Below are 230686 nucleotides of genomic sequence, written 5' to 3'. Positions count from 1 at the left end.
TAGTTCTTTTCCAGAGCAGTGCGCACGGCCTTGGCGAGGTCGGAACGGCTGCCAATGTGGGCGTAATTTTGAATATGCTGGAAGGAGAGCGCCACCTGCTGACGACGACGGCCATGCTTGGTCTGAAAGCCGATGCTGTGACGGATCACCGAGCCGACGACCTTGATGACTGAGAGGGGTTCATTGGGAATCACGACATCAAAGAACTCGTTTGGGATATCTGTGCGATTGCCGTCGCCTTCAAAAAAGCCCCGGAACTCGGCAGGCCGGGTGGTGTAGGCCGCCCCACTCCAGTTCAAGGCATAGAGCGCCGACTGGCCGGCATCATGCGCCAGTTTCGGTCGTCCTTCGCGAACGCATGCGAGGATGTGAGCGTTAAGAGCATCATCAAGGGCACTGCGGATCATGTCGCGGCTTATGCCCGCCTTGTGCTCCAACTCACTGTAGGACGCTTCGATCTGTTCCTCCTGCGGGTTGCCATTGGCATCGCACCATCCAAGCGTTTTGCGAATGAGGTAGCCGACGATGCGCACGACGCCACGCGAGAAGTTCGGAATGACCACGTCAAAGAACTGGTTCGGCGTGTAAGTCGTGTTCGAGGTCGGCGGTCTGAAGCCCCGAAATGTTGAAGCCGCCGGGCTGGGTGCCTTTGGTGCAGAGAGGACGATTCGATTTTCCGTAACCGTGTGCTCCATGGTTGTGTGCTAAAGCCGAATGACCGGCACGGGCTTCGCTGTCTCGACCTTTTGTTCATGCTGCTCCGCAAGCCACTTCACATACCACCGAAGAATGGCATTGATGATGAAGCTGCGGCTGCGCTGCTGCTCGCGCGCCAGTCCGTCGATGAACCCGAGCACATCGCTCTCGAACTTCACGCCCGCAGATTTTCGAATGATCTTTTCCATGCCCTCATCTTACCATGAATGTGACACGACCGGTCACATCGCCCTGTGGATAACCTGCATGCCCTCAAAACTTGGGTCGCCCGTAGTTTTGTATTGATCCGGCGCAGCCGCATCATCGTAGCGTGACTGCGGATGAGTGAACAGGAGCCTCGTGGAAAGATGGGGAGGCACCTGTGAAGCTCATCCAGCAGTGGCACTCTTCATGGGTGGGTGGAGGAATCGCCTGGCTTGTCATTCGCGCAGCGAGGCCAAGCGGGGCGATGGTGGCTGGATGGCTCCACGCACTTGGGATGCCGCAGATGACGAGGCTGCCGCAAGGGCGGTTTGCATCTGGGACAACCCAATAACCACAACCGACATGAAACTACCATACATCCTCAGTCTCCTGGCCATGAGCTGCGCTCTCGTCCTCGGTGCCCCGGCGGAGAAGAAATACAAAGAAGACGGCTGCTGTGACAAAGCGCAGAAAGCGGGAGGCAAATGCGAGCATCCCTGCTGCGTGAAGGCCGAGAAAGACGGCAAGGTCTGCGAGAAGTGAAACAAGTAGCACGCCCTCCAGTCTTGTTTGAGTGAAGAACCAGCCTGGGATCCAGGCTGGTTTTTTGTCGGTTCACCGCCTTTGATTTGATCAATTCATTCGGTTTATAAGGCCCGCTCACACGGCGCGCACGCCCCCGTTCAAGAAGCGTCGATGAACCGACTCAATGCCTGCTTTGACTCTTTTCCATCGCCTTCATAAAACGCGCCCCGTCTTCAGTAGACATCAGGCGGCTGATACCCTCATGATGATGGTGCTTTTCACCCGGCCTGAGAACACGACTGAAAGAGAAGGGGCTGCCATTGCCATGGAAGTCCAGTTCAATCTTTTTGATACGTGCGGCCTGCTCGTCGTTGATGTGATATATAGTTTTCCATTCCTCCACGGTCTTGGAGATGGAGGCCTCCTGCAAATGAATGGAGTAGAAGTGCCACAACAGCGTAGGGACAACGAAGAATAAAATCAAAAAGCCGATGATCTTGAGCTTATCGGCAATAGAGAACTTGGTGGGTGGTGGCGCGCTCTTTTTATTGCGCTGCTGTTTTCTCATAAGCTTGTTTATTCATCGGCTGCGGCCGCCATGCATACATTCCGAGTGCCACCGCGACAACTGTGCTGAGGAGGACAGACATCGCATTCAATGCTGGCGAGGTGGTGATACCATAACGGTCAGTTTGGTGCCTGAGAACAGCAAGTAAGCGTGGGTGACGGCATGAAACGACTTCTCTCCGTAGAAAATTTCGCGATTTCTTTGTTTCGGTTAGTCATGGTGAGGATTTTGGTGGTGCCGCGTGCGCAAGCGGATCTGCTAAATTATGAATCAAATCATAACCCCACAGCACTAACCAAACGCGAAGGGAGGGCGAATTTTTCACAGAACCAACCATGCCTGACGCAGGATGCAATTTTCGTCTTCGCCATTTGATGAAAAACACCATTATAGTGTCAATGCGCAAGCATTTGGAGATGAGAGGTCCCATTCCACGAAGCAGCCGCCGATCACCACCTTGTTTGAGGGATATCAACGGGCCATAGGCAACAGGGACTGTGGGGTTGTGAAGAGACACCGGCTAGTGGTGCCCGGAATGACCACCGAAGTCGAGATGGATGCCAGGCACACTGAGATGCACGCCATTGTTGCTGTGGTTGGAGCCGTGCCCAGAGCTGTGACCATATCCGTGGTTTGGTGTGGAAGGCTGATAGCCACTGTGTGGGGAGTTTGGCGCATAGTGCTGGTAGCCGCCGTGTCCATAGCTGGGGCTGGGTGCATAATGTGGGTAGCCGCCGTGTCCGCCGCCGTGGTTTGGTGTGTAATGCTGGTTGCCGCCGTGCCCGCTACTATGCCCTGAGTTGTGACTGCCGTGCTGTGAGGCGGAGTGATGCGGATCTCCGGCGAACGAGATGGCGGGAAAAATGACAAGGCCAAGAGTTACGGTCAGGCGTGCGAGGTGTTTCATAGTGGTGGTGTTGATGGATGTGATGAGAGCACAAATGGTCCGACGTAGTGCGGTGGATGTTATTCATGCAAAACTAGGGTTTTATTGCTTTCGGGTCAAATTGACGCCTCATATAAATTGTAGATTAGGTGTAGTAATTTTATTTTCATCCCATTTGACACTGCTGCCAATCTAGGTGCCTTCTTGCTAAGAAACGGTTATATCTCGATCAAACCATGAACACACATCTTGTAAGCACCTTTATTATCCTCATGTCTGCGTTTGCTTTGGCAACGACAGCGGAAGCCCAACACAGCCATCATCAGCACGGGTCAGCGACATCCCGCCACTGCCAGACGGACTACGATCATCGCCCGCACTATTACCACTCTGGCACGCACTATCATTACTGTCCGGGCGGCGGACACCAGCCTGACGGCGGTCACAGCCACGGCGGCAGGAACTACGCTAGCAACTACGACCCGATGGTCGTCGAAATCCAGCGTGTTCTCGCAGTTGGACATTATTATCAGCATGAACATCACCAGGCCGATGGCATCTATGGCCCGGAAACTGCCGATGCGATCCGCAGTTATCAACGGGCCAAAGGGCTCCCAATCACAGGCATGATTGATGCCGCACTGTTTACGGCAATGGGCATCGCCGCACCCGTTTATGGGACAGCAGCCCCCATGCAGGGCCAAGCCCCAGCGCCGGGATTGGCGGGCGGCGCAGGTGATGTTCTGACTCCTGCCGAAGCCGCTGGAATAATGCGTGTGTCTGAGGCGGAGGTTGTCGCCCTTTTGGAAAAAGGCGCGCTGAGCGGCAAACAGATCGGCTCCTCATGGCGCATCTCACGCAGCGCGATCACTGAATACTTGAACAGACCTTGACTCTTCGCTTCGCCATCAGCCCATATGAAAACACGCTTATTCATTCCTGCCTCAGTCTGCTCGGTTCTGGGTCTCCTCTCAAGTAGTTGTGTCATGCCCTATCCGCCGGGTGGCGGCCAGAATTTGTCTGGCACCCCCTATTCATCTGGGCCCACGTCATACTCCAGCCCGTATGCTCGTCCTGGCTACAGCTCAGCCGGGAATGATGACGGCAGCACGGTGCACTGCGGTGTGGATTCCGACCATCCGCCACATCGATATCATTCCCGCATGCACCATGAGCATTACTGCCCGGGCGGGCCGCATCACCACCATTGAACGCCATCTTAATGGACGTAAAAACCCCGCCGTAATAGCTTACGGCGGGGTCTTTTCTGTCAGACGCGCTCCTGTTAGGGTGGCTCAATGACGGCCATCGCGCCCGCCAAGGTTCGAATGGAAGGTGGGCGTGCTGCCATGTTCCCGTAGATTGCTGCGATGACCGTTGCTTGGGCGGCAGTTGTGGCTGGCGGTGCGGTAACCATACACGGGGTTTCTGTGGCGGTCATAGCCCGTGACGGCGTGTTCCCGGGACAACGGCGTGCCGCATGAGCCACAGTTGTTCGAGGAGTTGCGGCTGGAGCCGTGGCCCTCAAACGCATGCGAAGTGGCAGGAGCGAGAACTGCAAAGCTGGCGGTAAGAGCGAGGAGGGTGAAGAGTTTTTTCATGATGAGTGGTGATCCGGATTTATTGGTTGCCGTATTCTTGCGGCGTGAACATGAGACGAGGGTCTGAGGGGCTTATTCGAGGTTCTTCGAAATATTTCTCCCCGCAGCAGCTGGACAAGGTCTCGGGGGCTCCTCGCTCACCACGCGCTGCTGGTGCGTGAAAGCTTTTAGTATTCGAGAGCCTGAGGGGTGCTGCTGATTTTCAGTGCGGCAGGCGGCATCCAGCGAAGCACAACATGGGCGCGGCCAGCAGCAGCAGGAACCAGCCACAAACAACCCTGCTGGGAGGGCTGCTCCCAGCAGGGTCGGCTGCTTCGAACTTGGGCCGCATTATTTTTTGGACTCAGCCTGCGTCAGTTCATCGAACACGCGCAGGGTAAACCCACCTTTGACATCGTCTTTGCCAGGGCCGGTAGTGTAGAGCCAGTCATCCACATCGGCGATGGGGATGTGGATGTCGGCACCGTGCTTTACTTCCTTCAGGGCCACGGGATTGTTGTCCAGCAGGCCGTGGACGAGCTTGTCATCAATCTTGGTGACATGCAGCCACATGAACTCACTGTTCTTACCTTCCATGATCGGACCCTTGACGGAAAAGCTCTGATCTTTGCTCCGAGCTTGGAAAGCCTGGAAAAATTCAGGCCAGTTCTTTTTGGCTTCAGCGCGCGCCGCGATCAAGCGAGGCTCGTCGTCGGGGATGGAAACCGTGCGGAGGGAAGCGGTCTCGTCGATGTCACTCAGGCCTTCGAGCGGATCCTCGCTTTGCAGATGGGCGATGACCAGCTCCGAGTCATTCGGATGGAACTGATCCGTATCAGGGCTGTAGATGGCGAGAGTTTCCTTGCTCACGAACTGCGCGATGAGCTTGCCGATTTGTTGATAAACACCGCGCAGGTCTGTTTCGTTATTTTTCTCCAGCCAGTCCACCGAGAGCCAGGCGTGGTGCTTCCGAATCCCTTCAGCAAGGGCCGGATCTTTGATTTCTGCGGCGAGCTTGTCGCTCTCCGTGAAGTAGGGCTTGGCCGTACTGTGAATGGCAAACCTGCCGGAGGTGCCTTTCACCACAAAGATCGAATCCATGGTGGTAACAGAGCTTTCAGGCACTTCGCCGCCCCAGGCTTTTGAGGCTGCCTTTGACACCGAGGTCGCCTCCAACGTCCGCGGTTCACTCAGCAACAGAACCAGGGAGACGATGCGAGAGGAGGTCTGTTCCGCGTTTTCAGTCTGTTTGGCGGGAACCTCTGCCTGGAGCAGGCCGACGTAGAGCAAGCCGCACGTGGAGAGCAGGGCGATGCGACGACTCAACGGCGCTTGGAAGATGGGGGTTTTCATAGACGGCGGAGAAGTTGGTTGACGATGCTGTTGTGATTGCTGTTGCCGTAGTTGCTGTAACGGTGGCGGCTTTGCCCACGATAATTTGGCGAGTACGCGGGACGAGGGTTGTAATGCCCATTGGGAGAGTATCGGGGAGGGCTGATGTAGCGGGGACTGTAATGGTGAGTTTGATTTTTGCTGCCACGGTGCTTGTCCTTGGCAATGGCGGGCAGCGCGAGAAGGAACAGCACACTACAGAGCAGCAGGCTCATTCGCCGCATGCAGCGGGAGGAAGATGGGATGGGTTTCAGTTTCATAATCATCAGGTCATGGGTTCGAGGGTTTGGTCACTCTTTATTCCATCGCAGCACGGGAACGATTTCGCTATAGGGTGTAACCCCTGCCCACGGCTCAGATCACCGGTGAAAATCGAAGACTGAATATTTAAACGCTCAAAACGCGCGCGAGAAACGAACGCACTTCCGGCTGAGAGACCCCAGACGGTCTTGAGGCGATATTAACCAACCCAACCAACCGAAAGGCTCCAATGCAAGACATCCACAAACATCAGACCCCGGAAATGCATGATTGCATCCATGCATGCGAAGAGTGCCACGATATCTGTCTTCACGCGATCCATGACTGCTTGAAGAAAGGTGGCGAACATGCCGATGCTCATCACATCGGCCTGCTGCAGGATTGTTCCCAGATTTGCCACACAGCGCATGACTTCATGCTGCGGCACTCCCATCTTCACCACATCACCTGTGGGGCATGCGCTGAGGTGTGCGAGGCCTGCGCGCAGTCATGCGAGCAACTGGGTGACAACGACTGCGCAGCCGCCTGCCGCAAGTGTGCCGGGGCATGCCGGACGTGCGCTGGGTCAAGCGAGTCGAAAGCCTGAGCCAAGTCTGGCATTCAAACCAAGGGAATGGTGCGCCCGGTCTATGGGCGCACCACTGTCCTACGGTGAGCAGGCTCATGTGCCTTGGCCTAGCCGCGTCTGTCGTGGAACGCCGCTTTTTATCCTTCTCCCCCATGTCGCAAAGGTTTGATAAGCGCACCCCGGCCAGCTGCGCGAACTTCGTGGCCGGAACCCCACTGTGTTGAAATTTCAGAACCAGTTCCTCACGCCGCTGCGACGGCACGCGCACCCGTCCACGGCTGTCTGCCTTCAGATGATCGATGTCGTATCCATAAACGTCGTAGCTGGTCTGCAACGACGTTTATAATACCAGCACTCTCAGATGGCACTCCGCGTGACGCTTACGTAAATTTGCCGTCTTCTGAATTTGGATTGCTAAACACCGCTAGAGCGGAAGTAAGGGGCTTACAGGCAAAGTGTGGCCTAGCTACTGTTTAGTGGTGTCCAGAATGGCCCCGAAAATCTAGATGGATGCCAGGGACGCTGAGGTGCGCGCCATTGTTGCCGTGTTTGACGCCGTTTCCCAAGCTTGGGATCATCGATAGTCGTTAGTGCGTTCTATTGTGGGCAGAGCGCTTTACACCCCGGCTGCCATGGTTATCGGGAGTTTTTCCACAGCGGATTCAGGAGTTTGAAAGAACACGATCTCACCTGTGGTGATGTCATACATTGCACCTACGATTGCAATTTTGCCACTGCTCACCAGCCCGTCCAAAGTGGCGCTGCGTTCGCGAATCATGCGCATTGTCCGCAGAACATTTCGACGTGAGACCTCATTGGCGTAGGCTGTCTTTTCAACTTGTGACCATTGACCGGAGTTCTCGCATTTGGAGCGGTCCACTGATTGCTGAATTTCCGCAATCAGAGAACTCAAGTTCATGCAGCCCGTGGCCTCGCCCACCGTCTTGTGACTGGAGATGAGATCAACCGCGGCGTTCACCGCCCCGCAGGCTGTGTGGCCCATCACCAGAATGAGCTTGGCACCGGCGACGGCACAGCCATATTCCATGCTTCCGAGCACCTTGTCACGGGCGATGTTACCTGCTACCCGAACGCTGAAAATGTCCCCCAACCCCAGGTCAAAGACCAGTTCCGCCGGAGCGCGGGAGTCCATGCAACTTAGTACCACCGCCATCGGGAACTGGCCGGCTGAGGTTGCCCCGACCTGGCGGCCCAGATCGCGGACCAGACGGTTGCCGGTGAGGAATCGCTGATTTCCCTCCTGGAAAATTTCCAGCACCCGCCGTGGTGTCAGCCCGCTCTGAACCTCTCGACTGCTGTAGTCCACATACTGGATGCGGTCCTGAAGCTTAGGGTAACGGTCTTTGAATCCCGCGAGACTGACTTGAACTCCGCGTGCCTCGGCGGTGGTTGTCTTGAAGTCGGTGATCAGGTCAAGAATGTCCGGGTCGATGTAGTCAGTCTCGCTGGCGTCGAGCAGCAGGTGACCTCCTCGGGGAACTTCGCGGAGCGTTGCTTCCAGGGCTGCGCGGCTCAGGAAACTGACTTGGTTGGCCAGTTCGACGCGAAGAACTTCATCTCCGGCGGCATGTTTTTCCATGGTTTTCTTCATCGGCCGGCGCATGTTGCTGTGCAGTATGAAGAAGACGGCAGCACCGAGGCCAATAAGAATGCCATCCAGGAGATCGGTCAGCACGATAGCCACGACTGTGATGATGAAGGGAAGGAACTGCGGACGCCCCTCGCTCCACATTTGCTTCACGAGCTTCGGGCTGGCGAGCTTAAGGCCTGTGACGATCAGGATGCCCGCTAAGACTGAGAGCGGGATATAGTTCAAAAGGGTCGGGATCAACGTAACACAACCAAGCAGCAGCATCCCGTGAATGATAGTGCTCGACTTGGTTTTGACGCCCGCATTGATGTTCGTGGAACTGCGGACAATGACGCTGGATATCGGAAGTCCGCCGAGAAGACCTGCCGCGACATTACCGATCCCCTGGGCCACAAGCTCGCGGTTGGGTGGGCTGGATCGCTGTTCTGGGTCGATCTTATCCACAGCTTCAAGGTTCAGAAGCGTCTCCAGTGATGTGACGAGGGCTATCGTGACTGCCGCCATGTAAATTTTGGAATTGTTCAACACACTAAAGTCCGGGTGGTTGAGAAATTTAAGCAAGCCCTGAATGGAATCTGCCACCGGAACTTGAACCAAATGAGAAGGAGCAATCGCCCAATGACCGCCTGCGTTCCGGAGCAACAGGCTCATGACTATGCCCACGGTGACGACAACCAAAGGTGCTGGAACCGGACTATTCTTCAGCCATTTGATTCTGTCCCATGTCAATAGCAGTGCCACAGAAACTAGACCCACACATGCCGCTCCAGGCTGAATATTGAACCATGTCTCGACCAGTGCGGAAAAAGTGTTCGTGTTGCCGGTCTGATGGAACGAATTATGCCCCATAGGAGCCGCATCATAACCGAGGGCGTGTGGGATCTGCTTGACGATTAGAATCACACCAATGGCGGCGAGCAATCCCTTGATAACGCTTGATGGGAAAAAGGATGCGATGAATCCGGCCTTGAAGCCACCCAGGGCGATTTGAATCAGCCCGGCCAGCATGACCGCTACCAGAAATGCCTCGAAACTTCCAAGCGCTGCTATTTGAGCGACGACCAAAGCGGTTGAGCCAGCGGAAGGGCCGCTGACGCTGGTATGAGAGCCGCTTATAGCGCCAACGATCAAGCCGCCTATGACGCCTGCGATGATGCCCGAGAAGAGCGGAGCGTTCGATGCCAGGGCCACCCCAAGGCAAAGGGGCAGTGCGACTAAAAACACCACGAGACCGGCGTTCATGTCACGGGGGAGAGATTTGAAATAGAGAGAGTTCATGAGAATGAAATTTTGCGAGAAAGTGAGTTGTTCTAGATGAACGACCAAGAGGAGGATGCTTGAGAAGGTCTGAAAGTTGGAAGCGATTCGATGGCTTTTTACGAGTGTTCAAAGAGCGCCCGGCATAAGGCCTGGGCGGGTGAGTGTGGAGCGAGCTTTGATCACCCGCAGAATTGTGCATATGATTCGCAAGCCGAAGTTAAGGAAAAGGGTGACTGAATGTGTGCGGCAGTCGCAGATATTCAGAAGCGAAGCTTGCCTGGCTGTAGATAAATGGTCTCGAAGCGCCTAGACAGCGTTCGGGCGACGAAGAACAGGATCAAGAAGCGACAATTTCTCATGCAGATCACTTATTCATTGTTGTGTCGGAGGATGTCGTTTTTTTATGCGTGTGCTCCTGGCAGTCGCGATGCAGCCACCGCTCGATGCGGCCCACCACCCAGACGACGGCGAGCACCATGGTCGTGACTATGCTGGCAAGCAGAAACTCCCGCAGGGCCACGCAGATGCCGAGCGCACAGGCCATCAGCAGTGTTGCAGAAGTGGTAAGCCCTTCCACACGCTGCTGGCTCTCCAGCCGGAAGATGGTGCCTGCGCACAGAAAGCTCACGCCGGAGATAATCGCCCCGATGAGCCCCATGGGATCGAAACGCATGATCGCCGGGGAGATGCCGTCGCTGAAGCGCTGCACCATCACACTGCCAAGTCCGACGAGCAACGCTGCCATGCCAGCCACGAGCATGTGCGTACGCATGCCGGCAGGTTTGTGCGCCATTTCGCGTTCCAGGCCGATCAGCCCTCCTAGGACCATCGCGACGGCGACTTCGCCAATGATTTGATAAGGAGTTTCTGCGGGACTCATAAGATGGGGTTTGCCTGATCAGATAAAATATTGCTCCGGCATGACGCCTGGCGGTTCGAGCTGGAGAGTGGCGTGAGCGATGTCGAAATCTTTGCGAAGCCGCTCGCGGATAGTCTGCACAAGCTCCCAGCCCGTTTCCAGTGTCGCTCCAGGCACGAGGACAAGGTGGGCGCTCACCGCATCCATGCCCGAAGTGATCGTCCAGACATGGAGATCATGCACTGCGGTCACACCGCCACTGACGAGCAGCGCCTTTTCCACCTCGGCGAGGTTGATTCGCGCGGGGGTGGCTTCCAGCAAAATGTCCACGGCTTCGAACATGAGCTTCCAGGTGCGCGGCAGGATGAAAAGGCCGATGACGACGCTGAACACTGGGTCTGCATAATACCAACCGGTGGTGAGCATGATCACCCCCGCGACGATCACGCCGATAGATCCTAGCAGATCGCTCACAACTTCGAAATAGGCACCGCGCATGTTCAGGCTTTCCTCCGATCCCTTCTTGAGCATCCGCATTCCGAGAATGTTTATGACGAGGCCCACCGCCGCCACAGCGAGCATGGGGAGACTCGATACGGCCGGTGGGTCGCGAAAACGCTGCCACGCTTCATACAGAATCCAGAACGATATGCCGAAGAGAACGACGGCATTGATCAACGCGGCGAAAATCTCCACGCGGTAGTAGCCATAGGTGCGCGCGGGTGTTGCGGGTTTGCTTGACATCCAGCTTGCGAAAAGCGCCAGGGCCAGACCTCCAACGTCGGTCAGCATGTGCGCTGCGTCCGCCAGCAGCGCAAGACTGCCGGTGACGAGGCCCCCGATCACTTCGACGATGAAGTAGCTGAAGGTCAGCGCGAAGACCTTGCGCAACTTCCCGCGATCCAATGATGAGCCTGTGCCCGACACAGGAATGGCGGGCTCATCCGGCGTAGGGGAATCGGCTGCTTGACGGGGCTGATTGGTTTGCATCCTTGCGTAGGTTTTGTGTTGGCTGTGCAACTAGGTGACATGAGAGCCATGGCAGCGGTGGCGATGCCGATGGCTCTCATGAAGAGGACAGTGCTTAGGAGCGTCTGTTTTTATCTAAAGCAGCATAGGCTTGAATCAATGCCGGCCACGGCCGCCGCCGTTGAAGCCGCCGAAGCTGCCGCCATGCCCGCCGCCACCATAGCTGGGGCGTGCGAAACTCCGGCCATAGCTGTGCTGAACGCCATAGCTGCTGCTGTGCCTCGAACTGCTGCCGCCAAAGTTGCGCGGAGTGCTGTAACCAGAGGAGCGTGGGTAGCCGCCGTAGCTGTAACCCGTGGTGCGGGGGTAGCCGCCGTAGCTGTAACCCGTGGTGCGGGGGTAGCTGGAATAGGCGTTGGCATACCTGCTGATGCCGCTGCTGTAGTTGCGCCCATAACTGCTGCCATATCCGCCGCCATAACCTATGCCTGGAACTTCGCAGCTGCTCAGGCCGACCATGAATGTGAGCAAGAGCGCTGCGCGGACGAATGCTGCACCATGTGACCTGCCCTTGAGCGATGAGGGACTAGTCTGGGCAAGGACAGCCACTGTCGTATTCGATGTTTGAGTTTTCATAGATGTGTTTCCTCGATGGTTATTCCAGGCTAAAGCCCATGGTTTTGGTGAACTGTTTTTTCTCAGCGGCTGAAAGCCTGCTGTAATAGACGCGCAAGGTGTAGCCGCCCACGAGCCGCCCGTTCTCAACGTACATCCAGTCGGTGATTTCCTCCGGCTGCACGGAAACCTCTTCCCCCAGCCGGGGTGTCTTCAATTCGACCGGGTCGTTATCGACTTTCCCTCGCAGGTCGCGGCCGTCGAAGTGGACGGAGGCCAGCCACAGGTGCTCGCATTTGTCGCCTTTGGTGCAGCGTTTCTTCACCGCAAAACCGCTCTGGCCGGATTTGGGGGTGGTAAGCGTCGCAGTGAACTTGCCCAGCGTGCGCTGTGCCTCATGCACCGCCTCGTCCATGGCCTTGTCGGCGTCATGGACATGCACAAACGCCGGCGCACCGGCACTACTGTCAGGCTTCGCGGGAGTTTGCCCAACGAGGTGTGGTGCCGTGAGGAACGGCACGACGATGAGAATGGCGAGGGTTGCGGATTGCAGCCAAGTGGTTGGTTGCGGGCCCACACCCAGAGCGCCGACTGGCTCTGTTTTGCAGCTGTTAGCGGGCGGGATTAGGTGATGATTGAGTGTTGTTTTCATTATCTGGTTTGTTGGTTGGATGGTTGAGTTTCCGAACGGGCGTTACCGCCGCGCAGAAGTCGAAGCGCGTTCATGATGACGAGCAATGTGGCGCCGGTATCGGCAAGGATGGCAAACCACAGGCTGGTGTGACCGGTGAAAGCGAGGATGAGGAAGACGGCCTTCACGGCGAGGGCGAAGGTGACATTGAACTGGATGATGCGCAGGGTGCGGCGGCCTAGCGCGATGGCTTCCGCCACACGGGTGAGGTCGTCTTTCATGAGCGCCATGTCGGCAGTCTCGATGGCGGTGTCACTGCCGATGGCTCCCATCGCGATGCCGACGCTGGCGAGCGCAAGCGCGGGGGCATCATTCACGCCATCGCCGATCATGCCGACGTAATGATGCTCGGCCATGAGGCGCTTGATGTGCTCGATCTTCTGCTCGGGCATGAGATCACCGTAGGCTTCGTCGATGCCTGCCTGCCGGGCGATGGCATCGACGGTGCGCTGGTTGTCGCCGCTGAGCATGACGACTTTTTCAATGCCTGCGTCATGCAGCAGCGTGAGGGCGTTGGAGACTTCGGGTCGCATGGTGTCGCCTATGGCAAGGATGCCGAGAATCTTGCCCTCGCAACCTGCATGCGGCGTGTGCCCGAGGATGGCGAGGGACTGGCCTTTGCTTTCGATCTCCGTGAGCCGGGCCTCGATCTCCGGGCTGCACACGCCCTGCTCATGCGCCATCTTGTGATTGCCGATAAAATGCGGGTGCCCGTCAATGACAGCGGTGGCTCCACGTCCGGTGACGGACTGATATTGCGTGGCTTCGCTCCAGGAAATGCCCTTGCTTTGCGCAGCGGCGACGACCGCCTGCGCCAGCGGATGTTCGGAATGTGCATCAATCGCGGCGGCACGGCGCAGGACTTCTTCTTCCTTCATGTCACCGATGGGGATGACTCCTGTCACCTGCGGCTTGCCCTGCGTGATGGTGCCGGTCTTGTCCACGGCGAGAGCGCGCAGCTTGCCGACGGCTTCGAGATGCGCACCGCCTTTGATGAGCACGCCGCGTCGTGCGAGCGCGGTGAGGCCGGAGACAATCGAAACCGGCGTGGCAATGACGAGCGCACAGGGACAGGCGATGACGAGCAGCACGAGCGCGCGATACGTCCACTCCGACCACGCCGCACCCATGAGCAATGGCGGCAGCAAGGCCACCAACAGCGCGACCACGAACACGGCAGGCGTGTAAATGGTGGCGAACTTGTCCACGAAGCGCTGGGTGGGTGCCTTCTGTTCCTCGGCTTCCTCGACGAGCTTGATGATGCGGGCGAGGGTGGAGTCGCTGGCGGCCTTGGTGACACGCACGGTGAGTGAGCCTTCGCCATTGATGGTGCCCGCAAAGACGGGGTCGCCGGGCTTCTTCTCCACCGGCACGGACTCGCCGGTGATGGGTGCTTGATTTACGGCGGAGTCTCCGGCGATGACTTCACCATCGAGCGGGATGCTGCTGCCGCTGCGCACGCTGATCTCGGTGCCGACGACGACTTCCGTCACAGGCACTTCTTTGGCAACGCCATCGGCTCCGCGCACGAGCGCGGTCTGCGGCGTGAGTTTTAATAGCGCAGCGATGGCACGCCGCGCTCTGCCGACACTCCAGGACTCCAGCAGTTCTGACAGCGCAAAGAGAAAAACGACCGCAGCACCTTCCGCGCCTTCACCCACGAGCCATGCACCCGTCACGGCCACGGTCATGAGGACATTCATGTCGAGCCGCAGTTTCCGCAGCGCACCGAATGCCGCCGGAACGACCAGCAGGCCGCCCGCCAGTGTGGCGAGAGCAAAGCAGACGGTAGCAGGCCACGGTGGCCCGAGTTTGAGCCATTGCAGCAGCAAGCCGAGCGTGAGCAGCGCACCGGAAGTGATGACCAGCGCATTTCGTGGCAGCGGTGTGTCGTCATGGCCGTGCTCGCAGCCGCCATGGGATTTGGATTCGGATTCGTCGTGGGGGGCTTGTGTGTTCATATAAGATGTAGTGACTTATTTCTTGCTCGCTGCGTTGCCAGACTGTGAGCCAAGTCTGGTGTTTTCGACGCTTTCGGATGGCTTGGAGTGAATATCTGGCTCGGCCCGCAACCGCTCTGCTCCACTGACGACGAGCTGCTCGCCCGAATGAAGGCCATGAAGTATGCGCATCTGGCCATCTCGCAGCCGTTCTGTAACCACGCTGTGTCTGATGAGCACGTTTTCCCTCTTAACACTTCGGGCGAAGACGAATTTGCCTGCCCGGTCGCTCTGGATCGCATCCTCCGGGACGATGGCGGTTCTGTCCGGGTCGGTGACACTGCGTAGGACGACACCCAGTTCACGGTGCCGGGATTCTTCGGCAAAAACGGGCTGCTGGATGCCGTCTGTTGAACTCGGGGCCGTCCAAATATAGACAGCAAAATACGTCGCCAAAACAAAACCGATGCTGAAGGCTGGCCGCCAGGTCTTAAATGACTCTCCAACATGAGGATCGCTGATGGTTTTTGCGTGCATGGTGCTCGTGGTGAAAGGGGGATGGACTGTAGTTTTCTTGGGTTGCTCCCTGGCTTATTCTTCTCCGCCTGGCGGGCGCTCTGAGGGAGTTTTCACCCGTCCCCAGCCGGGTAAATGGTGCAGTGCCAGCAGGCCATAAAGCAGCAGGGCTGTCAGGATGCCCAGCACATACATGCCAAATGCGATGGCGAGTCCCACGGCGGCGGTCGCCCAAAGAGTTCCCGCTGTCGTCAGTCCTTTTAGACGGCCCTGATCATGCATGATGACGCCCGCGCCGAGAAAACCCACGCCGCTGACAATTTGTGCCGCGATGCGTGTGTTATCAGCCATGTTGGGGATGTGGGAGGAAACAAGGCCAAAGACACAAGCCCCCAGGCATACCGAGGCATAGGTGCGAATGCCAGCCTCGCGGCCATGCTGTTCTCGTTCCCAGCCGATCAAGCCGCCAAGAAACGTTGCCAGAACCGCCTGCGCGGCCATCAAGAGTTCAATTTGCCAGTCCATGTGTTTGTTCGGTTGAGGATTTACCTGCATTGCGAGGAAACGATCTCCAAGAGGTAGCAAAGGGCAGGAGCTGTGAAGGACAGCGGGGGAGCAAGAAAAAATGTGTTGCTGCTGAATAGTTCCAACGGGGTCTCGTCTGTTGAGATAAGCCGCTCATTTGGCGGCAATGAATCAAACCTAACTCAATATGAAAAAGCTCATCACTCTCCTGGCTGTCACCGCCAGCTTTGCTGTCCTCGCTCCTGCCACCTCGCAGGCGTTTGATGGACACGGTTCCAGCCGCAGTTTCTCGAACAACTGCGGTTCCTGCGGCACACCGGTTTACCGCGAACGCGCCATCACGGGCTATGACCGCGACGGTCATCCCATCTATGGCTACCGCACTGTCAGTCATAGCTGCCGCCCAAGCTTTGGGGGTCATGGCAGCGGCAACCGCTTCGGTCATGGCTCGAACCATGGCGGCAACAGTGGTGGACACTTTGGCCCATCGGGCTTTCAGTTCAATTTTGGTGGGCGCTCCAGCGGTCATTGAGTAAGTGTGTTGAACTGTTGGTGAGCCAACCGTGCATGCCGGAGAAAGAGAGTTCCGGCGGGCTATTTTTGGGGACATTAAAGTGGAGGCGGTCATTGCTTCAGGAGTTTCTTGATACTGGGGAGGCTGAACGCCTCGCCGACGAGTTCATCGCCGCGATAGACCTGAATGCCCCAGCCGTGGTAGCGGCTCCCGACGGCTTCAACATTCTTGAATTTGGCACGCCGGCCGCTGCCGGATTTCACGGAGTGCTGCGGCGTGAAATTGAAGGTCACTACAGGCGAGGTGAGGCGCGTGCTTTTGCCCGCCTCCAGCACAGCGGTGAGCGAGTGTGATTTCAGCGCGACGAGTTTGTCAGTGCCGAGGTCATCGGCAAAGAAGGTGCAGGTTACTTTGACCTCGCCCTGAAGCGTGTTGCTGCCACGGAGTTCTATTTCCAAATTCTTCTTTACCACTTCATCGATGCTGCCTTTGGGATCTGCATGTTCCGTCTTCACGGTAGCGGTGACGCGTATAGGGGTGACGGCCTGCGCAACGAGCGGGATGCAGAAGCCCAGCGCGAGCAGCGGCAGAAAACTACGTATGTTTTGGGAGAGAGTGTAAATTTTCATGAGGCCAGTGGATTTGGGTGAAAGGCGGCGGTTCCTCGCCATGCGCTGTAGTAAAACAGCAGAAGAAAAGTCAGGATGAGCACCATCACGGTGATGGCCCCCCAGTTGGACCCGCTTGAATGACGCAGTACGGCGACGAAGCCCGTCAGCCAGCCGCCTACCGCGAAGACAGGGCTGATTATTCGGCAGAGGGCAAAGGCGATGATATCACCCTTCTCCTCACCAGGGCGGTGCCAACTGCTGCCGCCAGTGAGCAGGCCTGCAACGAAGATCACCAAGCCACAGAATGACAAGGCAAGTGCCCATTTTGCCGAAGGTGTGATCGATGGTGGCGGTTCCTCAGTCATGGAGAGGGGCTTTCATTGGGGGCATTCCGCGCTTTTGCTGTGGCGGATCAAGCAAACCGATCTGGTTGACGTAATCCGGACCAAAAAATGGAATGTGCAGGTTGACCTGGATTCGCATGCCGGGTTTCAATTGGGTGGACGAGACTTCATGCTCACCGAACCAGAAGATGGCCCGCGATGAGTAAACAAACTGGCGCGCGGGGCCGCCATCCTGGGCGAAAGTGATCCATCGTGTGCTGTGGTTGACACTGAGAACCATGCCGGTCATGGAGGTTCCCCGAGTGCGGTAAACTCCAGCATTGGAGGGTCGCCAGTAAGACGATCCGAATGCTTCGGCGGAGGATGGCAGCCAGAAGGAGGCGAGAAGAGCCAAGAACCCGAGCCTAGCGAGATTACTCATGGCGTGGAAAAAAGGTTAGTGAGTAATCGTCAAACACGATCAATGACTTCGTTCCCATATAAGTGAGGAATTCATGGTGGACTCAATGAGCGGGGATGGGAGGCCCGGAAGATGAATCCGGGTCGGCGGCGGGATCGACTTCGGCCTCAAAATCTTCGGGCTTCATGTCGCCGTGGCGGTGAAACATCCGGTAGAGTGCGGGCAGGACCAGCAGAGTGAGGATGGTCGAACTGATGATTCCCCCGATGACTACGCTCGCGAGGGGCTTTTGCACTTCAGCACCGCGGCCGTGGGCGAGAGCCATCGGCACAAAGCCGAGCGCGGCGACCAGCGCAGTCATTAGCACGGGCCGTAAGCGCGTGATCGCACCTTCACTGATCGCATCATCGAGGCTCTTTCCATGCAGGCGCAGTTGATTAATGAAACTGACCATGACGACACCGTTGAGCACGGCGACACCACTCAGTGCGATAAAGCCGACGCCAGCGGAGATGGAAAGCGAGATGTCACGCAGCCACAGCGCGACGATGCCACCGGTGAGCGCGAGAGGGACGCCGGTGAAGACGAGCAGCGAATCCTTCACGCTCCCAAACGCCATGAAGAGCAGCACAAAGATAAGTCCGAGCGCAAGCGGCACCACAATTTCCAACCGCTTGGTGGCACTCTGAAGTTGCTCAAACTGCCCGCCCCACTCGATCCAATAACCGGCCGGAACCTTAACGATGTCGCCTACCTTTGTTTGTGCTTCGCCAACGAACGATCCAATGTCCCGCCCACGAATGTTGCAAGTGACGACAATGCGCCGCTTGCCATTCTCCCGGCTTATCTGGTTTGGGCCGGGTTTTTCGTCGAAGTCGGCGACCTCGCTGAGCGGGATGAATGAAGTTGTTTTTGCTGCGACTTTACGACGCGCACCTTCATTTTCGTCATCTTCATCAGCAGGCAGCGCGATGGGGATGCGGCGGAGTGCGTCAAGGTCATTGCGAAGTGCTTCGGGCAACCGCACGACCAGCTTGAAACGGCGGTCGCCCTCGAAAAGGTTGCCCGCCTCGGTGCCACCGATCGCGGCTTCGATGACTTCCTGTACTTCGCCGACGCTTAGGCCGTAGCGCGACATCACCTCGCGCTTGAGCTGGATGGTGAGCATGGGCAGGCCGCCGACAGGCTCGACCTTCACCCCTTCGTTACCGCTGACGGTGCGGAGTGCATCGGCGATTTTTTCGGCGGTGGCGACAAGCACGTCCATATTGTCGCCGAAAATTTTGACCCCCACGTCGCTGCGCACGCCGGAAATCAGTTCGTTGAATCGAAGCTGAATCGGCTGCGACATTTCATAGGTGTTGCCGGGGATCTGATCAATGGCGGCGTCGATTTCTTCGATAAGTTTGGCTTTGCTCTTGCCCGGATCGGGCCATTCCTTCTGCGCCTTCAACATGATGTAGCCATCTGCGATACTTGGTGGCATCGGGTCACTCGCGACTTCTGCGGTGCCGACACGGGCGAAGACTTCTTTCACTTCCGGGAATTCGAGAAGCCGCTTTTCGAGCGTTGCTTGCATCGCGAGGGTTTGGGTGAGGCTGGTGCCAGGTATGCGCATCGCCTGAAGGGCGATGTCGCCTTCGTCGAGGCTCGGGATGAATTCCGTGCCCATGCGCGAAGCAATCAGGAAGCTGAGAGCAACAAGGCATGCGGCGATAGTCGCCACAGTGGGACGGTTCTTCAGCGACAGGCCAAGAAGGGGAACATAGACCTTCTTGGCCCAATGCATGAGAAAATTTTCTTTCTCGCTCACTATTCCGTTGAGGAAAATGGCGACGGCGGCGGGCACGAAGGTGAGGGCGAAAATCATCGCGCCGGCGAGTGCGACAAGGACGGTGAAGGCCATCGGCACGAACATCTTCCCCTCAACACCGGTGAGCGTCAAGATGGGCAAATAGACCACCATGATAATGAAACCGCCAAAGATGCTCGGCGTGATGACTTCCTTGGTCGCGGTGAAGACCACATGGAAGCGCTCGCGCGGAAGAAGCAACCGGCCTTTGGCGTGCTGATCTTCGGCGAGATGGCGGATGCAGTTTTCGACGATGATGACCGCACCATCAACGATGATCCCAAAGTCGAGTGCACCCAGGCTCATGAGGTTGCCGCTGACCTTTTGCTGCACCATCCCGGTGATGGTAAAGAGCATTGACAGCGGGATGACCGCCGCGGCGATAAGAGCGGCGCGGAAGTTGCCCAACAGTGCGAAAAGCACGACAATGACGAGCACCGCGCCCTCGAAAAGATTCTTCTTCACCGTTTCGACAGTGGCATCAACGAGGTTGGTGCGGTTGTAGATCGTGTTTGCGACGATCCCCTCCGGCAGCGTTTTGTTTACTTCTTTCATCCGTTCCGCGACACGCTGGGCGACGACTCGCGAGTTCTCATTTACCAACATGAAAGTCGTGCCGATGACAGCTTCATGGCCGTTATAAGTGCCGGCGCCCGTGCGCAGTTCCTGGCCGATCGCCACGCTGGCCACATCGCGGATGCGCACTGGCACCCCCTTACGAGCGCCTATGACAATTCGATCGACGTCGGCGATGTCCATGACCTGGCCCGGTGCGCGGACGAGGTACTGCTCCCCGTTGCGCTCAATGTAGCCGGCTCCAATGTTGGCATTGTTTTGCGCCAGGGCGGTCATCACGTCGCGAAAGCTCAATCCATAAGCGACCAGCCTTCGCGGATCAGGCGTGATATGATACTGCTTTTCAAAACCGCCGATTGTGTTGACCTCGACCACGCCCGGCACATTGCGCAGCTGGGGCTTGATGACCCAGTCCTGCACCTCGCGCAGATCCGTCGGAGTGATCGGTGAGCCGTCTGCCTTGGTGGCACCGGGCTTCGCATCCACCGTCCACATGAAAATCTCGCCGAGACCCGTGGAGATCGGCCCCATACCGACCTCAACGCCGGGCGGGAGCTGCTCCTTCACCTGACCGATGCGTTCGGCAATCTGCTGTCGCGCCCAATAGATGTCGGTGCCGTCCTTAAATATCACGGTGACCTGGGAGAGGCCATAGCGCGAGATTGAGCGTGAGTATTCGAGCTTGGGGATGCCCGCCATCGCTGTCTCGATAGGAAAGGTGATGCGCTGCTCAGCCTCCAACGGCGAGTAGCCGGAAGCTCCAGTATTGATCTGAACCTGCACATTGGTGATATCCGGCACCGCATCAATCGGCAGCCGTTCGTAATTGTAAACACCCAACGCACCCAGCGCCAGCGTGCCGATGAGCACAAACCAGCGGTGCTTGATAGAGAAGGCGATGAGCTTGGGAATCACAATTGTGGCGGTGGGAGGTTTTCGCCCGTACGGATGCGGATGGCGCTCTCCACCTGGGTCACGATGATCATTCCGTCACCAACGCTGCCGGAATGTGCGGCGGAGCGTATGAGGTTGACGATTTCTTCAGCCTGCGAATCGTCGGCAACGATCTGAACGAGGTTGCGACGATGAAAGGAAATATTTTGCTCGGTTAGCTGATAGTCTTCAGCAGTCTCGGGTCCGCTGCCGTGACCGAGCACCTCCAGCACGGTGAGGCCGGGAAAACTTCGCATTCCTTCCAGCGCGTCAACCACGCGTGGCAAATATCGATGTTGGATGTAGGCTTCGATTTTTTTCATCTTTCTTTCTTTTTGCGGGTTAATGCTCCGCTTCGCCTTTGCCGAGTTCGGCTTTGACGACGAAGCTGTTGGCGCTGACGTATTTTTCGCCCGGCTTCAGGCCTGAGACGACATCCACGCGCTCGCTGTCGCGGACACCGAGTTTCACCTCACGCGCCTCAAAGGCGTCACCTTCCTCGACAAAGACCACGTTCTTGTTTCCGAGCGTTTGCAGTGCGCTGAGCTTCACCGTGACCGGCGCATCATTTTCACCTGTGATGATCTCCGCAGTGACGAATAATCCTGGCCGCAGATCGCCCTTTGCGTTCGGCACAGTGGCCCGCGCAAGCATGGTCTGCGTCCCCTCGGCCCCGAAGGGCGAGATATAGTCGATCTGCGTCTTGATCGGTTGCCCGCCCTCCGTGTCGTGACGGTCGCCCGTATGGACTTCAACCTGCTGACCCTTGCGCAGCAGCCCGAAGTCCTGTCGGAAGATGTTCAAGTCCACCCAGACCGTGTTCATATCCGCCACGATGAAGACCATTTTGTCATTGTTCACAAATTCTCCCAATGTCATGTCACGCTGGATGATGGTTCCTTTCACATCCGAGGTGATATCATAAACGTTGAGGCTTTCGTTGCTCTCGACAATCCCGAGCACTTCGCCTTGCTGTACCACGTCACCGAGTCGTTTTTTGACTGCTTTGACGACGCCTGGAAAGCGCGGCATGACATGCGCCAACGACTCCTCGTTGGCGGTAACCTTGCCATAAACTGAGAGGCTGGTCTTTATTTTTGCGGGGCCTGCCTCCTCAATCCTGAGGTTGGCGTTCTCGCGCTGCTTGGCCGACAACTCGACGCGGCCTTTCTCTTCTTGTCCCGCAGGCCCTTCCTTTTTGACCGCGCTCTGCTCCTCGCCTGCGGGCTGTGATTTGGTGTTGAGAATTTTCCAGCCTGCAAAGGCCGCGAAAGCGACCACTGCGGTGATGAGGACGATATGAATGAGCTTTTTTTTCATAAACCGTTGTGGAGGTTAGCGTGAACCTTTGGCCTTCGGCTTGGAATTGGAAAGATGGCCGTGAAGTTCAACAGGCTGTGCGGTGAGAGCCTCCACATTGGCGACGGCCTTGTGGTAATCGGCCAGAGCATTCAGATGGCGGTTCCTCACCTCGGTCAGCGTGCGGCGGGCTTCAAGAATTTCGAGCTGGCTGAAACGACCTGCCGAATAGCCTTCGCTGAGCAGCTTCACGGTTTGCTCCGCAGCTGGCAGGATGCGCTCCTTGAGCGTTACGATCATATCAGCCGCACGCCGCATCGTCTGATAGGCGACGCTTAGCTCACCGAAGGCACGCGCTTGAATTTCACGTTCTTCCGGCCGGGCCTTGGCGAGCAGCGCGCGCGCTTCGGCGATATTTCCCTGGTTACGGTTAAAGAGCGGTAAAGGAAACGAAAAGCTGATGACTCCAATCGTATAACCGTCGCCTCCACCCACGATTCGCGGACCAATCCCGACGGTAAGATCGGGAACCACCTGCGCTTGCTGTACCCGCAGGACGGCTTCGCGATGCTCGCGTTCGGTTGTCCAGCGTGCCAGCTGTGGATGATTACCCAGTCGCTCAACGAGGCTGGTGAAAGGCGGCAAAGGCTCCGTGTGGTCGAGATTACCCGTGACGTTTTCGAAGGTGATTATGCGCGTCTCACCCCACTGCGCAGCGAGGACGGCCTTGGCTGCCAGCAGGTCCCGCCGGCTCTGTTCCAAACTTATTTGCGCAACCTCCACGGCGACTGAGGCGCGAGTCAGTTCCACCTCCGGGGCGGCACCTTTTTCGAAACGTTTTTGCGTCAGTGGCACTGCATTTCCCCAAAGGCGGACAGTTTCTTCCGCCAGCGCGAGCCGACGTTGGGCCACAAGCACATCGACAAAGGCCTGCGTCGTATTGCGCAGGACTGCAACACGCTTCACCTGATAGTCGAAATGCGCCAGGGTGCGGCTCAGCTCCGCCTGTGTGGTGCGGGCGGCCCGCTTGCCTCCAAGCTGCACGAGCTGGCTCAATTGCAAAGTGTGCTCGGCGTTGTTGCCCCTTGCATAATCACCGGTACCTGTGACGTCCTCGGCTGACAGGCTCACATTTGGATTGGGGATGAGACGTGCTTGAATGATCTGAGCTTCCGCCGCACGAACGTCCCAGGAGGAGGAGGCGAGTTCCGGGCTTCGCTCCAGTGTGAGTGCCAGCGCCCGAGCCAACGTGAGCGTGCCGCCGGTTGAATCCTGAGAGTATGCTGAAGAAAGAGTTAACGCAGTAACCGCCAGGATAATGCGAGGAGAGCAGGAAAAGTTCATGGCGTTTGACAACAGGGTAGGGGCTGATGACTCAAGTGGTTCCGCGCGCCCTGCAGCGTGAAGCTGCACCGGGCGGGCGGAGGGTGGTTAGGGAAACTGTGTTACTTCTTTTTCTCCTCCTTCTCTTCTCCATGAGCGCAGGTGCAGGCGTATTCCTTGTTCTTGCAGGTCGGGCAGTCGTTGAGGTTGAGATTGAATTTCTCATTGATGGCCTTGTCACCTTCCTTTGCCCGGATTTGCACCACGGTGGGAAGGTCATTGCCTTCAGGAACGGTTTTGTCGGAAACCAGCTTGTCTCCGTCTTTGGTGAAGCTCAGCTTGGTTGGAGCAGAGCGGTCCCCAACAGTGACGCTGATAACCTGCGCGCCAGGGGCGACGACTTTCATGTCGTCGTTGATGAAGCGAATTTCGACCTTTTTGTCCTTGTTCACGAAGAACTCGACATGGGGTTCGACTTCGGTGATAAGCCTGCCACCGGTGGGGCCGGCCTTGGCTTCATGTTCGTGCTTGTCTTTGTCGGCTGCGCTGACGGTGAAGGCCAGCGCGAGGGTGAGCAGGGTGGTGAGCAGTTTGGTTTTCATGAGTTTGGGTTGTCTGTGGGTTGGTTGTTTCTGTTTTGCCCCATTTTCATGGGGAAATTGATGGTGAGAACAGGTCACTTTTGTTCCTTTGGCTTTGCTGGCGCACAGGTGCAGGCGTATTGAGGATGCCTGCCAGCAGGGCAGAGGGTGAGGCTGAGTGTAAACTTATCTGCCGTCACCTGTGACTCTCCGGGCTTTGCACGGAACTGCACCAAGGTGGGCAGGTTCTCGCCTTCGGGGATGGCCGTGTCGGAGACGAGCTTGTCGCCGTCCTTGGTGAAGGTCAGTGTGGTGGCGCTGGTGCCAACACCAATGGTGACGGCGACTTCCTGGCCGTTGGGAGGCAGGACGATGTTGGCGTCACCCACAAAACGGACTTCCACCTTTTTTGTGACGGGGTTGACCAGGAACTCCATGTGCGGCTCCACTTCGACGAGGAGCCGTCCGCCGGTGGGGCCGGCCATGCCGTGATAACCGGCCTTCGGGTCGTCCGCCTGCACCCAAAACGGGCGTACTGCCAGAATGCTCAAAATAAGCAGTGTGTATTTCATGCGATTCATAATTTGATCGAAAGGTTGGTTTAGTTTAGCCGCAGTGGAGGAAGCTGTTAAGCTCAACCACCTTGGAAATTCGTTAATGTGAGGCAGGTGCTTCATTTTCGATGGCCTTTGCGGCCGCTTTGCGGCCAATCAGCCAGAACATGGCGGGTGTGATCGCCATATCGAGGAAGGTGGAGGAGATCAGCCCCCCCACGATGACGACGGCCACGGGATGAAGGATTTCCTTGCCTGGTTCATCGGCCGCGAGAACAAGTGGAATGAGGCCGATGCCAGCGGAGAGTGCCGTCATCAGCACCGGCACAAGACGCTCCAGAGTGCCGCGAATGACCATCTGGCGTGTGAAGCCTTCTCCCTCATGTGTCATGAGGTGCAAGTAATGACTGATCATCATGATGCCATTTCGCGCAGCCACACCACCGACAGCGATGAAACCGACGAGCGTGGCAATACTGATGTTGTTCAGCTTAAAATAAGTGAAGACCAGACCGCCCATGAGAGCAAGCGGGATATTCACCAGCACCTGCAGCGCTAGCGATGCGCTGCGGAAGTAGCCATAAAGCATGAGGAAGACAGCGACAAATACGATAGAAGAGAAGACTGCGATACGCTGGGTGGCTTCCTTCTGTGCCTGGAATTCGCCCTCGAAGGTGATGAAGTAGCCTTCTGGCAGCTTCACCTTCGCAGTAACCTCTTCGCGGAATCTAACGACTAGATTCGAGACGTCTCGCACGGTGGGCTTGATGGCGAGTGCAAAGCGACGCTGACTATTCTCTCGGAAGATGACGTTCGGTCCCTTGGCCTCGCGCACATCCGCGACGAGCGACAGCGGGATGCGCTGGGCACCGCCGGTTTCAACTGGCAGCTCGGCAATTTTGTCCGGCGAATCACGCCACTCGACTGGCAGACGCAGGACCAGATTGACGCGCCGCTGACCTTCGCGCAATTCAGCGACTGATTTACCACCGATGAGGCTGGAGAGCTGGTCATTCAGTTTGCCAGGCGCGATTCCGTAGGCTTTGGCACGGTCACGATCCGCCTCAATGCGCAGCTGCGGGATGGAGGAAGTCTGGTCGAGCTTGCAGTCCTGAAAGCCGGGAATGCTCTTGGCGATGGTTTGAATCTCGATGCCCAGCTGGCGCAACTTGTCGAGGTCGGGGCCGAAAATCTTGATGGCCACGGGAGCGGAGACCCCGCTCATCATGTGGCCGATGCGGTCCGCGAGCGGGCCGCTGACGACGGCAAAGACGCCGGGCACGGTTTTGAGCTTCTTGTTAATGTCATCAAGGATTTCCTTGCGGTTGCGACCCCTGCTTTGGTTTTCGCCTTCGATCTCGCGGAAATCCACATCGAACTCAGCGGTAGAGACGGGCACGACATGGTCGCCACGTTCCGCACGACCTAGGCGGCGGCCCACCTTGCGGACTTCTGGAACGGTGAGGATTTGCTGTTCGATGACGTCGGAGATTTTGTTCATCTCTTCGAGCGAGGTGCCCGGTGCGGTGGTGGCGGCGACGAGAGCGGTCTCCTCCTGAAACTTGGGCAGGAAGTCCTTGTTCATCTTCGGATACAGCAAGAACGAGGCAACTAGAAGCACCCCAGCGATGGTTAGGACAATGAGCGGCTGATTGAGAGCAAATCGCAGCAGAGTATGCTCCAGCAGCCACTTCATGTTGCGGGTGATAAAGCCGTCCTTGTGCGCATGGCCCGCCGCAGGGTTCAGCAATATCGAGCACAGCACCGGAATGGCGGTGAGTGAAACGATGAACGAGGCGATCATCGAAATGATCGTGGCGATGGCGATGGGAGCGAACAGCTTGCCCTCCACGCCAGTCAAGCCGAGCAACGGTAGAAAGACGAGGATGATCAGGATGGTGGCGTAAAGAATGGAGTTTCGCACTTCACCCGAGGCTTTGGCGATCACCTTCAATCGAGGGTGGGGAACTGGCAGGGCGGCGTTTTCCCGCAGACGCCGGAACACATTTTCCACATCGACAATCGCATCATCCACGACCATGCCGATGGCGACAGCGAGGCCGCCGAGGGTCATGGAGTTCACGCTGATGCCGAACCACTTGAAGACAAGCAGGGTAATGCCAAAGGAGAGCGGCATCGCCATCAGGGTGATGAAGGTGGTGCGGAAGTTCAGCAGAAACAGGAACAGCACGATGGTGACCATGATGGCTCCGTCACGAATGGCATCGGCGAGATTGCCAATGGCATGATCGATGAAATCCTTCTGCTGAAACAGCAACGTGGTCTCGATGCCTTTGGGAAAGGTGGCCTGGAGTTCCTCAAGCGCGGCTTTGATCTGCTCCGTCAGCTTTCGGGTGTCGAATCCTGGAGCTTTGGTGATGGACATGATGACGCCGTAGGTCGGCGATTTTTCGGGGGTCTGGCTGACGGTGGCATCACCGCGCATGGGTTCGATGCCCCAGACGACGTTGGCCACATCCCCGATGGCAATGGGCCGGTCGTTAATTTTTTTGATGATCGTACGCGCGATGTCATTCAGCTCCACAGTCATCGCCAGATTGCGCACCATGATCTCGGTGGGTCCGGTGTTGAGGAAGCCGCCTGTGGTTGTGTTCGCCGCTTCAGAGGTAGCACGTTCCAACTCCTCGTAGCTGATCCCATTGGCCTGCATCTTGTAGGGGTCGGGCTGGATCTCGATGCGTTTCACGCCGCCGCCCATGTTGAGGATCTCGGCGATGCCAGGTACGCTCTTCAGACGGCGCAGGATCGTCCAGTCGGCCAGTGAGCGCACCTCACGCGGCGGCAGGTAGCCGGGCTCGCCTTCCTTGATGGTGGAGCGCACACCAACGAGCAGGATCTCGCCCATCAGCGAGGCGACAGGCGTCATAAAGGGCTGAACACCTTCGGGGAGCTGGCCTCGGGCGGCCTGAAGCCGTTCCTGCACGAACATGCGCGCCCGGTAAATGTCCATGTCCCAGCCAAACTCGGCATAGACCAAGGAGAGGGCGACGTCGGAGTTTGAGCGCAGCCGCGTGAGACCCGCCACGCCCATGAGCGCGGTTTCAATGGGTTGTGTGACACGCATCTCCACCTCCTCCGGTGCAAGGCCGGGAGATTCCGTGAGGATGATGACCGTCGGCTTGGTCAGGTCCGGCAGCACCTCCACCGGGAGCTCCGTGGCCGTGCGCATGCCCATCACCATTAGGATAAGAGAGACACCGATGATGACCGCCCGATTTGCGAGCGACCAGTGGATCAATTTGTTGAGCATGGCTAGTGCACCTCCTTCTTCAGGGTTTTTGCTGATGCGGCTTCATCCTCGTCAGTGGAGCCCCCCCTTTTTTTGGCGAACAGGGACAGCAGCAATAAAATCAGGAGAACGATGCTGGCATACATCCACATGGAACTGCCTCCTTCCTCGGCGTGCGCATGGCCGCCTGCCGCGCCTCCTTTTTTTGCCTCCATTTCGGCCCTTTTCTCCGGTGTCAGCTCAGAGCCATCTTCCGCATGCTCGTGACCGTGCGCGGCATCCAGAGCCTCTTTGAGTGAGACGCTGCTGGCTCCAGCAAAGGACAAGGAATAAGCACCCCGCGTCACGACTTCATCCGCAGGCAGCAGACCGCTGGTGATTTCGACAAAGCGGTCGTTGATTTCGCCCACTTGCACCTGGGTTTTCACAAAGGCATTTTCGAGATCGAAGTCCTTCACATAAACAAAGCGGTTGCTTGATTCTCCTTGCAAGGCGGCACGCGGAACGCTCACCACACTGGTGCGTTTGCTCATTACAATTGAGAACTCCGCACGCATGCCTGCCCGCAACAGGCCGCCGGGATTGGTCAGGCGGAAGATGGCGTCAATCGTGCCGCTCTCTTTATCTGCACTGGTGCCGAAGCGCAGCAGTTCACCTTTGAACTTCTCATTGGGCAAAGCGGCCACTTTGATGTGCGCCTCAGTACCCGGCTTCATTCTTCCGGCCTGATGTTCCGGCACACGGGCCACGGCATAGACCTCGCTGAGGTCCGTGATTTCAAGGAGCGCCTTCTCTGGATCGAGCGGGTCACCCAGCCGTGCGTCAACACGCGTTACCAAACCTCCCAGCGGTGCTTTGAGAGGAATGACCGGCGGTGGATCTCCGGGCTGGCGGCTCTCAATTTTTGCCACCTCGTCATCCTTCTTCACTGTGTCTCCAGGCGCGATTTTTAACTCCACAATGCGTCCTGAAATACGAGTGCTTACAGCAGCCACCTTGCTCGGAATGGCTTCGATGCGGCCCAACGAGAAGATGGTGGCCTCGAAATCTGTCTCCTCGACCTCGACGGTTTCGATGCGGAGATTTTTCACGCCGGTTTCATCCAGCACCACTGTGTTGGCGGCGCGTTTGGTATCATTTTCGGCGTGTACCATGCCTGACAGGGCGAGGCAGAGTAACAGTCGTGAAAGGGGGTGTTTCATAAAATAAATCAGGGGAAATGTGGCAGAGTGATTAGCGTTTTGATGGCGTGGAAGAGGTGGCAGGAACAGCGGGCGCATGCTTGCCGGTGGCAGCTTCGTAGCGGATACGGGCCAGGTGGAAATCACGCACGGCATCCAGCGCGGCTGCTTCGAGTTGCAGACGCTGTTCACGCGCACGGAGGATGGTCAGCAAGTTGGTCTGCCCCTGCTCGTAGGCTTTTTCCAACTTATCGGTCTGTTCAATGACCAGCGGCAGCAGCTTATCGCGCGTTTCGTGAGCTAGCTCGGCATTGGCCTGCATTTCGCGGCGGGCCGTTTCGGCTTCGCTGATGATTTGCTTGCCAAGCGCCTCTCTTTCCAGCAAGGCACGCTCCGCACTCGCCGCCTTCTCGGCGATCTCGCCCTGATTGCGGTTCCAGAACGGCAGCGGGATTGAAATGCTAAAGCCATAGTAGCCCGTGTATTGGCGGTTGGTCGGCGTCACATCCTGCATTTCCTGCGAGGCAAACAGCCCGGCTTTCACATCCTGCAAACGACGTGCCTTGGCGAGATCTTGATCTGTCAGGGAGGCTGCGATTTTGGTCTGGGCAAGCTGATAGTCGGCACGTTGCATCCAGCCCGCTCCCATGCCGGGAACGACCAGATCCGGCAGATCGCCAGAGAGGGTCAGTGTATCCTCAGGGGACAAACCCAGCATGGGTTTGAGCTGACCCAGCAAGCTGATGCTGGTGGTCTCCAGTTTCCGGGTCTCCAGCAGCAGCCGCTGCGCATCCACCTGTGCCTGGGCGGCATCAAGAGCGGAAATCTCCCCGGCTTTGGCGCGTCCACGCACGAACTCCGAGAGCTTCGAGGCCAAAGCGGTTTGCTGCTTTCGCAAAGCACGCTGCTGAGTGAGCGACAGCAGTTGCACCGCAAGGCTCTGCGCGTCCGCGATCAGGCGTCGTTCAGCATCTCGCACCTCCAGCTCTGCTGCTCCCACCAGTTGCGAACTGAGTTTCTTTTCCAGGCTAAGTCTGCGGGTTATGGGGAAGGCCTGATCAATGGAAAACACGCCTGTTTGTGGGCTGACTTTGCTTTGATTCTGAAAAGCGTAGCCAACCGTCGGATTCGCGAGCCTGCCAGAGCCGAGCTGACGACCCCGCGCCTCCTCGACCGCGAGACGGGCGGCTTTGAGAGTGGGATGCGAGGTGCGGACTTTCATGCCAATGTCGGCAAGGGAAAGCGTGAGAGCTGGGGCCGACGAGACGGCCACCAACATCAAGGATGTACACAAAAGAATGGGTGAACGGAACATAAACTGAGTGATGGATTGATGTTTACAGGCGTGGACGTGCCATGCCCTGAGCCAAGGAAAAATCGGAGCGCCTCAGCCGTCAGTCGTGGACGGCGGCGCAGACTTTTCTCAAACCAAAATCACCATGCAACGAGCCACCTGCAAAGCCGCAGGCGGCGGACTCTCTCCCCCGGTATCCAGGGGCGTGGTCATCATCTCATTCTCCGTGAGCACCTGAATCAGCACCCAATCATGAACGGGTTTCTCCGCCACCAGCACAGCCACAAAAGCCGGGATGGAAACGGCTGTCAGACCTGATGTGCCGGTCTGCAAATCCACAGTCAAAGGCGCATGATGCTCTGTGTCCTTGTGCTCACTGTCATCCTTGTGTGAATCCTTAGAACAGGAAACAAAATCAATCTTCACAGACCCTGCGACTTGATGGCAGTGCTCATCGTCCGTGGCCACCGCCGGGCCTTGATGGTCACACACAAACCCACGCTGCATTCCAAATACCTGTGCGCAACCCACGACCAGAACGGCCAGCAAGGTAAGGATACGCTTATGATGAAGAGCCATGGATAAGATCGAGTATGATGGGAGCAGAATTGACTTTATTCAATATTTTTTTTCGAAACTCCAGATCCTAGATGGTCGAGAGCAGGAATGTTCAGGGATTTAATTTATTCATCACAGATGCAGGCATACTCGGGGTTCCCGCATTTTTCACAGGTGTGAAGCTGAAGCTTGATGCGGAAGTTCTTCGGCTTTGCCTCTGGCGTGGCTTTGGCTTGCAGGACGATTTGATAGCCTTCGCCTTCGGGAAGTTTGGTGGTGGAGATGAGTTTGCCATCCTTCACCTCGAAGGCGATCTTGGTTTTGCCGCTGGGAACTTCGGCGGTAGCGGTGATGATTTCGGTGGTGGCGGGTTGGGCTTTCATCGCGGCGTCATAGACGGCGATGCTGATAGTGCGGTCTTTTTCGACGAAAAACTCGGCACTTTTGCCGCCGAGTTCGAGGAGGAGGCCTTTACGGGGACCGGCTTTGACTTTGGCGTCTGCAAAGGCGGAGGTGGTGGCGAGGGCGGCGATGACAAGGATGTTCAGCAGGGTTTTCATGGTGTGTTTGTTTGGGGTGTGGTTTCCGTTCGACCCCGTCGTAGCTCACAGGCACGAGGAGCAGGATGGGGATGGAAACGAAAACGATCCAGGCCCAGCTCTGCGAGCGCGATGTCACGATTGGCGATGGCCTTGCGCAAACCAAGCCGCCCTGGCCATTCGATAGGCTGCGCAAGGCTCGCTGAAAAGGCCAGCCCGTCAGAGTTGGCTTCCGGCGCGATGAGCTTGTTCTTGCCGTATTGGAGTTCGAGCGTGGGATTTGACTGCCTGCCCGCCGTGCTGCCGTTGGCCCGTGCCTTGATAATTTCCGCTTCGTAAAAGCGGATTTCCGTGTTGGCCGTGAGTGTAAGCGAGACCAGATGCTCAATGCTTTTGGGCACGGGCTGTTCCGCTGCCGGAAGCGATGAAAGGACTGCATAAAGCAGGGATGAAATGAAAATCGCACGCAATGATGAAACGGGATCGGGTTGCAAAGGACAGGCATGAAGAAGACCCGGCGTGAGGCTGTGTGGATGCCACCATCTGCGGGTGTGCATCAATCCGGCGCATTCATTCACCACCCCATACGGCGGTGTTGCTCACGGAAAATAATCAGGCCAATTCCGAAGGAGCGCGCGCTGGTAATGCCGCACGGCTCACAAAGATCCACGTCGTTCGTAGCTCAATTGGTGCGGTGGTCATTTCGCTGACGGAACCAGAAAGAGCTGTCGAGCTTTCATTCCGATGAAACATTGCCGCCAGCAAATCAAGCAGCTCTACCATTTGCATCTCCGGCATCATTATCGCCGCAGGCATCTGGCTGTGGGCAATGGTGTCGCTGGGGCAGGTGTTCTGTGACTCCCCGCCATCTTCATGATGAGCTGGATCACCCTGGCATTCACAAGCCTTGCAGGTGCTTTCTGAAACCCAGCAACACATCGAAGCAGGCACCATGAGGGCCAGCAGGATAAGTGCGGTAATTTGCCAGAAGCGTTTCATTGACGAAGCGATGCTAAAAAATCGCAGAAGGGCAGAAATGGTCAAGTGGTGATCGTATCGGGCGGGAGCTTTTGATATGACGCGGACGGCGAGTGCGGAGTCTGTTGTGCGCATGAGACTTTCCTGATCACATCGATGGCGGTTCTATAGAGTCTATGGAATACGGAGGCGTCTGGGTTTCGGCACTGTCAACGAACAGTGCATGGCAGCAGTATCACGCCTTGTTGCCATGCCTCCAGGTTTCGAATGGAGGCGTTTGTTAAATGGCGTTGATAGCCACGTCAGAGGCTGACTTCTTGGCCGTACCCGTGAAATCGAGCGCGACCGGTCGGATGAGTGAGCATGAGCCTCGTGGAGGGGGGGAGGCGTTTGCGATTTCATTCGGCGGTGGCGCTTCTTTATGGCGAGCGGGGAAAAGCCTGGCTTGCCATTCGCGGAGCGATGCCAAGCGGGGCGATTGAGGAGGCTTGATGGCTCCGCGCACCTTGGGATGGCGCAGCTGACGAGGCTGTTACAAGGGCGGCATCTGGGACATCTGAAGTGCCTCAAAGCTGGCGGGCGCAGATGGGCCTGCATGAACACGCAGGCTGATCGGAGCCGGGGTTTGAAGTTGAGGGCGTTGCGGGACACTTCCCGCTCGAAGGGGTAGCAGCGCACGAAGTAGCCGCGAGGGGAAGACTTTCCCCACCAAAAGTCTCAATCTCAAGATGAAACATCCCAACACATGGATGCCAAATGTGCGTAACGTTGATCTACTACTTGCTGACCTCGGGATCATATCCCAAATACTCCACCAATAGCTTTCGATTCTGTTCAGATGGAGGGTTCTTGTGCAGCTCCCAATACTTGAGCGTGCCCTTTGAAATCCCCAGTTGGCAAGCCAGCTCCTTCATCGTCAGATTCTCCTTCAGGCGCTTAGCCCGCACATGATCAGCAAGGCAGGTCGGTTTCAAATGCCTGTCCGACCGCAGCCACCAACGACGCGTATATCGCCCCCGATTGACCGACAACCGCCGTTGATGAAAAGCCAACAAACGCATCCGGGAGTCCATCAATGCGGCTTATCGGGAGGATCCACGGGTGGCATTATTTGACCGGCTGCGGCGGCAGAAAGCTGACTCTCCCAAGAAACTCTTGGGCGGCGATCTTCTCAAGAAACTCCTGTTTCACTTCTTCGACATCTTCCCCTTGCACCACTTTCCACCACGTTTTCGCAAGAAGGCTCCTTTGCGCCCAAATGTCGTCCGACTTAAAGACAGAAAGAACCTCCACGTCCTCATCACGTAGCCAGAGATTTTGAATGGCCAGCTTGAGCGGGTAATCGTGTGACTCGATTTCCTGGAGCGTTTCGCCGTCCTTTCCGCTGTAGAACCTGACCAACATTCGATGTACATCGGTTCGATCGTACGAGATGGCATACCAGCGCTGCTCGCGGAACTGCACGGCAAACACGCGTTCATCGCGGGTGGATTCCCAATTGCTGCGATGTCCATCCAGACGAAAGGTGCCGGAACAAGAGATGGTCCCACCTCCAAAAGAAATGACATGAGGGTGCCCCCAGTAACGCCACTCAAGGTCCGTGAACCGAGCCATTCCCTGCCTCCCATCTTCGGTGGTGAATTCCTCGTCCCAGACTGTGCGCTCAAAACAGGCCCATAACAACAGCCCCACCGGCAGGAGGATGAGCAGACTGTATTTGATCCACTTGTTCTTCCGCTCTTTCATTCAGCTACCAGTTGATTCCAAAACTCATCCAGCGACTCACAAATCCTCTCCAAAGGTTCTTCTTGAGCATAATATGAGTCGGATCGATAGAAATAGACCGGCGCCGTCACTTCATCGCAATTGCAGAAAAAATAATCACCGCCGCCATCGACTGCAAAAGGAAAGTAACAAGCAGGGACAATTTTTTTACCAAGAACAAGGTTTCGATACGTTTGAACTGCCGTCCCCCTGTTTGAATGGGACATGAGAGGCAATGTCTCATTTACCACAGTATTAAGTGTTTCACTTTCATACACATAATGTTCAGGACTGCCTCCGTTGTACTTCAAAAAGAATGCTCGCAGCGGTTTGGGGAAAACAATGGCAATTTCATTCTCGACTGCGCTGACTTCTTGTTCAGTAAGTTTTTTGTCCAGATCTAGAAATTTCATACCTATAGGTTACCGGGTAAAATGAGATCTATTTGGGGTAGCTTGACATAAGTTCTAAGACAGCAAATTCTGTGTTTGAGCGAGAATCACATTTCGTGCCATGAAATGCTCGCCACCCTTCACTTCCCAGGCTGCTTCAACTGCTTCGCCAGCCGCTCTCCCATCTGCGCAAAGCCTTGGTCGTTCGGATGCACGGCGACAGCATCAAACAACTTGGGGTCGTGGTCGATGAGGTCGGGGCCTTCGATGAGGTGCAAATTCGGGTCTTTGCGGGCGGTGACGATTTCGCGGGCGGCCTGGCGGTAGGCTTCAAGATCGGCGATCTGGGACTTGGGGCTCCATGAGGGGGGCACATGGAGGGAGGTGATGAAGTAGATGGGCACGGTGGGCTGCACGGCGCGGATGGCATCGAAGAAGCCCGTCATGTTTTTGCGGTAGCGCTCCACGGGGCCGCCGCCCTGCCAGTCGTTCACGCCCATGAGCACGGTGATGACGTCGGCCTTGAGGGTTTTCAGGACGTGGGCGTCAACCACATTGGAGGCGCGGCCGCCGAGGCCGAGATTGATGAGCCGCCAGCCCATCTTTTGAGCTACCAGATACGGGTAGGTTTTGTCGATGGCGCTGGCGGTGAAGCCGTGGGTGACGGAGTCGCCATAGGCCACGTAGCGCACGGCGGGTGCTGCGGGCGGTGGCTGCATCTTCGCGGCGGCATTGACCTCCAAGCCCTGGAAATCGACGGCGTCGCCGTAGGGGAGGACGATCTCGTAATCGTGGAATCCGGGGGCGACGGCGGGCATCTGCACCTCCACGGTTTCGGGGCTGCGCTTGGGCGTGGTGGCCTTGGTGCTGAAAGTCCACGCGGGCTGGGTGGCGCCGTCGATGAGGTAGATGCCGTTGCTGTTGCGCGCGCTGGCGGAGATGTGGAGCTCGTTGAAGTGGAGCAGCACCTTGATGTGCGTGGCATCGGTGCGGAAGCGGATGCGCGCGCCGGGATTGTCCCAGCGGTAGCCTTTGCCGGGGATGTCGAGCACGCGGTCAAAGCGCGCGATCTTGACGCCAGACAGGGGATCCTCTTTGAGGTAGGGCACGAACTCCATGTGCACGTAGCCGGAGTAGCCGATGCTGGTATCATCTGCCGGGATGAAGACCTGGGCTGTGCTTTGGACCTGCTGCGCAGCCAGCGGCGTGCTGAGGAGGCCGAGGGAAGCGAGGAGGCAGGTGCAGCGAAGGAAATGGCGCAGGAAGAAGCGCATGCGGCTGCGGCGTGGCTGGGGCGCGCGTGATTGGAAGGTGAGCATGGGGTACGGCAGACTGGCCTGCGCGGGTGGGGCGTCAACTTTCCGCGCAGGGATTGTGCTGGGGTGCGGCGGCGGCTCGCTTCCCATGAAATCGCGTTTTGAATAAGAGGCCGAATGGTTTAACACACCCAAGAAGGCCTACGTAGATGAGCGCCACCAAACATCACCGTCCATCCCCTGCGCGATGGTTTTGGATTTCCAGCTCCGCCTGGGCCGTGGTGAACCTGCTGCCATATGCCATTGCTGGCGAGACCTGGGGAATGATGTGGTTCCCCCTGAACCTACCTCTTTCGGGCCTGCTCGAAGAGTCGCCTTTGTCTGATCTTGGGTATCCCCATCTTTTCGTCTTGACCACCACCGTGGTGAATGGTCTGGGCATTGGGCTGCTGCTGGCAGGGGCCCTTGCGCTCGCCCAGAAGATTCGGAGGCCAACCCCATGAGTCCTGCGGGTGCGTTTGGCGCTTTACCTGCGCCGCCAGCAGCGCCCGCGCGGCGAGCGACCACCTGCGGGGAGAGTGAAAGCCCTCGGCTGCTTTCTCCGGGGTTCGCACCCAGGAAGTGTGAAAGCAGCCGGGGACTCCGACAACCTCAGGCGGCGGACTTGAGGACGAAGGCCTCGACGACCTGCCAGTTTTTCGGTCCGGCATAGACGACCTTGCCTTCGATGTCGGCGCTTTCCAGGAGTCGCACCTGGATCGCCCGAAATTCAGGCGCCTTGGGATGAGGTTCGCCGAGATGAGGATGAGACTTGAGGACGAGGGGTTCGGAGGAGGGTTTCATGCGTGCGTGTATTGGCACGCCACATTCACCTCCGCCACCCGAGCCGGCCATCGGGTGTACCCTTATTGGGGCCTAAGCCTTTCTCACGGGGGCGGAGGCTGTGAGGCAGCGCCTAAGCCACCGCCAGCGCGGGTGGCTTTTGGCGTGGATCCTTTGCCACCCTGCGCCTGATGGGCAGGCGCTGGTGGTGATCCCTGCACGAAATCGTTTAAGTCGTTCGGTCCCAGTGGGTAAAATGGGTCTTCAGCCGCTCCACGGTGTGCCGCCATTTCGGTGTGCTGGGCTGGCAGACGGTGTTCTGATTGCCGAAGAGGCCCAGCTCATTCACGGCCTGCTTTACAGGCACGGCATCCAGCCACTCCACGCGCACGAAATACTCCGCTTTCTCCGGGTCATTCAGGTGCTGCTTGTAGAGGTCCGCGTACTGCAGCACCTCCAGGCAGGGGCGCTCGCCGGCGGGTGTCATGACTTTGAAGTCGTTCATGGACTGCACCGCTTCTTTCACGATGCCCACACCCACGTAGCCGGTCTTTGGCACTTTCACCCACACGCGGTCTCCGGGTGACAGCAGTTTCAGGGTCTGGCTGTACCAGCTGCCACCGCCGCCGCTGATGAAGCCATACTTCATGGCGTCGTCCCAGGAGCGGTACGCGGCACTGCCAAAGGACACGTAGAACTCGCCGTTCCACTTCTCTTTCTCGCCCTTCACCTTGGTTGTTGTTGCGGCGTTCACCTGGGTCTCGCCGGGGTCGATGAGCCACGCGCGGCTGAGCAGCTGCTCCGCGCCGTGCTGAAAGACCTGGAAGAAGACCACATTGATGGCGATGTCCCGTGCATTGAGGTAGGTGATGATGCGCTCTGTGGAGTCGTCCAGCTCCGCCGCCACGAGGATGATCTGGTGGGACTCGTTGAGCGTCTCTTCATCCAGCTCCTCGCCAAAACGGCGGCGGAAATCCGCGCCGAGATCCCCGCCTTTGGAAAAGCGCTGGTAGATCTGCACGATCTTGTCCGCCGTGAGCTGCGCCACCCAGGAGGCATAGTCCAGCGCCTGCGCCACGATCTCCCTTGGCGTGCGGTTGCGCTTGAGCTCGATGAGGACGAGCGAGGCATCCGGCGCGATGGCCAGAAGGTCGATGCGCCCGCCCATGCCCGTCTGCTCCTGCCGGCCGATGAGCATCCACTCACTGGAGAGAATCTGCGGCGCCGCCACGATCATGTCCTCCAGCAGCTGCTCATTCGTGAGCTTCGTGGTGATCAACGGTGCGGGGTCTGTGCCGACTTTCCAGATGGCGTGTTTGATGGGCATGGGGGGGGTAAAAAGGGTAAGAAGGAACAATGCTATGCTGACTCATGCTTGCGTCCCACGCAGCCGCACTTCGTACTGAGCAGGAAACAAGGCGTCTTTTGGAAGGTCCAGTCCGGCAAACTCATGCAGCAGAGGCTTCTTGGACTCGACATTCAAGACAAGAACAAAGTGGTAATCAGGCAATTGTGCCGCTTTGAGACGCTCATTCTCCGAAAGGAAGAATCTGAGATCATTCCCGCGCTTTGCAGCAGCTTTGACTTCGATGGGTTTGCTCCTTCCTTCCGCAGTGAAGGAGGCGATGTCGTAACCGAGTGAAACATTATCGCTAACGTCGCGAACCCGTTGTGCCAGATCCTTGCGCCCGATCCGATCAAGCCGTTGACGCTCGGCGGCCAGGACGATCGACTGAGCCAGATCGCCAATACGCTTTTGGTTGCGTTGAATGTCTTCCAGATCCGATTGAGTGGTTCCGGATTCGCCACCACCACGCACGGGAGCATCGCCGGCCATGGGGATCAATGGCATCATGCGCAATGGAGACACCGCTTCATCAGGTGGAACATCCAGACAGACCAGCAGCCAGCAAAAGGTGTGCGCATCAACCAGACGAACGCCGTTCGGAATGTTGTACCCTGCAAGATGCCGCTGCACCTCGCGCAGCCTTGCCATCGCTCCGGAATAGTTCGCCCAGTGGCATTGCTTCACCATGGGATGAGGCACGCCCAGCAATTCAAACGCCTTGGGGAAGAACGATGATTTCATGGGCATAAACTCGTTCCAGTCCCGCATGAAGAAGAGGTAGGAAATCAGGTTGTACTGACCGCCGAAAAGATCCACCAGGCGGCCAAAGCATGTCTCTGCATCTGCCAGGTCTGCATACATGTCCCAAAGCACACGTTCTGTTTTGAGCCATTGCCGCTTGTCATCTCGCGCCGCCAGCAGTTTCAAAGTGCTTCTCGACTCCGGCCCCTTTTTGCCCTGCCACTCCACAATGTTGTTTCGCCGCTCTTTGCCCTCATTGATTTCAATGCCTGCGATCACGCAGTGAAGGATCTTGCCAGTGCCCACCCAGTCTTTGGTCCAAGACTCCACGTTCAAGCGATGACGTGCTTCAAAATAGAGCCACTCCTTGTACCGCTCCATGGAGTGGGCCAGCCCAGACTGGAAGTCATGGAATGGCCCGGGTGATTCTTCAGCAAGTTCGACTTGTCGTAGGAAGCGATGGAAGACCTGAGCAAAGGTCGAGGGTAGGATGTTGGAGTCGGAATTCATGGTCAGTTAGCAAGTGTCCGGTCATGCCCGGGTGTAGGCCTGCCTCTCATCATTGGGAGTGTCTGGAAAGGCGCGCTTGAGGCGATGCTCCCTGCACAATTTCGAGAGGTAGTCCTGGCGCAGGGTTCGCTCCCCGCGTTTCAGGATTTTAGCCAGGGAACTGATCGTGATAAAATGGCCTTCACAAAGCTGGACGATGACGTCTTCGAAGGCCTTTCTCTCCATCCGTCCTTTGGCCCGGGGCAGTGCGGCCAGAGATTCCAAACTTGCCCGGAATTCGGGAGTGAGAGTATCCAATGATTCAATGAATGGCAGCCGATATTTATCCGAGAGCAGCCGGCCGACTTCGTCCCGATTTGAAGGCAGGCTGCTGTCGTAAATTGTCGAACTGGAGGCGTTAATTGTAGAGCTCGGGACGCTAATTGTAGAGCTGGACCCGCTAATTGTAGAGCTGGACCCGCTAATTGTAGAGCTCGGGGCGCTAATTGTAGAGCTCGGGGCGCTAATTGTAGAGCTGTCGGAGCCAAAAACATCATCGGGGCTGGTGGCCGCCACCTGGGTGAAGCGGTAAACAGCCCCCCTCCCACTCCCGGTCAGGGTCAAAATTCCCTTTTCTACCAGTGATCGGAGCACTTTGCTCACGTCTGAGGGGTGCGCATTGCTCAACTCACACAGGCGGGCATGCGAGAGCCGCCCCTCTGAGAGGGTGATGGCCAGCGCGAGCTGCTCGTTTTTCTCCATCGAATCAAATTCGCCGCGGTATTGCAGTCGAAGAATGTCCAAAATCCCCCGGTCAAACAGATCCAGCATGTGGAGTTCCAGGATCGTCCGGTTGTGCGGCTCCATCTCTTCTCGTATGAGCGGCTTGCGCCAGTGCCGTGAGGCCCAGCCGGCCACGATCTTTTGTACACCGGTTCCTGCCTGCTCGCCGATGTTCACATAGCGGAAGATTTCATGCAGAGTTCGGTTCCTGCAATCGGTGACGTAGCCCTCCAACGCTGTCTCGATGGGAATGCGCATCAGGCCGGGATTGAGGAAGCCGAACATGTCCGGACGCTTCACCACATAGATCTTTGCCCGGTCCCGGTAGTCGGCATGCACGAGTGTGTTTGCCAGTGCCTCACGTAAAGCTACGTGCACTGGGGAATCACTCTGACGCAGACCGTCCACTACTTGAAAGGGCACTTTTAGATCCGCAGTGAGCTTTGGGTACACCTTCAAATAAAAGCTGTAGAGGTTTCCGGCCCAGGTGCCGTCAAAGGTCACGCGGTCGATCCAGCGGTTGTCGCTCTTCGCCTCGGGACGCTCCATGTAGTCCAGCAGGAAGTTGGGAAACACTTCGCGGATGGAGCGGTAACGACCAAACATCAGCAGCCCTGCTTTTGTGAGACCCTCCTGGCCCGTCTCCCGGTTCCGCTTCCAGCCGCCGATGGCTTTCAAAAACTCCACATCGTCATAGCCGCTCCAGAGATGTCCGGGATTGAGGTTGGTGTGAGTCTGGCGGTAGATTTTTAGCGTACCGAGATCCAGATCCTCCAGGCTGTAATTGGGCAGCAGCTCATCATCCAGGCTGTCGTGCTGTTGCTCTGCCAGCATCAGCTTCACGTCGTCATCGTTGATGTGCTGGTCGCCTTCATGAAGGCGGCGATAGCAATGACCGTTGAGCGGGTTGCCGTTCAGGTACACTGGCCGCTGCCGTCTGGGCGCACGAGGAATCTCTACGGCTATAATCGTGTGACCATCGATCACCAGAGTCTGCACAGAGTCATTTGTCAGCAGATTGATGCTGACCTTTCCTGGATTGTTTGCCGTGTCAAAAAGCTCCTTGAGTACCTTCTCCGGCTTTTCAATGGAGTTGAAGGTGAACTTGTGGTCCTTCTCCTTTACGCCCAGCAAGATGACACCACCGTTCGTGTTTGCCATGGCGGAGTAACTCCTCCAAAAGTCATGCGGCAGCTCTCCTTTACCTTCACGCCCGGCGGCCAGTTTGCATTCGAGTTCAGCAGACTCGCGCAACTGCTCCAAGTCAGCTGTGGTGTGGAGAGGATTTTTGATCATGGTGTATGAAGGTGACGAAGACTACACAAGCATCTGACTCAAGAACAACTGAGGTTTATAGCTTGTCTGCCATTGATTAAGCAGCCGAAAGACATGTCGCCGTTGGTGTTTGGCGGATAAGGTGCTGCCGTTTTTCGCTGTTTTGTAACTCTCACAACATCCGCCAGTCCACCTTCGCGGCCTCAGTCGCGGTCATCCCCTGCTGCTTCAGTACACGGGCCAGAAGGCGGGCGTCGAGGTCGTCTTGCTGGACGGGGGTGAGGGCGGCCCATTGCTTGGTCACGCCGTGGCGGGAGCGGCAGAGGCAGTCGTACCGGGCGAGGGCTTCGACGAGGGCGGTGGCACTTTTATACCCTAATTCATTGGCCCTGAGTTCGAGAGCATCGGCAAGGGAATGACTGAGACGGAAGGTTTTGGTTCTGGAGGCGGCCATAGGAGTTATTCACATTGGTTGTAATACAGGCACGCTGTTGCGTCATGCGGTTTTAAGCGGCATTTTGTTCACATGAACAGCTTTTATACACACGGCACGGGCGGGTCTTCCCGCGTGGCCCGGCGGGCAGAGGGAGGAGATGACGGCGTGGCCGGAGGAGCCGGGAGTGCGAAGCCACATCGGGAGGCTGGGGCGGCAGCGGGTGCGCGCCCGGGCCGCGAATCGGCGCGGAAGGTGGGGCGGGGCATTCAGCAGTACTTAAGAGATAGAATCGGTCACTGTAAAATATTCCGTGTCCTGGTGGCAGATTTTTGCTTTTTGGCATGCTACACTAAACCTTTTTTTAGCCCGGTTTTGACGCTGGTTCAGCGAGCTGTCCAGAAAGGACGGCGGGGGTGGGTTTCACTGGGTTGTGGCGGCAGCGTTGAGCTTTTTGCACACGTTTTTCTTATCGTTCTTTCGTATAAATCTATGATATTTTCGATGGATTGACGCCAGCATTTTACTTTGCACCATGCTTCCATGAAGACAACTTTCTCCTCTTCTGTTTTAAAAGCTCTGACTGCTGGCCGCATGCGCCCTAGGCAGATGGAGGAGATGCGTTGTCACCTGCCATGGATGGCGCTGGGCAGGCGCGGGGCCGATGGGGCTGCGCGCGGGGGGCGTGGTGAAGGACTGCGCGTGCGCGGCACGGCGGCTGGAGCGCCCGCTGCGGGGTGGTCTTCGGCGGGGGAGTTTCGCACGGGCGGGCCCGCTGATGGGGATCTGCACGAGGCGGGAGCGAAGGCGGGGGCTGCGGGCTGCGCGGGTCTGCCCGGCAGGTCGGGGCGCGGGCCCAGGGAATGCCCGGTGAGCGTGGCGGCCATTGCGGGGCCGGTTTCTGCTGTTTCTACCCTGGCCGATTCCCTGCCCTGCCCGCTCTCGGGGTCGCCCAGGGCCGGGGTCACGGGCGCGGCGAAGGACTGGGCGGGCGTGGTCTGCGCTGTCGGCGTGCCCTGCGGGGCGGCCCTGCCCTATGCACCCGCCACACGGCGCAGGGCCGGGGGCCGGGGCGCGGCGATGGATGGGAGGGAGGGGCGCAGGCGGATCACTTTTTGGGCTTTGCCGCGCTGCGGGCCTTCGTGGGGCTTTGCGTAGCCTCGGCGAGCGCGGCTTCGTAAAGGGCGCGGATGTACTCGGCCTTGCTGGGGTAGCCTTTCTCCGCGGCGAGCCGGGCGAGCGCTTCGTCTTTCTCGGCACTGATGTAGGCGCCTGCCAGCTTGGTTCCGATTTGTCTTTGGTTCGGCATACTTATGAAAAACAGGGAAAAACGAGTCGAGGGTGATTAACACCTAGAATCACCCACCCATGGCTTAATTCAACAGGTTTTAATTTGACGGGTGATTATCACCCGTGCAGAATGGGTGATTATCACCCGCAGCAAGGAACAGCAATGAAACTAGCAGGAGCATACATCAACGATGACACGTACGGGCGGCTGGTGGCCCTGGCGGCGGCGAACAATCGCACGCTGGCGGGCCAGTGCCGGCACCTTTTTGACCGCGCGCTGCGGGGCGAGCTGCCGGTGCCGGACGGCCCGGGCACGCTGCCGCAGCCGCAAGAGCCCATGGCGCAGGCGGTGGGAGTGGCGGCGGCTTCACCCTGGCAGCCCATGGTGAAGCCAGCGCCGGTGGCCGCAAAGCAGCCGCTGCGGCCGGTGCCCCGGGCCCTGGCCGCGCTGCAGGCGGGGGCGCTGCCGGGCTCTCCGGTGAATCCGCAGCCGAATGCCGGTGCGGGGGGCAATCCGCAGCCGGGGGTGAATGCTGCGGTGAATCCACCAGCGGTGGCGAAGGCGGCGCTGAAACCGCAGGTCGCAGCCAATGCCGCGCTGAATCCGCAGATGGTAGCAAATACCACGCAGAATCCGCAGTCGGTGGCGGAAGCAGCGCTATATCCGTTGTTGGTAGCAAATACCACGCAGTATCCGCAGCCAGTCGCGGGCACCGGTTTGAATCCGCAGCCGGTGGCCGCAGCGACGATGGCCGGGGTGGCGGCAGCAATGACCGGGGCGGCGCCCCACGGGGCGCTGCGCGGATGTGAGAATGTGCCAGTGGCTGGTGTGGGCGCGGTGGCGGGCATGCCGGTGGGGATCGGCATGTTGACCACGCCCGCATTGAGTCCAGCCACTGGCCAGTCTCGCCCCGTGCGATGCGCGGTGGATGCCGATCCGGGTGGCGACGGCTGCGGCTGCGGCTGCGGCGGCCGCAACGATGACGCGTGCTTTTTTCAAACGAACCCCATGCCAATGCCGAACCCAAACACCAACCCGAACCACCCACCACCATGCCTGCACGCCAAACCAAGCCCCCTGCCCCCCAGCGCGCCCCGGGACCAAGACGCGCACGAACCCCGAAACGCAGCACGGAGGATGCCGCAATGAAGCAAAAGCACTCGCTCCCGGAGCTGCTGCAAAAGTCCGCGCAGGCGCTGCCGCCGCAGCGGCCGGGGCGCTTCCGCCCGCTGCTGCCGCTCTTCATGGCCATGGCGGAGAAAGGCCATACGGCGGGCAGCATGGCGGATTTCCTCATCGAGCAGCGTGAAGTGCTGCCGGTGCAGCGCCGCAATGCCGCCAAAAGCATCCGCAACCTCCTCGCCCGCCACTGCTCATGACGTACGCTGTTTCCATCATGATCGTGCTGCTGGGCGCGGCGCTGCTGGCCCTGGGCTGGCGCGCCTGGCAGAACCACCTGGAGATCACCCGGCTGCGGCGCAATGGCCACCGCCGCGTGGCCTTCCGCCAGTATTGCCGCGGGTGCGTGCACCCGGACTTCCTGCGCGGCCTGGCGGAGCTGCTCGTGCTGCTCCTCCTCCTGGGCGCCGTGCTCGGCTGGCTGGGCGCGGCGGATCCGCCGGGCTGGTGAGCTAAACGCGTTTTTATAGATACCATTTTGTGCTATTTTCTAACGTCCTGTGACGGGAGGAGCATGCGTGGTCCATGACTGAGCTGGCGGGCAATGACTGATGAGGGAAATTCCAAATGACGAATGAATGTCGAAATTCAAAAGCTGCGTCCGGCGCGGCGACCCTGCAGGGAATGGGCGCACAGCCTGTCGCTCTGCGGCTTGCGCGGTGGCAGGGCGGGCGGCCCGTCGCTCTGCGGCTTGCGCAGAGCATGGGCGAGCGGTCTGTCGCTCTGCGGCTTGCGCATGAGATGGGTCGGCTGCCCGTCAATGTGCTGCGGGTACGCGCCATCCAGCGCTGTTCCGTAGTTCCGCCTTTAGGCGGTTCTGGGGCGCAGGCCGCAAACGGGCCGCTGCCGGATCCGGAACCGCCTAAAGGCGGTACTACCATACGTGCGCTCAGAACTTCGGCGCCATGGGTGCTTCACGATACCCGACGCCGCACTCTCCACCCCTCCAGCATTGATTCGCTGCGCTCCCCCTCCGGGCTCACTTCGTTCGTCAGTCTCGCTTCGCTCGGTTCCAGCATCCAGCCTGCCCTTCGAAGCTTTAGCGAAGAACGGGCATCCAGCACCCGCTTCGTGCCTGCGATGCGCCATGATCAAGGACGAGCAGGAGAACGAGCACGAGGACGAATTCCAGAGCCAACACACTGAACACTGAACACTGAACACTGAACACTGAACACTGAACACTGAACACTGAACACTGAACACTGAACACTGAACACTGAACACTGACACCACCATGAAAACACACGACATCGACGTCCTTCTCCACGTGATCAAACCGGAGGGTCACGGCAGCAATCCGCTGGCCACGGAGCTGCACCGGCTGGCCTGCGCGCTGCAGGAGCAGACGGACAAGGTGCACGCCGCGCTGGACACCGTGCGCAATCCCAAGTTCAAGGGCGATGTGGCCGGCGAGCTGGCCCCCTGGCCCGGCCATTTCCCCTTGGAGCTCGATCACTCGGAGGACAGCCTCAACGACATCCTCGTGCGCGGCCAGTCCGTGAGCGAGCACCTGGCCGCCGGCCTCTGGGAGGAGGCGGAGGCGTATGTGCAGGAGCGCTTCGGCGCGGAGCTCAGCGAGAGCACGCGCCGCGTCATCGCCCGCATGGATGCGGCAGACCTCCGCAGCGCCCGCGCCGCCTGAGCCGCGGTCATTGGCTGGTATCTTCTTTCTCTTTCTACCATGTTTTGCCAGATCAGAGCGCCGGATACATGCGGAGGCGGTGACACCGACGCTGCGCTACGCGCACGGAGGGCAGGCGTCCCGCCTGTCAACGGCTCGGGGCCTCCGGCCTCGGTCTGGTGCGCGCACGACGCACGCATTCCCAAGAGAAGCCGTACACCCATGACCCACCGCGCAACGCCGCCTGCACGGAGCACAGGCGTCCCGCCTGTCAGGGCGCTGCGCGTCCGCGCCACCCAGCGCTGTTCCGTAGTTCCGCCTTTAGGCGGTTCTGGATCCGGCTGCGCGGTGTTGGGGCCGTGCGATCCGGAACCGCCTAAAGGCGGAACTACAATACGTGGTCTCCGGACTCCGCCGCAGTGGGAGCTTCGCGATGCTCGATGCTCGATGCTCGATGCTCGTCATTCGTCATTCGTCATTCGTCATTCCAGCCCCAGCGAAGCCAAAGGATCGAGGACAGCCGAGCGAAGCGAATCAACTAGGAGAACAAGAACGAGGACGAATCCCAAACCACTCCCCACTGACTCTCCCCATCTCCCATCTCCCATCTCCCCATCTGACTCCCCCCCTGCCTCTTCCCCATGACTTCCATCACTGACGTGCTCCATCACCTGGTACGCCGTGGCCTGGCGCTGCGCATTGAGACGAATGGCACGCTCTTCATCTACGATCCGCGGCGTTGCACGCGCGGGGCGGATGCGGTGGTGGGGCGGCATCTGCCCGCGGAGACGCAGGCGCTCAACGCACGGGCCGAACGCCGCCTGCTGGAGGAGGCTCGGCTCGCGCTGACCAGGGCGGTCTCGACTTCAAAGGGAGCTGCGCCAGTGCCGGCCCCCGGCACTACCACGATGTGCTCTGCGGCGCCTTCCGCGCAGCCTGCGATGCCCCCCGGCGCGGCTTCCACGGCTTCCACGGCTTCCACGGCGACTCGAAAGGTGATCGTGCTGCCGGAGCCTGACCGCATCTTTGCACCCACGGGCGCGCAGTGGCGGGGCATCACCTGGCTGGATGTGCCGGGGCATGACGTGCACATCAAAAAGCTGAATTTTGCCCTGCTGAAACGCGGCAAGCTCAAAGGCTACAAGGAGTGCGCCGCACTGCACGGCATGGCGCTGCGCCAGCGGCTGAATGAAATCAGCGAGCGCAACCGCGTCAACAGTCACAAGCGCCAGCATGAGACCCGCCTGCGCGACAAGTCCACCCCACGCCCGAAGCCGCCATGAAGACATGTGATGAGGATGGCCGCAAAGAGGCGCAAAAAAGAGGCAAAAAGGGAGCGGAAAACCCGGGCCGGCAGGGTGCCACTGTGCGCTGCGGCAAAGGTGTACCTCGCTCTTCAGAGCCGGAGGAAAGGCCACATAGAACCCCTTCGGCCTATGGGGAAAACCGACCCCATGCGCAGCCTCGCAGCGCATTCGTCATTCGTCATTCCACCACCTGACCCACCCCTGATGTCAGAATCCACCATGTCCTCCCACTTCCCCCTACCCCTTCTCTTACCATGAGCGTGCGCATGATCGAAAGCATCAAACGACTGCGCGTGACGCCCACGCAGAAGCTGGTGCTGTTTTGCCTGGCGGACTGCCACAATGGCGACACGGAGCGGTGCGATCCCTCCTACGCGCACATCATGCAGATCACCGGCCTCTCCAATCGCGCGGTGGCCACGGCGCTGCAAGCGCTGCGCGACGCCCGCGTGCTGCAGTTTGACAGTCGCAACGGCTGGCGCACGAGCTACCACATCACCCCGCAGGGATTTGATGCCGCAAATTCTGCATCGGTGTCTTCAGCAGGATCGTCTGCCGGGGTGCCATCGGCTGCTGCATCGGCGGCTTCAGCAACTGCCGCACACGCAGTTTCACCCGCTGTAGCGCATGTGGCATCCGCATCACCCACGCCACCGCCGTCGCCGATGATGGCCGCCACGGTTGCATGCGGTGAACAAGCCGCGCAGCACCCTGTGAACGGGGTTCACAGCCAGGGCCACGCCGCCCGTGCACGTGCTGCCGCCACCGGTGAGCGTGGTTCACAGCCCCCGGTGAACGCGCTTCACAGCCACGACCACGCCACCTGTGAACCTGCTGCTCCTTGTGAACGTGCTTCACAGCCCCCTGTGAACGTCCTTCACAGCCACGACCGCTCCACCTGTGAACCTGCTGCCGCTCCTTGTGAACGTGGTTCACTGCCTCCTGTGAACGTGCTTCACAGCCATGGCAGCGCCTCAAGTGAACCTGCTGCGCGAACCTGTGAACCTGGCTCACGGCCACCTGTGAAGGAGGTTCACATAAACCGGAAGGTATCGGAAGGAACCGGAAGTACGGGCGGCAGGCCGCCCCGGACTGACTCCCTGTCCGAGATGGCAGCACCTGCTGCCCCGGCGACTGCGGTGGAGCCGCCGCCGCCGCAAAACCTGAAACCCCGCCGCGAGGACTGGCGGGACTGGCACCGCCAGCAGTGCCGCAGGGCCAATGCGGTGAGCGCCCCGCTGCACGCTCCGCCCGAGTTTGCGGAATCGTGGACACGCTACCGCGACTACCGCACCCGCCGCGCCACGGAGGCGCGCATCTCCTCCGAGGCCGTGGCCTGGACGCTCGATGCCGCGGAGGCCGCCCTGCGCCTGTGCGAGCGCCACGCCGCCACCCATGGCTGGTCCGCCGTGGCCGCCCAGGTGGATGCCGCCATCCACGCCCGCTGGCAGGGCCTGCATTTTCAAAATTCCACCCCTCACCCCTCGAAATCCCATGGCCATGCCCCAAACCGCCCAAGTCCCGTGCGCAGCGACAGCGCCAACGCCCCCGGCCGGTATGCGTGAAGACGCCCTCGCCGCCTCCCGCACGCTGCCTTGGAGCACACGCGCCGCTCAGCGCACACGCGCCACCCAGCGCACGTATTGTAGTACCGCCTTTAGGCGGAATCTGGGAGCGCCTTCGCGGATCATCGCGCCGCGCATTCCAGAACCGGCTAAAGCCGGTACTACAGAACAGCCCTGGATACACGGAGGCGCAGACACTGCCAAACGCTGCTCGCACCAGCGCGCGCTCGCCACCTCGCACGTGAGTGCCACCCAGCCCACGTATTGTAGTACCGGCTTTAGCCGGAATCTGGGAGCCCCTTTGCAGGGCATCTCTCCGCGCATTCCAGAACCGGCTACTGCGCAGCCGCGAAGCGAACCCGGTACTACAATACGTGCCTTGGTGCGCGGCGGCGCTGTCGTCCTGACACCACATCCCATCATTTCCTACCACACCTGATCCCTTCTCAAACCATGAAACCTCAATCCATCTCCCGCGTGCTGCACGGGGCAGCGGCAGCAGCCCCGGACCGCCAGCAGGGCCTGCTGGCGGATCTTGATCTTTCCCCTGACAACGCGCCCGGTGCCGCAGACCTGCACCTCCACCCGCACGTGGCCGCGTGGCCGTGGCGGTTTGAGGTGTATCACCCCGGGCTGCGCGAGGTGCTGCCATCGGTGCAGGCCTTTTGCAGCGCGGTCATCCGTCGCGAGCAGCCCCGCCGCTGGGTCTCCCTGCTGGGCCCCTCCGGCGTGGGCAAGACTCACATTTTGAAGCAAGCCCTCGCCTGCCTGCAGTCCGCCGCCGCACGCGGCCACTGGAAAATCCCCACGACCACCGGCCATCGCGGTCCGCAAATCGCCCACCTCATCCCCGCCGTGGACCTTGAGGACTTCCGCGCCGCCCGCGACTACGCGAAGTACGACGTCATCTACATCGAAGACATCGGCAGCGGCGCCGCCCTGGACAAAGGCGCCGGCGCCGTCACCCGCAACCGCATCGCCGAGCTCCTCCAGCTCCGCTCCGGCAAATGGACCCTGCTGGACGCCAACCTCTACCGCCGCGAGATCGAACAACAAATCGACGGCCGCATCGCCTCCCGCCTCAAACGCGACGGCAGCTGGATGGTCGAAGTCCCGCAGGCGGTGCCGGATTTCTGGGATCGGTAAAAACCATAACAACTGACCAAGATAAATATGGTTTTCAAGGAAACTGTTCAAATAAACAGATCAAATCAGTTGAATTTTACTTGCCCTATCCGAAACAATCTGGACCTCATCACGTCTCCTCTCCCAATGCCGCTGCTGCGCCCAGCCAGTGATCTTTCCCCTTACGGCATCGACCGCCGTAGCAGTAGTGTGCGCTGGTTCGGTGACACTGGAACACCGGATCTTATTGACTATCTTGATCTCATTGAACCTCAGGGGCCTCAAGCAAAGAACCTGATACGACCTGACGGCGTTGTGGAAAATCAAGAGCGCCCCTTGCTCTTCTTCGTCAATGAGGGGCGGCTGGCTGTGCAACCCCAGGAGAAAAAGCAACAGCTCAGCGACCTGCGGCGCTCTCTCGCGTGTCGTGGTGACAGGGCCTATCTGGCGGTCATCCGGCCCGGCACACTTGATGTGATCCCCGTAAGCCTGCAGGATAAGACGGAGGAATGGAAAAAATACACGGCAGGCACCCCGGAAGCGCTGACTTTTTTCTCGCGGCTGGCGCTGGGAAGGTGTGAAGAGATGCCTGCGGGAGGAGAAGTGGACTTCCTGTTCAAAGAGATGTTCGCCTTGGTGGACAAGACGGCGACCCGTCTCGAAGCTCTCAAACTGAGACGCACCGACGTGATTTCACTGGTCGGCAGAGCTCTCTTTTTCCGCTTCCTCAAGGATCGCGGTGTTGTGAAAGACAGCGATCTCAAAAAGATCGCGCCGCGTGCTGAGTCGCTGCTTCACTGCTTTGACAATGCCACGAATGCCGCTGCCACATCGCACTGGCTCGACAAAACCTTCAATGGCGACTTCCTGCCCCTGACGGATGAAGGCTCGCTGGAGCACTTTGAATCCATCGGCCAAAGGACGGGGCAGCGGGTGTTCGCGCATCTTGGAGCCATCGCCAAAGGTGATGAGCCAAGCGGCGATGATCTTTTCCAGCTTCGTCTGCCGATCAACTGGGGGCATCTTGATTTCGCACACATACCCATCGGCCTGCTAAGTCAGGTCTATGAGAAGCTGTCCTGGAAATGGGACCATGCTCAATCAAAGAAGACCAGTGTCCACTACACGCCACGCAACATTGCCGCCACGCTGGTGGGAGAAGCGTTTGACAGCCTGCCAAATGCGCACGCCGCACACGTGCTGGATCCGGCTTGTGGTGCGTCGATCTTTTTAGTGCTCGCATTCCGCCGACTCTACCGGGAACTGTGGAAGCATCAGGGGGAACGACCAGGCACCGCTGCGATCCGCAACATTCTAGAGAACCAGTTGGTGGGCTTTGACATCAGCGATTCGGCACTCAAGCTCTCCGCCCTGAGCCTCTACCTCACGGCTATCGAGCTGGACCCCGACCCTGTGCCACCGGAGAAGCTGACTTTCAAAGCACTCCGAAAAGGCCGCAGCACTATCCTCTTTGACTGGCGGAAGGAAGACGACAAAGCCACTGGTCCTGTCATCGGCAGCATTGGCAATCATGTGGGGAAGCGCTTTGACGGCAGCTTCGACCTCATTCTTTGCAATCCGCCGTGGACGAATATTGGCTCAGACTACTCACACGTCTCCAAGGAGCTGGATCAGGTAAGCCAGGAGATCGTGAAGGGGCTTGATGCCGAGATTGGCGAGGAGTACGTGAATCCCGACAGCGTACCCGATCTGCCTTTTGTCTGGCGTTCCATGCAGTGGTGCAAGACCGGCGGGCGTATCGCCATGGCGCTTCCTGCGCGGACTCTCTTCAAACAAGGGCCGATGGCTGACAAAACACGCAAGGTTTTGTTCAGCCTTCTGGAGGTCAATGGCATCATCAATGGTTTGAACCTTCGAGACTCTGATGTCTGGCCAGAGATGGACCAGCCATTCATGCTGCTCTTTGCCCGGAATCGCCGTCCCAAGCCGCATCACCGACTCCATTTCATTTCACCGCACACAGATCTGAAAGCAAATGCCCTCGGCGAGATGCGCATCGACTCCGAGTCTGCGCAGCTCGTGGATGTGGAGCAAACGCTTGAAGAGTCCTGGCTTTGGAAGGCTCTGGCCATAGGCACGGGCTTGGATGTGGAGGTAGTTAGGAAGATCAAGGCGGCGGACTGCAAGACGCTCGAAACGTATTGGAAAAAAGAACTCAAGCTTACCTGCAAAAACGGTTATCAAGTGAGGCCTAAGCAAAAGGTCAAACAGGATGCCTCCAAAATGAAAGTTTTGAAGGACTTGAATTCGACAACTCAGTTCCGCTTCGAAGTTATCCCATCAGAACTCGACAAGTTTTCTCACACGCACGTTGGCTGGTCTCGGATTGACTATGCCGAAGATTCTTCCGACCCTCTTAGAGCTTACCGAGGCCCGCTGGCCCTGATCAAAGAATCGCCCGGGGCTGACCGCGAGCTGGGGTGGGCGCTGGTGTGCGACTCGGATTTGGCATATAATGAAAGTTTTTACGGCTACTCATCCCATGGAAAACCGGACGGGAAGGCGTTGGTGAGGTATCTTCAGCTTTTTGTCCACAGCCAGCTCTGGACTTACTACACCCTGCTGACGAGTGCGAAATTCGGGTTTGAGCGTCCGAACATCGACAAAAAGGACTTGGATGAATGTCCTTTCTTCCCCTTCGAAAGACTCGGTGTATCGCAGCGAGATGAAGTAAAAAACCTCTCTTCACGTCTGCTCAACGAAGATTCCTCAGTCTTTCCTGATATAGATGCGTTCTTCGGCAAACTGTATGGCTTGAGCCGTCTGGATATCGAGGTCATCACCGACACGCTGAAGACTTGCAATCCACATGACAGGGTAGGCAACCGCTCCAGCCAGATGCCGGACGCGGCCGAGCGGAAAACATTCCTGCAGCGGGTCGAATCGTTTTTGCGCCCCCTGTTCAAGGCGCTGGGCAAACAGCCTGAGATCACGGTCTGGAAACCTTCTGAAAAAGTCGAGCATCCCTTCGTGGTGTTCACTCTCACTGCGAAGGGTGATCCGGTGCCTGAGCCGGATGAAGCTTTCCTATTGGCCGTGCTCCGGCTTGCCTCTGAAACCGGGGCAACCCGCATTATCAAGGAAGTCGATGGCAGACTGATCATCGGCATCCTCCGGCAATACCGCTACTGGACGCCCAGCCGGGCACGGTTGCTGGGGGCGGAGATCATGCGCAACCATATGGCGGTTTTTGAGGACTGATTCATGACCTATGGATTCTATCACGACGAGGCGGCGGAACTGCCACACAAGCCGATCCCTCTCGCGATGTTTCTGATCGTGGAAGAGGCTCTGCGGGTGTCATGGGACCGCCTCAAGGCGCGCACGCCTGCACGGATCGACATCCTGACGGCCACTGAAGATAAATTGACCCTATATTTCCATGAAGTGGTTTACGATGAGGTTTTTGACAAAGGTATTGTGGACGGCTTTGACACTGAGCATTTCATGGTTGCGGCCCGGGAATCAAAGGTGCGAAACTTTAACTATACCAAGCTCGATTTGATGCCCGACCTCTTCGTGGGAGTGACTGGCCGAAATCCACGACGCAAAACCCAGGACGGGATTTTCATCGAGTGCAAACCTGTTGATGCCGATCATCCCGCAGGCACCCCCTATGGCTCCAAGGGCATTGCCCGCTTCATTCGCGGTGACTATGCCTGGTCCATGACAAGCGCCCTGATGGTAGGATATGCCAGCAAGAGTTACACGATTCAGCCCAAGCTGTGCGATGCCCTCATCGACCGTGAGGACGAGTTCAAAGTGCTGCAACATCCGACGCCATGCGCTCTATCAAAAGCTACCAAGTCTGCCGAGTGCGTGCAAACCACCTTGCATGGCCGGACCTTCAGCTATGTCGAAAACAACCAGCCGGCCCCGCCCATTGAGCTGCGGCATTTGTGGCTGAAACGGAACTGAGGGTATCTCATCGAAAAGTGGCCAGCCATTTGGGCCTTGTCATCATTTCAGGGCAAAAAAAGAGGGTCTGGTACGGCTGGCAGTGGCGGACAATGGGAAGGGAATTCGCCAGAGCTTTGTGGATGCGGGGCTGCCGTGGGGCTCTTGCGTACGGGCCCATCATCGGGTATTTTCACGTAAATGAACTTGGAACTCAATCTTGCTGAAGAATTCGGTCCTCGTCTGGCGGACGGGGAGCGCGCGGCTGAGTTTCGGATGGGGCGGATGGATCCGTATGTCGGTCTCTGCACGCAGATCGAGCTGGATTTTACTGGCATCCGCAGTGCGAATAGCTCCTTTGTGAATGCGCTGGTGTGCGGCTTCATCGAACAGCATGGTACTCAGGTGCTGGAACGTATGACCTTCAAGGGCTGCAACCCGGTGGTGCGGGTGCTGGTGGAGTCGGCCATTTCTCTGGGGATGGAGAAGCGCGGGGTAATGGCCTGAGCTGACTGAAGTTGGAAGATGATAAACCGGTACCTGGGCACGCCGTACGACGACGTTTTTTTGAGATAGCCGTTGGTGAAGCCGATGGCTCCGGATTCGAAGACGAGTTCGTTTTCGATGGGGAGTTTGCGCAGGTTTTTGACGACCTTTTTATAGTCGGGTACTGTCTCACCCCCCAGCAAAAACTGCGCAACAGCCACCAGGTCTGCCTTGATACGCGGTTGCTCTTCCTGCGCACTTGAAGGAAGGCGGCGGCGCGGGTGGTGGGGCAGCGGCTTCGGCGTGGAACGCGGCCTGCGGATGTTCCCGGTAGGGAGAGCGACGGGAGCGGGCGGGGACGGAGGCGGATCCAAGCCTGGGGCTTGGGCTACGGGGAGAGCAGGCGGGGGCGGTGAGTGGCCGGGTGAAACTCAGCAAACTTGATTTCATCGGTGACAAAATCAAGGATGATGGGCTTTCCTTGATTTTGAGGGGGCCAAATTCCATTTCCTTGGTTTTCACCATGTCGCGCGGTCTTACCGGTCATTATAGCGGTTCGCAAAACTCATTTCCGTTTAGCAGGCTGTTTCTTGCTAGAGAATCATGGGCTCCGACGGCGGCTGGCTGAGGACAGCCAGCCCTACCAGCGCTAGGCCTGCGAGCGTCCAGCGCGAGGTAGGGCGGCTTGTCCTCAAGCCGCCGCCGAGCGTCTCCACGCTCACTTTCCGGAAATCAGTTTCGCAAAACGCTACATGTGCCCATTTCGATGGTGGGAGAGCTGTGCCGGGCGTTTGGGCCAGCCCCGCTGCCGCAGGTGGTGCCGGATTTTTGGGATCGGTGAGGGGTGAAGAGGGGCGGCTGCAGTCAAGCATCATCCATGTCACAGAAACGACACTGGACAGGCGGGCAGGCCTTACAATGTTCTGCGGGTGGCCCATGGCCTCCTTCCTGCACCGTTTGAAGTCTGCATGGGGCCCAGTGGTCCCGGGCAGGCCCGTGCGTCCGCGCAGCGAGGAGGAAAGCGGCCACTGTACGGACGGTTTCAACGAGCTCTGGCAGGCCCAGGCTCATGGCTCTGCGCCACCTGCCACGACGAACAACTGGCGGGCAAAACTGGCCTGGCATAAAGACGCTCTGGTGGGGTGGTGCGTCAGAACCAAGATCGGCACATGGTGGACAGACATGGTGCTGAAAAATGTGGGATATGAGCTGAGGCTGATGACGCCGGGACCCGGGCCGACTGCCGCCGAACTTTGAAGCGCTGCCGAACTTTGAAGCGCTGCCGAACTTTGAAGCGCTGCCGAACTTTGAAGCGCTGCCGAACTTTGAAGCGCCGCCGAACTTTGAAGCGCTGCCGAACTTTGAAGCGCTGCCGGCCTGCATTCCCGAGTTGATCGCCTCGTCGAATCTTGAGCTCATGCCTGAGGTCGATCCCTGGGTGCGAAAGCAGCGCCTTTTGATGCGTGCACACACGGCACGCATTGGCAGCATCATGATCAACGCTGACGACAGCTGCTGTCTTTCTTTGATTGTCGATTCTTTAGAGAATTGCATGGGCGCGCCGTTATGTTTCGCCGCACACGATCACTCATTGATTTCAGCGGAATGGAGCGTCCAGCAGGCGCGACGGCCGCATCGTTCTTCCGCCTCAAACACGACGGCAGCTGGATGGTGCGAAGTGCCGCAGGAAGCGCCGGGTTGCTGGGATCGGTGAAGGCATTTCCTCGGGGCGTTCACCATGGCGGCCTATCGCGGCTAAAGGCCTCACTTATACCGCCACTTATGCTGAAATCACCGCTAAAGGTTTCCTTTAGCTCGCACTTATTGCACACTCTTCTCATCTAACTCTCTCCATGTTACCCGATCTATTATTCACTTCTCATCAATTGCCGTTTTATAAGCATCAACTATTTCGGCATTCTTCGCGTGAGTTAAACCTGCAATATCCTCGAAGAAGCTACGTAATTATCCGCTAATACATCATTCAACAAATGCCGAGTTCCGGGGGGTTTGAAGGAACATTTAGAAGAAGGGGGATTTTCCTCTTTTACTTACCGTACCCTCTCTCCATTTTTGTCTATGTATATGCGCCTTCACTCCCCCACACAATGGGCCACAAACTTCATCATTCTTCCTCTTCTTCGATTTTCATGGGCCCAGGATTTAGCACGGTTTATCTCCTACCAGTTGAAGAGGGCCATGAGACGCAAGCTGGAGCACCGGCTGAGTACTCTGGGAACTTATGGCAACGAAGTGATGGACGGGCCGTTCAAGGGCCTTAGGTATCCACCCATGAGCCAGTGGGCCTCGTGCCGATTCGAAAAGATCATCGGCGCCTATGAGCATGAACTGCACGGCCTGGTGCACCGGCTGAGCGCAGAGAAGCAGTATGACGTGATTGTGAACGTGGGTGCGGCGGAAGGTTTTTACACCGCAGGGCTGGCGCTGCTGTTTCCTGCGGCGCGGGTAGTGTCCTATGAGCACAATGAAACCACTGCCAGCTTTTGCCGGAACCTCTGCCGCATCAATCACGTTTCGGAACGGGTCGAGCAACGCGGCCATTGCACCGCGGAGGAGCTCCGCGGGCTGAACCCCGCGGGCCGGGTGCTGGTGTGGATGGACATCGACACGGGCGAGCGCCCGGTGCTTGATCCTGACAAGGTGCCCTGGCTGCGCGGCGCTGACATCCTGGTGGAAATGCATGACTGCATGGAGCCGGGGCTGACACCGCTTATTCGGGGCCGCTTTGATGCCACCCACGACATCGAGCAGTTCACCAGCTCCGGTCTGGAATACAGCCGCTACCCGCTGCTGCAGGGGCTTTTCTTCAACGAGATCTATGCGCTGGTGGGAGAGGACCGCCGCGGGGTGCAGGACTGGCTTTTCATGCAGCCGAAGACGAGCGCCGCAGCCAAGTGAATGGAGGGTGTTTCTGAGGATCGATCCGAGGGGCTGATGCAGATGGTCTCTGAGGGTCTGGTGACCTGATTTGGTGTTTTCCCGGCCCGCGCAGGGCGTGGCAGGAGCAGCACCGCCGCTGAGAGCTGCGTTTTTGTGCCGATTTTTTGCGCACTATCCCCATTGTGGGGGGGGGTGGATCGGGCCGCGCTGGTTTGAAGGGAGCTTCACGGGGCGCTGGCGTGGGCTCTGGGCGCGGGGGTGAATGAGCTTGACGGCGGGGCGGGGCTCTGAGTTGTCTGTGGCATGAGGAAGAAAATGGGCGGCCTGTCTGGGTTTGGCCTGCTGCTGGCGCTGGCGGCGGTGTGGCTGGCGGTGCACTGGAGTCATTTCCGGGTGCTGTCCGGGAATGGGGACAGGGATCTTTGGTCGCATGAGGATGAGGCGTGGTTTTGGCGGCAGCCGCTGGACGTGGACCTGAATGAGGATGAGCTGGCGGGGATTTCCGCCGGGGCTGCGCTGGAGCATTATGGCAGCGTGCGGACGCTGACGCTGCGGCGCAACTCGGGGGCATGGCTGGATGCGTTCTTTTCCAAGTGGCGGCACCGGGGGAGCGTGGAGGTGCTGATGGTGATGTACAGCGAGATGAATGACGGGCATCTGGCGGGCTTTGCGGGGGCGGATTTGAAGAGTGCCATTTTTAACAATAATCTGGTATCCGGGGAGGTCTTCCCCCCTTCCCCGCATCTGGCTTATCTGGAGTACAATGGGACGCCGGTGACGGATGCCGGGCTGCGCCATGTGGTGCTGCAGTGTCCGCATTTAGAACGGCTGTGCCTGCACAGCACCGGGGTGACGGCGGCGGGTGTGCGTGCGTCGGGTGTGTTCAAGCTGCCGGCGCTGAGAATTTTGACGATCAAGGGCATGGAGTGGCCGGAGTCGGAACTGCGGTCGCTCAAGCAGGCGGCGGCGGCGGTGAATCCGGGGCTGCGAGTTGATCTGGATTTGCCGGATGAGTGAGTGTAATGCGGGGCTTTGATCTGCCCCTCAAGCTTCGCTTCACCGCCGGGACACGCCTTCGCCGTTGAGCTTGATCTGGAGATTCGGGCAGCGGCGCAGGCAGGCGTGGGCGCCTGCGCGGGTGACGTGGGTGCCTTCCAGGCTGAGGGTTTTGAGCTGGGGGCTGGACTGCAGGCAGGTGAGGCCTGCATCGGTGATGCCGGTAATGCCGTAGCGTTTGGTGGTGCCTGCAACGATGCCGCCAACGGCGCCCAAGCTGAAGGTGGGAGTGGTGCGTGTGGCGCTGACCACGAGGACGCTGAGGCGGGGCAGGTGCGTGATGTGCTGCAGCGCGCGGTCGTCGAATCCGCCCCACCAGGCGGTGACCATCAGGCCCTCCAGGCTGGTCACCTGGGCGAGTCTGCGCCAGAAGGCGGGGGCCTGCGGCTGGCTCCAGCGCATGATGAGCATCTTGGGCTGCAGCACCTGAAGGGCGGCGAGGAGCTTGAGAGGATCTGATTTGTGCAGGTCTTTGAGCAGGCGTCTGTCTTCGCTGGCTTCGCTTTCTTCGTCGGTTTCAATTTCTTCCCGGGGATCGCTCTCCCGGTAGTTCGCGGGGTCGTCCTGATCCTCCAAGTCTTCCACGGACCCGAAGTAAACCTCAGGGGTGATGATGACGTCGGGGTATAAAAAGGTGCGGCTGCGGAGTTCGTCCCAGTCGAGTGTCTCGGAGCTGGGCACGCGGCCCCAGGGGCTGTGCCAGGCCATGGCTTTGCAGCCGCAGTCCTCCAGGAAGTACAGCGCGGCCTGGCGCTGCTGCTCGCGCTTCACCAGCAGGGCCGCGCCGAGGCAGAGGCCAAAGGTGAGCAAGGCGCCCGCGACGAGCCGCCAGCGCGGCCTGCGCCGGGGCGGTGTGCCGGCCGCTGGCGTGGGCGTGCTCTGCGGTGCGGAAGCCGAAGCCGGAGCTGCACCGTCTGCGCTGGCAGCGGGCGTGGTGCGTGGGCTTGAGGCGGAGTTCATGGGGGTGATGTGGCAAGCCGTGGCCGTGTGGCGATGGCGGGGCCCGTGCGTGCCTGCGCCCCTGAGGAAGCAGCGTAGGCTGTGCGCAGGATCTTGATTAAAGCATGATCTGAGTTTCAAATGCAAGCCTGGATCTTCGGGCTTTTGGGCTGGCCGCAAAGAGGCGCAAAAAGGCGCAAAAATGGGAGGTCAAAAACTGAAGTCTGAGAAAGGAGCGGAGATGCTGATGGCATGGTATTTCTTGGTATGCGTGGCACTGCGTATGCGGCGCGTGGTTTTGCGGCGGGGATTTCCAGAGCCGGTTGCAAACCGGCGCTCCCAGCACGGAGGGCTGGGCTACGCTGGTCGATGCACTTCGCCAAGTGGCCTCTGGGCTGGCAGCGCCGATACTTTATCGGCTCTGGGCGGGCGGCCTTGGGGCATCGGCATGGTATGTAGTGGTATGCGTGGCACTGCGTATGCGGCGCGTGGTTTTGCGGCGGGGATTTCCAGAGCCGGTTGCAAACCGGCGCTCCCAGCACGGAGGGCTGGGCTACGCTGGTCGATGCACTTCGCCAAGTGGCCTCTGGGCTGGCAGCGCCGATACTTTATCGGCTCTGGGCGGGCGGCCTTGGGGCATCGGCATGGTATGTAGTGGTATGCGTGGCACTGCGTATGCGGCGCGTGGTTTTGCGGCGGGGATTTCCAGAGCCGGTTGCAAACCGGCGCTCCCAGCACGGAGGGCTGGGCCGCAGCCAATAAAGGCGTGACAGGGGCGGGCGGTGTGTGGGAGGATGGGCGGCATCTGATTTATGAAGACCCCGGCTGCTCTCTTTTTTGCATTCACCCTGCTGGCTGCTGCTGTGACGGCGGCGGAGACGCGGCTGATCCCGTTTGATGAGTTTTTCGTGAGAGTGCCGGTGGAGGATGTGACGGCGGCGGCGGGCGGGGCGAGCGGGATTCAGGTGTCGGTGAGGATGTCGCGCGGCGTGCATGAGCCGCTGGGAGAAACGAAGGTGGAGGTGAGCTGCCCGGAGCTTTCGTTTCCTGAGCGGTCGCTGGATGCGGAGGAGGTGGCGGTGTTTCTGGAGGCCTGCGCTGCGGCATCGCGCGGCGAGGTTTTTCGTCAGGAGGTACGCCGGGGAATTAACAAGACGATCTATGAGTCGGTGCTGATGAAGGGTGGATGGCGCGTGCGCATGCGGCGGGGTGGGGAGGTGCTCTTCGCGCCGCAGGAGGGGGCGCGGCTGAAGGCGTCTCTGGCGCAGGCGGCGGCTGCGGAGGCGTGGTACCGGGAGCTGCTGACGGCGGGCACGCTGCCGGAGAAAACGGCGGCGGCGCATCCGCCCAAGGCTGCGGGGATTTTCGTGATCTCAAAGCTGGGCGGTGTGCGCGCGGACGGGCTGGAGTACGAGGTGACGCTCAGGAAATCCCCCTTCAAGGGAGCGCAGCCGTACAGCGCGATGCACGGTCTGCGGTACTTTGCGCTGGGCGGCAGGCATACCAGCATGAGCGGCGAGTGGGTGAAGCGCCTGCTGGAGCAGGTGGCGCTGGCGCTGCAGGCGGTGGGGAGGAAGGAGGCGTATGCGTTTGTGTCGCCACCGGGTGGCAGGGACAACCAGTTCACGGTGAAGGCGAATCTGGAGACGCAGCAGGCGGACGTGACATTTGAGCCTGGCAGCGTCTATGGCAGGCACTCGCCGGTGGAGGGCTCGTTTGATGTGAAGCAGCTGGCGGAGATCCGCGAGATCGCCGCGCAGGGTCCGGCGCGGGAGAAGTGGTTCGCGGAGCATGAGGAGTGGTTTTTTGAGAAGGAGTGAGCTACGCTGCGCTCTCGAAGACATGGGCTTTCATCACCGACTTTTCTGCGTCATTGCCGCCGCCGGGCTTCTTGCGTCCTGCACGAAGGAGAATGCGAAATTTGAGTGGGGCTGCCTGCAGCAGGTGGAGGCTGAGGAGAGAGACCGCGCTGTGACTGAGCCTTTGATTTTTAAATCCGTCCACGGCGTGGATGCGGTGGGCATCCTTTCCGCCGGTCGGGATGAGCGCGTGTGGGTGCTGCTGAATCCCACGGCGGCGCCGTATTACAAGCAGGTGCCGGACACCTGCGGCTATGAACTTTCCAAGAAGCAGATGGAAGCCATCGCAGCCCATGGCAAAGTGTCTGAGACGGTGATGGCGGTGCTGCGCAGCCATGGCGCCAAGGAGTGATCTGAATCCATGAATGAATGAGTGGAGCCCTGCCCAAACCTCCGGCCAGGAGTTCGTGGAGGCGCATGCCGCCCCTGCGGCGTGCCATGTGCGTGGCGGGCGCGACATTGGGGCTCATCGTTTTCACGCTGGTGTGCCGGCTGTGGTCCGAGTTTGAGGTGCCGACTGGGGCAGACGCGGGCGAGAGCTCGGACATCGTCCGTGCGCTGGAGGAACGCTACGCTTTTCGTGTGATGAGCCGCCAGGACAAGCGCCCGGCTGTTTATGGAAGTCCGCACACCAGGCGCTCGGATGTGTACGTCTATGGTGGCTACTCGGCGAAGGAGCAGGAGGAGATTTGTGCGGCGGTGCGTGTGGTTCGCCGGGATACCGCCACCAAGCCGATACGGCTGTATTTCTATCCAAGGGAGTTCGATCATACGAAGATGATGAGGAAAGAGTTTTTTGAGTGAACGCGTGGGCGCCTTGCGCAACAGCTGGGCGCTGAGTGAATCCAACGTGGTCTGAAGAAAATCTGACCTGCTCACTTGATGGCTATTTAGCATGGCTGGACATCCACACATTTAATTAACAATTTTTTTTGGTTTGCATAAGCATATTTCTTGTTTAGAAACATTTTCTCTTACCGTCCATGCATCCCTCATCACCCGTCCATTGTGTTCTGACCCTTTGTACCATCCTGCTCTCCTCATGTACCACATATCGCGAGCAAGTATGGAAAACAAAAAATGATCCGGCGCAGGTCCGCACTCACCAGTGGGCATTGGCTTGCAAGCCCTACGCCATGATGTCGTACCTTTCTTATGTTTCCGGGGAAAAAGAAACAGGTGACAAGGCGGCTGAAGCCAAGAAGACGGAGGTGGAGTTCATCAAAAAATATGAAAAAGACCTCAAAGACGCGGGGTGGAGGCTCCTGGGAAACTGCGACCTCAATGACAAAAACAAGCCTGGGTACGGACTGTATTTTGACGTTTGGGAAAACCGTACGGTGAGTCCGCGCGAAGTGGTGTTTGCCTTTCGAGGCACTCAATTCTCCGAAATCAATGACTGGCTCTCAAACCTGCGATGGTTTCGCTGGGCCAGCAACACGAAGGATGACCAGTACGCGGTCGCTCGAACCAACTCTTTGATCATGCTGGGAGACATCATGTCGGATCGTGAGGCGAAAAAAGCCAAAGTCACCACTACTGGGCACTCGCTGGGTGGCGGACTGGCTGAGACAGTGCTTTACCGGTCCGTCCCCTGGGTGGATCAGGCAGTTGTTTTTGATCCCTCGCCCGTGAGTGGCTTTTTGGATCTGAGCCATGGACTGCGGCAGCAATACCTTTCACTGCCCTTTCGTGACACCTTTGCCGGGCACCGCGTGGTCCGAGCCTATGCGAAGGGCGAAATTTTGGCCTATGTGCGAAACGCCATTCAATTGTTTTACCGCCCACACCCGCTCATTTACTCGGTGGAATTTAAAACGGGCGGCGCCACGGGACTCATCAACAAGCACTCCATGCTGGAGCTCACGAAGACCATCTGCGAGTCAGCGGAGCCGCAGTTCATCAAACCAGTCGAACCGCAAAAGCTGGAGGGCGGAAACACCGACTTTTTCAACCGCTACAAGTCCCATCTCGACATGGTCTCGACACCACCTGCTGAGACGAGCGCGAAACCCGTCGCACAATCCTCGCAATAAGCCGAAGGTCGGGAGTGCCGGCTGCTCGGCAGGCAAAGACATCCCAGCCCTGCCATGAGTTCTGCCCCTTCCTTGAAATCACGCCCATGGAGATGGGTGCTGGCGGCGCTGCTGCTGGGCGTGGTGCTGGTGGGGGTGTTTGGCAGGCGTGTGCTGGACCATGCTTTGACGAAGAGTGAGGTGTACCAGTTCCATGCCGCGCAGGCGGAGGGCGGAACCCTGCCGACGAGTGTGGTGGAGCGTGCGCATGGCTTTTTCATCGACGGCGGGCATGGCTGGAGCTTTGGCGATCTGCGGAGAGACTATGTGGTGACCTTCATGCATGAGGCGCGCATGCTGAGATGGGAGGGGCCGGGCGTGCCGCTCATTCTGCAACGGCAGGGCGGTGCTTTTTATCTGGCCACGTTTGATCGTGAAACGGATTTTCATCGGGTGGACTTCCGCTGCCATGTGTGGACGGATGGCGCATGGAAGGAGCTGCCGACGAAGCTTTTCCCAAGGCGTCTGGCGCTGGTGAATTTGATGGAGTTGGGCGGGGAGTCTTCGCTGTCGGTGAAGGATCGCATGTTCAGGTACTCCCTGATGGCGCAGTTTTGGTTCTGCATCGAGTCCGGCATGCCCTACTGGGAGGTCAGTGACTCGATGGTGACGGAGGAGTTTGTGCGGCGCTTTGGGCCGACGGTGAAGGAGACTTTTGCGTGGTGAGATGTCTGCGGCGGGCGCGGACTCGGGCGGGGATTGCGCGGGAGCGGGGGTGGTGGTAGGGTGGGGGTTATGAAGAGATCCTGGGGCTTTGGGCTGGCGGTTTTTGCCGGGTTGTTTTTGGGCGCGCTGGTGCTGGCTGAGCAGCCTGTACCGCGCAAGAAGTACGACATTGAATTCAGTCCGTGGACGCCGGTGAATGTGAATGCTGTCACGAAGGAGGGGCGGACCAGCATCGCGGGGCAGAGGGCTGAGGTGAAGGTGAGGATGCCGCCGGGCGAGGAAGTGATTGCTTATCCCTTTGTGTGCTGGCGTGAGGCACAGTCTGGTATTTTGTGCTTTGGGCGGGAGTCGCGCTTTTATGTGTGCCTGGAGGACCGGGTGATCGGTATTCCGCAGGAGTCCATTGAGAGATCGGTCTGCATTGAAGTTTACGAAAGGAAGGTGGCGCTGGAGGATTTCACGAAGGTGAGGGACGAACTGCAGGCGATGGAGGCGTTTTCGGCCAGATCGTTTTTGGACTATAAAGAATGCCTGGATCTGAATGCGGCAGTGGGTGCGAAATTCGTTCATCCCACAAACACCAGTGAGATCAAGAAAGTGACCATCGATGAGGTGACGCTGGCGGGCGAGGAGATGACGCTGCATTTGACCAATCATGTGAAGACCAAGGCGCAGGCGACTTTTTCAGCGCGGACGCTGAAGCCTGTGAGAGCGCAGGTGGAGGGTGCGAAGTGAAAGCGTGAGCTGAAGGCGGAGGCGGTGGTGGATGTGGTCCCCTGCTCTGCGCTGGCGGCAGGCCGGCGGATTTCACGTGTGCGAAGTAGTTTCACTCGATCGAATCACCTGCCGTCGGGTCATTCGCAGCCATCGTCATCGTCATCATCACCGTCATTTTCAGCGCCTTGTTTTGCGCGCCCGGGGCGGTGGTGTTTTCACGTTGCGGGCGTTTCGGCGGGATCACGCTGGCGGCGCGTGGCGGGTGCTTTTTTGCGGGCTGGCAGGGCCAGGATTTTTTGCCGGAAATTTGCACACCGCTCCGCAGTCATTTGTTGAATTTTCCCCGGATGGAGGAGCTGGATGTTTCGGGCTTTGACAGGGGCTGGCGCTGCCTGCTGCTTCTTTTTTCCACGTTTTCCATGGTGGATCTCATTTCAGGGTCCTCACGGAGGGTTTTCTTTGCCTTTGGCGGCGCGGGCGGCGGCGGCTGCTGCTCCATGATGATGATGTTCTGGGAGCCTGGGGGCGGCTGCGGCTCCATGATGATGATGTTCTGAGAGCCTGGGGGCGGCGGCTGCTGCTCCATGATGATGTTCTGGGAGCCCGGAGGTGGCTGCGGGTGCTCCATGATGATGTTCTGGGAGCCCGGGGGCGGCGGCTGCTGCTCCATGATGATGTTCTGAGAGCCCGGGGGCGGAGGCTGCTGCTCCATGATGATGTTCTGGGAGCCTGGCGGTGGCTGCGGGTGCTCCATGATGATGATGTTCTGGGAGCCATGGGGTGGCAGCGTGGTGCGCCTCTGCGGCACCCTTTGTGCATAATCCGGGTCGCTGAAAAAGGTGCCCAGGTGGGGGTAGGCTTTCTGGGCCGCAGGGTCCGTTTTGAGCAGCCGCAGATGGTCTTCGTCCAGCAGGACGTCCACGGGGTCCTGCTGATTGGAGGTCTGGATGGACTGGAGGGCCTGGGCGTGGCGGGAGGGGTCGGCGGTGAAGAAGCTGACAGAAGGGCCGCCGCAGTGGTAGGTGTCCAGCGGGGTGTGCGTGCTCATGTGTGAGCTGCGGTAGAAGGGGGGGCGGGAGTTGCAGCCGATGATGGAACTGCGCACCACCTCCCCGACTCCCAACACGAGATTGGCCTGCTCATCGGGGGAGAGGTACTCCTTTTCCTGCGCGTGCTGGAGCACCTGCGCGCGGTGATTTTCCTGGAAGCTCTCCAGCATCTCCAGCACGGGCTGTGGCGGCGGGGGCAGCGCTGTCTCCCGCCCATGGCGGTCCTGCAGCTTCATGCCGTCTGCGTGCTTGGCCACGACGAGCTTGCACACGGGATTTTGCTGAATGTCTGCGGTGCTGCGGTCCAGCGTGTGCGCGCAGGGCACGGGCATCCAGGGGTCCACCACGACGACTTTGCGCGGGTCATTCACCTGCACCCTGCGGTCTCTTTCATCGGAGATCGTCACCGCATCTGGCTCGGCGATGAAGACGTAGGTGTGGTCGATCTGGTTGCCACAGGCGAGGATGATGAGGCTGCCATCCGGGATGTCCACGCCCAGGCTCTGCAGTGACTGCGGGTCTGTGAGCAGTGCAAAGCTCGTGTAGGCATGCTCGGCGCACTTGCCCGTGCCTGTGGCGGCGGATTTGTAGCAGTCTGTGAGGACGCTGGAGCAGTCCTCGCCATAGTGGAGCATTTCCTCCACGTCGATGCCGCTTTTTTGCTTCCGCTCATGGTCCACTGCGACGAGCTGCTTGTAGTGGCTGTAGTATTTTGGACCGAGGTGCTGGCCGTTGAGGTCATTGTCCTCTGACTTGGCCACATTGAAGAGTTCTTCGCGTTTGTCGTAGAGCAGGACGTTTCTGCCGGAGGTGCGAAGCACGTCCGGGGCCTGGTTGGGCGCGCCGTCAGTGATGACGGACTTCACGGCGGCATTCACCGCCTGGGCGCAGTGCAGGCTCTGCATCGTCTGCGGGCTCACCTCCAGATTGCGGGCCTCTGCCGGGCGGATGTCGATGCAGTCGAAGGACACGTGTGGCTCTGGCTCCAGCCCGGGCCGCAGCTCCTGTAGGCTCTGGCCGACGATCTGATGGATGGAGCCGGGATTCTGCTGCATGTTCTGGAGCATCTGGGCCGCGCGCTCCGGCGGCGCGTGCAGCAGGTGATCCCGCAGCGCCTTGAGCCCCTCCCAGTCCGGCACCGGCTCCGGGTCTGCGGCGGCGGCGGCCACCAGGATGGCGCTGATCTGCTTGCATTTTTTCCGCTCCATGAGGCTCTCTTTGAATGAGAGCTCGAAATTGAGCAGAGGCTCCAGCCCCTGCTCGGTGCGCGGGTCCGCCCTCATGACCGGGCCGCCCTGCTCTGCGGTGAGCGGGCCCAGCGCCTTCCAGATCTTGTCCTCAGAGATTTTGACTTTCATAGCACACAGTTTTTTGGGGGTGGGTGGGGCGCACAGGCGCAGCCGCGCATGCAGTGCCGGGGAGGGAGCGCCGTGCGTGGGTGATCAGGATGTCACGTGAGATTATTTAAGAATAAACCATGGCATTCCAAGTCATTTTTCACAAGCCGGGGATGAAAGTGACCCACGCAGAGGCGCAGGGTGCTGACGGTGATGCATGCGGGTGCGCCGAGGAAATGAGCGCGTGTGGTGATCCAAGGAATCGCGGAGCACGAGGTGCGGGCCCGGCTGTGCGGCGGGAGTGTGCGGGTGAGGGATGATCCCCCGCCGCCCAGGTGCGATGGGTGGGTGCGATTTTTTTTCGCCTGTCATTTTCGCCTGCCTCCGCCACTTTCGCTGACTTATGACGCCGACTCCCGAATCTTATGCGCAGATCGTGCGTGACCTCGCGACGCTGCGTGCCTCGGTGCCCATGGCTCTTGAGAGTGATGAGGCGGAGTATGAGTGCAGCGCGGTGATGACGGAGGCGGAGGTGCGGGAGTTTGAGAGGGCGCATGGGGTGCGGCTGCCGGAGGAGTACCGGGCGTTTCTCATGTGCGTGGGAAAGGGCGGCGCGGGGCCGGGCTATGGGGTGTTTGATCTGGGCGAGTGCGATGAGGGTTTTGATTTCCGCGCGTGGCAGGAGGGGGATGGTTTCGTGGGCACTTTGCGGCTCCCCTTCCCTCACGCGGCGGCGTGGAATGATCTGTCGGGCATGCCGGAGGATGCGCTTTCTGAAACGGACGAGGCGGCGTATGAGCGGCAGCGGGCGGCGTTTGAGGAACGCTACTTTGCGCCGCTGGACGGGGCCATCCCGATCTGCCATCTGGGCTGCGCGCTGCGCCAGTGGCTCATCGTGTCCGGCCCGGAGGCGGGCCATGTGTGGGAGGACAAGCGCGCGGATGATGAAGGGCTCTCGCCGCTGCAAACGCGTGGAGGGGAGAGGGTGAGTTTTTACATGTGGTATCGCGCGTGGCTGGATGAGGAGATGGGGAAGAGGGTGAGGTAGGGGGATGGAACGTGGGCGTGTGCTGGGAGCGCCGACATTTTGTCGGCTCTGGGTGTGGCTCCGCCGCAGGAGGGAGTGCTGTGTTTGCGCGGGGCTTTGGGTGGGGTCGGTGTGGCGGGGACGTTCGCCGGAGCCGACAGCATGTCGGCGCTCCCAGTGATGAGCGTTGTGTTTGCGCGGGGCTTTGGGTGAGGGCGGTGTGGCGGGGACGCGCGACGGAGCCGACAGCATGTCGGCGCTCCCAGTGATGAGCGCTGTGTTTGCGCGGGGCTTTGGGTGAAGGTGGTGTGGCAGGGACGTTCGCCGGAGCCGACAGCATGTCGGCGCTCCCAGTGATGAGGGGCGCTCAGCCATGAGCTTTGCCTGGCGCTGCGTTCCTCCAAACGAGGGCCTTATTTCCTGCCCGCGCTGCTCCACCGCCATGCTTTGGCTTCCGCACACAGCCCTGCTTTCACGGGGTTTTGTTCGATGTACCGCGTCACGTTCGCCAGATGCTCCGCATCTCGAATGTAGCGGTCATGATAGTCGCGCTGCCAGACGGTGCCGGTGCGTCTGAGATGGGCATTGATTTGCCTGGCGGTCCACGTCTTCCATGATTGCACGATGCCGCCCAGCGGCCAACCTTCCTGCGTTTCAATCAGGACATGCACATGATTGGGCATGATGGCCCACGCGAGCAGCCGGTAGCGTGCAGGGTCGAAATGCAGGAGGGCGTCTTCGACGATGTGTGCCATCGCATCCTCACGCAGCCAGCAGGCGCCATGCCCGGCATCGATCCAGGCCTCCATGCGACGCTTCTTTTCCAAATCACGCACGAGGTCGGTTTCATGCGCCAGCTCCAGCTCCCAGCGCTGAAGCTTCTCGGCGGGCAGCGCATCCGCGAGTCGAAAGGTGACGGCCTGGATCAAGCCGGGTTGATCCAAATGCGGGAGGTAATCGCGAGAGTACCAGCCACGATGAGATCCAAGAAGCATCGGCCATGGATGCCGCTTGAGGAAGGGGTTTCAACTGGCTTTGGTGCTTCTTTCATGGTGCCCGTTCTACACTGGGAGCGCCGTGCGGCGCGGTGCTGGAGTCTGTACTGGGAGCGCCGACATTTTGTCGGCTCTGGGTGCCGCTCCGCCGCAGGAGGGAGCGCTGTGTTTGCGCGGGGCTTTGGGTGAGGGCGGTGTGACGGGGACGCTCGCCGGAGCCGACAGCATGTCGGCGCTCCCAGTGATGAGCGTTGTGTTTGCGCGGGGCTTTGGGTGAAGGCGGTGTGGCGGGGACGTTCGCCGGAGCCGACAGCATGTCGGCGCTCCCAGTGATGAGCGCTGTGTTTGCGCGGGGCTTTGGGTGAGGGTGGTGTGGCGGGGACGCTCGCCGGAGCCGACAGCATGTCGGCGCTCCCAGTGATGAGGGGCGCTGTGTTTGCGCGGGGCTTTGGGTGAGGGCGGTGTGACGGGGACGTTCGCCGGAGCCGACAGCATGTCGGCGCTCCCAGTGATGAGGGGCCTGAACAAAACGGATGCAGGCCAAGGCGTGTATGGCATGTGTGCGACATCGAAGGCTTCACACAAGCTGTCGCCTGAGCTATGACGTCCGGCTTCACACCCCATCCCCTGCCCTTTTTCCGACCATGCTGACTCAGGCCGTCATCAAGCGCCGCAAGGATTGCTCCGTGCTGATGTTTATCGCGTTCATCCTGGTGTTTGAGGCGGTGATCGCGCTGCCGGGATTTTTGTACTTCTATTTTTGGGAGGGGGCCGGGCTGCCGTTTTCCGCCTTCATTGGATTGCTGCTGGGGAATTTGGTGCTGTCTGTGCTGGAGGGACTGGGTGAGGTGGTGGCGGCGGTGCGTCGAATGTTCCGCCGACCTGAGAGGGCGAAGGCAGGCAAGGCGAAGTCCAGCCATGGAGGTGATGATGCCCCGGCGTAACGATCAGGTGCCGCACCCGGCGGGCGCAGGCGGCGGCAGCCCGTACGCCCGTGCCATGCTGGAGTGCTGGCGGGGTGATGTGAAGGCGACGTACACGATCGTCCGCGACGATGGTTTTCAGGCAACGGTGCCGGTGGCGGCGGCTTTTGCGGGGCCGCCCTTCAGCCCGCTGGAGCAGCTGGCCATGGAGCGCTGCTGCGGAAGCATTCTCGATGTGGGCGCGGGTGCGGGGCGTCATGCGCTGTTTTTGCAGCAGCAGGGCCATGACGTGACGGCGCTGGAGCTGGAGCCTGAGCTGGCGGGTGTTTTGTCTGAGCGTGGCGTGATCAAGACGCGGACGGGGAGTGTGTTGACGCTGGCGGGAGGACCGTTCGACACGCTCCTCATGCTGATGAACGGCTTTGGGATGGTGGGCACGGTGGTGGGTGCGGCGGCGTTCTTTGAAAATGCGCGGAAGCTTCTGGCGAAGGACGGGCACATCCTGTGCGACTCGCTGGATGTGCGGCAGACGCTGAACCCGGTGCACCTGGCCTATCAGGAGAGGAACCTGCGCGAGGGCCGCCCTCCGGGGCAGATGCGTTTCTGCATCGAGCATGAAGGCTGGCGCGGTGAGGCGTTTGACTGGCTGCACCTGGACTTCGACAGCCTGCGCGATCTGGCGAGGGCCAGCGGCTGGCACGCCGAAGTACTGGCGCGCGAGGACGATGGGCACTATCTGGCGCGGCTGACCGATGATGGGTCGCGAATGTCCGCATGATGTTGCGCTGCTGCGACTGAGCCGCGGTGTTCGCCCTGCGACAAAATTCCTTCCCCCCTAACCTCCCATGAATCCATCACCACCACCGACACCTGCGCCGGAAAGTCCTTCAGCCGTGTGGAGGTTTGAGCGTGCGGGGATGCTCATTTTCTTCATCGTTCTCATGGTGTCGCTCTACGCTGCGCATGCGTGTCAAGAGCCGGTGATTCAGTGGCTGGGGCTGCACGGGGGAAGCCCGGGAGATGCTCCGCCGTGGTATTTCATCACACGAGATTTTGCGAAGGGGATCTGCAGCGGCGGCGCCCTGCTGCTGAGCCTGCTGGTGGCGGCGGTCATGTGGCGGTGGTGGCCCAGCTATGCCGCCATGCTGGTGTGGATGCCGCTGCTGTGGCTGGGGCAGGACGTGGCCCGGAGCTGGATCATCCATCAGGCATGCCCGGGGCTGCTGGATGGGCAGCGCAGCACCACCCGGTGGCCCACGTTTCAAAGCTACCTGGATGACCACGACATCGCAGGGGCGAACACCGCGGTGATGGCCGGCGCGCTCTTGCTTTCCGTGGTCCTTTCGCTGGTGGATGTTTATGTGCGGCGCAGGCTTGCGGCGCGGAGAGCCACACGAGCCTGAAACGAAACCTGCGCGCATGAAAACCCACGGCCTGCTGCGGCGGGTGCGAAGCTGGGGGAAGCCGGTGCGGAAAGTCTGGGGCGGGGATTTCGATCCGACTTGTTCAATCCGCTGTTTCCGACACGTTATCCGTGACGTGAAACATTGGCTCCGCCCCCTTCTCTTTTCTGCCATCGCCTGCTTGGGTCTAAGCAGCTGCGTGATCGCGCTGATCGTGAGCGCCATCACGGTGGACATCAGCCGTGAGGCGCGGTTTCAAGAGGTTCTGGGGCATGAGGTGCGCACGCGGAGGACGCTGTACTTGTACAAGCCTGAATACAGCAGCACGTATCCTGACCTGCGAGACTTCTACCAGTTCCATGCTTCCAGGGATGAAGGCGCACGCGAGGGCCCCATCCTGGTGGTGCCGGCAGGTCATCTCGTGAAGTTCACCAAGGTGCTGAGCAAGCGCAACATGGGCGGTGGCCGGGAGGACATGTTCGGTGAGATCACGCTCCATGGAATCACCTACCCGGTGGTGGAACAGCTGTACCTCAATGACTATCCGAATGGGTGGCGGCCGGTGTTTATGGGGTCGTTTGTGGTGAAGGGGTGAATGGTGGGCTTCGGACTCTTCGTGGATGGATGGTGGAACTTAGAACCAAGCCATTGAGAAAAGCGGCATTCACTGCTATTAATGTGTCACGGAAAATATTTCCGACATTTTATGTTGCTTTGCGAGCATTCCGTCCTATCATTGCATGAACAATGAGCAAACCAGGAAGACCCAAGATCAAAAAAGAGGAGCGCAAGGCGACATTCATTAGTCTTCGCCTATCCCCTACGGAGCGAGAGGAACTCGAAAGCGCTGCTCAAAAGCGTGGCATCCCTATTACCCTTTATGCACGTGACTTTTTATTCTGTCCCACACCATATATGAAAATCGTAACACTAAACGAAAATGAAAAGGGGATTCTGTACAAGCAGGATCCCGCAGAGAAAAACGGCGGCGGCTGGCAGAGCCTGCTGGTTACATTGCAGCGCTTGCTCGAAGAGCAAACCGGCCGCATCTCAATTCCTCCGCACATCCTGGAGCGTATTAGCCGCTATGCCTTTAAATATGGCAATGGAGGATGGGAAGGGCGCCTTCTAAGCATATTCCAGCGCACACTTGGCCCTCGCCTTAATGGGCAGGTCTGAAATATCTGTAAATTTAACATCCCCTTTCCATCCTTTGGAAACGTGGATGGCTCCAAGTTGAAAACCTGACTGCGGAAATTCAGGCGGCATTTCAACAAGACAAATTTCCTTGAGGGCAAAACCCGCGCCATAAATATCTCGTATTCGAGCCTTCGTCCAGACGTGGTTCACGGTCATCAGAAACACAATGTCTTCTGCAAGGCTCATGCTGTGCTGCAGGAAGGGGCGAATCTGGCTCCATGGTGGATTCGTTACAATCCAATCCACAGGGGTCTTCCAATCGAAAAAATCCCTTCCTTGGCTGATTTCGCACCAGTCAGCATCAGTTAGAAAGCGATGGAAATGTCCATTCCCCCGGCAAGGCTCGAGAATGCGACCATGCGGTTTGAAGTGTTCCACGATCCGCTTTGCGAGACGGATCGGGGTTTGGACGACATCATTGCTTTCGTAGTTCCTGTTGGGCTGGCATTTCATAGCCAACGTAAGTACAACACTTTTATTATAGAGTACAGCAGAAAATGATTTTATTATAATCGTACTGACAGCAATAGCCGTACTAACGATAACCTTAATCTACTGGCGGCTCTAAAAACCACTGATTGGTAACCGCCGCTACGTCAATGAGGGCAGCTTTATCGAAATCGATGCCTGTGCGGCTGACGAGTTCGTATTCCGCACTCAGCTTAGTCACTGGATAGATTTCAGATTGTGGAATGGCAACACACTGCCTAGGAGTCCTCTGGGTTTGATTTCCGTCTGAAGCACTCCATTCCAAAACGACCAAGTAGTCGGTTCCCTCCCGGACAGTGTGAAATATCTGCTCAAAGATTTCTCCGTTGATCCTCACTGGAACCAAACAGCGCAATATTGCATCACAAAACATTCTGAATCATAAGTAAAATCAACAAGAACGGCAAATATTTCAAGCCATATATTTAGGTAATGCAATGGACAAAATGCAATTTCGTCTGCTTTTTTCCTATTTCAGCGCAGCCTCGATGCGCTTGCTCTCGGCTTTGGCCAGTTTTGTATATGGGTAGTCCATTCCCAAAGCCTTCGTCAAGACCTGCTCTGCCCGCTGCATGAATACGAGGCCTTCTCGCAGCTTATGCTGAGCTTCGAGACAGAGAGCTAGGTTATAGCAAGACTGCGCTACGCTAGGATGCTCCTCACCCAATACAAGCTCTCGAAGCCGCAACGTCTCGCAATGTTCCAGCTCCGCCTTGGCATGTTTGCCTTGGGCATCCAGAACGATGGCAAGATTGATTCTGCTATCTAAAGTCTCGGGATGCTTGGCACCTAGCACGCGCTTTTTTATTTGTAACACCGCCCGATGCTCGATCTCTGCATCGACATGCTTACCTTGAGTATTGAGCACGTTGGCTAGATTCATCCAGCTTACCAAGGTCTCGGGATGTTCCTCACCCATTATGCGGTTTTTAATTTGCAACAATGCCCGATACTCCTGCTCTGCCTCGCCAATCCTTCCTTGGGCATAAAGCACGGCAGCAAGATTGTTCCGGCTTCCCAAGGTGTCGGGATGTTCCGCTCCCAGCACGCGCTCTTGGAGATTTAACACCGCCCGCTGCTCCTTTTCCGCCTCGGCATATTTGCTTTGAGCTTGCAGCGCGACGGCCAAATTGTTCCGGCAAGCCAAGGTAGATGGATGCTCAGGGCCCACAGTCAGGTGCTGGCAAGCCGTGGCACTGCGGTAGAGTTTCTCCGCATCTGCGTACTCGCCAATGACCTGGAGATACTTAGGCAAACTTGCCAAAAGCCAGTTGTAGGTCTTTATCGTAGCTCCTGCTGGACCAACCCTCGCCAAAAGGTGCTCGATTTGCTGCCGCAGGTCTGCCCACTCAGCCCAGTGCTCGGGATGCTGCGTGTCTTCAGGGAGGCAGGCTGAGACATGACAACAGGCCTGCTCCAGCCGCGTGCGACTGGCTTCGCCCTGACCGAGGCCTAAACGGACGGCGAGGGAGATGGCGCGGTGGACTTCCATTTTGCCCGCCTGCCATTCGAGCAAGGAGAGATCAGCGAGCTCGACGAGTGCGGCACGGCGGGAGTTGTCGTCATCCTTGTGAAGGAAGACGGCTTCGGGGATGGGAGCGGGGGCGAGGTGGGCGGCGATCTCTAGCAACTCGATGGCGCGGGGCTTGAGCTGTTGAAGACTGATATGGTAGGTGCGCAGGATGCTCTCAGGCAGGTCCTTCATTTCCTTGGCTTCATAGGAGAGAGCTTGTGCGGGATTCTCGGCGAGGAGCTTGCTGTAGGCGGCCCAAGTGAGGCGCATGTGTGCGACGTAGGCGGCGGCTTGCTGCAGGGCGAGGGGGAGGCGGCCGAGTTCGAGGGCGATAGCGCGTGCATCGGCATCGGGGCCGGGGTGATGGCCGTTTTTGCTGCCGCGTTTTTGCAGGAGCTGTACGGCTTCGGGTTCCTCCAGCAGGCTTACGGGCTGGGGGGCGAATTCTTCGCCGAGGTCGGTGAGGCGGGTGGTGATGAGCCAGCGGACGCCGCCGGGCTCGTGGCAGAGGAGGCGCACGGCTTCGAGGGCGGCGGGGGTGTCTGCATTATCTGCGACGACGAGGGCGGTGGGGACGGCGCGCAGCAGACGCAGGGCGAGAAGGACGAGGGCCTCTTCCTTGGCCTGGGGATCGGTGGTGAGTTCGAGCTTGCGGGCGACTTCTGCCAAGCAGGCGCGCAGGGCTTCGGGGCTCTGGGCATCGAGGAAGAGGCACAGGGTGTAAGCGCTGGCATGGGCGCGGGCGAACTCGACGGCGGCGCGTGTCTTGCCGATGCCCCCTGCCCCGTGCATGGCGACGGGTTGCGTGAGGGCCACGTTGCGCTCGGCATCGAGGGTCTGCTTCATGGCGCTGAGGAGCGCTGCGCGACCGACGAAGTTGTGCTGGTCGGGGAAAGCGCGATTGTGAAACGGCGCGGGCTGCGGCCATGACTCTGGCTTGAGGATGAGCGTGGGCTGGCGGTGGGCCTGCTCGTTGGCCATATTGAGCGTGTGAATGTAAACGCCAGCGGCCACGGAGGGATCGCCCCCGCTGAGCACTGGCGTCACGGCTCCCCCAGGCTGCCGACTTTGTCGAAGGTGACGCTCTCTGCTTTGACAGTGCCCATCTTGACGCCGATGCCAGTCTGCTGCGGAGGCTGGACGTGGCCAAATTTGAGGTCTTTCGTTTTCAACGCCTCGATGAGGACGCCGATGCGCTGCGGGTCCTGGCTTTGGCTGTGCTGCTGGAGGGCCTGCACCAGGGCGGCGATCAACGGACGCAGATCGTCCTGCGGCGGGGTGGTTTGCTGCTGTGTGGTGATGATGACTTCCAGCGAGTGCTGCGCCTTTGCATCCTCAGGGTGCTGCTCTATCTGCTGCAACACGGTCTGCGCCTCCGGCTTGTCCGCGAACCAGCGGGTGAGGGCTTGCTTCAGTGCCTGATAGGAATCTTTGACGGCAGTCTCGGCTGTGTCCTTGAGTGCGACAGCGGCACCGGCGATGATGGCAGTGGTGATGGGATCCATGAAGGCCGAGACTGGCGGCACGGCCCTTCTAGATCAAGGAAGATTGCAGATGATTCGGCAGATTGCCTAGTCTTCCAGAGGGGTTATTGGCCCCGAGGTCACGTGGCCACGTGATCACGCGCGCTGCGCAGCTCTTTGCTGACGGCGGAGATGAAGATGATGGGCCGCGTGCTCATGCGGCGCGCAGGGTGGCGGGGTGGTGCTGAGACGGCAAGGGGGAAATGGCGGGGATGGGGGGCTTGCCTGGAGCTGGGCATCGAACCAGGAACAGAGATTTTTAACCGCTGACAGGACGCTCATGAGACGCTGATGAAAGGCTGTCTGAGAATCCGGATTCAGGCATTCCGAATGAGCGCCATGTCAGCGGCTCATCGGCGGTTAAGATCTGAATTTTGACCACGGAGCCGAGCGAAGCGAGACAGACGAACGCAGTGAGCCCGCAGGGGAGCGCAGCGAATCAATACACAGAATACACGGAATCAGATTCAAACTCAGGTTCCGTGTATTCTGTGTGTTCCGTGGTTGAACCACTCTGGCGGCTGACGAGGGGCGCGTGATGCGCTCCACGGCTCAGAGGTTCTTCGCTTTGTCTTTGCCGCTGAGGGCTTCGGTGGCGGAGATGTCGCGGACGTAGATCCAGTCGTCGTGGCCTTCCTGGCGGCCGGCCATGAGTTTTTTGTCGCTGCTTTTGAAGCAGTTGTCGCGGGTGGACCAGGTGAAGCGGACGTCTTTGCGGTAGACTTTGAGCAGGGCCTTGATGTCGTCATCGGTCATCAGGGTGTCGGTGCGGTGGAAGAACTCGAGGACGGTGACGTTGTTGCGCAGGCTGGCCTGGATGATGTAGCCGTCTTTTTCCCACTCGTACTGCTCGGTGTTGGCCATGCGGGGGGAGACGGATTTGCCTTCGCCGTAGCGGGCTTTGAGCTCGGCGAGGGTCTCGCCAATGCGGGCGTGTGAGGTGGCGGTGATGGCGAGGAAGAGGCCGAGGGATGCGAGGAGGTGTTTCATGAGCGGGGGTTCTGGATGAAGGGGGCGGAACAAAGAGGCTGCCTGCCTGAGGACTGATCCTAGGCGGATGGGTGGCTGAGTTTAACTGCGTGGCATGGGGTGTCCAGATGTATGTCCGAGGTGGATGAGCGCAGCCACTGCGTGGCGGAGCGCATGACATGGAAAAGGTGACATGCCGCTGCCGCGCACCTTCCCCTGGCAACTCGACTGCTGGGTGACAAAGCTCCCGGCTATGCGATGCTGCTGGATGATCCCCTGCCCGACCACTTGCACTTTCGTTCGTCGTTCCCTCATGCAGCGTGCTGCTGCACTGGTGTGTGTGCCTGTGCTGGCGCTGGGGCTCGCGGTGCAGGGGGTGGCGGCGGATGGACTGCGGCGGTCGGGCCAGGACTTGATCGCCGAGGACGTGTATGCGGTGCTCGCGGGCTTTGCCATCTTTGCCGACTACAGTGAGGAGCCCCGCCCAATCTCCTGGATGGTGTCGGGGGCGGATGGCAGGGTGGACAGGCGGGCGGATGGCAGTGTGGTGAAGAGTTTTGATACGCCGGAGGAGCTGCTGGCCTACTTCCGCACACAGGCGGAGGAGCGCACCAAGAGGGGCATCTTCATCACGGGCGAATTCACGCGTCTGAAGAACCCGGCAGCGTTTGAGCCGCTGATGTCCGATCACGTTAAAAAGCTGCTGGCCAATCCGAGGTGGGTGGCGAATCGCAAAAAAAACATCGACCAACTGGCGCAGGCCTGCGAGCGGGCGAAGATCGACCTCTGGGTGAATGTGACTCTGGGCGGAAAGGACGTGCGCTTTAGCAAATTGACGAAGTAGTGCGCGAGGAGGCATTCTGTACTGGGAGCGCTGGTTTTTAACCGGCTCCGGGAAGCTCCGCCGCAGAGAGAGCGCCGTGTAATCAGAGGGCCATTTTTCATGTTGAAGCTGCAGGGACGCTCGCCCAGAGCCGATGCTGCGAAGCCGCGAAGCGAAACATCGGAGCTCCCGGCGATGAACTGCGCGCGGGACGGCGCGGAGCGGCAGGTCATGAAGAACAGGCGCGTCATTCGGCCTGCGAGGCACTGCTTCCGCACCCTCATCACTTCACGGGCGGCGCGGCGGAGGTGAGATCGAGGTGCAGGGGCGGGGCGGCGCTGGGGATGAGGAGGTGGGGCGGGCCGTTTTGCTGCACGAGGTAGTCGGAGTCTTTCAGGACGGGGAACTTCTCGCGCTCGGCGGTGGTGACGGGGCGCAGGGTGAAGCCGGCGGGGAGCGGCGGGAAGACGATGGCGGTGAGCTCCTGCGGGGTCTTGCCTGGCATGGTGTGGCGCAGCTCGTTCAACTTCACGACGTGGGCGATGGCGGTCTTGCCATCCTGGCTGATGCGCTCTTCGTGCTGCTGCAACTGGCGGCCCGCATGCAGTGTGGCGGCGAGGTAAACGAGCGCGGCAGGGACGGTGATGACGAGCAAGATGAAAAGGGAGGTCGAGCGGAAGGTCGATGTTTTCATGGGGCTGGGTGGCTGTGGCTGGTGCAGCGTGGGGGGAATCCAACAGCAAAAGGCCCGCTGCGCCAGTGGGATGTTTGTGCCATGGGTGGGTGCCGTGTTTGCGCCGGGCTTTGTGCGAGGTCGGTGTGGCAGGGACGTTCGACCGGAGCCGACAGAATGTCGGCGCTCCCAGCGGTGGGTGCTGTGTTTGCGCGGGGCTTTGGGTGAGGGCGGTGTGGCGGGGACGTTCGACCGGAGCCGACAGAATGTCGGCGCTCCCAGCCCGGAGGCTTCCAGTGGTGGGCTGCGTGGGTTTTACCGGGGGCTTTGGCAGGTCTTGAAACAAATTGGTTGAACTTTCGAAAGTGGGACCCAATCGGTTATGGTAGGCCGTGGCATGTTTCTTCGGCTACCAGCTCCTACCACTACTCAACTTTACCAGACCATGGCTCTTTCTTCTTCTGCAAAAGCCCGCTCCGGCGGGGGCGTGACGCGCAGGCGTGTGAAGTCGCCGAAGAAGGGGGCGGAGGGCGCGGGCGTGGGGAATGCGGAGGGGGTGATGGGTGAGGAGCCAGTGGCGACGGCGGATGTGGCGGGGCGGGAGGATGCGTCCTTCACGGCGTGTTCGTCTGCTGCTGCGGAGGCGAAAACGGCGGGGCTGGGGCAAGCGGGGGCTGGGGCTTCGGCAACGGCTTCCGGGGTGGGCGCTGCGGGTGTGGGCACGGGGGCATCTGTGCCTGCGTGTTTGCGTCTGTGGCTGGCCCGGGCGCGGGCGCTGGGGCTGACGGAGCCGCAGGTGGTCTTTGAGCTGCATGTGCGCCAGGGGCTGCCGTTGCTGGATGTGGCGCGGGTGCTGGGTGTGGGACTGGAGGCGGTGCGTGAGCTGTGGCTGCAAAGCCGTGCGGCACGCGCCGCGCTGGCCCCGCAGTCGGAGCTGGATTTCACGTCGATCCGCGAGCACATCAGCGCGGCACTGTGGCAGACGGTGGAGGCGACGTTTCCGGATGTGATGTCGATGGCGGACGCCGACGAGGACGCCGATCCGCCCAACGCCTCGTCCCCGCCCATGCTGTCGGTGCGCTTGAAGGCGCTGGATCAGATCGCGAAGCTCTACGACATCACGCTGGAACAACGACCTGCGGCCTTTGCTCCCCTGCCCTACGCGACGCCGGATGATATTGCGGATGATGTGAGGATGAGGGTGCTGGAGATGCACCGGAGGGGGTGAGGGGGGGGTATGCAGTTCATCCGATGACATTAAATGCGGCCCTTTCGGCACGCAGCTTAGCCGCAATGAATTCAGAAATGAGGGCGTTCCACACCGTTTTCGAAGAGTGCTGCTGTGCCTAAATCTTAAGATTCGGCTAAAACAAAAAAGGAAACTACCGAGTGCAAAAAGCGCTTTGACGCCTACGTTCTAACCTCTCTTTTCTCCGACAGCGCCGCTCCATGTCCACTGCCACCGCCAGCCTCGCGTTTTCCCTCAACGACACCGTTGCGGGCGAGCCTCTTACGCCGAGCAACGTGGATCTGCCGACGCTGCGGCTCTTCTTGGAAGAGGTGGAGAAACTGGTGAAGGGGGATGAGCCGGGAGCCTCGCTGACGAACTCCAAGGTGCGACTGGAAAGCGGCTCGGTGCGTGTAGTGATCACGGCAGGATGCATGCTCATCTCCAGTGTTGGAGATGAAATGGCTCGCTTGGAGCGCAGCGGAGATCTGGACTTGATCCAGCCAAGGCGTGCACAGGTCATCGAGACCTGGCAGAAGCGGGCACAGCGCCAGCCAACGCTGTCCTACACGGTCAAAGATCTTTCCAATCCAGCGGCACGCCCACTGAAGGTGGAGAGTTCCAGCCCCTACCAGCATGGAGCGGAAAATGCGTGGGTGACAGTGGAAAAATATCTGGTGGGACATGTGGTGGACATGGGCGGCAAACAAGAGCCCAATGTACATCTGGTGCTGGCAGACACCGGCAGAATGATCCAGGTAAGCGCCACCGAGCAGCAATTGGCCGCTGAAGAGGAGAATCAGCTGTACCGTGACGTCACCCTGCGAGTGCAGGCGCAGCAGCATCTGAAAACACGCCAACTGCGTCGCGTCAAGCTGCTGGAGTTTCTGCACCGCACCGATGAAGTCGACCAGCAGGCATTGGAGCGCCTTTGGAAAAATGGCCGGGAGGCGTGGAAGGACGTACCGTCCGCCACGGCCTGGGTGGATGCTCTGAGGAACGCGTGACCCGACCATGAAACAAGTCTCTCTCGACACCAGCTTTCTGATCTCGTTTGCTGACCCCAGTCGGAAGAACCACAGCGTGGCAGTGGAATACTTCAATTACTGCCTCGGCAAGAGCGTTCCGATGAACTTGTCTGTAATCGCCGCCGGGGAATTTGAGGTGGGGCAACCAGTGACGGAACTGCCTTTGCGAAACTTCAGGATTCAGCCTTTCAACTTGCCGCATGCCATTCGTGCCGCGTCCTATTTCAAGGCTTTAAAGACAGGTCTCGGGTCTCTGGACAAGGCAGACGCCCGCCCGATGATCCTGAACGATTTGAAAATTCTGGCTCAGGCGGAGGAAGAAGGTGTGGGAATCATTCTGAGCGAAGACGCCAGCACCCTCTCCAAGTATGCCGAGCGTCTGAAGAAAGCCGGTCTATGCAAGCTGGAAGTGGTGCTTCTGAAGAATGGGTTTACCCCCGGAATGCTGGACAATCCGGCTCAAACAGAGATGTGCCTCGGCGCTCTTGCTGACGAGGAAATCTACGCGCCACCGGCTGAGGTTCCGATCGTGGGTTCTCATCCCGACGAAGAGCTGGATGTTCCATCAACTCACGAGAGGTAAGAAGGCTCAACGCTCTGGAGGTCCTGCAAATAATGTAGCTGACGCCATCGTGGCCGCATTGCTCAATACCAGCCGTCCGCCGCCAGTGAAACTATCTGATCAGTATCATCATCCTCGACAATGATGCCGCCATGCCGCCCCAAGGAGGTGACTACTTCCTTCGCTGCATAATGAAGATCTTGATGCACCCGTGATGGCATGTGCACGGCGAAAATGAACTTGTCCGGCATCTTTTTCATGCCTGTGATCAATTGCAGACGGTTCGCCCAGAGCTGGCCATGCTCGAGGATCTCGGTAGCGTCGTCTTTGCCGAGATCCAGCGGTTTGATGATGCGCTGTGGCGCATCGTTGCGAGTGAAAGCGTCCGAACAAAGAGGCACCTTCACGTGGTACAAGCCGCCACTGATGGTGTAGTTGCGCTTGAATTTTCTGTCCGGACGCAGGTTTTGCAGGGCCTCGTAATAGCGGCGTGCCATCACCTCTTCCTGATAAGCCTTCTGTTTGGCGAAGTGACGCTCCACATACTGGTCGAAAAGATTCTGCGCAAGTGCAGCGGGAGCGTCTGTCAGAATGGTGCGCACCTCCCCAAAACGGAAGACGGACTCGCGGGGCCTCACCATCTCCCGAAAAATGCGCCGCCCGAGCTCCGGGTCGGTTTTCTTTGCTGCGAGGTGCTGGACGCGCTCAAACTCGGCCTGCACAGCGGTTCGGGCCGCTAGGAACGGCGCTTTGTCGAGTTCAGGGAAGAAATCCGTGATTCGCTTGTGCTTCCTGTGCTCAATCTTTACTTCCATGAAGCCCGTCTCGGCACAATGCACGGCCACGCCCAGATTCACAAACTCCCCCGTTTCGGGATAGGGTTGGAACCGGAGCACCGCGTAATTGCAGACGTGTTTGGCGATGGATTTCATGGCAGTTTCCAAAAAGCCTCCGGTTCTTGCAACGGGAGCTGGAGCATTTCTAATACATCATTTTGGCTTAAATGCACGGGCAAACTGTCATCTCCATCCTGATAGAGCCATTCGTCTGGCAGCTCTCTGAACAGGCGGGGCACCGTTTCGAGCACTGCAGGCAGACTCTGCATCACTGCCTCCTGGAAACCTGGAGGCCAGGCCTTAAGCAGCCCCGCAAAGACGTGGTTATCGAGAAAGGAGCTCCGAGTAAAAAGAGGATCAAAGGCCAGATTGAAATCGATCACCCAGAGATACGGCACCATGTTTCCAGACGTCTCCCCGTTCCTGATCTCCGACTCGTGAGTGATCAACAAATTGGGGTTGCCTCCTAGGTCCGAGAGGGTTCGGTCATCATTCTGCAGCCAGTGGTCGATGAAAAGGACGCCAGCCATGACGTTAGGAGTCAATTTCCGCGCATCCTCCCAGGTGATCTCACGCGCGCGATCCACTTTCAACGAGGCAAACACTGGACCGGCACCGAGGTGCCGGATGTCGTCGCGGTCGCTCTGCGTCACGAGAGCTTGTGGCACCTCGGCAATCGTAAACTCTGGCAGTGCAAAGCCACTCAGTCGTGCTGCGATGTGGCGCGCCAGGCTGCCCGCCACCCATTCGCAACATAGAGAGATGAAGCCTGCATTGCGCCCCTTGACGTAATAGAGTTGCCCATCATCGCCACGGCAGATGAAGGGCTCTGTGCGTCCCTGCGCTGCCTTGCCCAGAACTTCGGTAATGGTGATCATGGAACCTGAGAAATGGCGGTGGGGGAATGATTCACTAAGAAGAAAGAGCCGTTGATTGACAGACCTTAGCAAACAACCTTGCTTTGCCAAGCGATCAGCATCCAACCCCTAAATACATTCCAACTTCCTCCTTCTCCAAGCCGAATGGCCTGTCTATGCTGGAAGAGCTGCGCAAGAAGCTGCGGCGGCTGGTGAAGCTCATTGAGAAGAAGCAGCGCAAGCCGCTCTACACGGACTTTGAAGATCAGATGGACGAGGTGTCCACCATTGAGCTTCCCGGATTTACTTCAGCAGACAGCTTTGAGCGTTTCCACTCAAGGCGCGCCACTTTACGAAAAAAGGCTCCGGATGGATTTCTCACGGGCGCATTTTCAGCGCGAATCAGATTCAGTTTCTCGATGAGGTCATCAATCACCTGACTGAGCACGGCAGCATGGATGCGGCACGGCTTTATGAATCGCCTTACACGGATTTTAATCCGCAGGGTGTGGATGGTGTGTTTGCGCCTGCACAAGTCCAGAAGCTGGTGGCGATTCTCGAAGAAGTGAGAGAAAGAGCGGTGGCTTGATCGCTTATGACACTGAGATTTTGAGGGTGAGCTGCCGCGAAGCGCTCAGCTGATGAACTTTTTTCGCGTGAAAAAAACATTTTCGCTTGCGCTTTGAAATCTGGGCCCAAGAATTGTTACCAGACAGCCTGACGGAGTGGAGAACTCGGAGGGGGAATTCAAAATGATTTTTTGGACCTCGATTTTTCCTTTTTCTTCGCATGCCTCTGCTCCCCTCTCCTCCCTCCGCCGCCGGCTCTTCTGCGGCCCATGGTTCCTCGCCTGCGCGGGGTTCTGCTGCTGACATCCTGGCGGCGCTGCGCGCGAAGGCGGCGCTGGTGCGCAAGCGGAAGAAGACGCCGCTGGAGGATGCGCTGGCGGCGGATGGGGGCACGCGTGCGGTGCGGCTGGTGCAGTGGGCGCGGACGCAGAAGGCGGGCTATGATGCGGGCCTGGTGCAATGGCGGGCGAACCGCCTGAAGTGGAGCCAGGAGGCGCAGGATATTTTTGACCACCGTGCCAGAGCGCGCCGTGAGAAGGCGGAGGTGGAGGATGCGCTGAGCATCTTTGAGATGGCGAATGATTCGGTGAACATCGTGGCTTCGCTGGCGGAGTTTGCGGCGGCGCAGGCGGAGCAGGACATCTATGGCGGGGAGCCGTGGTTCGCGGCGAATCCGGTGGGCCAGGCGGATACGAAGCTGGCGGATGACATCCAGCACCACCTGCAGTGGACGTTTCGCGATGGACGATTTGTGGATGCGCAGTGTCTGGGGATCGACCAGGCGGTGACGCTGGGGGAGTGCTTTATCAAGACGCTGTATGCGACGGATGTGGATGAGCATGAGGCGGCGACGCCGTGCCTGCATGCGGACGGGCAGCCGGTGGTGGATGCGCTGGGCGAGTATGTGACGAGCGATGCGCAGGTGAAAAAAATGGGCCGCCGCCTGAAGGGGAAGCTGGAGTGGAAGGAGGTGTATGAGACGCGACAGACGATCATCCGCCAGGGGGTGGAGGCGGTGCCGATCCACTTCAATGACATCAGCTTTCGTGAGGATGCGCCGGAGCTGGATCTGCGGCATACGAATGTGTATGTGAGCGTGGAGATGAGCACGTTTGAGGCGATGCGGCGCTTTCATCTTTCGAAGGAGGATGCGGTGCGGCTGGCGCGCTGCGCGGAGACGCGGATCTGCAGTGATGAGGAGGCGCAGCGTGAGCGGACGGCGGATGCGACGGTGACGTGCGCACCGGCGGAGGAGCCGCTGGGCGAGGTGGAGGCGGAGCAGCTGCTGAACACTCGCGTAAGGCTGATCGAGGCATACATCCGTGCGGATGTGACGGGCACGGGCAAGGAGGCGCGGATGTGCATGGTCTTCCCGCCTTATCATGAGGACTGGATCATCTGGGCGGACTATCTGGCGAACATTTCGCCGAAGGCTGAGCTGCCGATCAAGTGTGATGTGTGGGAGCCTGTGCCGCACCGGCTTTATGGTCGGGGATTTTTCGCGAAGTATGCGTATCTGCAGACGGCGACGGACAATCTGTGGAACCAGGTGAACTTCCGCAATGAGATGCATGCGAATCCGCTGACGGCGGTGCATGAGGAGAATCTGCAAACGGATGAGGACGGTGGCGAGATGGTGATCGGCCCGGGGAAGACGCTGCGCCCGAAGGCGGGGAAGCGGCTGGGGGATTGCATCGAGTTTGCGATGCTGCCGGATGCGGATAATCGGAGCCTGGAGCTGTTTCAAACGGGGATGCAGCTGGCGCAGTTGAGGAGCGGGATCACGAGTGCGAGCCAGGGGGATTTATCAAGCGTGCCGGAATCGAACACGGCGACGGGGATCAAGTCTTTGATCAGTCGTGCAGCAGTGCTGCTGAAGAAGCCGATCCGGAGGCTGCGGAGATCGAAGGGCCGGGGCTTCAGCTATGCGGTGAAGCTGCACTACGCGAACTTTGACCGCGCGGAGGCTTTTGTGTGGGGCGAGGGACACAACAAGGAGCTGGTGACCATCACCCCGGAGCATGTGCGTGACCTGGACATTGATGTGGAGATGCTGCTGACGCAGGAGCAGAACCAGAACAAGCTGCAGGGCGCGCAGGTGATGATGCAGCAGCTGCAGGGCTACTCGGGCATGCCGGAGGTGGACAAGGCGGGCGCACGCGTGGGCGTGGTGCAGGCGCTGAAGGCGCTGGAATTCTCCAACGCGGAGGAGATGGTGCGCAAGCCGGTGGTGACGCTGGAGAGCTGCCTGCCGCTGCTGCCGCCTGAGGAGGCGCAGAAGCTGAAGGGCCTGATGGCTCTGCAACAGCAGCAGGAGCAGGCGGCCGCGCAGCAGCAACAGCAGGCGCCGGGTGCGGCACCGGATCAAGGTGCCGCGCCGGGTGCGCCGCCGATGCCAGGGGCTGGTATGGCGGGTGCGCCGGGGATGATGCCGCCTGGGGCGGGCATGCCGGGTGGTGCGCCGATGCCGGGGGCGCCGGGACAGGCGTGAGATTATGAAGCGTGGATGAACGAGCAGGGACAATCAGACTATCAGACGATGAGACTCCAGTTTTTACACACTCCATGCTTGCTCACAGCGGGCCGCGTTAGCAGCGCGCAGTGATCGAGGACGAGTTCGAGTAGGAGGACGAGGACGATTTTCAGTTAACGAACAACCAAGGACAAAGAACACAACACACACTACTACCATGAAGAAGCACACACTGCTATTGTTTGTCATCGCCACAGCCATTGCCACGACCGCCCTGGGGGTGGACAGCGTGGATGTGATGCTGCGGAAGATTTTCGGCACGGACGCCGCACCGATCGCGCCGCCGCTGTCGCTCACGAGCCATGCGCTGGTGGGCAGGGACAACCGCGTGGTGGTCAATGCCTATCATGGGGCACTGGAGTTTCAGGGCAGTTCGTTTGACAGCAAGGTGACGACCCTGGCGATCACGAACCCGAGCGCGAGCCGCACGGTGACCTTTCCGGATGGCAGCGGCACGGTGAGCCTGCAGCGCACAACGGCGCTGGCGGCGGGGAGCACGGTGAGCTTTGCGCCGGCAGCGAGCGTCTCCTGCTACACGCTGACGCCGGGGGAGGATGAGACGATCAACGCGGTGACGACGGGGGCGGTGTCGGGGAGGACGTATGCCCTGGTGATCACCACCAGCGGGACGACGAGCCGCACGCTGACGTTTTCGACGAACTTCAAGACGACGGGCACGCTGGCCACGGGGACGACGAGCGCGAAGACGTTTGTCATCACCTTCATCTTTGACGGCACTTCCTTCAACGAGGTGAGCCGCACGACGGCGATGTGAGCTGCCATGCGCCGCTCGGCACTCATCATTCAACACGCACCACTTTGCTACTTCGATAATCCAGCACTTCGATACTCCACGAATCCCCTCCTCCACCCGGCTCGTGTTTGCGATACGCAATGATCGAGGACGAGTAGGAGAACGAGAACGAGGACGAGGACGAACGCCAGACAAACCGCATCATTCCGTATTCAGCACTTCAAATTCAACCCTAACACCCATCGCATACCATGCCTGCCTCACAACGCCGCACACCGCTTGATCCCATGTCCATCCCCGGAGCTCTCCAGGAGATGGTGCCCAACTCGTCCTTTCGCGCGGTCACGCCGTCTGACACCTCCGCCATCAAAGGGGGCCCGGCGCGCGCGCTCTATGTGGGCGGCACGGGCGATGTGGTGGCCATCAACGAAAACGGAGTGGCCGTGAAATTTGCGGGCGTGCCTGCGGGCGCCGTGCTGCCCATCGCGACCTCCCGCGTGAACGCCACGAACACGACGGCCACGAACATTGTTGCACTGTGATGTTATGATCGGACTCGGACATGCCCTCTCGCACTCGCTCGCCCCACAGGGGGGGGGGGGGGCGCTGCCGTTTGTAGGTGCGCTGGATGCGCTGACCAGCGGTTTGCGCGATGCGTGGAGTGTGGTGCGGCGTCCGTTGTCCTCATACACAGGACCCTTGGTGCAGGTTCGGCGCGAGTCGGACGATGAGGAAATGCTGATTTACACCGGTGCCAATGGTCTGCTGGATGTAGCTTCAGCAGCAAGCTTCAAGGGAGACTCAATTCTGCGCGTGATTACCGTGTTCGGTGTCAACGGCTGGAAAAATCTAACTCAAACGACAGCCGAGAAGCAACCCCAGTTGATTCTCACGGGAGGCATCAACGGTGGGCCGTCAGTGCTTAAAGATGGCTATTCCCAGAATCTGCTTTTAGACTTCTGTCTTCAACTAGGGGATTCTTGCTACCTCATTGAGCAGTCTCTCGATCCCCAACCCTGGCAGTGCGGGTTTACACGTGAAGGCTGGGCAGGTCAGGAATTTTTTATCAGCTCTGGAACCACCAATCGAGGACAGTTTAACATGGGCACGGATGTTGTTCCAACACTAGGAACAACAGACGCAGTGTGTGAAATTTTCGCCAATACCAATGGAGCGCCGGTGAGATGCTGGTCAAACGGCGTGGACGTGGCACCCGGAGCTACGCAAAATGGGTCTATCATATGGCTCACTCAGAACTCTGTATTTTCCACCTCGAACGGCAATCAGCTTTTTGCTGAACTGGGCATCTGGAATTACGGCTTTGGTGACGCGGACGCAGCGGCGCTATGGTCACAAACCAACCCTGCGAATCTATGATGACCTGCATTCCAGCCTCAGAGGCAGAGCCACTAAGCACGGACTTTGAGGCAGCTCCGGCGCAGCCCGCATTAGTTGCGAAGATGCTGGTGGCATCATCAAACCATATCGCATGGAACCTCCCCGTCCGGCATGAACGGCGCATCACTCTCACTCCACTCCCTCTACCATGATCGGACTCGGACAGGCTTTGTCACTCGTGCTGGCGCCCAAGGGGACGGGCGGACCGCCTTGGATCCTCGCGAATGGCGCGTGGAATGACACAGGCATCTGGAATGACGCAGCAAACTGGACGGACTCTTAACACATCTCACTTATGTCACTCGACACCCTGAACAATGGCGACAGCGGGCTGGAGGCACGCACGAAGATCAATGCGGCGATTGCCGCCATCAATGCGGCACCTTTTCAATCCCAGGCGTGGATTGAGCCGGGTACTGGCAACGACGGGACGGGGGTGATTGAGGACTCCGGCAAGCCGTTTGCCAGCATCCAAGCAGCATATAATGCTGGAGCCAGAATCTTTCACATTGGGAAGGGGAGCGCTGGTGATCTTATTCTTTCCCCGCTGGGTGACAGCATTCAGTTGGTGGGTTTGGGCAGCGAGATATCGAGCGTGGGGATGATCAGTGCGGCTCCGACTTCGTATGTGACATACAGTATTCGTGGCAACGGCGTTGCCGCGATCAAGATCGACGGTATCGGCATCACGGCTCCACCAACACCCAATGACAGCCCTGCGGCGTTCAACGATGGCGTTCTGAACATCAAGGGATTCACATGCTCGGGCAATATTGAATTTCGGGCACCTGCCGGGGGGGATGGGCATGGCGGAAATAATGTTTCATCTCCAGATACTCCCACGACAGGTACCAACGGTCAAAATGGTGGGGCCGGACCCCACATCTACGCGGAAGACGTGGTGGCGAGTGCCTGCTTGTCTTTCGCAGGTGGCGGTGGACATGGTGGGAATGGCGGGGATTCGACTGATGACTCCACTAGCGGTGCTCCTGGGGCAAATGGTGGCGATGGCGGATATGCAGGCAGCGTGGATGCCATCAGATGCGTCTTCTATCAAATCGGCGCTGCTGCTGGAGATGGTGGAACTGGCGGATTTGGCGGAGCCGGTTCACCCGACGGATCACCTGGATCTGATGGGACACATGGACCCTATGGCTCCATCAGCGCGAGATTTTGTGATATTACCACCGCGCTCTCTTACAGCGAGACACCCAACATCCAATTCTCTGCATTGGCAGACGCTTGGAGCGCATAGCCATGAAACTCCCTCTTGATCCCTCCCACTTCGAGGTGCCCGTCTCTCTCGCCACCTGCATCCTCGGTGCGGCGGTGAGTGCGCTGGGCATCGTGGCGGCCACGGTGGCGGGGTGGTATGTGCGGCTGGCGAGCATTGATCCGCAGGAGCTGGCGATCCAGCCGCTGCATGTGGTGCTCATCGGGTTCATCATCGCGCTGGCGGGGTTCATCGTGCTGATCCTGCGCGCGGTCTGGGGCAAGGGCATCGAGACGGTGAACCGCTTCAGCGATGCGCTCAACAACCAGGCGCAGCAGATCGCGGAGCTCATCGACCTGCAGACGAAGCGGGTGGAGAAGCTGGAGACGCTGAGCTTTGACGCCCTGCGGGACGCCGCCATGCAGGCCAGCAATACCACAACACACCACAAGCCATGATCGGAATCGGAAACGCCCTGTCTCTGGCGCTGGCTCCCTCCGGGGCGCCGGGCGGCACGCCATGGATCCTCGCGAATGGCGCGTGGAATGACACGGGCGCCTGGGACGACGCCGCAGACTGGAAGGACTCTTAACTTTTTCAACTCATCACACTTATGTCACTCGACACCCTGAACAACGGCGACAGCGGGCTGGAGGCGCGCACGAAGATCAATGCGGCGATTGCGGCGGTGAATGCGGGCGGCGGCGCAAATCTGGTGCGCAGCAAGGGCACACTGACAGGCCATACCTACCCCGCGGTGGATGCCACCCCCGGCCACGGAGGCGCTTATTTTAATGAGTGGTCGCCATCCGGCACGGGGACAGTTGTCATCAACATTCAAAGCATCCCCTACACTTTCACCTTTGATTATGCCGACCCGATGAACGGGTCCTATTTTATCGACATGACCGGTTTCTCAAGCGCCGATGACGCAGCCAATGCATTTTATTCTGCTGTATCCTCGGCTCTTTCAGGTGTGGTGCAGAATCTTTCCCTGGACTGGCGGACAGTCGCTTTTGACACGATTGCCACCGGATCAGGCGCCACGGTGACAGTGTCGGTAAGTTTATCGGGCAGCGGGGGAATTTACACCAACGGGGCGGATGGTTATGCCGCAACCGGTGGCACCCAGAGCATTGACCTCATCCCTGCGGACGGCACAAAGACCCTCAAACCGGTTCGCATCTGGGTCTATTCTGAGGATCAAAGCCAGGCATCATTCGCTGGTGTTTTTGTCGCACTGAGACTGATGGTCGGGGGCTCTGCCTATGAGCTTGGAAAGATTGCAGGCACATCCTTTGGAGGTGCGGAACTGGCCCCGTTTTTGAACACGACCGATGTGAACATCGCTCAAGAATGGTTTGCCGGACGCGCATCCGCCAAGCTGACTGCTTATCTTGGAAATGAAGAAGGCTACACCATTCCCGTCGGCGGACAGGTGACGGTCTATGCCATCGCTGAGCAGGCATGACACTCAAACACATGAACGCGTCTCAAAAGAAACCTTCGCCGCACCTGCACAGGAGGCGCCCCCTTTGAAGCATCCTGATTTATGAGCTCTTCTGCCCCCATGAACGACTCCAAGACTCCCGATACGCTGCTCACGCCATTTGGCCTGTCCGGGATGCTGGTGGTGCTGGTGGTGGCACACCTTGCGGCGCGCAAAATGGCCAGCCAGCATGAAATGCAAATCTCAGCGCTGGAGCCCGCCGGGGTGCTCTGTGAGCGCGGCGCGCGTGAAGATGAGGAACGTGATCATCTCCATGCAGACGAAGGTCATCGCGGATCTCACCGGGAAGATCAAGCGCAACGACGAACGGCCCGTCTCCCCCATCACGCCGCCCTGCCGTGCACCCGCGTTTGAGAAGGCACTCACACACCACAAGTCATGAACACGCGCACCTGCTACATCGCCATCAACGGCATTCGCACCAATCCCGGAGATGCGGAGGGATGGACGGACCGGTTTGTGACGTGGATCAACACGCGGCTGCCGGACGGGGTGGTGGCGGAGAAGTTTGAGTATGCGTGCAGCGCGCTGCTGCGGCGGCTGCGCCAGCGGGAGCGTGCGGATGAGATTTCCAAGAAGGTGGGCTACTACCGGCGCGCGGGCTACCGCCTGGTGCTGGTGGGGCACAGCAACGGCTGCGACCTCATCGCGCGCGTGCTGGAGGCCTGCGGGGCGGAGATCGATGCGGCGCACCTCATCGCTCCGGCGGCGGATGAGGAGGACTTTGCGGAGGCCATCCGCGAGGGGCTGATCCGCCGCATCCACATCTACGGCAGCCGGCATGACGGCGCGCTGCGATTTGCCGCCGCCACGCGCCCGCTCATCGGCTGGCTGGGCCTGGGCTACGGCTCGCTGGGCCTGCGCGGGCGGGAGTTTGCCGCGCTCTTCCCCGAGGTGGTGCAGGACCACAGCGACGACTCCTGCGGCCACTCCACCTGGCTGCAGCGCGGCGTGCAGTTTGAGTCGCTGATGCAGGCCATCAGCCGGAACGACCTCGCAGACCCTCGAATACCATATCCTACCATCCTGCACGGCGAAGAGTGGAGGCCTGGAGACGTGGTGTGAATGACGAATGACGAATGACGAATGACGAAACTGAGAACTGAGAACTGAGAACTGAGAACTGAGAACTGAGAACTGAGAACTGAGAACTGAGAACCAAGAACCAAGAACCAAGAACCAAGAACTAATCCCATGAAAACCCACGCACCCCTCCTTGTCATCGCCGCCTTTGCGGCCGCCCTGGCCCTCGGCTCCTGCACGAGTCCGGCCATCATGAAAATCACCACGCCCGCCGTGCAGGCGCAGATCATCGGAGATGTGGAGAAGGATCTCCTGGCCGGTGGCGGCGCGCTGCTGATCTCCGGCGGCAGCACCAGCGCCGCCGTGGCCGCCATGTCTGCGCAGGAGGTGCGAAACATCCCTGCGCTGCAGCAGGCGCTGTCTGCCCAGGTTTCAGCCAAAAGTCCCGCTGCGGCCGTGGCGCCATGAATGCGCTGATCGGCATCGCCGCGGTGGGCCTGCTCCTGTGGGGCATGCATCTGCTGCTGGACCACAAACCACCGCCGACTGAACTCTGAACATCGAATTCCCCCCGGCCTTTCACCTTCAACTCTCATCCCATGAGCGCCTTATCCGAGACCTACGCCGCCCAGTTCCACGACTGCAGCATCAAGACAGAGCACGCCGCCGAGGTGCAAAACATCCCGGCCCTGCAGATGGCGCTGCCGACAGCTGCGGCTGCGAAGAACCCACATATGGCTGCGGCAGCAACCTCCAATCCATTGATGCTATGAGCACCATACTCCCATCAGCCGTCGTTCATGCTGCCTCGAAAGAGATCGGCGTTGAAGAAGTCAACGGAACCAACTGTGGACCACGTGTAGATCAATACAAGGCCGCAACGGTGCTCCCACCACACGAGCAGTGGCCGTGGTGTGCAGCCTTTGTGGACTGGTGCGTTCTACAGGCCATGATAGCCACAGGCATTAAGGAAACACCGACGTTTAAGCGACCTAAAACCGCAAGCGCTTGGGATTTAGAGCAATGGTCTTTAAAGCAAGATGAAACGACAAATACCAAACGAAATCCCGGCACGGATATCAAAGCCGGTGACATCGTGATTTTCACCTTTTCACACGTGGGTATTGCCACGGGGGAACCGGATCCATCCGGACTAGTGCCGACTATCGAGGGAAATACTGACGGGGGAGGATCCCGAGAAGGAGGAATCGTGATGAACAAAAAGCGTCGCCTTTCACAAATAAAGACTCGCGTCAGGTTCACAATTTAAATGACACCTTCAGTTTCCGCTGAGGGTGAGTTGTGTGCTTTATACCGACGTCGTCAGAACTCGGTCAAAACTCCTTGCCAGGCAATTCGACACTTTCCAACGCCCGGCTTGGAGTTTGCTGCTGTGCCGCTCAATAGGTTGCTGGTGAATCATCTAGCGTTATATCTCAACCGCTTTAAATGAGCGGTCTTTTCACGCTAAACTGGCTACCAAACTCATTTTTTTGTTTCATAATTGATTTCTTCTGGAAAAGTGATGATCACCAGAAGTGAGTTTTCATTCATTCGAAAATAATGCGCCTGAATTGGCACCCACGATTGAATTATCTTTCGACGACGCTCCATACAATCCAGAGGCAGTTCGACGAATATCTGAAATTTTACGGCTTCGGAGCATCTGTTGCGAATTTTTTACTGTCGGCAATGCAATCAAGGAGCGTAGCGAAGTGTTGCGAGTGCTGCACGATAGCGGTCATGGCGTTCAAAATCACTCATGGAGCCATTGCCGCCTAGATCGTTTAGGGCAAAACGCCGTTAGATTTGAACTTGAGCAAACACAGCGAGCAATATTCGATGCAATCTCAGTTCTACCAACCAAGTTCCGTTCGCCATTTGGCGCTGGCAGTTGGAACCGCTTAGACGCGCCAGTTCTTTGGAATGAAATCGAGCGCCTCGGCCTTCGAAATTTTTCCTGGGATATAGATTCTGACGACTGGAGAAGCCCAAAGGGCATTTCTCCCGCAAAAATTGAAGGCATTCGTCTTCAAATTTTGCAAAAAGTCGATCGGAAGCATCTCGTAATCCTCTTGCACGCAACAACGGAGACTGCCAACGACCTTCCGAACCTCCTCAAACAACTGCACAATTGGAACTTAAAAGTCGTATCGTCTGGCACCCTGTGTAAATCAACCAACCTCAGCGACGCGCCATCGAGGGCATTAGTTCTAAAATCTTTGAAACAGCATCGAGAGCGAAGATTTCGCTTCATCTGGAATGCCACCGAAGCAAATTTTCGACGCCTGAAGAGCTCATATGAAGGGAAAGGATCCTTCAATTTGCCCGATCCACTTGTTGCCACACTCGTGGCCGGTGAGGACAAGCGGTACCTCCGACATCTGGGCTTCGATGTTTTTGCGATTGGGCGGGCGTGCTGGCATCGTCTTCTTGGAAGACGCGAAGGCGCTAGTACTATTCCGCAGCAACTTACCAGGGTGTTAACTGGCAGATATGAGCGGTCAATTTCTCGAAAGCTATTGGAAATCCGTATTGCATTTCGCATGTCACGCACATTCACAAAAATTGAGATTGCCACACTTTATCTTCACATTGCTTATTATGGCTGGCGAATGAACACGCTTCAGCAGGCAGCCGACCGATTAAACATACAACTTTCGTCATGCAACTTCGAAGATGCAGCAAAGCTTGTGGCTAGATTAAAGTACCCTCAGTCCAAAAATGTATCCCCTACGAAGAAGAATAATATATTATCCCGAGAAAAACACCTGATTAAGTTAGTCAAAAAAACTCCACTTGTAGACTTACTCCCCTCAACCCTATGAAGCCTTTTGATCTGACCGAATCTGCTCGCAATTTCAAGGATAGGTACCCTTCACTTTCAGCATTTAAAAAGTTTCACACCGAGGCTGAGTATACAGAAAAATTGGGCGTTCACCGAGCCTGGCTTACAGAAGGAATTCCCTGCGTTTTCTCTGAAATGCCACTGCTTTTCGAAAAAATTCGTGAGCTTATTGGAAATTCAGTAGGCGTTCACCCTAGCGACATAAAACTGGTTGGTAGCGCAAGAACAGGGTATTCTTTGGATCCCTCTAAAAACGGCGACTTTTTTTCTGCCAACTCGGATCTAGATCTCGCTATTGTTTCATATGATTATTTTTTGGAATGCACAGAACAATTTCTCAAGTTTAAAAGCGATTTTAAGCACAAACTAATTAGTCCCGACAACTCTAAGCAAGCCGATTTGTGGCCAGAGATTATTGAAGACATTGACAATCAAAGGATTAATAGAGGATTTGTAGACATTTGGAAAATTCCCACTAAGCCAGGTTACACAACCGCAAGAAAAGCCATTCAAGCATGTGATGTAGTGACTCAGAAACTAAAAGTGACACCTTTAGTGCCTAAAGTGAGGGAGTGTTCAATTCGAGTTTATAGAGACACTAAATCATTTATGAGACAGAATAATATTAATTTTTTGACTTGCTTTAGTTGATTAAGTGCAGGCGATATTTTCGCCGAGCGAGTACCTGCTGATGAATTGCGCGACCATTCAGCGTCGGCCGCCCTTCACCTGGGAGGAGAGCGCGCGCGATGCCCTCATCTGCGACGGCCTGGATCAAATCTCCGACTGGAGCCCCGGCGCGGCGCTGGTGGCCTTTGAAAACTACAACGGCACCGGCTACCGCAGGCGCGGCGTCCCCTCCCCCTACCTCTGGTCCTTCACCGACCAGTACCGCTGCGGCAAATACACCGCCGACGGCAGGTACGACCCCCTGGCGGTGAGCCGCCAGTGCGGCTGCGCGGCGCTGCTGAAAATTATTTTTTAATCATCCGCTTGACTATTCAAATCCGGACCCAATACCATAGTATGACATTATTCAATACAGCTCCCCGGGCGCTCCTCAAAGGAGGCCGTGGCACCGAAGGCGGCCGCCGCGCCGCCGGAAAAGAGCAGCCCCCTCCGCAGGAGCACGGAGCCGGGCGGGCCGAGACCCGCCCGGGCGCCGCAGCCGCACCCATGAACGACGCCGCATGACCTTTTTCCCATCGCATAATACCATAAACTACCACCCTATTCACTGACCATGTCACTCCCAGCAGTCACCAGCATCTCCCCTTCCAGCGGACCGCTCATCGGCGGCACCGGCGTGACGATCACCGGAACCAGCTTCACCGGGGCCACAGGCGTCACCATCGGCGGCGCGACGGCCACAGACCTCGTCGTGGTGAGCGACACCAGCATCACCTGCACCACCCCGGCGGGCAGCGCAGGCACGGCCAGCGTGGTCGTCACGACAGGCGCCGGCAGCAACGCGAACAACAGCCTCTTCACCTATGGGCCCACGGTCACCAGCGTCTCGCCGCCCAGCGGCCGGCCCATTGGCGGCACCAGTGTGACGATCACCGGCACGAACTTCACCGGGGCCACCGGCGTCACCATCGGCGGCGTGGCGGCCACCGGCGTCACCGTGGTGAATGCCACCACCATCACCTGCACCACCCCTGCGGGCAGCGCAGGTCCGGCCAGCGTGCTGGTCACGGCCCCCTACGGCACGAATGCGGCCAACACCCTGTACACCTATGGGCCCACGATCACCAGCATCCTGCCAGCCAGCGGCCTGCCCAGCGGCGGCACCCCGGTGACCATCACCGGCCTCGGCTTTGCGGGCGCCAGTGGCGTGACCATCGGCGGCGTCGCGGCCACCGGTTTCTCGCTGAGCACGGACAAAACCCAGATCACCTGCACCACCCCTGCGGGCAGTCTGGGCAGCGCGAGCGTGGTCGTCACGGCCACCATCGGCTCCAATGCGGACAACAGCCTCTTCACCTATGCCGCGGCTCCCACAGTCAGCACCATCTCTCCGGACACGGGCTCGTCCTTGGGCGGCATCAGTGTGACGATCACCGGCACCGATTTCAACGGGGCCACGAGCGTCACCCTTGGCGGCGTGGAGGCGACCGATGTTTCCGTGGTAGATAATACCACCATCACCTGCACCACCGGCCCGGGCATTGCAGGAGCGGTCAGCGTCATCGTCACGACCCCCAGCGGCAAGAATGTGACCGGCCCCCAGTATACCAATGTGGCGCCGCCCACCGTCACCAGCATCACCCCGCCCACCGGCCTGCCCGCCGGCGGTGCCAGCGTGACGATCACCGGCACCCACTTCACCGGGGCCACCAGCGTGACCATCGGCGGCACGTCGGCCACCGATGTGCACGTGAACAATGACACCACCATCACCTGCACCACCCCGGTGGGCAGTGGAGCGGCCAGCGTGCTGGTCACCACCCTCGGCGGCACGAATGCAGCCAACACCCTGTTTACCTACCAGCCACCACCAGCAGTCACCAGCGTCTCGCCGCCCATCGGCGCGTCCACAGGCGGCACCAGTGTGACGATCACCGGCGCAAACTTCATTGGCGCCACCAGCGTCACGATCGGCGGCGTCGCGGCCACGGGGTTCACCGTGGTCAATGCCACCACCATCACCTGCACCACGCCGGCGAAAAGCGCAGGCACAGCCAGCGTGCTGGTCACCACAGACGCCGGCACGAATGCGGCCAACAGCCTGTTTTTGTATGTGGTGGCAGCGCCCACAGACACCTACATCTATCTCAAAGGCGGACGTGGCGACGGCTTTGTGCCGCTCTGGACCGGGACACTGGCCGAGGAGGGCATGGTCAGCGACACCGGCAGCGCCCAGGGCACCGCCGGCAAGGAGGTCAGCGAGCCCTACCGGGACATCCACAACTACTCCACCACCGTCAAAGCTGCGGTGCAGACACCCTATAACTACACGATCAACGCGGGGGAGATGGTGCTCAGCGGCACCGCCCTCAAAGCCACTGGTGCAACACCCGCACTGTTCACTGGAGTCACCCTCAATGGCCTCCCCCCCGCTGGCATTTTCTCATCCGCCACCGGCTTTGGTATCGGTGCAGTTCCGACCTCTACTGGAGCGGGCAGCCTGGCACTGACGGGACTCACCCCGCAGGTGTCAGACGAGGTGGCGCATGAGAAGCCCCGGCAGTACGCCCGGGTGGCCACCTGGCTGATCTTCATCTCTCAGAACGGGCTGCCTTACAAATTCCGCAAGGACTCCGTCCTCGGCTGGGGCTCCAAACCACGCAGCGAATAACCCGCCATGCCCTCCATCAACATCAACTTCGACTGGGTGGACACACCCAATCCCACCGAGCGCGCCTTCTCCATCACCGCGAAGGAAGGAGCGGGGGACATGATCCCCGACTTCCTCAACAACATCGTGCTCTGGAGCGACTGCCCCGCGTGGATCAAAAACGCCGAGACCATCCCCGAACACCTGCAGGGCTACACCCTGGTGAGCGCCGCCAAGGCAGACTACCAGAAGCGCACCTTCATCTTCGGCAAGACCCGCACATTGGAGGAGCGCAACAAGCCCTACCACGTGGAGTGGGAGCTCCGCCCCATGGCCTGGCCCACCGTGCTCTACAAGCTCTGGTTTGAAGAAGGCAAAATCCCCATCTCCGGCACGGACAGCAACGGCAACATCCAGAGCACCAAGAGCCTGCTGGAGCGCTCCAAATTCCGCCGTGGCGCCGTCTATCCCACCTGGCACAAGATCAGCCGCTTCCTGGCCGAGCGCCCCTTTGCCAAGACGCAGCACCTCACCCCCATCACCGACACCATCAATTACTCCTTTGATGGCATCAGCGGCAGCTACCCCGACTGCCTGCACCCCGACTGCAGCTTCCCGCAGATCCAGGGCAGCAGCAAAGTCATCTTCGGCGCCGGCACCACCGGCGTGGAGATCGGCGGAGACCTCATCGCGCAGTTCTATCCCGCCACCAACATGACGGACTGGGAAAAGCACGTCATCGAAGACTCCCGCTACCCCGTCACCGGCATGTACTTCCGCCAGCTCGTGGAAGCCTACCCGCCCATCGACGACCGCGAAATCCAGGGGTGAGCACTGCATTCCCGCAGTGAGGCTCCACCTCAAGCAATACCATATGTCACCAGAAAGCAGCATCTAGAAATCCTCCCACCTCCTCGCGCTTGCGGCACGCAATGATCGAGAACGAGAACGAGAACGAGAACGATTCCCAGAAGCTCCGCATCCAGCATCCAGCATCCAGCATCCAGCATCCAGCATCCAGCATCCGGCCATGCAATCCGACCACCCCACGCCCCCCTCTGACCACTGGCTCGCCAGCCCCGTGACCGTCTCGCAGGATGGCATCCAGACAACCACCGGCATCGGCCAGAACAACACCATCATCCGCCAGCCCGCGCAGCCCATGGTGAATTACAGCAGCGGCAGCGGCGCCAGCACCCAGGCCAGCCTGCCACCACCTAAAACAGGCAAGGTGGGCAATCTGTGGAATGACTTTTTCATCAGCCTGGGCTTCGACCCGAATTCGGGCGGAGGCGGGGGCGGAGGCGGGGGGGGGACTGGAGGTGGGGGCGGAGATCCGACGCCGCATCCGACGCCACATCCGACGCCACATCCGACTCCACACCCACACCCACACCCGCACCCACACCCACACCCACACCCACACCCACACCCGCACCCACACCCACACCCGCACCCGCACCCGCACCCGCACCCGCATCCGCATCCGCATCCGCATCCGCACCCGCACCCGCACCCGCATCCGCATCCGCATCCGCACCCGCACCCGCACCCGCACCCGCATCCGCATCCGCATCCGCATCCGCATCCGCATCCGCATCCGCATCCGCATCCGCATCCGCATCCGACAACGACAACGACAACGACAACGACAACCACCACGACCACGACCACAACCACGCCTACTCCAACGACCACGACAACGACAACGACCACAACGCCTACTCCAACCACCACGACTACGACCACAACCACGCCTCCTCCGACTACGACCACAACCACGCCTCCTCCGACTACGACCACAACCACGCCTCCTCCGACTACGACCACAACCACGCCTCCTCCGACTACGACCACAACCACGCCTCCTCCGACTACGACCACAACTACGCCTCCTCCGACTACCACGACCACACCTCCTCCGACCACCACAACTACGCCTCCTCCGACCACCACAACTACGCCTCCTCCGACCACCACGACCACGCCTCCTCCGACCACCACAACTACGCCTCCTCCGACCACCACGACCACGCCTCCTCCGACCACCACGACCACACCTCCATGAAGGTCACCTGCATCATGACTGGCAACGACTCCAGCCTGCGCGATCTCGTTCGGAGATCAGGACTCGGCGTGCATGAGTGGGCGCTGAGATTCAACGGATTCTCGCTTGGGGCACCTGCCTCACCTACCGTGCCACGCAGCCACCTGCCGTTTACGGCTCGCTCAGCATGGCCGTCATGTTTTCGGCTGCTTATGCCATGGGGCCCACCAGCCGCAGAAAGGAACCGGCATTTCTCATGAACCGATCCTTGACCATCGGCATGCTGACGTATGACGACTTCGACGGCGTCTATTTCACCGTGCAAAGCCTGAGACTGCACCACCCGGAGGCAATGGAACAGGTAGAGTTTCTCATCCTCGACAACCACAGCGAAAGCGCGCACGGGAAGGCGGTCAAAGATCTGACAGCATGGGTGCGCCAGCCGCTGCGTTATATGCCAGTCACTGGGCGCACGGGCACAGCCCTGCGGGACATGATCTTTGAGCATGCTCAGACTCCGCACGTCCTATGCTTGGACTCACACGTGATGCTGGCCCCCGGAGCGTTGACAAAACTCATCGCCTTCATGGACGCCGGCCATGATGCCGGCAACCTGCTGCAGGGCCCCTTGATCATGGACAATCTGGACCAGGTGCAGACGCACATGGAGCCTGTTTGGCGCGCAGGCATGTGGGGCATCTGGGCGCATGACAAACGAGGCGATGACATGAAATCCCCCCCTTTGAAATTCCCGCCCATGGCATGGGTCTGTTCGCCTGCCGCAAAGACGCCTGGCTGGGGTTCAACACAGACTTCCGGGGGTTTGGCGGAGAGGAATGCTACATCCATGAAAAGTTCCGCCAGGCAGGCCGCAAGACGTTATGCCTGCCCTTCCTGCGCTGGCTGCACCGCTTCGCCAGGCCGGCCGGCGTCCCCTACCCCAATTGCTGGAAAGACCGCATTCACAACTACCTGCTGGGCCATGCCGAACTGGGGCTGGATCCAGAGCCCGTGATCAAACACTTCCGCAGTCATCTTGGCGATGCCTTGGTCGATTCGGCCCTCCCTTCCATCACCTAGCCGCTTTGAAAGCATGATTTTTCACCAACATAAAGCGGTCTTTTTCCACATCCCCAAAACCGCCGGTTACGCCATGGAGCAACACTTCGCCCCAGGCGATCTGGACTACACAGTCTATGACTCCGGATGCGTCTTTGGCATGAAGGACAGCCTGATGACGCAGCATTTCCCTTACTCAGAGATGATCAAACTCGTGTCCCAGGACATCATGCGGGAGTACTTCAAGTTCGCCTTCGTCCGCAATCCATGGGACCGCCTGTTCAGCGCCTACGCCTATTTGAAAACGCTGCATGACAAACTGTACGGCGGCTTTGAACAATGGCTGAGCTTTGTCTGTGCTCAGGTTCGTGAACGCACATACGAGCCCGGCGCGCATCACGCACCGCAGTCCGACTATCTGCTGCATGAAGGCAGCGAGGTGCTGGACTTTGTGGGGAGGTATGAAAACCTTCAGCAGGATTTTGCCTCAGTCTGCTCCAGGCTGGGCATTGCCAGCGGCCAGCTACCCGTGCTAAACAAGACACTCCTGAAGACGGGGCATTACAGCGAGTTTTACAACCGTTCCATGGTTGAACTCGTGGGCGCGACTTATCACCAAGAAATCGCCTTGCTTGATTACTCTTTTGAGCCAGCCCCATTGTCCGAACAAGCGGCCCAGACGGGCACGGAATCAACATCCCAGATAACGCCTCAATCGAATGGACGGCCTAAAAATCTGAGGATTGCGGAACTGCCTGGAGACTTGTCATTTCATTCAAATTCCTCCGCCTGTTCGGCCGAAAAGCGCGGACACACCCACTCGCAAATTCCCCATCTTAAACCATGAGCCCGACACTGCCCATTCGTGGTATTGAGACAAAGCCAATGGTTATATCACCACCAGCGGTGCCCTTGGAGATTCCGCTACATCATACCGTATGCCTTGTAGGAAACGGCCCCGGAGTCCTTCACTGCTCAGGTGCTGATATTGATGCACATGACGTGGTCATTCGCTTCAACAGATTCCGGCTGGCAGGTTTTGAGCAGCATACCGGAGTAAAAACCACGATATGGAGCACCTTCGGCCACGGCTACCTGCCCGGAGACGAAGATCAGAGACCCAAACGCATGATCTTTGCGTACGGTGAAACCGGGGAGCCAGCCTACACACCTGATGTCATTCATCGTCTTCCCCGTGCGTTCTATCGGGCCGTTCAACAAAGGGTCAGGGAACACTCCCAACGCACTGGAGAGACTCTAGCTCACACAGGAATGACCAGCGGGTTGGTAGTTGCCGTCTGGCTGCTGGAATCCATTGGCGTTTCTTCTTTGTCGCTGGCCGGCTTCGACCACTTCAGCAAAAGCCGGAGCAAATTGCATCACTATTACAATCCACAGCCTTATGCGAAGCCTCCAGAACACGATGGTGAAGCGGAGGCCGCCATACTAACTCCCTATGTGGAAAATGGCAAAGTACGTTACTTATAGCATAGCCCCTATCAGCTCGTTATAATCCATGAAAATATTCGCCATCGGTTTGGTCAACAATCGCTTTAGTGAAAGCCCGCTAGGAGCCTGGGTGCATGAGCGATGTGAGGAGGCAGGTGTTGAAATGCGGTGGGTGCAGTTCTCTGCAAGGAACATCTGTCATTACAAACCTTTGTTTCTGGAGCATGCAAATGTGCTGACGTGGAGCTACCGGATGCCGCACGCATGGATGACGAGTCGCAGGCAGAATGTACTGTTTATGCAGACGAGTCTCATCCATCAGCCAGCGGGTGTTTTTGTGGATCATGGCGGTTACTTTGCAGACTCCAACTTATGCCGCTTGCAGACATGGCGTGAAACACATGATGTTGACGTTTTCACCACCGCAAAACGGTGGTTTGGCTGGGAGTTTGGCGCTGGTGGCACGAAAGACGGGCCGCTGCTGGTGGCGCTGCAAAAGCGGGTCGATGCGCCAATGCGGTACTATTTCCCGCTGGCTGCAACTGAAGCCGACAAAGTGGTACACACCTTGAAACTGCTCAAGGAGCATCTGCCGTTCGGACGAGACGTTCTCATTCGCCCGCATCCCGGTGAACGAAAATTATTCACCACGGATTTTGATGCCGCCACCGGCGGTCAATGGCGTGAAGAATGGAAGCTGGACATGTCCGGCACACTCGCGGAACGACTGCCCCAATGCGCAGCCCTGGTCACTGTCAACTCGACCTGTGCCAGCGAGGCTGCGCTACTAGGCATTCCTACTGCAACGCTTGGCAGAGGCGCTTTCACCGGCAGTGGCGTGACACTAGAGTGCGCTGACAACCCCGCCCTGCTGACGGAGACTTTTTCCTGGGCGCCGGACATGGACCGCTGCGCAGCCTATGTTCGAGCAGTGCTGGGCAGACATTTCTTGCCCTATGATGCCCAGGGTGCAGATTCGGCTGAATTCACCGCATGGCTTGAAAAGGCCCGTTCAGGATGAATAAACCGGCGGGATGCTGAAAACCGCCGGTTAACGTAGTCCGTCAGCCATCAAAAGAAGGCACGCTCCCCTTGACTCTCATAACAGCCCCTATGTTTTGCCCCCATATATTAGTTTTTACCACTTTATGCCATAAATGACAACGAATACCACCCCAGTGACAACCGCCCTTGGTTTAAATGGCGGCAGAGAACCCCGTCATCGGAACTTCCTTGCCATTGAGCAGCCCCCTCAACCGAGATTATGAAAGACTGCATCGGCATCTATCAAGGAAGCTTTTTCCAGCGTCCACTGAGGACATGGATTGAACAACGCTGCGCCGAAGAGGGCGTGCGTGTGACATGGAAGCATGTGCATCCAGGCAACCGGAACGAATACGGCCCTGCGTTCATGTCCTCTCCGAACGTAATCACATGGAGTTTTAAGATGCCATGGTCATGGATGACGCGCCGGAGGCAGAACGTACTATTTCTCGAAAACAGCCTCATTCACCAGGCGGCGGGTGCCTTTATTGATCACCGGGGCTACTTTTCAGACTCAAACCTCTGCCAGAAACGCACCTGGGAACAAAACCATGAGATCGACGTCGAACGCATGGCGAAGGAATGGTTCGGATGGGAGTTGGGCAGCGGCGGCACGCTTGATGGACCGCTGCTCGTGGCACTGCAGATGCGGAGGGATGCCAGCCTGCGACAATACTTTCCTTTGGGCGACAAGTTTGCCGACAAAACCGCCGGCACACTGGAGATGCTGCGCGACCACCTGCCACGCGGCCGACGCATCTTGATTCGTCCGCACCCACGCGAGCGGGCAATGTTTCTAAACGACCTCAATACCGCCACAGGCGGCTGCTGGCGCGATGACTGGACTCTTGATTGCGAGAACACGCTGGCGGAGCGCCTGCCCCAGTGTTCGGCCTTGGTGACGGTGAATTCGACCTGTGCCAGCGAGGCCGCTCTTTTGGGCATCCCCACCGCGACTCTGGGAAAAGCAGCCTACTCCGGCAGTGGCGTGACATTGGAGTGTGCTGAGGCTCCTGAGCGGCTGGCATTGCTCCCCATTTTCAAGCCAGACCTGCAACGTTGCAGAGCCTATGCAGCCGCCATTCTGGGAAGGCACTTTTTGCCTTATGATTTCCAGGGCAGCCGCACCTGTCTGGAATTCGAAAACTGGCTGCAAGCTTGTGTCGGGGACAAGCACTTTCACACCTCAAAATCAACACACTTGGGCAGCCATAGGGGTTTGGCTCAAGGAGACTCAAATCAGGTAGAACATCTTGCCATATCCATTATGAATAACACTGCATTCGTCACCATCGAGGAACTGTTGAAAGATATTGAGTCTTGTAGCGAAGTATTAACCCGCCATCAAATCTGGCATCGTTATCTCTCAGCAGTGAATAAAGGCCTTTGTCTAGAGTTCGGAGTTTTCAAGGGATCTTCAATCAATTACATGGCGGAAGCTCGACCCAATGCCAATTTTCACGGCTTTGATAGTTTTGAGGGTTTGCCTGAAGATTGGAGGACTGGTCGCAGAGCTGGGCACTTTACCCTGAACTCGATAATGCCTGTGGTCCGGTCGAATGTCACCCTTCACCGCGGTTGGTTTGAAAAAACTCTTCCAATTTTTATTTCACAACCTCCTCCAATCACCCCGCTTCAAGCCGTTCACATTGATTGTGACCTCGGGTCTTCAACCACCACCGTGCTTAATGAACTGACGCATTGGTTGTTACGAGACAAGCCTGTATTGCTATTTGATGAGTTTATCGGCTATAATGGTTTCCGTGAGCACGAGATCAAAGCATTCTGTAACTGGTGCAATGCCCATCAAGCCAGATTCAAGGTTTTAGGAAGAGGTAAAGAGCAAGTACTACTGCAGCTGCTATAAAAAATAATTCGTGCGAAAAGGTAGCTATGTTCGTTAACTGCACGTTGAATTGACTACTTCGTCGGCGGAGGGGCAAGCTTCATATAACGTTTGCCTACATCCGGCATATTGAGTTCGACGATTTCTCCGGTTAGGTTGATAAGAAAAGGTGCCTTGCGGTCCAAGATCAGGCTGAATTGCCCGGGAGTACTCGTTTTTTTCCAAGTGCCAGTTTGGGGACTCGGGCGGTCAAAAATTTGAAGCACCACAGTTCTATTCTTTTTGAAGGTCATTGAGCCAACGGCAGGGCGGTCGGCAGCCATGTGATAGGTCCAATGTTCTGGAATGACGTCGCCGTTTTCGAATGTTGCAGAAACTCTCCCCGCCTCGATCTCCGCCCGCACCTTCCCTAGTTCCGTCACCGTTTCAATTTTTGGTCCGCCAGCGGTTTTCAGCATGCTCTCAATTCGCGCGATGCTGGATTTCTGTACAGGTGCGAGCGCCTTGGTACGCGCCTCATCATACAGGGAAAAAAGCTGCACGGCACTGGCTTGCGGTGCGGGCACAGGTTCACCGGCGAGCTTGACCTTGAGCTGGCTGGTGAGTTCTTCAGCCCCGGCGGTGTCTCCGCTGGAGACGAGCTTGGTGATGATCGGCGTCGCGGCTTTTTCCAGGGACTGGTTCAGACGCTCCACCGCCTGGGCGGCCTGTTTGCGGTAGTCCTTGAGGATGGCGTCCGGACTGTCAGCGAGGGAGGATGAGGTGGCGAACGAGGCCAGCAGGAGGGCGAGGAGCAGTTGTTTCATGGGCACGTGGTTGGGTGGTCGGAAGATACACTTAGGAACATAACCGCAAGCTGAATTGAAGTTTATGATGCTCCGTTGAACATCAGATTAAAAGACGTGACAACTACGTGTAACGCTTACTGTCGAGTGGCGGCTGGCAGTCACGGCCAACCGACATGGAGCTGGAACATGCCTGTGTCTTGGAGCGGGCGGGGGGGAGCCGCGTCCTGCCCGGCAGCAGGCAGGCCATTTCCCATCAGATTGGCCATGCATGCCCCGGGCCAGGCCGCTGCGGCGATGCCCTCGTAGCGCGGCGGCCATTTCCCTCCGGTGAGAGGCGGTGAATCCGGGAGAACTGCAGGGCCAGTTCGGCAGGCCGGGGCGGCTCATGCAGGCACCCGCAGGCCTTTGCCTCCCGCTTGCTTTTGCCATTTAATATTGTAATATACCACACAAAAGCATCGCATCAGCTCCAAGGCCGGACCTGCGCCGAAACCTGCCATGCAGCGACGGCCCTGCCCGGTCACTCCTTTGAACAAGCCTCCCCGCCTCTCCATCTGGATGATCCGGGCCTGGCATCACCTCCCCGGATTTTTCATGACTTCAACATTTCCCAAACGCGTTTTCTGGCTTTACGGCCTCTCCGGAGCCGGCAAGACGACTCTGGCCAATCAGGTGGCGAAACGGCTTCAGGAGAAGGGACATGCGCCGCTGGTCCTGGATGGCGACGCCCTGCGTTCCGGCCTGTGCCGGGATCTGGGCTTCGCGCCGGAAGACCGCCTGGAAAATGTCCGCCGCACAGCCGAGCTGGCGCGGCTGCTTTCCGCACAGGGGCATCTTGTCATTTCCGCCCTGATGACTCCGCATGAAAGCATGCGCAAGCTTGCCCGCCGCATCATTGGAGACGCCTTGTTTTACGAGGTTTACCTCCGCTGCGACTACAGCACCTGTGCGCGGCGGGACCCGAAAGGCCTCTATGCCAGGGCTGATGCCGGAGTGGCGAAACACCTGCCAGGCAAGGACATGGCCTTTGAAGAGCCGCCACGGCCTGACCTGGTCTTAGAAACGGGCCGCAGATCCGTCCAAGACTGCGTGGAGGCGCTTCATTCCGTGATCACCCTTGAAATGAACACCCGGTAAAGCGCCGGCTGCGTGGTGTTCACGACCGGAAGCGACACCGGCTTTCGGCACGCACGGGCAGCCTGCACCAAAGCCACGCCACACACTGCCAGTGCAGCCTGTCGCATGGCCCTGCCTGCCCGGGCGCGTCGCCCCCTTCCCCATGCCTATTTGCCAAAGGTCACCTTGAGAAGAAGGTGTTTCATGTGCGCGTGATTGAGTGGGGCGAACTAAAATGGAGGGCAAGCTGAATCCGGCCCCGGCTGGGAGGGAGGCCGTGCGGCTGGCGCACTAGGCACCGCGCCCCCCCGTTCACTTGGTGAAGATCACCGCGAGTGCCGGGCGCGCTTTTTTCAGGGGGGCGACGCCCTCTGGTGTGACCATGGGGGAGGTCACGGTGAGTTCTTCGAGGTGGCGCAGGCCTGCGAGCCTGGCCATGCCGGCATCGGTGACGCTGGTCCTGCCGATGTGCAGGTATTTGAGGCTGGTCATCTGCCCGATCCATTCCAGATCCGCATCGGTGACGCGGGTGCACCCTGAAAGCCTCAGGTTTTCAAAGGACTTCAGACCGGTGAGGAAGCGGAGGTGCCGCCCTTCAATGTTGGGCAGCAGATTGAGCGTCAGGGTCTTGAGTGACTTGCACTGCCCGAGGCTCTCAAATCCGGTGCCGGTGACGCCCTCGCCATTGGCGCCGATGTTCAGCGACTCCAGCTTCTCGCAGCCGGCCAGATGCTTCAGCCCCTCATCGCTGATGCGGCCCGTGGCCCAGAGAAAGAGGCCGGTGAGTTTCTTCATCCCCGCAAAGGCGGCCAGGCCTTCGTCGGTCAAACCTCTGCCGCCGTTCCAGGTGAAGCTTTTGAGCCGCTTGAAGGCACCGATCTGCAGAAGATCGGCGGTGGTGAGATTGGTGCTGACAAAGGTGACCTCGTCTCCGTCTCCGCTGCTGGTGCAGGTGCCGCCCAGAGCTTTCACGACTTCAGCCAGCGACTTCCCCGCCCCGGCAGCGCTGCCCGTGGGGTTTTGGGCGGTTTCTGCTGCGGCGGGCATGGCCGGGGTGCTGCCGGCCGCTGCGGCTGAATTTCCTGCCTCGATCTCTGCGCGCACCTTCCCCAGTTCGGTCACCAGTTCCAGCTTGGGGCTGCCCGTACCTGGCTTGAGCATGGTTTCAATGCGGGAGATGCTGGCCCTCTGCACGGGCTCCAGCGCCTTGGCACGCGCCTGGTCATACTGCGCAAAGAGCAGCGTGGCGCTGGCCTGCGGCGTGGTCACGGGCTCCCCTGCCAGCTTGGCCTTGAGCTGCGCGGCCAGTTGCTCGGCGCCGCTGGTGTCCCCGCTGGTCACCAACTTGGCGATCAGCGGTGTGGTGGCCTGCTCCAGGGTCTCGTTGAGCTTCGTCACCGCCGCCGCAGCCGCCTTGCGGTAGTCTTCGGCGATCTTTGCCGGAGTGTCCGCGAGAGCGGTGGAAAAAGAGACCACCAGCAGGAGGACGAAGGGGAGAATGTGTTTCATGGGAGTGGGGGAGGAGGAACAGTGGAATCGGTGGCGTGGAAAATCTGAAGTGCTGCGCGGCCTAGGCCTTGGGGGCCTTCACCCGCAAATAGCGCAGGCCGCGCACTTGGTCGGGCGAGGCGGCCTCGGGCCGGTCCAGGGTGCCGGTGCTGCCTTTGATTTCCATCTTCCACTCGCCGAAGCCTTCCACGGTGAGGGTCACCCTGTTCCCCTTGGCATTCGCCTTCCAGAGGCCGGTGTGCGGTATTTTTGGATTGGCCAGGTCGTTGATGCTGACGGTGCCGTCCGGATGAAAATGCAGCTCCCCATGGGCGGGGCCCACGGAGCCATCGGGCCGCTCGGTGGCATGGTAGGTCCACTGCTCGGCCACGAAGGAGAGGGCGGCCGCTCCACCCTTCCCTGCCTCCGCCTCCGCACGCGCCGTGCCCGGCTGCGCCTTGGCCTTGAGGTAGCGCGTGCCGACGGGGCGCACCAGCTCGGCCTCATTGCCATGGATCCGCATCTCGCAGTTTTCCACGCCTTTGTCGGTGTCGAGCACCACTTTGAGCACGTTCGCTTCACGGGTGGCCGACCATTTGCCGGGCGTGGAGTCATTGACGTTGCCCAGGACCAGCGTGCCGTCCGGTTTCATGTCGATGAAGCCATTGTCCACCAGCCTTTCTGGCTTCATGTGATACGACCAGTGCATGGGAAAATGACTGGCGGGCACGGCTGCGGCGGCAGCAACTCCCGCATTGATCTCCGCGCGCACCTTGCCCAGCTCCGTCACCACTTCCAGATTGCCGCCCTCCTTGCCATTGAGCATGGCCTCGATGCGTGCCACGGCGGCCTTATGCGCGGCGTCCAGCGCCTTCACGCGTGCGGCGTCGTAGAGCTTGAAGATGTTCGCGGCGCTGGCCTGCGGCGTGGCCACCGGCTCCCCGGCCAGCTTCGCCTTGAGCTGCTGCTGCAGCTCCTCAGCGCCTGCGGTGTCCCCGGCTTTCACCAGCGCGGCGATCAGCGGCACGGTGGCCTTTTCCAGCGTCTCGTTCACCTTCACCAGCGCTGCCGCCGAGGCCTTGCGGTAGTCTTCGGCGATCTTCGCCGGGGTGTCCGCCAGGGCAGTGGAAAGGGAGGCCAGCAGCAGGAGCGCGGTGAGGAGCAGGTGTTTCATGAGCGAAAGAGTGTCGTTAATGAGAAATGGATGGCTGCGGGGGCAAATTCGGGAGCACCCCGTTCACTTGGTGAAGATCACCACCAGAGAAGGGCACACTTGAGTGAGCACCTTCACGCCCTCCGGCGTCACCAGCGGTGCGGAGACGGTCAGCTCCTTCAGGTGGCGCAGCCCCGTCAGCCTGGCCAGCCCGGCATCGGTGACGCGGGTCCTTCCCACATGCAGGTGGGTGAGCTGCGTCATCTGCCCCACCCATTCCATATCCGCATCGTTGATGAGACTGCACGCCGAGAGCCTCAGGTTTTCCAAAGACTTCAGCTTGCTGAGGAAGCGCAGGTTCTGCCCTTCGATCTTGGGGAGTGCATTGAGCGTCAGCTCGCGCAGGGACTTGCACTGGCCCAGGCTCTCGAAGCCGGCACCTGTGATGCCGTCGCCATTGCCGCCGATGTTTAGCACCTCCAGCTTTTCACAGCCGCCGAGGTGCTTGAGGCCCGCATCGGTGATGGGTCCTTTGGCCCATAGAAACAGGAAATCGAGACTCTTCATCCCTTCAAATGCCGCCATGCCCTCATCGGTCAGGCCGGAACCGGAAACCCAGTTGAAGGTCTTGAGGCTCTTGAGCGCCCCCAGTTGCAGCAGGTCGGCGGTTGAGAGGACGGTGCTGGTCAGTTTGATCTCATCCCCTGTGCTTCCATGGGTGTATTCACCGCCGAGTTTGCTGACCAGTTCGGCCACCTGCCTGGCAGCACTGGCGCCGCCCTTGGGCACCTCGGCGCTGCCCGGCAGCGCTGGGCTGCTGCCCGCTGCGGCGGCAGGGTTCCCTGCCTCGATCTCCGCCCTCACCTTTCCCAGTTCGGTCACCAGTTCCAGCTTGGGGCTGCCCGTACCTGGCTTGAGCATGGTTTCAATGCGGGCGATGCTGGCCTTCTGCACGGGCTCCAGCGCCTTCGCACGCGCCTGGTCATACTGCGCAAAAAGCAGCGTGGCGCTGGCCTGCGGCGTGGTCACGGGCTCGCCCGCCAGCTTGGCCTTGAGCTGCGCGGCCAGTTGCTCGGCGCCGCTGGTGTCCCCGCTGGTCACCAGCTTGGCGATCAGCGGCGTGGTGGCCTGCTCCAGCGTCTCGTTGAGCTTCGTCACCGCCGCCGCAGCCGCCTTGCGGTAATCCTCCGCGATCTTCGCGGGCGTCTCCGCGAGAGCGGTGGAAAAAGAGACCACCAGCAGGAGGACGAAGGGGAGAATGTGTTTCATGGGAGTGGGGGAAAAAGAGACTTCCGGGGGATGGCGGCGCGGGTGATGTAGGTGCTACTTACTTGGTGAATTTCACCACCAGCGCTGGGAGCGCCTGGGTGAGCACCTTCACGCCCTCCGGCGTCACCAGCGGGGCCGAGACGAAGAGCTCCTTGAGCTTGCGCAGCCCTTTGAGCCGGGCCAGCCCGGCGTCCGTCACGCTGGTTTTCCCCAGCTCCAGGCTTTGGAGCTGCGTGAGCTGCGCGACCACCTCCATGTCCGCATCCGTGATGCCCTGGCACTCGGAGAGCAGCAGGATTTCGAAGGACTTCAGCGGCACCAGAAAACGGAGGTTTTTCCCATCGAACTTGCGCAGGTAGTTGAGGTTGAGCTTTCGCAAAGACTTGCACTGGCTCAGGTACTCCAGGCCTGCGCCGGTGAAGTCGCCGGTGTTTGCGCCGATGTTCAGCACCTCCAGCTTTTGGCAGCCGCTCAGGTGCTTCAGCCCCGCATCCGTGATGCTCCCCGCCCCCCACAGGTAGAGCGTGTCCAGATTCTTCATGCCTGCAAAGGCCGCAATGCCTTCATCCGTCAGTCCTTTCCCGAGGGTCCAGACGAAGGTCCGGAGGCCCCTGACCGCCGTGATCTGCCGCAGGTCCGCCGTCGTCAGCGTGGCATGGTTGAAGGAGACTTCATCCCCTTCGCTGCCAGGCTTGTAGGTGCCCCCGAGGGACTTCACCAGCTCGGCCACCTGCTTGGCTGCCGCCGTGCTGCTCTTGGGCATTTCTGGACTGCTCTTGGTCACTCCGACGCTGCTCTCCGCCACGGCAGCGGGATTCCCGGCCTCGATCTCTGCGCGCACCTTGCTCAACTCCGTGAGGGTCTCCAGCTTGGGGCTGCCGGAGGTGGATTTCACCAGGCTCTCGATGCGGGCGATGCTGGCCTTCTGCACGGGCTCCAGCGCCTTGGCACGCGCCTGATCATACTGCGCAAAGAGCAGCGTGGCGCTGGCCTGCGGCGTGGTCACGGGCTCTCCTGCCAGCTTGGCCTTGAGCTGTGCAGCCAGCGCATCGGCGCCTTCCGTGTCCCCGCTGGAAATGAGCTTGGCGATGAGCGGCGTGGTGGCCTGCTCCAGCGTCTCGTTGAGCTTCGTCACCGCCGCCGCAGCCGCCTTGCGGTAGTCTTCGGCGATCTTTGCCGGAGTGTCCGCCAGGGCGGAGGAAAAAGAGGCCAGCAGGAGGACGAAGGGGAGAATGTGTTTCATGGGAGCGGGAGAGAATGAAAGGTGGCTGATGTGAAATGGCGGGGCCTGTGGCAACAAGCTGAACAAAGCGAACCGAGGCTCGCTTCGTCATTCTTTGGCGGTCAGAAAGCGATCGCCAACGGCGCGCTTCAAAACGGCGTTTTTGCCCGTGATGATCATCTCGAATTCCTCGCTCTCGCCTGGAGGGATCAGCGTGATTTTCACGACGTTGGTCTTCGTCCTTTCCCACCGCCCGGCATTGCCCACCGGCTTTTTGGGATTGCCCGTCATGTAGGGCGTCCCATCGGCCTTCAGAGTATTGAGAGAAAGCGTTCCGTCCGCACTCAGCAGGAGTTCCCCGACGAGCCGCGACTTGTCGATTCCGGTGTAGTAATTCCAGGCCATGGGGATGTCCGGCGGCGCCGGGGCGGCCTTCCCCGCCTCCACCTCCGCGCGCACCTTGCTCAGCTCCGTCACCACTTCCAGATTGCCGCCCTCCTTGCCATTGAGCATCGCCTCGATGCGCGCCACGGCGGCCTTCTGCGCGGGCTCCAGCGCCTTCACGCGCGCCGCGTCGTAGAGCTTGAACAAATTCGCCGCGCTGGCCTGCAGCTTCAGCACCGGCTCTCCGGCCAGCTTGGTCTTGAGCTGCGCCCGCAGCTCGTCCGCCCCTGCGGTGTCTCCTGCCTTCACCAAGTCGGCGATCAGCGGCACGGTGGCCTTTTCCAGCGTCTCGTTCACCTTCACCAGCGCCGCCGCCGAGGCCTTGCGGTAGTCTTCGGCGATCTTGGCCGGAGTGTCCGCCAGGGCGGAGGAAAAAGAGGCCAGCAGGAGGGCCAGCAGCAGGTGTTTCATAAGAGCTTGAGAAAAGTGACCGGGTGAAGGGTGGCGGCAGGGTGAAATGGGGATGGATGGGGGTCCTCCGAGCACGGCGGAACCGTTCATTTGGCCGGTGGGTCGGTCATGGCTTTGAGGTAGCGCGTATCCTTCCACACCATGCTGTGAATCTCCGCCAGCTCATTGCCTTCAAGGAAGAGCACGGTCCAGGTGTCCTGCGGCTTCACCCATTCGACCGTGATGGTACGGGCTTTGGCCGAATGTTTCCATTGGCCCGAATTGCCACCCCCACCCCTCATTTCGGCGGTTCCGTCGGGGTTCAGCATGAAGACTCCATCGGTGCCTGCTGTGGGTGATCTGCGAAAGGACCATGCCACAGGCAGCGCCGCAGCCTCCGGGCCGGCCTTCGCGGCCTCCACTTCCGCCCGCACCTTTCCCAGCTCCTTCACCACCTCCAGCTTGCTGCTTTCCTTGCCCGCAAGCATGGCCTCAATGCGCGCCACGGCGGCCTTCTGCGCGGGCTCCAGCGCTTTGCTGCGCGCCTGGTCATACTGCGCAAAGAGCAGCGTGGCGCTGGCCTGCGGCTTCGGCACCGGCTCTCCGGCGGTCTTGGCCTTGAGCTGCTCTTGCAGCTCCTCCGCCCCGGCGGTGTCTCCCGCCTTCACCAGCGCGGCGATCAGCGGCACCGTGGCCTGCTCCAGCGTGCCGTTGAGCTTGGTCAGCGCCGCAGCAGCCGCCTTGCGGTAGTCTTCGGCGATCTTCGCCGGGGTGTCCGCCAGCACGGTGGAAAAGGAGACCAGCAGGAGGGCGGAGAGGAGCAGGTGTTTCATGGGCGCGTGAGTGTAAAAAGGGGCTTGCCGAGCAGAGGCATTATTTGCTGACAGCCTTCATGTAACGGGTGCCGGTCTCACTTTTCATGGTACCGACGCCATTGACCACGGTGACCTCCCAGGTGCTGGTGGAGATCTTGATGGTGACGCCGTCTTTTGTCGGCTTCCAAGAACCGGTCTGGGTGCCACCACCGTCTTTGATTTCATACACTCCGTTGGGATGGAGCCAGATTTTGGCGGTGGCCAGGGCGTCCAGTGTTCTGTGGAAGTTCCATTCTTCGGGGATGCTGGTGGCCCCTTGCGGCAGGCCGGCCAGCGCTGCGGCCGCTGGCGGCGCGGAGGAGTCTGGCAGCTCCGTCAGGGATACGTCTGCAAACCAGGCGGTGCCGCTGACGGTGTTGCCGAAATAGCCGAGGCGGCATTCAAACACCAGCTCGGTCTCATCCTGCGTTTTGAATTCCTGGCTGACTTCCGTCCAGTCGTCGGCGGTCACAAAGTTGGTTTTGTAGCCATATTTCCCGGTGAGGCAAAGGCAGCCCCCGCCGTTCACTTTCGCACCGGGTTTTGCAGCTTCGTTGCCCTTCGCGTCCTTGATGTCCTGAGTTTTGATGAAGCCCGCCATCCGGTAGCGGGTGCGCGGCTTCACCTTCACCGTCTGGACGGCGCGCGTATCATTCAGGACGGGGTTGGTGACCCGCAGCGTGGGCTTGTCATGAAACAGGACCTTTTTGTCCACCCCCATCTTGGCTTCTTCCGAGTGGTCATGCATGGTCAGCTCCCACATTCTCGTGCCCTTTTCAAAGGAGCCGTTGTCGATCAAATTCCCGCCACTGCCAGGCTCTTGGCCCGTGGCTTCAGCCACCGTCGGTGCGGCGGCGTCTGCCAGCTCCTCGCGCATCTGCTTCACCTGCAGGGCGGCGGTCACGTCCTGCGCCTTGGTCAGGTCTTTTTGCACCAGCTCCAGCCCCTTGTCATAGCGGCGCTTGGCATCTGCCAGACTGGCTTTTTGGGCGGACTCCAGCCGGCTGAGCTCCAGCTTGTAGGCGGAGTAGGTGTGCTTGAGCGCCGCAGGCGGCGCCTCCTCCACGGCGGTGAGCAGCTGCCCTTCGCCGAGGCGTTCCAGATCCGCCTTGATGCGCACCAGGGTGTCCAGGTCCGTGCGCTGTGCGGCGGCGGCGCTCTCCCGCTCCAGCGTGGGCTTCACCCGCTCATTGAGGGCTTTCACCCCCGTTTCGTAGGGGATGGTGGTGTTGTTTAAGACAAAGGTCTCGTAGCCCGTCTTGAGCAGGTCCAGCCGCTGCTGCACCTCCGGCGCAAAGGGCGCGTCTGCCGCTGGCAGCGCCACTGCCAGAATCAAGGCTGCGGCAGCCACCGACCGGGGGAATGTTTTACGAAAGAATGCCATGGCGCCGAGATTTTGTCCGCGCGCCGTCAAAGTCAAATAAAAGCCGCCGCTCAGTTCACCGTGAGCGGCACGGTGAGGGCTGCGGCGCAGCCTGCCTGAAAGGCGGTCTTTGGGTCTTCAAAGCGGAATGAATGTGGCGGTGGGCGGCGGACGACTCACGCTGAGGGAGCCTTCACCCGCATGTAGCGGCGGCTCACGCCGGGGCAGTCCATCGTGGCGGTGGTGCCTTTGACCTCCATCTGCCACACGCCTTCGTCGCCTTTGAGGTAATCCATTTTGATGGTGATCTTGTCGCCTTTTTTGTTCGACTTCCACTGGCCGGGCTTCGGCGTCTTGTCCTTGCCGCGGTCCAGCATCAGGACCGTGCCATCGGGCTTGAAATGCATCTCCCCGTAGACCACCCCCACGGAGCCGTCAGGCTTCTCCGTGACATGGTAGGTCCACACTTCAGGCAGCTGCGTGGCGGTGCCCGTGACCCTGCTGAGCTCGATCTCCTCCCGCACCCGCGCCAGCTCCGTGACGACTTCCAGCTTCCGGCCTTCGCTGCCGCCCAGCATGGCATCAATGCGGGAGATGGCGGCCTTTTGCACGGGCTCCAGGGCTTTCAGGCGTGCGGTGTCATAGCTGAGAAAGAGCACGGCGGCGGCGGCCTGCGGCTTGAGCACGGGCTCCCCGGCCAGCTTGCTCTTCAACTGATCGCGCAGGGCCTCGGCACCCGCGCCGTCGCCGGCCTTCACGAGGTCGGCGATGAGGGGCACGGTGGCCTTTTCGAGCGTATCGTTCACCCGCTCCAGCGCCTTGGCGGCCTGCTTCTGGTAGTCTGCGGCGATCTTCGCCGCTGTGTCTGCCAGGGCGCTGGTGGCCAGCAGGAGGACCACAGCGGCGGCGAGGAGGTGGAAATGCTTCTTCATGGGGAGGTGGGAGTGAATGGTGGATGCTTCAAAGGAGCAGGGCTGCTGGCGGAGGACACAAGGCCGTGCAGCCTGGGCGGGGCGGGAGTCAGGGAGCGGAGACCGCCTTGAGGTGGCGTTTGCCGATGTCCGGGCGGTCGATGCAGCCGCTGCTGTCCTCGTAGGTCATTTTCCACACGGCCCCCTTGTACGTGAGGTCCAGGCTGTTTTTTCCCGTCTGCACCCAGCCGCCTTTCTGCGTGCCGTACCTGGATTTGGCATCCGCATCGATCAGCGCCCAGGTGCCGTCCGGGTTGAAAATCAGGTCTCCCATGCTCGGGCTGGTGGCGTTGCGGTGGTAGGTCCACCGCAGCGGCATCGGCGCGGCGGTGAGGGGCGTGTCCGCATCGATCTCGGTGCGGAGCCTGCCCAGGGCGGCGAGGGTATCGAGCTTCGCGCCTGCGGGTGTTTGCAGCAGGGCATCGATCCGCGCGATGCTGGCCTTCTGCACTGTGGCGATGGCCTTGGCCCGGGCCTGATCATACTGGGCAAAGAGCTTCATCAGGCCCGCATTCTGGCTGCGCACGAGTTCGCCGGCGGTCTTGGCGCGCACCTCCTTGGTGATCTGCTGCGCGCCGGCGGCATCCCCCTGCTGCAGGAGCCTGGCGGCCAGGGGCGCGGCAGACTGCTCCAGCTTGTCGTTCAGGCCCTTCACCGCCTGGGCGGACTGCAGGCGGTAATCCGCCGCGATGATGGCCGGCGTATCCGCCCCGGCGGAGGAAAAAGCGATCAGCAGGAGGACGAGGAACAGGTGTTTCATGAGCACGTGATTTGAGCGAACACGTAGATACCCGTAGGTGGATGACCGCAAGCTGAAATGAGATTTGTGATGCCTGATGAACCCCGATGAACGGCCCTGCCCGGGCGCCACGCATGCCCCGCAGCTTTTCACCCGGGCAAATCGACAGCCCATGAAAAGCACATCATACCACGATTTGGTATTCTTTAATTTGCATTCCTGAATCTGGACCCAAGTATTTGCTCATGTCCTTTCTATTTGCCTCCTCACACCTTCCTGAAACGTCAGCGGTTGCGTGGTGAGCGCCAAGGATATGTCCATGCTCAATGATGCCGGGGTGCCCATGGTGGTCTCTGCAGGAGGAAAGGCCGGGGAGCGGGATGCGCCTATTCAGATGAAAACCTTCATGGATGTCTTGACAAAAGGCGGCACGATCAACGATGCTCTGAAAGCCGTGAATGAAATCGTTGACCGAGACAACCGAAGCAAGCTCGACGAAAAAGACATGCAGAGGCCTTTCACCGCGGTGTTCAAGGACGGCATCAATGGCGACTGCACCCTCGAAGACCTGCGCAGGCACAATGCCCGGATCAATGACGAGCGGAAAGCCGGCATGAAGAAAGCGGGGGCGCCCGTGCCATGAAGCGCCTGCATTTTCTCCTCAGGGTGCTTCTGTTCCTCGGCATAGCGGCTTTCATGGCATGGGCCATAGACATGCCACCGCATTACTGGAGTCATCTGGCCGGCGCCCCAAGCCGTGCTGCGGCATATTATGAGAAAGGCCTGAGCAGCCAAAAGGGCGGCGGCACAGCCGAGGCGCTGCGCTGGTTTCGCCAGGCTGCCGACCTGGGGCACGCAGGTGCGCAGGCCAAGGTGGGCACGGCCTATGCCACCGGCACCGGATTGCCCGAGGATCCCGCAGAGGCGCTGCGCTGGTGGCGCAAAGCCGCCGCCCAAGGCAATGCTGAAGGCCAGTATGGGCTCGCGCTGGCACATCTCTCCGGCTCTCTCATTCCGCAGGACAAGGACGCCGCAGTGAAGCTGCTGCAACTGGCCGCCAGCCAGGACTTTGCCCCGGCCCAGCACCGGCTGGCTGAGTGCTACCTCCATGGCGATGGCGTGACCGAGGACCTCCCCGAGGCCGCGCGCTGGTACCGTCGCGCTGCTGAAAATGGGCATGCCGAGGCGCAGGTGGCTCTCGGCTTCATCTGCAAGCGCGGACTCTGGGGAGCGCCGCAGGACGCAGCACAGGCCGTGCAATGGTTTCAAAAAGCCGCCGCGCAAGATGATGCCAAGGCGCAGTATCAGCTCGGCAAGTGCTACGCAGACGGCACCGGTGTGCCAAAGGATCTGGTGGAGGCCATGAAATGGTGCCTCCTGGCCTCTTCCACCTTTGGCAACGACGCCACCCAGTGGATAGAGACTCACGAAAAGGATCTGACTTCCGGGCAGTACGCGGAAGCCCGCGCCCGGGCGGAGGCCTTCCGTTCACCGCAGCAGAAAAAGTGACATGCTGGAAATCAAGCTGACGCCTCCCCCCAAACCTTGATGCATGCTGACATGTGATCTAGACCCTCTCGTCGTTCAGAGGCTGCAGCAGGAGGCCTTGGCCGGGCAGCCTGTCAGCCGCATGCTGGTGATGCTGCAGGCGGAACTCGCCACCCAGGGAAGGGCGGCAAACGGCATGAATGCGGGAAGTTATTTAGAGGAAGCCTTTGGCTGGAGCATCAGGCAGGGTATGGCGATCAGCGCCTGGCATGGCTTCAAAGATATCGCCGCGTCTTGGACGGATGAGATGATCGACGCCCGCTATGCGCCGCTGCTGCAGGAGTGGATACAAAACCCTCCTCCACCACGTCCATCCGCAGCGGAAGAAGATGCGGCTTTGTCTCTGTCCGTCGGCACCCTTTCAGATGACGACGTGGAAGAAACGCTGAACCCGCCAGATCGACAAGGACAAGCCATGGGAACCACCTGCGAAACCAGTGTCGGAAAAAGAACGTCAAAAACAATCAAAGCAGTGGTCTTTTTCATTGGCAGCGTGATTGCGCTGTCCATGGGCGGTGTTGCCGTGTGGGCGGGCTCGCAAGACAACAGCCAGGGGGAGTATTTCGACACGTTGACCGGTCAATGGGACTGGTGGTTTGTGGCGCTGCATTTCCTCTATTCGCTGGGTGCGTGGGTGGCGGTGTTTGCCCTGTTTGGCGGTTTTCGACAGCAGGTGGAGAGATGAAACCGCCTGAAGAAACTCCTTCGCGGTTTACCACCCGAAAGATTCCGGCTTCATCGCACGCCTAACGGCACCTTTTTGCGGTCAAATCGACAACCTCACGGAAAGCACTTCATACCACACTTTGGTATTTTTTAATTTGCATTCCTGAATCTGGACCCAAGTATTTACTCATGTCCTTTCTCTTTGCCTCCTCCCACCTCCCTGAAACCCGAGTCCAGCGTCCTGAAGATGAAGAGGAGGATGACGTGCAGCCCATGCTGCACAGCGGCGGCGTGCGGGCCTTCAGCCACCTGCCGGCGAAGAGAGTGGCCGCAGATTCTGCCGGGCCGCTCTCCCAGCGCGGCGCACAGGCCATTGGCGGCCAGTTCCAGCGCACGGAAACCCAGGACGCGGCCACGCCCCCTGGGGACGGCATTGCCGCCGCCAAGGCCAGCGGCGTCTTCGATGTCGTCCGCCAGCAATTCAACCGCGACGACTCCCCGCACTTCATGGATGAGGACGGCAACCTCCGCCCGCGGGATGAGGCCCGCCAGCAGGACTCCCCTTCCCCCCGTGACCCTCGCAGCCCGCAGTTCGGTGCCGGAGCGCCACCCCGCCCCGCGTGGAGCGCCGGGCACGCTGCCGGTGCCGATTCCAGCCGCAGCCCCCGCACCTCTTCTTCTGCGTCCGATGATACCAGACCTTGGTATATGCCGCCCATCACCCCCGAGGATCTCGATCCTCAGCACTCCGATGATGATGACGCCGCCGGTTCCCATTCCGCCCTCAACGGCAGGCCGGAGGTCCATGACCTCCTGTATCGCACCCCAGGCGAATCCCAGCCCAAGCCCGAGTTCAACGATCTCGTGTACCGCTTCAACGGCAACCCGGAGGAGGCGAGCGATCACCGCAGCGGCTATTTCCAGAATGTGGCCGGCACGCAGTATCTCGCACAGGCCAAGACAGGCGCAAGGCAGATACCACCAAGCTCCCCAGCACGTCCAGCCAAAGGGGCGAGCCCCTCTGCTCAGCCCCCCGCGCAAGGCCGTGGCCCCACACCGCCCGCCCAAGGAGGTGGTGCCAGGCCAAAGAATGCAGGAGCCGGCAACGCGGCGCAAGGCGGCGGCTCGCTGGCAAAATACCGACAGCAAAAACAAAAGGCGCTTGAGGAGCTGGCCAATGCCGCACCCGGCGCCGCCTCACGCATCAAAAACAGGATCGCTGCCATCACCCGCAACATGGAGTCGATCGAACTTGCGGCCCATTTGATCAATCACACCAAGCAAAACGGCGAACCGGCCATCAACCCAGAGTCCATCGATGAAGACTCTGCCGAGTTTAAAAACAGAGCGCGCACCGCCATCCAGCGGCTGCATGGCGGCTCCGCACCATGGATGGACCATCTGGCGGCCAATTTTGGTGAGCGGGAAGGAACAGCCGGCGGCGGTCAAAACCCACCCATCAAAGATTTGTTCAAACGCGTGGGCGTCGGCAACGAAAACACCAACGTGCTGGCCTGGTGCGGCTATGCGCTGAAAGATGCCATGACCAAGGCGGGCATCAAAGCTCCCAACGGAGCTGGCTCAGCGCAGTCTTGGAATCAATGGGGGCGAGGCGGCGGGACGGCTGCGGGAGGTATCAGCGTGGGGGATGTTTATCACATCAAATACCCAGGTGACCCAAAGAACCCCAAAGGCCATGTGGCCACGGTGGTGGGTGTCAGCAAAGATGGCACACAGGTGTTTTGCCTTGGCGGAAATCAGAATGGCGGGTTAAACATCTCCGCCTACCCGATCAGCCTCTTCAAAGGCGCAGAGGTTGTCTTTCGGAAACCAGCCGGTCAGAACAACAACACTCCAGCCCCCATCTTTGACTACCATGCCGACGAAGACATGTTCAGCCTTCTCTCCGGTCTCACTCGTTAAGGCCAAGGTACTGGCCTGCCTTTTCATCTGCAGCAGCTGGAGCGTGAGCACCAGCGCCGCAGAAACACCGCCTGCACCAGAGCCGCTCTCCATTGAGCAAATGGAGGATTTCATGCTTCCTCCGAGAGGCTGGAAGAAGGATGTCAAAGTGCTCAGGGAGCATTTCTGGACGATGCATGACTCCGGTTATTCACCCTTTGAAAATCCCCCCTTTGTCATCTACCCCTTCTGGCCGGCCTTTTTTGAGATCGAGGTGCGTGATGGTCGTGTCACTGAACGAACACCTGGCGGATACGAGGGAGCGCTGGGAGCCCTGCTCCATGACGCGCTGCATTCGCCTGATCCTGCCATCCAGAAGAGGGCCCGACTGTGGCTGCGCCAGAGCCTCACTCTTTACTTTGCGGGCTTCAGGCTCAGCAGGCTGGATGGGAGTCAGCGCCCCTACGCCCCTTGGATCAAACCTGTGGACACCCGCAGGTTGGATGCGGTGACGGACGCCTACCTTGCGGCGCAAAAGGTGATCATTGCCGGAAAGGATCGCGTCGAGATCCACAACCACCTGCTCACTGACTGGATGAAGAACCCCGCCTCCGACGCACTGACAGACATCGTGGGGTATTATGACATGCTGAACGCCGGCTATAACTCTATTTCCGTGGAGTACATCTATCCCGTCTCGTGGGCTTGGACACGTGTCAAAAACAATCGGGAACTATTTCCTTATACCAGCATCGACCATGATGTGTACGGCTTGTACGATCATCGGCTTCTCCCCGGCACGCTGCCGGCCACGACAGAACCCGTATGCCTCTGGCTGCGGGATGTGTACCTCTCCTACATCGCCGGCAAGGAGCTGCTGGAAGGCAAGCGCCTGCCGGTGGCGGACAAGGTTTCGGAGGCGCTCCTCAAAGACACGCTGCAGCAGTGGTGGACGGAGCTTGAAAAGCAGAAGTAGTCGCGCGCTGCCGCGACGGCCCAGCCTGACGCGAAGAATTACAAAGCCCCGCAGCGTTTGTTCTAGGTCAGAAACCTCGTGACGTTCCGATCTCAGCGGTTCATCATGGCATGTCATCACGTACCCGACCCCGTGCCCACCATGAAACCACTTCTGTCCTCCGCGCTCTCCTTTGTCCTGCTCTTTTCCGCCATGGGCATTGAGCCCGCACGCGCGGCGGAGGGCGGCGAGAAGAAGGCAGGCCAGAACAGCCCTGCTGCAGAGGCTGATGATAAGACCCTCGCGACTGCGGAGGCGCTGTACGCGGAGGCCCGATACGCCGAGGCGGAGAAGGCCGCGCTGGCACTGGTGGCAGCGCGCACGCAGGCACTGGGCGCGGAGGCCAGGGAAACACTGCGCGCGCGCCTCCTGCTGGCGGAGGCGCTGCGCATGCAGTCCAAAGATGCGGAGGCGGAACCGCAACTGCGCGAACTGCTGCCGGTGGTGACTCAAGTTTTCGGCGCAGAGGATCGTGAAACGCTGCGCTGCCAGTCCGCCCTGCTGGCGCTTACAGCCGCCCAGGACAGCAGCGGAGAGGCCGAAAAAGAATTCCGCCGCCTCATTGCCACCGCAGCGCGAGTACTCAGCCCTGAGGATAAAATCACCCTGCTGACGCGCCGGCGTCTGGCTGAGGTCTGGCGCATGCAGGGAAAACAAGCGGAGGCTGAGACAGAAATCCGTCAGGTACTCGCCATTTATCAGCGCACACTCGGGGCACAGGACTGTGAAACACTGCACTGCCAGTTCCATCTCATCGTCCTCCTTGCCGCCCAGAACAAGGATGCGGAGATAGAGCAGGAGTGCCGCAGCCTGCTCCCACTCCAGATCAAGGTGCTCGGGGCCGAAAACAAGAAAACGCTGTACTGCCAGATCTATCTCATCCAAGCCCTGTCTGCCCAGAACAAGCATGCGGAGGTGGAGGCGGAATGCCGCAGCATGCTCCCGCTGCAGACCAAGGTCTTCGGAGCCGAGAGCAAGGACACGATGTTCTGCCAGGACCGACTCCTCAAAGCCCTGTCTGCCCAGCACAAGCATGCGGAGGTGGAGGAGCTGTGCCGCAGCGTGCTCCCTCTGCAGATCAAGGTCTTCGGAGCCGCGAGCACGGAAGCGCTGTACTGCCAGGACCTTCTCTTCGAAGCCTTGCTCGCCCAGAATAAGAACGCGGAGGTGGAGGAGCAATGCCGCAACGTGCTCCCTCTGAAGATCAAGGTCTACGGAGCCGAGAGCAAGGAAGCGCTCTATTGGCAGCTCCATCTTCTCCAGGCTCTGGATGCCCAGCACAAGAACGCGGAGGCGGTGGAGCTTTGCCGCAGCCTGCTCCCTATCCAGAATACTCTCATCCAATCCCTGACTTCTCAGAACAAGCATGCGGAAGTGGAGGCGCTGTGCCGTCGCCTGCTGCCGCTCCAGATCAAAGTGCTCGGGGCTGAAGACAAGGAAACGCTGCACAGCCAGCTCCAGCTCATCCAAGCCCTGTATCCCCGCAAGAATGCGGAAGTGGAGGAGCTGTGCCGCAGCCTGATCCCGCTGCAGATCAAGGTGCTCGGAGCCGAGAGCGAGGAAACGCTGGCCGGTCATCTCCACCTTCTCGCAGCTCTGATTGCCCAGGACAAAGAAGCGGAGGTGGAGGCGCAGTGCCACATCATGATACCACTCCAAATCAAGGTCTCCGGAGCCGAGAGCATGGATGCGCTGAACTTGCAGAGCATTCTCCTCCGAGCCCTGGCCGCCCAGGACAAGGACGCGGAGGTGGTGGAGCTGAGCCGCAGCCTGCTGCCGCTGCAGGAGAAGGTGCGCGGCGCGGAAAACAAAGACACTTTGGAAACCCGCAGCCGTCTGGCCCATGCCCTGAGCGAGCAGGAGAAATGGGCGGAGGCCGAGGCGGAATACCGCAGCCTGCTGCCGCTGCAGATCAAGGCGCTGGGAGCAGAAAACAAACGCGTTTTGGACACGCGCAGCGGCCTGGCACGCAGCCTGAGCCAGCAGAAGAAATGGCCGGAGGCCGAGGCGGAATACCGCCAGGTGCTGCAGCTCTGCGAGCGCGTGCTCAAGCCAGAAGACTCGCACATGTTCTCTCTTTACGGGCTGAATGAATTCATCAGAGTCCTGAGCAAGAATGACAAGCTGGAGCTGGCGGAGGAGCTGTGCCGCCGCGTGACCGCTTTTTACTCCAAGCTGCTGGGGCCGGAGAACCAGACGACTTTGGGCCAGCGCGGCGCTCTGGCCGACATCCTGAGTGACGCGAAAAAATTCACGGAAGCCGAGGCCGAATACCGCGAGCTGCTGCCCCTCTTTGACAAGGTGTGCGGCGCGGAGTCTCCGCGCACGATGAGTCAGCGCTGGTCTCTCACCCACATGCTGCTGCAGCAGAAAAGATATGAGGAGGCGAACAAGGAGCTCCGCCAGATGATGGACCTCGCCGCACGCGCGCCCGGCCCGGCGGATGAATCCCCGCTGGAAAAGGTCACATGGCTGATGAGAAGCCTTGAAATGCTGGACCGGCATGCGGATGTGGAGGCGCTGCTGCGCGAGTATCTGCCCGCCTTCATCAAGACCCATGGCCAGGACCACGGCGAAGTCGTGGAATTGCAGAGCCTCCTCATCAAAGCGCTGATGGCGCAGAAGAAGCACGCGGAGGCGGAGAAGGAAAGCCGCAGCGTGATCGCCGCTGAGACCCGCGTGCTCGGGCCGGAGGCCAAGGCGACCCTGGAGTCCCGCAGCGCGCTGGCGGCCCTGCTCGCTGACATGGACAGGGATGCGGAGGCCGAGGCAGAATACCGCCAGCTTCTGCCACTTTATACCAGGGTGTTTGGCGCGGAGTCGGAGGACACCCTGCGGCAGCGCATGCTCCTTGCCACCCACCTGAGCAATCAGGACAAGAATGCCGAGGCCTGCAAGGAGCTCGGCGAGGTGCTGGACATCTCCCTGCGCGTGCTCGGCGCCGGAGACATGCACACCCAGGCCCAGATCGCGATTCTGCTGTCATGGCGCAAGACGGAGGACCGGGGTGCGGAAGTGACCGCGCAGCTGCGCCAGCACCTGCCCGGCTTCATCCAGACCTATGGCAGGGACCACACCCAGGTCCTGGACCTGCAGCGGGCCATCATCGCCACGCTGGTCACGCTGAAGAACTACGCCGAGGCGGAGAAGGAGAGCCGCAGCCTGATCGCCGAAGAGACCCGCGCCCTCGGGCCGGAGGCCCCGGAGACCCTGAAGTCACGCCGCACGCTGGCCGCCCTGCTCACCCAGCAGCACAAGGAAGCGGAGGCCGAAAACGAATGCCGCCAGGTGCTGGCCCTCACTGAGCGCACCCTCGGCGCCGAGCATCCGGAGACGCTGTCCACCTGCTACCACCTCGCCGTTTACCTCGGCACGCAGAAGAAGACCCAGGAGGCCCTGAAGTATGCCCAGCGCGCCTACGCAGGCCGCCTGAAGGTGCTGGGCCGGGACCACGAAGACACACGCGAGGCCAATGAACTGGTGGAACGCCTGACCAAGCCCGAGACGAAGGCCTGAGGGGCGGGGCTCCGCCATGTTTCGCGCCAAGCATGCGCATGCCCACCGCGAAGCAGGGCGGCTTGTCCTCAAGCCGCCGTCGCGCGTCGCCACGCGCCGCATTGCTGCATTCCGCTTTGGAAAACGCCGTGTCATCGCAGGCATCGGAAAATGGAAAGACTCAAGTGGCGCAGCAGTCCGTACTGGGAGCGCCGGTTTGGATAGTGTTTCCCGAAACTCATTTCCGAAACGCGCATGGGAGGACCACACTCTACCGTGTCGTTTGAAAATCGGAGGAACGTTCCATTCAGCCGCAGAGGAGCGGAGAGGCAGAGGGAGCAAAGAACAGATTCAATCTCTGCCACCTCTGCCCCTCTGCGGCAAACCGAACATCCTCAGGCTCCACATGCCGGAAATGAGTTTTTGTGAACCGCCATAACCAGCGCCCACACAGCCCGCCACGTGAATACCAAAGACCAAGAACAGAGAACATATATCACATCATACCACACTCCGGTATTTTTTCACTTGCATCCCCAAATCCAGGCCCAAGCTTTCCAGCATGGCCTTCATCTTCTCCACCTCCCACCTTCCTGAAACCCGAGTCCGCCGCCCTGACCACCTCGAAGACGAGGAGGAGGACGACACCATGCAGCCCATGCCCCGCGCCGGCGGCGTCCGCGCCTACAGCCACCTGCCGGTGCGTGACAATCCTGCGCCTTCCACCGGCCCGCTCCGAGAAGACAGCCCACGTGGAGAGATCGCCCCGATCCCTCCACGCTCCGCAACACCCACCAGCCCCGCGCCCACCAGACTGGAGGATCAGGATGATCCCCCTCTTTCAGAAGCCAACCCCGAGGGCGACACCGCCCCGCAAGACCACGCAGACGACAGGCCCTGGTACATGCCCCGCATCACCGCCCAAGACCTGCCCCCGCAGGATCACCCTGAGGACGCACACGCCCCCGCCCCCAAACCGTGGGACAACATCACCCGCAGCTCCGGCTTCGACGACACGCCCCCCGCCGACCGCAGCGCGTCCACCACCCGCAGCAGCGGCTTCTCCCCTTCTCCGCAAGACCTCCGCGACGACTTCCATTCCCCGCCCCCAGACACCCCCACCGGGAAAGCCCCGGCGCAAGACAACAGACCCGCCCTGCTCCGAGGCCGCATCTTTGAAAAGCGTAGCGTTCCAGCGGCGTTTTTGATGCAGCAGCAAAGCAAGGATGCCAGCGGATCCTCTTCACGACAACGCCTTCAGGGATCCCCGCAAGCGCTTGCCGCGCAACAGCAGGAGCGTGGGACCAATCCACCGGCCCAAGGCGGTACGCCCGCAGCGCAGCAGCCAGCGCCACCTCAAACCCCGGCGCAAGCTCCAACGCAAGGCGGTGGCACGATGCAGCAAAATCAGGGGACCGATGCCACCAAGCAAGGAGCGGGCGCCACTCCAGCCAATGCCAAGAAACATCCCTTGACCGTACTTTGCGAAAAATTTGCAGAATTCCCCAAGGTAGTTGAAGCCCTTAAAAAACTCTACAATGTCCCGACAGGAAGACTGATGATCGAAAAACTGGCCACAGTTGCAGACAAGATTCACGCGATTCAAACGAAGGATAAAGGCGCCTATGTGGACACTGCAGGCATGCATTTAAAGAAAGATAAAGACGATGATATCAGCCCAGATACTCTGGGGCACGAATTTCAACACCTCGGCGAGATCCTCTTTAACACGCCCAATCCTTTTTTGAAGGTGGAGGATCCGAATGATTTAACCGCCTATCCAGGCTCCGCACCTTTTGCCAAGGAATTCCGTGCCATGCGAATTCAAAACCAATTGCAGCTGGAACGTTACGAGATGATGCGAAAACCACCCATCCTGTTTCCGATCTACTGGGATGATAAAACTCCCTTTCCAATTCCTGGCAGCCTTCTCCCCTGGGATTGACTCCCGGCAAGGGCATCGCATCGTCATCGTCGTCAGCACGATTCTATCCCCTATGATCAGCCCCCTAAAACATCTGCCCCTGTGCGCCGTTTTGTGCTTCACAAGCTGCGGAGGGAAACAAGATGCCTCGCCAGCCCCCAGCGACCCAAGCCACCAATCCCAGGCCATGGACGAGAAAGAAGACGATTTTCCATCAGAAAGCGCCCTGCATGAACTGGACAAAATCCCGCTGACACCAGCCACGCTCAAGATGAGCACCGGAGAGTTCCTCAAGCACGTGCAAGAGGTGCTTTGGACCAGGAGAAATGTGATGCTTCGAATCATCGCCACTCCTTCCACCTTTGACAGCCTGGCAGACTTGATGAAAGAGCCTTGTGAGGCCATGATTCTGCCCGCATCGCGTCCCGACATCTTAACCGAAAGCCATCTTTTAGCGGAAGTCTGCGCGACGATAGGGGGGCAGTACCAATACGACTACGCCACCGTTTATCTCAGGTTCCGTGACTTGGCTTTCTGCGCACAATCCCGCATCGGCAATCGAAATGCAAAGCATGCAAAATGAGCACAGGCTCGGCACCGCACCTTTGGTGCAACTCACTGCCAGTTCAAATGAGAGGCAATAAAAGCTTCGTCGCCTTTCTGGCAACCTATGCAATTTTGCAGCCATGTGCGCCATGTCTGCCACCAGTCTCCGAACCCTGGGCCTGCCGTTCGCCCTCCTGTTCTCCATCACCTGCGGCGGCCTGAACCTGAGGGCGCAGTCGGAAGGGGACCTCATGATTTCCAAAGACAAACAAGAGCGCGCGGAGACCCTGCGCCTGGCGGGAAGCAGCAGCGTCACAGACAGAAATCTGGCCATCCGAAGACTCTGCATCTGGGACAAGGACTATGAACTGCTGTGGAAGCTGATGAACGATGCAGACCCCACCGTGCGCCTGAATGCCATCGATGCCATTTCAAGCGCGACGCACAAGGTGGCCGTAAATCTCACGACAGAGCTGGCACAGAAAATGGCGCCCCTGCTGGAGAAGGAGGTGACGCAGGAGCGCATCGATGCAGCATTTAAACCCGGCCGGATTCAGAATGAGGCGGCGTCCCTGGTGGTCTGCTCCACACTGGCGCTGGATCTTCTCTACGCTGAGTACCCGCAGCTCAGGAAACCCCGGGCCGATGGCGCACTCTGGCAGGATGTGGGGCTGCATCCCCTGATGGTGAAGCTGGCCGCAGCGCGCCGCGAGACCTCTGACTTTCTGGATCATCGCTACCTCGAAATGCTGCAACGCATCGACGATGCCGGCCTTCTAATGATGGAGCTGGAGACCCTGGCAGAAACTCTTGATGACGAAAAACTTCCCTCCTCCCGGCTGCTGACCACGGTGGAGACGCTGTGGCGCGCCCATCCGCTGCTAGGTGAGAACAAGGCGCTGTACCTCATGCTGCTGGTGCAGCTCAGCCCGCGTCTGAAGTCACTGCGGCCTCGCATCCTCGGCCCGATGCCGGAAGGGCCGGACAAGGCATGGGCTGCCGACTTCCTCGACCACATCGCCACAGACATCCAGTCCGCCCGCGAGAAGTTCATCCTCCGGCCCGGTGCTCCATAAAGGCTCATGGAGCCCGGTGCATGGGCACTGCCTCATTATCGTCTTACCTCTTCCCCTTCCCACGCGCCAGCACGCTCTGCACCGCAGCACGCGCCTTGGTGGAGGCGGGCTGGGTTTCTTTGACGGCATCCGTCTTCAATAGCTCATCCATCTTTTTCAGCAACTCCGCCACCTTCTCCTCCGGGAAAAAGAAAAGTTACCAGGCATTCTGTACAACTTGGGCGGATCAAAGCATTGATTGACAATGCGTCTGCTCAATCCCTGCGGATCGGCCCCAAGCGCACGGAGGCGTGGCGGATGCCGGTTTCCCTTGCCGCCTGTTCTGTGAACTCTCTTCAGTTCAACCTTTCAGAGTCAAACTCGCTGTTCCCAGCTGCTCTTTCAATCACGATGCTCCATGCAACCCCGCGCCACTGCGGACTCAGTCAATGCTGATTCATGCGGTTGAAATTGAAATGTTTGAGCTTCATGTCTCTACAAAATGCCTGGCATCTTTTCCGAACGTCCCCGGTTCTAAACTAAAGTTTGACCCTTCTGTCACACTCAAACTAAAGTCTCCTGCATGATTCACTTGGATGCCAAGTTTTTTTCCAGCCGTTTCTTCATTTCAAGCCTGTGGTTGGCGCTTGGCTTGATCCTTGGTTTTTTGATGGATTTTTTCCACGGATTTTGTTTTGGCATCGGCATCGGGTTTGATTTAACTGACCATGAAAAATACCTAGTGCTGGCTGTTTCGTTCTGTGCGTGCCTTTTTTTCAATCGAAAAAAGAAGAGGAAATCATTTCACGACGGCATGTTTTTTCGTCATGACATCAAAGCCCTGGCATCGCTGCTGATCGTGGGATTTTTTTCGTACTGCCACCTCCTGCCGTCCACGGTTCGCAACACCGGTTTTAAATGGGGAATCATCACTTTTTTGCGCGAGTATCCCAGGGATGCAGCCTTCCTCAGGAAATTGCTGATCGAGAAAAAGCCTGATCCGGCACAGGCGCTGCCCGCTTCCCCTTTTTTAGGTTTTGACGGAATGGGAGAAAAATGGCAGACCGAATTAATCCCCTTGTGGATAGTCAATTCCGAGCGCTGCAACACACTTATCTTCAAGGGGCATTACAGATACGTAGTCGCCGTATTTCTGGACAGCGTGGACGAGGCAACGGCAAAACAAATCATTGCGGAGGACAACAGCAGGATTCCATGGTTTGAGGGACGCCGTGTGTTCAGCGCTACAGCGTACGGAGTGACCTTGGTTTGGGAAGACATCACTTAAAAATAGAAATCTGGTCCCCAAGTGGAAGGACAAAAATGCCAACAAACATGCCAGGCATTTTGCCCCATTTACAACGGTGTCCAAAGCACGGAGAGCAAAAAGCCCGAAGGAAGGTGGCTGCGCGGCCATCGTGGGGCCGCTGACGAGTTGCTTTTTTCGGCACGTGCCGGGGATTGAGTGCCACCTCACCAGAGGCTCCAAGGGCACGCCAACAGCTCAAAATATCGCTGCAATCAGTTGACTTCAGCGGGGTGCGAAATTTTTGTTTTTATGCCCACCTCACTTGCGGACGCCCCGCTCTCCGCGCGCTTTTTCACCCCGCTGCTCGACCTCCTCGCCACTTGCGCAAACCGGCGGCACTGCCCCGAACTCCCTGACTCCGACTGGCTGCGTCTCGGCGTCGAGCGCTGTCTCCAGCCGCAGACCAGCGGCCGCGGCTTTTTGCAAACCCTCGCCGCTCTGGCCGCGCCCTGCCGTCCGGAGAACTCGCACTTTTTTGAGTCGCTCAAAAGCCAGCGGCGTCTGGCGCTGTGCGCCGAGATCAACGCCCGCCTCTGCGCCCACGCACGCACCGTGCTGCCCGATGCGCTCGCCGCCTTCCCCTCGCTCAACAAGTTCGACGTGCATGCCGGTGACGGCCACTTCCACGCCCATGCCGCGCACGATCCCACCGACAGCAAGGGCGTGCGCCTCGCCGTGGGCCATCTCTACAGCCGCAACCTGCGCAGCGGCTGCCTGCGCCACCTCACCGTCAACGACCAGCAGGCGCGCAGAAAGGAGCACGACATGCGCGGGCTCAAGCGCCTGGAGATCGCCACCCTGCGCCAGGGCGCGCCCAAGGGCCGCAAGGTGCTCTACATCTGGGACCGCGCAGGCATCGACTTCAAGCAGTGGCACAAGTGGCAGCAGGGCAGTGGCATCTACATGCTCAGCCGCACCAAGACCAACCTGAGGCTCCTGCCCTGCGGCAACCTGCCCTTTGACAGGACCGATGAGATCAACGCCGGCGTGCTGCGCGACGAACTCGTGGGCACCGCCACCAGCGGGCTGATGGTGCGGCGCATCACCTTCCATGACGTGGTCGCAGACCGGCACTTTGAGTTCCTCACCAACGTGCTGGAGAGCGCCGTGCCGCCCGGCGTGCTGGCGCAGCTCTACCGCATGCGCTGGGAGATCGAGAAGAGTTTTGACGAGGTGAAGAACAAGCTCGGCGAGAAGAAGGCCTGGGCCACCAGTGCGACGGCCAAGAGCATGCAGGCGCAGTTCATCTGCCTGAGCGTGAACCTGCTGCAGCTGCTCGAACATGAACTCGGAGAACAAGGCATCCGCAACGAGCCTGAGGAGAAGCGCCGCACGGCAAGGCTGAAGCAGGCGGTCGAGGTCGCCGCCAAGGCCCAAGCGGTGCTGCCCAAAACGCTGCGGTTGATGCAGCGGATCACGCAGCACAGCGTCAAGTTCATCCGCTGGGTAGCAGCCCAGCTCTGGAACTCCATCCCCTGGCAGCAAGCCTGTGCTGTCCTCATCGCCCTCTACGCCAAGTTATGAAGCGCGAGCTTTGGACACCGTTGCCCATTTATAAAGGGCTCCATAACGCCACCGTGATCACTTAACCTTTGACGTTTCCACCATGGTTAAACTAAGGTTTCCAGCATGATAAAATGGAATGCCAAATTTATCCTCAGTGGATTACTCCTGTTGGCCTTGTTTTCAGGATTGTCTCTGGGCTTTTTGATGGATTATTTCCTCGGTTGGAAATTTGGAGCGTCCGAGCTGGTGCTCGAGTTAACTGACACTCAAAGCTATTCAGTGCTGGCTTTCATGGCGATCGTGGCTCCGGTGAGTGCGATCTCCTTTTTTCGGAAGAAAAGGCCAGCAGACACCCCCGGTGTGGCCTTGTCTTTGCTTCATCATTGCATCACCCTGACAGCGGTTCTGGTCATGGGTGTCAGTTCCTACTGCATCCTGCCATCGAGTGTTCGCAACACTGTCTTTGGATGGGGAGTGGCAGACTTTTTATTCGCGTTTCCTGGGGAGGCAGGCCTCCTTAGAAAAACACTGACCGAGAAAAGACCTGATCCGGCGGAAGGTCGAATCGATGTTTTGGATACACCAGCCCCCCTTGTTGGAAGCAGTTGGGAAACTCGACCAGGCATCCGTGGGGTGGGTTATGCCAGTCGTGGCAACGCCCTTGTCTTTAAAAGTTTTTTGCATGGCCACAACCGGCACATTGTCGCTGTTTTTTTGACTGGCGTGGATGAGGCTGCCACAGAAAAGGTGCTTGCTGAGGACCTCTGGATCTTTCATGCGCGTCCTTTATTCAGCACTAGAACGCAAGGACTGACGCTAGAATGGCAAGATATAACTTTCAGATAGCCTGACAGGCGCAGAAGTCAGCCCATCAAGGTATTTTCAAAAAATGCGGACAGCGCCTGCACAGCCCCCTTGCCGTTCCATCCTCACCTCTTCCCCCGCACCAGCACGCTCTGCACCGCAGCACGCGCCTTGGTGGAGGCGGGCTGGGTTTCTTTGACGGCATCCGTCTTCAATAGCTCATCCATCTTTTTCAGCAGCTCCGCCACCTTCTCCTCCGGCGCTGCGCTGATGCTTTGCGCGACATCGGCGATGCGCCCGGCCATCTCCTGCCGCAGCGCGGGGTGCGGCAGGCTGTGCGGCCAGAGCTTGAGCAGCATGCTCAGCACGGCCTGCTGCTCAGCAGCGCTCAGTCCCTGCGCGGGCATGGGATCATTGGCTGGTCGGCCGAGCCAGCGCACGCTTAGCAGGAGATCCGGCGCGTGCCCTGACCATAGGTGGAGGTGAAAGCGGAGTGCTGACTGTTCACGCTCGATCTTTTGGGTCTCGGCCTCGGTCTTCCCGGTGGGTGTGGTGTGCGCAGCGGCCAGCGCGGCGCACTGCCAGTCGAGGTCTGAGGAGAGATTTCCCAGCGCATCAAAGACCCCGAACACGTAGCGTCTCTCGCTGCGGGCAGGCTTGGCGAGCAGCGGCACCAGCGCGGGCAGCAGCACGGGCGCGGCCGGTGCGCCCATGCTCATGAAAAGATCAAACACGGACTCCTCGCGCAGTGTGCCGCGGCCTTCCACCAGCGGGAGAAAATCTCTGGCATACGACGCGGCCTCTGCGCCCAGGTTCTGAAAGGATTCCAGCGCGCTGCGTCTGAGATCAGTGTCTTCATCGTAGAGCAGCGGCAGCAGCAGCGGGACATTGGCTGTGCGGGAGAGGCCCTGCACCACGGCGGTTTTCACCCTTTTGTCGGGATCATTCAGCAGGGGCAGCATCTCCTTCTGGATGAAGGCGGCAGCCTCCGGGCCCGTGCCGATGCCCGCCAGCACCTTCGCGGCGGAGGCGCGCAGGTCGCTGTCCGAGTCCTGCAAATACGGGCGCAGCAATTCAATGTAGGGCGTGGCATCCACCTGCACGGGAGCCAGGGCACCGATGATGGCGATCCTCATTTGCGCAGGGGCCTTCCGCAGCTCAGGCAGCAGCACATCGGCCATCGGCATAGCTTCGTTGCGCAGTTCGCTGAAGGCTTTCTCCATCTCCCAGGGCATCTTGCGGTCGGTGGACTGAAGCAGCGGCAGCAGGGCCTTCACCACCTGCGGCGCCGTCTTTGAGCCCATTCCTGCCAGGGCAGACATGGCAACGGATTGGATGCCCGGGTCCGGGTCTTGCAGCAGTGGCAGCAGGTCATTGAAATAGGTGGTGCTGCCTGCCCCGAGCTCTGCGAGCGTGGATGCGGCGAAGTATCTCGCCAGATCATCGGTGTCTTTCAGCAGCGGCCGGATCTCCGCGGCATACGGCGCAGCGGCGGGGCCCATGTAGTGCAGGATGATCACGGCCAGGCTCCGCACCCGGCCCTCGGCATGGCGGAGCCGTGGCAGCAGCAGCGGGACGACGGCAGGCGCGGCCGTTTTGCCCAGATGGCTCAGATACCACTGTGCCTCCATCCTCATGTCCTCGTCATCCAGCAGCGGCTGCAGGGCCGGCAGCACCAGCGGGGCGGCCTCCATGCCCAAAGTAGCCAGCACCGCCTGCACTGCGGATCGCGTGTTGGAGTCAGCATCCTTCAGCAGCAGCAGCAGCGCGCGGGCCACGGCGGGCGCGATCTCGGCCGCATTCGGCGGCTTGGTCTCTCCGATCTCCATCCTCTGCAGCGTGATCAGCGTGCGATCCCGCAGTTCGAGGTTGGAATCCTGAAGCAGCGGCAGCAGGGCCTGGGCGTAAGGCGCGGCACCAGGACCGATCTGCAGCAGGATTTCCACGATGCGCATCTTCAGGGTGGCATCCGCCTTCTCCAGCAGAGGCAGCACGCGCGGCACCACCAGCGGCGCAGCCTCCGGTCCCAGGCGTGCCAACGCGCCAAAGGCATGCTCGTTCAGTCCATCAACATCCTCCTCCAGCAGCAGCATCGGTGTCAGCACTGCGGCTGCCGCAGGGGTAAACTCCGGCCCCATGTCCGTCAGCCCCTCCAGCGCGGTGATTTTCACCCGGAGGTCCGCATCCTGCAGCAGCGGCATCAAGTCCTCCATCTTCAGGCACTGCCTGGACCAGTGGCGGGCCCCGCAGTAAAAAGCAGCCTCAGCACGCACCTGCGGGGAGGGATCTCCCAGCGCTGATCGAATGCCCGCCACCTGCCACGGCTCAGGAGGGGGATGTTTCACCGCAGCCTCCCCTTTCCCATCCGCACCGCGCAGCGCATTCCCAGCCACCAGCACGGTCATGCACAGCCAGGTGCCACCGCAAAAAGAACTCCATTTCATACCCCGGCATTCGTGCAGAAAAAGCCCGCTAGGAGCAAGCTTTAAATGATCTCATCCGCATCCCTCGCCTTGATCATCCAGTTTAACGCCACCCAAAAATGACCCCAGGCATGAATGGCATTCAGTCAGGCTCTGAGTACAGCCGACGCCTGCGCATGGAGCAGACGCAGCTCAGCCAGTCTGGAGCCTGAATCAGGTTCCAGGCATGACGCGCCTTCCGTGGTCAGTTATTCAGACCGCCCCCTGCCTGAAGAACAAGAAACAAATATCACTTCCTACCACACTCCGGTATCCTTTCACTTGCATCCCCAAATCCAGGCCCAAGACTTTGGGCATGGCCTTCATCTTCTCCACCTCCCACCTTCCTGAAACCCTTGTCCGCCGCCCTGACCACCTCGAAGACGAGGAGGAGGAAAACGACGTCATGCAGCCCACGCCCCGCGCCGGCGGCGTCCGCGCCTACAGCCACCTGCCGGTGCGTGACAATCCTGCGCCTTCCACCGCCCCACTCCGGGAAGACAGCCCACGTGGAGAGATCGCCCCGATCCCTCCACGCTCCGCCACACCCGTCGGACGCCCGCGCCCCTATGTCGATCCCGAGGAAGACATCGAGACTGATCACGATCTGGGCACCTCCCACGCCCCCGAGCCGGACTCCGACCACGATGACAATAACGCCCCCCGCTCTCATGATTACCAGGACGACAGTCCCTGGTACATGCCCCGCATCACCGCCCAAGACCTGCCCCCGCAGGCCCACGATGAGGATGTGGGCCGCTCCAGCCTGAACCGCCCCGTCCGCGACTCAGGCTTCGACGACGCGCCTCCCGCTGACCGCAGCACCTCCAGCAGCGGCTTCTCCCCTTCCCCGCAAGACCTCCGCGACGCCTTTCATTCCCCGACCCCAGACTCTCCCACCCGAGAAGCCCCCGCTCAAGACAGCCGCCCCGCCCTGACCCGAGGCCGCATCTTTGAAAAGCGCCTGCCTCCCGGACTCCGAGGCCAGAGCTCAGGCCAGTTCCAAAGCCTGGCTGGCAATCCCGAATACCATGATCTGGTGTACCGCCCCGGCAGCGCGGAGAACGAGCGGCATCAAGCCGACGGCTTCCTCCAAAATGTGGCAGCCACCCGCGCCACACAGCAGGCTCCATCACGCCCTCAGGCACCGCACACATTCGCGCAGAATGTCAGGCCTGCGGCGCAGCCCGCGCAGAAGAGCGGGCAAACCACTGCCGCCGCACCGCCTCCCGCCCCCGGAAACGCTAAAGACCTCCCGCCCACCTTCAAGGTGGATCCCGCGGATGAATCCAAGGAGTTTATGCTGAAAGATCCAGTAACGGACGAAAAATACCCGTCGGACCGCACCTTCGGGGACCACGTTCGTTCCATCCTGCAGGAGGAACTTGAGAAGTCTCCGACAGCTCGAAATCTGCTGGAGCGAATCATCGGAAAGTCTGGCAAGCCGGTCATTATTAAATGGACCTCTAAAGAGGAGGCGTATCCCGAACTGGCCCGTGATGGGACCCTCACCGTATACATCAACCCGACCAACGTTCGGATCGGGACACTCACCCATGAGATCACCCATCTTCTCCAAACACTGGCCTTGATGAAGGCCTTGGCCTCGGAAAAGATTAAAGCGATTACGGACCCAGACAAACGCCGTGACGCCGTGCAACAAGAAATTAGCAAGATGCTCAATGGCCTCTTGCCTGTTTCATACCCTGAAGAAAGAAACGGAAAGCTCGGCAACCCGCAAAATTACATGGAAAACGAGGCGATGCGTGCCGCCAACATCGCCAAAGCCGAAATCTCTGCTGCCAGAGTGAAGGAAAAACTCGATGCCATGAATGAGACTGAGCGTGCCAGCTACAGAATGATCACGCCAAGCTCGCCGCCCTGTTTTGGGCTGTACACTCTCCCCATGAGGATACCGGGCATGATGGCAATGGAAAGCTGACATTTCCGATTGATCAAAGATACGGAGAATCCCGCTTCGAACATGTGCTCCAGATACTGGGAATCACCGAGAAAGAGTTGATGGACGCATGCCCTTATAAGGAGCCTCGCGACAAGGCTGCGGCTGAGCGGGCTAAAAAGTCCCAACCCTCCGGCAAAGCCGGGGGGCGGTGACTCCTGCCAGTGCTTTCACAGCCACAGGACACACGCCATGCGGAGGCCGCCACATTCCCATCCTCCACAGCTTTGCCATTTGCAGATCACCTAGGATGGATAAGCGTGCGACATGCTGCACCCGACCCCAGCCAAGGCACCTGCATCACACTACAGAAACCGTGGACTACTGGCTGTGGCTGCGCTGGCCTTCATGCACCTCGCCGCGCAGGCATCTGAACCCAGGCCGCGCGTGCCGCCGGAGAAGGAGCCTGCGGCGTGGCAGCGCGCGGGCATCGAGGCGGCGCTGAAAGATCCGGCTCCCATGGTGCAGTATCGCACGCTGGACTACTGCAGGCGCAAGAAGTGGGTGGCGCAGCTTCACCTCCCCACCGCGCAGTGGCTGAAGTGGCTGGCCCTCCCTGACTGGGAGATGCAGTCGCTGGCTGCCGAGGCCGCCGTGCAGCTAGGCGCGCAGACACCGCCGGAAGTGCAGCGTGAGATGCTGCGCCTGCTGAAGGACGAGAACGAGAATGAATCCGCTCAGCATTGGGTTAGGGCGGCTCTGTACAGCCTGGCCGGCAGCATGATCCCCGAGGCGCAGCTGGAGATGGCGCTTTTTATTCAGCATCCACACCCCGACTTTGCGCTGATGATGAAAGCCTATGAGTCCTTGGGAGCGCTGGGCTCCGCCATGACACCCGCCACGCAGGAGGCGCTGCTCTCATTCATCCAGAATCCACAGTCGGATGATGTCGGGAAATGGTATGCGAGGGATGCCCTGACACAGGTGGGCGTGGGCATGCCGCCGCAAATGCGGAAGAAGATGCTGGACCTGCTGCTGGATGCAGGCGCGCCCCCCTCGCTGCGGAGCTTTGCAGCGGATACCCTGGGCCGCCTGGGAGCAGAGATGCCACCGCAGATGCGGAAGAAGATGCTGCACCTGCTGCTGGATGCAGACACGCCCCCCATGCTGCGGAGCGATGCGGCGGTGGCCATGGGCCGCCTGGGAGCGGAGATGCCGCCGCAGGCGCTGGAGTTTCTCCTCTCCGTCTTGCGAGATCCCGCCGACAAGGACGACCTGCGCTCATCGGCCGCCACCGCCCTGGCGCTGCCGGGCCCCCGCATGCCGCCGGAGGTGCAGCAGGCGCTGCTGGCCGCGTATGACGAGGCGCCACCGGAGAATGCGAACGCGGATACCAGAAAGTCCCACTTCCTGTTTCACCAAAGCATGGCGGATGTGCTGGAGCGGGCGGGGCCTGACATGCCCGTGGCCTTTCAGCAGCGGCTGGTGGCCCGCTATCTGAAGCGCGCGCACGCAGCGCGCGATGAACCTCCTTACGCCCCCTTTAAAGGCGATGACGGCAGAGAGCCGCGTGTGGACCTCTCACCGCTGGCTGACGTGCGCCCGCAGCCGGACTCTGCCGTCATCCGTGCCCTGCTGGCGGAGTTTCAGGACCCAGAGGCCAGCGGGCACACGCTGAAGACCATCGCAGAACATTTTTTCCAGCGACTCGCAGATCGTGGTGCCCTGCCGCCGGAGGTGCAGCAGGCGCTGCTGACCTGCCTGCAGGATGAGAAGGCAGAAGAATACGTACGCTGCCTGGCTGCGGAAACCCTGGGCTGCCTGGGTACCGCCATCACACCAGCGACAAGGCAGGCACTGCTGACGGCTCTGGTGCAAGAGCAAGCCAGGAGCGAGCCGCAAAGCCTGTACTACAGCACGCTGCAGGCCATGTCTTCCCTCGGCCCGCACATGCCGCAGGAGGCCGCACCCGCACTGGTGGACATCCTGCGGAGAAACACCTGGCTGCGCAAAGATCCCTTTGCCGCAACGTACTCCCCTGATACCGACGAGCCAAAAGACCCCTGGCGCAAATTGGATGGCATCTACCTTCAGTCCGCCATGCACGCCCTGGGCAATCTGGGGGAGAAGCTGACGCCAGAGGCCCAGGCGGCACTGCTCGGAGTCATCGAATATCAGCCAGCCAACCACCAGACGCCCTGGGCTGCCGCCTACGCCCTCGCGCAGATGGGGGACAAGCTGCCGCCGCAGACCCAGCAGCGCCTGCTCGCCCTGCTGCACACACATGCGGTGCCCATGGAAAACGCTCTCTACCTCGCCATCTACCAGACACTGGGAGTTTCCGGCATCCATCCCATCACAGACGCGCAGGTCGCAGAACTCCTCGCCAAAACCTATGCTGGCGGGCCCGATCCCGAGCTGCGCTTTTATCTCTACCTCTGGCTCGGACGCACACCCGCACACCTCCAGGCCGTGCGCTGGCTCGGCAACACCCGGACCGATCCGCCTCTGGGAGACACTCCGCCGCAGGAAATCCTCAGCCTCATCTCCCGCTTCTGGCCCCACAGCGCCGGTGCCGATGCCGGGCACACCGCACTGCGCCACGCCATGGCCCGCCGCACCAGCCAGATCCTCACCAACCATCTGAAATCCCACCCGCTGGACGAGCCCCTGCGCAAAGCCCTGCACCCCCTCGCCACCCAGCTTGCCACAGACCCCGCACCCGACTGCACCACCGCCCTGCGCGCTGTGCAGTCCGCCCTGACGGCGGGTGAAAAAGTGCGCTGATTTTGAGCCCCCGCCAGCAGCGGCCCAACGGCGGGCATCCTGCATTTCATGCCCTGTCATCTCCACCGCCGTCCCATACGTTTTTTTTTAAACCACATCATACCACGCTCCGGCATTTATAACTTGCATCCCCAAATCCAGGCCCAAGACTTTCAGCATGGCCTTCATCTTCTCCACCTCCCACCTTCCTGAAACCCGAGTCCGCCGCCCTGACCACCTCGATGACGAGGAGGAGGAAGACGACGTCATGCAGCCCATGCCCCGCGCCGGCGGCGTCCGCGCCTTCAGCCACCTGCCGGTGCGTGACAATCCTGCGACTTCCACCGGCCCGCTCCGGGAAGACAGCCCACGGAGAGGGATCACCCCGATCCCTCCACGCTCCGCCACCTCCGTACCACCCATGTCAGAGGCGCAGGATGATGCCCCTCCTCCGCGAGAGGCAGACTCTGACCCCGAGGGCGACACCGCCCCGCAAGACCACGCAGACGACAGGCCCTGGTACATGCCCCGCATCACCGCCCAAGACCTGCCCGCGCAGGATCACCCTGAGGACGCACACGCCCCCGCCCCCAAGCCCTGGGAAAACACCACCCGCAGCTCCGGCTTCGATGATGCACCTCCCGCTGCCGCAAGCACGTCCAGCACCCGCGACAGCGGCTTCTCACCTTCCCCGCAAGACCTCCGCGATGCTTTCCATTCCCCGACCCCAGCCCCCCCACCGGGAAAGCCCCGGCGCAAGACAACAGACCCGCCCTGCTCCGAGGCCGCATCTTTGAAAAACGCCTGCCTCCCGGCCTCCGAGGTCAGAGCTCAGGCCAGCTCCATAGTCTGGCCGGCAAAGCTGAATACCATGATCTGGTTTTCCGCCCCAGCAGCAACGCAGAGGATGAGCGGGGGCAGCACGAAGGCTTCTTCCAGAATGTGGCTGCCGGCTCACATGCCTCGCCCCATGTGGCGCAGGCCGCCTCAGGGGCTCGGCTGTCGCGGCCCGCTGCAGCACCACAGCCCCCTCAAGGGAGAGGTTCACCAGCAAAAACGAAACCCGCAGCCACCGGAGGCCGGCCCACACCGCCCGCTCCTAGTCCGGCACCTGGCGGCAGCACCGCGCAGCAGCCTCAGGCCTCAGGGTCATTGGCAAAATACCGGCAGCAGAAACAAAAAATTCTGGATCTGCAGCAGGCAGGAAACAAACTTTCCGAGAAGGATGCCAAGAAAATCGCCTCCATCACTCGCAATATGGAGTCCATCGCACTGGCGGTTCATCTGATCAATCATACAAAACAAAAAGGCGAGGCAGATCTTGACCCGGAGTCTGTTGATGAAAACTCCGCCGAGTTTAAACGCAGGCTTCAAACAGCCATCAACCGCCTGCATGGCGGTTCTGCACCCTGGATGGACCATCTGGCTGCAAATTTTGGCGAAAGAGAAAAGGCAGAAGACGGCTCTCCAAATGCCCGACTCAAGAAAACCCTCGGCATCAACCCGGCCGAAAATGCATGGTGCGGTTATTCGTTGGGCGACGCCATGGCGAAAGCGGGTGTCACGCCACCCAACACGGCTGGTTGGGCGGGCAACTGGCGCGAGTGGGGGCAAAAAAGCGGCCCTGCCGCTGGTGGGCTGCACGTAGGCGATGTTTACCATATCCGATACAAAGACGGCACAGGCCACGTCGCCACCGTGGTGGGCATCAGTCAGGACGGCACCCAAGTCTTTTGCCTTGGCGGCAACCAGAATGATGGGGTAAACATCTCCGCTTATCCGATCGGCGCATTTACGGACCCTTCAAAGCCTGGGTCATACAAGAACGCCACCATCGTCTTCAAAAAGCCCGCCGGTCAGAATAACAACATCCCAGCCCCGATCCTCGACTACAATGCTGATCCATCCATCTTTGACCTCCTGGCTGGTTTCACTCGTTAAGGCACAGACATGCCTTCTCATCCTCTGCGGCGTCTGCGCCAGTGCGGGGGAAAGCGCAGAACCGCAGCAGTTGACCACCGGACAACTGAAAGACCTCCTGCTCCCACCTGTCGGCTGGAAGTTTGACCGCGAGGTGCTGAGGACTCATTTTTGGATGACGCATGCCGCAGGCGATGACCTGCCGGGGGAGCAACGGTGTTTCACCGTTTATCCTTTCTGGCCCGCGTTTTTTGAGCTCTGGGTGGAGGAGGGGCATGTCAAACAAAGTTCACCAGGGTGGTATGCTGGAGAATTGGGAGAGCTGCTTTCAGACGCGCTGGAGTCCCCTGATCCCGCCATTCAAAAAAAAGCCGCCCTCTGGCTGCGCCAGAACCTGCTTCTCTACTTTGCAGGCTTCAGGCTGAGCAGGATCGACGGGCAGCGCCCCTACGCGCCCTGGATCAAGCCGGAGGACGCCCGACGGCTGGACCAAATGGCCGATGCCTACGTGGCCTCCCAGAAAGTGATGCGGGCAGGAAAACACCAGCAGGAGATCTCGGCCCTGCTGCTGACCGGCTGGATCACCCATCCGCGCTCCACAGCACTGGCGGACGTTGTCACCTATTATGACATGCTCCAGGCCAGCCATGAGTCCATCGCAGTGGATCACATCTACCCCGTCCGCTGGGTGTGGGGGCGGACCAAGGGCAATTTAACCATGGCAGCTTCTACCAGCATCGATTCAGACATGCTGGACCTGCATTCACACCGCCTGCTCCCCGGCACGCTGCCAGAATCCCACGAGCCCGTGTGCCTCTGGCTGCGGGATGCCCTGCTTGCCTACATCGCAGGAAAGGAGCTGCTGGAGGGCAAGCACCTGCGGCTGAAGGCCACGGAGGAAGAACCGCTCCTCAAAGACGCCCTGCAGCAGTGGTGGGCGGAGGTGGAAAAGCAGCAGCCACAGCAATGATGCCGCAGGATTTGCAGCCACCTCAGATCCCATTCATTCACCCAGAAATCGAATCAATCCACCGCACAAATCATCACCGATGTGGGAACCTGCCCGCCAAAGCCGACTGCTCCGCCGCCATCCAGGTAGCCTGGGGCTGCTGGCCCTGCTGCTGAGCGCGGCGGCGGCACTCTGCCTCACGCCCTGGGAGCTTGAGCGTCATCACAAGACCTCGGACGATGACATCGAGGTGCTGTATGTGTTTGAAGACGAGGCCCTGTTTCAGTACCGCTTTCCCACCTTTGACGGAAAGCGGAGCTACCGCCTGGATCTCGTCAGGGCGGTGCCCGGAGATGAGCCGGAGGTGGCCACTGCCATTGGTGATGAGATCGAGGAAGAGCAGGTTCTGGAGATCGAAGAGGGCTGCAGGATTGAGCTCACAACCGGAAAAAAAAAGCTGCTGATCACAGGCTACGCACCCTCGGCAAACCGCCACATGTCGCTTGCGGAGCTCAGCCAGTATGAAAAGACCCGGAAATTGCTCTGGTGGCTGATCGATGAAAAGACGGTGGTCAAAGCCGGCACATTGGATGAGCTGGCGAAGGCCGTGCCTGAACTCAAGCCCGCGCTCAAAAACCTGAAGCTGCTGAAAGCGGCGGATCTTTTCGACCACCTCAAAAAAGAGCCGGACATGGCCCTCCCCAAAAAAGCAGTCGCAGCGCAGCCCGGGCTCTCAAAATAACACTCCCTCCCGCCAGACCACCCGCGCCAGCCCAGCCCATTGCATACCATTGAATGGTATCTTTTCACGTGCATCCCCAAATCCAGGCCCAAGACTTTGGGCATGGCCTTCATCTTCTCCACCTCTCACCTTCCTGAAACCCGCGTCCGCCGCCCTGACCACCTCGAAGACGAGGAGGAAGACGTCATGCAGCCCATGCCCCGCGCCGGCGGCGTCCGCGCCTACAGCCCCCTGCCGGTGCGTGACAATCCTGCACCTTCCACCGCCCCGCTCCGGGAAGACAGCCCACGGAGAGAGATCGCCCCGATCCCTCCACGCTCCGCAACACCCACCAGCCCCGCGCCCACCAGACTGGAGGATCAGGATGATCCCCCTCCGCCAGAAGCCGACCCCGAGGACGACACCGCCCCGCAAGACCACGCAGACGACAGGCCCTGGTACATGCCCCGCATCACCGCCCAAGACCTGCCCCCGCAGGATCACCCTGAGGACGCACACGCCCCCACCCCCAAACCTTGGGAAAACACCGCTCGCAAATCCGGCTTCGACGAAACGCCTCCCGCAGACCGCAGCGCGTCCATGACGCGCAGCAGCGGCTTCTCCCCCTCCCCGCAGGATCTCCGCGATGCCTTCCACGCTCCCTCCCCGGACTCTCCCACCCGAGAAGCCCCCGCTCAAGACAGCCGCCCCGCCCTGACCCGAGGCCGCATCTTTGAAAAACGCCTGCCTCCCGGCCTTCGGGGTCAGTTCCAAAGCCTGGCTGACAAAACCGAGACTCGCGGTTTCATTGATCGGAACCAAGGCAGTTCCGCAGATGCTATAAGCAACCTCATGGAAAGCGCACCGCCTGCAACTGAAAGCTCCAATCTCCCCCAACCGCTAAAAGGCTCCTCCTCGCCCCCAGCGAACCAAGGCAGGAAGACTTCATCTTCCACGCTGCTGGCGCAGGTCGGCCCAACAGTTCGGCAAAGTCAGGGGCCTAAATCCATTCAGCAGAGACCCGTCGCGGCCCCTGCCGATGGCAGAAAAGATCCTTTGACCATACTCAGCGAAAAATTCGCCGCTTTCCCGGATGTTGTGGAATCGCTGAAAGGATTGAACAGGGTGCCAACAGGACGACTGATGATCGAAAAGCTGGCCACTGTCGCGGATAAGATTCAGGTTGGCCTGGCACTGTCGGGCAAAAGCTACATAGACCAGAATGGTGTCTTCCGTGTGCGAAGGGATATTGATCCGGTGACGCTGGGACACGAATTTCAGCACCTCGGAGAGATGCTTTTCGGCACAGAGGATCCGTTTATCAAGGTCTCGCACCCGTCTGACGCGACTGCATATCCGGAAACGGGAAACATGGGCAAGGAGTTCCGCGCCATGAGAATTCAAAATCAACTGCTGCTTGAACGAGCCCGAATGATGCGAATCATTCCGCTGCTCAACCAGCACTACTATTTCGATGACAAAACCAAATATCCCATTCCCGGCGGGCCTCTTCCACCGCCGCCGCTGCCTCCACCTCCTGTCACCCCCCATCCGTTTCTGTGACCTCCTCCAAGGTCGTGCCGTGCGCAGCCTGATCCGCGCATGCCATCTTCTGGTGCTCGCGGCTCTTTTGTGCTGCACGGGATGCAGCACCTTCAATCCGAAGAGCAGTGCCGCTCTGCCCTCTGAATCCGCCCTGGCAGATCTGGGCCAAGTGCCGCTGGACCCGGCCACTCTCAAAATGAGCGCGGGGGATTTCTTCAAGCATCTGGAGGAAAAACGATTTTCCAGCAAGGGTGTCGCACTGAGAATGATTGTCCCGCCCTCCGCGGCGGAAAGCCTGGCAAGTGTGATGAAAAGACCCTGTGCGGAATTGACCCTGGCACCTACAAGCCTGTCCACTGAAAGCGCGCTCTTCAACGAGATCCTCATGAGCATTTCGGGACAGCATCCTCAATTTGACCATCTGACGATCTTCCTGCGATGCTTTGATACGACTCAGTATCCGAGCTATCGCATCGGTCATACGGAGAAGGAGAAATGAAGTGAAGTGAATGATACCGGAACCCTCCCGACCCAGCAGAAAGGCGCAGCGAAATCATCGCTCCTCCACTCAGTATCAATAACCGCCCTGCGCGCTGTGCAGTCCGCCCTGAAGGCGGGTGAAAAGTAAGATGACAAGCGTGGCCGGATGCATTGCATCCCCCCCCCGCGCTCCAGCCAGCCTGGGGCATAGCCTTCCCAATTCCATGAACCTCGCCATTCAGAAGCCTCTCCTCCGCCACCTTCTCCTGGCCTTGCTCCTTGCCATGGGCAGTATCCAGTTCATGCATGGGCAGGCCGCCAGAGAAATGCCCGAGCAGGAGAAAAAAGAGCGCGCCGAGATGCAGCGCCTCGCCGCCAGCACGCGGGTGGAGGACCGGCTGAAGGCTGTGGACCAGATGGCAGTCTTCGACATGGACTACGCGCTGCTCTGGCAGCTCATGAACGATGCCGACCCCGGCGTGCGGCTGATGGCCATCGGCGCCATGACCTCGGAGTCCTGCACCGCGCGCGCAGACCGGCCGCTCTCCGCAGAGCTGGCGCAGAAGATGGCCGCCATGCTGGAGAAGGAGGTCACGCCGCAGCGCATCCGCGCCGCCTTTGAAACCGGCCACGTGAAAGACTACGAGTCCGGTCTGGTCACCACTGCCGCAGAGACGCTGAACCAGCTTTACCTTTACGAACCCCTGCAGCAGAGCCCTGCCGCCTACGCAGGCTGGCAGCGCCATGTGCTGAGGCCGCTCTTCCTCGCCGCCGCCGGTGCTCAGAGCGCCTTTTCAGAACAGCGTCACGCCTGCATGATGAACGTGCTGCGGCTGCTCAGAGATCCCGTACTCCTCAGCGAGGCCCTGCCGGTGGCCATGCAAAAGCTCGACGCCCCGGACATCCCGCCCCCCGTCCTGCTGGAAACGCTGCGGGTGCTGTGGTCCTACCACGACCTGCTGAGTCATGACAGGCCCCTGCACCTCCTGCTCCTCACGCACATCGCTCCGCGCCTTCACTCGCTGCGCACCCGCATCCTGTCCCCCATGAAGGACGGGCAGGACAAGGAGCAGGCCGCCCTGCTCCTCGGCTATTACGCGGAGGCCGTGCAGACGGCGGGAAAAAAGCTGCCTGCCCCGCCACCGCAGACACAGCCGCAGGCCGCGCCCCCTTCCCCGCCAGCTCCCGCCACCGCAGAGCCCGGAGAAACCCCGAAGCCACCGCCTGCCCTGCCGCCGCTTTCCCCGCAGGAGCAGCAGCAGCGGCGCGCCGAGCTCCAGCGTCTGACCGCCAGCAAAGCGCCGCAGGACCGCATCTCCGCCGCAGATGAAATGGTGTCCGGCGGCATCGACTCCGATCTGTACCGCAAGCTCCTGCACGATCCCGCGCACGAGGTGAGCGAAGGAGCCATGGAAGCGCTCGTGGATGCGTGCCACGAAAAGCCCTGCCTCATCCCGCTGGAGGAGGCGCGCAAGATGGCCGCGCTGCTGGAGCCGGAGGTGACCGAAGAGCGCATCACCACCCTGTATAAAGGCAAGGACGAGCAGGAGGCAGAGCACCGCATTTACATGACCTGCCGCGCCGCGCTGGCGCTGAACCAGCTTCACCGGCAGTACGCCCTCCTGCCCAGCCCGGCCTCCTACGGCCACTGGCAGGAGGAGGTGCTGCGCTCCCTGGTCATTTACGTGACAAACGACTACCGCGACCCCGCAGGCAAAAACGACGATCTGGTGCTGGAGGTGCTCCGCTCCATCAGCGACCCCGCAGCCCTTCTGCACACCGTGGACCTCCTGGACACGTATCCCAATCTGGACGACATCTCCGCCGCCCGTCAGCTCTATTATCTGGAGGCGCTCTGGGCCCACCCGTTGCTCGGAGAAGGCAGGCCCATGAACCTCGTCCTCCTCCAGCAGCTCGCCCCCGTCTGGGAACCCGTGCGCGACCACATCCTGCGCAACATCCGTGACAAGGACCGCCCCGACCCCAAAGCCGCAGAACTGCTGGCGCGCATGGATGCCGCCTTTGCCCACGCCCGCCACCAGCTCACCCTGCAGCCCGCAGCGAAGTGAGCGCCCCCGCCCGCATGCGCCCATGACAGGAGTCAGCCGAAGCACGGCGCGCACGCATTTCACGCAGCGTCGGCCGCGGCCTTGAGCCGCTGACGCCACACATCCCTCCGGGATCACCACTCGAACCTCAAAGAGATAATGCCATTCATGCCTGGCATCTTTTCCAGCCCCCGTTCCCGCTCCATCTCTACCGCTTCATTATCCCCCTCACAGCTTCCCCTTCCCCACCGCCAGCGCACTCTGCACGGCGCTGCGGGCAGCGGATGAGTCGGGCTGGGTTTCCTTGACGGCATCGGCTTTCAGGCTGGCATCCATGCGAATCAAAAGGGCGGCGACTTTTTCATCCGGCGCGGCGGTGATGCTCTGCGCGACATCGGCGCTGCGCCGGGCCATCTCCCGGCGCAGGGATGGAAATTGGGCGCTGTGGGGCCAGAGGGTGAGCAGCATGCGCAGTACGGTCTGCTGCTCTTCGCTGCTGAGTTCCTTGCCCTTCGCAGGCATGGGATCGGCGGCGGGCCTGCCCAGCCAGCGGAGGCTGAGGAGCAGCTCCTCGCTGTGCCCGGACCAGTAGTGGAGGTGAAAGCGCAGCCGCTGCGCGGGAGCGGTGCCTGCAAACTCCAGCAGGGCGGCCAGCGCGGCGCAGTGGCAGGCGGGGTCGGCACTGCGGTTCCCCCAGCGGTCGATGTCGTCCAGGCCCCAGATCTTCGCGGGCGGAGCACCGGCTTTGTGCCAGCGGGCCAGCGCGGTGCTCAGCATGGCGGGCATGATCTGCGGGCCGAGATTTTGCAGCGCCAGAGAGGCGTGGAAGCCCAGAATGGCATCGTCTTTTTCAAAGCAGGCCAGCAGTGCCGGCAGCACGATGGGCACGACTCCGGGGCCGAGCTGACCGAGCGCCTCTGCGGCGGGGTATTTCGGATCGTCACTGCTGAAGCCGAGTGCGGGGTCTGCACCCTCGATCACGGCGATGAGGCCCTTCGCCGCAGGCGCAGCGGCGGGGCCCATGCGGCCGAGCGCGATGGCGACGCGGGTGCGCAAGCCATCGCCTGTCTGGCGCAGCAACGGCGTGAGGGCCGTGATGACTTCAGGTGTCGCGGCCGAGCCCAGCCTCCCGAGAATGTTGACGGCCAAAATCTGCTTATCGTCGTCTGTCTTGATCCATTTCAGCAAAGCACGGACCACGAGAGGTGCGGCGTCCGGACCTGGACTGGAGAGGGCATTGGCGGCAGCCCATTGGACCGTTGAATCGGAATGCTGGAAAAGCGGCAGGATCTCTTTGGCGTAGGGATCGAGCTTGGGGCCGAGCCTTTGCAGGATGTCTGCGGCCGTGAGGCATACGTGCTGATCCGGGACACTGAGCAGAGGGATCAATGCGGGAGCGATTGATTCCACCGGGAGTTCCGGCGCCATCTGCTCGTAAAAGCTGAGGGCGTTTGTCTGGTGAGGCATGGGGGGGCCTTGCAGCAGGGGCTTCACGGCCTGGAGGCACGTGGCGGTGTCCACGCCCAGACGGTGCAGGATGAGTGCGGCGCTGCAGCGCAGGTATGGCGTGGTATCTTCCAGCACTGGCCGCAGGGCGCTGATGATCTGCGGAGCGGCGGGCGTGCCAGCCTGCACAGTCGCCAGGGCATCAATCACGTCTGCCCGTACGTAATACTCGGGGTCTTTGATCAGCGGCAGGATGGCCCGCAGGATCTCCGGCGGCAGTTGTTTTTCAGCGGCCTGTGCCAGGGCCTCGGCGGCGCGTGCGCGCACGTCTGGCGCGGCATCCCGCAGCATGTCGGGCAGTGATTTTTTCAGGTCTGCGGGCGTCGGCGCCCCCATGAGCGACTGGCCTGACTCACGCAGGTGGTGGAGTTCAAAGGCGGCGTGGTCGCGCACGTCGGGATCGGGGTCTTTGAGCAGTGCGCGCAGGGCGTCCGTAACCTCCTGCGGCACGGCATCGCGGCCCGCCTTTGTCAGCGCGCTGATGGTGGAGGAGCGCAGGTCTTTGTCGGCATCCTTCAGCAGCGGCAGCATGGCGCTGACGACCTGCGGCACGGCCTGCTGCCCGGCATGCCTGAGCGCATGGGCGGCAGCGCGGCGCATGCTGAGCTCCGGTGATTTCAGGAGCTGCAGCAGCGCGCCCACGGCGGCGGGGTCTGAACCAGCGCTGAGATGCCCGAGGGCCTCCACTGCACGATCGCGCGGGAATGAGGCCGCCTTGGCTCCGGCCTGCTCCCCCTGGGTGGCGGATGCCTGCAGCGTCTGCGGCTTTGGCTGCGGCGTTGGCTGCAGCAAGGGCAGCAGCGCGGGCACCACCACCGGGGCCGCCTGGGGGCCCAGCAGACCGAGGAAGTCCACCACCTCCACGAGATTGGGATCGTCCGGCGAAGTCTGCAGCAGGGGCAGCAGCGCCTGCGCCGTGGCGGCAGGGGCCTCGTATCCCAGACGAAAGAGGGCGAGCTCTGCTGCACGCGGCATCAGCGGGTCTCCGTCCGTCAGCAGCAGAGCCAGCACAGGCGCAGCCAGCGGCACGGCATCGGCCCCCATGCAGCCGAGAGCTGCGGCCATTTTATCCCGGGGCCACTCAGAGCGCATGGGCAGGGTGGAGGGCGGCGTTGCAGCGGCGGGTGCAGGCGCGGGCGCTGCTCCAAAAGGATCTGGCTTTGAGGCATCGGGTGCAGCAGGCGGAGGCTGAGGCGCGGGCGCTGCTCCAAAGGGATCTGGCTTTGAGGCATCGGGTACGGCAGGCGGAGGCGTGGGCGCTGCGCCAAAGGGATCTGGCTTTGAGGCATCGGGTGCGGCAGGCGAAGGCGCGGGCGCTGCGCCAAAGGGATCTGGCTTTGAGGCATCGGGTGCGGCAGGCGGAGGCTGAGGCGCGGGCGCTGCTCCAAAGGGATCTCCTGTAGCCGCGCGCGAAGCCGCAGGCCAGGGCGCGAGGTGTGGCTGCAACAGAGGCACTACGGCGGCGGCATCTTCACGCCCGAGAAAGCCCAGCGCCTCCGCAGCGGCCTGGATGACGTTGTATTTCTCATCCCGCAGCAGCGGCACAAGATCCCTGGCATACTGCACGGCCTCAGGGCCCAGACGCCCGAGCGTCTTCACCGCACGCGCACGCACCCACTCATCCGGGCTTTGCAGCAGCGGCAGCAGCTCGTGGGCATAGGGAGCGGCCGCGCGGCCCAGGCTGCTCAAGACATTCAGCGCCTGATAGACCACGTGCTCATCCTGGCTGTGCAGCAGCGGCAGCATCTCTTTCAAATAAGCGGCGTCCTGCACGCCCTGCGGCCCCAGCGCCTGCGCGGCACGCATGCGGATCTTTTCATCTTTGCTGCGCAGCAGGGGCAGCACCTCCTTCACACTGAGAAGCGTGGCGGCCCAGCGCGTGCCCGCGATGAACTCCACCGCATAAGAGCGCACCTCCGGCGAGGGATCTGCCAGCGCGGAGCGCAGCCCGCGCTCCCGCCATGGCGCCGCCTCGTCGGCTGCCTCCTCCTGTGCTGGCGCGGTAAAATACTGCTGCGCCATCACCCCCTCCCCTGCCCCCAGCACCAGAGCCATCATGCAGACAAGCCAGAACCTGAGGTGAAAACGAACGCGAAAAAGAAAGCACATGCGCCCGATTTCACCACCGCCCCGCACCCATGTGCAAGCTCCATTTTCCGCCCGCCCCACCCACCCGAGCGCACCCCCCACCTGAACCGCTGATACCCCGTTGATTAGGCACAGGTGACCGCATTCAAAAAAATCTCCAGCAGCGCCACCTCACCTCCTGCGCGCCATTCCCCAGATGCAATCAACCACCGAAGACACAAAAACCGGAGCCTGAATCAGGCTCCATGGATGAGGTGTCTTCCACAGGCAGCGCACAGGCCGCCAAAAAAACACCCCACCGTGTAAAAACCAAGAACCAGCAGCATAACACCAGCACTTCATACCACGATTAGGTATTTTTAACTTGCATCCCCAAATCCAGGCCCAAGCTTTCCAGCATGGCCTTCATCTTCTCCACCTCGCACCTTCCTGAAACCCGCGTCCGCCGCCCTGACCACCTCGATGACGAGGAGGAGGAAGACGACGCCATGCAGCCCATGCCCCGCGTCGGCGGCGTCCGCGCCTTCAGCCACCTGCCGGTGCGTGACAATCCTGCGCCTTCCACCGCCCCGCTTCGAGAAGACAGCCCACGGAGAGAGATCGGCCCGATCCCTCCACGCTCCGCCACACCCTCCACCTCCGGATCGCCCATGGCAGAGGCGCAGGATGATGCCCCTCCGCCAGAGGCAGACTCTGACCACAACCCCGAGGACGACACCGCCCCGCAAGACCACGCAGACGACAGACCTTGGTACATGCCTCGCATCACCGCCCAAGACCTGCCCCCGCAGGACCACCCTGAGGACGCACACGCCCCCGCCCCCAAACCCTGGGAAAACACCACCCGCAGTTCCCGCTTCGACGGCGCACCTCCCGCAGACCGCAGCGCGACCACCACTCGCGACAACGGCTTCGCCCCCTCCCCGCAGGGCTTCCGCGATGCTTTCCACTCGACCGCTCCAGACTCTCCTGCCGGGAAAGCCCCCACTCAAGAGAACCGCCCCACTCAGCCGGGAGGCCGCATCTTTGAACAACGCAGCGCTCCAGAGGCGTTTTTGACACAGCAGATGGGAAAGGGTGCCAGCGGACTGCCGCAACAACGCCTCCAGGGATCCGAACGAATCCTTGCCGCGCAGCAGCAGCAGCAGCCAGTGGGTGGGGCCACTCCGACGGCACCGGGCGGCAGACTGGCTGCGCAGCAGCAAGCGCAACCGCCTGCCGCCGCTCCTGCGCAGAACGTTCCCGCTGCACCACAGCCCCCGGCAGCAGGCAAGGCCAAGAGAAAGCCATGCGCCGACTGCCAGGCGAAATTGGATGCAGCACTGCAGAGGCTCTGCGAACTGGAGGCCGAAGAGTACGCCATCAGGGCGGAAATCGGCAGGCAATTTAAAATCATCCAGGAGGCCGAGGATGAGTGGTTTGCAGCGTATAGGAGGGGGGATGACGCCGCTGGAAAAGCGGCCATCCGAAAAGAAGCGCGTGCCACTACCACCATTGAACGGCTCAATGATTCGTTGTTTAAACCCGGGTCAGAAAAGATCTTTATTGAGCGAGAAATTGAGGCTCTCAGGAGCTGCATTCACTCCGACCCATTTGAGTTGCAGTGACCGCATCATTCATTTATCACTTATGAAGTCATCCTCAAAAAAGATGCCAGGCATTTTATATGGGCGGATCAAAGCATTGATTTACAATGTGTCTGCCCGATCACTGCACAGCGGCCTCAAAAAGATACCAGGCATGAATGGCACTCAGTTAAGAGCATGCATCGCGGAATGAAGTGTTGCAGGCGGAAAGATTCCTGGAGCGCGGACCTCCTGAGTCCGCAGCAGGTCGCTTCCACGCAGCGGGTGTGGCTGCAGGCAGAACAGCGGAACCACGAGCGCTTCGGGAACGAGCGAGCGATGGAGGCAGGGACTATTCGGAGTCGCGTGTGTTTGCGGCGTGCTGCGGGCTCGGAGGCCCGCGCTCCTGGAGCGTTTTCTTCGGCAGATCACGATTGGCCTTTGGGGCGGCGCTAAGGCGCGAAACATTGCCTTAACTGAGTGCCATTCATGCTTGGCATCTTTTCTGTGGCATCTTTTCTGCCACTACCACCATTGAACGGCTCAATGATTCGTTGTTTAAACCCGGGTCAGAAAAGATCTTTATTGAGCGAGAAATTGAGGCTCTCAGGAGCTGCATTCACTCCGACCCATTTGAGTTGCAGTGACCGCATCATTCATTTATCACTTATGAAGTCATCCTCAGGAACCAGCACATGGTTGCTCCGTATATCATCAACCTTCCGCATTGATTGACCATGAAACGCAGGGTTCTGATTTTTTCTCCTCTGACGGTTGTTGCCGCCTCAGTCTTGATCTTGTTGCGATCTTCAGCAACCGAGCCCACTCCCCCCTCTGCAGCTTCAGTCACACCTGCTGTTTCAGTTTCCAGCAGTTCGTCGCCCCGTCCTCAGCAACCTGAGAAAAGCAGCCAGATTCAAACGATCCAAAGTGCGGAGGATGCTGGCGAGAAATCGATAGAGGCGAAGTACCGCGCGGTGGCTGACAGGTTGAATGGCGAGTCTTTAAAGAAGCCCATGGCGGCCTTGTACAAGGAGTGGGGGCTGGATGACAAGGCTGTGCAAAAGACTCTGGATGTTTTTTACAACATGGACATGCAAAATCTGCATGAAACCGGGAGACGAAACCAGGAAACCTCATTGGAGGCCGAAAACCGTACAGATCCGGCCAAAATGCAGGCCAGCAAGGAGCAACACGAGATGAACTGTGCCTTGATCCTTGCGAAGATGGATAGAGAGCTTCTGGCCATTCTTGGCAGTTATCTGCGAGTGCGGCAAGTGAAAGCGCTCAAAGTTGACGTGATGCTCAAAGAGAGCGATGCGAGATCCCGCTAGACTGAATGACAATGTCGTCAGGCAGGAAAAGTCGAAAAGTTGCCAGGCATTCTGTACAACCAGTACGTGAACACTGGGATGAAGGACGAGCAGGGCCGGGATGTTCATGTCATTTTCCTGAGCGCCCCATCCCTGGCGCGTGACGCAGTCACAACACGCGGAAAACTCAATCCTGACGCCGAGGCCCTGGAGGATGTGTGGCATGAGCTCTACCATGCCTCTGAACGCCAGGCCGGGGACGCCATCGATCCACTGGGCATCGGCACTTCCAACATCAACGACAGAGTGAAGGATCGGCCTAACGCGCACGAGAAGCGTGCGGTCAGGTTTGAAAACATCATCCGCAAAAGAAACGGCGGCACGCGCATCAAAACCAAATACGGTGGCGGGTACTACTGGGATAAAGATAAAGTGAGGCACGAAATCCCAGCGATTGATGTGCCTGAATCGCTGCCATTTTTGGCACCCATCTCATAGCAGAGAGAGATGCAGCGATGCGCCGTGCCAGCTCACCCGCCAGCCACCGTGAAAATGGGGGCTGGAAATCCTGCGCGGCAGAAGCATGGTGATCCAATGCACTGAGGTTCGAGCCCCAAGATTCCGGAGCACCCGGAAATAAAACCACCTCGGCCTGCCTTCCACCCATGAGCCACTCCTTCAAGCAGCTTCGACTCCTATTCGTGCTTTTGCTGGCGATCACCGCGCCACTACGCTCACAGCCAGATGATTTCCAAAAAAACCGCAATCCAAGTCCATCCTTGCCAGCCATCACCGTGCCACTGCGCTCAGAGCCCACCAAGGAGATGGCAGACCTCGAAAAAAGAAATCTGGCTGAAACTCTGCGCCTGGCCGCCAGCAGCAGCCCGGAGGACAGGCTCCACGCGCTGACCCGGCTTTACGAACTCCACGACATGGCGTACTACGATCTGCTCTGGAAGCTGATGAACGACAGCGACATTGAAGTGCGCATTGCCGCCATCGGGCTGGTGGAGCAGTATTACAACTTCAAGCCGGAAGGCACGAACCTCCCGAAAGAGCTGGCTCAAAAGATGGCGGCCATGCTTGAGAAGGAAGTGACGCCGGAGCGCATTGCTGCCACCTTTGCCCCCGGCAAGGTCAAGTTACTTCCCGCCAGCTTGGTGATCACCTCTGCGGTGAGCCTGAATCATCTGTATCGCTATCATCACTTCAGCGGCAGCATCGACGACTACCGGGCCTGGCAGCAGAGCACGGTGCAGCCACTGGCTGTCCTCCTGGCCACACGGATTGGCGATATTCCTCCGGTCTTATTCTACCATCAGATCGATCTGCTCAATGCCATCACCGACCCCGCCGTGCTGATGGAGCTGCTGAGCGTGACGCTGAAGAGCATGGACAGCCCCGACTTCCCAGCGGAGGGACTGCAGCAGGCGCTGATTCATCTGTGGTGCAACCACCGGATGCTGGGCAAGGACGAGCCGCTGAATCTCATGCTGGTGGCGCAGCTCAGCCCGCGCCTGGAGAGACTGGCGCAGCGGATCCGGGGCGCGATACGGGACCCCTCCAATAAGGCGTATGCAGAGCAGCTGATCAACGAGATCACCGCAGCCGTGGCGGCCGCGCGCGAACAACTCGCTGCACCCGCGCCCAAAGCTGCGGATGAAAAAGCTCGTTGAACGCCACGTGTCACAAGGTGAACAAGGCCACCAACCCCAGGCCGAGGACACAGAGACATTTCCATCAGAGACCTTTGGAAAAAGTTGCCAGAAAAAGTTGCCAGGCATTCTGTACAACCTGGGCGGATCAAAGCATTGATTTACAAGGTGCCTGCTCGATCACTGCACATCGGCCCCAGGCGCGAGAATGCCGGTTTCCCTTGCCGCCTGTTCTGTGAACTCTCTTCAGTTCACTCCTTCAGAGGCAAACAGCAAAGGCAAAGCTGCCAGGCATTTTGCCCTTGCCATTTTTGCCACAATTTCGTGGTGGACAAGCCTGCTAAGCCCTGGCTAAGAGTTATTCCCCGGTTGGCTTAAGGCGTTTTCCGGGGCGTTTTTCTCTCCGCGCGTCAGCACCACGATGTTCTGCCGGGTTGAGGTGGCGGCGTGCACCAGAGCCTTTCACCCGCACACGAAACCCTCATGACCACACTCATCGCACGGGGCCTGGCCCTGCTGCTGCTGCTCGCTTCCGCCGCCACGCTCCAGGCCCAGGTGCCTCAGCTCCTGAACTACCAGGGCCGCGTCGCGGTCGGCACCACCAATTTTGACGGCACGGGCCAGTTCAAGTTTGCCCTGGTCAATGCGAACGGCAGCACCACCTACTGGAGCAATGACGGCAGCAGCACCGCGGGGAGCGAGCCCGCCGCCGCCGTGACCCTTTTCGTGACCAAAGGCCTCTACTCCGTGCAGCTCGGGGACACCACGCTGGCAAACATGACGGCGGTGCCGCCCGGCGTCTTTTCCAATGCGGATGTGCGCCTGCGCGTCTGGTTCAATGACGGGGTGAACGGTTCGCAGCTGCTCACGCCGGACCAGCGCATCGCAGCGGTGGGTTATGCGCTGATGGCCACGGGCGTGAATCTGCCGGTCACCACCGGCGCGACGACGGGGGTCATCCAGCAAAATGGGGCGAGCCTGCTGCACAGCTACGGCTCCAGCAGTCTCTTTGCAGGCGCGAACTCCGGCAATTTCACCCAGACGGGCTATGACAACGTGGCCTTTGGCAACAACACACTCCCGGCGCTCACCACGGGGCATAAGAACACCGCCATCGGCAGCGGGGCGCTCGCGGTGAACGATGCCGGCATCCAGAACACCGCGGTCGGTTATCTGGTGCTCACGGCCAACACCTCCGGCACCAAGAACACCGCCAGCGGCACCTACTCCCTTACCAGCAACACCACGGGAAACAACAACACCGCCAGCGGGTATGAGACCCTGCAGTTCAGCACCACGGCCTCCAACAACGTGGCCTTCGGCTTTGATGCGCTGAATTACAACGTCACCGGCAATCAGAACACCGCGCTGGGGTCCTACGCGCTGCAAAACAATCTGGCCAGCAACAACACGGCTGCGGGCTATCAGGCGCTCATTGGCACGACCACCGGCAACTCCAACACCGCCTTTGGCTGGCAGGCCCTCTCCGGCAACACCACCGGCGGCAGCAACATCGCCCTGGGAAACCGCGCCGGGCAGAACCTCACCACCGGCAGCAACAACATCGACATCGGCCATGCAGGCGTGGCCGGAGAGTCCAACATCATCCGCATTGGCGATGGCACCACGCAGACAGACACCTACCTCACGGGTGTGATTCACGGCAATGGCTCCGGCCTGACGGGCATCACCGCCACCAGTCTGGCCTCCGGCAGCGTGACGAGCACGCAGATCGCCAGCGGTGCCGTGGGCAGCACCCAGCTTGCCAGCGGCCTCACCCTTGCCGGCACCACCACGGGCACCTTCAGCGGCAATCTCACGGGCAATGCGTCCACCGCCACGACTGCGGGCAGCTTTACCGGATCGCTCGCGGGCGATGTCACCGGCACGCAGGGCGCCACCGCCATCGCGGCGGCCACCGTCACCGGCAAGGCTCTCACCGGTTTCTCCAGCACCACCGGCACCATCTCCGCCACGGACTCCATCCTCACCGCCATCAACAAGCTCAATGGCAACGTGGCGACGAAGGCCCCCACGGCTTCCCCCACCTTCACCGGCACCGTCACGGCCCCGGCCTTCAGCGGCAACGTCACGGGGAATGTCACGGGCAGCGCAGGCAGCTTCACCGGCTCACTCGCCGGCGACGTCACCGGCACGCAGGGGGCCACGGCCATCGCGGCGACCACCGTCACCGGCAAGTCGCTCACCGGCTTCTCCAGCACCACCGGCACCATCACCTCGGCGGACACCATCCTTACCGCCATCAACAAACTCAATGGCAATGTGGCGGCCAAAGCCCCCACGGCCTCTCCCACCTTCACCGGCACCGTCACGGCCCCGGCCTTCGTGGGAGATGGCTCGGGCATCACAGGCATCACCACGACGAGTGTCGCCCCGTCGCCCAACCGCAAGCAGATCGCCCTGCTGAAATGGGGCGTGGCCCAGGCCAACAACAGATTCAGCGTGGGCACCAATCCCAATGGCGCCTGCTTCGACGGCTCCAGCATCTGGGTGGCAAACATCGGCAGCGGCAACGTGACGAAGCTGGATGCCAGCACCGGGGCCGTGATCGGCACCTACGCAGCGGGAAGCCTTCCCAATGGCATCTGTTTCGACGGCTCCAGCATCTGGGTGACCAACCTGATCGACAGCGCCGTGACAAAAGTCAACGCCAGCACCGGGGCCGTCATCGGCACTTACACTGTGGGAAGCACTCCCGTCGCCCTCTGTTTCGACGGCACCAACATCTGGGTGGCCAATGCCAACAGCCACAACGTGACGAAGCTCAACGCCGGCACGGGGGCCGTCGTTGGCACTTACAACGTGGGCAACAGCCCCCGTGGCATCTGTTTCGACGGCTCCAGCATCTGGGCGGTAAACCAGAGCGACAGCACAGTGACGAAGCTCAACGCCAGCACCGGGGCCGTCATCGGCACTTACACCGTGGGAGCCAATCCCGGTGGCATCTGTTTCGACGGCATAAACATCTGGGTGGCCAACCAGGATGACAACAACGTGACCAAACTCAACGCCAGCACCGGGGCCGTCGTCGGCACGTACTCCGTGGGAACGGGTCCCTGGGGCGTCTGTTTCGACGGCTCCAGCATCTGGACGTCAAATAGCAGCGCCAACACCGCGACGAAGCTCAATGCCAGCACCGGGGCCGTCATCGGCACTTACTCCGTGAAAACAACCCCCTACGGCATCTGCTTCGATGGTGCCAGCATCTGGGTGGCGAACTATGGCGACGCGAGCATCAGCAAGCTGTAACCCCCCATCCACCCACCCCAAGCGGAGCCTCTGGTATGACACACCACACCATCCCACCCGAACCCGCACGCGCTGCGGCAAGTCTCCCGGCGCGAATGACTTGCGCGCCTCCGGCACCGCAAGTGAAGCCGCGGCACTGGTTGCCAAGCGCCGCCCCCTGGCTCGCCGCACTCGCGCTTGCCACCACCCTGCACGCCGGCCCGCGCGCCAGCACCAGCTACACCGTGCCCACGGACAGCGTGGACGCCGGCGGCGCCCACGCCACCAGCAGCAGCTACCGCAGTGAGGGCAGTCTCGGCGGCATCACCGGCATCGCCACCGTGGCGGCCCCTGCGCAGACGGCCAAGAGCGGCTACCTCGGCCAGATCTATGAGGTGACCGCACTGCAACTGGCGGCCACGCCCGCTACGATCAACGAAAGCGGCACGCGTCAGCTCGACGCCGCGCAGGTGCTGGATGACGGCACCACCCTGGGGGTGCCCGCCACCAGCATCGCCTGGAGCGTGCAGAGCGGCCCCCTCACCAGCATCAGCAGCGGCGGCCTGGCCACGGCGGGCCTTGTGGGCCAAAACACCGCCGCCATCGTGCAGGGCAGCTACCTCGGGCTCAGCGGCACGCTGGGCCTCACCGTGCTGGACACCGTGCCGGACAACTTCGGCGCCTACGCCAGCGACGGCCTCCCCGACTCCTGGCAGCTCCAGTACTTCGGCGCCAACAATCCCCTGGCCGCCCCCACCGCCGACGCCAGCGGCACCGGCCAGAACAACCTCTTCAAATACACCGCCGGCCTCAATCCCACGGACCCCGCTTCACGCTTCGTCACCTCCGTCGGCAACGCCCCCGGCTCCCACACCCTCGTCATCAGCCCCCGCCTGCCAGACCGCACCTACACCGTGCAGTTCAGCACCGACCTGAGCGCCAGCGGCTGGCAGCCCCTGACCGGCGCCATCATTCAGGACAACGGCCAGACCCGCACCGTGACCGATCCCGATGCCACCTCCCTGCGGAAATTCTACCGCGTGCAGGTGAGCTACCCGTGAGGGCGGCGCAGCGGCGGCATGAGCGTCTGCCCTCTCATTTGTCACCTTGGACCACAGCGGAAGCTTCAGTGTGAGCCAGCTGTGCTTGGAGTTTGGCGTCAGCCGCAGGTGCGTTCACAAGTGGCGGGTGCGCCATGCCCAGGGCGGTGCAGCTGCGTTGGTTCGGACCGGGCACATAGATGACAAGTTGACCGGGAACATGGGTTACAGTTGGAGCGGGATTTCATGCCTTGGACCAACACCCCTACGACAGAGCAACGACTGAAGTTTGTCACCTTGGCCAACAGCGGGAGATTCACCGTGACGGAGCTCTGCGTGGAGTTTGGCATCAGCCGCAAGTGGCTGGTGCGTCATGCCGAGGGCGGCGCAGCCGCGCTGTGCGGACCGACTCCAAAATGGGGTCAGGGTGCAAATTCTTGACAAATTTTCACCTCCATCATCCCGCTCGCATGCGCTTTTGGCGCATCATTCCTCAGCCGAAAGCTGAGATGAATTGAGGCTGGCTGCCCATGGCGGCGCGGTGGCGGGGCGATACCGTAGAAAGAACAACGCCGGCCTGTGCTCTCCCCACCGCAACAGCGGGCGGGGCGGGCTTAGAGGCGGCGTCTTTGCAGACATTCCTTTTTCTCCCCCACGCCATGCCCCCTCTCCCATCACCCACCGAGACCGGCGCCGCCATGAGCGCCATGGATGCCGTTTATCAGCGCCGCTCCGTCCGTCATTTTACGGCGACGACCGTCGGCGCGGAGGTGATCCGCAGGCTGCTCGATGCCGCCGTCCACGCTCCCACCGCCATGCATCAGGAGCCCTGGGGCTTTGCCATCATCGAGGACAGGGCGCTGCTGGATCGCCTGTCTGAAAGCGCCAAGGAATGCGTGCGCGAGGAGGCCAAGAGCTCCAGCTCCCCGCACGCCACGCACGTGCTGGACCTGGTGAACAAAACAGGGTTCCACGTCTTCTATGACGCCAGTTCGCTGATCGTCATCTACGGCAAATCGCAGGGGTCCTTCGTCACGGCGGACTGCTGGCTGGCTGCTGAAAACCTCATGCTCGCCGCCTGCGCCCAGGGCCTGGGAACCTGCGTCATCGGCTTTGCGGTGGAGGCCCTGAACTCGCCCGAGTGGAAGGCGGAGCTGAAGATCCCGGAGGAGTGGACCGCCATCGCCCCCATCATTCTGGGTGTGCCGGCCGGCGATACACCGCCCGTGCCGCGCAAGCCGCCGCAGATTCTCACCTGGAGATGAGGCAGGCGGTTAACCGAGGCGCGAGCCGCCCCAGAAGGGGGACAGGGTGCAAATTTTTGACACATTTTCACGCCATCATCCACACCGTTTCAAAGCGTCACGGCGCACCTCCCACAGCCCGCCCCGCACCCGCGCCTAAAACGTCCAGTTCAGCGACACGGTGCCAAAGAGCTGCGGCGCGATCTGCGCGTTGAACTCCTTGGTGCGGTAGACCACGGCGTAGGACATCTTGGTGTTGCGCCAGTTGATGACAAAGCCGGTGCTCAGGTCCGCCACGAAGACGTTGTGCCCTACGGAGGGGCTGTCGCCAAAGGTGTTGCCGTCCAGAAAGATGTTGTGCGCCACGGCGCGGCCGTCTGCACGCGCAAAGACGTGGAAGCCCAGCGGGAACCAGGAGCGGTCCGCGCCCAGTGAGCCATCCACCGGAGTGGATGCGGCGGAGGACGGGCCGATGGAAGGCGTACCGTAGTCGTCCGGCAGATTGAAGCCCATGCGGAATTCGCCGCCCACATTGGCGTAGTCCTTCACATTCCCCGCCGTCGCGCCGGCATGCGGGAGGAATTCCCACTCCGCGCCGCTGCGCTTCACGATGTGCGGCCAGCGCCAGGTGCGCTCATACGCCAGGGTGACGCCGATCTCATTGTGCAGCTGGTGGTCCCAGCCGTTCGGGTGGTCAAAGCCGCGCGCATCATGCACGTAGCGCTGCGCCTCCTGCGCATAGGAATACGAGCCCACCACGCCGATGTCCATCACCAGGATGTTTCGCACGCGGTCCGTCTTCCACACCACGCCGTTGGAGACATACAGCCAGCCTGCATAGGGCCGGTCGTTCAGCGCCGGGGTGAAGGTCTCCGTGTTGTCAGGCGTGTAAATGTCCTGCCCGATGGAGTGGATGACGTTCTTCTGGTAGTTTGTGTCATGGATGCCGGGAATCAGCTCAAACAGCGGCAGCATCATGCGGGCATGCGGCGTGCCGCTGAGGCGGGAAAGATCCGGCGAGGTCCAGCTCAGCTTCACCCCGCTGGTGTAGTAGCGGTCCGTGCCGGCAAAGAGATCGTTTTCGACGTAGATGCCCATGGTGCCGCCCGTGGGGGGGGCCTCGGCCCGGGCGAAGGCGGGCGCCAGCACCGCCAGCAGAAGAGTGGCAGAGAGCGCGGAGAAAATGTGTTTCATGGGGAATGCAGAGGGATGTGTTTTTTTGTAGACGGTGCGGCGCGGTCTTTCTTCAATGGACGGAGCATTGAAAGCGCCAGACACCCGTCCCTTCGGATCAGGGACTCAGAGGAGGAAGGCGGTACTGTCCCTCACGCGACCGCTTTGCCAAGCAAAAGCGTTGTTGAAAAGCCTTAGTGGCTTTCCAACAACGCTTCGAATGCTTTGCGTGCGCTGGATTAGCGGGCGGCGTGCTCGATGTGGCCGCCCACATGCTCCACGTCCTGGCCGAAGCCACGAACGGTGCGGCAGCTGGTGCCGACGAGGGTCAGGGCCGCAGATGCGAAGACGAGAAGTGCGATGCGTGTGATGGATGTTTTCATAGGAGTGGTGTGTGTGTGTGTTATTAGGGTCGGAAGAGGAGGGAGAGTTTGAAAAGAGCAGGCCCACGAGGTGGGCGCGCTCCGGGGCGGGCAGATTACTTCTGCACGGCATCCACACGGGCCTTGGCAGCGGCGGCTTCGGCGTCAGCCTTCTTCTTGTCGGCATCCAGCTGGGCCTGGTCCACAGCCTTGTTTGCATCGATGTTGGCCTTGGTGATCTTGGTGTCGATGTCCACCTGCGCCTTGGCTTCCTTGGCGTCTGCAGCCACGGCATCTTTCTGGTGGTCCAGCGCGGTCTGGGTGGCGTCGTTTTGCGCATCGATGGCCTGCTTCTGCTTGTTGCAGCTCACGGTCAGGAAAGTGGCGGAAGAGAAGAGGAGGAGGAAGAGGAAGGGTTTCATAGGATTCGGTTGGTTGCTCAGTTTATCGTTAGTCGAACCACTGATGCATGGGTGCACCTTTCCGCAGATACCCTGCCCTGCCTATGGGGTATAACCCTACCCCATCTCAGGTGTGCCCACCGCCTCGCCCCGTCTCAGCGGCACATGCACCTCGCAGTGCTCCGCCTGCACCTCCACCCTCGCGCACCTCCACCCTCGCGCACCTCCACCCTCGCGCACCTCACGCCCCGCTCATCCGTCCACGGGTTCGCACAAACCAAGCAGTTCAGGGTGGGGCTCGTCATAAGTCGCAGGCCAACAGCCCAAGCTTCTGACAGGCTCGACATCCCGTGGCAATGCCAAAGTGCGCCCGCCAGAATCCCCCTCAGTTCAAGAGACCGAAGTCATGTGCTCACCTGCCACCACCCAGACGCCGTCGATCTTTTTGAGGACATAGGTGTATGACGCGGCGCTCTCCGGACTCCGCCACCACCCGCCCGTCACCTCCGCCTCGGTGGGGCTGAGAAAGCAGATGTCGCAGACGCTGAGAAGCTCACCCCCGGTGGCACCTGTCGCCCGGTCCTTCACGCCTTTCTTGCTGACGTCGCATTCCGAAGCACGCGCCACCTGCCGCCCCGCAGCCCTCAATTCCTCCAGAAAGGCCTCGGGAATGAAAACCTCGTCCATCACCGGCGCACGTGGCGGATCCGGAATCGTGGAGCCCCGGGAGAAATGCAGCGGCGCCGCAGGCCGCGAAACCTTCACCTCGATGAAGCGGCGATTGCTGCCCTCAGCCTTCGTCTGGTACAAAAAAGTGGCACGCCGGATGGCCCATTCTTCGGCCTTCTGGTTCGGCACCGTGACGCTGGCCCCCAGAATCCGGCACCACACGACATCGGATTTCTTCACCTCCGCCACCGTCTTGTGCGGCTTCCTCGCGCGACCACAAGAAACCAGCCAACAACAGATCAGTCCGGCCAGCAGGCATGCTTTCATGGCAGCCCGCTCCCCATTTGCACCCGGCCAGCACCCACCCCGTGGGGAGAAAAAACAGGTGCCGCCAAAGAATTCATGCAACGAGCCTGTGACAAAACACCGCCCGCTCAAGATTGAGAGTGTGACGATTGAGACACACAAAACAGCGCCCCCCCGCTCAGCCACATCCAGCGCCTGTTTTCCATTTCCTCATCCCACATCGCCGTTCCATCCCCCCCACACACCATGAAGCCAAAACCCAGCGTCCTAGGTGCAGCCCATGCGTTGCATGCTTTGACCAGCCTTGCCGGCATCCTCACCCTTCCCTATTTGCTTCTTCAAGCACTCCCCGCCGCCCCCATGGTGCGACCCTTGCGCTGGTTCATTCACCTATCCGGCTCGTCACTCCCGCTCACCTGGCCCCTGGCATCCATCGCCCTGTGGCTGCTGCTCCTCTCCCGCATCTATCACTTCAAAGGCATTTGGAGATTCCTCCGGCACGCACATCTCAAAGACTTCCAACCGCCCCCCGTGCCCGACACCCAGCGCACCCGCCTCACCGCCACCTGCCTGCGCCTGGAGTAAATACCACGCCCGAGTACTAACCAAGGATCGCTCCTTTCCCAGTTCTTGGCACTCACAAATAATGCCAGGCATTTAGTTGTTGCACCCACCGCCATTTCCTATAGATTCCGCCCCATGAGGCCTACCCAATCCCCTGATTCTCAAGCGATGCCGCCCCTCCCGCTCGAAGAGCAACTTGTCGGTGTGAATGCGAAAACCGGTATCTTTCCCGGCGCGCGTTCGTGGTCCGGCGGGCGGTTTCGCGTGCTCGGCAAAGGACCGCTGGAGTCCTACTGCTACCACGTCATGTCGCGGACTTGCGGCGGCGAAGTGCTGTTTGACGACGTGGAAAAGGAAGCGCTGCGCCGCGTGATCTGGCGCATGGCCGAGTTCTCCGGCATCAAGGTGGTCACCTACTGCATCATGGGAAATCACTTCCATCTGCTCGCCGAAGTGCCGCACCGCGAAACCTGGGTGCAGCGCTTTGACGGCCCCCAGGGCGAAGCAAAGCTCTTCGATCACCTGCGCACCCTCTACAGCCGCGCCTATTTGGGCCTGCTGCGCGATGAACTCGCCGATTTCCGCGCACGCGGCATGGCCGTCCTCGCCGAGCAGCGGATCGACGCTCTGAAAAAGCGTTTCTGCGATCTCTCCCTCTTCGTCAAAGAGGTCAAAGAACGCTTCAGCCGCTGGTTCAACAAACGTCGCGGCCGCCGTGGCACACTGTGGATGGACCGCTTCAAGAGCGTCCTCGTCGAAGGCAAAGGTGAGCCCCTGCGCACCATGGCAGCCTACATCGATCTCAATCCCGTGCGCGCCGGCCTCGTGAAAGATCCGAAGGACTATCGCTGGTGCGGCTACGCCGAGGCCCTCGGCGGTAGCCGCAGAGCCCAGCGCGGCCTGTGCAAAGCCCAGGGCAAACCGGTGGACGGCTGGAAGACCGCCGGCGCTGCAGCCGCCTACCGCTGCCTCCTGCATGCCGAAGGCCGCGAGGTCAAAGACGCGCAGAATGAGAAGGTGGTATCTCGTGGCATCAGTGCCGAGTCAGCACGCACCGTGCTCGCAGAGAAAGGCAAACTCAGCCCCGGCGAACTCGTGCGCCTGCGCGTGCGCTACTTCTCCGACGGCGTGGCACTGGGCAGCAAGGAATTCGTGGAAGGCATCTTCACCGCCCAGCGCGATCAATTCGGCCCCCAGCGCAAAATCGGAGCCCGGCGCATGAAGGAATCCGACGCCCCCTTCTACACGCTGCGCCAGCTGCGGCTCAAGCCCCTGGGCTGAGCCGCCCCTCCCTCCGGCCTTTCGCCGGGTAAAAAGTCGCACGCAGGAAAGCGCCAGCGTGCAGTAACGATGGAAGCGGGAGCAGCAGCGCGGCCAATTCACGCCGCCTGCCCAGCACCCATCCGTACCTTTGGGGTTCCGCGGAGCGCTGCGGCCTTGCACACCACGCCCCCCCCCTTTCCCCGAGCCATTCCCAAAATCTCCTTCAAACAAAATCCAGGGTGACACACGGCCTTTCCACGCTTCTCTCGCAGCCTCGGCCCTATGACGACTACCGAAGCCCTGCGCATCCTCGATCTCACCGCGCCCATCACCCGGGCGCAATTGACCATCGCCTACCAGGACGCCCTCCTCGTCTGGTGCGTCGGCCGGTTTGAGGGAAATCCCGAGCTCATCGCCAAGGCCAACACGAAAAGCGCCGAGGTCAAAGCCGCCCACGCCCTGCTGCAGGCCGTGCCGGACGGGGCCTTCCCCTTTCAAAAAGCCCAGACCAGCAAACGCGCCTCACGCCACTCCCCCTCCTCCCTGCCCCTGCCCGGACCCAAACGCCCCTTTGCATCCCAGCAGCACCAACAGCAGCAGCCCTCCTTCTCGCAGCCACCACCGCCCCCACAGCAGCCCTGGGAAGCCCCCTCCGCAGCAGCAGCAGCGCAGCCCCGCGCCGCCCGCCCGCGCCCTGCATCTCAGCCAGTCGAGCCCCCGCCGCCGGCAAAAAAGCCCGCCAGCACGCTCACCCGCATCGCCATCGGCCTTTCCGCAGGCGCCGCCGTGCTGGTGCTCGCCTTCTTCCTCCAGTTTCCCTCCCAGCCTCCAGCAGCAGCCGCCGCCGCCGCCGCTGCCACTTCCACCACCTCGGAGAGCCCGCCTGCACCACCACTACCTACCACAAACTCTCTCATCACACTCACCGATACCACACCGCTGCCCGAGCTCCGCACCCTCGCCGAGCAGGGCCACGTGCAGGCGCAGCGCCTCCTCGGCCAGCGACTGCTGAATGGCGATGGCGTGCCCAAGGACGCCGCAGAGGCCGTCAAGTGGCTCCGCCTCGCCGCAGACCAGGGCGATGGCAGGGCGCAGTACCTCCTCGGCAGCGCCTACTTCCAGGGCAATGGCGTCGTCAAAGACGAGATCGCCGCGCTCACCTGGGTCCGCAAAGCCGCCGCGCAGGGAGATTCTGGCGCGCAGTTTGATCTCGGCGAGTTCTACCTGCGTGGCGTCGGCGTGGTCAAAGACTTCGCCGAAGGCGTGCGCTGGATGCGCATGGCCGCAGACCAGGGCCTCGCCGAAGCCCAGTATGAGATGGGCCGCTGCTACCTCGCCGGCGAAGGCGTGGAGAAAAACGCCGCCGAGGCCGCGCAATGGTTCCGCAAAGCCGCCGCGCAGGGCGAGGTTCTCGCCATGTACTGCCTCGGCCAGCAACTCATCCTCGGCAACGGCGTCCCCCGCGACGACACCGAAGCCGTGAAATGGTTCCGCAAAGCCGCCGAGAAAAACGACCCTCAGGCCCAGTATGAACTCGGCCTCGCCTTTGATGAAGGCACCGGCGTCAGCAAGGACGCCTCCCAGGCCGTGCTCTGGTATCGCAAAGCTGCCCTGCAGGGCAACGCCGAGGCGCAAACCGCCCTCGGCCTCTGCCTCGCCACCGGACGCGGCACCGATACGAACCTCGCCGAATCCGTCCTCTGGCTGCGCAAAGCCGCCGAGCAGGGCCATGCCCTCGCGCAGTATGAGCTCGGTGCCTGTCTCATGGACGGCATCGGTGCGCCCAAAGACCCCGCCGAAGCCGTGAAGTGGTACGAAAAAGCCGCCGAGCAAGGCCACGCCAACGCCCAGAACAACCTCGGCAGCTGCTACCTCAACGGCACCGGCGTGGCCAAAAACGCCACCGAAGCCGTGCGCCTCTTTCGCCTCGCCGCAGATCAGGGGATCATGCTGGCGAATTATAATCTGGCCATCTGCTACGCCAACGGCAACGGCGTCCTCCAAGACGACACCGAAGCCATGCGCTGGATGCGCAAAGCCGCAGACCTCGGAGACGCCATCTCCCAGCTCGATATGGGCAAGGCCTGCCTGCAGGGCACCGGCGTCCCCAAGGATGCCGAGGCCGCACGGCAGTGGTTTCTCAAAGCCGCCGCGCAGGGCCAGGCCGAGGCGCAGTACCAGCTCGGCCTCATCAGCCAGAGCAGCCAGCCGCCCAACAAACGCGACGCCTACGCCTGGTACAGCCTCGCCGCCGAGCAGGGCCATGAAGCAGCCAAGGGCATCCTCCGCGTGCTCGAGGCCGGCATGGACCCCTCACAAATCGCCACCGCCCAGAAGCTCGCCGCTGTGTTCCGGCCCGCCGGGCAGCCCGCGCCGCCCATCACCGCCTCCACCTCCGGCGCCGAACCCACCACCACGCCACCCGCTCCGCCCCCAACGTCCCCACCTCCCTCACCACCACCCGCCCCGCCCAAACCCGACCTCGATCACCTCCCCACCGATACCCGCCTCGCCTCCGGCACCATCATCAAAGACACCCTCAAAGGCAGCCAAGGCAAAGGCAAGCTCACCATCGACAACGGCCTCACTGAAGACGCCTTGGTCAAACTGATCAGTGGCGGCCAGCTCGTCGCCTCCTTCTACGTGCGCGGCGGCGAAAAGTTCACCTTCGATCACATCCCCGACGGCACCTACGGCATGCTCCACTGCACCGGCTACGGCTGGGAATCCGCCCGCCGCGACTTCGCACGCGGCCGCCGCGCCGCCCGCAACGACGATCCTCTCATCTACGCCACCCAGACCCGCACCGAAGGCACCACCACCAACATCTACACCGACGTCTTCACCCTCACCCTCCACAAAGTCGCCAACGGCAACGCCACCAGCACCGACATCTCCCTCGAAGAATTTGATCGCTACTGAGACTGCCGCCGCCCAAAACGTCTCCTCCGCATTGGCGAATCTCGTTCTCGTTCTCGTTCTCGATCCTTCAACCCCGCATTCACGGCAGAGGTTTGCCGTCCATCACATCTCTTTCTCCTCCTCCGTCCTGCCCCTCCGCTTTGCCACAAATACCCGGAGCAGCCTCATTCAAAGCCCCCCCAGCCATGACGCTCCCCCCCATCACAACGAAGCAGTTCATCGCGTGGGCAGTACTTATCACCGTGGTGTTCGTGTTGTATGTAGCCACTGAGGGCAAAATTCCTTTTCTATCCCTCCTTCCGGCGGCGTTTTTCGTGATCATGCCACCTGAAACCAGCAAGCAACCTGTGACACTCAGGCAGGTGCTGCTTGTTCTGGGTGGAGCAGCCGCCATGGCCGCATTGATCTGGTGGTTCGTCACTCATCCCACCCCCAAAAGAGATTCATGGGCTCGTTCACTCCTCGATTCATTCAGCCACCCCATCGTGGCCGTCCCTCTCTGGCTCCTCTTCCTCTATCTCGGCTATCGGCGCTGGCGCGTGAAGCCCCCGCGCAAAGAAGATCCCCGCAATCCGGAGTAGCCGCAGGCCGGCTAGATTTCACGCCGGATCTGCCAATGGAGGGGATGGAAAGAGCAAGGGACGCTGAAGGGAACCCCGGTGGAGAGCGTATTTTCGTGGTCGTCATCCACCGCATGCCTCTCTGCTCTCACCCAAAAGCCGCCCCCCTTGGCAGACCGTTTCGATGCGTTGCTGGCGTGCGGTCGTTTCTGGCGTGCGTGCTCGGGGCTTGGATGGTCGCAGGAGCACTGCCGGGGCAGGATTCCGGTGCCGGGCCGAAGACGGTCCAGCCCAAGGCCTCCCCTGCCCCGGCGGCAAAGTCTCACGCGCCATCTGTGGCAGCGGTATCCGCAGCGCGGGAGCAGGCCAGGCTGCTGCAGGAAGTGTACACCACCACGCTGGAGGTGATGCACCAGCACTACTTCCGCAGAGATGGCGCGGTGCTTCCCGCCCGTGCACTGGAAGATGTGTTTGCGGGCATGGCCAAGCTGTCCGGAAGCAACGCCAACTGGATCGCCGTGAACACGAAGGCGATGAACATGGACCATGAGCCCGCCACTTCGTTTGAGAAAAAAGCGGCCGCCGAACTTGGCGCGGGCAAGGAGATTTACGAAGTGGTCACCGACAGAGTGTACCGGCGGGCGACGGCGATCCCGCTGCACGCCAACTGCGTGGGCTGTCATACCAAAATGTTTTCCGATCCTCCCAAAACACCGCGTTTTGCAGGGCTGGTGATCAGCATCTCCCTGGCCACGGTCGACAGACCTGCCGCCGTCCCCACGGATGCGCGACAGGCCAAGTAAGGCGTGGTGGGCGTGGTGCCGGGGCGGGCGCTCCCAGCCATGAGCGGACTTCTGGGAATGCGACAGGTGAACGAACCCCGCGCCTTGACCGAGTTGCCATGCATGACTGGCATGAACGACACTTGATTAGACCAGTTCTCGAAAAGATTGTCCTATTGATCCGGCGAGCGCAGCGGCCCCAGTGGCAAGGAGAGTGCGCCGCCTGCTATTTGGAAATAACAGGCAAGCGCGCGACGCAGCCAAGGGGGGCCGCTCCGCCGTCCGGGCAATGTGACAAGATTTTTGAGAGTTGGACTAAGGAGGGGCATCGTGGGTCTTTGCAGCCCGCCAGCAGTGCTTGGGCGCCGCATTCACGCGAGCACGACAGCGTTTTTTGGGATTGCTGTCGCGCAGAGGCACGGCGCAAGCCTGCATCGGAGCCACCGCTTTCGCGGGGTGAGGAACGTTCTCCGTCCTCAGCCCGCCGGTTCGACGATTTGCAGCGTGGGAAGGATATGGCGAAAGTCGGACGCGTTGCGTGTGATGATGCCTTGAAATCTCTCAGCGAATGCAGCGATCAACACATCGGCCACTGGGCGCTTCACCACTTGGAGCTGGCGGCGTCTGAGCTGGAACTGATGCCAGAGGCGATGCGCGAGAAGCGTGTCTTCAGGAGTCCAGAACTCCGCCGTGCCGATGCGCGAGGACTTCAGAAAAGCCTCCGCCGCCACATCGTCACCTGAAAACGACGGGCCAAGCTCCACAAACGTCACGGGACTGATGACGAGGCCGTCGTTGAGATGAGCCTGCAGGCAGGCGGTTGATGCGGGTTCAAAGAGCGGATCGCCCGTGACCAAGTCCACCACCACCGAGGTATCGACCACCCACGCCATCTCAATCCTCCTCGCCTTCCCGCAGGGCCTTCATGGTCTCCGCAGTCGTGGTCCACGGGCCGCGCGGGGCCTGCAGTCGTGCGGTGGCGATCATCTGCCGATACTCGTTCAGACTCGGCACCGGCGCTGCTGGCGGCACTTCGGAGATCGCCAGCTTCACGCGCGTGCCTTTAGGAAACTGACGAAGCATGTTCGTCACGACGGCAGTCATGTCGTCTTCCAGGTCAAGGGTGGCAGTGATGGCACTCATGGGCGCAGTGTAAGGGCCCCCCGGGCAATTTCAAGAGATGCCTGAGAGTTTGCCAACTGCGAGAATCACAGGCAGCACCGCCTTCATTCGCATGCGCAGCGGATGCTTGACGCACCTGAGTCAAAGCAGCCGCCCCTTCCTCCCCCACCTCAAATCAGCTCCCGGATCGGCTGCGCGCCGTTCTCCACGAGGTAATGCGGGCGCCCTTTGTTGTCAGTCACCGTCGCGGTGTTCACATCGATCCCCAGGTTTCGATACAGCGTGGCAAAGACTTCGGGGAAGGTCACCGGGCGGCTGTCGGCCTCGCCACCCAGGCGGTCCGTGGAGCCGATGACCTGTCCATTTGGCATGCCACCACCCGCCAGCAGCGCCATGGCCACGCGCGGCCAGTGATCACGCCCCACCTGCTTGCTGATGATCGGCGTGCGGCCAAACTCACCCCACACAAGAACGGTGCAGTCCTTGTCCATGCCGCGCTGGTGCAGATCCTCAATGAGCGCGGTGATGCCCCGGTCAAAGATGGGAAAGTCCTCGCGCTCGCGGGAGAAAATGTCATTGCCCGCACCGCCATGCCAGTCCCACTTGCTGTAGTTCACGGTGACCACGCGCGCGCCGGCCTCCACCAGACGCCGTGCCGTGAGGAAACTCTGCGGCACGCGTGGCGCGCCGTTTTCATCGATGCGCTTGACCGTATCGCCCATACCATAACGTGCCACAATGCGCGGGTCCTCCTTGGAGAGATCCAGCGCATCCGCCAGCTTGGAGGAAGTCAGCACGCCCATCGCCTGCTGCGTGAAGGCATCCATGCCCTCCATCCGGCCGCTGGAGTCCACATCCCGGCGAAAGCGGTCGATGCTGGAAAGCAGCCGCGCGCGATCCGCCAGCCGGTCATACGTGATCCCCTGCAGCGTCAGATCACCCCGGCTCGGCCCCGTGTGCCGAAACGCACTGTGCGCAGAGCCCAGCATGCCAGGCCCCGGCTCATTGTACGGGCCGTGCGTGCAGTCGTAGCACATGCTGACAAACGGCGGCACGGCGGGATCCAGCGCCCCCTGCAGCTTGCCCACCACACTGCCAAACTGCGGCCATCCTCCCGGCGGAGCCACACCCGTGGGCACATGCCCGGTGTAGCACTGCGCCGCATCATGCCCCGCCTGCGCACCCACCAGCGAGCGGATGATCGTAAACTTGTCCATCATCTTCGCCATGCGCGGGAAGAGCTCGCAGATCTCAATGCCCGGCACATTCGTGCCAATGGGCTTGTGCGGCCCCGCGATCTCCCGCGGCGCGTTCGGCTTGAGATCAAACATGTCCTGATGCGGCGGCCCGCCCACCAGGTAGATGAGAATCACCGACTTGTGCGAACTCCCAATGCCCGCCTGCGATTCCAGCGCCAGCAGCTTCGGCAACGAAAGCCCAATCGATCCCAGTCCGCCGATCTTGAGAAAATTCCGCCGCGACACCCCATCACAGAGCGGACTGGCGTGATCAGCAGGAGCAAGAATTTTGAGCATGACATCAAGTGGTTGCCAAAAGCCACCGGTGGCCTCTGGAGCGCGCAAAGATACGCCGCCGCCCCGAAGTCTCTTTCCAGAGCACAGCCAACCCATAGCCTAAGCCAGATGCAGCACCGCGAACCGAAGCGCCCCTGGAGCGCGGGCCTCCGAGCCCGCAGCAGGTCTCTTCCACTCAGCGCCCTGCGTTTCATGCCAACCGCCGAAAACACCACGGCACCAGTGTAGAGAAAGAACAAGCAGCAGGCACGACGCGGGACTGCTCCTGTCTGCGGAGCCTTGCGGACTCGGAATCGAAGCGCAGCGAAGATAGCCAGCCGCAGGCTGCCCGAAGGGTGAGCGAAGCGAGGCAATTCCGCGCTCCATCCCCCCCTCCCCCCACAAAACCCGCATGCAAACACCCCCACGCTGCGTAATCACCCCCAACCATGAAGCACCATTTCATACTCGCCGCCACCCTGCTCCTCTCACCGCTGGCCGCACTGCACGCGGCAGATCCCATCACCCTCTCCGTCGATTCCCCCGCCGTGGTCTTCTCCCCCGGCAACTGGACCGGCGACTCCGGCCGCAGCGGCAAGCTCTTCCGCCAGACGTGGAATGCCGGAGCCTACTTCCGCATCACATGGGAGACCACCAATCCCAAACCCACCGCCAAACTCCTGCTCGATACCTCCACCTTTCCGCCCGGCTTCAACGGACCGCAGATCGCCTACTGCATCGATGGCGTGTGGAAATCCAAGATCCCCTGCGCCAATGAAATCGTCATCGAAGACCTCCAGCGCGCAGGGCCGCATGAGCTCTGCGTCGTCCTCCAGTCATCGCAGCAAAAAGAGCGCTGGGGCAGCCCCGGAAAAAGCGGCCTCAATGTCCTGCGCGTCACCGGCCTGCAGCTCGATGCCGAGAGCCACCCCCTGCCCGCCGCACCCGCCGCCAAATGGGCCATGATCATTGGCGACAGCATCACCGAAGGCATCGGCGCCACCGAGCTCTCCCCCTACTCCCAGCTCCTCGGCCAGGCACTGCAAACCCAGGGCTACGAATACTGCATCAGCGCCTGCGGCTGGAGTGGCTGGATCAATCCCGGCGACAACCCACCCGGCGACGTCCCCGGCTACTACGTCATCACCGGCTCCACCAACGGCACCGGCGGAAAGTATGACGACGACGCCAGCCGCTGGAACAAGATCGACGGCAACAACCACTCGCTGCTCGACTCAAAAGGCCACCTCAGCGCCGATGGCCAGCCCGGCCACGAGCCCGCCCTCATCCTCATCAATTACGGCACCAACGACGCCCTCCACAAGTCCAACCCCAGCGACACCCAGGCCAGCATCATCCAAAGCCTCGCCGCCCTCCGCCGCAGCGCCCCCGACGCCCACATCATCCTCCTCATCCCCTTCGGCCAGTACTACGCCAAGGAACTCAAACACGCCGTCGCCACCCATCAGCAAACCCACCCCTCCGACAAAAAACTCTCCCTCATCGACCTCGGCCCCACCGTCGCCCGCTCCCTCGCCCCCAAAAACGGCCTCCTCGGCGGCCTCCACCCCAACGACCGCGGCCACGCCCTCTTCGCCGCCAAAATCATCCCGCAGGTGCTGGGGATATTGGGCGGGGAGTGAAGTGTGGAGTGTCGCCACCTCCGCATCATTCTCACCAGCGACTCTCGCCTCGACATCTTCCAGTCCGAGAAAGTGCCCTAGTTTTAATAGGTCTTTACAGAGCGGCTGCGTTGCGGATAAAGATCGTTTCATACGATGAACTCGGATATTCCCACTCCCCCTAGTTCAGCTTTTGTTGATGGACGGCTTCTCATCACCGAAATCCTGGGTCGGGAGCCCGCCAGCATCTTACGCCCGCTGGAATGCCAGGCTTCGGACGGGCAGCGATACTTCATCAAGACACGCCGCTCGGACATGCTGCCGCTGGTATGCGAGTGGGTGTGCAGCAACCTTGCTCATGCACTGGGGCTACGGTGCCCTTCGGTTTGCATTGCGTGGCTGCCCGAGCCTCTTTTGAACGCAAGCGTTTACTCGGACTATGATCTGGTTCCCGGCTGGGCATTTGGCTCGCAGGCGGTAGATCTGGCAGACACTTTCCCAAAAGCCTCGACCAAGGACGTCCCAATCACAGAGAGACAACGGGTGCTAGCATTCGACCATTGGATCCACAATGGCGACCGCCAAGATGCCAACCCGAATCTCCTATGGCAGGCACCGCAGAAAGCACTGTGGGTAATCGATCATCATTTGACACTGCCGGCCATTCCTATCCGAGAGGCTCAGAAATTCCATATTTTCCGAGACGACTGGCAGGCATGCTGGGCAGGCGCTCACGGCGATGAAATACGAACTTGGCTGGCTGGTGGGCGCAGCCACTTGGAGTCTATTCTTGCCAAACTTCCTGCGGAATGGCTGAAAGACACAGGTGATTTTGTCGAAAACGTACGTATATTACTCTCCCGTCCCCTGCCTTAATTCTTCCTCGTCTTATGAACCAACATCTGTGCAAATATGCAGTTGTCCGCTTCCTCCCCTACCGGGAGACGGAGGAGTTTGTGAACGTCGGAATTTTGATTCTCTGTGAGGAGTTGGGTTACCTGGGATTTCTCCTCGAAAAGCGGCGGTCTACGCGTGTCACCGGCTTTTTCGATGAACTTGACGGGGCCGTGTATCGTCAGGGCATCAAAGCCATCGAAAGCGAAATTAATCGCCTGAGCCCCAAGGCCAATACGCCAGTTGACGGCTGCCTTTCCCTCCAAGGAGGGGCTCCCAATCTGTCTGCCGCCTTCAATTTCCTGGTAAGGCCGAGAAAGACCCTATTTTGCTTCAGCGACGTTCGCGTGGCCATGACGCCAAGCCCTTCCGACAAGCTTAAGGCGCTTTTCGCGCACTATGTGCGCCGCCAGTTCGCGCAGCCGAAAGAATATCAGGAACAGCTCATGCGTGAAGCGATCCATGATCACCTCATGCAGTGGGATCTTTCCAAACTGTATCAACCGCTGGAGGTCGGCACCGACATCTATCGCATGAAATTTCCCTTTGTTCACCAAAGTCATTCCGTGCCTGTCCGAGCTATCCGAGCTCTTCATCTCAATTTGCGCGATACCACCGAAATCCTGCGCAAGGGAGATCAGGTGGTGGGAGGCTTGAGGCGCATCAGAGATGGCGGGCAGCTTCCGGACGACTGCATGGTGGTGGTGAAGTCACCAAAACCCGGCAGTCAAATGCATGAAGTGGCCGAACAAGTCTGCGTGGATCTTCGCAAGCTCGACGTGCTGACAGCCTCCTACAGTGACCGGGATTCGCTGCAAGAATTTGCGGCCAAGGCCAGGGAGGAAAACAATGAAATCATTGTGACGAATCCATCCCTTCTTGTCAGCAATCTCTGAAACTATAGTCGCATTCAGCGCTGTGAAACAAGTCCGTAGGTTCCAGCCTCTGCATAGAGGAGTGGACAAAGGCAAAGTGCAAAGTTGCCAGGCATGAAGCACTGGGCGCGCAATAAAATGATTGCGCAACAGGGGCGTTGCCACGGCACCATGGCGGCGCAGGTCGTAAACCAGCCACCATCACCTGCCATGCGCAGTTCATATCAGAGAAATGGGTGTCAGGGTAGAGACCATGGCTTCACGCCTCTCAGTCATCCCCCTGCAAGCTCCCCCACCCTCCCTCCGTAAATCATTTGAACCCACCCGCCACCTGCGGCAGGTGCGCCACTGCTTTCACCTCGATTCCGTTTTCGCCTTCGCCTTCGCCTTTGTCCTGATCCAACCATGAACTACCCAGCCTCCTGCAGTCAGCCTCTGCCTCGTTTTCGATTGAAGTCCGCCCTGCTCGCGCTCGCCCTCGCGTGCCTGGGGCAGGCTGAGATGGCCTATGGCGCCAAAGACCCGACTGACGTCACCGCCGTCGTCGCGGGCGCGGTGAAGGATGACAAGCTCTCGATCACCGCTGGCAACGATCTCTTTGGCGACACCGCCTCGGGCGTGCCGAAGAAACTACACATCGAGTACACCCTCGGCGACGAGAAGCTCTCGCGCGATGTGGGCGAGAACCGCAAGCTGGAAATCGCAGCGCCTGCGGGCAAAAAACTCGTCATCACCAAGGCCGTCTATGGACCTGCGGATGGCTCGAAGCCGAAGACCATCGCCGTCGTCACGGAAAACCCCGCTGAGGTGCTGGCCACGCTGCCGGGCTTCAAGGTCGAGCTCGTGCGCAAGGCAGACGCGGCCACGGAAGGCTCGTGGATCTCCATCACGAAAGATCCCCAGGGCCGCCTGCTCCTCGGCGCGGAACCGAAAGAACCCATCTCGCGATTCACGCTCAAGGACGGCAAAGTCACCAAGGCTGAGATCCTCAAAATCCCCCTCAGCGAAGTCATGGGCATGCTCTTCGCCTTTGACAGCCTCTACATCAATGGCCGTGGCAATGGCCCCGATGGCAAGAACGTCTATGGCCTCTGGCGCTGCACCTCCACCACCGCCGAGGAGGCCTTCGACAAGGTCGAGTTCCTCCGCGAATGGCGCGGCGGCGGTGGCGACCACGGCGCGCACACCATCCTGCTCAATCCCGACAAAAAGCACCTCAACGTGCTCTGCGGAAATTTCGTGGACGTGCCTGCCGATGTGCTGCCCACCTCCCCGCACAAAAACTACGCGGACGATCTCGTGCTGCCGCGCGCGGAAGATGGCAACGGCTTCGGCGCAGGCCGCAAGCCCCCGGGCGGCTTCGTCGTCCGCATGGACCCCGATGGCAAGAACTGCGAACTCGTCGCAAGCGGCGAGCGCAACACCTACGGCGTCGCCTTCAATCACGATGGCGAGCTCTTCGGCTTTGACAGCGACATGGAATGGGACTGGGGCACACCGTGGTACCGCCCGGTGCGCGTCTATCATGTGACCAGCGGCGCGGACCATGGCTTCCGCGAAGGCGCCAGCAAGTGGCCCGAGTATTACCACGACAGCCTGCCTGCCACCGTGACCATCGGCATCGGCTGCCCCACCGGCGTGGGCTTCGGCACGGGTGCGAAATTCCCCGCCAAGTACCAGCGCGCCTTCTTCATCCAGGACTGGACCTATGGCCGCCTCATCGCCGTGCATCTCACGCCGCAGGGCGCCAGCTACGGCGGCACCTGGGAAAACTTCGTCGCACCGAAATCGCTCAATGAAAAAGGCGGCAAGACCCCGCTCAATTTGACCGGCCTCACCATCGGCGACGACGGCGCGATGTACTTCACCATCGGCGGTCGCCACACCCAGGGCGCGCTGTTTCGCGTGACCTACGAAGGCACCGAATCCACCGCACCCGCAGACCTCCACGAAGTCGCAGGCGAAGAATCCCGCACGCTGCGCCACAAGCTCGAAGCCTTCCACGGCCACGAAGACGCCGCCGTCGTGGACACCGCATGGCCGCACCTCGCCAGCGAAGATCGCTTCATCCGCTACGCCGCGCGCATCGCCATCGAAAGCCAACCCATCAACTCATGGAAAGCACGCGCCTTGGCAGAAACAAACCCCACCGCAGCGCTGACCATCCTCCTCTCTGTCGCACGCCTCGGCGGCACCGAAGCCCAGGGCGATCTCTTCAAAGCGCTCGCCAAATTTGCGCCCGCGCAACTCAAGAGCGAAGCCCAGCAGCTTGAACTCATCCGCGTCATCGAAGTCGCCATCAGCCGCATGGGCAAACCCGCCGCTGAAATCGCCGCGCCCATCATCGCGCTGCTCAGCCCGCTTTACCCCGCGCAGAGCGTCGCGCTCAATCGCGAGCTGTGCCAGACGCTCCTCGCGCTCGATGCGCCCGACACCATCGCCCGCACGCTCAAGCTCCTCGCCGCCGCACCCACGCAGGAAGAGCAGCTGAACTACGTCGTCGCCCTGCGCACCATCACGAATGGCTGGACACCGGAAATGCGCCGCCAGTATTTCGCCTGGTGGGCCCAGAAGCGCAGCACCACCCAGCATCCCGAGACCACACTCAAGTGGTTCACCGATGCCGGCCGCGACTTCAGCGATGGCGCAAGCTTCGGCAACTTCCTCGTCAAGATCCGCCGCACCGCTATGGCCAACGTGCCGCCGGAAGAACTCGCCACGCTGCAGCCTGTGCTCGATTCCTGGATCGAGCCCGCCCCCAAGCTGAAGAAGCCCAAGAAGGACCGCACCTTCGTGAAGAACTGGCAGATGTCAGACCTCATCGGCGATCTCGACAAACTCAGCAAAGGCCGCAACTTCGCGCAGGGCCAGGACGCCATGTACGGCACCCTCTGCCTCATGTGCCATCGCATCGGCGATGAAGGCGGCTCCGTGGGCCCGGATCTCACCGCTGTGGCCAGCCGCTACTCGCCGCAGGTCATTCTCGAAGCCCTCATCGAGCCCTCGAAAGTCATCTCCGAGCAATACGCCAACACCGACATCACCCTCAAAAACGGCAACTTCTTCACCGGCCGCATCGTGGGAGACACGGATGACAAAATCATCCTCCGCCCCAGCATGCTCGCCCCCGACACCAAGGAGATCAGCAAAGCCGACATCAAAACCAAAGAGACCTCCAAGCTCTCCCCCATGATGCCCGGCCTCCTGAACACCCTCACCAAAGAAGAAATCCTCGACCTCCTCGCCTACTTCCAAGCCGCCGGGAAGCCTGAGGGTGCGGCGTTTAAGAAGTAGCGGCGCAATGGCGCGGCATGCCGCAGCGGGGCTTGCATTGCGCGGCAGCGCTTTGGAGTGCGGTCGCGCAGATGCAAGGCGCAAGCCTGCATCGTAGCTACCGCTTTCGCGGGGTGAATCACGTTCTCCGGCCTCAACCCACCGTCCAGCCCGCAAAAGCAACGTCACGCTCAGTCCTGCCTTCCGTACTGGGAGCACCGACATTTTGTCGGCTCTGGGCGGGCGTCCATGGTGCATCCATTGGGAAGGAGGCCGCGCTGAAAAATGCGCCATTCTCTCACCTCGCCACCTCACAGCCCCCTCCCCTCCCCCCAGAATATGGGTGTTTATGGGTGTCATTACGGTTGGACTTTTGGGTGTTTATGGGTGTAACTGTGGTTTGGGAGACCTTGATGCTGAAAACAGACTCCATCCAAATCACGCCGGAGTTGCTGGCGTTGATTGCTGAAATTGACGAGTTCAAAGGTGCCTGGCGTGCCCTGGGCACCCTGGCCCCTGAACGCTTGAAGGCTTTGCGCCACGTCGCCACCATTGAGAGCATCGGCTCCTCCACTCGCATCGAGGGCAGCAAGCTCACCGACCGCGAGATTGAGCGGCTGCTGGCCAGCCTGGAAATCAAAAAGTTCGACACTCGGGACGAGCAGGAAGTCGCCGGCTATGCCGAGGTCATGGAAACCCTCTTCCATGCGTGGCAGGACATCCCCATCACCGAAAACCACATCAAGCAGCTTCACCGCGACATGCTGCGTCACAGCGAAAAGGACGAGCGGCACCGCGGCGAATACAAGACGCTGCCCAACAGCGTGGCTGCCTTTGATGAGAGCGGCAGGCAGGTTGCCATCGTGTTCGAAACGGCCTCCCCCTTCGATACACCGCGCCTCATGGCCGAGCTCGTCGCGTGGCTGAACGAGGCGCGCGAACTGAAGCGCACGCATCCGCTTTTTGTGGTCGCCGTGTTTGTGGTGGTGTTCCTGGAAATCCACCCCTTTCAAGACGGCAATGGCCGCTTGAGCCGCGTGCTCACCACCCTGCTCCTGCTGCAGGCGGGCTACGCCTATGTCCCTTACAGTTCACTGGAAAGCGTCATCGAGGGCAGCAAGGAGGGCTACTATCTGGCCTTGCGGCAAACCCAGGGCACCATCCGCACCCAGTCGCCCAACTGGCAGCCGTGGTTGCTCTTCTTTCTGCGCGCCTTGCAGCAGCAGAAACGCCGCCTGGCCGCCAAGGTGGAGCGGGAAAAAATCGTGCTCGCAGCTCTGCCAGAACTCGCCGTGCAAATCATCGACCACGCCAGGCAGCATGGCCGCGTGACCATGGGCGGCATCATCAAGGTGACAGGAGCCAGCCGAAACACGCTCAAGGAGCACTTCCGCCACCTGCTGGAGCAGGGTCATCTGGTCAAGCACGGCACGGGCAAAGGCACATGGTATGCTCTGCCATGACCTACCCTCCTCGCTTTCTTCCAATCCGTCGGCAAACCCGAAGGCCACGCGTTGAGGCAGCGGGACCGCATGCAGAGGAGCACCTGCGTACGGCGGCAGAGAGAGGCAGAGAGAGGCTTTGCGCCACGCCGCCACTCCACGGGGCGCACTTTGATGTTCGTCAGCGGCTGCGGCTTCGGGAGGATTTGAGTTTTCATCTGGACACCCCATGGCGGTCTGTTAAAAATACCCGGCCTTCCACCCAGAAGAGCTGCATGCGCTGAGCATCGCTGCCACACCGCACCATGAAATGGCACCTGTCGCAAGAGCGTTCATCCAGATGCCCCTCCACACTATGAAACACCTGCTTCCATTGGCGCTCGCGCTCATCACCCTCTCCGCACACGCTCAGCAGGCCAGTGAGTGGAAAACGATCCTGGCCACTGAGGAGGAGCTCAAGGGCTTTCCACCCGAGCAGGCCCATCTGGTGGACGGACTGCTCCATGTGCGCGCAGGCCATGGCATCCTGCTGCCGCAGCCACATCCGGACGGTGCCATCCGCGCACTCTTTCATTTCCGCGAGAAGACCAGCTGGCCCCAGCTTCGCATCCGGCGTACTGCCGATGGCAGGCCCCAGGACAGCGAGTACTACGAGATCATACTCAACATCAAGATGGGAGAGACCTCCATCGACAATCTCTTCCTCAACTTCACCTCGAAGGGCAAGATCAAGCGGCTGGCTGTCGTGCCCCTGCCAAAGCCCTTTGTTTTGGGAGACTACATCGATCTTGAGCTCTCCGCCGTCGGCGAGCATCTGAAAGTCCTGATCAATGGCAAAGTGGCCTTTGAAATCGATGACAAGTCCATTTCCACCGGCGGGCTCTGGGGCGTCGCCGCAGATCAGGCCTGGTTCTCCAAAATCCAGGTGCGCAGCTTTGTTCCCAGGTCAAGCGACCCACGGATCGCCCAGTTGGAGGACGCCTATGCTGCCGCCATCGAGCGCGACGCCCCTCTCGCCCCCCATATCGAAGCCGTCAAAGCCCTCGATGACAAGTATGTCGCAGCGCTGGATCGTGCGCTGGATGCCGCCACCCAGGCAGGCAACCTCGATGCCGCGCTGGCCCTGCGCACCGAGAAAAAGCGACTGCAGGACGAAGCCCCGCTGCCCGACGATGACAAAGCCGCGAACGAGACCCTCAAGCCCCTCCGCGCCACCTACCGCAGCACCCTGAGCCAGCTCACCACCCAGCGCGAACAGCGCCTGCAAACCCTGCGCGAAAAATTCCTCCAGGCGCTGGATGCCTACCAGGCCGAGCTCACCCGCGCAAAAAACCTCGATGCCGCCCTCGAAGTGCGCAAACGCCGCGATCTCGAAGCCGCCAGCGCCAAAGCCCCGTAGCCGAAAAACCTCCCATCAGAGGCAAAGCAAATGCCAGCCGGGACAGGTGCATCATGCCTTGCATGACGCCCATCATTGATTGGGTCATTTTTTGCACCCTGGCCCCGGCTTCGCAGCCTGCGCCAGCACAGCACATCAGCACCTCGCCTACTTTGAAGCTTTCTGCGGGGCCTTCTTTGGTGACGCGGGTTTCGAATTTTCCAGCACCTCCAGGTACACCTTCTCCGCTGTAATTTGGAAGAGCTTGTAGGTTTCGTCCCCAAGTTCCTGCTTTTTCAGATAGTCCTTCAGTGTCAGCACCGGCACTTCGTTCTTATCCAGAGCTATCTCCTGGTAGGTCGTGGGATCTTTGGAGGTCAGGCGGATGCTGCCTGTCAGCAGCACCTTGCCATCGGCGGCCACATCCATTTGCAGATCCCCCTCCAGCTTTTGCAGGGTGTCATCGCCTCGGTCGTAGTTGTTGATCATGCGCACCTTCTCGCGGTCCGCCTCGGTAAAGGTGATCCTCCCCGTCCTCAGCGCCCCCACCTGCACCAGCACCTGTACCGAGCCCCCCGTATACGTGCTCCACGGGCCGCTGGGCACATTGGTTGCTCCCATCTCCAGCATCAGCAGGTGGGCTCCGGGCTTGATCCGCATGTCTGAATCACCCGTCCATCGCTTTGTTTCATACGGCATCAGGGCGGTGTCCTTCACCAGCACAAACTTCGTCAGCGGGATGCGCACACGTGCATCGACCTGCCGAGTGAGAAACACGGAGAAATCCGCCTCCGTGCGCAGCGGTCCCCTGGCATCGTCCACGCCGGGGATCTTGCCCCAGTCACGGCTGTAGCTGTCCAGAAAATCCAGATGGTCCGTGATGGCCTCGGCCTCCTCCGCAGGAATCTCCCGCCGCCGCTTCATGATCTCAAATTTGGCCCAGTATTCGGCGATGGGAAAGCGCGTCTCCTTCACCACGGCGCCCTCCTTGATCTTCAGCAGCGCCACCTCCGTAGGCCGCACCTCCTCGCGCGGTGTTTTTTCATCCGGGTGCTGATACTTCTTTTTTTTCAGCGTGCAGAAGATGCGCAGCTGCCCGGTGTACCAGTCTGCAAAGATCCGGCCATCCGCCGCCGCACGCCCGGGGAAAACCTGTCGCAGCACCTCATCCAGCCGTGCCTGCTCCTTCTTCACCACAGCCTCGGCCTCCTTGGGTTTGGAGTTCTCCTGCTCCAGAAGGCCGATCATATCGCTCGGCTGGAACTTCGCCAGATACAGCCGCCCGTCCGTGACCTCATACGTGGCCACATGACCGCGATAGTTCGCCGTGCTCGTCATTTTCAGCGGATACTCCCCATGCTTGCCATCTACGAAGTAAGCCTGGAAGGGTGCGGGAAAAAGCCAGTGAGTCTCCAGCACGCAGCGCTCGCCACGGTAGAGGATGAAGTCATCCTCCTGCTCCGTGGCCGCAGCCAGTGTGGTCAGGAGGAGCAGCAGCGCGGGAAGGATCAGCAGGAGTCGAAGCCTCATGGGAAGATGTGCTTAAAAGAATGGATAATTCATCATCCTACCGAAACTGATGCAGCGTGACAAGAAGCGATTGGCTCATGGATGAGCATGAAAAAGTCGCGCTTCTCACGCCGCTGCCATTCGCAGCATTCGCGGTGGAAGCTTTTGACGACGCTGGAACGGGCGACTTAGTGATTCAGCGCTTCTTTTGCCATGAAACTCCCCTTCCTCACCCTCACCGCCCTTCTTCTCGCATCCCACGCACTCCTGCCCGCTGCCGATGCCACTCTGCCACAGGCCATTGACCAGGCCCACACCGAACTCTGGCGCCGCTTCGTCGATCCCCATGGCATCATCCGCGATTTCGTGGGAGAGCTGCCCACTCCCGAAGACTGCAAGCTCGGCCGGCCCAATGCCATCGGCTGGTGGAGCCCCATTGAAAACGGCCCCATGTTCAACGGCCTCTACCTCCCCGCCATGTGCGAGCGCGCCCGCCGCAGCGGTGCCGCAGCCGATGCGGAGCAGGCACGCCGCCTCGCCCAAGGCCTCATGAAATGCGCCTCCGTCTCCGATGTCCCCGGCTTCATCGCACGCGGCATCGGCACGGATGGCGTCTGCCATTACCCGCTCAGCTCAGACGATCAAACCCACCCCTGGTTCCTCGGCCTGCACGCCTACTTGAAAAGCGGCATCCCCACCGCCGAAGAGCGCCAGCAAATCGTGACCAAGGTCAAAGAAGTCGCCACCGCACTCGAGGCCACGCAGTGGCGCATCCCCTGCGAAGGCGATTTCAAAGGCAGTTTCCGCGGCGGCTTCACCGGCCACCTCTTCCGCGATGCCGTCCGCTACCTCTACCTTCTCCGCGCCACCCACGAAATCACCGGCGACGCCATCTGGCTGGAGCGCTACAACAAAGCCCGCGCCGAGCGTCCAACCAAGGGTGGCAAAACACGCGCCGAAATCTGCGCTGAAGGCTACCCCTACGATCGCGAAGCCATCGCTCACATCGATGAATCCCAGCTCTGGATCTACGTCGGCAGCCAGGCCTCCCTCTCCCAGCTCATCGCCATGGAAAAGGATGAAACCCTCCGATCCCTTTACCGCACCGGCCTCACCGTCAACGCCACCCACGCCCTCCCCGCCCTCAAAGGCCACACCACCTTCGACAACAACGATCAGAAACTCTTCGGCAACGCCAACTGGCGCGCCGTTTACTCCACCTGGTTCCCCCAGCCCACCCAGGAAGACGCCGCCAGGCTCGCCAAAATCGCCGACAAATCCAAGCGCGGCGAACGCAAAGACTACGAGGCCCGCTACATGAAAAATCCCCTCGCCGCCGCCGCCATCATCTCCCTCCTCCACGACGGCTCAAACCGCGAACTCATCGAGCAAGTCATCCGCCACTACGACTACTCCAAGCTCAACATGGCCGAACTCTTCTTCGCCGAGTGCGCCTACTACGCGCTGCCCGCCAAGTAGTCCAGCTGCGCCGCAACTGGAGATCTCACACGGCGCTCACTCAAAACGTGAAGCTCATCTTCCCACAAGCCTTCGCCACACGCATACCATGCAATCCCACTTCGTAGCCGCACGCATGCTTTTAAAACTCCTTTCGCATTCGGCCTCCCTCCGCCCCGCTCTCACCGCGCTGCTGCTCCTCGCGGCACTTCCCGCGCCTGCCGCTGACGACCTCGTCACGATCACGCCCAAGCCCACCACGAAACCCCTCTTCAATCCCGGCAAAGGCTGGTCTGTGCATGACTGGCCCAAGTGGCAGGACAAGGAGGTGCTCCCTTTCATCCGCATGGGCGTGCGCCGTTTTGACTGGGCCAGCCTGGAGCCCAGCGAAGGCCAGTATGACTGGACCAGCGTGGAGGAAACCCTCGCCGCGTGGGATGCCATCGGCGGCGTGTGCAATCTCGGCGTCATGTGCGCCAACACCCACAGCAAACTCCCCGGCGGCTACGTCACGCCCAAGTGGGTCTTCGATGCAGGTGCCAAAATGCACGAGCTGGATCTCACCCCGCAGATGGCCACCCAGGGCACGCCCGGCCACAAAATCGCGCCAGTCTTCGATGACCCCATCTTCCTCGCCAAGCATCGCGCCTTTTTGCAAGCCTTCGCCAAACGCTTCGATGGCGATCCCCGCATCGCCGTGCTCGACATCCGCTCCTATGGCAACTGGGGCGAATGCCACATGCACCCCTTCAAGGTGCCCGACATCTCGCCGGAGAAATTCCGCGAGCACGTGCAGATGCACATTGATGCCTTCAAAAAAACACAGCTCTGCCTCTCACGAAACAGCCACCTCGGCCACTTCGGCCCGCTCAAGGAAATCTTCGACTGGGCCGTGCTCACCCAGCACATCGCCCCGCGTCGCGATGGCATCTGCGGCAACAGCGACGGCAAAGAAACTGCCATCGGCCTCGGCATCGCACCCGGTGTGTTTGAGTTCTACGCCGACTATGACACCCTCAAGCAGCTCGGCTGGTGGGACGGCATCAAGGACAAAAACGGCCAGGGCTTCCGCCTCGAAGACTGCATCGAAAACGGCCACCCCACCTGGGTCGATCTCGGCGGCGGCAAACCCACCCTCCGCCTCCTGCAGGAAAACCGCGCCCTCATCGAGCGCCTCACCAACCGCATCGGCTATCACTTCATCTTGAAGGAGGCCAGGCACCCCAAGACCCTCACCACAAACCAGCCAGCCCCCCTCTCACTCACCTGGCAAAACCAAGGCGTCGCCCCCATCTACATCCCCGCCAAAGTCTCCTTCGCCCTCATCACACCCGAAGGAAAACCCGCGCACATCTGCGATGCCACCACCTCCATCCCCGCCGCATGGAAGCCCGACACCACCGTCACCGTGAATGACAAGCTCACTTTCAAAGACGTCCCACCCGGCGACTACAAACTCGCCCTCGGCCTCCGCCAGCCCCAAGACACTCATAAACCCTCCATCCAGCTGGGCATCGAACTACCCACCACAGACGGCTGGTATGTTCTGGGATCTGTGAGCGTGAAGTAGCGCCACGGCTTGGCGGGCATTCAGTGAAAGGCCAGATTGATTCATTGCCCGTTCAAGTGTGATTGCTAGGGCGTCACCAGCCGCGTCTGCGCTGCCCCATGTTTCCACCCCGCACCGCGAGAGTGCGCGGGGAGCAGCGTATGTGTGACACTCGCTGAACTTCCTTCATGACACACCCGCTCCCCTTCCTCACCACGCTCCTGCTCGCACTGGCCGCCACACTCCATGCCGTGGAGCCGCTCAAGGCCTTCACCCCCGGTGCGCGCATCCTCTTCCAGGGAGACTCCATCACCGACGGGAATCGCGGCCGCAGCGCCGACCCCAACCACATTCTCGGCCACGGCTACGCCTTCATCATCGCCGCGAAATACGGCGCTGCCTTTCCAGAAGCGAAACTCGAATTCATCAATCGCGGCATCAGCGGCAACACCGTTCTGGATCTCGAAAAGCGCTGGCAGAAGGACACGCTCGATCTCAAGCCGGACGTGCTCAGCATCCTCATCGGTGTGAATGACAAAGGCCGCGGTGTGCCGCTGGAAATCTACGAGCAGACCTACGACAAGCTCATCACCCAGGCCAAGGCCGCCAATCCACAGCTCAGGCTCGTGCTCTGCGAGCCCTTCGTCGTGAACCACCTCGCCACCGATCCACAGCACGGCTCACCCAATGCCGACATCGTCAAGCGTCAGGAAATCGTCGCACGCCTCGCCAAAAAACACGGTGCCGCCCTCGTGCATTTCCAGGCCGCGCTGGACCGCGCCACCGCACGCGCCCCCGCCGCCCACTGGATCTGGGACGACATCCACCCCACCTACTCCGGCCACCAAATCCTCGCCGATGAATGGGAGCGCACCGTGCGCGAGTTCTGGCCATGAATCTCCTCGCTCCATAGACCACGAGTCGCAGGCATCAATCCGACAGGCCTTGCCGCTGCCCTCAAAACACGCCGCGCATGAATCGCACCCGGCCATCACCTTCCACCACTTCGCTCCGCCACACACCAGCCCCAACGGGGCTGCGGATTTCAGCCCAGGGTCAGCCGAGCCTCAGCGAGGCGACCCTGGGTTTTCACCATCACGAAAAGCAAACCCAGCGCACTCGCCACACACTGCGATCACCAGCAGCGTCTGCACTAAGCCCCGCCGCGCATTGGCTCCGTGATCACACAGCACCCCGACACCGTCCTCTTCCATACATTCACACCCTGCATCCCTCCTTCACTGCGCCGCTTGCAGCTTTTCATTCTGCATGAGCATGGTGGCCAGCGACGAATACCTAGGCGGGCGGCTTCCGCAAATCGTCCGAATTTCTTCCGGTGTGAAAGCATGCCGATCACGTGGTGAAAGATAAAGCTGCACATCCTCTGACCGCGGCACCGCCACCAGCGAAGAGACCACGCCTGTTTTTCGGATCAGATGCCGGCGCATCAAAATCCAATCCTTCTCCCCTGCGAGGCTGTGATTAATCATGTACCGAAGATCAGCACAGATGGATAGTACTGCTGGCGTATGGTACTCCTCGTTGCCACGGCGCAGGGCTCGAAAGTTGTCCAGCAGCCTCTCGGTGTCTGCCGGCTTCACCTCATTCTCTGCATCAAACAGACGCTGACATGTGCTCTCAATCTCAGCCACCGTGCTTCGGCCGTAGAGATTCGAATATTTGAAATGCGGCGCGCATCCGGCCACACACATGACCAGGATCAGGAGAAGTTTGAAATAATGCATGTGGGAACACTTCTACTTCGTTGAAGTCCCAGCCTTCGACAAGCCTCTTTCGCGAGATCATCCACCATGCCCGCCTTCCCATTCACCCACCTCACTCTGTCCTTCGCGCTCACCCTCGCTGCCGCTTCCATCTCCCCCGCCGCAGAGCCCGTCCGCATCGACATCTCCCGCGACACCTGGGTTTCCTCCTACCCCACCGAGGTCGAAGGCAGCAACGGTGCCTCTCCCAAGATGAAGTTCAAAGGCGTGCAGGAACTCGCGCTCATGGACATCGATGCCACCGCGCTCAAAGGCAAACGCGTCACCAAGGCGCAGCTCCATCTGCATGGCGAAGGCGCGGAAATCCTGCAGCGCATGACGGTTTCCACCATCACCGAGGAATGGACCGAAGGCGATGGCACCAGCTACAAGAAAGTCCCCGGCGCCAGCTCCTTCACCTGGGCACGCACCGGCGAGCAGCGCTGGGGCGTCGATCAGCCGGACATCACCGCCGTCATCAACGGCGCAGGCGGTTCTATTTGGGGCTTTGCCGATCCCACACCACGTGATGCCAGCGGCTGGCAGGTCATTCCCGTGGATCCCGCCGTCGTGCAGGCCCGCATTGAGGGCCGCAGCTTCGGCTTCGCCGTGATGGATGACGTGGGCAGCGAGTACCTGCGCGAGGGCAGCAAGTTCACCTACCGCCCCTTCCTCAATCGCTACGTCTCCAGCAAGGACGACAAAAAAAGCACCCGCCCCTACTTCACCCTCTGGCTCGAAGACGGCCCTCCCGCCGCCACGCTACCACAATATACCAAACCCGCCGCCGCAAAGCCCGCCACGCTGCCACCAGCCATCCCGCAGCCCGCCACCACAAAGCTCTCCATCGATTGCCGCGATGCATTTGGCGAGCCCCTCCCCTCGCTCGACTTCTTCGCCGCCAAAGGCGAAACGATCCACTTCACCGTCGCCACCAGCGCCAGCCTCACCCTTCCGCAAGTGAAGATCCAGACCTACGCCATGCCGCAGGTCGCGCAGCATTTCGATCCTCTCCAGCCCGGCCCCACCACCGGCCCCACCTGCATCGAGATCCACGTGCCCAAAGACGCACGCCCCGGCCGCATCACCGGCCAGCTCACCGTCGGCAGCCAGTCACTCCCATGCACGCTCACCGTGTGGGATTTCACCCTGCCAGACCGCCTCTCCTTCATCCCGCAGATGAATGCCTACAGCCTCCCCGGGCACGAGCGCGCCTTCTACCGCCTCGCGCATGAGCACCGCACCACGCTCAATGTGCTGCCCTATCACTGGACCGGCAGGATCGATGCCGGCCCCGTCATCAAACCCGACGGCCAGTGGGACTGGACCGCGTGGGATGCCACCTACGGCCCGCTCTTTGACGGCAGCGCCTTCACCGGCCTGCCACGCAGCGGCGTCCCCATCGAGGCCTTCTACCTCATGCTCAATGAGAACTGGCCCATGAATCAGGAGCAGCACTTCAAAGGCGGCTACTGGATCGAGACCGCGTATGACGAAGAGTACTGGCGGCAGTTCCGCGCCGCCGCATCACGCATTGCCCAGCACCTGCATGACAAAGGCTGGACCGAGCCCATGTTCGAGTTCTACCTCAACAACAAAGCCTCCTTCAAAACCGCCGGGTGGGATCGCTGCTCCGCGCCGTGGATCTTTGATGAACCCTCCAACACCCAGGACTTCTGGGCCCTGCGCCGCTTCGGCCTCGAGTTCTGGAAAGGCGCAGGCGCAGGCGCACAGCCCGGCCTCCACCTCGCGCACCGTGCCGACATCTCACGCCCGCAGTGGCAGCGCGATCTCCTCGATGGCGTCGTGAATGCCGAAATCGTCAGCAGCGCACTCCGCACCTACGGCGCATCCGTCCGCGACCGCGCCCGGCGTTTCGGCAATCTCGTTTACATGTACGGCACCTCCAATGCCCTCGGCACCCCCAGCGTCAGCAATGCCGCCTGGTGCGTGGAGGCCTGGGCTCTCGGCGCCGATGGCGTCGTGCCCTGGCAGACTATTGGCAAAGCGGATGCCCTGCAAAAGCCCGACGACCTCGCCCTCTTCTACCCCACGCCCTCAGGCCCCCTGCCCAGCCTCCGCCTCAAAACCTTCCGCGCCGGGCAGCAGCTCGTCGAATACCTCACCCTCTTCACCGCCCTCTCCGGCGAATCCCGCCCCAGCGTCGCTGCCGCCGTCCTGGCAGAACCTGGTATGCGAGCCGTCACCGTGAAAAAAAACGAAGACGACGCCGGCAAAGCCGCCTTCACTCCCGAGACCCACCGCTCCCTCACCGCGCTGCGCCACCGCCTCGGCCACTGGCTCAATGCCAAGTCCCCCGCCCCGCGCGAGCGCTGGCATGATCCAAGACCGAAGGCACATGCACCGGAGGCGGTGAAGGTGATCGAGCCGGTGAAGTAACGCATCTATCTCAGGACCGCTCCTTCAGAAGTACGACAGACACTCCTGTCTGTCGGCCAGCGCGTGCTTCGCCAGCAAGTCCCCAAAGAAAAAAGGAGCCCCCTTCGCAGCTCACACAATGGGACCGCACAGCACACTGCAGAATATCCCGCATCATTCCGCCGCCTGCGCATCGAAGCTGACCGCCGGTGGCACTCCAATGGCCCTCACCTTGACCACGCCGTCTTCCACCGTGTAGAAAATGGAGAACGGAAACCGCTTCGACAGCGCGCGGTGAAAGTGCCCGTAGGGCTGGGAGTGCAGCTCATCCAGCTTCGCCAGGGCCTCGATGTCAGTATAAAGATGCTCAAGGAAATAGCCGCCCTGACCGGCGTCCATCTCTTCGTAAAAACGGTGACCTTCGATGAGATCACCCTTCGCAAGATCAAGGATTTGGATCTTCATTTCACGGCTTCCAGGATTTCCCGTTTAGCGATTTCCCAGTCGATGTATCTGGCCGTGCCTTCGGTGACTCGCGTCTCACGTTCATCCAGCATCTCCCGCTGCCACTGCGGCACCGGCAGTCCCGCAGCCGCAGGAGCCAGACCTTCCCACAAAGCCTCCACGGCCAGAAGCCTCTCCTTGAAGGGCAGCTGATGAAGGGCATCAAGGGCAATCATGCCAAAAAAGTAAGCACCGGAAACCAAGGCGCAACGTCTTTTGATTCTGCGCCCTAGAAATCTATCTGAAATCCAAACTCCAGACGCCAGCGCACCACTCCGCCACGACCAGGCATCGCGGTTCCTTGAGACGTTGTTAAAACAGTCCTCCAGCAGACGCCGCCAAGCACACGGGCAGCCCGGAAACCTCAAACCTCAAACCTCAAACCTAATACCTCCCCGCCGACCACGCCGGCCAGAGTCCCGTCGGCTTCCGGCCCTGCGGGCGCATGCGCTCCAGCAGCACCAGCGCCGTCTGTGCCTGCTGGTGGATGAGGGATGGCGCGTCCTGGTTGCGCAGGCTGGGGATGTCGTAGTTGGTGATCGTCGGCTTCGCAAAGAAGGCATCCAGCGCCAGAGGGAGGAAGATGGACTCCACAAAGTTCGCCGGCACCGGCAGCGCCACGCCGGGATCGGTGTGGCCGGGGTCATTGTTGTACACGTCCGCACGCGTCAGCTCGCCCAGCGCGGTGCGCGCCTGAAACTCCAGCACCGTGTCCGTGCTCACATATCCAGAGATCATCATGCGCAGCTTCACCGCGTTGTTGGAAATGGCGGACTCGATGAAGTAGCGCACATCGCCGCCACAGTTCTGCGACAGCTCCTCGCGGCTGCCCGCAGCGATGAGCGTGCGCTTGCTGCCGCGAAAACGCACCGGCTCCAGCACGGTGATGATGTCCCTATCCAGCTCCACCGTGTCCACGTTGATCGTCGCAGTGCCGCTGGTCGTGCTGGACAAATGCGGAAACTGCAGCGTCGCGGTGCTGCCCGTGATGGAAAGGATGCGGTTCATGGCAGGGTCACCCGGCAGGTCCACCCAGCAGCCTGCGGCCCACGCTGGAAAGCTCCCCGTGGCCGTCATGCCGCCATGCGTCAGGCCGCTGACCGCCACCGGAGTGGGCGCGCGAAAATACGCGCTGCGCTGCTGCTTCGCCGCAAAGAGCGGGCCCAGCGCCGCCATCTGCTGCAGCGCCGCATTGCACGCGGCCAGCGCATCTGGCAGTGGATCTTCATAGTCGGCGCCTCCCGCGTAGGGGATGGCGCGCTGCTCCACCCGCAGGTAGCTCAGCATCGTGGCGATGGTTTCACGTACAGTCATAATCAAAGGGTGGTGAGAGGTGTGGTGCGGGGTTCAGGAAGGCTGATGCTCACGTTGTCCAGCGTGGCGATGATCTCCGTCTCAAGCGCCAGCCGGTAGCTGCGGCCCTCGCGCATGAGCTCGCCGCTGGCGTAGCGGCCCACGTAAACCTGCGTGCCGCAGTCCAGCGCGGCCAGTTTGCACTCCGGCCCGCGTGCCACCACGACGGCCTCCATGCGTGTGCTCGCGCCCTGCACCGCCGTGGGCAGCACGATGCCGGCTGCGGTGGTCTGCTCCTGCGGCGTCACGTCCAGCAGCAGGTGATTTGTCAATGGGTGAATTCCAGGTGGTTTCATAATCGTGTGGTTGTTGGTGCTATTTCTTGGTATTGGTGGTCAAAGTAAAAATGTCTGTGTCATCAGCAGCGACGCATCACTCACGCCTTCCTCCGCACCCAGCCCGCATTCGCCAGCTCGATCCGCGAATCCGCGTGCCCGATGCCCGCGCGCAGCGCATCCTCCGCCACGCCCAGCAGCGCCGCCAGGGCCTTCAGCCTCTTCGGCGGCTCCACCAGATCATACGCGGCCTCATGCAGCGGCCTGCCGGCAATGAGCGGCGGCACCACTGCCTGCACGCTCGCGGCCGCCACTGAAGCGGTGGCCGCATCTGCCACAGCAGCCTTCGCTTTCACATCCGCCTCGGCCTTCAGCGCCTTCTCTTGCGCCGAGGCGGGCGCAACGGTCGGCTCAGCACCCGGCCCAACCACGATTCGGGTGTCAGTGCTCGTGTCCGTTGCGCCCATTTCGGTGAGATTCGTCAGCGGCGTGGGCTTCGCCGCAGTCGGTGCATCCAGCGTCACCACCATCGCGTGCGGCAGACGGCGCTGTTCCATGAGATCATGCGCCAGGCGTCCCTTCCCTGCCTGCCACAGGTGCAGCGGCACACGCAGGATGTGCCCCTCCAGTGCCGACTCAAAGCGGAAGATGTAGGAGCGCGTCCCCTTGTCGTGAAAATCATACGGCGCATTGTTCCCCACGCCCACCAGCTTCACGACGACGAGCGGATCATCCGCGCGTCGATGCTTCGCCAGCAGCGCGGAATCAACGCGCGCCGGCAGGGTCATAACAGTGGTGAGAGAGGGACAGGCAGTGGTGTTGGGCTTCATAAAAGGTGAAAAGTAAAATGGGTCTGAGGTATCGGGGGCATTCATGCCCCTCTTGGAATTCTGTCTCGTCTCCTGTTTCCTCCCTGGGGCTCTGGCCACTGGCCGCACCCGCAAGGGAGGCAGGAGGTAAAAGTTTAAAAAATTAAGCCGTCTTATTAGAGTGGTATTTTCTGGCATCCTCTCCCGCTCTTCCTCCCTCGGCCTGGTCATTGCCACCAAGGGAGGAAGAGCGGGAGAAAGATGGGGTGCTAGCCCGCACGGCGCTTTTTCAAGACACCGTGCGGGCCGCTGTGTCGCGTTACGCGCTCAGAGTCGGCACCTCGAGGCCCGGGTGCTGGCCGGCGTGGCGCAGCACCGAGTAGCCGCTGGTCTTGCCATCCGTGCGGATGCAAGGTGCCTGGCCAAAGATGGTCTCATAGCCGCCGCCATCCACGAACGAGTAGTCGTCCTTGTCGCCCACGAGGAGGTCATCCCCCACATAGGCGCGCACGGCCGTGTCCTGGCCGAGGATGAGGCTGCACATGTCCACCGCACCATTCGCATTGCAGGGAATGATGTAGGCGCCCGCATCAAACTCAGACGTCCAGACAAAGTCCGGAGAGCAGTTCGATGTGCCGCCCGCACCACCCGCAGCACGGGTGTAGGCCGTGCCCAGGGAGTTCAGGCCCCAGGTGTCCCCGGTGGCGATGAAGTTCCCCAGCGTGGACACACCGAGGCCGGAGTTGTCGTTCGTGTTGTCGGGGTTCAGGATCGCGGTCACCTTGATCTGGTTGCCGTTGTTGCCTTCAGTGCCGCCCGTCCAGCTCACCAACCCGACGGAGCCGTCCGGATTGATGATCCAGCCGTAGTAGGTGGCGCTGGTGATGGCCGAGTAAAAGCTCGACCACGTCACACCGCCGGGAGCAGTGGCCGCGGTGCTCGTGGACTGGCCCTCATACCACTCATAGGCGTAGCCGCCCATCCACGCCATGTAGGGTGTCTTGGTGTCCGTCGCATGGCTCTTGAGAACGCAGGCCGCACTGCTGGAGTCCACACCGAATCCGGTGGAGAGCATTGCACGCGGGGCCAGCGGATCAGCGCACTGATCGTTCTCAGGATCCACCGACGCATGCTCAAAGAGGCCCACGCCGTTCCAGTCCAGCAGCTTGCCGGAAAAGAGCGGGTTTTCCTCATTGCTGCGTGCGCCGCCGTGCAGGGCCGCCTGCTCATAGCTGCTGGAGTTCTTGATGCTGGCGATCGCCGCATCAGGAATGTACACCATCGGCTTGTAAACCGGGCTGCCATGCTTGCTCGTCACCACGATGCTGCGGCCGCCCAGACGGCGCCACTGCGGGATCGCGTTGGTGATGCCCGAAGGCGTCAGCGTATCCAGCGCATTCAGGCTGGCCAGCGTCTTGCGCGCATTCGGGTAGATGGTGTTGCCCACGCCCTGCAGCTTGAGCGCCATCTTCATGTCGTTCATGCGGCGGCGTCCCAGCTTTTCGCGCAGGGCCAGCAGCACGGCGGATTTCACCCCGCCGCCTCCCGCCATGAACTTCAGCTGCTTCTTCGTGAACTTGAAGGCATCGCGCCAGAAGTCCACCACGCAGCCGAAGGTCTTGAAGTCCACGCTGGACTCATTCCCGCGCAGCGGCTGCTCACCACGCGCACCGGGGCCGCGCGGCTGGCTCATGACAGTGAATTTGACCTCGTCTCCCGCATGCGCGGAGGCGATGTCCTTGCGAACAATGAAGGGCTTTCCGGAGCCCTCCCCGCCCTCAAACATCGCAAAGTCATCCACCGAGCGCGCGCCCTTGCGGAGCTGCTGGGAATAAACTTTTGCGACGACGGACGGATCAGCCGCGACGGCGGCTGCGAGTGTGGATACGACTGATTCAGCGTGATAGTTGCTCATAGGTGTTTCTCAAACGAGATGTGTTGTCTGTTGTGTTTTGATTGAAGATTAACGTGTGGTATCTTGCGGCAGTTCATACCATCCTAAGTCCAAAAAAAGGCCGGCTAGTGCCGCACTTTGACGGAGGTCAGCCTGTCCAGACTGTGGATGAACGCGTCCTGCTGCTCAGGTGTCAACTTGTCGATTTCCGCCATCGCCGTCTGGGGAGACAGCGCGCCGGCGGAGAAACCGGGGCCGACTGGTGAACCGGGCAGCCGCATCGAGTGTCTCGGCGCTGGCGGTATCAGTGACGTGCCTTTCGCGTGGCCTGGGCTGTGCGCCGCATGTCCTTTGAAAAACTTGTCGATCACCCGCCGTCCGATCTTCTCAGGCCAGTCAGGATGATTAAGGATTGGGTCGTTTTTTGCCTCTGCAAGCAAAATTTCATCATCACAGTAAGAAACAAATCCAGTGTCCTCATCCGTGATCAAATCGGAGAACTGATCCATCATGCGATTGTGGCTTTCCGACTGCTGGCCCTGCCATTGATGGTTCACCACTGCCGCCTCGCGCCGCGCCTCACGCAGGTCGATTTTGAGATCCGTCATCTGCTCCAGCAGATCTGTCGCCACCGGATCATACGTCTCCTTCGCCTGCTTGTACTGGTGCTGCAGCAGCGCCAGGTGCTGCTCCAGCTCCGCCACCTGCGGCACCTCCATCTGCGTCTGCGATTCATCAAATCCAGGCGCATCATCCTGCGCAAAACCATCCGCCGCCTGCGCCTGCCCCGTGATGCCAAACGCCTCCGCAAACGCATCCGCCGGTGCCCTGCCGGCGCGGATCAGATCCAGCGCCTGCACCGTGCGTGCGCGGTCCTCCGGCTTCAGCGCCTTGATGGACACCCGCGCTGGCATCAGTGCAGATGCCTCGTCATTCGTGCCGATTCGCGGCTCCGCATTAGGCTGCACCGCCGCCAGCGCCGCCTCCACCCGCTCCGGATCACCGCTTTCAAAATCCCTGATCTGCGCATCTGTCATCTGCGCCAGATCCGCGCCCGCCAGCGCCTCGTCCAGCGAGGACAGCCCCGGGATCACCTCCGCTTGCGAAGCAGCTCCCGCGCCCTCGGCATCGCCTCCGGCAGAAGCCAGACTGTCGAGCACCGCGCTCGCATCAGCCTCCGAAAGGTTCTCAAAGACAGCCCCCGCCTCGGCGGCGCTGGGGGTGGATGGCGTATAGTCGTCAGTCATGTTAGTGTGTGGTTGTTTGTGGTAGTGTGATCAAAAAGAAAAGGCTGGAGTCGTGGAAAGCTGCGGGCTGTGTCATTCATTCACCCGCGCCGATGACCGGCGGAGATCCCGCAGGGCACATGCTGTGGTCAGGCTTGCATGAGAGAAGTCTTGGGTCCGATTTTCAGGAGTCAAGCAAGATTGTGAAAAAATCTTATCCATGGCACTGCAGCTGGTCCTTTGTGGTATGCAGTGCCTTGACGGCAAAGCCGCCCACCCCTGCAGTTTCTCACTCCCATTCAAGCCGCACAAACTCCGCCGCGCCGCCATTCCACAGCGACGCATCCTTCGCGGCAGTGCCCGGTACGCGTGCGCAGATCCCCAGTTCATCCACCTGCGCCCAGTCCTTCAGCACCGCGCCTTTGTCAGACACAAAATCAGCCGGAGCCAGCACCACGCTCTGCGCCTCCGCGCCTCCAGTGATCTCACGTGTGCACAGGTAGCTCGCTCGTGGCCCGCGATAGCTCCGCCAGTCATTCTCCCGCACCACAAAGGTCAGCCGGTTCGTCTTCGGCATCTTCATCGAGAGCTTCAGCCGCGCCCCCACCGGTGCACGATACAGCGGGTCCGTCACCTTTCGCGTCCACATTTCCTGATGCGTCAGATTCCCCGCATTCAGCACATACCAGTCACGCAGCCCATGGGAAAAATCATCCAAGACAGCACTCGGCCGCGCCGTCGCCACCGTACCCGCAGCACGCAGCACCTCCGGCTCCGCATGCCGCAGCAGGCTGCTCACGCACACCTCCCTCACCTCACCTCCAGCGCCCGGCAGCGCCTTCATGGACACCGCCTGCGGCAGCGTGTGGTACACATTCGCAAACGCAAACAGCGGCAGATCCACCGCATGCAGAGGCAGCAGCGCCGTGTAATCCGCCCCTGCCTTCACCACCTCCGCACTGCGCCAGAAGCGCGCGCGCGGATCCGCATCCACGCTGTAGTAAATCTCCACGCGTGAAACCGGCATCACCTTCGCATCCGGCGTCACCCGCAGCAGCGGCACACCATCCGCCGTCTTCAGCACCAGCCCGCTCCCAGGCGTCTCCGGCAGCGCCGGGCCGCCTTTGAGAAAATGGTCAAACCACAGCGGCATCGCCACCGCCACCTCGGGGATCAGCCGATGATTCATATGCGGCGCCCAGCTATACCGGGTCGGCTGCCCCACGATCAACGCATTCGTCCGATACACATCATCCATCCACCCATGGAAATCATTCGTCCCGCTCCGGTGCAGCACCGGGCACTGAATGCGCGGCGCATAGGCTTCAAAACTCAGCGTCTTTCGAAACACCTCCACATCCCCAGCAATCTTCTCCTGCTGCGCCGTCCCTCCCGCAAAGGCATGCGCCTCCCAGCGCCACCCCTGCCCGCCCACCGCAGGCACCGCCGCCTTCACGCGGTCATCGCTGCCCGCCACATACATCGTCAGGTTTCCGCCCATTGAAAACCCATGCACCCCCAGCCGCTGCGCATCCACCTCCGGCTGCTGCTCCAGAAACGTCAGCCCGCGCCTGCAGCCCAATGTTAGAAGATACCAGTTGTTGTTTTTCGGGTGCTCCCGGTCCTCGTAGAACTGCTTCGGCCCCGGCAGCATCGAGGCATAGCCCGGCACATTCAGCTGCGTCGGATCCACCGCGCCCCAGTCCGTGTTCGGGTCACCCGGCTGCGCGCCCTCCATGCTGTTAAACGGCGGCTTCCCATCCCCATCACCGCCCCAGTTCACGGACAGCGCCGCATACCCGCGCCCCACCAGCAGCTTCACCTCGCTCAGAGACGCCCGCTGTCCCCCGCCATGGATGTGCATCACCCCCGGCAGCTTCCCCTTCACCCCGTCAGGAAACCCATAGATCGCCGCCATCCGCGCCGGCTTCCCTTTAAAGCTGCCGATCAAGTAGCGCACATGCCTATACACCCCGCCCTCCTCCTTCCACTCCCGGATCACCTCCGTCTCCAGCGCATCCCTGCGCGGATCAAAATCCGCCCACAGCTCTGCCACCGATCCTGGCACCTTCTCCACCGCCTTCTCCACCGCCTTCACTAGCGCAGCACTCATCAGCAGCAGAGCAGAAAACAAAACAGAGCAGGCGGGTTTCATGAGGCGGGGTGGTGGGGTGAAGCAGAGCACCCGAGACGAACGCGCCATGGGCATCGTTTCGCGCAGAGTCCGGCCTGTTTGCGCTGCTTTTTGGGCGTTCGAATCACGCGTCGTCACGCTGACTCAGCCCGGCAGCATGCCCGGCTTGAATCCCCACCCCCATGACAATCCACGCACAGTCTCCGACATTTACCTAACTCACCCACCCCATAGCGTACCACCTCATTCAGGATACCACCCTGCGGCATAATCCACCACGCTTCACCCCTCGCCCCGCTCCGGCCATCCCAACCATGAAAAGCATCCAAGTCTTTGAGCCGCCCATGCGCTTCACCACCGGCCCTCGCAGCTTCGATGTGGATCCAAACTTCGTGACCTTTGACGACATGCTCCTGCAGTTCCGCATCAGCGGCATCCGCGTCGAGCGCTTCAATCTCGCGCAGCAGCCCATGGCCTTTGCTCAAAATGACACCGTGAAAGCTCTCATGATCAAAGAAGGCACCCAAGTCCTCCCGGTGGTCTTCTTGGATGGAGAGCTCCACCTCAAAGGCCGCTACCCCAACAAGCACGAGCGCCACGCCTGGTTTCGCGCCGCCTCCACGCACCGGAGTGCAACCGCATAAGCCTGCGCAGTGCCGGGCTCTACCTCCCCTCCCTCCGCCGCGCACGCCCTTCACGTGCGCATTCGTCGTTCCTCCTGCTCAAAGACAATCCCCGCACACTCACCGCCATTTACTTGGCGAATTCACCAAATAGTATTCCCTTGGCCACCGGAGGTCTCCACCCCATGGTATCTCTCCACGCGGCAGGCATCTTCACCACTCTCCCCATGAAAAGCATCCAAGTCTACGATCCACCCATGTGCTGCTCCACCGGCATCTGCGGCACAAACATCGATCCCGACCTCGTGAACTTCGCCGCCATGCTCGCGCAGTTCCAAAAAGCAGGCATCCAGATCGAGCGCTACAATCTCGGCCAGCAGCCGGGGGACTTTGCGTTGAATGACGCCGTGAAGACCCTCATGATCGCCGAGGGCACCGAGGTCCTGCCCCTCATCTTCTGGGATGGCCAGCTCCACCTCAAAGGCCGCTACCCCACCAAGGACGAGCGCCCCGCCTGGTTCCAGGCAGCATTCCCACACGAGGAGACCGCCACATTATGAGCCTCCCCCTCTACCAGCCCACGGCCGCCACCACCACGCGCTTCCTCTTCTTCACCGGCAAAGGCGGCGTCGGTAAAACATCCCTCTCCTGCGCCTGCGCACTCCGCCTCACTGAGGCCGGCAAGCGCGTCCTCCTCGTCAGCACAGATCCCGCGTCCAATCTCGATGAAGTCTTGGAGACCCCCCTCACCAGCGCCCCCACGCCCATCCCCGGTGCCCCCGGCCTGCACGCGCTCAATATCAATCCCGTCGCCGCCGCCGCCGCGTATCGTGAGCGCCTCATCGGCCCCATGCGCGGCCTCCTCCCCGAGTCCGCACTCCGCAGCATGGAGGAGCAGCTCTCCGGCTCCTGCACCGTCGAGATCGCCGCCTTCGATGAATTCTCCGGCCTCATCGGCGATCCCGCCGCCACGCGTGATTACGATCACGTTATCTTCGACACCGCACCCACCGGCCACACCCTCCGCCTCATGAGCCTAGCCAAGGCCTGGGATCAGTTTCTCGATACCAACACCAGCGGCACCTCCTGCCTCGGCCCCCTCGCCGGACTCGAAAAGCAGCGCGTCATTTACGAGGCCACCGTCCACACCCTCGCAGACGCCGCCCTCACCACCCTCGTCCTCGTCAGCCGCCCCCAGGCCGCCGCCCTGCGCGAAGCCCGGCGCACCTCCGCAGAGCTCCGCGACATCGGCGTGGGCAATCAATGCCTCGTCATCAATGGCACCTTTGAAACCCTCTGCCCAGATGACATCACCGCCCAGGCCATGCAGCAGCGCGGTGCCGCCGCACTCGCAACAGCGGACGACTTCATCCGCAGCATGCCCAGCTACACCGTCCCCCTGCGCCCCATCAATATCCTCGGCATCCCCGGCCTCCGCGTCCTCCTCGCACCCGCAGCACCAGAGAATGATGAAAGCCCCGGCGCAAAGCCGCAGCCGCAAAGCTGGACTCCTCCGCCGATGGAAAGCCTGGAGAGCCTCGTCACCACTCTCGAGCAGCAGGGCCACGGCGTCATCATGACCATGGGCAAAGGCGGCGTCGGCAAGACCACCGTCGCAGCCGCCATCGCCGTCCTCCTCGCCCAGCGCGGCCACGCCGTCCACCTCAGCACCACAGATCCCGCCGCGCATCTCGCGCAAACATTGCACGGCCAGGTGCCCGGCCTCACCCTCAGCCGCATCGATCCCGCCGCCGAGACCGCCACCTATCAAAGCGAAGTCATGCAGGCGCAAGCCAGTGCCATGGATGCCGCAGGCCGCGCTCTATTGGAGGAAGACCTCCGCTCCCCCTGCACCGAAGAAATCGCCGTCTTCCGCGCCTTCGCCCGCGAGGTCGGCCAGGGCACCCAGCGCTTCGTCGTGCTCGATACCGCACCCACCGGCCACACCCTCCTCCTGCTCGATGCCAGCGAAGCCTATCAGCGCGAGCTCGAGCGCCAGGCGCGCAGCACCCAGCCCGAGGAAGTCCTCCGCCTCCTCCAGCGCCTGCGCGATCCCGCCTACACCCACATCCTCCTCGTCACCCTCCCCGAGGCCACCCCCGTGCACGAGGCCGCCGCCCTGCAGGCAGACCTCCGCCGCGCCCGCATCCAGCCCTTCGCCTGGGTCATCAATCAAAGCCTCCTCCACAGCCACACCTGCGATCCCCTCCTCCAAAGCCGCGCCCACTCCGAGCAACGCTACATCGATGAAGTCGTCGCCCACCACTCCCCCCGCACCGCCTGGCTCCCCTGGCAGCCCGAGGAACCCGTCGGCCCCGCCGCCCTCGCCCGACTCGCCACCACCGGCGTGCAGCATGCTCTGGTATGATGTGTCACCCACTTTGAGGCAGCCGCCCAAAGTTGACCCGTTGCGCCGCAACGGGTCTCACTCCGTCGCACCTCTCACCGCCCCCCCCCTTCGCACTGGTCCTGCGACGCAGTTCAAACCTCATGCCCCGATCGCGCACTCGGAAGCCACCAAGAACGCTCCTCTATGGAATGCGGTTGAGCCGCGAGGCACAGTCTGTCCTTCCGAATCACATATCATCAGCTTTTCTGAGTACGTAGTTGGGGATCGCAGCCCGTTCTGGAAGCCCCGCGTCTCCCCAGATCTGCAACCAGCCAGCGCATGTTTTGTAGTCCCGGCTTTAGCCGGAATCTGGAAGCGTATTTCGTGCAAACAGCTTCAGCCCCCCTGTTACTCTCTGTTCCACACCCCAGCCGCCTTGAGTTCAAGTGCGCCCGAGTCACTTCCACCGTTGAATCTGATCAGTTCCGGCCTCTGATGATTGAGACTTGCGCGATAGACTGACGCTCCAGCCTTGAAGGCCAACGGCCTTCCGTATTTCAGCCCAGGGGTGCCGCGTGTCCTACGAAGCTCAGCTTGCCCTTCGTAGCTTTAGCGAAGAATGGGTAGAGCGAAGGAGGAAGCTTTAGCGAGTGCTCCCCTGGGTTTGTCCGCACGACCCGGGAAGCAAACCCATCGCTTTCTTGGCACACCGCGCTCACCAGCAAGCCTGACCTTCGTAGCGCGCAGCGCGAAGAATGGGCGTCTTCACGCCATTCCGCCGCAGGTCTGTGCACCGTATGCTTGAGAGCTCCCGCATCCAGACTTCACACGCATTCTATTCGTGTCGGCCCATTGCGCACGCCTCAATAAAAGGGGTGATGCATCCCATTCACCGCCATCCCGTAGGCCCGGGCCGGATGCAGCACCGCGCGCCAAAGTCTGCATTCCATTGCCCGCCCATGAATACCACATCACACCACCTTAAAACATTTTTAAACTTTACCGTTGCATTCCCAAATCACGACCCAATCCTTTTTCCGACACTCTCAAACAACCTGACGCTGTGAAGAACACGAAAGGTGCCACCGCCGCCCTGCGGCCACGCATCCGCCATGTTCTACACTCCGCCATCTCTTTTCGATCCACCCACCTACCCGCGCAAAAAGCTGCCCCTCGCAGGCAGCCCGCCAGAGCAGGCCCAGTCTCAGTCCCAGCCTGAGCCGACAGCGAGGGTCCCCTATCGCCCCACTGAACAGGCCAGTCCCCGCCCGCCGGGGAACACCATCCCGCTCATCTTCAGAGCCCTGGCCCATCCTTCTCTGCGCCGGCCAAACGCAGCGGCAGCAGCTTACTCAGACTCCTTCCCTGCGCTGCAGAGCCAGACCCAGCCAGCATCCGCGCCTGCGCCATTTCAGTCACCGGCACAGCCGCAGCAGACGCCACCCTCTGCCAGCCCAGCCACGCAGAGCACCAAAGAAGACCCGAAAGCCGCAGCCCCCGAGTCCACCCTCCGCGACCAGTCACCCACGGCCACCGCAGCGCCAGGCCCGCAGCTCTCCACCAAGCCCACCGTCGCCACGCCGCAGAGCCCTTCCCAGCCACCCTCCACACCTGCGCCAGCTCACTCACCCGCACAGCCACAGCAGACACCATCCACCCCCAGCCCAGCACCGCAAAGCACCGAAGAAGCCCCCAAAGTCGCGGCTGCCCTCAAAGAAGCCGCAGCACCACAGTCTCCCAACACGCCTGCCCCGCCCGCACCGGAGAGCCCTTCCCAGTCGACCACCCCGCCCGCGCCATCGCAGCCTCCTGCCGCGCCGCCGCAGGCACCACCCGCCCCCACCCCAGCGCCGCAGCGCACGGAAGAAATGGACCCCAAGGCCGTCGATGCCGTGAACAAGGCCACAGCCCAGGAGGAGGCGGATACGGCCCGTCAGAAGCGTGACACTCAGCTCGCTGAACTCGAAGCCAATGGCATGGCGGAGCATGCGAAGGCCCTGCGTGCACTGGATGCCGAGATGGCGCAGCGTCGTGCCGACCTCGAGAAGAAGCACCCTCAGCACGATGCGCAGTACGAGGCCGGCATGCGGCAGCTCGAAAAGGAAAAAGAAGCACGCCAGGCACCCGTGATGGAAAAGGTCCAGGCGTTTAAAAGAAAGGAGCGTGCGGATAATCTGCGCGGCGAAAATCGTCGCAAGCCGTGAAAGCAAGCTGCCAGCAACTCGTGGCAAGACCGAAGAGCAAAAGCAGGCCGAATGGAAAGCCCAGATGGAAAGAGTGGGGCTCGATCCCAACAATCACGACCATGTCAGCGCCTATTGGGATGCGAAGAGGCTGCACTACCTGAACGACGGGCGCTACGCAAAGTACGACTGGGATGGAAGCACTCCAAAAAGGGAGGGCTTCGGCTCTGCCGTCCTGTCTGACGGCAGCCTGCACGTCGCCCCGGAGTTCATCCACAACGACAAAAAATACGCAGCTGTGGTCGCGGCCAGTGGTGCCAGCGAGGCAGAGAAAGCCCGCGCCATGGCGGATCTGCCGCGCCTGCAGCAGGCCTACGCAGAGGCCATGCTGCCCATCCTCAAGCAGGCCGGAAGCACCCGTGCCGCACAGTGGATCCCCGGCATCGCCTCCTTCCAGAAGTGGCAGTCCGAGAAGCCGCGCCAGGGCTCCGAGGCGGAGCAGGCCAACGAGTACCTCAAGGAAATGAATCAACGCGGACTGTGGAGCAAGGCCACGGACAATGTCCTGCGCAATCTGCTCGTCGGCTTTGGCAATATGGGAACCATGGCCGCAGGTCTGGCAGGCATGGCTGGCATCCCGGGCGCCTCCGAAACAGCCGCCGAGTGGTCAAAGAGCGGCAGCGATTTCCTGGCCCCCATTGCCGCTGAAGGAGGAAATTCCGGAACCACCTCCGCCATCTTTGGCCACGTGGCCGGCATGATCGGCCCCATGGCCGCCTCACTGCTCCTCACACGCGGGCTCGGCGGAGGTCTGGGCACCATGTCCGCCATCTCCGGAGCCCAGACCGCAGGCCTCCAGTACGCGGAAACCTACGGACAACTCCGCGAAGAGGGCAAGACGCATGCCCAGGCATGGATGGCCACCGCCCCCTTTGCGCTGGCATCCGGCCTTGCCACCGCGTTTCTCACGGCAGCCGGTGGCCGCACCGGCTTTGAGGCCGCCCTCGCCTCCAAAGCAGGCACCCAGACCGCCAAAGAGGCCGCCCAGGGCTTTTGGAAAAACCTCCTGCTCAATGTGCCCAAGCACGCCCTCGCAGACATCCCCCAGGAGCTGCCGGACGAGCTCTTCAGCCAGATGATGTCCGCGCTGGCCACCAATCACGACGCCGACCTCGGCAAGGTCGCGGCTGACTTCATCAAGAACTCACCCCGGCTCATCGGCGCCATCGTCCTCATGGGCGGAGCCGGCGGTGCTGTGCAAACACAGCAGCAGTTCAAGAACAGCGGTGAGCAGACGCAGATGGAAGAATCCGGAGACAGCAAGCCACGGGATGAAACGAAACCGCCGCCAGCAGCAGAGCCTTCAATACCAGATAATACCACCAATGAGTCACCGCCATTGAAAGCCCTGCCAGGCAAACCCTCCACTCCGCCGCTGAGCGTGGAGCAGTCGCAGAAGCTCATCCACCATGTGATGAACCGCCCGCCCGAGCAGCGCGGCCACCCGACAACGCAGGCGGATCTGGCCCAGGCACAGTGGGTGGTGCGGGAGCAGGTACGAAAGCTGGAAAGCCAGAAGGAGCCGCTGAATGAAACGCAGAAAAAGGCCTTGGCGGATGCGAAGGCTGCACTGGCAAGGGGAGAACCCTCTCTTCCAAGCAAGCAACACGTCAGCGGCGGGAGACCTGAACTGCCGGAAGGTGCCAAACTGTTGCAGTCCTCAGAGCATTGGTTTATTTTTGAGCAGAACGGCAAGAAATGGGTGCGCTTTTATGCGCCCGAAGCAAAAAGCCCTAATGCCACCCCCGTTGAGGGAGGAACGGGTTCTGGAACTCATGAGACAGCAGCTTATCTAAATCCGAATGGACAGATATATGTAGAGGAAGGACAAAATCGCTTGACCGGAGTAGTTAAGAAAAGCCAAACTAATCAGAACACCGTGCCAGGTCATCCACAATGGTTGGAATATGAATACCATGGACCTACGGACAATATCGGAGAAGCACCTGGATACAACGATCAAAAACCATTTGTATTTGATCCAGACAATCCTTTCGTCAACCGGGAAGGTTATGATTGGTGAAGGCGGATTTAAAAGAGGAAGGATACCATTATGACATACGGAGAAAAAATTGAATACCTGCGCCAGGAAAGTCGAGACCAGAAGGCGAAAGGAAACTTTGAACGCAGCATCGAATGCATTCGAGAACTCCTCGGAATTCTGAAAGAAGATAGAATTGCATTAAAAATAGCCGCACATGAATGGCACCGCATGGCAGGCATGTATATTCGCATGGGGCGGCCTCAGGAGGCCGAAGTAGCGGCCAGAAACGCTCTGGACACCTACCTGCGCAATCGGTCACTTCTGCACGGTGAATGGCATCGCGATCTTGACGGCACCATTGCCGAGTACACCATGACCTTGTCACGCTGTTTGGTGGATCAGCAACGCTATGAGGAAGCTCTGACCTGGCTCGAAGAGTCGGCGGGCATTTACATGCTCAAGGGGGAAGATGACCCTTTCGTCAAGGAGCTCGTCATCCCCAGGCTGAACTGGCTGCGACCGAAGGCCGAAGCACAGAGCGCCGCGCGCCACAGTTCGACTCAACAGACTGGCATTTGAGAAGGCAGATGGGGATTTACCGCAAGATAAACAACGTGCCCGCCCAGTTGCCTGGCATGATCACTCAGCCAAATAATCCACTCCCCATGAAAGTCGAAATATACAGCTACAACATCAATGAGAAAAAAAAACAGGCTGTGTGAAACCTGGACCTTGGATCAAAACGGCCAAGCAATTTGCGATAACTACTCCGAGCAGAAGTCCAAGGAAATCCATGGATCCATCAACGACGACGGGCGGATTTACTATCCCAAAGACGGAGAAGACTTTCTGCGGAGCCTCCCTTGGGAATACGCTAACAGCAGCATGGTGCATGCTGTCATTGTAGAGTAACAGCCCGCATCTGAAGCGCGGCGGGGGAACCCGGTGTCAGAGAGGAGACTTCGCGGCGCCGCAGCCACCGCTGGTCTCCAGACCTTTGGCGGCATGTACGGAGACGCCGTGCAGGGCTACATGAATCTAGGCGACAACGAAGCCACCGCGCTCAACAAAGCCTTCATCCCCGCCCTCGCCGGAGCCGCCAGCACCTACCTCCTCACCGTCGCAGGCGGCGAGCAGGGCATCGAGGGCCCTGCTGCGACAGCCCGCCTTCAAGGAAAACTTCCGCCAGTGGTTCAAAGCCGTCGCCGCCGGCAGCGTCAAGGAAGGCCTGCGCGAAGAAGCCCCGGACCAGCTCATCCAGGGCATCATCGAGCGCTACACCTCCAATACCGACAAGCCCTGGAAAGACATCATCGAAGAAACCCTCCAGGCAGGCATCGGCGGAGCCCTCCTGGGCGGCGCAGCCGAAGCCACCACCACCAGCATAGCCCCTTCTGGGACGAATCAGGATCAGCCACAGTCTCAAATACCATCTAATACCACACCCGCCGGTCGGCCCTCCAATCCGCCGCTGAGCGTGGAGCAGTCGCAGAAGCTCATCCACCATGTGATGAACCGCCCGCCCGAGCAGCGCGGCCACCCGACAACGCAGGCGGACCTGGCCCAGGCGCAGTGGGTGGTGCGGGAGCAGGTACGAAAGCTGGAAAGCCAGAAGGAGCCGCTGAATGAGACGCAGAAAAAGGCCTTGGCGGATGCGAAGGCTGCGCTGACAAGGGTGGTCCCCGAAGTAAAGCCGCCCCAGCCCAATGGTCCAAACGATCAGGGAGACAAAAAAACCACAGGCCCTCAACTGCCCTTTGCCCCATCCCCGAATCTCGAATGGCATGTTCCACATGAACCAACCCGTCACCTGCTGCCGGATAAACCTTTTGATGCCACACGAAAACCCGATGGGCCGCCAAAGGTTCTCAACAAAAAAGACACAAACATTGATAATCAAAGAGGTGCCGACGGCGAGAACGAAACCGCGCTTGTCCTGGCACAGAACGGCTACTCTTACACTCAAGGAGTCCAGAACAAAATAAAGCGTGCTGATGGCTCATTTGAAGGCGTGGCTGATGGATCCTTCAAACAAACCCCAGGAATCAAGAGTGAAGTTTATTCCCCGTCAAAAAACAAAAATATCAGGGGGATCAAAGAAGAAGTAGCCCGCAAAGTCGCGGCCCAAAATTCCCCTTATTTTATCGTGCGGTTGGAGGCAGGAGGCCAGTCAGTCGAAGATTTGGTTCGCTATTTCAATGACCCTGCCAATGCCATTGAGGGGCTCAAACAACTGTTTGTCGTAAAGGAAGGAAAACTCTATATCATCCATTAATTTATGTCTGTCTCCATGCACCTTTTAACCACGCTGTCATCGAAAGATGTCATCCAATCCGTTGTCAGCAGCACCTTTGACTGCTTCAAAGTCGATCATCTCAGACAAACGAGCGGAAGCAAACTCACAGGAGATTGGGAATACGGCGTATTCTGCATCGAAGACATTCATGAGGAGGACAAAATTTCACTGAGGAAAGATCTTGGGCTCCCGGACATGAAAACACGTTTCTGGATTAACTGCGAACCGGTCTATGAAGGGCAAACCGTGGTCTATCAACTCACGTCAGAAGCTTTGAAAAAATGGCATGGCGACCTCGCACTTCTTCACGACGGTGATAGTGTCGAAGTACAGCGCATCAACGGTGAAATTCGTCTGCGCGCAGACTACCTCAATCCCGAACGCCTCGTCTTTTACCGGGACTTCGCCTGGAAGCCGCTGCCTCTGGTGCAAGAGTAATCACTTCCGTCTGAAAGACTAACGGCGTCGAAGCGGGGCAGGACATCGCCATTCCCGCCATCATTGAGGCACTGAAACTCGACGTTCCCGGCTTCCACTGGGAGCAGTAGAAAAAGGATTGCTGGAAAGGCGGTGCGGATGTGGCCAAGCTGTCCCCGCAGGCAGCGTCAAGGAAGGCCTGCGCGAAGAGGCCCCTTTGCGCTGGCAGCCGGTGGAGCCACCGGTTTTGAGGCCGCCCTCGCCTCCAAAGCAGGCACCCAGACCGCCAAAGAGGCCGCCCAGGGATTTTGTAAAAACCTTCTGCTCAACGTTCCAAAGCACGCCCTGGCAGACATCCCCCAGGAACTGCCGGACGAGCTCTTCAGCCAGATGATGTCCGCGCTGGCCACCAATCACGACGCCGACCTCGGCAAGGTCGCGGCTGACTTCATCAAGAACTCACCCCAGCTCATCGGCGCCATCGCCCTCATGGGCGGAGCCGGCGGTGCCATGAAAACGCGCCAGGATGCCAGGAACAGCCCTGAACAGACCCAAGCCGATGCATCCGAGGACGGAAAGCCCCTGGATGAAACAAAGCAGCTGCCATCGTCAGAGCAAACAATACCAGAATCTACCACTGATAACAAGATTCCCAGCTTCGATGAAGCCTTTGCCGCCAGCCAGACCATCGAGAAGATTAAAGCCCAGAAAACCCCGCTGAGCCTGAAGCAGCAGCAGGAACTCGACACCGCGGAGAAAATCTTTGCCAGAAGAACCGAAGCCAACATCCTCGCTCAAAAAGCCACCCTGGAGGCGCGCGGCGAAAAAATACACCCAACCACTGCCGCAGCCTTGGCAAAGGCTCAGGCGACGCTGGCGCGCCCTGCACCCCGTGATCGCGGCCCTCTGCCCACGATCCCTGATGCACGGAAGACTATTCAGGATCTCTCAAGCAAGGCTGCCGCAGGCACGCTCAACGCCGATGAAGCCCACCAAATGGCGCACGCCCAGCGCGCCATCGCCCAGCAGCGGGTCAATGACCTTGCTGCCGCTGAAGCCAACTGCACGCTCACCCCTGCGCAGAAAAGGCAGTTGGATCGATTCCGCGAAATCCTCGCCGCCTCCCCCTATAGCATCGAACTGCCAAAGGGGCCTCCGCCTGGTTACGATCCACATGCTGCCAATCCAGCCCACCGCGAATGGCATCCACCCCAAGGCGACAAGCCCGATCACCCAACAGCCGACAAGTTTACGCCTGAGGCGCTGGCTCTGTCTGACAATGAAATCAAAACCACAACAGAGCGCCTAAAGGCGGAAGGTCACGCCCATGACCGGCACGGGCCTGAGGTGGCTGAAGGACAGCTCGCAGATCGTTCTATGCATGGCATAGATCCCATATCCCAGACAAGAGAAGACGGTGTCAAGAGGGGGCAAGATCATTCTTATTCAGGGAATGCAACTCAGTTCACTAGTGACAGAGCAATGGTTCAATCGCTGAAGGCCGTGGAGGGCAGCCATGAATTCCTTTTAAAGTTGCAAGCCGCTAAAGCATACAACTCCACACATGCTACCCCCAAACCCCAAATCAAAGTACTTGGCGTTTCTCTCAGGGATGCCTTGGGACCTAATTACAAAGAACATGTGAGAGGCAGCACACGTGAAGGATCTGCCAATGCTCCCACAGGGAATCATCCAACAGATTTGACTGACGGCAGCATTGTCGCAATTTACCGATACAATCCTGCTACCGGTGAATACCAGCTTCATACAATGTATCCCAATCCAAAATAACAATGAACAATCCATATCAAATGGAACCAGCGCTACAGGAAATGATCTCCTCTCACTTGGATATCGAAGCCTATGCATTCGATGAACTCACTGACTGGTGCAGGAAATCTTGGCCAACATCCCAACTCGCCCGCGATTTTAAAGAGCAACTGCGCGCCGCCATTGATGCTCCGGGCATGATCACCCCCCAGATTTATCGATCATGGACCAATGATGATAATCTTGAAACTCAAGAAAAGGTGAATTCCCGTCTCAAAGAACTCTGGAACGCGTGTTTTCCAGATGATCCCATTCGGTAAGTAATGAACCCACGAGCCAACCAATAGCGCGGGATGTGCCAGCCTATTTAAAAAATAAAGTCAGGACAGCTGCTCGGTGATGAATGTTCCTATGATTGAAGCCGCCTTAAAAAGGGAAATCGGTCGGCGTTCAGCTTTGTGACCGATGCTCTCCTCCTGAAACGACAACGCTTTTGACGGAACCAAGTTAACCCACGTCTAACTGAACATGCCAGCACCTTGCCCTCCTCGGAGTGCGTTCCCTGATCACTCTGCCAAAGTGCTGACGAACGCATGGGGCGGTCAGTTTCGGCAACAACTTCGGCAGACATGCGACTGTCCTGATGATGTCTGCGGCTGTTTGCCCCAAACATGCATGAAAAGCAAGGCATCCGAAATTCGAAACGCCGGCCTGCCTTACACGCATCTGCATCAGGCCCACGCTACTCCGCCATTGCTCAGCCCCCTCCCATCACCACCACTTGTATACCATCTTCTACCACTACAACACATTTTCCACTTGCATTCCCAAATCACGGCCCAATGCTTTTCCCGACACTCTCAAACAACCTGACGCTGTGAAGAACACGAAAGGTGCCACCGCCGCCCTGCGGCCACGCATCCGCCATGCCTTCCAATCTTCAGCTTCCAGATCTCCTCACTCCCGGATCCGCCGCCTACCTGCGCAAAAAGCAGCCCCTCACGGGCAGCCCTCCGCAGCCCGTGCAAGTCCCCTATCGGCAGCCCGAGCAGCCGCTGCCGCCCTCCGCCAAGACGCCCGCACCCGTGGAGCCGCCTCCCGCCACGGGCCAGCCATCCGCCGCCCCTGCTCCTGCCACAGCTTCCACGCCGCCGATTCCCTCAGCGCCGAGCAAGCCCCCAGCATCCCCTGCCCTTGCCTCACCAGCGCTCCCCACCTCAGCCACCGCCCAACAGCCCACACCCAAGACCCCGCCACCCGCTGCGCCACCGCCTGCCACAAACCCAGCGCAGCAGCCCACCACAGCGGCCGCCCCCACTCCCGCTCCCGCACTCAACCCCCCGCCACCCACCGCACCACCTGCGGCTCAGCCACCAGCGTCCACGCCTCCGACCACAGCACCCGCTCAAGCGACCACTGCACCCGCAGCAGCCACGCCAGCCGCCACGCCTCCACCTTCAGCGCCAGTAACGCCGCCAGCGAAAGCCCCCAGCCGCGCAGAGGCAGCCACCATGATGAGGGACGCAGCCGCGAAAAAAGCCGCCGCTGAAAACCCGCAAGGCACCCCTCAGGCTCCCGCAACGCAGCCTCAGCCTCCTCCACCCCAATCTCGTGCCGAAGCCGCCACGCAGATGCGCAACGCAGCCGAACAAAAGAGAGCCGCAGCACAGTTGGAAAGCGCACGCAAGGCCGGCGCCGTCATCGAAAACGACAAGACCATCCCTCACCCCGATGGCAAAGGCGGCCTGCTGCATAACACCGGCTTCGTACTCATCCCCGACCCCAAAGACTCCGCCAAGGCCCCCACCGTCCCCTATCGCGATGACCCCGCAAAAGGCCCCACCATCCCCTACCGCGATGATCACGGCAGGCAGCACCCCATTCCCGTGCAGGACATCACCCGCGTCACCCGCCCCGATGGCAAGACAGAATACCACTTCATGGTAGGCGGAAAGCCCGTCAGCGTACCCGAGGGAGCCACGCCCCTCTTTCAGGTGGACCCCTCGGCCAAACGCTACGCCACCGCCCCGGACGGCACCCGGCGCGAGCTCGGTAATGACACCCGCACCATGGCGCAGAATGGCGTCTTCCCGCGCGAACAGGCCCGCAATGAAGCACGCGAAAAGCTCCTCACCCAGGGCGCAGACCTCTCCCGCCAGCTCCAGGAAAAGCAGGCCCAGGCCGCCGCCGCCCAGCAGCGCATGGACGCCGCCCGGCAGAAATTCCACAACTCAGGCAACGCCACCGAGCAAGAGCGCCAGGCCAACTTCGATGAACTCATGGGCGCCATCGACGCCCACACCAGCCTGACCTCCGAGGTCCAGACCCTGCAAAAGCAGCACGACGACCATTACCAAAACCTCATCCGCGATCAGCGCGCACGCCAGGCTGAGATCGATCTGTACAAAGCCGCCGCCGCCGGCAGCCCGCAGGATGAGCAGTGGCGCAAAGACTCACGCCACACCCAGGGAGACACCCGCCAGGCAGACGCGGACCTCATCGCCGAGGCGGAAAAGAAAGACCCCTCCACCGCCGCCGCCATCCGCAGCGCCCTCACCTCCCAGTACACCCAGCGCACCCTCGCCGCCGCGCAGAGCGCCTTTGGCAGCAATGGCACGGGCGGCACGCCATCCGCCGGCGCAGGAAATACCATGACATTGCATGATATGCTCATGCACGCCCCTGAAATGAAGCAGGGCGGATGGAAACCGGTCGATCAGGCAGACGCCGCACGCGCCACCGCGCAGGCCACCTTTGGCATCACAGACCCTGAAAACGTACACGTCACCCCCGGTGCCGGCGGCGGCTACAGCCTCTCCCGCAAATCAGCCGACGGCAGCCCAGGCCAGCCCTTCGCCACCATGGATGGGCAGACCGGCCGCCTCACCCTCCTCCCCGGCGCAGACGGCCGGTACAGCCAGGCCGCGCAGGATCTCGCCGCCCGCAGCACCCCCGGCAGCGCCCCCGTTTACCTAGGCAAAGGCACCCCGCTTACCGAGGCAGAGCGCAGCGCCCTCATCGCCAAAGGCCAGCAGGCCACCGCCTCTGCCACAGACCGCAAAGGCGCAGACGCCGCCCTCACAGCAGCCGGCCTCTCCCCGGAGGGCATCCAGAAACTGCGCAACGAAGGCCGCCTCTCCGTGCAGGACGCCAAATTTTTAAACGACAAGTTCAACAGCGGCTTCGGCTCCTACGCCCAGCGCGATGCCTACGAGACCGCCCAAAAGCAGAGCGCCGGGCTGCAAAAAATGTACCAGGACACCAAGGCCCCTGCGGGCAAGCCCAACTTCAAAAGCTGGATGGAAAAAGGCGATCCCCAGCGCGATGCCCAGGTGCAGGCCAAAGCCAAAGAACTCGGCATGAGCGAAGACGACGTGCGCAAGGCCATGGAAACCCAGCGCGTCATGGACTTCGCCACCCCGCTCACGCAGCAAGGCCACGATCAGCAGGCCGGCTTCTGGAATGCCCTCCAGCGCGGCGTCGGCTTCTCCGGCCATGATCAGGATTCCACCCGCACACTGCCAGACGGCAGCCTCGCGGTGAATCCCGCCCTCACCGATGACAAGGCCAAGTTTGAAAAAGCCATCCAGGACAGCAACGCCAGCCCGGAGGCCAAGGCAGCCGCGCTGAAGAACTGGCCCGCCCAGCACGACGCCTGGCTCACCCGGGCCACCGAAACCCTCAAGGCCAGCAAGACCCTCCCCGGCGTGGAGGACTACAACGAGTGGCTCACCAAAAACACCCAGGCCGGCCACTTCTCCCAGAAGATGCCGGACGGCAGCGTGCGCCAGTACACGGACAACGAGAAGACGCAGATCTACCTCGATGCCATGAAGAACCGCAGCGGCGCACGCAAGTTCATGGACAACGTCAGCACCTCGCTCGTCTCCGGCGGCGGCCAGGTCGTCTCCGGGCTGCTCGGTGCCGCAGCCCTGGCCGGAAACACCTTCCAGGACATCACCGGCGTCAATGTCGGCGGAGAGGCCGCCAGCGAAGCCGCCGCAGCCATGGCCCGGCAAAATCAGGCCCTCACCCAGTCCAACGACATCACCGGCACCACCCAGGGCAAAGTCGGCAGCTTCCTCAGCAACTTGATCCAGGCCGTCCCCAGCGTCGGTGCCGCCATCGCCACAGGCGGCACCGCAGGCCTCATCCTCGGCGCAGCGCAGAGCGCCGGCAGCACCTACACCGATCTCCTCGAGCACCACATCAAGGCAGGAGATACCATCGTGGAGGCGCACAAAAAAGCCGCAGGCACCGCCATCGCCAGCGGAGGCGTCGGCCTCGTGCTCAGCAAGATCATGCCCGGCGGAAAAGAGGCCCTCAACAACCCCGCCACCCGTGAGCTGGCCAAAAAGAGCTTTGCCGCCACAGTGAAGTCAGCGCTCCATGGCGCCAGCGAAGAAACCATCCAGGAAGCCATCGAAGGCGGGTTCACCCACATCGCCTCCGAGATGAACAAGGGGAAAACCTTCAACGAAGCCGCCACCAGCTACGCCGAGCAGTTCCCCCAGAGCGCCCTCACCTCCGCCCTGCTGGGTGGCGGCGTCCAGGCCATGGCGGATAAAAAGAACAGCAGCGCGCCTGAGCCGCAGCAGCCCGCCACGGCACCGCAGCCTGCACCGCCCCCCGGCCACGTGGCCCCCACCGGCCAGCCCAATGGAAAGCAGAGCTTCAGCACCGTCGATGCCGAAGGCCGCGAGATCCCCCCATCCGACACCCCGCAACCCGGCGCGCCCATCGCGCCCGTGAATATCCCGCGCCCATCCGCCGCAACAGAGCCAGCTCCAGGCCCATACATACCACAATCTACCACCCAAAGCGTCACCGCCTCCGGCCCAGAAGCACCAGCCACCGCTCCGGGCAGCCAGCCGCCGCAAAAGCCCGGTACCGCCCCTTCTTCACCCACCGGAATACCAGATAATACCACCCCTAGCACCGCCGCGGCGCCTCCCGGCATGGAGCCGTCCAAAGAGGCGGCCTCAGCCGGCCCGGTCATGACGATGGAAAACGGCGGCCAGGTGCTCGACACCATCGATCGTCTCAAGGCCAAGGAGAAAAACGGCGCACTCACCATGGACGAGCAGATCGAGCTGCACCATAACGAAAACATCCTCGCCCGCACGCAGGTCACCAATCTGGAGGCCAAGCAGAAAGCCCTCAGCAAACTGCCCAAGCCCCGTGAGCTTCATTCCACCGAACTCGCGGCCCTGGCAAAGACCAAAGCCATGCTGGCCAGACCCTGGCCCGGCACAGCCCCCGCCACCTCCACCCAGTCCAGCAGCGGCAGCCTCCCGCCCGGAGACACCTCCACCACCCACGGCGTCATCCCGCCCACAGGCAGCTCAAACGCCAGCAGCAGCCAGGCAGGCACCGGAAACACCACCGGAACGACAGCCACCGGGGGCCGCACCTCCACAGCCAGCTCCGGTGACACCCCCGCCCCCGGCGGCGCCACCCACACCACCAACGGCGTCGCAGCGCCTCCGGTCGGCTATGGCAACCCAATACCAGAGGATACCACACACCCCGAGCACATCGAACTCGCAAAAAGGCGGGCCGAGAACCTCGAACTGATCGCCGGCAAGCGCGACCTCACCCAGGATGAACAGGACATCTATGACAACGCCCTCCGCGTCCGCGACCGCAACGCCCCCACCCAACCCGGCGACCGCAACAGCCCCCTGCCCAAAGGCAGCCGCGACACCTCCAATCCCCAAGACCTCGTCATGGCCGGAGGCGACGGCCCCAGCAGCCAGACCCAAGACGCCGCAGTCGATGCACCTCCGCCCGCTGCCCCCGCAGAGCCAACGAATGCCATCGGCTCCACCATCAATGCCCCCGGTTCGGCGAATCGTGATGCGCCCACGGCATCCGCAGGGACTCCCACACCTCCCTCACCGACTGGACCGGCGGAATCATCACAAACAGCAGGCACTTCGGCTCCCACAAATGTAGGCCCGTCCAGCGGCAGCATTCCGCCGGCCACAGCCTCTGGCAATGCGACAACCATTGCCTCTAATGCTAGCGGCAGCACATCCAGTCCTCCTAGCACCTCCCCAGCCCCTTCGAGTTCTGGAACCACCAACACCCCGCCCACATCCTACCCACCAATTGATTACGACCATATAGTGGGTGGAGATGTGAACGCCCTAGGCACCAAAGTCACAGGCGGTCATAGCCTGCATCGAGGAGATGTCCGCATCATTCCCGGAACTGAATTACCACCGAATGCCGCCGGGGTTTACAGGGCGCATGTACAAATAAAACATCCCACCACTGGGGTTTGGATCACCAAGGTCAATCACAATGGAACCCCCATTGTGAACACAATGTTCCCCAAGAGCTGGACTGAGCATAAAATCAAAGCCGAAGTAGATGCTGCGTGGGCAAACCCATCAAAAGTCATCACCGGAAACAGATGGATGTCTGTCACTCCTTCAGGAGTCAGGATAATTGGTTATATAAATATAAGTCCTCATTTGAATAGAGTCACTGCATATCCAGATTACTAATTTACACCGCCATGAAAATGAAAATGTTTTACCTCAAAGACTGGGGCCCAGAAGCAGTTGCCATCGGTCACGAAGACGACCTTGATAATCGCTACAATCTATACGTTCAGGGCATGCTCTGGGCGGAATTACGTAGGCCAGAGGATTGCCAAGTGTTTTTGAATGCCTTGGACCAAGCAGAACACGAAGGCGGGGATGTTGAAATACAGTTCAATGACAAAGCCTGGGGAATGGACGTCAGGGCAAAAACGGTCACGATCTGGTCCACGTCCAACGACGAGTGGGTCGATACATTTTCACATACCGAAATCCGCCGCGCAGTAGAAGGCTGGATGAAGCTTCTTCAAATGCCCGATTCACCGGAAAGCCAGATCATCGTGGATCTGGGTGGTGAGAAATGATTCAGCTCTCCTGAGCAGGAACAAACCACGGCAGCCGACCGTCAGATCCTCCCTCCGTCCAACAACGGTCAACCACCGCCAACTTCCCCGTCTCTTCCCCCGCCCACCACAGCGCCCAAGAGCCCCGAGGAGTCGCAGCGACTCATCAACAACGTCATGAACCGCCCGGCCGAGCAGCGCGGCCACCCTCAGGTGCAGTCAGACGTGGCCCAGGCCCGCGACGTGTTGAAGGAAATGAACCCACGCGCCAACCAATAGCGCGGGACGTGCCAGCCTATTTGAAAAATAAAGTCAGGGCAGCTTCTCGGTGATGAATGTTCCTGTTGTTGAAGCCGCCTCAAGATTTGAAATCGGTCGGCGTTCACTTTGGTGACCCATGCTCTCTTCCTGAAACGGCAACGCTGCTGGCGGAACCAAGTTAACCTACGTCTGACTGAACATGCCAGCACCTTGCCCTCCTCGGGGTGCTTATCCCTGATCACTCTGCCAAAGCACTAACGAACGCGTGTCGTGGTCAGTTTCGGCAACAACTTCGGTAGGCATGCGACTGTCCTGAGGATGTCCTCATCCGTTTATCGCTGAACATCCCAAAAGACAAGCCTCCATGTTGGACCCTGCCAACACCACCGGAACTCGAGGAGCACGCGCAAACCAGGGACCGATATAAACCCAGCCCCCCTGTTCGGCTGCCGCACCTGCACCCCTTTCGTCACATTCCCGTTTCACTTCTCCCCGGCCTGTATTCACCTGCCCCAACCGCCGCATTTGCTTTTGCCCGTTGCATGCTTCATGCTCTCGCCGTACGATCTACTCCTAGTCCTGCCCGATAAGCATCCATCCAATGAACGCCCCCGAAAAACTCATCGCCTGCGCCGCCGCCTTCGGCACCTTTCACTCCCTGGCCGCCGCCCGGCAGCCCACAGTCGTCAAGGCCAGCCTCTTCTCCACTCCCGCCTTGGAGGGCGGGCAGACGAGCGGGGCCTTTGCCGCTCATGAAACGCACGGCACCATCGCCATGCAAACCGCCGAACGCTGAACCTCACAACCACCGGTTCACCCTCATCACCACGTGTCCTGAGCACGCCATGAAACGCATCCGTCATACCATGCAGTGGTTGTTCACGGCTCCCGAGGAGCCCGTCACGCCGGGGCGCATCATCGGCTGGTGGGAGTGGCGGCGCATCCCCTTCAATGCCATCCTCGGCATCATCGGCTTTGTCTCGCTCCTCCTCTTCACCACCTGCATTGAAAGCGCCGGCGTCCTCCAGCCCGGCGAGGACGCCGTGGAGCCCCTCGCCATCGTGGTCGTCCCCCTCATCGCCAATGCCGCCTACACCGGCGGCTGGCTCATCGACTGCCCCCTGCGCCTCATGCGCCCCACCCTCAGACCCCGCTTCACCCCGCGCCTCTTTCGCCTCGGGCTCCTCTTCTCAGTCTTCGTCATCACCTTCCCCGCCCTCCTCTGGGGCGGCTACCGCCTGCTGCAGCTTGTGCACCTGCTGCGCTGATTTTTTCCCATACCAGCACCTACCACAATGCGCCGGAGGTGCGCCTGGATGCCCCCCCTGCCCCAATTGAACGCTTCATGGCAGAAACACCCGTGAAGTCACCTTGGGATAAAAGCCCCCTCCCTTCTCCGCTGGATGCATGGAATCAAGGCAGCGCCCCTTCCCCGCCTCATTTTTTAATCATCAATCGCGCCCTCTCGTCGCGTTAAAGCCCCATGCTCATGCTCAGCCTCACACGCCCCTGGCTTACTCTCCTCCTGCTCGCCCCGGCCCTCACGCTCCTCTGCGGCAGGCCCGCCGCCGCTGCAGACCCCGTGCGCAAGCCCGTGCTCGTCACCTCCAAGCGCATCTGGGACAAAGGCGCCTACAATGCCTTCACCGACCTCACACGCTACCGCGACCAATGGTTCTGCTGCTTCCGCGAAGGCATCTCTCACGCGGGCGATGACGGCAAGGTGCGCGTCCTCCGCTCCGCCGATGGCCTCGCCTGGGAATCCACCGAGCTCATCGCCGAAGAGGGCGTCGATCTCCGCGATCCCAAATTCTCCCTCAAGCCCGACGGCCAGCTCATGATCGTCGCGGGCGGCTCCATCTGGAACTACGACACCCAGCCCGCGCTGCTCAAGACCAAGCAGCCCCGCGTCATGTTCTCCACCGACGGCCTCACCTGGACAGCGCCCGCCAAAGTCATGGAAGAAGGCCAGTGGCTCTGGCGCATCGACTGGTTTCAGGGCCGGGCCTACGGCATCAGCTACTCCTATCTCCGCGCCCAGCACCCCGATCCCGCCGTGGCCGCCGCCGCAGAGGCAGACGGCCCCGTGCCCCCCGGCCCCTATCCATGGAAAGCCCAGCTCGTCACCAGCACCGACGGCTTGAAATGGGACCTCGTCACGCACCTCGATGTCCCTGGCCGGCCCAATGAAGCCACCGTACGCATGCAGCCCGATGGCGAGATGATCGCCCTCGTCCGTCGCGAGCGCGGCACCACCTGGGGATGGATCGGCACCAGCCGCCCGCCCTACCACGAATGGCAATGGCATACCACAGAGCACCGCCTCGGCGGGCCCAACTTCATCATCCTTCCGGATCGCTCCCTCATCGCCGCAGGCCGCAGCTATCGCAAACCCTTCTCCACCGTCATCGCCAGCATGGACCGCCAGCACTACGACATCGCCCTCACCCTCCCCAGCGGCGGCAGCGACACCGGCTACCCTGGCATGGTCTGGTATGAAAACGAGCTCTGGGTCAGCTACTACTCCTCCCACGAAGACAGCACCGGCAAGCCACCGCCCAACCGCCACGTCGCGCTCCCCGCCGCCATCTACATCGCCCGCATCCGCCTGGAATAACCAAGGCCCCACAGGCAGGGACCACGCCTGATGGAATTTTGTTGCAGCAAGCTGTGGGCTCCGCCGGTCGATGCTCAGAGCCTGAGCATCACGCTTCATCTCCATTCACAGCAGTCGCGTTCATCCTGTTCCGCAATGCGTGCGCGATTTTCTATGAAACAAAAAATTCGTGCATACATCCGCACTTTCCCCGTGCGGCGTTATGTTTGATGTCAGCGTTGAAGTTCAACCGCACCGCAGAGCCGAAGCGCTAACCTGGGCGTGAGTCTGCAAAGACTCCACGCCCTCTTTTTTTGATTTCGCCAAATCTCCCACGGCCCAAAACCATTTGACGATCCGGCCTCAAGAAGTTAAACACCCGTTTATAAACGCATGTTTAACTCCACTCCATCCCGTGAACATGATGCCGAGGCGCGCCGCGAGCGACTGCTGAAGGCCGCCGCCACCGTCTTCGCCAAAGACGGCTTTGAGAAGGCCAGCCTCCGCGCCATCTGTCTCAAGGCAAAGGCCAATGTCGCCTCCGTGAAGTACTACTTCGGCAGCAAAGAAGGACTCTATCGCGAAGTCTTCCTCTCCTCCTGCGCCAGCAAGATGGATAAAGATCCTCCCGTCACTCTTGCAGACGGCGCCTCACCGGAAGACACCCTGCGCAGCTGGATCCATCACCTGCTCGATCATGTGCTGCTCAAGCGCGCCGCCAACCCCGTGAAGAGCCAGCTCATGGCCCACGAAATGCGCGAGCCCACCCACTGCCTCAACGAATTCATCAAGCTCGTCGTCGGCCCCTTCCATGAGGAGCTTCAGCGCATCATCGCCGCCGTGCTTGGCAGAAAAAAGGTGGATGAAGACTGCGTCCTCTACTGTCATCACATCATCGGCCTCTGCATCCACTACGATCACTGCCGCGTCTTCGTGGACCGCCTCGGCCCGCCCGTACCGAAGACCGCGCCCGAAGTGCAGCGCCTCGCCGACAACATCGCCGACTTCGTTCTCGGTGCCCTCACCTCACGCCGCGCCGCTCAGCCGAAACCCGCCTCACGCTCGAAAAAACAGTCATGACTTCCCCCCTCCTCAAATACGCCCCCGCACTCGCCATCAGCGCGCTGGGCCTCGCCTTCACCGGCTGCAGCAAAGCACCCGCTGCCGCACCTGCCGCAGCGCAAAAACCCGTCGTCGCCATCACCGTCAAAACCGCCGCCGCACAGCAGGGCCCCATGCCGCGCTACCTGCGCCTCACCGGTGAAATCACCGCCGCACAAAACGCCGCCGTCGCAGCGGACACCACCGGCAAAGTCATGGAGACCCCCGTCGAACGCGGTACCATCGTCAAAACCGGCGATGTCCTTGTGCAACTCGACAGCCGCAACGCCGAACTCAATCTAGCCGAAGCCGAAGCCAATGTCGTGCAGGCAAAATCCAAGCTCGATCTCGCCGAAAGCGAAGTGAAGCGCAACGCCCCGCTCGCGCAGATGAAGGCCGTCGCCGAAACCGACTTCGCCCGCATCAAGGCAGATCGTGATGGCGCCGCCGCCAGCCTCTCCGCCGCGGAAGCACGCCGTGACATGAGCAAGAAGACCCTGGAAGACGCCACCATCCGCGCCCCGTTTGCCGGCACCGTGTCAGAGCGCTTTGTCACCGCAGGCGAATACGTCATGGCAAACTCCAAGGTCGCGCAAGTTGTCGATCTTCAGCACCTGCGCCTCCTCGTGAATGTCGCGGAGCCTTCCGTCGGACTCATCCGCGTGGGGCAGACCGTGGAGTTCAGCGTGTCCCCTTTTCCCGGCGAAGTCTTCACCGGCACTGTCAAGTTCATCGGTGCCGCTGTGCGCGCTGAAACACGCGATCTCCAGGTGGAGGCCGAAGTGCTCAACACCGACGGCCGCCTCCGCCCCGGCCTCTTCGCCGAAGCCCGCCTCGCACTCCCGCCGCAGACCGCCGTCACCATTCCCGCCAACGCCGTGCGTGCGGAGGGTGCCAATCAAAAAGTCTGGGTCGCCGAATCCGGCCAGCTCACCGAACGCCTCGTCGAAGTCGGAGAGACCGACAAAGACCGCATCGAAATCCGCCGCGGCGTGAAGCAGGGCGAAAACGTCGTCCTCTCCCCCGGCCCCGACGCCGCCGACGGCGTCCCCGTGCAAACCACGCCTCAATCCTAACGCATCAACATGGCCGCCCTAAAAACCTCCCGCGAACACACGCAGCTCCGCATCCGGATGCTCCGTACTGGGAGCGCCGATGTTTCATCGGCTCTGGTCGAACGTCCCTTCCCCATCGACATTCAATCAGACCGCCAAGAAACACATGGGTTGTTCGCACCTCTGGCAGCAAAGCCCAGAGCCGGTTACAAACCGGCGCTCCCAGTACAGAGCCGCCCAAAGGGCGCATCTCATTGCTGGGAGCGCCTATATTCTATCGGCTCCGGGCGAACGTCCCCACCACTCCGCGCCCTCCAGCGCTCCAATGGTATGAATAAGCACAATCCCACACAACCGGCTTAATCCCCCCTCCCCCTTTCTAAATCATGCAATGGCTCGCCCGCATCTGTGTTCAGCGCCCCGTCCTCGCCAGCGTCATCGTGCTGGTGTTTGTCGTCGTCGGCCTCATCGGTTACACCCGCCTGCCGGTGGACCGCTTTCCGAAGGTGGACTTCCCCACCGTCGCCATCACCACGCGTCTCAATGGCGCCACGCCGAAGGAAGTCGAAACCCAGATCACCGACAAGATCGAAGATGCCGTCAACACCGTCAGCGGCATCGATGAACTCCGCTCCGTCTCCAGCGAAGGCATCTCCCAGGTCATCGTCGTCTTCCTGCTGGAAAAGAACGTGGACGTCGCCGCGCAGGAAATCCGCGACCGCGTGAACCGCATCATCGTCGATCTCCCCGACGATGCCGATCCGCCCATCGTCGAAAAGCTCGACCCCGATGCCTCGCCCATCCTCAACGTCGCGCTCACCGCAGATCGTCCCGCACGCGAGATCACCGAATACGCAGACAAAGTCCTGCGCCGTCAGCTTGAAAGCGTGCCCGGCGTCGGCCAGGCCACGCTGCTCGGCGGTCGCAAACGCCAGATCAATGTGTGGATGGACCCCGTGCGCCTCCGCTCCTTCAATCTCACCGCCATTGATGTGCAGAAGGCGCTGAAGTCGCAGAACGTGCAGATCCCCGCAGGCACCGTGAAGGACGCCGCCAGCCAGGAAGGCCTGCGCGTCCTCGGCAAGGCCGCCTCCGTGGCCGAGCTTCGCCAGATGGTCGTGCGTGAAAAAGACGGCGGCCTCGTGCGCCTCGGAGACGTCGCCCGCGTGGACGATGGCGAAGAAGAGCCGCAGACCGCCGCACGCAGAAATGGCATCCCCAGCGTCGTCATTTCCCTGCGCAAGCAGTCCGGCGAAAACACCATCAAGGTCGTCGATGCCGTGCAGGAGCGCCTGGACGAAGTGAAAAAAATCCTCCCCGCCGGCTACTCCATCAATGTCGTGCGTGACAACTCCCTCGTCATCCGCACCAGCACGCACGCCGTGCAGGAGCATCTCATCCTCGGTGCCGTGTTTGCCGCGCTCATCGTGCTGCTCTTCCTTGGCAACACCCGCGCCACCGTCATCGCCGCCCTGTCCATTCCCACCTCCATCATCGCCGCCTTTGGCGTCATGTGGGCGCAGGATGTCACGCTCAATCAGATCAGCCTCGTCGCCCTCGCGCTCGCCGTCGGTATCGTCATTGATGACGCCATCATCGTCGTGGAAAACATCGTCCATCACATGGAGGAAAAAGGTGAAGAAGCGCATGACGCCGCCATCAATGGCACGCGTGAGATCGGTCTCGCCGTCATGGCCACCACGCTCTCCCTCCTCGCCGTGTTTGTTCCCGTCGCCTTCCTCAGCGGCATCGTCGGCATGTTCTTGAAGAGCTTCGGCCTCACCATGGCCTTCGCCATCGCCGTGTCATTGCTCATCAGCTTCACCCTCGTGCCCTCCCTCGCCGCACGCATGCTCAACCGCCGTCGCAAGAGCTGGATCGAGCGCGCTCTCGATCGCGTGGTGAATGTTTTCTACCGTCCCATCGAGGCAGTTTACATGATCATGCTGCGCTTCTCCATGCGCCACCGCTGGGTCGTCCTGCTCGCCTGTTTCAGCGCACTCGCCTCCCTGCCCACGCTCATGGGCATCGTGCAAAAAAGCTTCATGCCACCCACCGAAGAAGCCGAGTTCATCGTCAACATCCGCGTCCCCGAAGGCACCACCCTCGCCTCAACCGATCTCCTCGGCGAGCGCGTCGCACGCAGCATCCGCGCCCTGCCCGGCGTGGAGTCCACCCTCCTCACCATTGGCGACAATGACCAGCGCGTGCCCAATCTCGCCGGCATCTACGTCCGCCTCACCGATCCCGACACCCGCAAAGCCACGCAGCAGGACATCATGGATCAGGTGCGCAAAGAGATCCTGCCCAAATACCCCGCCGAGTGGCGCATGACCGTGCTCGCCGTGCCGCCGTTCAACACCGGCCAGTCCAGCGCCAACATCCAGTTCTATGTCGCCGGTCCGGATCTCGACCGCCTCACCGCCGCCACGGATGTCATCATGAAGGAGGCCAAAAACATCCCCGGCATTCGTGACCTCGACTCCACCCTTATCAGCGGCAAGCCCGAGATCACCGCCAGTGTGGACCGCAGCAAGGCCGGCCAGCTTGGTGTGAACATCGCCGATCTCTCCACCACGCTGCGTCTCCTCGTCGGCGGTCTCGATGTCTCCACCTACGACGAAGCCGGTGAGCAGTACGACATCCACCTCCGCGCCGAAGCCGGCTACCGCAACAACCGCGAAGCCATGGCCCAGCTCTCCGTCCCCAGCGCCAGCGGCGTGCCCGTCGCGCTCGACAACGTGCTGAAGCTCGAGCAGACCTCCGGCCCTTCACAAATCGACCGCCTCAACCGCCGCCGCCAGGTCATCATCAGCGCGAACAACGCACCCGATGTCGGCGAAAGCAAAATCGTCGATGCCATCGATGCCATCGTGAAAAAGCAAAACCTCCCCGCCGATTACAGCAGCGGCGTCGCAGGCCGCTCCAAAGAAATGGCCCGCACCGGCAAAGCCTTCGGCATGGCCTTCCTCATGGCCTTCGTCTTCATGTATCTCATCCTCGCCGCGCAGTTTGAGAGCTGGATTCATCCGCTCACCATCCTCCTCGCGCTGCCCCTCACGCTGCCCTTCGCCATCCTCTCCCTCATCATCTTTGGTCAGTCGCTCAATCTCTTCTCCATGCTCGGCGTCCTCGTCCTCTTCGGCATGGTCAAGAAAAACGGCATCCTTCAAATCGATCACACCATCCAGCTCCGTGCCAAAGGTATGGACCGCCTCGAGGCCATCCTCAAAGCCAACAAAGACCGTCTCCGCCCCATCCTCATGACCACGCTCGCCTTCGTCGCAGGCATGGTGCCCATGATGTTCGCCCGCGGCGTCGGTGCCGCGTTCAACAACGCCACCGCAGGCGTCATCCTCGGCGGCCAGACCTTGTCCCTCCTCCTCACCCTCCTCGCCACGCCCGTCATCTATTCCTACTTCGACGACATCGTCGAATGGCGCCGCCGCCGCTCCGAAAAACGCGAAGCCCGCCGCGCCGCCCGCGAAGACGCCCTCCCTCCCCAGCCCGCCCCCTCCATCGCCTAGCCCCCACTCGAACTCGTCCGCCCCACTCCTACTCGTCCTCCTACTCGTCCTCCTACTCGTCCTCCTACTCGTCCTCGATCCTACCGCCCCGCAATGCCCCTAACTCCGCATCACGCCAAGCAAGTTTTGTAGTCCCGCCTTTAGGCGGTTCCGGAAACGGCCTCGCACACTCAGACACCTCTCCCGCCCCGCCGCCTCAGTTCACCTCGCCCTCCTCCACCCACCTCGTGCCTCCGACACTCAATGATCGAGGACGAGTTCGAGTAGGAGGACGAGTACGAATCCCACCACTCCGCATTCGTCATTCGTCATTCGTCATTCGTCATTCCGCATTCCGCATTGCCCCCACCCCCACCGCACCTCATGGCAATCCCCATTCCCCGCCTCTTCCTTATCCCTCTCCTTCTCGCCGGCCTCGCGGCCTGCACTGTCGGGCCCGATTACAAGAAGCCGGACACCACCGACATCACCCCCGCCACCTGGCGCTGGCAGCCCAGCGCCCCGCGCGATGACTCACCCAAAGGCGACTGGTGGAAAGTCTTCCACGACAGCGAACTCAATCGCCTCGAAGCCCTCGCCATAGCGGACAATCAAAACCTCCGCGCCGCCTACGCACGCATCCAGCAGTCACGCGCCAATGCCCGCGCCGCCGCCACCGATTGGTTCCCCGCCTTCGATCTCAACTCACGCAACAAGCGCGAGCGTACCTCCGCTCATCTGCCCACGCCCGTCCCCGTCAATATCCCATCCGCGCAGATCAACACCTTCAGCGAAACCCTCGACCTCAGCTACGAGCTCGATCTCTGGGGCAAGGTGCGCCGCTCCTTCGAATCCGCCCGCGCCAAGTCCGAATCCAGCGCCGCCGATTTCAACAACGTCCTCCTCACCCTCACCGGAGACGTCGCCGCCACCTACTTCCAGCTTCGCGCGCTGGATGCCGATCTCGCCTCCCTGCGCCGCACCATCGCCCTGCGTGAAAAAGGCCTCGGCCTCATCCAGCAGCGCTTCAATGCCGGCACTATTCAGGAGACCGACGTCGCCCGCTCCAAAACCGAAGTCGCCACCGCGAAGGCCGAACTCGCCGACATCAAACGCCAGCGTCAGGAAGCCTGCGACAATCTCTCCCTGCTCTGCGGCGTCCCCGCCACCAACTTCCTCATGACCGAGCGCCCCCTGCGCGGCTCACCACCCACCATCCCCGCCGGACTTCCCGCCAGCATCCTCGAGCGCCGTCCCGATGTCGCTTCCGCCGAGCGCCTCGTCGCCGCACGCAATGCCGACATCGGCGTCGCCACCGCCGCCTACTTCCCCGCCATCAGCCTCACCGCCCAGGGCGGCTACCTCAGCAAGAACACCAGCGATCTCTTCACCGCAGACAGCCGCGTCTGGTCCTTCGGCCCCAGCCTCAGCCTCCCCATCACCGGCTTCGCCCTCATCCGCGCCAATGTGCGCCTCAAACGCGAAGCCCGTGAGGAAGCCATCGCCACCTACCGCCAGGCCGTGCTCTCCGCATTGAAGGACGTCGAGACCACCCTCGCCCAAACCCGTTATCGTGCCGAGCAATCCGCCGCCCAAAACGAAGCCCTCGCCGCCGCATCCCAAGCCGCCGAACTCACCCACGCCCGCTACGACAGCGGCACCGTCGGCTACCTCGAATTCCTCGACGCCGAACGCACCCGCCTCCAGACCGAACGCCAGGCCAATCAAGTCACCGCCCAGCGCTACATTAGCACCGTCCGCCTCATCAAAGCCATGGGCGGCGGGTGGTAACACACGACCGTAAAACGAACTTCCAAATTCGTTCCCTCAGTATCATGCGGTGACATCTTTGACAGGATTAACAGAATTCCAAGATTTCAGGATTAGAGGCCAATGACTCTGCACCACCAGAAGCAGGTTTGTAAACCATCGCAAACACATCGGCCGCCGAGCCAGTCTTCAGAAAAAAATCCTGAAATTCTGCCCTCTTGTTAATCCTGTCTAAACAGCCACCAAGCCCGCAGTGCGTCTCCGCAGACTCGTATCATTCAAATCTCAGCGCGGCGATCGGGTTCATGTTCGCGGCTTTGCGGGCTGGGTAGAAGCCAAAGAACACGCCCACGCTGAAGCTGATGCCAAAGGCCACCACCACGCTGCCGAGGGAGACGGAGGGATGGAAATTCGGGATCATGCTGGCGGCTGCGCTGGCGGCGAAGCCGAGGGCCACGCCGATGGCCCCGCCGAGCAGGCTCAGGGTGACGGACTCGATGAGGAACTGCAGCAAGATGTCCCGCGGCTGCGCGCCCACGGCGATGCGCGTGCCGATCTCCCGCGTGCGCTCGGTCACGCTGACGAGCATGATGTTCATGATGCCGATGCCACCGACGAGCAGCGACAGCCCGGCGATGCCGCCGAGCAAATACGTGAGCGTGCTGGTGATGCTGTTCACCGTGTCAGCGATCTCCTTCTGGTTGACGATGTCGAAGTCGTTCTTGCGGCCTTCGCCCAGGTGGTGGCGCTGGCGCAGCAGCGCGGTCACCTGCTCCTGCGCGGCGTTCATGAGCCCGTCGCTGCTGATCTGCAGCGTGACGAGCCGCGGATACTTGTCTCCCGTGAGCCGCCGCATGGCCGTGGTGTAGGGAATGAGGATGCGGTCGTCCTGATTGGCGCCGCCCATGCCTGCGCCCTTGCTTTCAAGCTGGCCGATGATGGTGAAGGGCATGTTCTTGATGCGCACCGTCTGCCCCACGGGGTCCAGCGGGCCAAAGAGCTCCCGTGCCGTGCGCGAGCCGATGACCGCCACGCGCGCGGAGCTGCGCACCTCCCTTTCCGTAAACATGCTGCCGCGCGCCAGCGGCCAGTCGCGTATGCGCAGGTAGCCGGCGGACTCTCCGGCGATGGTCGTGCTCCAGTTCCGTCCGGCGGCAACGGCCTGCGCTGAGAGCGTCACCTCCGGGCTCGCGGCCTGCACGCTGCGCACCTCCCGGCGGATGGCCTCCACGTCCTCCAGTGTCAGATTGCTGGACTCGCCGCTGCCTGCGGCGGCGGCATTCGTCCGCCGGCTTTTGGAAAACACCATGAGCAGATTGGAGCCCAGGGAGGACACCTGGTCCTGAATGCGCCGCTGTGTGCCGCGCCCCAGCGCCATGATGGAGACCACCGAGGCCACGCCGATGATGATGCCCAGCGCGGTGAGGATGCTGCGCAGCTTGTTCCGCCGCAGCGCGCGGAAGGCGATCATGGCCGTGAGGCCTGCACGCAGCAGCGGAGATGTGAGCGCGTGCATCATGGCGTGGTGGAGAGGCTGGCGTGTTGTTCGGACGCATCCAGCGCGGCACGCTGGACGCCGGCAAAGAGGCGCGCGGTGCACGGCTCATCACGAATGACTTTGCCATCGCGCATGACGATGATGCGCTTGCAGTACGCGGCGATGTCCAGCTCATGCGTCACCATCACCACGGTGATGCCCGCGTCGTTCAGCTCCTGAAACAGGCCCATGACCTCGATGCTGGTGCGTGTGTCCAGGTTGCCCGTGGGCTCGTCCGCCAGCACGAGCTCCGGCTTGTTCACCAGCGCGCGGGCGATGGCCACACGCTGCTGCTGGCCGCCGGAGAGCTGGTTCGGGTGATTGTACAGGCGTGCGCCCAGCCCCACTTTTTCCAGCGCCTCGATCGCGCGCCGCCGGCGCTCCCGCAGCGGCACATGCGGGCTGGTGTAGAAGAGCGGCAGCTCCACATTCTCACACGCCGTGGTGCGGGCCAGCAGGTTGAAGCTCTGGAAGACGAAGCCGAGCTTCTGATTCCGCAGGCGCGAGAGTTCCGCACGGCCCAGCTTCGCCACATCCACACCATCCAGCAGGTAGCTGCCTGCGGTGGGCTGGTCCAGGCAGCCGAGCATGTTCATGAGCGTGGATTTGCCGGAGCCGCTGGAGCCCATGATGGCCACGAACTCGCCGCGCCCGATTTGCAGGCTGACCCCGTTCACGGCGCGCACCTCCACATCTCCGGTGCGGTAGATCTTCTGGAGGTTTTCCAGCTCAATGACTGTCTCCTTCGTGCTCATGGCTAGATGGATGGTGGCGGCCCTCCCGCGTCCTCTTTGGCTCCGCCCCGGCTGGCGGTGATCACGCGCGCACCGGCCTCCA

Annotated in this window: 214 protein-coding genes and 2 pseudogenes (2 of these 216 running past the window's edge); 127 read left to right on the top strand and 89 right to left on the bottom strand. The window is 60.5% G+C overall.

The features are described from left to right. A protein-coding gene (locus AC3RLQ_RS04060; protein ID WP_493034586.1) for a hypothetical protein crosses the window boundary here: on the bottom strand, positions 1-695 show its start. 1039 nt of this gene lie to the left of the window's left edge; 695 of the gene's 1734 nt are visible here — the first part of the coding sequence; its start codon is at positions 693-695; its stop codon lies off the left edge, out of view. Positions 696-704: 9 nt separating this feature from the next. Continuing rightward, positions 705-905 (bottom strand): hypothetical protein, encoded by a 201-nt coding sequence (locus AC3RLQ_RS04055; RefSeq protein ID WP_422323777.1) that lies wholly within the window; start codon positions 903-905, stop codon positions 705-707. A gap of 358 nt (positions 906-1263) precedes the next feature. Here AC3RLQ_RS04055 and AC3RLQ_RS04050 point away from each other — a divergent pair, with 358 nt between their 5' ends. Next, on the top strand, positions 1264-1443 hold the full coding sequence (locus tag AC3RLQ_RS04050) for a hypothetical protein (RefSeq protein ID WP_422323778.1): 180 nt from the start codon (positions 1264-1266) through the stop codon (positions 1441-1443). Positions 1444-1606: 163 nt separating this feature from the next. Here AC3RLQ_RS04050 and AC3RLQ_RS04045 read toward each other — a convergent pair whose 3' ends face one another. Further along, positions 1607-1993, bottom strand: coding sequence for a hypothetical protein (locus AC3RLQ_RS04045; RefSeq protein WP_461523732.1), 387 nt, complete (start codon positions 1991-1993; stop codon positions 1607-1609). A gap of 162 nt (positions 1994-2155) precedes the next feature. Here AC3RLQ_RS04045 and AC3RLQ_RS04040 point away from each other — a divergent pair, with 162 nt between their 5' ends. Then, positions 2156-2368: a hypothetical protein gene (locus tag AC3RLQ_RS04040; protein WP_422323278.1), complete on the top strand. Its 213-nt coding sequence runs from the start codon at positions 2156-2158 to the stop codon at positions 2366-2368. A gap of 145 nt (positions 2369-2513) precedes the next feature. On the opposite strand, the gene AC3RLQ_RS04035 is transcribed toward AC3RLQ_RS04040, so the two are convergent. Beyond that, positions 2514-2900 carry a hypothetical protein gene (locus AC3RLQ_RS04035; protein WP_422323280.1) on the bottom strand — a complete coding sequence of 129 codons (387 nt, stop codon included), beginning with the start codon at positions 2898-2900 and terminating at the stop codon, positions 2514-2516. Between the two features lie 215 nt (positions 2901-3115). Here AC3RLQ_RS04035 and AC3RLQ_RS04030 point away from each other — a divergent pair, with 215 nt between their 5' ends. Further along, positions 3116-3772, top strand: a complete 657-nt coding sequence (locus AC3RLQ_RS04030; RefSeq protein ID WP_422323282.1) for a peptidoglycan-binding protein — start codon at positions 3116-3118, stop codon at positions 3770-3772. 402 nt (positions 3773-4174) lie between these two features. Here the strand turns inward: AC3RLQ_RS04030 and AC3RLQ_RS04025 are convergent, their stop codons facing one another. From AC3RLQ_RS04025 to AC3RLQ_RS04010, 4 genes are all read right to left on the bottom strand, one after another. Beyond that, complete coding sequence (locus AC3RLQ_RS04025) at positions 4175-4480, bottom strand: hypothetical protein (protein ID WP_493034582.1); 306 nt, start codon at positions 4478-4480, stop codon at positions 4175-4177. Between the two features lie 330 nt (positions 4481-4810). Next, positions 4811-5812: a DUF2314 domain-containing protein gene (locus AC3RLQ_RS04020; protein ID WP_493034580.1), complete on the bottom strand. Its 1002-nt coding sequence runs from the start codon at positions 5810-5812 to the stop codon at positions 4811-4813. Next, positions 5809-6111, bottom strand: a complete 303-nt coding sequence (locus AC3RLQ_RS04015; RefSeq protein WP_493034578.1) for a hypothetical protein — start codon at positions 6109-6111, stop codon at positions 5809-5811. The genes AC3RLQ_RS04020 and AC3RLQ_RS04015 overlap by 4 nt, the downstream gene beginning before the upstream one ends. Before the next feature lie 200 nt (positions 6112-6311). Beyond that, entirely contained in the window at positions 6312-6545 is a 234-nt protein-coding gene (locus AC3RLQ_RS04010) for a hypothetical protein (protein WP_461523729.1), read from the bottom strand. Between AC3RLQ_RS04010 and AC3RLQ_RS04005 the strand changes: the two genes are divergently transcribed. After that, positions 6429-6698 carry a four-helix bundle copper-binding protein gene (locus AC3RLQ_RS04005; RefSeq protein ID WP_493038816.1) on the top strand — a complete coding sequence of 90 codons (270 nt, stop codon included), beginning with the start codon at positions 6429-6431 and terminating at the stop codon, positions 6696-6698. The genes AC3RLQ_RS04010 and AC3RLQ_RS04005 overlap by 117 nt on opposite strands. A gap of 598 nt (positions 6699-7296) precedes the next feature. On the opposite strand, the gene AC3RLQ_RS04000 is transcribed toward AC3RLQ_RS04005, so the two are convergent. From AC3RLQ_RS04000 to AC3RLQ_RS03965, 8 genes are all read right to left on the bottom strand, one after another. Continuing rightward, a complete protein-coding gene (locus tag AC3RLQ_RS04000; protein ID WP_493034576.1) occupies positions 7297-9534 on the bottom strand; it encodes a bifunctional SulP family inorganic anion transporter/carbonic anhydrase in 2238 nt (745 codons plus the stop codon). A gap of 382 nt (positions 9535-9916) precedes the next feature. After that, positions 9917-10432, bottom strand: coding sequence for an MgtC/SapB family protein (locus AC3RLQ_RS03995; RefSeq protein ID WP_493034574.1), 516 nt, complete (start codon positions 10430-10432; stop codon positions 9917-9919). Positions 10433-10450: 18 nt separating this feature from the next. After that, positions 10451-11401, bottom strand: a complete 951-nt coding sequence (locus tag AC3RLQ_RS03990) for a cation diffusion facilitator family transporter (RefSeq protein WP_493034572.1) — start codon at positions 11399-11401, stop codon at positions 10451-10453. A gap of 135 nt (positions 11402-11536) precedes the next feature. Then, positions 11537-11899 (bottom strand): hypothetical protein, encoded by a 363-nt coding sequence (locus tag AC3RLQ_RS03985; RefSeq protein ID WP_493034570.1) that lies wholly within the window; start codon positions 11897-11899, stop codon positions 11537-11539. Between the two features lie 136 nt (positions 11900-12035). Beyond that, positions 12036-12647 (bottom strand): YegJ family protein, encoded by a 612-nt coding sequence (locus AC3RLQ_RS03980; protein WP_493034568.1) that lies wholly within the window; start codon positions 12645-12647, stop codon positions 12036-12038. Continuing rightward, on the bottom strand, positions 12647-14647 hold the full coding sequence (locus AC3RLQ_RS03975; protein WP_493034566.1) for a heavy metal translocating P-type ATPase: 2001 nt from the start codon (positions 14645-14647) through the stop codon (positions 12647-12649). The genes AC3RLQ_RS03980 and AC3RLQ_RS03975 overlap by 1 nt, the downstream gene beginning before the upstream one ends. 15 nt (positions 14648-14662) lie before the next feature. Beyond that, positions 14663-15163 carry a permuted SH3 domain-containing protein gene (locus AC3RLQ_RS03970; protein WP_493034564.1) on the bottom strand — a complete coding sequence of 167 codons (501 nt, stop codon included), beginning with the start codon at positions 15161-15163 and terminating at the stop codon, positions 14663-14665. A 54-nt stretch (positions 15164-15217) separates the two neighbouring features. After that, positions 15218-15667, bottom strand: coding sequence for an MgtC/SapB family protein (locus tag AC3RLQ_RS03965; RefSeq protein WP_493034562.1), 450 nt, complete (start codon positions 15665-15667; stop codon positions 15218-15220). A 187-nt stretch (positions 15668-15854) separates the two neighbouring features. Between AC3RLQ_RS03965 and AC3RLQ_RS03960 the strand changes: the two genes are divergently transcribed. Continuing rightward, positions 15855-16199, top strand: coding sequence for a hypothetical protein (locus AC3RLQ_RS03960; RefSeq protein ID WP_493034560.1), 345 nt, complete (start codon positions 15855-15857; stop codon positions 16197-16199). A 92-nt stretch (positions 16200-16291) separates the two neighbouring features. Here the strand turns inward: AC3RLQ_RS03960 and AC3RLQ_RS03955 are convergent, their stop codons facing one another. The 20 genes from AC3RLQ_RS03955 to AC3RLQ_RS03860 form a co-directional block, all read right to left on the bottom strand. Continuing rightward, complete coding sequence (locus AC3RLQ_RS03955; RefSeq protein ID WP_422317837.1) at positions 16292-16810, bottom strand: hypothetical protein; 519 nt, start codon at positions 16808-16810, stop codon at positions 16292-16294. Further along, positions 16807-17157, bottom strand: coding sequence for a hypothetical protein (locus AC3RLQ_RS03950; protein ID WP_422317836.1), 351 nt, complete (start codon positions 17155-17157; stop codon positions 16807-16809). Before AC3RLQ_RS03950 ends, AC3RLQ_RS03955 begins: the two co-directional genes overlap by 4 nt. Beyond that, on the bottom strand, positions 17150-17425 hold the full coding sequence (locus AC3RLQ_RS03945) for a hypothetical protein (RefSeq protein WP_422317834.1): 276 nt from the start codon (positions 17423-17425) through the stop codon (positions 17150-17152). Before AC3RLQ_RS03945 ends, AC3RLQ_RS03950 begins: the two co-directional genes overlap by 8 nt. Positions 17426-17639: 214 nt before the next feature. After that, entirely contained in the window at positions 17640-20879 is a 3240-nt protein-coding gene (locus AC3RLQ_RS03940; protein WP_493034557.1) for an efflux RND transporter permease subunit, read from the bottom strand. Continuing rightward, positions 20876-21220 (bottom strand): P-II family nitrogen regulator, encoded by a 345-nt coding sequence (locus AC3RLQ_RS03935; protein ID WP_422317830.1) that lies wholly within the window; start codon positions 21218-21220, stop codon positions 20876-20878. The genes AC3RLQ_RS03940 and AC3RLQ_RS03935 overlap by 4 nt, the downstream gene beginning before the upstream one ends. A gap of 19 nt (positions 21221-21239) precedes the next feature. Then, on the bottom strand, positions 21240-22217 hold the full coding sequence (locus AC3RLQ_RS03930) for an efflux RND transporter periplasmic adaptor subunit (RefSeq protein WP_493034555.1): 978 nt from the start codon (positions 22215-22217) through the stop codon (positions 21240-21242). A 15-nt stretch (positions 22218-22232) separates the two neighbouring features. Further along, positions 22233-23540 (bottom strand): TolC family protein, encoded by a 1308-nt coding sequence (locus tag AC3RLQ_RS03925; RefSeq protein WP_493034553.1) that lies wholly within the window; start codon positions 23538-23540, stop codon positions 22233-22235. 101 nt (positions 23541-23641) lie between these two features. Continuing rightward, the gene (locus tag AC3RLQ_RS03920; RefSeq protein WP_493034551.1) at positions 23642-24121 is read right to left on the bottom strand and encodes a hypothetical protein; all 480 of its coding nucleotides are present in this window, start codon (positions 24119-24121) and stop codon (positions 23642-23644) included. A 74-nt stretch (positions 24122-24195) separates the two neighbouring features. Beyond that, complete coding sequence (locus tag AC3RLQ_RS03915) at positions 24196-24672, bottom strand: hypothetical protein (protein ID WP_493034549.1); 477 nt, start codon at positions 24670-24672, stop codon at positions 24196-24198. 82 nt (positions 24673-24754) lie between these two features. Continuing rightward, positions 24755-27925, bottom strand: coding sequence for an efflux RND transporter permease subunit (locus AC3RLQ_RS03910; protein ID WP_493034547.1), 3171 nt, complete (start codon positions 27923-27925; stop codon positions 24755-24757). Positions 27926-27927: 2 nt separating this feature from the next. Next, positions 27928-29058, bottom strand: coding sequence for an efflux RND transporter periplasmic adaptor subunit (locus tag AC3RLQ_RS03905; RefSeq protein ID WP_493034545.1), 1131 nt, complete (start codon positions 29056-29058; stop codon positions 27928-27930). Positions 29059-29137: 79 nt separating this feature from the next. Then, complete coding sequence (locus AC3RLQ_RS03900; protein ID WP_493034543.1) at positions 29138-30307, bottom strand: TolC family protein; 1170 nt, start codon at positions 30305-30307, stop codon at positions 29138-29140. Positions 30308-30508: 201 nt separating this feature from the next. Continuing rightward, positions 30509-30958 carry a hypothetical protein gene (locus AC3RLQ_RS03895; RefSeq protein ID WP_493034541.1) on the bottom strand — a complete coding sequence of 150 codons (450 nt, stop codon included), beginning with the start codon at positions 30956-30958 and terminating at the stop codon, positions 30509-30511. A gap of 104 nt (positions 30959-31062) precedes the next feature. Further along, entirely contained in the window at positions 31063-31497 is a 435-nt protein-coding gene (locus AC3RLQ_RS03890; protein WP_493034539.1) for a hypothetical protein, read from the bottom strand. Continuing rightward, positions 31494-31877 (bottom strand): TolC family protein, encoded by a 384-nt coding sequence (locus AC3RLQ_RS03885; RefSeq protein WP_422317811.1) that lies wholly within the window; start codon positions 31875-31877, stop codon positions 31494-31496. The genes AC3RLQ_RS03890 and AC3RLQ_RS03885 overlap by 4 nt, the downstream gene beginning before the upstream one ends. A gap of 211 nt (positions 31878-32088) precedes the next feature. Beyond that, positions 32089-32589 carry a hypothetical protein gene (locus tag AC3RLQ_RS03880; protein WP_493034537.1) on the bottom strand — a complete coding sequence of 167 codons (501 nt, stop codon included), beginning with the start codon at positions 32587-32589 and terminating at the stop codon, positions 32089-32091. Positions 32590-33230: 641 nt separating this feature from the next. Then, entirely contained in the window at positions 33231-33515 is a 285-nt protein-coding gene (locus tag AC3RLQ_RS03875) for a helix-turn-helix domain-containing protein (RefSeq protein WP_422317807.1), read from the bottom strand. Between the two features lie 46 nt (positions 33516-33561). Next, entirely contained in the window at positions 33562-34200 is a 639-nt protein-coding gene (locus tag AC3RLQ_RS03870; protein ID WP_493034535.1) for a hypothetical protein, read from the bottom strand. Then, positions 34197-34631: an SMI1/KNR4 family protein gene (locus AC3RLQ_RS03865; protein ID WP_493034533.1), complete on the bottom strand. Its 435-nt coding sequence runs from the start codon at positions 34629-34631 to the stop codon at positions 34197-34199. Before AC3RLQ_RS03865 ends, AC3RLQ_RS03870 begins: the two co-directional genes overlap by 4 nt. 119 nt (positions 34632-34750) lie before the next feature. Beyond that, positions 34751-35929, bottom strand: coding sequence for an SGNH/GDSL hydrolase family protein (locus AC3RLQ_RS03860; protein ID WP_493034531.1), 1179 nt, complete (start codon positions 35927-35929; stop codon positions 34751-34753). Positions 35930-36075: 146 nt separating this feature from the next. On the opposite strand from AC3RLQ_RS03860, the gene AC3RLQ_RS03855 reads away from it, so the two are divergent. After that, positions 36076-36369 carry a hypothetical protein gene (locus AC3RLQ_RS03855; protein ID WP_493034529.1) on the top strand — a complete coding sequence of 98 codons (294 nt, stop codon included), beginning with the start codon at positions 36076-36078 and terminating at the stop codon, positions 36367-36369. Positions 36370-36517: 148 nt separating this feature from the next. Here the strand turns inward: AC3RLQ_RS03855 and AC3RLQ_RS03850 are convergent, their stop codons facing one another. From AC3RLQ_RS03850 to AC3RLQ_RS03820, 7 genes and pseudogenes are all read right to left on the bottom strand, one after another. Beyond that, the gene (locus AC3RLQ_RS03850; RefSeq protein WP_493034527.1) at positions 36518-36709 is read right to left on the bottom strand and encodes a hypothetical protein; all 192 of its coding nucleotides are present in this window, start codon (positions 36707-36709) and stop codon (positions 36518-36520) included. A 208-nt stretch (positions 36710-36917) separates the two neighbouring features. Beyond that, positions 36918-38015: a DUF8606 domain-containing protein gene (locus AC3RLQ_RS03845; protein WP_493034525.1), complete on the bottom strand. Its 1098-nt coding sequence runs from the start codon at positions 38013-38015 to the stop codon at positions 36918-36920. Between the two features lie 42 nt (positions 38016-38057). Further along, entirely contained in the window at positions 38058-39056 is a 999-nt protein-coding gene (locus AC3RLQ_RS03840; protein ID WP_493034523.1) for a protein NO VEIN domain-containing protein, read from the bottom strand. A gap of 252 nt (positions 39057-39308) precedes the next feature. Next, positions 39309-40883, bottom strand: a complete 1575-nt coding sequence (locus AC3RLQ_RS03835) for a DUF8451 domain-containing protein (RefSeq protein WP_493038814.1) — start codon at positions 40881-40883, stop codon at positions 39309-39311. An 81-nt stretch (positions 40884-40964) separates the two neighbouring features. Beyond that, positions 40965-41345, bottom strand: a pseudogene (locus AC3RLQ_RS03830) (AlbA family DNA-binding domain-containing protein); the annotation flags it as partial. A gap of 151 nt (positions 41346-41496) precedes the next feature. Then, on the bottom strand, positions 41497-41778 hold the full coding sequence (locus tag AC3RLQ_RS03825; RefSeq protein ID WP_461528324.1) for a hypothetical protein: 282 nt from the start codon (positions 41776-41778) through the stop codon (positions 41497-41499). 1087 nt (positions 41779-42865) lie between these two features. Beyond that, a complete protein-coding gene (locus AC3RLQ_RS03820; protein WP_493034521.1) occupies positions 42866-43066 on the bottom strand; it encodes a hypothetical protein in 201 nt (66 codons plus the stop codon). A gap of 144 nt (positions 43067-43210) precedes the next feature. Between AC3RLQ_RS03820 and AC3RLQ_RS03815 the strand changes: the two genes are divergently transcribed. Genes AC3RLQ_RS03815 through AC3RLQ_RS03805 form a run of 3 tightly spaced genes read left to right on the top strand, consistent with a single transcriptional unit; the run spans position 43211 to position 44678 of the window. After that, positions 43211-44197 carry a hypothetical protein gene (locus tag AC3RLQ_RS03815; RefSeq protein WP_493034519.1) on the top strand — a complete coding sequence of 329 codons (987 nt, stop codon included), beginning with the start codon at positions 43211-43213 and terminating at the stop codon, positions 44195-44197. Next, positions 44194-44427 (top strand): hypothetical protein, encoded by a 234-nt coding sequence (locus tag AC3RLQ_RS03810; RefSeq protein ID WP_493034517.1) that lies wholly within the window; start codon positions 44194-44196, stop codon positions 44425-44427. Before AC3RLQ_RS03815 ends, AC3RLQ_RS03810 begins: the two co-directional genes overlap by 4 nt. Next, entirely contained in the window at positions 44424-44678 is a 255-nt protein-coding gene (locus tag AC3RLQ_RS03805; protein WP_493034515.1) for a hypothetical protein, read from the top strand. The genes AC3RLQ_RS03810 and AC3RLQ_RS03805 overlap by 4 nt, the downstream gene beginning before the upstream one ends. Before the next feature lie 137 nt (positions 44679-44815). On the opposite strand, the gene AC3RLQ_RS03800 is transcribed toward AC3RLQ_RS03805, so the two are convergent. Further along, positions 44816-44965, bottom strand: a complete 150-nt coding sequence (locus AC3RLQ_RS03800) for a hypothetical protein (protein ID WP_493034513.1) — start codon at positions 44963-44965, stop codon at positions 44816-44818. Positions 44966-45464: 499 nt separating this feature from the next. On the opposite strand from AC3RLQ_RS03800, the gene AC3RLQ_RS03795 reads away from it, so the two are divergent. The 11 genes from AC3RLQ_RS03795 (at position 45465) to AC3RLQ_RS03745 (ending at position 58170) form a co-directional block, all read left to right on the top strand. Then, the gene (locus AC3RLQ_RS03795) at positions 45465-45872 is read left to right on the top strand and encodes a hypothetical protein (RefSeq protein WP_493034511.1); all 408 of its coding nucleotides are present in this window, start codon (positions 45465-45467) and stop codon (positions 45870-45872) included. A 620-nt stretch (positions 45873-46492) separates the two neighbouring features. Then, complete coding sequence (locus AC3RLQ_RS03790) at positions 46493-47134, top strand: hypothetical protein (RefSeq protein ID WP_493034509.1); 642 nt, start codon at positions 46493-46495, stop codon at positions 47132-47134. A gap of 290 nt (positions 47135-47424) precedes the next feature. Further along, complete coding sequence (locus AC3RLQ_RS03785) at positions 47425-48723, top strand: helix-turn-helix domain-containing protein (protein WP_493034507.1); 1299 nt, start codon at positions 47425-47427, stop codon at positions 48721-48723. A gap of 453 nt (positions 48724-49176) precedes the next feature. After that, positions 49177-49869: a P-loop NTPase family protein gene (locus tag AC3RLQ_RS03780; RefSeq protein WP_493034505.1), complete on the top strand. Its 693-nt coding sequence runs from the start codon at positions 49177-49179 to the stop codon at positions 49867-49869. Between the two features lie 27 nt (positions 49870-49896). Beyond that, positions 49897-53070 (top strand): HsdM family class I SAM-dependent methyltransferase, encoded by a 3174-nt coding sequence (locus AC3RLQ_RS03775; protein ID WP_493034503.1) that lies wholly within the window; start codon positions 49897-49899, stop codon positions 53068-53070. A gap of 3 nt (positions 53071-53073) precedes the next feature. Next, entirely contained in the window at positions 53074-53787 is a 714-nt protein-coding gene (locus tag AC3RLQ_RS03770) for a hypothetical protein (RefSeq protein ID WP_493034501.1), read from the top strand. A 180-nt stretch (positions 53788-53967) separates the two neighbouring features. Beyond that, positions 53968-54273 carry an STAS-like domain-containing protein gene (locus tag AC3RLQ_RS03765; RefSeq protein WP_493034499.1) on the top strand — a complete coding sequence of 102 codons (306 nt, stop codon included), beginning with the start codon at positions 53968-53970 and terminating at the stop codon, positions 54271-54273. A gap of 915 nt (positions 54274-55188) precedes the next feature. Then, positions 55189-55509, top strand: coding sequence for a hypothetical protein (locus AC3RLQ_RS03760; RefSeq protein WP_493034497.1), 321 nt, complete (start codon positions 55189-55191; stop codon positions 55507-55509). 160 nt (positions 55510-55669) lie between these two features. Beyond that, the gene (locus AC3RLQ_RS03755) at positions 55670-55966 is read left to right on the top strand and encodes a hypothetical protein (protein WP_493034495.1); all 297 of its coding nucleotides are present in this window, start codon (positions 55670-55672) and stop codon (positions 55964-55966) included. Positions 55967-56451: 485 nt separating this feature from the next. Next, entirely contained in the window at positions 56452-57171 is a 720-nt protein-coding gene (locus AC3RLQ_RS03750; protein ID WP_493034493.1) for a hypothetical protein, read from the top strand. A gap of 285 nt (positions 57172-57456) precedes the next feature. Beyond that, positions 57457-58170 carry a leucine-rich repeat domain-containing protein gene (locus AC3RLQ_RS03745; RefSeq protein WP_493034491.1) on the top strand — a complete coding sequence of 238 codons (714 nt, stop codon included), beginning with the start codon at positions 57457-57459 and terminating at the stop codon, positions 58168-58170. Between the two features lie 39 nt (positions 58171-58209). Here AC3RLQ_RS03745 and AC3RLQ_RS03740 read toward each other — a convergent pair whose 3' ends face one another. Then, positions 58210-59169 carry a hypothetical protein gene (locus tag AC3RLQ_RS03740; protein WP_493034489.1) on the bottom strand — a complete coding sequence of 320 codons (960 nt, stop codon included), beginning with the start codon at positions 59167-59169 and terminating at the stop codon, positions 58210-58212. Between the two features lie 791 nt (positions 59170-59960). Between AC3RLQ_RS03740 and AC3RLQ_RS03735 the strand changes: the two genes are divergently transcribed. The 6 genes from AC3RLQ_RS03735 to AC3RLQ_RS03710 all read left to right on the top strand — a co-directional run bounded on the left by AC3RLQ_RS03735 (position 59961) and on the right by AC3RLQ_RS03710 (position 64483). Next, the gene (locus tag AC3RLQ_RS03735) at positions 59961-60968 is read left to right on the top strand and encodes a hypothetical protein (protein ID WP_493034487.1); all 1008 of its coding nucleotides are present in this window, start codon (positions 59961-59963) and stop codon (positions 60966-60968) included. Between the two features lie 22 nt (positions 60969-60990). Beyond that, on the top strand, positions 60991-61359 hold the full coding sequence (locus AC3RLQ_RS03730; RefSeq protein ID WP_493034485.1) for a hypothetical protein: 369 nt from the start codon (positions 60991-60993) through the stop codon (positions 61357-61359). Positions 61360-61376: 17 nt separating this feature from the next. Beyond that, positions 61377-61811: a hypothetical protein gene (locus tag AC3RLQ_RS03725; RefSeq protein WP_493034483.1), complete on the top strand. Its 435-nt coding sequence runs from the start codon at positions 61377-61379 to the stop codon at positions 61809-61811. Between the two features lie 332 nt (positions 61812-62143). After that, positions 62144-63043 (top strand): Tle-like phospholipase domain-containing protein, encoded by a 900-nt coding sequence (locus AC3RLQ_RS03720; RefSeq protein WP_493034481.1) that lies wholly within the window; start codon positions 62144-62146, stop codon positions 63041-63043. 54 nt (positions 63044-63097) lie between these two features. Beyond that, positions 63098-63748 (top strand): hypothetical protein, encoded by a 651-nt coding sequence (locus AC3RLQ_RS03715; RefSeq protein ID WP_493034479.1) that lies wholly within the window; start codon positions 63098-63100, stop codon positions 63746-63748. A 69-nt stretch (positions 63749-63817) separates the two neighbouring features. Next, on the top strand, positions 63818-64483 hold the full coding sequence (locus tag AC3RLQ_RS03710; RefSeq protein WP_493034477.1) for a hypothetical protein: 666 nt from the start codon (positions 63818-63820) through the stop codon (positions 64481-64483). Positions 64484-64574: 91 nt separating this feature from the next. On the opposite strand, the gene AC3RLQ_RS03705 is transcribed toward AC3RLQ_RS03710, so the two are convergent. Both AC3RLQ_RS03705 and AC3RLQ_RS03700 read right to left on the bottom strand, forming a co-directional pair. Continuing rightward, positions 64575-64778, bottom strand: a complete 204-nt coding sequence (locus AC3RLQ_RS03705; protein WP_493034475.1) for a hypothetical protein — start codon at positions 64776-64778, stop codon at positions 64575-64577. A gap of 12 nt (positions 64779-64790) precedes the next feature. After that, a complete protein-coding gene (locus AC3RLQ_RS03700; protein ID WP_493034473.1) occupies positions 64791-66872 on the bottom strand; it encodes a hypothetical protein in 2082 nt (693 codons plus the stop codon). Between the two features lie 382 nt (positions 66873-67254). Here AC3RLQ_RS03700 and AC3RLQ_RS03695 point away from each other — a divergent pair, with 382 nt between their 5' ends. Then, a complete protein-coding gene (locus tag AC3RLQ_RS03695; RefSeq protein ID WP_493034471.1) occupies positions 67255-67899 on the top strand; it encodes an SMI1/KNR4 family protein in 645 nt (214 codons plus the stop codon). 392 nt (positions 67900-68291) lie between these two features. Here the strand turns inward: AC3RLQ_RS03695 and AC3RLQ_RS03690 are convergent, their stop codons facing one another. Continuing rightward, entirely contained in the window at positions 68292-68873 is a 582-nt protein-coding gene (locus AC3RLQ_RS03690; protein ID WP_493034469.1) for an REP-associated tyrosine transposase, read from the bottom strand. Between the two features lie 644 nt (positions 68874-69517). Here AC3RLQ_RS03690 and AC3RLQ_RS03685 point away from each other — a divergent pair. From AC3RLQ_RS03685 to AC3RLQ_RS03665, 5 genes are all read left to right on the top strand, one after another. Beyond that, the gene (locus tag AC3RLQ_RS03685) at positions 69518-69817 is read left to right on the top strand and encodes a hypothetical protein (protein WP_493034468.1); all 300 of its coding nucleotides are present in this window, start codon (positions 69518-69520) and stop codon (positions 69815-69817) included. Then, positions 69801-70574 (top strand): class I SAM-dependent methyltransferase, encoded by a 774-nt coding sequence (locus AC3RLQ_RS03680; protein WP_493034466.1) that lies wholly within the window; start codon positions 69801-69803, stop codon positions 70572-70574. The genes AC3RLQ_RS03685 and AC3RLQ_RS03680 overlap by 17 nt, the downstream gene beginning before the upstream one ends. Positions 70575-70641: 67 nt before the next feature. Continuing rightward, on the top strand, positions 70642-71199 hold the full coding sequence (locus AC3RLQ_RS03675) for a hypothetical protein (RefSeq protein WP_493034464.1): 558 nt from the start codon (positions 70642-70644) through the stop codon (positions 71197-71199). A 136-nt stretch (positions 71200-71335) separates the two neighbouring features. Beyond that, a complete protein-coding gene (locus AC3RLQ_RS03670) occupies positions 71336-71794 on the top strand; it encodes a hypothetical protein (protein WP_493034462.1) in 459 nt (152 codons plus the stop codon). Between the two features lie 152 nt (positions 71795-71946). Beyond that, positions 71947-72378, top strand: a complete 432-nt coding sequence (locus AC3RLQ_RS03665; protein WP_493034460.1) for a hypothetical protein — start codon at positions 71947-71949, stop codon at positions 72376-72378. On the opposite strand, the gene AC3RLQ_RS03660 is transcribed toward AC3RLQ_RS03665, so the two are convergent. From AC3RLQ_RS03660 to AC3RLQ_RS03645, 4 genes are all read right to left on the bottom strand, one after another. Further along, complete coding sequence (locus AC3RLQ_RS03660) at positions 72328-72852, bottom strand: hypothetical protein (RefSeq protein ID WP_493034458.1); 525 nt, start codon at positions 72850-72852, stop codon at positions 72328-72330. The genes AC3RLQ_RS03665 and AC3RLQ_RS03660 overlap by 51 nt on opposite strands. Positions 72853-73357: 505 nt before the next feature. Beyond that, positions 73358-75448 (bottom strand): tetratricopeptide repeat protein, encoded by a 2091-nt coding sequence (locus AC3RLQ_RS03655; RefSeq protein WP_493034456.1) that lies wholly within the window; start codon positions 75446-75448, stop codon positions 73358-73360. Next, positions 75445-75906, bottom strand: coding sequence for a Het-E N-terminal domain-containing protein (locus AC3RLQ_RS03650; RefSeq protein ID WP_422322066.1), 462 nt, complete (start codon positions 75904-75906; stop codon positions 75445-75447). The genes AC3RLQ_RS03655 and AC3RLQ_RS03650 overlap by 4 nt, the downstream gene beginning before the upstream one ends. A 570-nt stretch (positions 75907-76476) precedes the next feature. Continuing rightward, on the bottom strand, positions 76477-76914 hold the full coding sequence (locus AC3RLQ_RS03645; RefSeq protein ID WP_493034454.1) for a hypothetical protein: 438 nt from the start codon (positions 76912-76914) through the stop codon (positions 76477-76479). A gap of 292 nt (positions 76915-77206) precedes the next feature. Here AC3RLQ_RS03645 and AC3RLQ_RS03640 point away from each other — a divergent pair, with 292 nt between their 5' ends. After that, a complete protein-coding gene (locus AC3RLQ_RS03640) occupies positions 77207-77737 on the top strand; it encodes a hypothetical protein (protein ID WP_493034452.1) in 531 nt (176 codons plus the stop codon). 262 nt (positions 77738-77999) lie between these two features. Here AC3RLQ_RS03640 and AC3RLQ_RS03635 read toward each other — a convergent pair whose 3' ends face one another. Beyond that, complete coding sequence (locus AC3RLQ_RS03635; protein ID WP_493034450.1) at positions 78000-78410, bottom strand: hypothetical protein; 411 nt, start codon at positions 78408-78410, stop codon at positions 78000-78002. Between the two features lie 424 nt (positions 78411-78834). On the opposite strand from AC3RLQ_RS03635, the gene AC3RLQ_RS03630 reads away from it, so the two are divergent. The 3 genes from AC3RLQ_RS03630 to AC3RLQ_RS03620 all read left to right on the top strand — a co-directional run bounded on the left by AC3RLQ_RS03630 (position 78835) and on the right by AC3RLQ_RS03620 (position 81228). Further along, positions 78835-79617 (top strand): hypothetical protein, encoded by a 783-nt coding sequence (locus tag AC3RLQ_RS03630; protein WP_493034448.1) that lies wholly within the window; start codon positions 78835-78837, stop codon positions 79615-79617. Positions 79618-79838: 221 nt separating this feature from the next. Then, a complete protein-coding gene (locus AC3RLQ_RS03625) occupies positions 79839-80624 on the top strand; it encodes a hypothetical protein (RefSeq protein ID WP_493034446.1) in 786 nt (261 codons plus the stop codon). A 7-nt stretch (positions 80625-80631) separates the two neighbouring features. Next, positions 80632-81228: a PIN domain-containing protein gene (locus AC3RLQ_RS03620; RefSeq protein ID WP_493034444.1), complete on the top strand. Its 597-nt coding sequence runs from the start codon at positions 80632-80634 to the stop codon at positions 81226-81228. A 62-nt stretch (positions 81229-81290) separates the two neighbouring features. Here AC3RLQ_RS03620 and AC3RLQ_RS03615 read toward each other — a convergent pair whose 3' ends face one another. Continuing rightward, positions 81291-82139 (bottom strand): DUF3037 domain-containing protein, encoded by an 849-nt coding sequence (locus AC3RLQ_RS03615; RefSeq protein WP_493034442.1) that lies wholly within the window; start codon positions 82137-82139, stop codon positions 81291-81293. Then, a complete protein-coding gene (locus tag AC3RLQ_RS03610) occupies positions 82136-82921 on the bottom strand; it encodes a HipA family kinase (protein ID WP_493034440.1) in 786 nt (261 codons plus the stop codon). Before AC3RLQ_RS03610 ends, AC3RLQ_RS03615 begins: the two co-directional genes overlap by 4 nt. 155 nt (positions 82922-83076) lie before the next feature. Between AC3RLQ_RS03610 and AC3RLQ_RS03605 the strand changes: the two genes are divergently transcribed. The 22 genes from AC3RLQ_RS03605 (at position 83077) to AC3RLQ_RS03500 (ending at position 98859) form a co-directional block, all read left to right on the top strand. Then, on the top strand, positions 83077-83340 hold the full coding sequence (locus tag AC3RLQ_RS03605) for a hypothetical protein (RefSeq protein WP_493034438.1): 264 nt from the start codon (positions 83077-83079) through the stop codon (positions 83338-83340). Continuing rightward, positions 83274-83489, top strand: coding sequence for a type I restriction-modification enzyme R subunit C-terminal domain-containing protein (locus tag AC3RLQ_RS03600; protein WP_493038812.1), 216 nt, complete (start codon positions 83274-83276; stop codon positions 83487-83489). Before AC3RLQ_RS03605 ends, AC3RLQ_RS03600 begins: the two co-directional genes overlap by 67 nt. Before the next feature lie 200 nt (positions 83490-83689). Continuing rightward, positions 83690-85960 carry a collagen-like triple helix repeat-containing protein gene (locus AC3RLQ_RS03595; protein WP_493034436.1) on the top strand — a complete coding sequence of 757 codons (2271 nt, stop codon included), beginning with the start codon at positions 83690-83692 and terminating at the stop codon, positions 85958-85960. 199 nt (positions 85961-86159) lie between these two features. Then, a complete protein-coding gene (locus tag AC3RLQ_RS03590) occupies positions 86160-86777 on the top strand; it encodes a hypothetical protein (RefSeq protein ID WP_493034434.1) in 618 nt (205 codons plus the stop codon). 230 nt (positions 86778-87007) lie between these two features. Continuing rightward, complete coding sequence (locus tag AC3RLQ_RS03585; RefSeq protein WP_493034432.1) at positions 87008-87298, top strand: spike base protein, RCAP_Rcc01079 family; 291 nt, start codon at positions 87008-87010, stop codon at positions 87296-87298. Positions 87299-87302: 4 nt separating this feature from the next. Beyond that, positions 87303-88133 carry a hypothetical protein gene (locus tag AC3RLQ_RS03580; RefSeq protein WP_493034430.1) on the top strand — a complete coding sequence of 277 codons (831 nt, stop codon included), beginning with the start codon at positions 87303-87305 and terminating at the stop codon, positions 88131-88133. Positions 88134-88302: 169 nt separating this feature from the next. Further along, complete coding sequence (locus tag AC3RLQ_RS03575; RefSeq protein ID WP_493034428.1) at positions 88303-88437, top strand: hypothetical protein; 135 nt, start codon at positions 88303-88305, stop codon at positions 88435-88437. A 12-nt stretch (positions 88438-88449) separates the two neighbouring features. Next, a complete protein-coding gene (locus AC3RLQ_RS03570) occupies positions 88450-89409 on the top strand; it encodes a hypothetical protein (protein ID WP_493034426.1) in 960 nt (319 codons plus the stop codon). A 2-nt stretch (positions 89410-89411) separates the two neighbouring features. Further along, positions 89412-89825 carry a hypothetical protein gene (locus AC3RLQ_RS03565; protein WP_493034424.1) on the top strand — a complete coding sequence of 138 codons (414 nt, stop codon included), beginning with the start codon at positions 89412-89414 and terminating at the stop codon, positions 89823-89825. Further along, positions 89822-89959: a hypothetical protein gene (locus AC3RLQ_RS03560; RefSeq protein WP_493034422.1), complete on the top strand. Its 138-nt coding sequence runs from the start codon at positions 89822-89824 to the stop codon at positions 89957-89959. Before AC3RLQ_RS03565 ends, AC3RLQ_RS03560 begins: the two co-directional genes overlap by 4 nt. A 21-nt stretch (positions 89960-89980) precedes the next feature. Continuing rightward, the gene (locus tag AC3RLQ_RS03555) at positions 89981-90838 is read left to right on the top strand and encodes a hypothetical protein (protein ID WP_493034420.1); all 858 of its coding nucleotides are present in this window, start codon (positions 89981-89983) and stop codon (positions 90836-90838) included. Positions 90839-91046: 208 nt separating this feature from the next. Next, complete coding sequence (locus tag AC3RLQ_RS03550) at positions 91047-91259, top strand: hypothetical protein (RefSeq protein WP_493034418.1); 213 nt, start codon at positions 91047-91049, stop codon at positions 91257-91259. Next, positions 91256-91942, top strand: a complete 687-nt coding sequence (locus tag AC3RLQ_RS03545; RefSeq protein WP_493034416.1) for a hypothetical protein — start codon at positions 91256-91258, stop codon at positions 91940-91942. Before AC3RLQ_RS03550 ends, AC3RLQ_RS03545 begins: the two co-directional genes overlap by 4 nt. A 129-nt stretch (positions 91943-92071) precedes the next feature. Next, positions 92072-92368 (top strand): hypothetical protein, encoded by a 297-nt coding sequence (locus tag AC3RLQ_RS03540; protein WP_493034414.1) that lies wholly within the window; start codon positions 92072-92074, stop codon positions 92366-92368. 131 nt (positions 92369-92499) lie between these two features. Then, entirely contained in the window at positions 92500-92673 is a 174-nt protein-coding gene (locus AC3RLQ_RS03535) for a hypothetical protein (protein ID WP_493034411.1), read from the top strand. Then, the gene (locus AC3RLQ_RS03530) at positions 92670-93170 is read left to right on the top strand and encodes a CHAP domain-containing protein (RefSeq protein ID WP_493034409.1); all 501 of its coding nucleotides are present in this window, start codon (positions 92670-92672) and stop codon (positions 93168-93170) included. Before AC3RLQ_RS03535 ends, AC3RLQ_RS03530 begins: the two co-directional genes overlap by 4 nt. Before the next feature lie 268 nt (positions 93171-93438). Further along, entirely contained in the window at positions 93439-94728 is a 1290-nt protein-coding gene (locus AC3RLQ_RS03525) for a transglycosylase domain-containing protein (protein ID WP_493034407.1), read from the top strand. Further along, complete coding sequence (locus tag AC3RLQ_RS03520; protein ID WP_493034405.1) at positions 94725-95399, top strand: hypothetical protein; 675 nt, start codon at positions 94725-94727, stop codon at positions 95397-95399. The genes AC3RLQ_RS03525 and AC3RLQ_RS03520 overlap by 4 nt, the downstream gene beginning before the upstream one ends. A gap of 40 nt (positions 95400-95439) precedes the next feature. Then, a complete protein-coding gene (locus AC3RLQ_RS03515; RefSeq protein WP_493034403.1) occupies positions 95440-95733 on the top strand; it encodes a hypothetical protein in 294 nt (97 codons plus the stop codon). 41 nt (positions 95734-95774) lie between these two features. Then, the gene (locus AC3RLQ_RS03510) at positions 95775-95942 is read left to right on the top strand and encodes a hypothetical protein (protein ID WP_493034401.1); all 168 of its coding nucleotides are present in this window, start codon (positions 95775-95777) and stop codon (positions 95940-95942) included. Between the two features lie 49 nt (positions 95943-95991). Further along, positions 95992-98049, top strand: a complete 2058-nt coding sequence (locus AC3RLQ_RS03505) for a beta strand repeat-containing protein (RefSeq protein ID WP_493034399.1) — start codon at positions 95992-95994, stop codon at positions 98047-98049. Positions 98050-98055: 6 nt separating this feature from the next. Continuing rightward, positions 98056-98859, top strand: coding sequence for a hypothetical protein (locus AC3RLQ_RS03500; protein WP_493034398.1), 804 nt, complete (start codon positions 98056-98058; stop codon positions 98857-98859). A gap of 428 nt (positions 98860-99287) precedes the next feature. Here AC3RLQ_RS03500 and AC3RLQ_RS03495 read toward each other — a convergent pair whose 3' ends face one another. After that, positions 99288-99683: a hypothetical protein gene (locus AC3RLQ_RS03495; protein ID WP_493034396.1), complete on the bottom strand. Its 396-nt coding sequence runs from the start codon at positions 99681-99683 to the stop codon at positions 99288-99290. Positions 99684-100262: 579 nt separating this feature from the next. Here AC3RLQ_RS03495 and AC3RLQ_RS03490 point away from each other — a divergent pair. The 6 genes and pseudogenes from AC3RLQ_RS03490 to AC3RLQ_RS03465 all read left to right on the top strand — a co-directional run. Further along, positions 100263-100736 (top strand): annotated as a pseudogene (locus AC3RLQ_RS03490) (glycosyltransferase family 2 protein); the annotation flags it as partial. A 101-nt stretch (positions 100737-100837) separates the two neighbouring features. Further along, positions 100838-101155 carry a hypothetical protein gene (locus AC3RLQ_RS03485; protein WP_493038850.1) on the top strand — a complete coding sequence of 106 codons (318 nt, stop codon included), beginning with the start codon at positions 100838-100840 and terminating at the stop codon, positions 101153-101155. Between the two features lie 13 nt (positions 101156-101168). Continuing rightward, on the top strand, positions 101169-101981 hold the full coding sequence (locus AC3RLQ_RS03480; protein ID WP_493034394.1) for a sulfotransferase family 2 domain-containing protein: 813 nt from the start codon (positions 101169-101171) through the stop codon (positions 101979-101981). Then, a complete protein-coding gene (locus tag AC3RLQ_RS03475; RefSeq protein ID WP_493034392.1) occupies positions 101978-102622 on the top strand; it encodes a glycosyltransferase family 29 protein in 645 nt (214 codons plus the stop codon). Before AC3RLQ_RS03480 ends, AC3RLQ_RS03475 begins: the two co-directional genes overlap by 4 nt. A gap of 28 nt (positions 102623-102650) precedes the next feature. Then, positions 102651-103604 carry a capsular polysaccharide export protein, LipB/KpsS family gene (locus AC3RLQ_RS03470; protein ID WP_493034390.1) on the top strand — a complete coding sequence of 318 codons (954 nt, stop codon included), beginning with the start codon at positions 102651-102653 and terminating at the stop codon, positions 103602-103604. 243 nt (positions 103605-103847) lie between these two features. Continuing rightward, positions 103848-105494 (top strand): capsular polysaccharide export protein, LipB/KpsS family, encoded by a 1647-nt coding sequence (locus AC3RLQ_RS03465; protein WP_493034388.1) that lies wholly within the window; start codon positions 103848-103850, stop codon positions 105492-105494. Positions 105495-105547: 53 nt separating this feature from the next. On the opposite strand, the gene AC3RLQ_RS03460 is transcribed toward AC3RLQ_RS03465, so the two are convergent. Further along, positions 105548-106279, bottom strand: coding sequence for a hypothetical protein (locus AC3RLQ_RS03460; RefSeq protein WP_493034386.1), 732 nt, complete (start codon positions 106277-106279; stop codon positions 105548-105550). A gap of 576 nt (positions 106280-106855) precedes the next feature. Here AC3RLQ_RS03460 and cysC point away from each other — a divergent pair. Continuing rightward, complete coding sequence (gene cysC / locus AC3RLQ_RS03455; protein ID WP_493034384.1) at positions 106856-107398, top strand: adenylyl-sulfate kinase; 543 nt, start codon at positions 106856-106858, stop codon at positions 107396-107398. 291 nt (positions 107399-107689) lie between these two features. Here the strand turns inward: cysC and AC3RLQ_RS03450 are convergent, their stop codons facing one another. The 9 genes from AC3RLQ_RS03450 to AC3RLQ_RS03410 all read right to left on the bottom strand — a co-directional run bounded on the left by AC3RLQ_RS03450 (position 107690) and on the right by AC3RLQ_RS03410 (position 117291). Further along, a complete protein-coding gene (locus tag AC3RLQ_RS03450; protein ID WP_493034382.1) occupies positions 107690-108886 on the bottom strand; it encodes a leucine-rich repeat domain-containing protein in 1197 nt (398 codons plus the stop codon). A gap of 61 nt (positions 108887-108947) precedes the next feature. Then, positions 108948-110039 (bottom strand): hypothetical protein, encoded by a 1092-nt coding sequence (locus tag AC3RLQ_RS03445; RefSeq protein ID WP_493034380.1) that lies wholly within the window; start codon positions 110037-110039, stop codon positions 108948-108950. Between the two features lie 63 nt (positions 110040-110102). Beyond that, entirely contained in the window at positions 110103-111287 is a 1185-nt protein-coding gene (locus tag AC3RLQ_RS03440; protein WP_493034378.1) for a leucine-rich repeat domain-containing protein, read from the bottom strand. Positions 111288-111345: 58 nt separating this feature from the next. Further along, positions 111346-112530 carry a leucine-rich repeat domain-containing protein gene (locus AC3RLQ_RS03435; protein WP_493034376.1) on the bottom strand — a complete coding sequence of 395 codons (1185 nt, stop codon included), beginning with the start codon at positions 112528-112530 and terminating at the stop codon, positions 111346-111348. 87 nt (positions 112531-112617) lie between these two features. Beyond that, positions 112618-113364 (bottom strand): hypothetical protein, encoded by a 747-nt coding sequence (locus AC3RLQ_RS03430; protein WP_493034374.1) that lies wholly within the window; start codon positions 113362-113364, stop codon positions 112618-112620. Positions 113365-113450: 86 nt separating this feature from the next. Beyond that, on the bottom strand, positions 113451-114176 hold the full coding sequence (locus AC3RLQ_RS03425) for a hypothetical protein (protein ID WP_493034372.1): 726 nt from the start codon (positions 114174-114176) through the stop codon (positions 113451-113453). Positions 114177-114216: 40 nt separating this feature from the next. Then, positions 114217-115581 (bottom strand): hypothetical protein, encoded by a 1365-nt coding sequence (locus AC3RLQ_RS03420; protein WP_493034370.1) that lies wholly within the window; start codon positions 115579-115581, stop codon positions 114217-114219. A 155-nt stretch (positions 115582-115736) separates the two neighbouring features. After that, entirely contained in the window at positions 115737-116492 is a 756-nt protein-coding gene (locus AC3RLQ_RS03415) for a hypothetical protein (protein WP_493034366.1), read from the bottom strand. An 88-nt stretch (positions 116493-116580) separates the two neighbouring features. Further along, the gene (locus AC3RLQ_RS03410) at positions 116581-117291 is read right to left on the bottom strand and encodes a hypothetical protein (protein ID WP_493034363.1); all 711 of its coding nucleotides are present in this window, start codon (positions 117289-117291) and stop codon (positions 116581-116583) included. Between the two features lie 292 nt (positions 117292-117583). Between AC3RLQ_RS03410 and AC3RLQ_RS03405 the strand changes: the two genes are divergently transcribed. From AC3RLQ_RS03405 to AC3RLQ_RS03350, 12 genes are all read left to right on the top strand, one after another. After that, on the top strand, positions 117584-117913 hold the full coding sequence (locus tag AC3RLQ_RS03405) for a hypothetical protein (protein WP_493034361.1): 330 nt from the start codon (positions 117584-117586) through the stop codon (positions 117911-117913). After that, positions 117910-118779 (top strand): tetratricopeptide repeat protein, encoded by an 870-nt coding sequence (locus AC3RLQ_RS03400; protein WP_493034359.1) that lies wholly within the window; start codon positions 117910-117912, stop codon positions 118777-118779. Before AC3RLQ_RS03405 ends, AC3RLQ_RS03400 begins: the two co-directional genes overlap by 4 nt. A 121-nt stretch (positions 118780-118900) precedes the next feature. After that, positions 118901-119503 carry a hypothetical protein gene (locus tag AC3RLQ_RS03395; RefSeq protein WP_493034357.1) on the top strand — a complete coding sequence of 201 codons (603 nt, stop codon included), beginning with the start codon at positions 118901-118903 and terminating at the stop codon, positions 119501-119503. A gap of 170 nt (positions 119504-119673) precedes the next feature. Then, positions 119674-121407, top strand: coding sequence for a C40 family peptidase (locus tag AC3RLQ_RS03390; protein ID WP_493034355.1), 1734 nt, complete (start codon positions 119674-119676; stop codon positions 121405-121407). 112 nt (positions 121408-121519) lie between these two features. After that, positions 121520-122362 carry a hypothetical protein gene (locus AC3RLQ_RS03385; protein WP_493034353.1) on the top strand — a complete coding sequence of 281 codons (843 nt, stop codon included), beginning with the start codon at positions 121520-121522 and terminating at the stop codon, positions 122360-122362. A 141-nt stretch (positions 122363-122503) separates the two neighbouring features. Then, positions 122504-125917 (top strand): tetratricopeptide repeat protein, encoded by a 3414-nt coding sequence (locus tag AC3RLQ_RS03380; RefSeq protein ID WP_493034351.1) that lies wholly within the window; start codon positions 122504-122506, stop codon positions 125915-125917. A 541-nt stretch (positions 125918-126458) separates the two neighbouring features. After that, entirely contained in the window at positions 126459-127841 is a 1383-nt protein-coding gene (locus AC3RLQ_RS03375; RefSeq protein WP_493034348.1) for a hypothetical protein, read from the top strand. Positions 127842-128007: 166 nt separating this feature from the next. Further along, complete coding sequence (locus AC3RLQ_RS03370; protein ID WP_493034346.1) at positions 128008-128403, top strand: hypothetical protein; 396 nt, start codon at positions 128008-128010, stop codon at positions 128401-128403. A gap of 112 nt (positions 128404-128515) precedes the next feature. Beyond that, the gene (locus AC3RLQ_RS03365) at positions 128516-129442 is read left to right on the top strand and encodes a hypothetical protein (protein ID WP_493034344.1); all 927 of its coding nucleotides are present in this window, start codon (positions 128516-128518) and stop codon (positions 129440-129442) included. 562 nt (positions 129443-130004) lie between these two features. After that, positions 130005-130709 (top strand): hypothetical protein, encoded by a 705-nt coding sequence (locus tag AC3RLQ_RS03360; RefSeq protein ID WP_493034342.1) that lies wholly within the window; start codon positions 130005-130007, stop codon positions 130707-130709. Between the two features lie 270 nt (positions 130710-130979). After that, positions 130980-132254, top strand: coding sequence for a transposase (locus AC3RLQ_RS03355; RefSeq protein WP_493034340.1), 1275 nt, complete (start codon positions 130980-130982; stop codon positions 132252-132254). Positions 132255-132359: 105 nt separating this feature from the next. Next, positions 132360-133082: a hypothetical protein gene (locus AC3RLQ_RS03350; RefSeq protein ID WP_493034338.1), complete on the top strand. Its 723-nt coding sequence runs from the start codon at positions 132360-132362 to the stop codon at positions 133080-133082. Between the two features lie 83 nt (positions 133083-133165). On the opposite strand, the gene AC3RLQ_RS03345 is transcribed toward AC3RLQ_RS03350, so the two are convergent. Then, complete coding sequence (locus AC3RLQ_RS03345) at positions 133166-135484, bottom strand: HEAT repeat domain-containing protein (protein ID WP_493034336.1); 2319 nt, start codon at positions 135482-135484, stop codon at positions 133166-133168. A gap of 334 nt (positions 135485-135818) precedes the next feature. Between AC3RLQ_RS03345 and AC3RLQ_RS03340 the strand changes: the two genes are divergently transcribed. The 8 genes from AC3RLQ_RS03340 to AC3RLQ_RS03305 all read left to right on the top strand — a co-directional run bounded on the left by AC3RLQ_RS03340 (position 135819) and on the right by AC3RLQ_RS03305 (position 147852). Next, the gene (locus AC3RLQ_RS03340; protein ID WP_493034334.1) at positions 135819-137444 is read left to right on the top strand and encodes a hypothetical protein; all 1626 of its coding nucleotides are present in this window, start codon (positions 135819-135821) and stop codon (positions 137442-137444) included. Between the two features lie 285 nt (positions 137445-137729). After that, on the top strand, positions 137730-140189 hold the full coding sequence (locus AC3RLQ_RS03335; protein ID WP_493034332.1) for a HEAT repeat domain-containing protein: 2460 nt from the start codon (positions 137730-137732) through the stop codon (positions 140187-140189). A gap of 1131 nt (positions 140190-141320) precedes the next feature. Continuing rightward, positions 141321-142109: a C40 family peptidase gene (locus AC3RLQ_RS03330; RefSeq protein ID WP_493034330.1), complete on the top strand. Its 789-nt coding sequence runs from the start codon at positions 141321-141323 to the stop codon at positions 142107-142109. After that, entirely contained in the window at positions 142081-143058 is a 978-nt protein-coding gene (locus AC3RLQ_RS03325; protein WP_493034328.1) for a hypothetical protein, read from the top strand. Before AC3RLQ_RS03330 ends, AC3RLQ_RS03325 begins: the two co-directional genes overlap by 29 nt. A gap of 79 nt (positions 143059-143137) precedes the next feature. Further along, positions 143138-143779: a hypothetical protein gene (locus AC3RLQ_RS03320; protein WP_493034325.1), complete on the top strand. Its 642-nt coding sequence runs from the start codon at positions 143138-143140 to the stop codon at positions 143777-143779. Between the two features lie 102 nt (positions 143780-143881). Next, positions 143882-145321, top strand: a complete 1440-nt coding sequence (locus AC3RLQ_RS03315; RefSeq protein WP_493034323.1) for a hypothetical protein — start codon at positions 143882-143884, stop codon at positions 145319-145321. A 151-nt stretch (positions 145322-145472) separates the two neighbouring features. Further along, positions 145473-145802, top strand: coding sequence for a hypothetical protein (locus tag AC3RLQ_RS03310; protein ID WP_493034321.1), 330 nt, complete (start codon positions 145473-145475; stop codon positions 145800-145802). Between the two features lie 205 nt (positions 145803-146007). Then, entirely contained in the window at positions 146008-147852 is a 1845-nt protein-coding gene (locus AC3RLQ_RS03305; protein ID WP_493034320.1) for a hypothetical protein, read from the top strand. Between the two features lie 207 nt (positions 147853-148059). Here AC3RLQ_RS03305 and AC3RLQ_RS03300 read toward each other — a convergent pair whose 3' ends face one another. Next, on the bottom strand, positions 148060-151395 hold the full coding sequence (locus AC3RLQ_RS03300) for a HEAT repeat domain-containing protein (protein ID WP_493034318.1): 3336 nt from the start codon (positions 151393-151395) through the stop codon (positions 148060-148062). Positions 151396-151823: 428 nt separating this feature from the next. Between AC3RLQ_RS03300 and AC3RLQ_RS03295 the strand changes: the two genes are divergently transcribed. The 8 genes from AC3RLQ_RS03295 (at position 151824) to AC3RLQ_RS03260 (ending at position 161512) form a co-directional block, all read left to right on the top strand. Continuing rightward, positions 151824-153032, top strand: a complete 1209-nt coding sequence (locus AC3RLQ_RS03295; protein WP_493034316.1) for a hypothetical protein — start codon at positions 151824-151826, stop codon at positions 153030-153032. Between the two features lie 695 nt (positions 153033-153727). Beyond that, positions 153728-154324, top strand: a complete 597-nt coding sequence (locus AC3RLQ_RS03290) for a hypothetical protein (protein ID WP_493034315.1) — start codon at positions 153728-153730, stop codon at positions 154322-154324. A gap of 39 nt (positions 154325-154363) precedes the next feature. Further along, on the top strand, positions 154364-154801 hold the full coding sequence (locus AC3RLQ_RS03285) for a hypothetical protein (RefSeq protein WP_493034313.1): 438 nt from the start codon (positions 154364-154366) through the stop codon (positions 154799-154801). Positions 154802-154968: 167 nt separating this feature from the next. Continuing rightward, a complete protein-coding gene (locus AC3RLQ_RS03280) occupies positions 154969-155979 on the top strand; it encodes a hypothetical protein (RefSeq protein ID WP_493034312.1) in 1011 nt (336 codons plus the stop codon). 462 nt (positions 155980-156441) lie between these two features. Beyond that, a complete protein-coding gene (locus tag AC3RLQ_RS03275) occupies positions 156442-159228 on the top strand; it encodes a hypothetical protein (protein WP_493034310.1) in 2787 nt (928 codons plus the stop codon). 35 nt (positions 159229-159263) lie between these two features. Further along, the gene (locus AC3RLQ_RS03270) at positions 159264-160268 is read left to right on the top strand and encodes a hypothetical protein (protein WP_493034309.1); all 1005 of its coding nucleotides are present in this window, start codon (positions 159264-159266) and stop codon (positions 160266-160268) included. Between the two features lie 225 nt (positions 160269-160493). Continuing rightward, the gene (locus tag AC3RLQ_RS03265; RefSeq protein ID WP_493034307.1) at positions 160494-160688 is read left to right on the top strand and encodes a helix-turn-helix domain-containing protein; all 195 of its coding nucleotides are present in this window, start codon (positions 160494-160496) and stop codon (positions 160686-160688) included. Positions 160689-160906: 218 nt separating this feature from the next. Next, a complete protein-coding gene (locus tag AC3RLQ_RS03260; RefSeq protein ID WP_493034305.1) occupies positions 160907-161512 on the top strand; it encodes a nitroreductase family protein in 606 nt (201 codons plus the stop codon). Between the two features lie 135 nt (positions 161513-161647). Here the strand turns inward: AC3RLQ_RS03260 and AC3RLQ_RS03255 are convergent, their stop codons facing one another. From AC3RLQ_RS03255 to AC3RLQ_RS03240, 4 genes are all read right to left on the bottom strand, one after another. Beyond that, a complete protein-coding gene (locus tag AC3RLQ_RS03255) occupies positions 161648-162685 on the bottom strand; it encodes a lipid A deacylase LpxR family protein (protein WP_493034303.1) in 1038 nt (345 codons plus the stop codon). A gap of 218 nt (positions 162686-162903) precedes the next feature. Then, positions 162904-163047: an entericidin A/B family lipoprotein gene (locus tag AC3RLQ_RS03250; protein WP_493034301.1), complete on the bottom strand. Its 144-nt coding sequence runs from the start codon at positions 163045-163047 to the stop codon at positions 162904-162906. Positions 163048-163142: 95 nt separating this feature from the next. Then, the gene (locus tag AC3RLQ_RS03245) at positions 163143-163448 is read right to left on the bottom strand and encodes a hypothetical protein (RefSeq protein ID WP_493034299.1); all 306 of its coding nucleotides are present in this window, start codon (positions 163446-163448) and stop codon (positions 163143-163145) included. A gap of 369 nt (positions 163449-163817) precedes the next feature. Next, positions 163818-164423, bottom strand: coding sequence for a hypothetical protein (locus AC3RLQ_RS03240; RefSeq protein ID WP_493034298.1), 606 nt, complete (start codon positions 164421-164423; stop codon positions 163818-163820). A gap of 225 nt (positions 164424-164648) precedes the next feature. Between AC3RLQ_RS03240 and AC3RLQ_RS03235 the strand changes: the two genes are divergently transcribed. The 5 genes from AC3RLQ_RS03235 to AC3RLQ_RS03215 all read left to right on the top strand — a co-directional run bounded on the left by AC3RLQ_RS03235 (position 164649) and on the right by AC3RLQ_RS03215 (position 170514). Further along, on the top strand, positions 164649-164987 hold the full coding sequence (locus AC3RLQ_RS03235) for a hypothetical protein (protein WP_493034296.1): 339 nt from the start codon (positions 164649-164651) through the stop codon (positions 164985-164987). Between the two features lie 147 nt (positions 164988-165134). Further along, a complete protein-coding gene (locus AC3RLQ_RS03230; protein ID WP_493034294.1) occupies positions 165135-166247 on the top strand; it encodes a transposase in 1113 nt (370 codons plus the stop codon). A gap of 264 nt (positions 166248-166511) precedes the next feature. After that, the gene (locus AC3RLQ_RS03225) at positions 166512-169151 is read left to right on the top strand and encodes an SEL1-like repeat protein (RefSeq protein ID WP_493034291.1); all 2640 of its coding nucleotides are present in this window, start codon (positions 166512-166514) and stop codon (positions 169149-169151) included. A 185-nt stretch (positions 169152-169336) separates the two neighbouring features. After that, positions 169337-169732: a hypothetical protein gene (locus AC3RLQ_RS03220; protein WP_493034289.1), complete on the top strand. Its 396-nt coding sequence runs from the start codon at positions 169337-169339 to the stop codon at positions 169730-169732. 176 nt (positions 169733-169908) lie between these two features. Continuing rightward, positions 169909-170514, top strand: a complete 606-nt coding sequence (locus AC3RLQ_RS03215; RefSeq protein WP_493034288.1) for a c-type heme family protein — start codon at positions 169909-169911, stop codon at positions 170512-170514. Positions 170515-170969: 455 nt separating this feature from the next. On the opposite strand, the gene AC3RLQ_RS03210 is transcribed toward AC3RLQ_RS03215, so the two are convergent. The 3 genes from AC3RLQ_RS03210 to AC3RLQ_RS03200 all read right to left on the bottom strand — a co-directional run bounded on the left by AC3RLQ_RS03210 (position 170970) and on the right by AC3RLQ_RS03200 (position 173150). Further along, positions 170970-171386: a type II toxin-antitoxin system VapC family toxin gene (locus tag AC3RLQ_RS03210; protein ID WP_493034287.1), complete on the bottom strand. Its 417-nt coding sequence runs from the start codon at positions 171384-171386 to the stop codon at positions 170970-170972. Position 171387: 1 nt separating this feature from the next. Continuing rightward, the gene (locus AC3RLQ_RS03205) at positions 171388-171636 is read right to left on the bottom strand and encodes a hypothetical protein (RefSeq protein ID WP_487688792.1); all 249 of its coding nucleotides are present in this window, start codon (positions 171634-171636) and stop codon (positions 171388-171390) included. A 149-nt stretch (positions 171637-171785) separates the two neighbouring features. Beyond that, on the bottom strand, positions 171786-173150 hold the full coding sequence (locus AC3RLQ_RS03200; protein ID WP_493034285.1) for a DUF1501 domain-containing protein: 1365 nt from the start codon (positions 173148-173150) through the stop codon (positions 171786-171788). 428 nt (positions 173151-173578) lie between these two features. Between AC3RLQ_RS03200 and AC3RLQ_RS03195 the strand changes: the two genes are divergently transcribed. The 6 genes from AC3RLQ_RS03195 (at position 173579) to AC3RLQ_RS03170 (ending at position 182634) form a co-directional block, all read left to right on the top strand. Next, on the top strand, positions 173579-174772 hold the full coding sequence (locus AC3RLQ_RS03195) for an SGNH/GDSL hydrolase family protein (RefSeq protein WP_493034284.1): 1194 nt from the start codon (positions 173579-173581) through the stop codon (positions 174770-174772). A gap of 135 nt (positions 174773-174907) precedes the next feature. Further along, positions 174908-175627, top strand: coding sequence for a HipA family kinase (locus AC3RLQ_RS03190; protein WP_493034281.1), 720 nt, complete (start codon positions 174908-174910; stop codon positions 175625-175627). A 14-nt stretch (positions 175628-175641) separates the two neighbouring features. Next, positions 175642-176541 (top strand): DUF3037 domain-containing protein, encoded by a 900-nt coding sequence (locus AC3RLQ_RS03185; protein ID WP_493034279.1) that lies wholly within the window; start codon positions 175642-175644, stop codon positions 176539-176541. Positions 176542-176925: 384 nt separating this feature from the next. Then, positions 176926-179814 carry a hypothetical protein gene (locus tag AC3RLQ_RS03180; RefSeq protein WP_493034276.1) on the top strand — a complete coding sequence of 963 codons (2889 nt, stop codon included), beginning with the start codon at positions 176926-176928 and terminating at the stop codon, positions 179812-179814. Positions 179815-180206: 392 nt separating this feature from the next. Continuing rightward, positions 180207-181256, top strand: coding sequence for a Fic family protein (locus tag AC3RLQ_RS03175; RefSeq protein WP_493038810.1), 1050 nt, complete (start codon positions 180207-180209; stop codon positions 181254-181256). Positions 181257-181590: 334 nt separating this feature from the next. After that, positions 181591-182634, top strand: coding sequence for a hypothetical protein (locus AC3RLQ_RS03170; RefSeq protein ID WP_493034274.1), 1044 nt, complete (start codon positions 181591-181593; stop codon positions 182632-182634). A gap of 147 nt (positions 182635-182781) precedes the next feature. Here the strand turns inward: AC3RLQ_RS03170 and AC3RLQ_RS03165 are convergent, their stop codons facing one another. Next, entirely contained in the window at positions 182782-184143 is a 1362-nt protein-coding gene (locus tag AC3RLQ_RS03165) for a hypothetical protein (protein ID WP_493034271.1), read from the bottom strand. A gap of 192 nt (positions 184144-184335) precedes the next feature. On the opposite strand from AC3RLQ_RS03165, the gene AC3RLQ_RS03160 reads away from it, so the two are divergent. The 3 genes from AC3RLQ_RS03160 (at position 184336) to AC3RLQ_RS03150 (ending at position 188025) form a co-directional block, all read left to right on the top strand. After that, entirely contained in the window at positions 184336-185601 is a 1266-nt protein-coding gene (locus AC3RLQ_RS03160; RefSeq protein WP_493034269.1) for a hypothetical protein, read from the top strand. Between the two features lie 88 nt (positions 185602-185689). After that, positions 185690-187150: a DUF4832 domain-containing protein gene (locus AC3RLQ_RS03155; protein ID WP_493034267.1), complete on the top strand. Its 1461-nt coding sequence runs from the start codon at positions 185690-185692 to the stop codon at positions 187148-187150. Between the two features lie 167 nt (positions 187151-187317). Next, a complete protein-coding gene (locus AC3RLQ_RS03150) occupies positions 187318-188025 on the top strand; it encodes an SGNH/GDSL hydrolase family protein (protein ID WP_493034266.1) in 708 nt (235 codons plus the stop codon). Between the two features lie 342 nt (positions 188026-188367). Here the strand turns inward: AC3RLQ_RS03150 and AC3RLQ_RS03145 are convergent, their stop codons facing one another. Further along, positions 188368-188874: a hypothetical protein gene (locus AC3RLQ_RS03145; protein ID WP_493034264.1), complete on the bottom strand. Its 507-nt coding sequence runs from the start codon at positions 188872-188874 to the stop codon at positions 188368-188370. Positions 188875-188940: 66 nt separating this feature from the next. Here AC3RLQ_RS03145 and AC3RLQ_RS03140 point away from each other — a divergent pair, with 66 nt between their 5' ends. Continuing rightward, complete coding sequence (locus AC3RLQ_RS03140; protein WP_493034262.1) at positions 188941-191292, top strand: hypothetical protein; 2352 nt, start codon at positions 188941-188943, stop codon at positions 191290-191292. A gap of 153 nt (positions 191293-191445) precedes the next feature. Here the strand turns inward: AC3RLQ_RS03140 and AC3RLQ_RS03135 are convergent, their stop codons facing one another. The 8 genes from AC3RLQ_RS03135 to AC3RLQ_RS03100 form a co-directional block, all read right to left on the bottom strand. Then, positions 191446-191736, bottom strand: a complete 291-nt coding sequence (locus AC3RLQ_RS03135; protein WP_493034261.1) for a type II toxin-antitoxin system RelE/ParE family toxin — start codon at positions 191734-191736, stop codon at positions 191446-191448. Continuing rightward, positions 191733-191951, bottom strand: a complete 219-nt coding sequence (locus AC3RLQ_RS03130) for an addiction module protein (RefSeq protein WP_493034259.1) — start codon at positions 191949-191951, stop codon at positions 191733-191735. Before AC3RLQ_RS03130 ends, AC3RLQ_RS03135 begins: the two co-directional genes overlap by 4 nt. Positions 191952-192159: 208 nt before the next feature. Beyond that, positions 192160-193089 (bottom strand): hypothetical protein, encoded by a 930-nt coding sequence (locus tag AC3RLQ_RS03125; protein WP_493034257.1) that lies wholly within the window; start codon positions 193087-193089, stop codon positions 192160-192162. 2 nt (positions 193090-193091) lie between these two features. Next, positions 193092-193424, bottom strand: a complete 333-nt coding sequence (locus tag AC3RLQ_RS03120) for a co-chaperone GroES family protein (protein ID WP_493034255.1) — start codon at positions 193422-193424, stop codon at positions 193092-193094. Positions 193425-193504: 80 nt separating this feature from the next. Beyond that, the gene (locus tag AC3RLQ_RS03115; protein WP_493034254.1) at positions 193505-194233 is read right to left on the bottom strand and encodes a hypothetical protein; all 729 of its coding nucleotides are present in this window, start codon (positions 194231-194233) and stop codon (positions 193505-193507) included. Positions 194234-194531: 298 nt separating this feature from the next. Beyond that, positions 194532-196127 carry a hypothetical protein gene (locus AC3RLQ_RS03110; RefSeq protein WP_493034252.1) on the bottom strand — a complete coding sequence of 532 codons (1596 nt, stop codon included), beginning with the start codon at positions 196125-196127 and terminating at the stop codon, positions 194532-194534. Positions 196128-196231: 104 nt separating this feature from the next. Next, positions 196232-197353 carry a hypothetical protein gene (locus AC3RLQ_RS03105; RefSeq protein ID WP_493034250.1) on the bottom strand — a complete coding sequence of 374 codons (1122 nt, stop codon included), beginning with the start codon at positions 197351-197353 and terminating at the stop codon, positions 196232-196234. A gap of 268 nt (positions 197354-197621) precedes the next feature. Beyond that, positions 197622-199535, bottom strand: a complete 1914-nt coding sequence (locus AC3RLQ_RS03100) for an alpha/beta hydrolase family protein (RefSeq protein ID WP_493034247.1) — start codon at positions 199533-199535, stop codon at positions 197622-197624. Positions 199536-199780: 245 nt separating this feature from the next. On the opposite strand from AC3RLQ_RS03100, the gene AC3RLQ_RS03095 reads away from it, so the two are divergent. The 6 genes from AC3RLQ_RS03095 (at position 199781) to AC3RLQ_RS03070 (ending at position 207224) form a co-directional block, all read left to right on the top strand. Then, entirely contained in the window at positions 199781-200110 is a 330-nt protein-coding gene (locus tag AC3RLQ_RS03095; RefSeq protein WP_493034245.1) for an arsenic metallochaperone ArsD family protein, read from the top strand. Between the two features lie 164 nt (positions 200111-200274). Further along, positions 200275-200649 (top strand): arsenite efflux transporter metallochaperone ArsD, encoded by a 375-nt coding sequence (gene arsD, locus AC3RLQ_RS03090; protein ID WP_493034243.1) that lies wholly within the window; start codon positions 200275-200277, stop codon positions 200647-200649. After that, on the top strand, positions 200646-202457 hold the full coding sequence (arsA, locus tag AC3RLQ_RS03085) for an arsenical pump-driving ATPase (RefSeq protein WP_493034241.1): 1812 nt from the start codon (positions 200646-200648) through the stop codon (positions 202455-202457). The genes arsD and arsA overlap by 4 nt, the downstream gene beginning before the upstream one ends. Before the next feature lie 1073 nt (positions 202458-203530). Beyond that, positions 203531-204622, top strand: coding sequence for a hypothetical protein (locus AC3RLQ_RS03080; RefSeq protein ID WP_493034239.1), 1092 nt, complete (start codon positions 203531-203533; stop codon positions 204620-204622). Continuing rightward, positions 204582-206684 carry a hypothetical protein gene (locus AC3RLQ_RS03075; RefSeq protein ID WP_493034237.1) on the top strand — a complete coding sequence of 701 codons (2103 nt, stop codon included), beginning with the start codon at positions 204582-204584 and terminating at the stop codon, positions 206682-206684. The genes AC3RLQ_RS03080 and AC3RLQ_RS03075 overlap by 41 nt, the downstream gene beginning before the upstream one ends. Before the next feature lie 30 nt (positions 206685-206714). Next, entirely contained in the window at positions 206715-207224 is a 510-nt protein-coding gene (locus tag AC3RLQ_RS03070) for a hypothetical protein (RefSeq protein WP_493034235.1), read from the top strand. A gap of 535 nt (positions 207225-207759) precedes the next feature. Here AC3RLQ_RS03070 and AC3RLQ_RS03065 read toward each other — a convergent pair. Further along, a complete protein-coding gene (locus AC3RLQ_RS03065) occupies positions 207760-208071 on the bottom strand; it encodes a hypothetical protein (RefSeq protein ID WP_493034233.1) in 312 nt (103 codons plus the stop codon). Positions 208072-208155: 84 nt separating this feature from the next. Between AC3RLQ_RS03065 and AC3RLQ_RS03060 the strand changes: the two genes are divergently transcribed. From AC3RLQ_RS03060 to AC3RLQ_RS03000, 13 genes are all read left to right on the top strand, one after another. After that, positions 208156-208920: a hypothetical protein gene (locus tag AC3RLQ_RS03060; protein ID WP_493034231.1), complete on the top strand. Its 765-nt coding sequence runs from the start codon at positions 208156-208158 to the stop codon at positions 208918-208920. Positions 208921-208923: 3 nt separating this feature from the next. After that, positions 208924-209379, top strand: a complete 456-nt coding sequence (locus AC3RLQ_RS03055; RefSeq protein WP_493034230.1) for a hypothetical protein — start codon at positions 208924-208926, stop codon at positions 209377-209379. A 369-nt stretch (positions 209380-209748) separates the two neighbouring features. Then, positions 209749-211149, top strand: coding sequence for a hypothetical protein (locus tag AC3RLQ_RS03050; protein WP_493034221.1), 1401 nt, complete (start codon positions 209749-209751; stop codon positions 211147-211149). Between the two features lie 2 nt (positions 211150-211151). Beyond that, positions 211152-211448: a hypothetical protein gene (locus AC3RLQ_RS03045; RefSeq protein WP_493034213.1), complete on the top strand. Its 297-nt coding sequence runs from the start codon at positions 211152-211154 to the stop codon at positions 211446-211448. 606 nt (positions 211449-212054) lie between these two features. Continuing rightward, on the top strand, positions 212055-217643 hold the full coding sequence (locus AC3RLQ_RS03040) for an EndoU domain-containing protein (protein WP_493034211.1): 5589 nt from the start codon (positions 212055-212057) through the stop codon (positions 217641-217643). Between the two features lie 11 nt (positions 217644-217654). Beyond that, a complete protein-coding gene (locus AC3RLQ_RS03035) occupies positions 217655-218044 on the top strand; it encodes a hypothetical protein (RefSeq protein ID WP_493034210.1) in 390 nt (129 codons plus the stop codon). Positions 218045-218885: 841 nt separating this feature from the next. Then, entirely contained in the window at positions 218886-219080 is a 195-nt protein-coding gene (locus AC3RLQ_RS03030; protein WP_493034208.1) for a hypothetical protein, read from the top strand. A gap of 49 nt (positions 219081-219129) precedes the next feature. After that, the gene (locus AC3RLQ_RS03025) at positions 219130-219552 is read left to right on the top strand and encodes a hypothetical protein (protein ID WP_493034207.1); all 423 of its coding nucleotides are present in this window, start codon (positions 219130-219132) and stop codon (positions 219550-219552) included. Positions 219553-219773: 221 nt separating this feature from the next. After that, a complete protein-coding gene (locus AC3RLQ_RS03020) occupies positions 219774-220901 on the top strand; it encodes a sialidase family protein (protein ID WP_493034205.1) in 1128 nt (375 codons plus the stop codon). 372 nt (positions 220902-221273) lie between these two features. Then, entirely contained in the window at positions 221274-221960 is a 687-nt protein-coding gene (locus tag AC3RLQ_RS03015; protein ID WP_493034204.1) for a TetR/AcrR family transcriptional regulator, read from the top strand. Beyond that, positions 221957-223057, top strand: a complete 1101-nt coding sequence (locus AC3RLQ_RS03010; RefSeq protein WP_493034203.1) for an efflux RND transporter periplasmic adaptor subunit — start codon at positions 221957-221959, stop codon at positions 223055-223057. Before AC3RLQ_RS03015 ends, AC3RLQ_RS03010 begins: the two co-directional genes overlap by 4 nt. Positions 223058-223422: 365 nt before the next feature. Next, positions 223423-226563, top strand: coding sequence for an efflux RND transporter permease subunit (locus AC3RLQ_RS03005; RefSeq protein WP_493034201.1), 3141 nt, complete (start codon positions 223423-223425; stop codon positions 226561-226563). 363 nt (positions 226564-226926) lie between these two features. Continuing rightward, the gene (locus tag AC3RLQ_RS03000) at positions 226927-228333 is read left to right on the top strand and encodes an efflux transporter outer membrane subunit (RefSeq protein WP_493034200.1); all 1407 of its coding nucleotides are present in this window, start codon (positions 226927-226929) and stop codon (positions 228331-228333) included. 253 nt (positions 228334-228586) lie between these two features. Here AC3RLQ_RS03000 and AC3RLQ_RS02995 read toward each other — a convergent pair whose 3' ends face one another. The 3 genes in view from AC3RLQ_RS02995 to AC3RLQ_RS02985 are tightly spaced (at most 2 nt apart) and all read right to left on the bottom strand, a layout consistent with a single transcriptional unit that may run on beyond the window. After that, positions 228587-229831: an ABC transporter permease gene (locus AC3RLQ_RS02995; protein WP_493034199.1), complete on the bottom strand. Its 1245-nt coding sequence runs from the start codon at positions 229829-229831 to the stop codon at positions 228587-228589. After that, on the bottom strand, positions 229828-230604 hold the full coding sequence (locus AC3RLQ_RS02990) for an ABC transporter ATP-binding protein (RefSeq protein WP_461528060.1): 777 nt from the start codon (positions 230602-230604) through the stop codon (positions 229828-229830). The genes AC3RLQ_RS02995 and AC3RLQ_RS02990 overlap by 4 nt, the downstream gene beginning before the upstream one ends. 2 nt (positions 230605-230606) lie before the next feature. Beyond that, on the bottom strand, positions 230607-230686 hold the final stretch of the coding sequence (locus AC3RLQ_RS02985) for an efflux RND transporter periplasmic adaptor subunit (RefSeq protein WP_493034198.1). The gene runs 1048 nt beyond the window's last position; only the last 80 of its 1128 coding nucleotides appear in the window; the start codon falls outside the window, past its right edge; the stop codon is at positions 230607-230609.

It is taken from the genome of Prosthecobacter sp. GW821-HT29F12 (assembly GCF_058803405.1).
Note: the sequence above shows the minus strand (reverse complement) of the source record. Positions and strands in the feature narration are given on the sequence as shown.

Bases quoted from the DNA above. Each gene is read 5' to 3' on its own strand.
- AC3RLQ_RS03925 (WP_493034553.1), bottom strand. From the start codon at position 23,540: ATGAACTTTTCCTGCTCTCCTCGCATTATCCTGGCGGTTACTGCGTTA.
- AC3RLQ_RS03930 (WP_493034555.1), bottom strand. From the start codon at position 22,217: ATGAAAAAAAAGCTCATTCATATCGTCCTCATCACCGCAGTGGTCGCT.
- AC3RLQ_RS03910 (WP_493034547.1), bottom strand. From the start codon at position 27,925: ATGCTCAACAAATTGATCCACTGGTCGCTCGCAAATCGGGCGGTCATC.
- AC3RLQ_RS03870 (WP_493034535.1), bottom strand. From the start codon at position 34,200: ATGAAAGAGCGGAAGAACAAGTGGATCAAATACAGTCTGCTCATCCTC.
- AC3RLQ_RS03295 (WP_493034316.1), top strand. From the start codon at position 151,824: ATGGCCTTCATCTTCTCCACCTCGCACCTTCCTGAAACCCGCGTCCGC.
- AC3RLQ_RS02990 (WP_461528060.1), bottom strand. From the start codon at position 230,604: ATGAGCACGAAGGAGACAGTCATTGAGCTGGAAAACCTCCAGAAGATC.
- AC3RLQ_RS03680 (WP_493034466.1), top strand. From the start codon at position 69,801: ATGATGCCCCGGCGTAACGATCAGGTGCCGCACCCGGCGGGCGCAGGC.
- AC3RLQ_RS03265 (WP_493034307.1), top strand. From the start codon at position 160,494: ATGCCTTGGACCAACACCCCTACGACAGAGCAACGACTGAAGTTTGTC.
- AC3RLQ_RS03395 (WP_493034357.1), top strand. From the start codon at position 118,901: ATGCTGGTGATGCTGCAGGCGGAACTCGCCACCCAGGGAAGGGCGGCA.
- AC3RLQ_RS03665 (WP_493034460.1), top strand. From the start codon at position 71,947: ATGAGCAAACCAGGAAGACCCAAGATCAAAAAAGAGGAGCGCAAGGCG.
- AC3RLQ_RS03835 (WP_493038814.1), bottom strand. From the start codon at position 40,883: ATGCTGGCAGAGCAACAGCACGACAGCCTGGATGATGAGCTGCTGCCC.
- AC3RLQ_RS03630 (WP_493034448.1), top strand. From the start codon at position 78,835: ATGGCTCTTTCTTCTTCTGCAAAAGCCCGCTCCGGCGGGGGCGTGACG.
- AC3RLQ_RS03990 (WP_493034572.1), bottom strand. From the start codon at position 11,401: ATGCAAACCAATCAGCCCCGTCAAGCAGCCGATTCCCCTACGCCGGAT.
- AC3RLQ_RS03205 (WP_487688792.1), bottom strand. From the start codon at position 171,636: ATGAGTGCCATCACTGCCACCCTTGACCTGGAAGACGACATGACTGCC.
- AC3RLQ_RS03750 (WP_493034493.1), top strand. From the start codon at position 56,452: ATGAGACGCAAGCTGGAGCACCGGCTGAGTACTCTGGGAACTTATGGC.
- AC3RLQ_RS03570 (WP_493034426.1), top strand. From the start codon at position 88,450: ATGTCACTCGACACCCTGAACAATGGCGACAGCGGGCTGGAGGCACGC.
- AC3RLQ_RS03035 (WP_493034210.1), top strand. From the start codon at position 217,655: ATGAAAATGAAAATGTTTTACCTCAAAGACTGGGGCCCAGAAGCAGTT.
- AC3RLQ_RS03595 (WP_493034436.1), top strand. From the start codon at position 83,690: ATGCCTCTGCTCCCCTCTCCTCCCTCCGCCGCCGGCTCTTCTGCGGCC.
- AC3RLQ_RS03660 (WP_493034458.1), bottom strand. From the start codon at position 72,852: ATGAAATGCCAGCCCAACAGGAACTACGAAAGCAATGATGTCGTCCAA.
- AC3RLQ_RS03170 (WP_493034274.1), top strand. From the start codon at position 181,591: ATGAAACACCTGCTTCCATTGGCGCTCGCGCTCATCACCCTCTCCGCA.
- AC3RLQ_RS03465 (WP_493034388.1), top strand. From the start codon at position 103,848: ATGAAAGACTGCATCGGCATCTATCAAGGAAGCTTTTTCCAGCGTCCA.
- AC3RLQ_RS03185 (WP_493034279.1), top strand. From the start codon at position 175,642: ATGAACCAACATCTGTGCAAATATGCAGTTGTCCGCTTCCTCCCCTAC.
- AC3RLQ_RS03530 (WP_493034409.1), top strand. From the start codon at position 92,670: ATGAGCACCATACTCCCATCAGCCGTCGTTCATGCTGCCTCGAAAGAG.
- AC3RLQ_RS03970 (WP_493034564.1), bottom strand. From the start codon at position 15,163: ATGCACGCAAAAACCATCAGCGATCCTCATGTTGGAGAGTCATTTAAG.
- AC3RLQ_RS03625 (WP_493034446.1), top strand. From the start codon at position 79,839: ATGTCCACTGCCACCGCCAGCCTCGCGTTTTCCCTCAACGACACCGTT.
- AC3RLQ_RS03105 (WP_493034250.1), bottom strand. From the start codon at position 197,353: ATGACTGACGACTATACGCCATCCACCCCCAGCGCCGCCGAGGCGGGG.
- AC3RLQ_RS03580 (WP_493034430.1), top strand. From the start codon at position 87,303: ATGATCGGACTCGGACATGCCCTCTCGCACTCGCTCGCCCCACAGGGG.
- AC3RLQ_RS03095 (WP_493034245.1), top strand. From the start codon at position 199,781: ATGAAAAGCATCCAAGTCTTTGAGCCGCCCATGCGCTTCACCACCGGC.
- AC3RLQ_RS03210 (WP_493034287.1), bottom strand. From the start codon at position 171,386: ATGGCGTGGGTGGTCGATACCTCGGTGGTGGTGGACTTGGTCACGGGC.
- AC3RLQ_RS03045 (WP_493034213.1), top strand. From the start codon at position 211,152: ATGAACAATCCATATCAAATGGAACCAGCGCTACAGGAAATGATCTCC.
- AC3RLQ_RS03685 (WP_493034468.1), top strand. From the start codon at position 69,518: ATGCTGACTCAGGCCGTCATCAAGCGCCGCAAGGATTGCTCCGTGCTG.
- AC3RLQ_RS03135 (WP_493034261.1), bottom strand. From the start codon at position 191,736: ATGAAGATCCAAATCCTTGATCTTGCGAAGGGTGATCTCATCGAAGGT.
- AC3RLQ_RS03420 (WP_493034370.1), bottom strand. From the start codon at position 115,581: ATGGCATTCTTTCGTAAAACATTCCCCCGGTCGGTGGCTGCCGCAGCC.
- AC3RLQ_RS03575 (WP_493034428.1), top strand. From the start codon at position 88,303: ATGATCGGACTCGGACAGGCTTTGTCACTCGTGCTGGCGCCCAAGGGG.
- AC3RLQ_RS03965 (WP_493034562.1), bottom strand. From the start codon at position 15,667: ATGGACTGGCAAATTGAACTCTTGATGGCCGCGCAGGCGGTTCTGGCA.
- AC3RLQ_RS03960 (WP_493034560.1), top strand. From the start codon at position 15,855: ATGAAAAAGCTCATCACTCTCCTGGCTGTCACCGCCAGCTTTGCTGTC.
- AC3RLQ_RS03230 (WP_493034294.1), top strand. From the start codon at position 165,135: ATGCCGCCCCTCCCGCTCGAAGAGCAACTTGTCGGTGTGAATGCGAAA.
- AC3RLQ_RS03550 (WP_493034418.1), top strand. From the start codon at position 91,047: ATGAAATGCAAATCTCAGCGCTGGAGCCCGCCGGGGTGCTCTGTGAGC.
- AC3RLQ_RS03810 (WP_493034517.1), top strand. From the start codon at position 44,194: ATGAAGCAAAAGCACTCGCTCCCGGAGCTGCTGCAAAAGTCCGCGCAG.
- AC3RLQ_RS03920 (WP_493034551.1), bottom strand. From the start codon at position 24,121: ATGAAAACCAAACTGCTCACCACCCTGCTCACCCTCGCGCTGGCCTTC.
- AC3RLQ_RS03635 (WP_493034450.1), bottom strand. From the start codon at position 78,410: ATGAAAACATCGACCTTCCGCTCGACCTCCCTTTTCATCTTGCTCGTC.
- AC3RLQ_RS03110 (WP_493034252.1), bottom strand. From the start codon at position 196,127: ATGAGCAACTATCACGCTGAATCAGTCGTATCCACACTCGCAGCCGCC.
- AC3RLQ_RS03410 (WP_493034363.1), bottom strand. From the start codon at position 117,291: ATGAAACACCTGTTCCTCGTCCTCCTGCTGATCGCTTTTTCCTCCGCC.
- AC3RLQ_RS03120 (WP_493034255.1), bottom strand. From the start codon at position 193,424: ATGAAACCACCTGGAATTCACCCATTGACAAATCACCTGCTGCTGGAC.
- AC3RLQ_RS04030 (WP_422323282.1), top strand. From the start codon at position 3,116: ATGAACACACATCTTGTAAGCACCTTTATTATCCTCATGTCTGCGTTT.
- AC3RLQ_RS03440 (WP_493034378.1), bottom strand. From the start codon at position 111,287: ATGAAACACATTCTCCCCTTCGTCCTCCTGCTGGTGGTCTCTTTTTCC.
- AC3RLQ_RS04010 (WP_461523729.1), bottom strand. From the start codon at position 6,545: ATGGGAGTGCCGCAGCATGAAGTCATGCGCTGTGTGGCAAATCTGGGA.
- AC3RLQ_RS03620 (WP_493034444.1), top strand. From the start codon at position 80,632: ATGAAACAAGTCTCTCTCGACACCAGCTTTCTGATCTCGTTTGCTGAC.
- AC3RLQ_RS03825 (WP_461528324.1), bottom strand. From the start codon at position 41,778: ATGGCCGCCTCCAGAACCAAAACCTTCCGTCTCAGTCATTCCCTTGCC.
- AC3RLQ_RS03505 (WP_493034399.1), top strand. From the start codon at position 95,992: ATGTCACTCCCAGCAGTCACCAGCATCTCCCCTTCCAGCGGACCGCTC.
- AC3RLQ_RS03460 (WP_493034386.1), bottom strand. From the start codon at position 106,279: ATGAAACAACTGCTCCTCGCCCTCCTGCTGGCCTCGTTCGCCACCTCA.
- AC3RLQ_RS03945 (WP_422317834.1), bottom strand. From the start codon at position 17,425: ATGACCGGCATGGTTCTCAGTGTCAACCACAGCACACGATGGATCACT.
- AC3RLQ_RS03390 (WP_493034355.1), top strand. From the start codon at position 119,674: ATGTCCTTTCTCTTTGCCTCCTCCCACCTCCCTGAAACCCGAGTCCAG.
- arsD (WP_493034243.1), top strand. From the start codon at position 200,275: ATGGTATCTCTCCACGCGGCAGGCATCTTCACCACTCTCCCCATGAAA.
- AC3RLQ_RS03030 (WP_493034208.1), top strand. From the start codon at position 218,886: ATGAACGCCCCCGAAAAACTCATCGCCTGCGCCGCCGCCTTCGGCACC.
- AC3RLQ_RS04040 (WP_422323278.1), top strand. From the start codon at position 2,156: ATGAAACGACTTCTCTCCGTAGAAAATTTCGCGATTTCTTTGTTTCGG.
- AC3RLQ_RS03780 (WP_493034505.1), top strand. From the start codon at position 49,177: ATGAAACCTCAATCCATCTCCCGCGTGCTGCACGGGGCAGCGGCAGCA.
- AC3RLQ_RS03565 (WP_493034424.1), top strand. From the start codon at position 89,412: ATGAAACTCCCTCTTGATCCCTCCCACTTCGAGGTGCCCGTCTCTCTC.
- AC3RLQ_RS03270 (WP_493034309.1), top strand. From the start codon at position 159,264: ATGACACACCACACCATCCCACCCGAACCCGCACGCGCTGCGGCAAGT.
- AC3RLQ_RS03995 (WP_493034574.1), bottom strand. From the start codon at position 10,432: ATGAGTCCCGCAGAAACTCCTTATCAAATCATTGGCGAAGTCGCCGTC.
- AC3RLQ_RS03385 (WP_493034353.1), top strand. From the start codon at position 121,520: ATGCTTCCTCCGAGAGGCTGGAAGAAGGATGTCAAAGTGCTCAGGGAG.
- AC3RLQ_RS03955 (WP_422317837.1), bottom strand. From the start codon at position 16,810: ATGAAAATTTACACTCTCTCCCAAAACATACGTAGTTTTCTGCCGCTG.
- AC3RLQ_RS03980 (WP_493034568.1), bottom strand. From the start codon at position 12,647: ATGAAAACAACACTCAATCATCACCTAATCCCGCCCGCTAACAGCTGC.
- AC3RLQ_RS03005 (WP_493034201.1), top strand. From the start codon at position 223,423: ATGCAATGGCTCGCCCGCATCTGTGTTCAGCGCCCCGTCCTCGCCAGC.
- AC3RLQ_RS03740 (WP_493034489.1), bottom strand. From the start codon at position 59,169: ATGAACTCCGCCTCAAGCCCACGCACCACGCCCGCTGCCAGCGCAGAC.
- AC3RLQ_RS03770 (WP_493034501.1), top strand. From the start codon at position 53,074: ATGACCTATGGATTCTATCACGACGAGGCGGCGGAACTGCCACACAAG.
- AC3RLQ_RS03275 (WP_493034310.1), top strand. From the start codon at position 156,442: ATGACCACACTCATCGCACGGGGCCTGGCCCTGCTGCTGCTGCTCGCT.
- AC3RLQ_RS03855 (WP_493034529.1), top strand. From the start codon at position 36,076: ATGAGCGCCACCAAACATCACCGTCCATCCCCTGCGCGATGGTTTTGG.
- AC3RLQ_RS03010 (WP_493034203.1), top strand. From the start codon at position 221,957: ATGACTTCCCCCCTCCTCAAATACGCCCCCGCACTCGCCATCAGCGCG.
- AC3RLQ_RS03905 (WP_493034545.1), bottom strand. From the start codon at position 29,058: ATGGTACACGCCGAAAATGATACCAAACGCGCCGCCAACACAGTGGTG.
- AC3RLQ_RS03785 (WP_493034507.1), top strand. From the start codon at position 47,425: ATGATCGAAAGCATCAAACGACTGCGCGTGACGCCCACGCAGAAGCTG.
- AC3RLQ_RS03150 (WP_493034266.1), top strand. From the start codon at position 187,318: ATGACACACCCGCTCCCCTTCCTCACCACGCTCCTGCTCGCACTGGCC.
- AC3RLQ_RS03015 (WP_493034204.1), top strand. From the start codon at position 221,274: ATGTTTAACTCCACTCCATCCCGTGAACATGATGCCGAGGCGCGCCGC.
- AC3RLQ_RS03415 (WP_493034366.1), bottom strand. From the start codon at position 116,492: ATGAAGAAGCATTTCCACCTCCTCGCCGCCGCTGTGGTCCTCCTGCTG.
- AC3RLQ_RS03315 (WP_493034323.1), top strand. From the start codon at position 143,882: ATGGCCTTCATCTTCTCCACCTCTCACCTTCCTGAAACCCGCGTCCGC.
- AC3RLQ_RS03745 (WP_493034491.1), top strand. From the start codon at position 57,457: ATGAGGAAGAAAATGGGCGGCCTGTCTGGGTTTGGCCTGCTGCTGGCG.
- AC3RLQ_RS03590 (WP_493034434.1), top strand. From the start codon at position 86,160: ATGAAGAAGCACACACTGCTATTGTTTGTCATCGCCACAGCCATTGCC.
- AC3RLQ_RS03180 (WP_493034276.1), top strand. From the start codon at position 176,926: ATGAACTACCCAGCCTCCTGCAGTCAGCCTCTGCCTCGTTTTCGATTG.
- AC3RLQ_RS03805 (WP_493034515.1), top strand. From the start codon at position 44,424: ATGACGTACGCTGTTTCCATCATGATCGTGCTGCTGGGCGCGGCGCTG.
- AC3RLQ_RS03895 (WP_493034541.1), bottom strand. From the start codon at position 30,958: ATGGCTCTTCATCATAAGCGTATCCTTACCTTGCTGGCCGTTCTGGTC.
- AC3RLQ_RS03000 (WP_493034200.1), top strand. From the start codon at position 226,927: ATGGCAATCCCCATTCCCCGCCTCTTCCTTATCCCTCTCCTTCTCGCC.
- AC3RLQ_RS03300 (WP_493034318.1), bottom strand. From the start codon at position 151,395: ATGATGGCTCTGGTGCTGGGGGCAGGGGAGGGGGTGATGGCGCAGCAG.
- AC3RLQ_RS03155 (WP_493034267.1), top strand. From the start codon at position 185,690: ATGCAATCCCACTTCGTAGCCGCACGCATGCTTTTAAAACTCCTTTCG.
- AC3RLQ_RS03220 (WP_493034289.1), top strand. From the start codon at position 169,337: ATGACGCTCCCCCCCATCACAACGAAGCAGTTCATCGCGTGGGCAGTA.
- AC3RLQ_RS03730 (WP_493034485.1), top strand. From the start codon at position 60,991: ATGGGCTTTCATCACCGACTTTTCTGCGTCATTGCCGCCGCCGGGCTT.
- AC3RLQ_RS03915 (WP_493034549.1), bottom strand. From the start codon at position 24,672: ATGAAATACACACTGCTTATTTTGAGCATTCTGGCAGTACGCCCGTTT.
- AC3RLQ_RS04055 (WP_422323777.1), bottom strand. From the start codon at position 905: ATGGAAAAGATCATTCGAAAATCTGCGGGCGTGAAGTTCGAGAGCGAT.
- AC3RLQ_RS03165 (WP_493034271.1), bottom strand. From the start codon at position 184,143: ATGAGGCTTCGACTCCTGCTGATCCTTCCCGCGCTGCTGCTCCTCCTG.
- AC3RLQ_RS03115 (WP_493034254.1), bottom strand. From the start codon at position 194,233: ATGAAGCCCAACACCACTGCCTGTCCCTCTCTCACCACTGTTATGACC.
- AC3RLQ_RS03485 (WP_493038850.1), top strand. From the start codon at position 100,838: ATGGGTCTGTTCGCCTGCCGCAAAGACGCCTGGCTGGGGTTCAACACA.
- AC3RLQ_RS03320 (WP_493034325.1), top strand. From the start codon at position 143,138: ATGTGGGAACCTGCCCGCCAAAGCCGACTGCTCCGCCGCCATCCAGGT.
- AC3RLQ_RS03435 (WP_493034376.1), bottom strand. From the start codon at position 112,530: ATGAAACACATTCTCCCCTTCGTCCTCCTGCTGGCCTCTTTTTCCTCC.
- AC3RLQ_RS03405 (WP_493034361.1), top strand. From the start codon at position 117,584: ATGTCCATGCTCAATGATGCCGGGGTGCCCATGGTGGTCTCTGCAGGA.
- AC3RLQ_RS03450 (WP_493034382.1), bottom strand. From the start codon at position 108,886: ATGAAACACATTCTCCCCTTCGTCCTCCTGCTGGTGGTCTCTTTTTCC.
- AC3RLQ_RS03445 (WP_493034380.1), bottom strand. From the start codon at position 110,039: ATGAAACACCTGCTCCTCACCGCGCTCCTGCTGCTGGCCTCCCTTTCC.
- AC3RLQ_RS03225 (WP_493034291.1), top strand. From the start codon at position 166,512: ATGACGACTACCGAAGCCCTGCGCATCCTCGATCTCACCGCGCCCATC.
- AC3RLQ_RS03350 (WP_493034338.1), top strand. From the start codon at position 132,360: ATGATAAAATGGAATGCCAAATTTATCCTCAGTGGATTACTCCTGTTG.
- AC3RLQ_RS03335 (WP_493034332.1), top strand. From the start codon at position 137,730: ATGCTGCACCCGACCCCAGCCAAGGCACCTGCATCACACTACAGAAAC.
- AC3RLQ_RS03240 (WP_493034298.1), bottom strand. From the start codon at position 164,423: ATGAAAGCATGCCTGCTGGCCGGACTGATCTGTTGTTGGCTGGTTTCT.
- AC3RLQ_RS03790 (WP_493034509.1), top strand. From the start codon at position 46,493: ATGACTTCCATCACTGACGTGCTCCATCACCTGGTACGCCGTGGCCTG.
- AC3RLQ_RS03725 (WP_493034483.1), top strand. From the start codon at position 61,377: ATGAGTGGAGCCCTGCCCAAACCTCCGGCCAGGAGTTCGTGGAGGCGC.
- AC3RLQ_RS03760 (WP_493034497.1), top strand. From the start codon at position 55,189: ATGGCCTCCTTCCTGCACCGTTTGAAGTCTGCATGGGGCCCAGTGGTC.
- AC3RLQ_RS03475 (WP_493034392.1), top strand. From the start codon at position 101,978: ATGAGCCCGACACTGCCCATTCGTGGTATTGAGACAAAGCCAATGGTT.
- AC3RLQ_RS03050 (WP_493034221.1), top strand. From the start codon at position 209,749: ATGATGTCCGCGCTGGCCACCAATCACGACGCCGACCTCGGCAAGGTC.
- AC3RLQ_RS03545 (WP_493034416.1), top strand. From the start codon at position 91,256: ATGAACACGCGCACCTGCTACATCGCCATCAACGGCATTCGCACCAAT.
- AC3RLQ_RS03480 (WP_493034394.1), top strand. From the start codon at position 101,169: ATGATTTTTCACCAACATAAAGCGGTCTTTTTCCACATCCCCAAAACC.
- AC3RLQ_RS03720 (WP_493034481.1), top strand. From the start codon at position 62,144: ATGATGTCGTACCTTTCTTATGTTTCCGGGGAAAAAGAAACAGGTGAC.
- AC3RLQ_RS03735 (WP_493034487.1), top strand. From the start codon at position 59,961: ATGAAGACCCCGGCTGCTCTCTTTTTTGCATTCACCCTGCTGGCTGCT.
- AC3RLQ_RS03430 (WP_493034374.1), bottom strand. From the start codon at position 113,364: ATGAAACACCTGCTGCTGGCCCTCCTGCTGGCCTCTTTTTCCTCCGCC.
- AC3RLQ_RS03060 (WP_493034231.1), top strand. From the start codon at position 208,156: ATGAACCGCCCGCCCGAGCAGCGCGGCCACCCGACAACGCAGGCGGAC.
- AC3RLQ_RS03195 (WP_493034284.1), top strand. From the start codon at position 173,579: ATGAAGCACCATTTCATACTCGCCGCCACCCTGCTCCTCTCACCGCTG.
- AC3RLQ_RS03935 (WP_422317830.1), bottom strand. From the start codon at position 21,220: ATGAAAAAAATCGAAGCCTACATCCAACATCGATATTTGCCACGCGTG.
- AC3RLQ_RS03510 (WP_493034401.1), top strand. From the start codon at position 95,775: ATGACATTATTCAATACAGCTCCCCGGGCGCTCCTCAAAGGAGGCCGT.
- AC3RLQ_RS03875 (WP_422317807.1), bottom strand. From the start codon at position 33,515: ATGCGTTTGTTGGCTTTTCATCAACGGCGGTTGTCGGTCAATCGGGGG.
- AC3RLQ_RS03850 (WP_493034527.1), bottom strand. From the start codon at position 36,709: ATGAAACCCTCCTCCGAACCCCTCGTCCTCAAGTCTCATCCTCATCTC.
- AC3RLQ_RS03340 (WP_493034334.1), top strand. From the start codon at position 135,819: ATGGCCTTCATCTTCTCCACCTCCCACCTTCCTGAAACCCTTGTCCGC.
- AC3RLQ_RS03360 (WP_493034342.1), top strand. From the start codon at position 130,005: ATGATTCACTTGGATGCCAAGTTTTTTTCCAGCCGTTTCTTCATTTCA.
- AC3RLQ_RS03775 (WP_493034503.1), top strand. From the start codon at position 49,897: ATGGTTTTCAAGGAAACTGTTCAAATAAACAGATCAAATCAGTTGAAT.
- AC3RLQ_RS03985 (WP_493034570.1), bottom strand. From the start codon at position 11,899: ATGGTCGGCCTGAGCAGCTGCGAAGTTCCAGGCATAGGTTATGGCGGC.
- AC3RLQ_RS03675 (WP_493034464.1), top strand. From the start codon at position 70,642: ATGAATCCATCACCACCACCGACACCTGCGCCGGAAAGTCCTTCAGCC.
- AC3RLQ_RS03605 (WP_493034438.1), top strand. From the start codon at position 83,077: ATGCTGGAAGAGCTGCGCAAGAAGCTGCGGCGGCTGGTGAAGCTCATT.
- AC3RLQ_RS03880 (WP_493034537.1), bottom strand. From the start codon at position 32,589: ATGCGCACAACAGACTCCGCACTCGCCGTCCGCGTCATATCAAAAGCT.
- AC3RLQ_RS04015 (WP_493034578.1), bottom strand. From the start codon at position 6,111: ATGAAACTGAAACCCATCCCATCTTCCTCCCGCTGCATGCGGCGAATG.
- AC3RLQ_RS03260 (WP_493034305.1), top strand. From the start codon at position 160,907: ATGCCCCCTCTCCCATCACCCACCGAGACCGGCGCCGCCATGAGCGCC.
- AC3RLQ_RS03645 (WP_493034454.1), bottom strand. From the start codon at position 76,914: ATGAAACACCTCCTCGCATCCCTCGGCCTCTTCCTCGCCATCACCGCC.
- AC3RLQ_RS03055 (WP_493034230.1), top strand. From the start codon at position 208,924: ATGTCTGTCTCCATGCACCTTTTAACCACGCTGTCATCGAAAGATGTC.
- AC3RLQ_RS03100 (WP_493034247.1), bottom strand. From the start codon at position 199,535: ATGGCGCGTTCGTCTCGGGTGCTCTGCTTCACCCCACCACCCCGCCTC.
- AC3RLQ_RS03975 (WP_493034566.1), bottom strand. From the start codon at position 14,647: ATGAACACACAAGCCCCCCACGACGAATCCGAATCCAAATCCCATGGC.
- AC3RLQ_RS03515 (WP_493034403.1), top strand. From the start codon at position 95,440: ATGAATTGCGCGACCATTCAGCGTCGGCCGCCCTTCACCTGGGAGGAG.
- AC3RLQ_RS03370 (WP_493034346.1), top strand. From the start codon at position 128,008: ATGGACGAGAAAGAAGACGATTTTCCATCAGAAAGCGCCCTGCATGAA.
- AC3RLQ_RS03040 (WP_493034211.1), top strand. From the start codon at position 212,055: ATGCCTTCCAATCTTCAGCTTCCAGATCTCCTCACTCCCGGATCCGCC.
- AC3RLQ_RS03690 (WP_493034469.1), bottom strand. From the start codon at position 68,873: ATGCTTCTTGGATCTCATCGTGGCTGGTACTCTCGCGATTACCTCCCG.
- AC3RLQ_RS03520 (WP_493034405.1), top strand. From the start codon at position 94,725: ATGAAGCCTTTTGATCTGACCGAATCTGCTCGCAATTTCAAGGATAGG.
- AC3RLQ_RS03245 (WP_493034299.1), bottom strand. From the start codon at position 163,448: ATGAAACCCTTCCTCTTCCTCCTCCTCTTCTCTTCCGCCACTTTCCTG.
- AC3RLQ_RS03200 (WP_493034285.1), bottom strand. From the start codon at position 173,150: ATGCTCAAAATTCTTGCTCCTGCTGATCACGCCAGTCCGCTCTGTGAT.
- AC3RLQ_RS04025 (WP_493034582.1), bottom strand. From the start codon at position 4,480: ATGAAAAAACTCTTCACCCTCCTCGCTCTTACCGCCAGCTTTGCAGTT.
- AC3RLQ_RS03755 (WP_493034495.1), top strand. From the start codon at position 55,670: ATGCCTGAGGTCGATCCCTGGGTGCGAAAGCAGCGCCTTTTGATGCGT.
- arsA (WP_493034241.1), top strand. From the start codon at position 200,646: ATGAGCCTCCCCCTCTACCAGCCCACGGCCGCCACCACCACGCGCTTC.
- AC3RLQ_RS03145 (WP_493034264.1), bottom strand. From the start codon at position 188,874: ATGCATTATTTCAAACTTCTCCTGATCCTGGTCATGTGTGTGGCCGGA.
- AC3RLQ_RS03695 (WP_493034471.1), top strand. From the start codon at position 67,255: ATGACGCCGACTCCCGAATCTTATGCGCAGATCGTGCGTGACCTCGCG.
- AC3RLQ_RS03860 (WP_493034531.1), bottom strand. From the start codon at position 35,929: ATGCTCACCTTCCAATCACGCGCGCCCCAGCCACGCCGCAGCCGCATG.
- AC3RLQ_RS03280 (WP_493034312.1), top strand. From the start codon at position 154,969: ATGAGCCACTCCTTCAAGCAGCTTCGACTCCTATTCGTGCTTTTGCTG.
- AC3RLQ_RS03815 (WP_493034519.1), top strand. From the start codon at position 43,211: ATGAAACTAGCAGGAGCATACATCAACGATGACACGTACGGGCGGCTG.
- AC3RLQ_RS03175 (WP_493038810.1), top strand. From the start codon at position 180,207: ATGCTGAAAACAGACTCCATCCAAATCACGCCGGAGTTGCTGGCGTTG.
- AC3RLQ_RS03640 (WP_493034452.1), top strand. From the start codon at position 77,207: ATGCAGCGTGCTGCTGCACTGGTGTGTGTGCCTGTGCTGGCGCTGGGG.
- AC3RLQ_RS03140 (WP_493034262.1), top strand. From the start codon at position 188,941: ATGCCCGCCTTCCCATTCACCCACCTCACTCTGTCCTTCGCGCTCACC.
- AC3RLQ_RS03380 (WP_493034351.1), top strand. From the start codon at position 122,504: ATGAAACCACTTCTGTCCTCCGCGCTCTCCTTTGTCCTGCTCTTTTCC.
- AC3RLQ_RS04050 (WP_422323778.1), top strand. From the start codon at position 1,264: ATGAAACTACCATACATCCTCAGTCTCCTGGCCATGAGCTGCGCTCTC.
- AC3RLQ_RS03020 (WP_493034205.1), top strand. From the start codon at position 219,774: ATGCTCAGCCTCACACGCCCCTGGCTTACTCTCCTCCTGCTCGCCCCG.
- AC3RLQ_RS03190 (WP_493034281.1), top strand. From the start codon at position 174,908: ATGAACTCGGATATTCCCACTCCCCCTAGTTCAGCTTTTGTTGATGGA.
- AC3RLQ_RS03305 (WP_493034320.1), top strand. From the start codon at position 146,008: ATGAACCTCGCCATTCAGAAGCCTCTCCTCCGCCACCTTCTCCTGGCC.
- AC3RLQ_RS04045 (WP_461523732.1), bottom strand. From the start codon at position 1,993: ATGAGAAAACAGCAGCGCAATAAAAAGAGCGCGCCACCACCCACCAAG.
- AC3RLQ_RS03540 (WP_493034414.1), top strand. From the start codon at position 92,072: ATGAAAACCCACGCACCCCTCCTTGTCATCGCCGCCTTTGCGGCCGCC.
- AC3RLQ_RS03500 (WP_493034398.1), top strand. From the start codon at position 98,056: ATGCCCTCCATCAACATCAACTTCGACTGGGTGGACACACCCAATCCC.
- AC3RLQ_RS03290 (WP_493034315.1), top strand. From the start codon at position 153,728: ATGAAACGCAGGGTTCTGATTTTTTCTCCTCTGACGGTTGTTGCCGCC.
- AC3RLQ_RS03025 (WP_493034207.1), top strand. From the start codon at position 219,130: ATGAAACGCATCCGTCATACCATGCAGTGGTTGTTCACGGCTCCCGAG.
- AC3RLQ_RS03585 (WP_493034432.1), top strand. From the start codon at position 87,008: ATGCCTGCCTCACAACGCCGCACACCGCTTGATCCCATGTCCATCCCC.
- AC3RLQ_RS03710 (WP_493034477.1), top strand. From the start codon at position 63,818: ATGAAGAGATCCTGGGGCTTTGGGCTGGCGGTTTTTGCCGGGTTGTTT.
- cysC (WP_493034384.1), top strand. From the start codon at position 106,856: ATGACTTCAACATTTCCCAAACGCGTTTTCTGGCTTTACGGCCTCTCC.
- AC3RLQ_RS03375 (WP_493034348.1), top strand. From the start codon at position 126,459: ATGGCCTTCATCTTCTCCACCTCCCACCTTCCTGAAACCCGAGTCCGC.
- AC3RLQ_RS03900 (WP_493034543.1), bottom strand. From the start codon at position 30,307: ATGAAAGTCCGCACCTCGCATCCCACTCTCAAAGCCGCCCGTCTCGCG.
- AC3RLQ_RS03470 (WP_493034390.1), top strand. From the start codon at position 102,651: ATGAAAATATTCGCCATCGGTTTGGTCAACAATCGCTTTAGTGAAAGC.
- AC3RLQ_RS03865 (WP_493034533.1), bottom strand. From the start codon at position 34,631: ATGAAATTTCTAGATCTGGACAAAAAACTTACTGAACAAGAAGTCAGC.
- AC3RLQ_RS03130 (WP_493034259.1), bottom strand. From the start codon at position 191,951: ATGATTGCCCTTGATGCCCTTCATCAGCTGCCCTTCAAGGAGAGGCTT.
- AC3RLQ_RS03795 (WP_493034511.1), top strand. From the start codon at position 45,465: ATGAAAACACACGACATCGACGTCCTTCTCCACGTGATCAAACCGGAG.
- AC3RLQ_RS03615 (WP_493034442.1), bottom strand. From the start codon at position 82,139: ATGAAATCCATCGCCAAACACGTCTGCAATTACGCGGTGCTCCGGTTC.
- AC3RLQ_RS03845 (WP_493034525.1), bottom strand. From the start codon at position 38,015: ATGCCCATCAAACACGCCATCTGGAAAGTCGGCACAGACCCCGCACCG.
- AC3RLQ_RS03535 (WP_493034411.1), top strand. From the start codon at position 92,500: ATGAGCGCCTTATCCGAGACCTACGCCGCCCAGTTCCACGACTGCAGC.
- AC3RLQ_RS03555 (WP_493034420.1), top strand. From the start codon at position 89,981: ATGTCACTCGACACCCTGAACAACGGCGACAGCGGGCTGGAGGCGCGC.
- AC3RLQ_RS03160 (WP_493034269.1), top strand. From the start codon at position 184,336: ATGAAACTCCCCTTCCTCACCCTCACCGCCCTTCTTCTCGCATCCCAC.
- AC3RLQ_RS03070 (WP_493034235.1), top strand. From the start codon at position 206,715: ATGACATACGGAGAAAAAATTGAATACCTGCGCCAGGAAAGTCGAGAC.
- AC3RLQ_RS03080 (WP_493034239.1), top strand. From the start codon at position 203,531: ATGTTCTACACTCCGCCATCTCTTTTCGATCCACCCACCTACCCGCGC.
- AC3RLQ_RS03345 (WP_493034336.1), bottom strand. From the start codon at position 135,484: ATGAAATGGAGTTCTTTTTGCGGTGGCACCTGGCTGTGCATGACCGTG.
- AC3RLQ_RS04000 (WP_493034576.1), bottom strand. From the start codon at position 9,534: ATGAACGCCGGTCTCGTGGTGTTTTTAGTCGCACTGCCCCTTTGCCTT.
- AC3RLQ_RS03355 (WP_493034340.1), top strand. From the start codon at position 130,980: ATGCCCACCTCACTTGCGGACGCCCCGCTCTCCGCGCGCTTTTTCACC.
- AC3RLQ_RS04035 (WP_422323280.1), bottom strand. From the start codon at position 2,900: ATGAAACACCTCGCACGCCTGACCGTAACTCTTGGCCTTGTCATTTTT.
- AC3RLQ_RS03650 (WP_422322066.1), bottom strand. From the start codon at position 75,906: ATGGATCCCATCACCACTGCCATCATCGCCGGTGCCGCTGTCGCACTC.
- AC3RLQ_RS03800 (WP_493034513.1), bottom strand. From the start codon at position 44,965: ATGCGCAAGCCGCAGAGCGACAGACCGCTCGCCCATGCTCTGCGCAAG.
- AC3RLQ_RS03560 (WP_493034422.1), top strand. From the start codon at position 89,822: ATGATCGGAATCGGAAACGCCCTGTCTCTGGCGCTGGCTCCCTCCGGG.
- AC3RLQ_RS03700 (WP_493034473.1), bottom strand. From the start codon at position 66,872: ATGAAAGTCAAAATCTCTGAGGACAAGATCTGGAAGGCGCTGGGCCCG.
- AC3RLQ_RS03125 (WP_493034257.1), bottom strand. From the start codon at position 193,089: ATGACTGTACGTGAAACCATCGCCACGATGCTGAGCTACCTGCGGGTG.
- AC3RLQ_RS03255 (WP_493034303.1), bottom strand. From the start codon at position 162,685: ATGAAACACATTTTCTCCGCGCTCTCTGCCACTCTTCTGCTGGCGGTG.
- AC3RLQ_RS03950 (WP_422317836.1), bottom strand. From the start codon at position 17,157: ATGACTGAGGAACCGCCACCATCGATCACACCTTCGGCAAAATGGGCA.
- AC3RLQ_RS03820 (WP_493034521.1), bottom strand. From the start codon at position 43,066: ATGCCGAACCAAAGACAAATCGGAACCAAGCTGGCAGGCGCCTACATC.
- AC3RLQ_RS03250 (WP_493034301.1), bottom strand. From the start codon at position 163,047: ATGAAAACATCCATCACACGCATCGCACTTCTCGTCTTCGCATCTGCG.
- AC3RLQ_RS03400 (WP_493034359.1), top strand. From the start codon at position 117,910: ATGAAGCGCCTGCATTTTCTCCTCAGGGTGCTTCTGTTCCTCGGCATA.
- AC3RLQ_RS03715 (WP_493034479.1), top strand. From the start codon at position 63,098: ATGAGTTCTGCCCCTTCCTTGAAATCACGCCCATGGAGATGGGTGCTG.
- AC3RLQ_RS03890 (WP_493034539.1), bottom strand. From the start codon at position 31,497: ATGAAAACCCTGCTGAACATCCTTGTCATCGCCGCCCTCGCCACCACC.
- AC3RLQ_RS03235 (WP_493034296.1), top strand. From the start codon at position 164,649: ATGAAGCCAAAACCCAGCGTCCTAGGTGCAGCCCATGCGTTGCATGCT.
- AC3RLQ_RS03365 (WP_493034344.1), top strand. From the start codon at position 128,516: ATGTCTGCCACCAGTCTCCGAACCCTGGGCCTGCCGTTCGCCCTCCTG.
- AC3RLQ_RS02995 (WP_493034199.1), bottom strand. From the start codon at position 229,831: ATGATGCACGCGCTCACATCTCCGCTGCTGCGTGCAGGCCTCACGGCC.
- AC3RLQ_RS03425 (WP_493034372.1), bottom strand. From the start codon at position 114,176: ATGAAACACCTGCTCCTCTCCGCCCTCCTGCTGGTCTCCTTTTCCACC.
- AC3RLQ_RS03765 (WP_493034499.1), top strand. From the start codon at position 53,968: ATGAACTTGGAACTCAATCTTGCTGAAGAATTCGGTCCTCGTCTGGCG.
- AC3RLQ_RS04020 (WP_493034580.1), bottom strand. From the start codon at position 5,812: ATGAAAACCCCCATCTTCCAAGCGCCGTTGAGTCGTCGCATCGCCCTG.
- AC3RLQ_RS03610 (WP_493034440.1), bottom strand. From the start codon at position 82,921: ATGATCACCATTACCGAAGTTCTGGGCAAGGCAGCGCAGGGACGCACA.